Source organism: Cryobacterium mannosilyticum (genome assembly GCF_004402705.1).
Taxonomy (GTDB): domain Bacteria; phylum Actinomycetota; class Actinomycetes; order Actinomycetales; family Microbacteriaceae; genus Cryobacterium; species Cryobacterium mannosilyticum.
Map to the genome: position 1 here is coordinate 112858 of NZ_SOFM01000007.1, position 227323 is coordinate 340180.

At 68.7% G+C, this 227323-nt stretch carries 206 protein-coding genes, 4 tRNA genes, 1 pseudogene and 1 riboswitch (2 of these 212 running past the window's edge); of the genes and pseudogenes, 91 read left to right on the forward strand and 120 right to left on the reverse strand.

The genetic code is table 11. The features are described from left to right. From E3O32_RS02000 to E3O32_RS02015, 4 genes are all read right to left on the reverse strand, one after another. On the reverse strand, nucleotides 1-36 hold the 5' end (the start) of the coding sequence (locus E3O32_RS02000; RefSeq protein ID WP_241974464.1) for a helix-turn-helix transcriptional regulator. The gene continues 1017 nt to the left of window position 1, outside the view; 36 of the gene's 1053 nt are visible here — the first part of the coding sequence; its start codon is at nucleotides 34-36; the stop codon falls past the left edge of the window. A gap of 37 nt (nucleotides 37-73) precedes the next feature. Beyond that, nucleotides 74-1039 carry an FKBP-type peptidyl-prolyl cis-trans isomerase gene (locus E3O32_RS02005; protein WP_134506487.1) on the reverse strand — a complete coding sequence of 322 codons (966 nt, stop codon included), beginning with the start codon at nucleotides 1037-1039 and terminating at the stop codon, nucleotides 74-76. A 95-nt stretch (nucleotides 1040-1134) separates the two neighbouring features. Further along, nucleotides 1135-2142 (reverse strand): tRNA (adenine-N1)-methyltransferase, encoded by a 1008-nt coding sequence (locus tag E3O32_RS02010; protein ID WP_134506489.1) that lies wholly within the window; start codon nucleotides 2140-2142, stop codon nucleotides 1135-1137. Then, nucleotides 2139-2888 carry an HAD family hydrolase gene (locus E3O32_RS02015; protein ID WP_255455470.1) on the reverse strand — a complete coding sequence of 250 codons (750 nt, stop codon included), beginning with the start codon at nucleotides 2886-2888 and terminating at the stop codon, nucleotides 2139-2141. The genes E3O32_RS02010 and E3O32_RS02015 overlap by 4 nt, the downstream gene beginning before the upstream one ends. An 82-nt stretch (nucleotides 2889-2970) precedes the next feature. Here E3O32_RS02015 and E3O32_RS02020 point away from each other — a divergent pair, with 82 nt between their 5' ends. Continuing rightward, complete coding sequence (locus E3O32_RS02020) at nucleotides 2971-3924, forward strand: PAC2 family protein (protein ID WP_241974466.1); 954 nt, start codon at nucleotides 2971-2973, stop codon at nucleotides 3922-3924. 99 nt (nucleotides 3925-4023) lie between these two features. Here E3O32_RS02020 and mshC read toward each other — a convergent pair whose 3' ends face one another. From mshC to E3O32_RS02035, 3 genes are read right to left on the reverse strand one after another with little or no spacing between them, the layout of a single operon-like run. Further along, nucleotides 4024-5307, reverse strand: a complete 1284-nt coding sequence (gene mshC, locus E3O32_RS02025; protein WP_134506493.1) for a cysteine--1-D-myo-inosityl 2-amino-2-deoxy-alpha-D-glucopyranoside ligase — start codon at nucleotides 5305-5307, stop codon at nucleotides 4024-4026. 13 nt (nucleotides 5308-5320) lie between these two features. Then, nucleotides 5321-6175, reverse strand: a complete 855-nt coding sequence (locus E3O32_RS02030; protein WP_134506495.1) for an undecaprenyl-diphosphate phosphatase — start codon at nucleotides 6173-6175, stop codon at nucleotides 5321-5323. 18 nt (nucleotides 6176-6193) lie between these two features. Beyond that, the gene (locus E3O32_RS02035; RefSeq protein ID WP_134506497.1) at nucleotides 6194-7519 is read right to left on the reverse strand and encodes a M20/M25/M40 family metallo-hydrolase; all 1326 of its coding nucleotides are present in this window, start codon (nucleotides 7517-7519) and stop codon (nucleotides 6194-6196) included. A gap of 116 nt (nucleotides 7520-7635) precedes the next feature. Here E3O32_RS02035 and E3O32_RS02040 point away from each other — a divergent pair. From E3O32_RS02040 to E3O32_RS02070, 7 genes are all read left to right on the forward strand, one after another. Then, a tRNA-Leu gene (locus E3O32_RS02040) sits at nucleotides 7636-7718 on the forward strand. Between the two features lie 213 nt (nucleotides 7719-7931). Next, entirely contained in the window at nucleotides 7932-8693 is a 762-nt protein-coding gene (locus E3O32_RS02045) for an SDR family oxidoreductase (protein ID WP_134506499.1), read from the forward strand. Between the two features lie 120 nt (nucleotides 8694-8813). Continuing rightward, on the forward strand, nucleotides 8814-9515 hold the full coding sequence (locus E3O32_RS02050; protein ID WP_241974475.1) for a DUF2332 family protein: 702 nt from the start codon (nucleotides 8814-8816) through the stop codon (nucleotides 9513-9515). Nucleotides 9516-9678: 163 nt separating this feature from the next. Then, on the forward strand, nucleotides 9679-10146 hold the full coding sequence (locus E3O32_RS02055) for a PNPOx family protein (RefSeq protein ID WP_198413022.1): 468 nt from the start codon (nucleotides 9679-9681) through the stop codon (nucleotides 10144-10146). A 103-nt stretch (nucleotides 10147-10249) separates the two neighbouring features. Beyond that, the gene (locus E3O32_RS02060) at nucleotides 10250-11254 is read left to right on the forward strand and encodes an NYN domain-containing protein (RefSeq protein WP_134506501.1); all 1005 of its coding nucleotides are present in this window, start codon (nucleotides 10250-10252) and stop codon (nucleotides 11252-11254) included. 84 nt (nucleotides 11255-11338) lie between these two features. Next, nucleotides 11339-12310, forward strand: coding sequence for a metalloregulator ArsR/SmtB family transcription factor (locus E3O32_RS02065; RefSeq protein ID WP_134506503.1), 972 nt, complete (start codon nucleotides 11339-11341; stop codon nucleotides 12308-12310). An 86-nt stretch (nucleotides 12311-12396) separates the two neighbouring features. Then, a complete protein-coding gene (locus E3O32_RS02070) occupies nucleotides 12397-12813 on the forward strand; it encodes an arsenate reductase ArsC (protein WP_134506505.1) in 417 nt (138 codons plus the stop codon). Between the two features lie 45 nt (nucleotides 12814-12858). Here E3O32_RS02070 and E3O32_RS02075 read toward each other — a convergent pair whose 3' ends face one another. The 3 genes from E3O32_RS02075 to E3O32_RS02085 form a co-directional block, all read right to left on the reverse strand. Beyond that, complete coding sequence (locus tag E3O32_RS02075) at nucleotides 12859-13668, reverse strand: hypothetical protein (RefSeq protein WP_134506507.1); 810 nt, start codon at nucleotides 13666-13668, stop codon at nucleotides 12859-12861. Then, nucleotides 13665-14315 (reverse strand): SatD family protein, encoded by a 651-nt coding sequence (locus E3O32_RS02080; protein ID WP_134506509.1) that lies wholly within the window; start codon nucleotides 14313-14315, stop codon nucleotides 13665-13667. The genes E3O32_RS02075 and E3O32_RS02080 overlap by 4 nt, the downstream gene beginning before the upstream one ends. Nucleotides 14316-14426: 111 nt before the next feature. Continuing rightward, a complete protein-coding gene (locus E3O32_RS02085) occupies nucleotides 14427-15302 on the reverse strand; it encodes a bacteriorhodopsin-like (RefSeq protein ID WP_174776471.1) in 876 nt (291 codons plus the stop codon). A 217-nt stretch (nucleotides 15303-15519) separates the two neighbouring features. On the opposite strand from E3O32_RS02085, the gene E3O32_RS02090 reads away from it, so the two are divergent. Continuing rightward, entirely contained in the window at nucleotides 15520-16305 is a 786-nt protein-coding gene (locus tag E3O32_RS02090) for a GNAT family N-acetyltransferase (protein WP_134506511.1), read from the forward strand. Nucleotides 16306-16445: 140 nt separating this feature from the next. Here E3O32_RS02090 and E3O32_RS02095 read toward each other — a convergent pair whose 3' ends face one another. Further along, nucleotides 16446-17783, reverse strand: a complete 1338-nt coding sequence (locus E3O32_RS02095) for a class I SAM-dependent methyltransferase (protein ID WP_134506513.1) — start codon at nucleotides 17781-17783, stop codon at nucleotides 16446-16448. After that, nucleotides 17780-19156, reverse strand: coding sequence for an FAD-binding oxidoreductase (locus E3O32_RS02100; protein ID WP_134506515.1), 1377 nt, complete (start codon nucleotides 19154-19156; stop codon nucleotides 17780-17782). Before E3O32_RS02100 ends, E3O32_RS02095 begins: the two co-directional genes overlap by 4 nt. Nucleotides 19157-19387: 231 nt before the next feature. Between E3O32_RS02100 and E3O32_RS02105 the strand changes: the two genes are divergently transcribed. The 3 genes from E3O32_RS02105 to E3O32_RS02110 all read left to right on the forward strand — a co-directional run bounded on the left by E3O32_RS02105 (nucleotide 19388) and on the right by E3O32_RS02110 (nucleotide 23194). Continuing rightward, nucleotides 19388-21004, forward strand: a complete 1617-nt coding sequence (locus E3O32_RS02105) for an isocitrate lyase (RefSeq protein WP_134506517.1) — start codon at nucleotides 19388-19390, stop codon at nucleotides 21002-21004. Nucleotides 21005-21236: 232 nt separating this feature from the next. Continuing rightward, complete coding sequence (locus tag E3O32_RS17145) at nucleotides 21237-21392, forward strand: hypothetical protein (RefSeq protein ID WP_166790752.1); 156 nt, start codon at nucleotides 21237-21239, stop codon at nucleotides 21390-21392. 431 nt (nucleotides 21393-21823) lie between these two features. After that, the gene (locus E3O32_RS02110; protein WP_134506911.1) at nucleotides 21824-23194 is read left to right on the forward strand and encodes an MFS transporter; all 1371 of its coding nucleotides are present in this window, start codon (nucleotides 21824-21826) and stop codon (nucleotides 23192-23194) included. On the opposite strand, the gene E3O32_RS02115 is transcribed toward E3O32_RS02110, so the two are convergent. Then, the gene (locus tag E3O32_RS02115) at nucleotides 23191-25497 is read right to left on the reverse strand and encodes an MMPL family transporter (RefSeq protein WP_134506519.1); all 2307 of its coding nucleotides are present in this window, start codon (nucleotides 25495-25497) and stop codon (nucleotides 23191-23193) included. The genes E3O32_RS02110 and E3O32_RS02115 overlap by 4 nt on opposite strands. Nucleotides 25498-25786: 289 nt before the next feature. Between E3O32_RS02115 and E3O32_RS02120 the strand changes: the two genes are divergently transcribed. Then, nucleotides 25787-28306 carry an FAD-dependent oxidoreductase gene (locus E3O32_RS02120; RefSeq protein ID WP_134506521.1) on the forward strand — a complete coding sequence of 840 codons (2520 nt, stop codon included), beginning with the start codon at nucleotides 25787-25789 and terminating at the stop codon, nucleotides 28304-28306. A gap of 81 nt (nucleotides 28307-28387) precedes the next feature. Here the strand turns inward: E3O32_RS02120 and E3O32_RS02125 are convergent, their stop codons facing one another. Continuing rightward, nucleotides 28388-28750, reverse strand: a complete 363-nt coding sequence (locus E3O32_RS02125; RefSeq protein ID WP_134506523.1) for a hypothetical protein — start codon at nucleotides 28748-28750, stop codon at nucleotides 28388-28390. Nucleotides 28751-28807: 57 nt separating this feature from the next. Here E3O32_RS02125 and E3O32_RS02130 point away from each other — a divergent pair, with 57 nt between their 5' ends. Both E3O32_RS02130 and E3O32_RS02135 read left to right on the forward strand, forming a co-directional pair. Next, on the forward strand, nucleotides 28808-29020 hold the full coding sequence (locus E3O32_RS02130; protein ID WP_134506525.1) for a hypothetical protein: 213 nt from the start codon (nucleotides 28808-28810) through the stop codon (nucleotides 29018-29020). Between the two features lie 22 nt (nucleotides 29021-29042). Then, nucleotides 29043-29918 carry an HAD family hydrolase gene (locus E3O32_RS02135; protein ID WP_134506527.1) on the forward strand — a complete coding sequence of 292 codons (876 nt, stop codon included), beginning with the start codon at nucleotides 29043-29045 and terminating at the stop codon, nucleotides 29916-29918. On the opposite strand, the gene E3O32_RS02140 is transcribed toward E3O32_RS02135, so the two are convergent. Further along, a complete protein-coding gene (locus tag E3O32_RS02140) occupies nucleotides 29915-30850 on the reverse strand; it encodes a J domain-containing protein (protein ID WP_134506529.1) in 936 nt (311 codons plus the stop codon). The genes E3O32_RS02135 and E3O32_RS02140 overlap by 4 nt on opposite strands. 132 nt (nucleotides 30851-30982) lie before the next feature. Here E3O32_RS02140 and E3O32_RS02145 point away from each other — a divergent pair, with 132 nt between their 5' ends. Beyond that, nucleotides 30983-31630, forward strand: coding sequence for a DUF1345 domain-containing protein (locus E3O32_RS02145; protein ID WP_241974477.1), 648 nt, complete (start codon nucleotides 30983-30985; stop codon nucleotides 31628-31630). 3 nt (nucleotides 31631-31633) lie between these two features. On the opposite strand, the gene E3O32_RS02150 is transcribed toward E3O32_RS02145, so the two are convergent. The 3 genes from E3O32_RS02150 to E3O32_RS02155 all read right to left on the reverse strand — a co-directional run bounded on the left by E3O32_RS02150 (nucleotide 31634) and on the right by E3O32_RS02155 (nucleotide 33458). Continuing rightward, complete coding sequence (locus E3O32_RS02150) at nucleotides 31634-32479, reverse strand: SMP-30/gluconolactonase/LRE family protein (protein ID WP_134506531.1); 846 nt, start codon at nucleotides 32477-32479, stop codon at nucleotides 31634-31636. A gap of 6 nt (nucleotides 32480-32485) precedes the next feature. Next, on the reverse strand, nucleotides 32486-32650 hold the full coding sequence (locus E3O32_RS17150) for a hypothetical protein (protein ID WP_166788606.1): 165 nt from the start codon (nucleotides 32648-32650) through the stop codon (nucleotides 32486-32488). A gap of 94 nt (nucleotides 32651-32744) precedes the next feature. Beyond that, nucleotides 32745-33458: an SOS response-associated peptidase gene (locus E3O32_RS02155; protein ID WP_134506533.1), complete on the reverse strand. Its 714-nt coding sequence runs from the start codon at nucleotides 33456-33458 to the stop codon at nucleotides 32745-32747. Nucleotides 33459-33574: 116 nt separating this feature from the next. Between E3O32_RS02155 and E3O32_RS02160 the strand changes: the two genes are divergently transcribed. The 6 genes from E3O32_RS02160 (at nucleotide 33575) to cspE (ending at nucleotide 41612) form a co-directional block, all read left to right on the forward strand. Further along, nucleotides 33575-34378 (forward strand): slipin family protein, encoded by an 804-nt coding sequence (locus E3O32_RS02160; RefSeq protein WP_174774746.1) that lies wholly within the window; start codon nucleotides 33575-33577, stop codon nucleotides 34376-34378. 31 nt (nucleotides 34379-34409) lie between these two features. Beyond that, nucleotides 34410-35156 carry a hypothetical protein gene (locus tag E3O32_RS02165; protein ID WP_134506535.1) on the forward strand — a complete coding sequence of 249 codons (747 nt, stop codon included), beginning with the start codon at nucleotides 34410-34412 and terminating at the stop codon, nucleotides 35154-35156. Between the two features lie 2 nt (nucleotides 35157-35158). Beyond that, entirely contained in the window at nucleotides 35159-36751 is a 1593-nt protein-coding gene (locus tag E3O32_RS02170; protein WP_241974479.1) for a DNA polymerase Y family protein, read from the forward strand. A 60-nt stretch (nucleotides 36752-36811) separates the two neighbouring features. Continuing rightward, nucleotides 36812-40237, forward strand: a complete 3426-nt coding sequence (locus E3O32_RS02175; protein WP_134506536.1) for an error-prone DNA polymerase — start codon at nucleotides 36812-36814, stop codon at nucleotides 40235-40237. A gap of 71 nt (nucleotides 40238-40308) precedes the next feature. Beyond that, nucleotides 40309-41160 (forward strand): DUF3097 domain-containing protein, encoded by an 852-nt coding sequence (locus tag E3O32_RS02180; RefSeq protein ID WP_134506538.1) that lies wholly within the window; start codon nucleotides 40309-40311, stop codon nucleotides 41158-41160. 248 nt (nucleotides 41161-41408) lie between these two features. Next, nucleotides 41409-41612 (forward strand): transcription antiterminator/RNA stability regulator CspE, encoded by a 204-nt coding sequence (gene cspE, locus E3O32_RS02185; protein WP_035840308.1) that lies wholly within the window; start codon nucleotides 41409-41411, stop codon nucleotides 41610-41612. A 151-nt stretch (nucleotides 41613-41763) separates the two neighbouring features. Here the strand turns inward: cspE and E3O32_RS02190 are convergent, their stop codons facing one another. Continuing rightward, nucleotides 41764-42243, reverse strand: a complete 480-nt coding sequence (locus E3O32_RS02190) for an Lrp/AsnC family transcriptional regulator (RefSeq protein ID WP_134506540.1) — start codon at nucleotides 42241-42243, stop codon at nucleotides 41764-41766. Nucleotides 42244-42361: 118 nt separating this feature from the next. On the opposite strand from E3O32_RS02190, the gene E3O32_RS02195 reads away from it, so the two are divergent. Next, nucleotides 42362-43576, forward strand: coding sequence for a trans-sulfuration enzyme family protein (locus tag E3O32_RS02195; protein ID WP_241974481.1), 1215 nt, complete (start codon nucleotides 42362-42364; stop codon nucleotides 43574-43576). 22 nt (nucleotides 43577-43598) lie between these two features. On the opposite strand, the gene E3O32_RS02200 is transcribed toward E3O32_RS02195, so the two are convergent. After that, nucleotides 43599-45413 (reverse strand): DEAD/DEAH box helicase, encoded by a 1815-nt coding sequence (locus tag E3O32_RS02200; protein ID WP_134506544.1) that lies wholly within the window; start codon nucleotides 45411-45413, stop codon nucleotides 43599-43601. A gap of 57 nt (nucleotides 45414-45470) precedes the next feature. Here E3O32_RS02200 and E3O32_RS02205 point away from each other — a divergent pair, with 57 nt between their 5' ends. Then, complete coding sequence (locus E3O32_RS02205) at nucleotides 45471-46259, forward strand: SGNH/GDSL hydrolase family protein (RefSeq protein WP_134506546.1); 789 nt, start codon at nucleotides 45471-45473, stop codon at nucleotides 46257-46259. A 20-nt stretch (nucleotides 46260-46279) separates the two neighbouring features. Here the strand turns inward: E3O32_RS02205 and E3O32_RS02210 are convergent, their stop codons facing one another. Next, complete coding sequence (locus tag E3O32_RS02210) at nucleotides 46280-47518, reverse strand: D-alanyl-D-alanine carboxypeptidase family protein (RefSeq protein WP_134506548.1); 1239 nt, start codon at nucleotides 47516-47518, stop codon at nucleotides 46280-46282. Beyond that, on the reverse strand, nucleotides 47509-48348 hold the full coding sequence (locus tag E3O32_RS02215) for a TrmH family RNA methyltransferase (protein ID WP_134506558.1): 840 nt from the start codon (nucleotides 48346-48348) through the stop codon (nucleotides 47509-47511). The genes E3O32_RS02210 and E3O32_RS02215 overlap by 10 nt, the downstream gene beginning before the upstream one ends. Nucleotides 48349-48465: 117 nt before the next feature. On the opposite strand from E3O32_RS02215, the gene E3O32_RS02220 reads away from it, so the two are divergent. Continuing rightward, a complete protein-coding gene (locus tag E3O32_RS02220; protein ID WP_134506560.1) occupies nucleotides 48466-49317 on the forward strand; it encodes a Sir2 family NAD-dependent protein deacetylase in 852 nt (283 codons plus the stop codon). Between the two features lie 33 nt (nucleotides 49318-49350). Next, a complete protein-coding gene (locus E3O32_RS02225; protein ID WP_134506562.1) occupies nucleotides 49351-49950 on the forward strand; it encodes a histidine phosphatase family protein in 600 nt (199 codons plus the stop codon). Here the strand turns inward: E3O32_RS02225 and E3O32_RS02230 are convergent. After that, complete coding sequence (locus E3O32_RS02230; RefSeq protein WP_134506564.1) at nucleotides 49938-51035, reverse strand: glycosyltransferase family 4 protein; 1098 nt, start codon at nucleotides 51033-51035, stop codon at nucleotides 49938-49940. The genes E3O32_RS02225 and E3O32_RS02230 overlap by 13 nt on opposite strands. After that, a complete protein-coding gene (locus tag E3O32_RS02235; RefSeq protein WP_134506566.1) occupies nucleotides 51032-51931 on the reverse strand; it encodes an alpha/beta fold hydrolase in 900 nt (299 codons plus the stop codon). Before E3O32_RS02235 ends, E3O32_RS02230 begins: the two co-directional genes overlap by 4 nt. Nucleotides 51932-52040: 109 nt before the next feature. On the opposite strand from E3O32_RS02235, the gene treS reads away from it, so the two are divergent. Together treS and E3O32_RS02245 are read left to right on the forward strand one after the other, a co-directional pair. Then, the gene (treS, locus tag E3O32_RS02240; protein ID WP_134506568.1) at nucleotides 52041-53738 is read left to right on the forward strand and encodes a maltose alpha-D-glucosyltransferase; all 1698 of its coding nucleotides are present in this window, start codon (nucleotides 52041-52043) and stop codon (nucleotides 53736-53738) included. A 67-nt stretch (nucleotides 53739-53805) separates the two neighbouring features. Further along, nucleotides 53806-54492, forward strand: a complete 687-nt coding sequence (locus tag E3O32_RS02245; RefSeq protein ID WP_134506570.1) for a 3'-5' exonuclease — start codon at nucleotides 53806-53808, stop codon at nucleotides 54490-54492. A 105-nt stretch (nucleotides 54493-54597) separates the two neighbouring features. Here the strand turns inward: E3O32_RS02245 and E3O32_RS02250 are convergent, their stop codons facing one another. The 3 genes from E3O32_RS02250 to glgA form a co-directional block, all read right to left on the reverse strand. Continuing rightward, complete coding sequence (locus tag E3O32_RS02250; protein WP_134506572.1) at nucleotides 54598-54849, reverse strand: type B 50S ribosomal protein L31; 252 nt, start codon at nucleotides 54847-54849, stop codon at nucleotides 54598-54600. A 157-nt stretch (nucleotides 54850-55006) separates the two neighbouring features. Continuing rightward, nucleotides 55007-55789, reverse strand: a complete 783-nt coding sequence (locus E3O32_RS02255; protein ID WP_134506574.1) for an ABC transporter ATP-binding protein — start codon at nucleotides 55787-55789, stop codon at nucleotides 55007-55009. Between the two features lie 50 nt (nucleotides 55790-55839). Further along, nucleotides 55840-57021, reverse strand: a complete 1182-nt coding sequence (glgA, locus tag E3O32_RS02260) for a glycogen synthase (RefSeq protein WP_134506576.1) — start codon at nucleotides 57019-57021, stop codon at nucleotides 55840-55842. 80 nt (nucleotides 57022-57101) lie between these two features. On the opposite strand from glgA, the gene glgC reads away from it, so the two are divergent. After that, nucleotides 57102-58346: a glucose-1-phosphate adenylyltransferase gene (gene glgC / locus E3O32_RS02265; RefSeq protein ID WP_134506578.1), complete on the forward strand. Its 1245-nt coding sequence runs from the start codon at nucleotides 57102-57104 to the stop codon at nucleotides 58344-58346. Then, nucleotides 58343-58990: a phosphoserine phosphatase SerB gene (serB, locus tag E3O32_RS02270; RefSeq protein ID WP_134506580.1), complete on the forward strand. Its 648-nt coding sequence runs from the start codon at nucleotides 58343-58345 to the stop codon at nucleotides 58988-58990. The genes glgC and serB overlap by 4 nt, the downstream gene beginning before the upstream one ends. Here the strand turns inward: serB and fabG are convergent. Further along, complete coding sequence (gene fabG, locus E3O32_RS02275) at nucleotides 58987-59697, reverse strand: 3-oxoacyl-ACP reductase FabG (protein WP_134506582.1); 711 nt, start codon at nucleotides 59695-59697, stop codon at nucleotides 58987-58989. The two genes, serB and fabG, sit on opposite strands and share 4 nt — an antisense overlap. Before the next feature lie 125 nt (nucleotides 59698-59822). Between fabG and E3O32_RS02280 the strand changes: the two genes are divergently transcribed. Genes E3O32_RS02280 through E3O32_RS02290 form a run of 3 tightly spaced genes read left to right on the forward strand, consistent with a single transcriptional unit; the run spans nucleotide 59823 to nucleotide 61176 of the window. Then, entirely contained in the window at nucleotides 59823-60113 is a 291-nt protein-coding gene (locus E3O32_RS02280) for a DUF3099 domain-containing protein (protein ID WP_241974483.1), read from the forward strand. After that, nucleotides 60110-60337, forward strand: a complete 228-nt coding sequence (locus E3O32_RS02285) for a hypothetical protein (RefSeq protein ID WP_134506584.1) — start codon at nucleotides 60110-60112, stop codon at nucleotides 60335-60337. The genes E3O32_RS02280 and E3O32_RS02285 overlap by 4 nt, the downstream gene beginning before the upstream one ends. Then, nucleotides 60334-61176 (forward strand): SURF1 family cytochrome oxidase biogenesis protein, encoded by an 843-nt coding sequence (locus E3O32_RS02290; protein ID WP_134506586.1) that lies wholly within the window; start codon nucleotides 60334-60336, stop codon nucleotides 61174-61176. The genes E3O32_RS02285 and E3O32_RS02290 overlap by 4 nt, the downstream gene beginning before the upstream one ends. A 64-nt stretch (nucleotides 61177-61240) precedes the next feature. Here E3O32_RS02290 and E3O32_RS02295 read toward each other — a convergent pair whose 3' ends face one another. The 7 genes from E3O32_RS02295 to sufB all read right to left on the reverse strand — a co-directional run bounded on the left by E3O32_RS02295 (nucleotide 61241) and on the right by sufB (nucleotide 67915). Then, nucleotides 61241-62839, reverse strand: coding sequence for an ABC-F family ATP-binding cassette domain-containing protein (locus E3O32_RS02295; RefSeq protein WP_134506588.1), 1599 nt, complete (start codon nucleotides 62837-62839; stop codon nucleotides 61241-61243). A gap of 95 nt (nucleotides 62840-62934) precedes the next feature. Further along, nucleotides 62935-63561, reverse strand: coding sequence for a TetR/AcrR family transcriptional regulator (locus tag E3O32_RS02300; RefSeq protein ID WP_134506590.1), 627 nt, complete (start codon nucleotides 63559-63561; stop codon nucleotides 62935-62937). Nucleotides 63562-63734: 173 nt separating this feature from the next. Next, nucleotides 63735-64064: a metal-sulfur cluster assembly factor gene (locus tag E3O32_RS02305; protein WP_134506592.1), complete on the reverse strand. Its 330-nt coding sequence runs from the start codon at nucleotides 64062-64064 to the stop codon at nucleotides 63735-63737. 4 nt (nucleotides 64065-64068) lie between these two features. After that, a complete protein-coding gene (gene sufC, locus E3O32_RS02310) occupies nucleotides 64069-64833 on the reverse strand; it encodes a Fe-S cluster assembly ATPase SufC (protein ID WP_134506594.1) in 765 nt (254 codons plus the stop codon). Between the two features lie 83 nt (nucleotides 64834-64916). Further along, the gene (locus E3O32_RS02315; RefSeq protein ID WP_134506595.1) at nucleotides 64917-65243 is read right to left on the reverse strand and encodes a non-heme iron oxygenase ferredoxin subunit; all 327 of its coding nucleotides are present in this window, start codon (nucleotides 65241-65243) and stop codon (nucleotides 64917-64919) included. 2 nt (nucleotides 65244-65245) lie between these two features. Beyond that, nucleotides 65246-66415 carry a Fe-S cluster assembly protein SufD gene (gene sufD, locus E3O32_RS02320; protein ID WP_134506597.1) on the reverse strand — a complete coding sequence of 390 codons (1170 nt, stop codon included), beginning with the start codon at nucleotides 66413-66415 and terminating at the stop codon, nucleotides 65246-65248. A gap of 81 nt (nucleotides 66416-66496) precedes the next feature. Continuing rightward, a complete protein-coding gene (gene sufB / locus E3O32_RS02325; protein ID WP_134506599.1) occupies nucleotides 66497-67915 on the reverse strand; it encodes a Fe-S cluster assembly protein SufB in 1419 nt (472 codons plus the stop codon). Between the two features lie 270 nt (nucleotides 67916-68185). Between sufB and E3O32_RS02330 the strand changes: the two genes are divergently transcribed. After that, nucleotides 68186-69127 carry a COX15/CtaA family protein gene (locus E3O32_RS02330; RefSeq protein WP_134506600.1) on the forward strand — a complete coding sequence of 314 codons (942 nt, stop codon included), beginning with the start codon at nucleotides 68186-68188 and terminating at the stop codon, nucleotides 69125-69127. Here E3O32_RS02330 and E3O32_RS02335 read toward each other — a convergent pair. The 5 genes from E3O32_RS02335 to E3O32_RS02355 are packed head-to-tail and all read right to left on the reverse strand — an operon-like array spanning nucleotide 69124 to nucleotide 73771. After that, entirely contained in the window at nucleotides 69124-70116 is a 993-nt protein-coding gene (locus tag E3O32_RS02335; RefSeq protein ID WP_134506602.1) for a glycine betaine ABC transporter substrate-binding protein, read from the reverse strand. The two genes, E3O32_RS02330 and E3O32_RS02335, sit on opposite strands and share 4 nt — an antisense overlap. Nucleotides 70117-70160: 44 nt before the next feature. Then, nucleotides 70161-70907, reverse strand: coding sequence for an ABC transporter permease (locus E3O32_RS02340; protein WP_134506604.1), 747 nt, complete (start codon nucleotides 70905-70907; stop codon nucleotides 70161-70163). Further along, on the reverse strand, nucleotides 70904-72208 hold the full coding sequence (locus tag E3O32_RS02345) for an ATP-binding cassette domain-containing protein (RefSeq protein ID WP_241974485.1): 1305 nt from the start codon (nucleotides 72206-72208) through the stop codon (nucleotides 70904-70906). Before E3O32_RS02345 ends, E3O32_RS02340 begins: the two co-directional genes overlap by 4 nt. Beyond that, nucleotides 72201-72842 (reverse strand): ABC transporter permease, encoded by a 642-nt coding sequence (locus tag E3O32_RS02350; protein ID WP_134506606.1) that lies wholly within the window; start codon nucleotides 72840-72842, stop codon nucleotides 72201-72203. Before E3O32_RS02350 ends, E3O32_RS02345 begins: the two co-directional genes overlap by 8 nt. Before the next feature lie 8 nt (nucleotides 72843-72850). Then, nucleotides 72851-73771, reverse strand: a complete 921-nt coding sequence (locus E3O32_RS02355; RefSeq protein WP_134506608.1) for a heme o synthase — start codon at nucleotides 73769-73771, stop codon at nucleotides 72851-72853. A gap of 300 nt (nucleotides 73772-74071) precedes the next feature. Here E3O32_RS02355 and tkt point away from each other — a divergent pair, with 300 nt between their 5' ends. From tkt to pgl, 6 genes are read left to right on the forward strand one after another with little or no spacing between them, the layout of a single operon-like run. Further along, a complete protein-coding gene (gene tkt / locus E3O32_RS02360) occupies nucleotides 74072-76165 on the forward strand; it encodes a transketolase (protein WP_134506610.1) in 2094 nt (697 codons plus the stop codon). Between the two features lie 58 nt (nucleotides 76166-76223). Beyond that, complete coding sequence (tal, locus tag E3O32_RS02365; RefSeq protein ID WP_134506612.1) at nucleotides 76224-77357, forward strand: transaldolase; 1134 nt, start codon at nucleotides 76224-76226, stop codon at nucleotides 77355-77357. Next, nucleotides 77354-78961 carry a glucose-6-phosphate isomerase gene (locus E3O32_RS02370; protein WP_134506614.1) on the forward strand — a complete coding sequence of 536 codons (1608 nt, stop codon included), beginning with the start codon at nucleotides 77354-77356 and terminating at the stop codon, nucleotides 78959-78961. Before tal ends, E3O32_RS02370 begins: the two co-directional genes overlap by 4 nt. Before the next feature lie 60 nt (nucleotides 78962-79021). Continuing rightward, nucleotides 79022-80563: a glucose-6-phosphate dehydrogenase gene (gene zwf / locus E3O32_RS02375; RefSeq protein ID WP_134506616.1), complete on the forward strand. Its 1542-nt coding sequence runs from the start codon at nucleotides 79022-79024 to the stop codon at nucleotides 80561-80563. Beyond that, entirely contained in the window at nucleotides 80560-81528 is a 969-nt protein-coding gene (locus tag E3O32_RS02380) for a glucose-6-phosphate dehydrogenase assembly protein OpcA (protein WP_134506618.1), read from the forward strand. The genes zwf and E3O32_RS02380 overlap by 4 nt, the downstream gene beginning before the upstream one ends. After that, nucleotides 81525-82295 (forward strand): 6-phosphogluconolactonase, encoded by a 771-nt coding sequence (pgl, locus tag E3O32_RS02385; protein ID WP_134506620.1) that lies wholly within the window; start codon nucleotides 81525-81527, stop codon nucleotides 82293-82295. Before E3O32_RS02380 ends, pgl begins: the two co-directional genes overlap by 4 nt. Nucleotides 82296-82421: 126 nt before the next feature. On the opposite strand, the gene E3O32_RS02390 is transcribed toward pgl, so the two are convergent. From E3O32_RS02390 to E3O32_RS02470, 17 genes are all read right to left on the reverse strand, one after another. After that, nucleotides 82422-82790: an RNA polymerase-binding protein RbpA gene (locus E3O32_RS02390; RefSeq protein WP_134506622.1), complete on the reverse strand. Its 369-nt coding sequence runs from the start codon at nucleotides 82788-82790 to the stop codon at nucleotides 82422-82424. A 118-nt stretch (nucleotides 82791-82908) separates the two neighbouring features. Beyond that, nucleotides 82909-83160, reverse strand: a complete 252-nt coding sequence (gene secG / locus E3O32_RS02395; protein ID WP_134506624.1) for a preprotein translocase subunit SecG — start codon at nucleotides 83158-83160, stop codon at nucleotides 82909-82911. A gap of 130 nt (nucleotides 83161-83290) precedes the next feature. Then, the gene (gene tpiA, locus E3O32_RS02400; protein WP_134506626.1) at nucleotides 83291-84091 is read right to left on the reverse strand and encodes a triose-phosphate isomerase; all 801 of its coding nucleotides are present in this window, start codon (nucleotides 84089-84091) and stop codon (nucleotides 83291-83293) included. Then, nucleotides 84082-85296, reverse strand: coding sequence for a phosphoglycerate kinase (locus tag E3O32_RS02405; RefSeq protein ID WP_134506628.1), 1215 nt, complete (start codon nucleotides 85294-85296; stop codon nucleotides 84082-84084). The genes tpiA and E3O32_RS02405 overlap by 10 nt, the downstream gene beginning before the upstream one ends. 12 nt (nucleotides 85297-85308) lie before the next feature. Beyond that, a complete protein-coding gene (gene gap / locus E3O32_RS02410) occupies nucleotides 85309-86313 on the reverse strand; it encodes a type I glyceraldehyde-3-phosphate dehydrogenase (RefSeq protein ID WP_134506630.1) in 1005 nt (334 codons plus the stop codon). 86 nt (nucleotides 86314-86399) lie between these two features. Then, complete coding sequence (locus tag E3O32_RS02415) at nucleotides 86400-87026, reverse strand: superoxide dismutase (RefSeq protein ID WP_134506632.1); 627 nt, start codon at nucleotides 87024-87026, stop codon at nucleotides 86400-86402. Nucleotides 87027-87131: 105 nt separating this feature from the next. Next, nucleotides 87132-88112, reverse strand: a complete 981-nt coding sequence (gene whiA, locus E3O32_RS02420) for a DNA-binding protein WhiA (protein WP_134506923.1) — start codon at nucleotides 88110-88112, stop codon at nucleotides 87132-87134. Between the two features lie 91 nt (nucleotides 88113-88203). Then, the gene (gene rapZ / locus E3O32_RS02425; protein ID WP_134506634.1) at nucleotides 88204-89079 is read right to left on the reverse strand and encodes an RNase adapter RapZ; all 876 of its coding nucleotides are present in this window, start codon (nucleotides 89077-89079) and stop codon (nucleotides 88204-88206) included. Nucleotides 89080-89144: 65 nt separating this feature from the next. Beyond that, nucleotides 89145-91019 carry an excinuclease ABC subunit UvrC gene (uvrC, locus tag E3O32_RS02430; RefSeq protein WP_134506636.1) on the reverse strand — a complete coding sequence of 625 codons (1875 nt, stop codon included), beginning with the start codon at nucleotides 91017-91019 and terminating at the stop codon, nucleotides 89145-89147. 19 nt (nucleotides 91020-91038) lie between these two features. Then, nucleotides 91039-93906, reverse strand: coding sequence for an excinuclease ABC subunit UvrA (uvrA, locus tag E3O32_RS02435; RefSeq protein ID WP_134506638.1), 2868 nt, complete (start codon nucleotides 93904-93906; stop codon nucleotides 91039-91041). Nucleotides 93907-94039: 133 nt separating this feature from the next. Continuing rightward, a complete protein-coding gene (gene uvrB / locus E3O32_RS02440) occupies nucleotides 94040-96103 on the reverse strand; it encodes an excinuclease ABC subunit UvrB (RefSeq protein ID WP_134506640.1) in 2064 nt (687 codons plus the stop codon). Between the two features lie 9 nt (nucleotides 96104-96112). Continuing rightward, nucleotides 96113-96739 carry a dephospho-CoA kinase gene (coaE, locus tag E3O32_RS02445; RefSeq protein ID WP_134506642.1) on the reverse strand — a complete coding sequence of 209 codons (627 nt, stop codon included), beginning with the start codon at nucleotides 96737-96739 and terminating at the stop codon, nucleotides 96113-96115. Between the two features lie 234 nt (nucleotides 96740-96973). Then, nucleotides 96974-98431 carry a 30S ribosomal protein S1 gene (rpsA, locus tag E3O32_RS02450; RefSeq protein ID WP_134506644.1) on the reverse strand — a complete coding sequence of 486 codons (1458 nt, stop codon included), beginning with the start codon at nucleotides 98429-98431 and terminating at the stop codon, nucleotides 96974-96976. Nucleotides 98432-98625: 194 nt separating this feature from the next. Beyond that, a complete protein-coding gene (locus E3O32_RS02455) occupies nucleotides 98626-100302 on the reverse strand; it encodes a DUF885 domain-containing protein (protein ID WP_134506646.1) in 1677 nt (558 codons plus the stop codon). Between the two features lie 9 nt (nucleotides 100303-100311). After that, nucleotides 100312-101334, reverse strand: a complete 1023-nt coding sequence (locus E3O32_RS02460; RefSeq protein WP_420898086.1) for a sensor histidine kinase — start codon at nucleotides 101332-101334, stop codon at nucleotides 100312-100314. A gap of 349 nt (nucleotides 101335-101683) precedes the next feature. After that, nucleotides 101684-102385: a response regulator transcription factor gene (locus E3O32_RS02465; RefSeq protein WP_134506650.1), complete on the reverse strand. Its 702-nt coding sequence runs from the start codon at nucleotides 102383-102385 to the stop codon at nucleotides 101684-101686. Nucleotides 102386-102453: 68 nt separating this feature from the next. Continuing rightward, nucleotides 102454-102792, reverse strand: coding sequence for a PepSY domain-containing protein (locus E3O32_RS02470; protein ID WP_198417509.1), 339 nt, complete (start codon nucleotides 102790-102792; stop codon nucleotides 102454-102456). Between the two features lie 204 nt (nucleotides 102793-102996). Here E3O32_RS02470 and E3O32_RS02475 point away from each other — a divergent pair, with 204 nt between their 5' ends. Then, nucleotides 102997-103821: a hypothetical protein gene (locus tag E3O32_RS02475; protein ID WP_134506652.1), complete on the forward strand. Its 825-nt coding sequence runs from the start codon at nucleotides 102997-102999 to the stop codon at nucleotides 103819-103821. Nucleotides 103822-103836: 15 nt separating this feature from the next. Here E3O32_RS02475 and polA read toward each other — a convergent pair whose 3' ends face one another. Continuing rightward, nucleotides 103837-106518 (reverse strand): DNA polymerase I, encoded by a 2682-nt coding sequence (polA, locus tag E3O32_RS02480; protein WP_134506654.1) that lies wholly within the window; start codon nucleotides 106516-106518, stop codon nucleotides 103837-103839. A gap of 57 nt (nucleotides 106519-106575) precedes the next feature. Here polA and E3O32_RS02485 point away from each other — a divergent pair, with 57 nt between their 5' ends. Beyond that, on the forward strand, nucleotides 106576-107001 hold the full coding sequence (locus E3O32_RS02485; protein ID WP_134506656.1) for a hotdog fold thioesterase: 426 nt from the start codon (nucleotides 106576-106578) through the stop codon (nucleotides 106999-107001). Between the two features lie 67 nt (nucleotides 107002-107068). Here E3O32_RS02485 and E3O32_RS02490 read toward each other — a convergent pair whose 3' ends face one another. After that, complete coding sequence (locus tag E3O32_RS02490) at nucleotides 107069-107674, reverse strand: ANTAR domain-containing response regulator (protein WP_134506658.1); 606 nt, start codon at nucleotides 107672-107674, stop codon at nucleotides 107069-107071. A 38-nt stretch (nucleotides 107675-107712) separates the two neighbouring features. Here E3O32_RS02490 and E3O32_RS02495 point away from each other — a divergent pair. Then, nucleotides 107713-107798: transfer RNA gene (locus tag E3O32_RS02495), tRNA-Leu, on the forward strand. Nucleotides 107799-108000: 202 nt separating this feature from the next. On the opposite strand, the gene pyk is transcribed toward E3O32_RS02495, so the two are convergent. The 31 genes from pyk to E3O32_RS02650 form a co-directional block, all read right to left on the reverse strand. Then, nucleotides 108001-109446, reverse strand: a complete 1446-nt coding sequence (pyk, locus tag E3O32_RS02500; protein ID WP_134506660.1) for a pyruvate kinase — start codon at nucleotides 109444-109446, stop codon at nucleotides 108001-108003. A 111-nt stretch (nucleotides 109447-109557) separates the two neighbouring features. After that, nucleotides 109558-111015 (reverse strand): glutamate synthase subunit beta, encoded by a 1458-nt coding sequence (locus E3O32_RS02505; protein ID WP_134506662.1) that lies wholly within the window; start codon nucleotides 111013-111015, stop codon nucleotides 109558-109560. Further along, entirely contained in the window at nucleotides 111008-115585 is a 4578-nt protein-coding gene (gltB, locus tag E3O32_RS02510) for a glutamate synthase large subunit (RefSeq protein ID WP_134506664.1), read from the reverse strand. The genes E3O32_RS02505 and gltB overlap by 8 nt, the downstream gene beginning before the upstream one ends. A 116-nt stretch (nucleotides 115586-115701) precedes the next feature. Continuing rightward, nucleotides 115702-116679, reverse strand: a complete 978-nt coding sequence (lgt, locus tag E3O32_RS02515) for a prolipoprotein diacylglyceryl transferase (RefSeq protein ID WP_241974487.1) — start codon at nucleotides 116677-116679, stop codon at nucleotides 115702-115704. A gap of 105 nt (nucleotides 116680-116784) precedes the next feature. Then, complete coding sequence (gene trpA / locus E3O32_RS02520; protein ID WP_134506666.1) at nucleotides 116785-117594, reverse strand: tryptophan synthase subunit alpha; 810 nt, start codon at nucleotides 117592-117594, stop codon at nucleotides 116785-116787. Continuing rightward, nucleotides 117591-118802 (reverse strand): tryptophan synthase subunit beta, encoded by a 1212-nt coding sequence (gene trpB / locus E3O32_RS02525; RefSeq protein WP_134506668.1) that lies wholly within the window; start codon nucleotides 118800-118802, stop codon nucleotides 117591-117593. Before trpB ends, trpA begins: the two co-directional genes overlap by 4 nt. A 2-nt stretch (nucleotides 118803-118804) precedes the next feature. Next, the gene (gene trpC / locus E3O32_RS02530; protein WP_134506670.1) at nucleotides 118805-119575 is read right to left on the reverse strand and encodes an indole-3-glycerol phosphate synthase TrpC; all 771 of its coding nucleotides are present in this window, start codon (nucleotides 119573-119575) and stop codon (nucleotides 118805-118807) included. A 4-nt stretch (nucleotides 119576-119579) separates the two neighbouring features. Then, a complete protein-coding gene (locus E3O32_RS02535; RefSeq protein ID WP_134506672.1) occupies nucleotides 119580-119807 on the reverse strand; it encodes a DUF6704 family protein in 228 nt (75 codons plus the stop codon). A gap of 59 nt (nucleotides 119808-119866) precedes the next feature. Further along, nucleotides 119867-120496: a Trp biosynthesis-associated membrane protein gene (locus E3O32_RS02540; protein ID WP_134506674.1), complete on the reverse strand. Its 630-nt coding sequence runs from the start codon at nucleotides 120494-120496 to the stop codon at nucleotides 119867-119869. Beyond that, a complete protein-coding gene (locus E3O32_RS02545) occupies nucleotides 120497-122035 on the reverse strand; it encodes an anthranilate synthase component I (RefSeq protein ID WP_134506675.1) in 1539 nt (512 codons plus the stop codon). Between the two features lie 2 nt (nucleotides 122036-122037). After that, nucleotides 122038-122463, reverse strand: a complete 426-nt coding sequence (hisI, locus tag E3O32_RS02550; protein WP_134506677.1) for a phosphoribosyl-AMP cyclohydrolase — start codon at nucleotides 122461-122463, stop codon at nucleotides 122038-122040. Between the two features lie 61 nt (nucleotides 122464-122524). Continuing rightward, nucleotides 122525-123286 carry an imidazole glycerol phosphate synthase subunit HisF gene (hisF, locus tag E3O32_RS02555; RefSeq protein ID WP_134506679.1) on the reverse strand — a complete coding sequence of 254 codons (762 nt, stop codon included), beginning with the start codon at nucleotides 123284-123286 and terminating at the stop codon, nucleotides 122525-122527. Nucleotides 123287-123325: 39 nt separating this feature from the next. Beyond that, nucleotides 123326-124165 (reverse strand): ATP phosphoribosyltransferase, encoded by an 840-nt coding sequence (gene hisG / locus E3O32_RS02560; RefSeq protein WP_134506681.1) that lies wholly within the window; start codon nucleotides 124163-124165, stop codon nucleotides 123326-123328. 55 nt (nucleotides 124166-124220) lie between these two features. Then, on the reverse strand, nucleotides 124221-124484 hold the full coding sequence (locus tag E3O32_RS02565) for a phosphoribosyl-ATP diphosphatase (RefSeq protein WP_134506683.1): 264 nt from the start codon (nucleotides 124482-124484) through the stop codon (nucleotides 124221-124223). A 12-nt stretch (nucleotides 124485-124496) separates the two neighbouring features. Then, nucleotides 124497-125165 carry a ribulose-phosphate 3-epimerase gene (gene rpe / locus E3O32_RS02570; protein WP_134506685.1) on the reverse strand — a complete coding sequence of 223 codons (669 nt, stop codon included), beginning with the start codon at nucleotides 125163-125165 and terminating at the stop codon, nucleotides 124497-124499. A gap of 164 nt (nucleotides 125166-125329) precedes the next feature. Beyond that, complete coding sequence (locus tag E3O32_RS02575; RefSeq protein WP_134506687.1) at nucleotides 125330-126754, reverse strand: RsmB/NOP family class I SAM-dependent RNA methyltransferase; 1425 nt, start codon at nucleotides 126752-126754, stop codon at nucleotides 125330-125332. Next, the gene (fmt, locus tag E3O32_RS02580; RefSeq protein ID WP_134506689.1) at nucleotides 126751-127668 is read right to left on the reverse strand and encodes a methionyl-tRNA formyltransferase; all 918 of its coding nucleotides are present in this window, start codon (nucleotides 127666-127668) and stop codon (nucleotides 126751-126753) included. The genes E3O32_RS02575 and fmt overlap by 4 nt, the downstream gene beginning before the upstream one ends. After that, the gene (locus E3O32_RS02585) at nucleotides 127669-129756 is read right to left on the reverse strand and encodes a primosomal protein N' family DNA-binding protein (RefSeq protein WP_134506691.1); all 2088 of its coding nucleotides are present in this window, start codon (nucleotides 129754-129756) and stop codon (nucleotides 127669-127671) included. Nucleotides 129757-129758: 2 nt separating this feature from the next. Continuing rightward, nucleotides 129759-130952, reverse strand: a complete 1194-nt coding sequence (metK, locus tag E3O32_RS02590; RefSeq protein ID WP_134506693.1) for a methionine adenosyltransferase — start codon at nucleotides 130950-130952, stop codon at nucleotides 129759-129761. Nucleotides 130953-131130: 178 nt separating this feature from the next. Beyond that, nucleotides 131131-132342, reverse strand: a complete 1212-nt coding sequence (gene coaBC / locus E3O32_RS02595; RefSeq protein WP_134506695.1) for a bifunctional phosphopantothenoylcysteine decarboxylase/phosphopantothenate--cysteine ligase CoaBC — start codon at nucleotides 132340-132342, stop codon at nucleotides 131131-131133. Nucleotides 132343-132369: 27 nt separating this feature from the next. Beyond that, complete coding sequence (gene rpoZ / locus E3O32_RS02600; protein WP_134506697.1) at nucleotides 132370-132627, reverse strand: DNA-directed RNA polymerase subunit omega; 258 nt, start codon at nucleotides 132625-132627, stop codon at nucleotides 132370-132372. Between the two features lie 126 nt (nucleotides 132628-132753). Next, nucleotides 132754-133674, reverse strand: coding sequence for a guanylate kinase (gmk, locus tag E3O32_RS02605; protein WP_134506699.1), 921 nt, complete (start codon nucleotides 133672-133674; stop codon nucleotides 132754-132756). After that, on the reverse strand, nucleotides 133667-134554 hold the full coding sequence (pyrF, locus tag E3O32_RS02610; protein ID WP_174776474.1) for an orotidine-5'-phosphate decarboxylase: 888 nt from the start codon (nucleotides 134552-134554) through the stop codon (nucleotides 133667-133669). Before pyrF ends, gmk begins: the two co-directional genes overlap by 8 nt. Then, nucleotides 134551-137838: a carbamoyl-phosphate synthase large subunit gene (carB, locus tag E3O32_RS02615; protein WP_134506701.1), complete on the reverse strand. Its 3288-nt coding sequence runs from the start codon at nucleotides 137836-137838 to the stop codon at nucleotides 134551-134553. Before carB ends, pyrF begins: the two co-directional genes overlap by 4 nt. After that, nucleotides 137838-138974, reverse strand: coding sequence for a glutamine-hydrolyzing carbamoyl-phosphate synthase small subunit (carA, locus tag E3O32_RS02620; protein WP_134506931.1), 1137 nt, complete (start codon nucleotides 138972-138974; stop codon nucleotides 137838-137840). The genes carB and carA overlap by 1 nt, the downstream gene beginning before the upstream one ends. 70 nt (nucleotides 138975-139044) lie before the next feature. Next, nucleotides 139045-139587 carry a PH-like domain-containing protein gene (locus tag E3O32_RS02625; protein ID WP_134506703.1) on the reverse strand — a complete coding sequence of 181 codons (543 nt, stop codon included), beginning with the start codon at nucleotides 139585-139587 and terminating at the stop codon, nucleotides 139045-139047. Beyond that, nucleotides 139580-140929, reverse strand: a complete 1350-nt coding sequence (locus E3O32_RS02630; protein ID WP_134506705.1) for a dihydroorotase — start codon at nucleotides 140927-140929, stop codon at nucleotides 139580-139582. The genes E3O32_RS02625 and E3O32_RS02630 overlap by 8 nt, the downstream gene beginning before the upstream one ends. Next, on the reverse strand, nucleotides 140930-141880 hold the full coding sequence (locus E3O32_RS02635) for an aspartate carbamoyltransferase catalytic subunit (protein ID WP_134506707.1): 951 nt from the start codon (nucleotides 141878-141880) through the stop codon (nucleotides 140930-140932). Next, nucleotides 141877-142443: a bifunctional pyr operon transcriptional regulator/uracil phosphoribosyltransferase PyrR gene (pyrR, locus tag E3O32_RS02640; protein WP_134506709.1), complete on the reverse strand. Its 567-nt coding sequence runs from the start codon at nucleotides 142441-142443 to the stop codon at nucleotides 141877-141879. Before pyrR ends, E3O32_RS02635 begins: the two co-directional genes overlap by 4 nt. 129 nt (nucleotides 142444-142572) lie before the next feature. After that, a complete protein-coding gene (locus E3O32_RS02645; RefSeq protein WP_134506711.1) occupies nucleotides 142573-143406 on the reverse strand; it encodes a class I SAM-dependent methyltransferase in 834 nt (277 codons plus the stop codon). A 271-nt stretch (nucleotides 143407-143677) separates the two neighbouring features. After that, a complete protein-coding gene (locus E3O32_RS02650; protein ID WP_198417510.1) occupies nucleotides 143678-144118 on the reverse strand; it encodes a cupin domain-containing protein in 441 nt (146 codons plus the stop codon). A 166-nt stretch (nucleotides 144119-144284) separates the two neighbouring features. Here E3O32_RS02650 and E3O32_RS17435 point away from each other — a divergent pair, with 166 nt between their 5' ends. Next, nucleotides 144285-145190, forward strand: a complete 906-nt coding sequence (locus E3O32_RS17435) for a CPBP family intramembrane glutamic endopeptidase (protein ID WP_198417511.1) — start codon at nucleotides 144285-144287, stop codon at nucleotides 145188-145190. Nucleotides 145191-145338: 148 nt separating this feature from the next. On the opposite strand, the pseudogene E3O32_RS17795 reads toward E3O32_RS17435, so the two are convergent. Both E3O32_RS17795 and E3O32_RS02665 read right to left on the reverse strand, forming a co-directional pair. Then, nucleotides 145339-145476 (reverse strand): annotated as a pseudogene (locus E3O32_RS17795) (MGMT family protein); the annotation flags it as partial. 13 nt (nucleotides 145477-145489) lie between these two features. After that, nucleotides 145490-145942 (reverse strand): GNAT family N-acetyltransferase, encoded by a 453-nt coding sequence (locus E3O32_RS02665; protein WP_134506716.1) that lies wholly within the window; start codon nucleotides 145940-145942, stop codon nucleotides 145490-145492. A 143-nt stretch (nucleotides 145943-146085) separates the two neighbouring features. Between E3O32_RS02665 and E3O32_RS02670 the strand changes: the two genes are divergently transcribed. From E3O32_RS02670 to E3O32_RS02690, 5 genes are all read left to right on the forward strand, one after another. Further along, the gene (locus tag E3O32_RS02670) at nucleotides 146086-147300 is read left to right on the forward strand and encodes an NADP-dependent isocitrate dehydrogenase (RefSeq protein WP_134506718.1); all 1215 of its coding nucleotides are present in this window, start codon (nucleotides 146086-146088) and stop codon (nucleotides 147298-147300) included. Between the two features lie 104 nt (nucleotides 147301-147404). Continuing rightward, nucleotides 147405-149300 (forward strand): heavy metal translocating P-type ATPase, encoded by a 1896-nt coding sequence (locus E3O32_RS02675; protein WP_134506720.1) that lies wholly within the window; start codon nucleotides 147405-147407, stop codon nucleotides 149298-149300. A gap of 43 nt (nucleotides 149301-149343) precedes the next feature. Continuing rightward, nucleotides 149344-150240 carry a helix-turn-helix domain-containing protein gene (locus tag E3O32_RS02680; RefSeq protein WP_134506722.1) on the forward strand — a complete coding sequence of 299 codons (897 nt, stop codon included), beginning with the start codon at nucleotides 149344-149346 and terminating at the stop codon, nucleotides 150238-150240. Between the two features lie 19 nt (nucleotides 150241-150259). After that, nucleotides 150260-150652, forward strand: a complete 393-nt coding sequence (locus E3O32_RS02685) for a DUF1761 domain-containing protein (protein ID WP_134506724.1) — start codon at nucleotides 150260-150262, stop codon at nucleotides 150650-150652. A gap of 40 nt (nucleotides 150653-150692) precedes the next feature. Beyond that, nucleotides 150693-151913: an MFS transporter gene (locus tag E3O32_RS02690; RefSeq protein WP_134506726.1), complete on the forward strand. Its 1221-nt coding sequence runs from the start codon at nucleotides 150693-150695 to the stop codon at nucleotides 151911-151913. A gap of 5 nt (nucleotides 151914-151918) precedes the next feature. On the opposite strand, the gene E3O32_RS02695 is transcribed toward E3O32_RS02690, so the two are convergent. Together E3O32_RS02695 and purU are read right to left on the reverse strand one after the other, a co-directional pair. Continuing rightward, nucleotides 151919-152269, reverse strand: coding sequence for a YrdB family protein (locus E3O32_RS02695; protein ID WP_241974488.1), 351 nt, complete (start codon nucleotides 152267-152269; stop codon nucleotides 151919-151921). Between the two features lie 90 nt (nucleotides 152270-152359). Next, nucleotides 152360-153232 carry a formyltetrahydrofolate deformylase gene (gene purU / locus E3O32_RS02700; RefSeq protein WP_134506730.1) on the reverse strand — a complete coding sequence of 291 codons (873 nt, stop codon included), beginning with the start codon at nucleotides 153230-153232 and terminating at the stop codon, nucleotides 152360-152362. 174 nt (nucleotides 153233-153406) lie between these two features. On the opposite strand from purU, the gene E3O32_RS02705 reads away from it, so the two are divergent. After that, complete coding sequence (locus E3O32_RS02705; protein ID WP_134506732.1) at nucleotides 153407-154696, forward strand: MFS transporter; 1290 nt, start codon at nucleotides 153407-153409, stop codon at nucleotides 154694-154696. A gap of 75 nt (nucleotides 154697-154771) precedes the next feature. On the opposite strand, the gene E3O32_RS02710 is transcribed toward E3O32_RS02705, so the two are convergent. Continuing rightward, complete coding sequence (locus tag E3O32_RS02710) at nucleotides 154772-156370, reverse strand: amino acid permease (protein WP_134506734.1); 1599 nt, start codon at nucleotides 156368-156370, stop codon at nucleotides 154772-154774. Nucleotides 156371-156515: 145 nt separating this feature from the next. On the opposite strand from E3O32_RS02710, the gene E3O32_RS02715 reads away from it, so the two are divergent. The 9 genes from E3O32_RS02715 to E3O32_RS02755 all read left to right on the forward strand — a co-directional run bounded on the left by E3O32_RS02715 (nucleotide 156516) and on the right by E3O32_RS02755 (nucleotide 166101). Next, nucleotides 156516-159461 carry a Na+/H+ antiporter subunit A gene (locus tag E3O32_RS02715; protein WP_134506736.1) on the forward strand — a complete coding sequence of 982 codons (2946 nt, stop codon included), beginning with the start codon at nucleotides 156516-156518 and terminating at the stop codon, nucleotides 159459-159461. Then, on the forward strand, nucleotides 159458-159904 hold the full coding sequence (locus E3O32_RS02720; protein ID WP_134506738.1) for a sodium:proton antiporter: 447 nt from the start codon (nucleotides 159458-159460) through the stop codon (nucleotides 159902-159904). The genes E3O32_RS02715 and E3O32_RS02720 overlap by 4 nt, the downstream gene beginning before the upstream one ends. A 5-nt stretch (nucleotides 159905-159909) precedes the next feature. After that, entirely contained in the window at nucleotides 159910-161469 is a 1560-nt protein-coding gene (locus E3O32_RS02725) for a Na+/H+ antiporter subunit D (protein WP_134506933.1), read from the forward strand. Next, nucleotides 161466-162053 (forward strand): Na+/H+ antiporter subunit E, encoded by a 588-nt coding sequence (locus E3O32_RS02730; RefSeq protein WP_134506740.1) that lies wholly within the window; start codon nucleotides 161466-161468, stop codon nucleotides 162051-162053. Before E3O32_RS02725 ends, E3O32_RS02730 begins: the two co-directional genes overlap by 4 nt. Next, on the forward strand, nucleotides 162053-162319 hold the full coding sequence (locus E3O32_RS02735) for an MrpF/PhaF family protein (RefSeq protein ID WP_134506742.1): 267 nt from the start codon (nucleotides 162053-162055) through the stop codon (nucleotides 162317-162319). Before E3O32_RS02730 ends, E3O32_RS02735 begins: the two co-directional genes overlap by 1 nt. After that, nucleotides 162316-162672, forward strand: coding sequence for a monovalent cation/H(+) antiporter subunit G (gene mnhG / locus E3O32_RS02740; protein ID WP_241974490.1), 357 nt, complete (start codon nucleotides 162316-162318; stop codon nucleotides 162670-162672). The genes E3O32_RS02735 and mnhG overlap by 4 nt, the downstream gene beginning before the upstream one ends. Nucleotides 162673-162678: 6 nt before the next feature. Further along, nucleotides 162679-162768: riboswitch (ZMP/ZTP riboswitch) on the forward strand. Between the two features lie 42 nt (nucleotides 162769-162810). After that, nucleotides 162811-164109 (forward strand): serine hydroxymethyltransferase, encoded by a 1299-nt coding sequence (gene glyA, locus E3O32_RS02745; RefSeq protein ID WP_134506744.1) that lies wholly within the window; start codon nucleotides 162811-162813, stop codon nucleotides 164107-164109. A 172-nt stretch (nucleotides 164110-164281) separates the two neighbouring features. Beyond that, nucleotides 164282-165166 carry a bifunctional methylenetetrahydrofolate dehydrogenase/methenyltetrahydrofolate cyclohydrolase gene (locus E3O32_RS02750; RefSeq protein WP_134506746.1) on the forward strand — a complete coding sequence of 295 codons (885 nt, stop codon included), beginning with the start codon at nucleotides 164282-164284 and terminating at the stop codon, nucleotides 165164-165166. A 56-nt stretch (nucleotides 165167-165222) separates the two neighbouring features. Beyond that, nucleotides 165223-166101 (forward strand): nitrilase-related carbon-nitrogen hydrolase, encoded by an 879-nt coding sequence (locus E3O32_RS02755; RefSeq protein ID WP_241974498.1) that lies wholly within the window; start codon nucleotides 165223-165225, stop codon nucleotides 166099-166101. Nucleotides 166102-166145: 44 nt separating this feature from the next. On the opposite strand, the gene E3O32_RS02760 is transcribed toward E3O32_RS02755, so the two are convergent. Then, complete coding sequence (locus tag E3O32_RS02760; RefSeq protein ID WP_134506748.1) at nucleotides 166146-167678, reverse strand: PucR family transcriptional regulator; 1533 nt, start codon at nucleotides 167676-167678, stop codon at nucleotides 166146-166148. Between the two features lie 169 nt (nucleotides 167679-167847). On the opposite strand from E3O32_RS02760, the gene E3O32_RS02765 reads away from it, so the two are divergent. Beyond that, entirely contained in the window at nucleotides 167848-169350 is a 1503-nt protein-coding gene (locus tag E3O32_RS02765) for an APC family permease (RefSeq protein ID WP_134506750.1), read from the forward strand. Beyond that, nucleotides 169347-171044: a flavin monoamine oxidase family protein gene (locus E3O32_RS02770; protein WP_134506752.1), complete on the forward strand. Its 1698-nt coding sequence runs from the start codon at nucleotides 169347-169349 to the stop codon at nucleotides 171042-171044. Before E3O32_RS02765 ends, E3O32_RS02770 begins: the two co-directional genes overlap by 4 nt. 58 nt (nucleotides 171045-171102) lie before the next feature. Here E3O32_RS02770 and E3O32_RS02775 read toward each other — a convergent pair whose 3' ends face one another. Then, nucleotides 171103-171651: a gamma carbonic anhydrase family protein gene (locus E3O32_RS02775; RefSeq protein WP_134506754.1), complete on the reverse strand. Its 549-nt coding sequence runs from the start codon at nucleotides 171649-171651 to the stop codon at nucleotides 171103-171105. Between the two features lie 220 nt (nucleotides 171652-171871). On the opposite strand from E3O32_RS02775, the gene E3O32_RS02780 reads away from it, so the two are divergent. Then, complete coding sequence (locus E3O32_RS02780) at nucleotides 171872-172348, forward strand: YbaK/EbsC family protein (RefSeq protein ID WP_134506756.1); 477 nt, start codon at nucleotides 171872-171874, stop codon at nucleotides 172346-172348. Nucleotides 172349-172512: 164 nt separating this feature from the next. Here E3O32_RS02780 and galK read toward each other — a convergent pair whose 3' ends face one another. Together galK and galT are read right to left on the reverse strand one after the other, a co-directional pair. Continuing rightward, the gene (gene galK, locus E3O32_RS02785) at nucleotides 172513-173676 is read right to left on the reverse strand and encodes a galactokinase (RefSeq protein WP_134506758.1); all 1164 of its coding nucleotides are present in this window, start codon (nucleotides 173674-173676) and stop codon (nucleotides 172513-172515) included. Next, entirely contained in the window at nucleotides 173673-174875 is a 1203-nt protein-coding gene (galT, locus tag E3O32_RS02790) for a galactose-1-phosphate uridylyltransferase (protein ID WP_134506760.1), read from the reverse strand. The genes galK and galT overlap by 4 nt, the downstream gene beginning before the upstream one ends. Nucleotides 174876-174960: 85 nt before the next feature. Between galT and E3O32_RS02795 the strand changes: the two genes are divergently transcribed. Further along, nucleotides 174961-175821: a DeoR/GlpR family DNA-binding transcription regulator gene (locus tag E3O32_RS02795; RefSeq protein WP_134506762.1), complete on the forward strand. Its 861-nt coding sequence runs from the start codon at nucleotides 174961-174963 to the stop codon at nucleotides 175819-175821. Between the two features lie 4 nt (nucleotides 175822-175825). Beyond that, nucleotides 175826-176824 carry an aldose 1-epimerase family protein gene (locus tag E3O32_RS02800; protein WP_134506764.1) on the forward strand — a complete coding sequence of 333 codons (999 nt, stop codon included), beginning with the start codon at nucleotides 175826-175828 and terminating at the stop codon, nucleotides 176822-176824. A 42-nt stretch (nucleotides 176825-176866) separates the two neighbouring features. Here the strand turns inward: E3O32_RS02800 and E3O32_RS02805 are convergent, their stop codons facing one another. From E3O32_RS02805 to E3O32_RS02815, 3 genes are all read right to left on the reverse strand, one after another. After that, nucleotides 176867-178366 (reverse strand): APC family permease, encoded by a 1500-nt coding sequence (locus E3O32_RS02805; protein ID WP_134506766.1) that lies wholly within the window; start codon nucleotides 178364-178366, stop codon nucleotides 176867-176869. A gap of 185 nt (nucleotides 178367-178551) precedes the next feature. Further along, nucleotides 178552-179514, reverse strand: a complete 963-nt coding sequence (locus E3O32_RS02810; RefSeq protein ID WP_420898087.1) for an AraC-like ligand-binding domain-containing protein — start codon at nucleotides 179512-179514, stop codon at nucleotides 178552-178554. 120 nt (nucleotides 179515-179634) lie between these two features. Beyond that, nucleotides 179635-180231 carry a TetR/AcrR family transcriptional regulator gene (locus E3O32_RS02815; protein ID WP_134506768.1) on the reverse strand — a complete coding sequence of 199 codons (597 nt, stop codon included), beginning with the start codon at nucleotides 180229-180231 and terminating at the stop codon, nucleotides 179635-179637. A gap of 152 nt (nucleotides 180232-180383) precedes the next feature. On the opposite strand from E3O32_RS02815, the gene E3O32_RS02820 reads away from it, so the two are divergent. After that, nucleotides 180384-182327: a primary-amine oxidase gene (locus tag E3O32_RS02820; RefSeq protein WP_134506941.1), complete on the forward strand. Its 1944-nt coding sequence runs from the start codon at nucleotides 180384-180386 to the stop codon at nucleotides 182325-182327. 109 nt (nucleotides 182328-182436) lie between these two features. Here the strand turns inward: E3O32_RS02820 and E3O32_RS02825 are convergent, their stop codons facing one another. Beyond that, entirely contained in the window at nucleotides 182437-183375 is a 939-nt protein-coding gene (locus tag E3O32_RS02825; protein ID WP_198417512.1) for an NAD(P)-dependent oxidoreductase, read from the reverse strand. Nucleotides 183376-183682: 307 nt separating this feature from the next. Between E3O32_RS02825 and E3O32_RS02830 the strand changes: the two genes are divergently transcribed. The 9 genes from E3O32_RS02830 (at nucleotide 183683) to E3O32_RS02870 (ending at nucleotide 195491) form a co-directional block, all read left to right on the forward strand. Continuing rightward, nucleotides 183683-184513: a DeoR/GlpR family DNA-binding transcription regulator gene (locus E3O32_RS02830; protein WP_134506770.1), complete on the forward strand. Its 831-nt coding sequence runs from the start codon at nucleotides 183683-183685 to the stop codon at nucleotides 184511-184513. A gap of 292 nt (nucleotides 184514-184805) precedes the next feature. Then, nucleotides 184806-185750 (forward strand): carbohydrate kinase family protein, encoded by a 945-nt coding sequence (locus E3O32_RS02835; RefSeq protein WP_134506772.1) that lies wholly within the window; start codon nucleotides 184806-184808, stop codon nucleotides 185748-185750. A 70-nt stretch (nucleotides 185751-185820) separates the two neighbouring features. Then, on the forward strand, nucleotides 185821-186720 hold the full coding sequence (locus E3O32_RS02840; protein WP_134506774.1) for an aldolase: 900 nt from the start codon (nucleotides 185821-185823) through the stop codon (nucleotides 186718-186720). Further along, entirely contained in the window at nucleotides 186720-188024 is a 1305-nt protein-coding gene (locus E3O32_RS02845; RefSeq protein ID WP_277612767.1) for an AGE family epimerase/isomerase, read from the forward strand. Before E3O32_RS02840 ends, E3O32_RS02845 begins: the two co-directional genes overlap by 1 nt. Before the next feature lie 126 nt (nucleotides 188025-188150). Continuing rightward, nucleotides 188151-189602 (forward strand): glycoside-pentoside-hexuronide (GPH):cation symporter, encoded by a 1452-nt coding sequence (locus E3O32_RS02850; RefSeq protein WP_134506776.1) that lies wholly within the window; start codon nucleotides 188151-188153, stop codon nucleotides 189600-189602. Then, nucleotides 189602-191875, forward strand: coding sequence for a glycoside hydrolase family 31 protein (locus tag E3O32_RS02855; RefSeq protein ID WP_134506778.1), 2274 nt, complete (start codon nucleotides 189602-189604; stop codon nucleotides 191873-191875). The genes E3O32_RS02850 and E3O32_RS02855 overlap by 1 nt, the downstream gene beginning before the upstream one ends. A 6-nt stretch (nucleotides 191876-191881) precedes the next feature. Next, a complete protein-coding gene (locus tag E3O32_RS02860) occupies nucleotides 191882-192607 on the forward strand; it encodes a sulfite exporter TauE/SafE family protein (protein ID WP_134506780.1) in 726 nt (241 codons plus the stop codon). Nucleotides 192608-192826: 219 nt separating this feature from the next. Continuing rightward, on the forward strand, nucleotides 192827-194146 hold the full coding sequence (locus E3O32_RS02865) for a DUF445 domain-containing protein (RefSeq protein ID WP_241974500.1): 1320 nt from the start codon (nucleotides 192827-192829) through the stop codon (nucleotides 194144-194146). Between the two features lie 115 nt (nucleotides 194147-194261). Continuing rightward, entirely contained in the window at nucleotides 194262-195491 is a 1230-nt protein-coding gene (locus tag E3O32_RS02870) for a GAF domain-containing protein (protein WP_134506782.1), read from the forward strand. 39 nt (nucleotides 195492-195530) lie between these two features. On the opposite strand, the gene E3O32_RS17800 is transcribed toward E3O32_RS02870, so the two are convergent. Both E3O32_RS17800 and E3O32_RS02880 read right to left on the reverse strand, forming a co-directional pair. Beyond that, nucleotides 195531-197303 (reverse strand): cation:proton antiporter domain-containing protein, encoded by a 1773-nt coding sequence (locus tag E3O32_RS17800; protein WP_134506784.1) that lies wholly within the window; start codon nucleotides 197301-197303, stop codon nucleotides 195531-195533. A 21-nt stretch (nucleotides 197304-197324) separates the two neighbouring features. Then, the gene (locus E3O32_RS02880; RefSeq protein ID WP_134506786.1) at nucleotides 197325-197708 is read right to left on the reverse strand and encodes a hypothetical protein; all 384 of its coding nucleotides are present in this window, start codon (nucleotides 197706-197708) and stop codon (nucleotides 197325-197327) included. 226 nt (nucleotides 197709-197934) lie between these two features. On the opposite strand from E3O32_RS02880, the gene E3O32_RS02885 reads away from it, so the two are divergent. Next, nucleotides 197935-199209: a GAF domain-containing protein gene (locus E3O32_RS02885; RefSeq protein WP_338145180.1), complete on the forward strand. Its 1275-nt coding sequence runs from the start codon at nucleotides 197935-197937 to the stop codon at nucleotides 199207-199209. 53 nt (nucleotides 199210-199262) lie between these two features. Here the strand turns inward: E3O32_RS02885 and E3O32_RS02890 are convergent. Next, nucleotides 199263-199335: transfer RNA gene (locus E3O32_RS02890), tRNA-Lys, on the reverse strand. Nucleotides 199336-199443: 108 nt separating this feature from the next. Here E3O32_RS02890 and E3O32_RS02895 point away from each other — a divergent pair. The 4 genes from E3O32_RS02895 to E3O32_RS02910 all read left to right on the forward strand — a co-directional run bounded on the left by E3O32_RS02895 (nucleotide 199444) and on the right by E3O32_RS02910 (nucleotide 202737). Beyond that, complete coding sequence (locus tag E3O32_RS02895) at nucleotides 199444-200073, forward strand: DNA-directed RNA polymerase subunit beta (protein WP_134506790.1); 630 nt, start codon at nucleotides 199444-199446, stop codon at nucleotides 200071-200073. Between the two features lie 293 nt (nucleotides 200074-200366). Next, the gene (locus tag E3O32_RS02900) at nucleotides 200367-200963 is read left to right on the forward strand and encodes a sigma-70 family RNA polymerase sigma factor (protein WP_134506791.1); all 597 of its coding nucleotides are present in this window, start codon (nucleotides 200367-200369) and stop codon (nucleotides 200961-200963) included. After that, nucleotides 200960-201826, forward strand: a complete 867-nt coding sequence (locus tag E3O32_RS02905; protein WP_134506793.1) for an anti-sigma factor — start codon at nucleotides 200960-200962, stop codon at nucleotides 201824-201826. The genes E3O32_RS02900 and E3O32_RS02905 overlap by 4 nt, the downstream gene beginning before the upstream one ends. Nucleotides 201827-201849: 23 nt before the next feature. Then, on the forward strand, nucleotides 201850-202737 hold the full coding sequence (locus E3O32_RS02910) for an aminodeoxychorismate lyase (protein ID WP_134506795.1): 888 nt from the start codon (nucleotides 201850-201852) through the stop codon (nucleotides 202735-202737). A gap of 25 nt (nucleotides 202738-202762) precedes the next feature. On the opposite strand, the gene pstB is transcribed toward E3O32_RS02910, so the two are convergent. The 8 genes from pstB to E3O32_RS02950 all read right to left on the reverse strand — a co-directional run bounded on the left by pstB (nucleotide 202763) and on the right by E3O32_RS02950 (nucleotide 211797). Then, nucleotides 202763-203542 carry a phosphate ABC transporter ATP-binding protein PstB gene (gene pstB / locus E3O32_RS02915; protein ID WP_134506797.1) on the reverse strand — a complete coding sequence of 260 codons (780 nt, stop codon included), beginning with the start codon at nucleotides 203540-203542 and terminating at the stop codon, nucleotides 202763-202765. Nucleotides 203543-203580: 38 nt separating this feature from the next. After that, entirely contained in the window at nucleotides 203581-204669 is a 1089-nt protein-coding gene (gene pstA, locus E3O32_RS02920) for a phosphate ABC transporter permease PstA (RefSeq protein ID WP_134506799.1), read from the reverse strand. Further along, nucleotides 204669-205613 (reverse strand): phosphate ABC transporter permease subunit PstC, encoded by a 945-nt coding sequence (gene pstC, locus E3O32_RS02925; protein ID WP_134506801.1) that lies wholly within the window; start codon nucleotides 205611-205613, stop codon nucleotides 204669-204671. Before pstC ends, pstA begins: the two co-directional genes overlap by 1 nt. Nucleotides 205614-205748: 135 nt before the next feature. Beyond that, complete coding sequence (gene pstS, locus E3O32_RS02930) at nucleotides 205749-206837, reverse strand: phosphate ABC transporter substrate-binding protein PstS (RefSeq protein ID WP_134506803.1); 1089 nt, start codon at nucleotides 206835-206837, stop codon at nucleotides 205749-205751. Between the two features lie 172 nt (nucleotides 206838-207009). Beyond that, complete coding sequence (locus E3O32_RS02935; RefSeq protein ID WP_134506805.1) at nucleotides 207010-207948, reverse strand: NUDIX hydrolase; 939 nt, start codon at nucleotides 207946-207948, stop codon at nucleotides 207010-207012. Further along, the gene (locus E3O32_RS02940; RefSeq protein ID WP_134506807.1) at nucleotides 207945-210119 is read right to left on the reverse strand and encodes an RNA degradosome polyphosphate kinase; all 2175 of its coding nucleotides are present in this window, start codon (nucleotides 210117-210119) and stop codon (nucleotides 207945-207947) included. The genes E3O32_RS02935 and E3O32_RS02940 overlap by 4 nt, the downstream gene beginning before the upstream one ends. Nucleotides 210120-210176: 57 nt before the next feature. Continuing rightward, complete coding sequence (gene mshD / locus E3O32_RS02945; protein WP_166790753.1) at nucleotides 210177-211085, reverse strand: mycothiol synthase; 909 nt, start codon at nucleotides 211083-211085, stop codon at nucleotides 210177-210179. Between the two features lie 19 nt (nucleotides 211086-211104). Beyond that, complete coding sequence (locus E3O32_RS02950) at nucleotides 211105-211797, reverse strand: response regulator transcription factor (protein WP_134506811.1); 693 nt, start codon at nucleotides 211795-211797, stop codon at nucleotides 211105-211107. Nucleotides 211798-211869: 72 nt separating this feature from the next. On the opposite strand from E3O32_RS02950, the gene E3O32_RS02955 reads away from it, so the two are divergent. The 4 genes from E3O32_RS02955 to E3O32_RS02970 all read left to right on the forward strand — a co-directional run bounded on the left by E3O32_RS02955 (nucleotide 211870) and on the right by E3O32_RS02970 (nucleotide 214985). After that, nucleotides 211870-212133 (forward strand): hypothetical protein, encoded by a 264-nt coding sequence (locus E3O32_RS02955; RefSeq protein ID WP_134506813.1) that lies wholly within the window; start codon nucleotides 211870-211872, stop codon nucleotides 212131-212133. Nucleotides 212134-212284: 151 nt separating this feature from the next. Beyond that, nucleotides 212285-212899 (forward strand): heme-binding beta-barrel domain-containing protein, encoded by a 615-nt coding sequence (locus E3O32_RS02960; protein WP_134506815.1) that lies wholly within the window; start codon nucleotides 212285-212287, stop codon nucleotides 212897-212899. Between the two features lie 20 nt (nucleotides 212900-212919). Then, nucleotides 212920-214083, forward strand: coding sequence for a CAF17-like 4Fe-4S cluster assembly/insertion protein YgfZ (ygfZ, locus tag E3O32_RS02965; protein WP_134506817.1), 1164 nt, complete (start codon nucleotides 212920-212922; stop codon nucleotides 214081-214083). Between the two features lie 149 nt (nucleotides 214084-214232). Continuing rightward, entirely contained in the window at nucleotides 214233-214985 is a 753-nt protein-coding gene (locus E3O32_RS02970; RefSeq protein ID WP_134506819.1) for a phosphoglyceromutase, read from the forward strand. Between the two features lie 86 nt (nucleotides 214986-215071). On the opposite strand, the gene phoU is transcribed toward E3O32_RS02970, so the two are convergent. Continuing rightward, nucleotides 215072-215740: a phosphate signaling complex protein PhoU gene (phoU, locus tag E3O32_RS02975; protein WP_134506821.1), complete on the reverse strand. Its 669-nt coding sequence runs from the start codon at nucleotides 215738-215740 to the stop codon at nucleotides 215072-215074. Nucleotides 215741-215921: 181 nt separating this feature from the next. Here phoU and E3O32_RS02980 point away from each other — a divergent pair, with 181 nt between their 5' ends. After that, the gene (locus tag E3O32_RS02980) at nucleotides 215922-217076 is read left to right on the forward strand and encodes a sensor histidine kinase (RefSeq protein WP_134506823.1); all 1155 of its coding nucleotides are present in this window, start codon (nucleotides 215922-215924) and stop codon (nucleotides 217074-217076) included. Nucleotides 217077-217140: 64 nt separating this feature from the next. Further along, complete coding sequence (locus tag E3O32_RS02985; RefSeq protein WP_134506825.1) at nucleotides 217141-217821, forward strand: response regulator transcription factor; 681 nt, start codon at nucleotides 217141-217143, stop codon at nucleotides 217819-217821. Between the two features lie 143 nt (nucleotides 217822-217964). Here E3O32_RS02985 and E3O32_RS02990 read toward each other — a convergent pair whose 3' ends face one another. Further along, entirely contained in the window at nucleotides 217965-218438 is a 474-nt protein-coding gene (locus tag E3O32_RS02990) for a hypothetical protein (RefSeq protein WP_134506827.1), read from the reverse strand. Between the two features lie 186 nt (nucleotides 218439-218624). Here E3O32_RS02990 and E3O32_RS02995 point away from each other — a divergent pair, with 186 nt between their 5' ends. The 4 genes from E3O32_RS02995 to rlmB all read left to right on the forward strand — a co-directional run bounded on the left by E3O32_RS02995 (nucleotide 218625) and on the right by rlmB (nucleotide 222948). Next, nucleotides 218625-219107 carry a CarD family transcriptional regulator gene (locus E3O32_RS02995; protein WP_134506949.1) on the forward strand — a complete coding sequence of 161 codons (483 nt, stop codon included), beginning with the start codon at nucleotides 218625-218627 and terminating at the stop codon, nucleotides 219105-219107. A gap of 114 nt (nucleotides 219108-219221) precedes the next feature. Further along, nucleotides 219222-220460 carry a 2-C-methyl-D-erythritol 4-phosphate cytidylyltransferase gene (ispD, locus tag E3O32_RS03000; protein WP_134506829.1) on the forward strand — a complete coding sequence of 413 codons (1239 nt, stop codon included), beginning with the start codon at nucleotides 219222-219224 and terminating at the stop codon, nucleotides 220458-220460. Further along, nucleotides 220457-221872 (forward strand): cysteine--tRNA ligase, encoded by a 1416-nt coding sequence (gene cysS, locus E3O32_RS03005; RefSeq protein ID WP_134506830.1) that lies wholly within the window; start codon nucleotides 220457-220459, stop codon nucleotides 221870-221872. Before ispD ends, cysS begins: the two co-directional genes overlap by 4 nt. Continuing rightward, nucleotides 221872-222948, forward strand: coding sequence for a 23S rRNA (guanosine(2251)-2'-O)-methyltransferase RlmB (gene rlmB, locus E3O32_RS03010; protein ID WP_134506832.1), 1077 nt, complete (start codon nucleotides 221872-221874; stop codon nucleotides 222946-222948). Before cysS ends, rlmB begins: the two co-directional genes overlap by 1 nt. Before the next feature lie 98 nt (nucleotides 222949-223046). Here rlmB and E3O32_RS03015 read toward each other — a convergent pair whose 3' ends face one another. Together E3O32_RS03015 and E3O32_RS03020 are read right to left on the reverse strand one after the other, a co-directional pair. Then, nucleotides 223047-224375 (reverse strand): DUF4032 domain-containing protein, encoded by a 1329-nt coding sequence (locus tag E3O32_RS03015; protein WP_134506834.1) that lies wholly within the window; start codon nucleotides 224373-224375, stop codon nucleotides 223047-223049. Between the two features lie 79 nt (nucleotides 224376-224454). Further along, entirely contained in the window at nucleotides 224455-225552 is a 1098-nt protein-coding gene (locus tag E3O32_RS03020; RefSeq protein ID WP_134506836.1) for an ABC transporter ATP-binding protein, read from the reverse strand. A gap of 341 nt (nucleotides 225553-225893) precedes the next feature. Here E3O32_RS03020 and E3O32_RS03025 point away from each other — a divergent pair, with 341 nt between their 5' ends. Beyond that, nucleotides 225894-226724 (forward strand): DsbA family protein, encoded by an 831-nt coding sequence (locus E3O32_RS03025; protein ID WP_241974504.1) that lies wholly within the window; start codon nucleotides 225894-225896, stop codon nucleotides 226722-226724. Nucleotides 226725-226800: 76 nt separating this feature from the next. Continuing rightward, a tRNA-Thr gene (locus tag E3O32_RS03030) sits at nucleotides 226801-226876 on the forward strand. Here E3O32_RS03030 and E3O32_RS03035 read toward each other — a convergent pair. After that, nucleotides 226855-227070 (reverse strand): hypothetical protein, encoded by a 216-nt coding sequence (locus tag E3O32_RS03035; RefSeq protein ID WP_134506840.1) that lies wholly within the window; start codon nucleotides 227068-227070, stop codon nucleotides 226855-226857. The genes E3O32_RS03030 and E3O32_RS03035 overlap by 22 nt on opposite strands. A 131-nt stretch (nucleotides 227071-227201) precedes the next feature. Beyond that, nucleotides 227202-227323: the end of a nitroreductase family protein gene (locus E3O32_RS03040; RefSeq protein ID WP_134506842.1), read on the reverse strand. Its footprint extends 427 nt past the window's final position; only the last 122 of its 549 coding nucleotides appear in the window; its start codon lies beyond the right edge, outside the window; the stop codon is at nucleotides 227202-227204.

Consider the following 227323-nt stretch of genomic DNA (forward strand, 5'->3'; position numbering starts at 1 on the left):
CGAAACGCGGCTGGGCTTGTCGGGGATGGTGGACACGGTGCGAGTCTAGCGAACCGCCGCCTGCGCCTCCCGCCTAGCCGATCCCGAGGATGTCGGCGACGAAGACGAGCGTCGAGCCGGCCGGGATCGAGGCCTGGGCGGTGTCGCCGTAGCCCTGATCCGGAGGGATCACCGTGACGACCTGCGAGCCGACGGTCTGGCCGATGAGGGCCTTCGCGAACCCGGGGATGATGCCGCCCTGGGTTTTGGACCCGTCCGCGGCGATGAACTGCACCGGTCCGCCCTTGGCCCAACTGGAGTCGAACACGGTCTTCTCGGACCAGAGCACGCCCGTGTAGTGCAGGGTCACCGTGTCGCCCTCGGCCACCTTCGGGCCGGAGCCCTTCTTGAGCACGCCGATCTGCTGTTTCTTCGGCGCGGCGCCGGAGGGGATGGTGATGCCTGGCGTGCCGTCCGCAGCGAGCACTACCCCGGGCAGGCCGTTCGCGACGGGCTGGTCCGTGCCGTTCGCCCGCGGCAGGTAGGACTTGACCACGTCGATGACGAAGACCAGGCTGTCGTCTTTGCCGACGCCGATCTGCGCGTTGCCGCCCTGGGGTCCGAATGCGTCGTCGGGCGAGACGACCACGGCGACCCGTGAACCGACCTGCGCGCACTGGAGGCCCTCGGCGAGGCCCTTGATCGTCTTGTCGTTGAGCACGAAGGTGGTGGCGCTGGAGGCGTCGTACTTACTCTCGGTGATGACCTTGCCCGAGGTGCCGTTGTAGACGGACAGTTCGATCTTGACCTGCTGTCCGGGGACGAGGCCGGCTTCGGTGCCGGGGAGGATCTCGCTGCGCTGGGTCGTCTTCGTCTTCAGCGGTGTCGGGAAGTCGACCGTGGGGGCGCTGCCGGCCTTGCCGGTGACTGTGACCAGCCTGGCGGCGGCGCCGTCCGTGACCGGAGACTGGCAGGACCCGGCGGAGGCTCCGGCGCTGCAACCGCTGAGGACGGTCATCAGCAGCGCTGCGGTTGCGACGAGTGCAGGAGCTCTACGCACGGGTTCTCATTTCTCGGGGAAGTCCAAATGGTGCGGGGAATTGGGCGGCGAATCGAGGCCGGAGCCAATCCTAACCGGCGTCGGGCCGGCCGGACTTACAGTTCGTCGCCGGCCAGGTTGCGCGCCTTGGAGAGGGCCGCCCCGGTCTCAGCGATCCGCACCCTCTTGCGCATCACCTTGGGGCTGATGTTGCGTTCGCCGAGAGCGCCGGGCGTCCAGGCTTCCACGTCGGCGTCGGAGAAGTCCGTCTTCGACGGGCGGCGTTTGAGCTCGGGAAGGATGGTGTCGGGCGCGAGCCGCCTGGCGGTGATCAGGAAACCGGTGTGGCCGATCATCCGGTGGTCGGGACGCACGGCGAGCCCCTCGACATGCCAGCCGCGCACCATGGTCTCGTGCGAGTCGGGGTTCGTGTACTGGCCGGTCGCACGGATGGCTTCCGCCACCCGCGAGAGCTGGGTCACCGTGGCCACGTAGCAGAGCAGCACTCCGCCGGGCTTGAGGGCGGCGGACACGACCTCGAGGCACTCCCACGGGGCGAGCATGTCGAGCACGACCCGGTCGACGCTCTGGTCTGGCATCGTCTCCGGCAGTGTGTCGGCCAGGTCGCCGAGCGTGATCGACCAATTCTCCGGGTCGGCGCCGAGGAACGTGGCCACGTTGTCCCTGGCCACATCGGCGAACTCCGCGCGGCGTTCAAAGGAGGCGAGCCGGCCGGCTGGGCCGATCGCCCGGAGCAGCCAGATCGAGAGCGCGCCGGAACCGACGCCCGCTTCGACGACGGTGGCGCCCGGGAAGATGTCGGCCTGCGCGAGGATCTGTGCCGCGTCCTTCGGATAGATGATGGCGGCACCGCGGGGCATGGACATGACGAAATCGATCAGGAGCGGGCGCAGGGCGAGATGTTCGACACCGACGTTGTTGGTGACGACTGACCCGTCCGGAAGCCCGATGATGTCATCGTGGGCGAGGATGCCCCGATGGGTGTGGAAGACCTTGCCCGGTTCGAGCGTGATCGTGTTCAGCTTGTTCTTGGGGCCGGTCAGCTGCACCCGGTCGCCGATCCTGAACGGTCCGCTGTTCTGGATGACCTGGTTGTCGCTCATGCGTTGCTTACGTCCTCATTGTCGGCCGATTCGGAATCGGGCTGAATCGGTGTGCGTCCGGGGCGGCCGCGCCGCTCGCCGAACACGGCGGTGAAGCCCGCCAGGGACCGCCCGGAAAGGGACGGCCACAGATCGTAGTGGGCGCTTTCCGGGAGGGGGATCAGGTGGGGCACTCCGATGACGACCGCGCCGGAGGCGACGGCCGCGGCGATCCCCGGCAGGGAGTCCTCGACGGCGATGCACCGGACCGGGTCGACGCCCAGGTGCCCGGCCGCGGAGAGATAGGCCTCAGGGTGCGGCTTGCTGTTGGTGACCATGTCGCCCGCGACGATCGTGTCGAAGGCGGCGAACCCGACCAGGTCGGCGACCTGGCGGGCCATCCGTTCGGTGGACATGGTGACGAGCGCCATCGGCACGCCGGCGCTCTTGAGTTCGGTGAGCAGAGGCAGGGCTCCCGGGCGCCACGGCGGGCCGAAGTCGCGCAGGAGTTCCTGGACCCGGTCGGTGAGCCAGTTGACGATCGCGTCGGCGTCCAGGTCGACCCCGCGGCCCTGCAGGATCGAAGCGGACCCCCACAGGCCGGAGCCTACGAGCAGCATGCCGTCGCTGTGCGTCCAGACGCCGCCGAAGGATTCGACGAGTTCGGTCTCGGCGCGCATCCAGTACGGCTCCGAGTCGACGATCGTCCCGTCCATGTCCCAGAGCACGGCCGCAGGCAGGAGGGATTCGGGTCGGATCGGGTGCACGGAGTCCAAGTGTAGAGGGCACGGCCTATCCTTGACTGATGGTGCGCCGGGTGGCGCGCCCCCGGGATCGAGGTTTCAGGCAGTGACAGACTCCAACGGATTCCTCAGCGAACGACTCCTAGTGGTGGCGTTCGAGGGCTGGAACGACGCGGGCGAGGCCGCCACCGGCGCGGTGGGCACCCTGAAGGGCCTGCTCGACGTGTCCCCCCTCGCGGAGATCGACCCCGAGACCTACTTCGACTACCAGTTCAACCGTCCGACCATCTCCACCGGCGAGGACGGCATCCGGGTGCTCGAGTGGCCGAGCGCGATCATGTACGGGCCGACCAGCCCCGGTGAGTCAGCCGTACCGCTGGCCGTCGATGCCCAGTTGCGGGTGAGCGGCACGAACGCCGGGAACATCTACCTGCTCCTCGGCACGGAGCCCTCGCGCAGTTGGAAGAGCTTCGCGTCGGAGATCCTGGACGCGGCCCTGGCCGCGGACGTGGGCGGGATCGTGTTCCTCGGCGCGATGCTCGCGGACGTGCCGCACACCCGGCCGATCTCGATCTTCGTGTCCAGTGACAACCCGCAGGTTCGGGCCGAGCTGCAGATCGAACGCAGCTCCTACGAGGGCCCGGTCGGCATCCTCAGTGTGCTCGCGATCGCCGCCGAGGCGTTGGGCATCCCCACCCTGTCGATCTGGGCATCCGTGCCGCACTACGTGCACAATGCGCCGTCGCCCAAGGCCATGCTGGCCCTGATCGACAAGCTCGAGGAGATCATCGATGTGGTCATCCCGCGGGGTGACCTCGTCAACGAGGCCGCGGAGTGGCAGAGCGGGATCGATGTGCTCGCGGGCGAGGACGAGGAGATGGCGGCGTACATCGCCCAGCTGGAGCAGGCCAGGGACACCGTCGATTCCCCGGAGGCCAGCGGCGAGGCGATCGCCCAGGAGTTCGAGAAGTACCTCCGCAAACGCGGCGACGGACGGGACGGCCGCGCGGATGGTCGAGCCGACGGACGGCCGGGCCCCGAGGGACCCCGCCAGCCCTGAGCCGACGGCGGCCGGGCGGAGCCGGCGAGCCTGCCGGGCCAGGCCGGAGAAGTCAGGCCGGAGAAGTCAGGCCGGTGAAGTCAGGCCGGTGAAGTCAGGCTAGAGTGCCACGCCGAGCAGCGCGTCCACGGCCAGGGCCACCGATGCCGGATTGTCGACGGCCTCGGCGGCCGCGGCGGCGTCGAGCACAGCGAGGGCACCCGGGGTGCCGAGGTCGGCGACCAGCGCAGCACGGAGCTCGTCGATGACCGCGCGGGCATCCACCGGACCGGGTCGGGCTCCACTGCCGAAGGCGGCGGTCCACTCCGTCAGCCGGGTGGCCGCGGCGTCCAGGTGCGCGTCGGTCCATTCCCAGTCGCTGCGATAGTGCTGGGCGAGCAGGGCGAGCCGGATGGCCCGCGGGTCGACTCCGGCGGCTCGGAGCCGGGAGACGAGCACCAGATTGCCGAGGGACTTGCTCATCTTCTCGCCCTGGTAGGCGACCATTCCCGTGTGGCTGTACACCCCGGCGAGCGGATGCCCGGAGAGCGCCGCAGCGTGCCCGGCGCTCATGTCGTGGTGCGGGAAGACCAGATCGCTGCCGCCGCCCTGCACCGTGAAGTCCGTGCCGAGTTCCTTGAGCGCGATCACGGAGCATTCGATGTGCCAGCCGGGCCGCCCTGCGCCGACCGACGAAGGCCAGGACGGTTCGCCGGCCCGCGCGGCGCGCCAGAGCAGCGGGTCGAGCGGGTCTCGTTTGCCCGGGCGCTCGGGGTCTCCCCCACGCTCCGCCGACAGGGCGAGCATCTCGGGCCGGGCCAGGTTGCTCTCCTCGCCGAGGGTCCACGGTGCCAGGCGTTCCGCCGCCGCGATGTCGAAGTAGATGTCCGAACCGGCGGATCCGATCGTGCCGAACCTGGTGGTGTCGACAATGGAATCGCTGGTGGGTACCGCGTAGGCGATCCCGGCATCCCACAGCTGCGCCACGGCCGCCGCGATCTCATCGATCACTTCGGTGACGGCGACGTAGTCGTTCGGCGGGATGATCGCCAGCGCCTCCATGTCGGCGCGGAAGAGTTCGACCTGGGACGCGGCGAGTTCGCGCCAGTCGACGCCGGTCGCGGTCGCGCGTTCGAGCAGCGGGTCGTCGACGTCGGTGACGTTCTGGGCGTAGTGGACCCGGTAGCCGGCGTCGAGCCAGACCCGCTGAAGCGTGTCGAAGGCCAGGTAGGTCGCCGCATGGCCGAGGTGGGTCGCGTCGTACGGGGTGATGCCGCAGACGTAGAGCCGGGCCGCAGCGGACGGCTTCGCTTCCACGAGGGTCTCCGTGGCCGTGTCGTACAGCCACGGTGCGCTCGACTGGCCGGGGAGTTGCGGGATCTCGGGTCGTTGCCAGGCGCGCATTGAACCAGCCTAACTAGGCGGCGATGGTGTTGGTGGCCAGCAGGCCGAACAGGGCGAGGCCGAGCGCGATCCGGTAGATCACGAACGGGAGGAAGCTGCGCTTGGAGATGTAGTTCATGAAGAACCCGATCACGAACAGGGCGACGACGAAGGCGATGACCGTGGCGACAAGGGTTTCGAACGGGCCGAAGATCTCGGGGGTGCAATTGGTCGCGGCGGGGAGGCAGGGCTTCGCGATCGACTTGTACATCTGGTAGAAACCACTGCCCAGGACCGCGGGGATGGCGAGCAGGAAGGCGTACCGGGCGGCGGCGCGCCGCTCGTAGCCCATGAACAGCCCGGCGGTGATCGTGCCGCCGGAGCGGGACACCCCGGGGATGAGTGCGAGGGCCTGGGCGAAACCGTAGACGACGCCGTGGCGGACGGTGATGTCCTTGAGCCGGCGCTTCTTGGCGCCGACGTAGTCGGCGATGCCGAGCAGGATGCCGAAGACGATCAGCACGGTCGCGGTGATCCAGAGGTTGCGGAGCGAGGACTCGATCTGGTCCTGGAAGAGCAGCCCGAGAACGATGATCGGCAGGGAGCCGAAGATGATCAGCCAGCCCATCCGGGCATCCGGGTCGGTGCGCGGCACCTTGCCGAGGAGTGAGCGGAACCACTGGCCGATGATGCGCACGATGTCGCGCCAGAAGAAGAGCACGACGGCGGCCTCGGTGCCGATCTGGATGATCGCGGTGAACCGCGACCCCGGGTCGGCCCCGGTGCCGAGGAACTCGCCCACGATGCGGATGTGGGCGCTCGAGGAGACCGGGAGGAACTCGGTCAGCCCCTGGACGAGGCCGAGGATGATCGCGTTGATGAGATTCACGTGCCGCTCGCTTCGCTGTCAGTAGTTCGAAAGCAGATCGGTCAGGACCTGCCTGCCAAACACTAACGCGTCGAGCGGGACCCGCTCGTCGACTCCGTGGAACATGGCCGGAAAATCAAGATCTGCTGGGAGTCTCAGCGGGGCGAACCCGTAGCCTTTGATGCCCAGTGTGCTGAGCGCTTTGTTGTCGGTTCCCGCGGAGAGCAGGTACGGCAGCACGGGCGCGCCCGGGTCGTGCCGACCGAGCGTATCGACGACGGCGTCGACCAGCGGTCCGCCGAACTCGGTTTCCAGGCCGATGTCGCGGTGCATGATGACGATTTCGATGTCGGGCCCCACGAGCTCGGCCACCTCGGCCAGCACCTTGTCCTCGTCGCCGGGGAGGGTGCGGATGTCGATGAGCGCCTCCGCTCGGTCGGGGATCACGTTGTGCTTATAGCCGGCGTGCAGAACAGTTGGATTCGTCGTGGTGCGCAGGCTGGCCTGGATGAAGCCGGACGCCGTGCCGGTGGCCAGGGCCAGTTCGTCGGGGCCGACGCGCTGCGGGTCGACGCCGAGCACCCTGGCCAGTTCGGCCAGCAGCGCGCTGGTGGTGTCGGTGAGCCGGATCGGCCATTCGCGCCTGCCCACCCTGGCCACGGCCTCGGCCAGCCGGGTGACCGCGTTGGCGTGGATCAGGCGGGATCCGTGGGCCGCCTCGCCGCGCGCGATGAGCTTGATCCAGATGAGAGCTTTCTCACCCGTTTGCAGCAGATAGGCGCGCTGGCCGCCGAGGGTGATCGAGTAACCGCCGACCTCGCTGATCGCCTCTGTTGCCCCCGTGAAGAGTTCCGGATGCGTGTCGACCAGGTAGTGCGAACCGAGCACTCCCCCGGCCTCCTCGTCGGCGAAGAAGGCCACGACCAGGTCCCGGGCCGGCTGCCGGCCTGAACCGAGGATGTCCTGCAGTGCGGCGAGGATCATCGCGTCCATGTTCTTCATGTCCACGGCTCCGCGGCCCCAGAGCAGGCCGTCCTTGATGACGCCCTCGAACGGGTCCACCGACCACGCCTCAGGGTCGGCGGGGACGACGTCGAGATGACCGTGCACCACGAGGGCCCCCCGGCTCGAATCGAGACCGGGAACACGGGCGACGACACTCGTGCGGCCCGGTTCGGAGTCGAACAGCTGCGGGGCGAGGCCGAGGGCGCGGAGGTTGGCGGCGACGTACTCCGCGGCATCCGTCTCGCCGTTGGAACGGCCCTCCCCGTAGTTGGTCGTGTCGAAACGGATGAGGTCGCGGGCGATCTCGGCCGTCAGGTCCAGACGGGCGTCAGCCGGGGTGTTCTCAGCGGAGGAAAGCATGGCCTTCACGCTACCGGGCCGTGCCCGATACCGGGGACGGCGGGCGCGGCCTGAGGTCCCTGAAATCCGTGCTAGATTATCTATTCGGCGGCCGGACAACGGCAGCCGAAGCACCAGCCCGGGTGGCGGAATGGCAGACGCGCTAGCTTGAGGTGCTAGTGCCCTTATGGGCGTGGGGGTTCAAGTCCCCCCTCGGGCACAGAGAGAGGTTCGCAGTATTCCGGACTTCCGTTTGGGAAATAGGCCGGACAACCGATATCGGTTGTCCGGCTTTTTTTGCCCAAAACCAGGTGCCGAGACCCCTCGCGATCACCGAGTGCCACTCGTGTTCCATGATGAACGCCCGGGCAGGTGTGTTCCGCGGCGTTCGAGGTTCGTATCCTGGCATCGGGTATGAGCGCATACTGGCGGGATGCACACGGAACCAGGGGCACGCGGTCTAGCAGTCATTACCGGCGGGAGTCGTGGAATCGGTTCCGCCACCGCGATTGCGGCGGCACACGCCGGCTGGTCAGTGCTCCTCACCTATCAATACGATGAGCAAGCAGCCGTCAAAGTCGTCGAGACGATTCACGCCAGAGGCGGTCTCGCGTCCTTCATCCGCGCAGACATGGCGAACGAGCAGGACATAGCGGCGATATTCGAGGCCGCAGACAGGCTCGGCACGGTCACGGCGTTCGTCGCCAACGCCGGACTCGCAGCCTCGCAGTCGAGAGTCGATGAGCTCACCGCTTCACGCATAAGAGAACTACTCGCGGTCAACGTAGTGGGCCCCGTCCTAGGCTGCGGCCATGCAGTGCGGCGGATGTCCACTCTTCATGGCGGTGCGGGTGGCAGCATCGTCTTGGTCTCCTCAACGGCCAGTCGGCTGGGGGCACCAGGTGAGTACGTGGACTACGCCGCATCGAAAGGGGCAATCGACACTCTCGGCATTGGTTTGTCACGTGAAGTCGCAGATGAGGGCGTCCGCGTGAACGTCGTTCGGCCCGGAGTCATCGACACGGAAATGCACGGACGAAACGGTCGCCCGGACCGGGCGACGGACATGGCCCACACCATTCCGATGAAGCGAGCCGGACATCCTGCGGAAGTCGCTGCTGCGATCGTCTGGCTACTCGGCGACGACGCAAGCTACTGCACCGGAAGCATTCTGGACGTAGCGGGAGGCCGCTAGACCAGGTGCGGATTGCTCCTGTCAGTCGCTCTCGTAGAGATCCCGATCAAGGGGTGATTCCTGACCTCTGATTCGGGTGGGATGGCGGCGGTGCCTCTCCCGCTAACCTTGGGGGCATGGATGCTGTTGCCGACTACTACGGTCGCTTTGCGGCGCTCGAAGCCCGCGGCAGCTCAGCCATCTTCGAAGACTGGGCTCTGGGAATTGCCGGGGACGTGGAGGTTCGATCCCTCATCGCACACCTGCCCCGACCCAAGCAGCAAGCCAATCTCGTCTTTGAAGGATGGCCCGAGCTCCGTCGTCGTCGACTGCGATCTGAGAGGAGCGCTTGACGTGCCAATCGGATTGCCGGATGTGGTCTGGCGAGGTGGAGTGGACCTCAACCCGATCGATGTCACCGATATCGACAGCCTCAACTGGCTCGAAGCATTGGTCTGGCCCGAACATGATGAGCGCCGAGCTCGACTCCGTGCGGCGGCGCGAATCGTTGCCCAGGATCCTCCTCTGCTGGTGGCCGGTGATTTGAACGCCGAGGTGGCCAACCGTGCGGCACAGGCACCTGGCGACGCCACCCTCGTGGTCTTCCACAGTGCGGTCCTGGCCTACCTCGAGGTGGAGGACCGCGACCGCTTCGTCGACCAGGTGTCAGCCCTCGATGCCGTTTGGTTGAGCAATGAGGGCGTAGCCGTGCTCCCCGAACTGGCTGCGCAACTCCCCACTGGGATCGCGGTGAACGGCGATTTTGTGCTCGCGAAGAACGGCGTTCCGGTGGCGCTCACCGCACGGCACGGCCAGTACTACCGTGCGCTCCCTACGACATAGCGCCACTCTGCGCTGTGGCGCGCGAATGCTAACATCGGCCTGTCGGCCGGCCGGCTCTGCGGCGCAGCCGCGGGACGGGTGTCAGCCGTCAACGCTGGAGAGGTTCACCGCTCATGCCCGAATTCATCCACATCACCCGCTCTCAGCCCCGGGACGACCGGCCATGATTCGTGAAGACTCCCTACGGCGCATGTACGCCGGCGGCCGCCCGAACCGGTGGGCGCGTTTTCTGAACCGGATCAGCTCGATGGTGTTCTCGCTCGGCATCGTCGGCCACGGCGCTGTGAGCATCGAGACTGTCAACCCGAAGTCGCGCACCCTGCTCACCCTGCCGCTCGTGATCGCCCGCTTTGACGGGAATGAGTACGCGGTCTCGATGCTGGGACAGGGTTCACGATGGGTGCGCAATGTGCGGGCCGCGAACGGAAACGCCGTCATCCACGCGGGGCGCAGGCGACCGGTGCTGCTTGACGAGGTGCGAGCGGATGCTCGCGCGCCGATTCTCAAGGCCTACCTGGCGCAGGCTCCCGGGGCCCGGCCGCACATTCCGGTCGATCAGTCGGAGCCGGTCGCGGCGTTCGAGGCCATTGCAGCCGACTTCCCGGTGTTCCAGATCCGCGATGCCGAGTGAGCGCTCACCCGGCGCCCCCGAGTTGCCTTCGCGACGTTGCTCGCAGCAGACTAGAGGTACCGGATCGCTACTGAGTCTTCCGCCCGCGGCTGAGGAGCTCCCCATGACTGAACCCAACGACGCACGCGTCGGCCTCTACATCGACTTCGACAACATCGTCATCTCTCGCTATCAGCAGTTGCACGGGCGCAACGCCTTCCAGCGCGACGGCATCCGCGATTTCGACAAGTCCAGCCGGGATGCCGACCCTGAGATCGCGGCGAAGCTCGCCGCCGCGACAGTCGACTTCAACGCCATCATCGACTTTGCCGCATCATTCGGCACCCTGGTCGTCAACCGCGCATACGCCGACTGGTCGGTTCCCGTCAATGCGAGCTACCAGCGCCAGCTCATGTCCCGGGCGGTGGACCTGACCCAGTTGTTCACCACGACCACCCGCGGAACCAAGAACGGGGCCGACATCCGTCTGGCCGTCGACGTGGTCGAAGACCTCTTCCGACTGCCGGACCTCACCCACGTGATCATCATCGCCGGGGACTCCGACTACATCGCCCTCGCCCAGAAGTCGAAGCGCCTCGGCCGTTTCGTGGTCGGCATCGGTGTCGCGGGTTCGACGAGCACCTCGCTTGCGGCCGCGTGCGACGAGTTCGAGGACTACTCCTCGCTGCCCGGAGTCGACAAGTCCGCCGCCGAGGCAGTGGAGAGGCCCAAGGCGACCAGGAAGGCCGCTGAACCCGCCGAAACGGCTCCAGAACCGGCACCCAGCAAGGCCCGCAAGCTCACGACGATTCCCATGTTCTCGCACACCGAGGATGCGCAGTTCGACGAGCCGGAGACCGGCGACGACATCGACCCGCAGACACAGGCGACGGAGCTCCTCGTGCGCGCGCTGAAGATCGGTCACGCCAAGGCCGACGCCGACGAGTGGCTCAACACGGGCACGATCAAGAACCAGATGCGCCGGATGGACCCCGCCTTCAACGAGAAGCCGCTCGGCTTCCGTTCCTTCACCGATTTCCTCGCCTCGCGCGGCGATCTGGCCGAGCTGCAGGAGGACGGCCCTCAGCGGCTCATCCGGCTGCGTCCTGAGGCAGAAAGTCCACGCTAGGCCTCGATTCGGCACGATTGAGGGCGCCGATCGCGCCACCCTCGAACCGGGTCGGCGCAAACCGCCCCGATTAGACTCACCAGCATGCCCATTCCCGCTCGCGACACCGACGGCCGGCTCGCCGCGTCACGGGTGGCGGGCGGGGATGCCGCACAGGGCATCGCCCGTCGGCTGAAGGTCCTGGCCGACCCGACCCGGGTGCGACTGCTCGGCCTGGTCGTCGACAGTCCCGGTGGGCGCGCCCTCGTCGGCCGGCTCGCCACCGAACTCGGACTCCGACAGCCGACCGTCAGCCACCACATGCGAGTCATGGTCGACGAGGGCCTCCTGGAGCGCGAGAAGGACGGCCGGGTGGTCTGGTATTCCATCGCGCCGGGCCGGCAGGCAGAGGTAGCCGAGGTGCTGCTCGCGGACGGGGGCGCGGAGCCAGTTCCGCCGGCACCCGCAGTGCTGCACCGCATCGCCGACGACCTCGCAGTCCGATTCCGCGGGGTGTTCTCGCCGGAGACGATTGACCGCTACGTCACAGAGAGCTACGCCCTTCTGGCCGAGCGGGCCCGCCTCACCCGCTTTCTGCCGTCGCTCACCAGCAGATTCGCCGGCGACCGACTCCAAGCCCTCGCCGCCGTTGAGAACCGGGTCACCGACGACGCGCCCGAGATATTGTTCGTCTGCGTGCAGAACGCCGGGCGTTCCCAGATGGCGTCGGCGATCCTTCGATCCCTGGCCGGGGAGCAGGTGCGCGTGCGGACCGCCGGTTCCCAGCCGTCGGAGTTCGTGAACCCGCTCGTGGTTCGCGCGCTGGACGAGATCGGCATTCCCCTCGCGGGCGAGTACCCCAAGCCGCTCACCGACGAGGTCATCCGCGCCGCCGACTACGTGATCACCATGGGTTGCGGAGACGCGTGCCCGGTCTACCCGGGTCGGCGCTACCTGGACTGGGACCTGGCCGACCCCGTCGGACTCCCCCTGTCCGGCGTGCGGGCCGTTCGCGACGACATCAGTCTGCGCGTCCGGGGCCTGCTGGCAGAGATCCAACGGAGGGCGCCAGACTGAACGGCAGCTGAACTTTCCGTCCCGCGGTGCGCGATCCATAGATGCTCGTCTATGCTTTTAGTCATCTCCGACCGAAGGACTCACCCATGACCGACAAGCCCACCGTTCTCTTCGTCTGTGTCCACAACGCCGGCCGCTCGCAGATGGCAGCCGGCTACATGACCGCCCTGTCCCAGGGCCAGGTCGAGGTGCTCTCCGCCGGGTCAGCGCCCAAGGACCAGATCAATCCCGTCGCGATCGAGGCCATGGCCGAGGAGGGTATCGATATCGCCCATAACGTGCCGAAGATCCTCACCACCGAGGCCGTCAAGGAATCGGATGTCGTGATCACCATGGGCTGCGGCGACACCTGCCCGATCTTCCCGGGCAAGCGCTACGAGGACTGGGAACTCGCCGACCCGGCCGGCCAGGGCATCGAGTCCGTGCGCCCAATCCGCGACGAGATCAAGGCGCGCATCCAAGCCCTGCTCGCCGAGATCCTCCCTGTCCTGCCCGCAGACTGACCGCATTAGTGCATGACTGATATCAACGGAATATGAGTCAGGCCCTTATGTCGTCGCCGGGCCCAGCAGGATCAGCATCACCACAAAAGCCACCAGTGCCCAGCTGGCGAAACTGCCCACGAGAAAATACTCGGCCTTCGAGCCGCCCGGGTCTCTCGATATCTCGGGAAAGCGGATGATGCCTTTCGCCGCGACGATCGCCGCTATCGCCGTGAATGCTCCCGCGAGCACGAGGGCGAGCAGGAAAACGCGCTCGAGCGGGCCGATGAAGCGGCCTCCCTTCAGCTCGACGACGACCGCTGTCGGCGCGTCGGCAGCGGAAGTGCGCGATGGAGGCCGCCGCCAGGACCGGCCACGTGTGCCCGGGCGACTGGCCGCGGACGGGGCGGGGGCGACGCTCGTCGACCTCTCGCCGTGCAGCGCGAGCCGTACGATGACGTTTGACGTCTCGATCAGGAAGAGTGCTCCGCCCACGACGAGGGCGAATGAGGTGAACGACACCGCGTGGAGTGACGCATAGGGCAGCGCGGCGTACCAGCCGGGGAGCACGCCGCTGGGTCGGGAGAGCTCCGGACCCCAGATGAACGCGACGATCGCGGTCGCCGCCAACACCCCCACTGCCCAGAATCCGGCTCTGTGACTGCCGTCCGACTCGCCCGTGGAGACCAGCCAGCCGATGACCGCGACCACTGCGATGAGCGACCACCACCACTCCTGGCCGCTGCCGGTCGCTGCGAGCACGAACGACGCGATGCCCACCGATGCCGCGAGCCACAGGCGTCGTCTGCTTCCCGAACGGGCTCGCGCGAGATCGGCGACACCGAGGGATCCGAGGAGGACGGCGAGCAGGATCACCGCTCGACCTCCAGCAGAAGGGCTTCACTCGCCAGGAGTGCGTTGGCACCATTGCGGTTCAGGTTCTGAGACACCGCCGACTGGGTGATCCCTTCCTGCTCGGCGAGGTCGCCCTGCGTCGCGCCGAGTAGGTGACCCAGCAGCAGCCGGCGGGCGCGCGGGTTCATCGACCCGACGATGTGGTCCCGTGCAAGAAGGTAGGCGTTCACGAGAGCCTCGTCGGGAGTTCCGGTCTCTGAGGCCGCACGAAACCAGGTGCGCACAAAGCTGAGTTTCGAGTACTCATGTCGTCGCGCCTCATCGATCGCCTCCCTCGCGGACCACCACGCGGAACCATCCTGCACCAGACCAGCGACACCGGAGCCGATCGTGGTCACCTCGCCTCTGCCGATGCCGAAGCGGCAGTCCACGCCGTCGGGCAGGCAGAGCCGAGAAAGGAGGGTCGCCCGGGTCGCGTCTCCGAGGGAGGAGTACACGGCCTGGAATTCGTCGCCGATCGTAGCCGCGAGCGGCTGGCGTGCCGCGATGATCCCGTTGACCCGGCCGAAGGAATCCTGAATCTCCTGTTGCAGCGCACGCCGGTCAACGTGCGAGCGAGACTTCGAGACGTCGACGATCACGGCCCATGAATCGGATGTGGTGTTCATAGCATAAGCGTATACCTTATTCTCAGTCCTTATAAGATTGGAACTTATGCAAAACGCACTGCGCACTGGGCGTCACCGGGGATTCGGCCGACACGAACGTCCGCGACACTCCTATTCGGCGTCGCGGGCCCGCGCCGACTTGGGCGAAGGCACGCTGCTCCGGGGCGCTCCAGCCCGCACCTCGCGAGCCTCGTCCACCGACAGCTCCCTGGCGGCGAACGAGTCGTCGTCTGCGAACGACTTCATCCGGGCGATCCGGTAGATGATCAGGCCGTAGAGCGCCTTGGCGAGGATGTCGGCGATCGAGTAGCCGAGCTGTTTCCCGACCCAGGCATCCGCCCCGTCGAGACCAAGCAACGGCAGGAGGTAGGCGATCGGGTAGACGCCCCAGGTCAGGAGGAGGAGCAGGCGGAGCTGGCTGATAGTCCTGCGCACGCTCGCCGGCTGACGGTCGAGCGAGCGGGTCAATTCGACGAAGAGCACGTACAAAATGTACGCGAACGGGATGGTGGAGAGCAGGCCGAACAGGCCGCGAAGACCGTTGTCCCCGGTGATCTCACCGGGGTACCCGAGCGCGATCATCAGGGCCGATGCCGGGATGAGTCGGGTGAGGAGACTCGTCTGCACTCGACGGGCAAGGGCGAGCACTGCGATCAGTTCGAGGAGGAGCAGCGGCACGGTCAGCAGCCAGTCGACATAGCGGTAGCCCTCGTTGAAGCCGGCGCCGGCGACCTGCAGGTAGTCCCCGCGCCCTCCGACGGCGTCTGTCACGAAGGCGGCCTTGAACGAGTCGAAGATGCGGAAGTAGTGGTATGCGGCAATGCCGCAGACGATCGCCGCCACGGTCATCGCCTGCCGGTACCTCGGCAGCACGCGGGTGAGGCTGACCAGCATGAAGATCGACGCGAAGAGCTGCGCAGCGATCACGAGGGAGAAGATGTTGTAGACGGTGTCGTACTGGGACTGGGTCAGCGAATCGGGTATCACGGTGTCCTCCGGGTAGCGAAACGATCGTCGAGCGGCGCGGTGTGAACTTGTCCTCAGCGAATCGGATTGAGTGAGATCGACGTCTCTTGTGACAATTACTTCTCGATCCGTTGCCCTCTTGGATGCACCCCCTCACACATCGAAGAGCTCCCGACCCGCCAGGGTTTCCAGTCCGACGACGTTGCGGCGGGGTCCTGGAGCTGCCAGCATGAACTCGATGACCAGCTCCGCGGAATACCTCCAGGCCTACGATGACCAGCTTCGAACCGACGCGGAAACGCCCGGCGCCCTCAGCGTCACCCGGCTGGGAGCGTTGCGCCTCGTGACGTTCGCCGGCGGTCGCGGCTTTGTCACCTACCGGGATCTCGGCCAGGCAGACGGCTCGCTGGCCGAGCTGGTCGCGGGTGCCCTCGATCACTACCGTGCGGACCCACAGATCACCCGCGTCGAATGGAAGACCCGGGGCCACGACCACGCGCCCGGATTGCACGGAATACTGCTGCAGAACGGGTTCGAGCCGGAGGAAGCCGAATCGATCATGATCGGTCCGCTCGAAGGCCTGTGCACGGATGCCCCCGTGCCGGACGGTGTCACCGTGCGGCGAGTCGCCGCCGAGGTGGAGGTGCGTGCCATGAGTGCGATGGCGGACGAGGCGTTCGGTGAGAGTGTCGACACTCGCATGGCTGACGCGTTGCTCAGGCGCCTCGCCCGCCACGACGGCATGGAGCTCTGGGTGGCCGAGGCGGATGGCCGGATGGTCTGCGGGGGCCGACTCGAGCCGGTGCCCGGCACCGACTTCGCCGGCATCTGGGGTGGCGCCACCCTCAAGGCCTACCGAGGCCGAGGCATCTACCGTGCGGTGACGGCAGCTCGGGCCGTGTCCGCCCTCGCCTCGGGCAAGAGACTCGTGCACAGCGACTCGACCGAGGATTCGCGTCCCATCCTCGAACGTTCCGGCCTGATCAGGGTGTCGACGACCACGCCCTACAACTGGACGCGCTGACCTCGGCATCAGGGAGGCAAGCCTGTACTCTCACGTCGCGAACGTGCACGATCTACGGGCACGGGTGGCCGTGCTGACTTGGGCGGAACGTGCGAGACGTCCGCGACGTAAGCCAGGGCGATCGACGGGTTCGTCGCGATTCAGGGATTCCACCACGGCCGCAGCGGCAGATCACCGACCCGGCCACCGTCACCGGGTTTGACGGCCAGCACCTGGTGCAACTGGATACCGCCGGTCTCGAACGCGAGCCGTGACCCGGCCATGTAGAGTCCCCACACCTTCGCTGTGGGCAGTCCCGCCTCGGCGACCGCCTCGTCCCAATGCTCGACGAGGTTGGCGCACCAGTCGCGCAGCGTCATCGCGTAGTGCTGGCGCAGGTTCTCCTCGTGCACCACCTCCAGCCCGACATCCTGGGCTGCGCTGATGATGCGGCCCGAGCCGGTGAGTTCCCCGTCGGGAAACACGTAGCGGTCGATGAACCCGCGGGTGGACGCCTCGGATCGGTTGTCCGGCCGGGTGATGCAGTGGTTCAGCAGCAGCCCGCCGGGGCGCAGCCGGGATTGCAGAAAGGCGAAGTACGCCGGGTAGTTGCGCACTCCGATGTGCTCGAGCAGCCCGATCGACGACACGGCGTCGAAGCCGGTCTCCGCGATGTCGCGGTAGTCGCCGAAGCGGACCTCGGCCAGCCCGGACAGGCCCTGCTCCGCGATTGCCCGTTGTGCCCAGGCGGTCTGCTGTTGCGACAACGTCACGCCGGTGGCTGTGACGCCGCGGCGGGCTGCGTAGCGCACCATGCCTCCCCAACCGCACCCGACGTCGAGCAGCCGGTCGCCCGGCTTCAGCCGCAGCTTTTCGAACACCAGCCGGTACTTGTTCTCCTGGGCCTCGTCCAGCGAGGCGTCGGGATGCGGGTAGCACGCGCAGGTGTAGGTCATCGAGGGCCCGAGCACCCACTCATAGAAGGTGTTCGAGACGTCGTAGTGGTGGTGGATCGCTTCGGCGTCCCTCGTCCTGCTGTGCCGGAGCCCCCCGGCGACGCGGCGCCAGCGGGGCGGTGCCTCCTCCGGCGGCGGTGCGATCGGGCGCAGGTGCAGGGCGCCGATGGAGCGGATGATGTTGGCCGTCACCCGCGGCGGTGGCAGCGTGAAGACCAGCTCACCGGCGAGTGCCTTGAGGAGTTCGTAGGGGTCGCCGGGATGCACCCCGTGGACCTCGAGGTCTCCGGCGATGTAGGCGCGGGCGAGGCCCAGGTCACCGCGGCCGGTGGCCAGGTAGGTTGTGCCCCGCGGCGTCTTCAGGTCCAGTCCGAGCGGGGCGTCGGACGGACCGGCCGCGCTCCCGTCATAGGCGGTGAATCTCAGCGGGAGCCGCCCGCCGGCGAGGATCTCCAGGATCTGGGCGAGGGTGAGCTTCCCTTGAGTGCCCGGCCTCGCTGCCTGGCCTGACTCCTCCGGCAAGAGTTCCTTGAATGTGGTCATCGTCGTTGCACCGCCTTCGCATAGAGGTCGAGGAGACGTGAATCGGGGTCGTACCGCTTCTTCACGGATTGATAGGTTTCCGCGCCATAGAGGTCGTCGAATTCCTCCGGAGTGTAATAAGAGTCGGAATACAGGGACTTGTGCCCGTGGAACTCGCTGACCTTCCGTTCGATCAGACGGTTCGTCTCCCCCTCGGTCGACCCCACCGGCACGGTCGACCAGAAGCCGACGTTGACGTAGGTCTGCTGGGGTCGGATCGGGTAGAGCGGCCAGCCGCCGCCCTGCAGCCGTAACGGGCACAACCAGATCGGCGTGATCGGCACGGTGGCGAGGAACCAGTCGAGGAACTCCGCACTCCGCTCGATCGGCACCTCGACGTCCTGCACGACCCGCTCGCGTGCCGGCCGGCCGGCCAGTCGCTCGACGCGGTCGCCGATGTGGAATCGCTGTTCGTAGCGCATTAGCGTGCCGTAGAAGCTGCTGCGCCGAAGCGGTCGAGGCCAGAGCCGGCGGATCATCGGACGCTGCACGCCGAACGCTTCCGAGCACCAGAACCAATCCGTGTCCCACCGCCAGAGGTAGTCGTGGATGGTGAGCCGGTCCTTCCTGACACCGTCACCGTGCTGGATGGAGCGGTAGTAAATCTGTCGGCCGGTGTAGTCGCTCACCGGTCCGGGTGCCGCCGTCTGCGTGCCCACGCAGAGGTAGCTCTCGTCGGCGCTGAACACCACGCCGTCGAGGGAGTCCACGCGGTCGCCGTCCACCGCCCGGGTCGCAATGATGCGCTCCATCGCCGTGACCAGGTCGGTGAGCGTGTGGAACCGCAGATGCCGGAGTGCGACATACGGTTCGACCGGTTCCAGCGCGATGCGCAGGCGCACCGCGTAGCCGAGCGTGCCGTACGAATTGGGGAAGGCCCGGTAGAGGTCTTCGTGCTCACGGGGCGAGGCCGTGACCACCTCCCCCGCGCCGGTGAGGATGTCCATCTCCAGCACCGACTCGTGCGGCAGCCCGTTGCGGAACGACGTGGACTCGATGCCGAGGCCGGTGACCGCGCCGCCCAGGGTGATCGTCTTGAGTTGCGGCACCACCAGCGGCGCCAACCCGTGTGGCAGCGTCGCGGCGACGAGGTTCTCGTACGTGCACATGCCGCCCACGTCGGCGGTCCGCGCTTCTGGGTCGACCGCGATGACGCCCGTCAATCCCGAGGTGTCGAGACCCCTGGTGGTCGGTTTCGCGCGAGACCGGAACAGATTCGAGGTGGGCTTGGCCAGCCGAACGGATGCCGCAGGCGGCACCGCCCGATAGCTCGCCAGGAGGCGCTCCACGCCTGCGGCGTGAGCGGTCCGTGCGCCGATCGCGGGAGTGGACACGCCTCCACGCTAGCCCTCGGTCGCATCCGCCGCATCCGCCCGGCGCGACCCTGCCCGCACTCACCGATTCGAGCGACGAGGTTCTTCTCGTGCGGAGAAGAAACGGGAAAGTTCTGCCGCGAACTCTGAAGAAGACCCGTTGTCCGTGCCGCATTCTTCATATAGCAGCCGAAATCGGGCCGCAGATCCAGCCGTCCATGCCCCGCACAATTCAACGTCGAAGGAATGCACATGACCAACTACCAGAACGACATCGAGTCCATCGAAGCGCTGAAGCGCAATGTCGGTCGCAGCTGGGATGCCATCGACCCGGAGTCGGTCGCCCGCATGCGCGCACAGAACCGATTCAAGACCGGCCTCGAGATAGCCCAGTACACCGCCGACATCATGCGGAAGGACATGGCGGAGTACGACGCCGACTCCTCCGTCTACACGCAGTCCCTCGGCGTGTGGCACGGCTTCATCGGCCAGCAGAAGATGATCTCGATCAAGAAGCACCTGAAGACCACCAACAAACGCTACCTGTACCTGTCCGGCTGGATGGTCGCCGCGCTGCGGAGTGAGTTCGGTCCGCTGCCCGACCAGTCCATGCACGAGAAGACGGCCGTTCCCGCGCTGGTCGAGGAGCTCTACACCTTCCTCCGTCAGGCCGACGCCCGCGAACTGGATCTCCTGTTCACCGGCCTGGACGCTGCCCGTGCCGCCGGCGACGACGCCGCGGCCGCGGCCATCCAGGAGCAGATCGACACCTACGAGACCCACGTCGTACCGATCATCGCGGACATCGACGCCGGCTTCGGCAACCCCGAGGCGACGTATCTCCTGGCCAAGAAGATGATCGAGGCCGGCGCCTGCGCCATCCAGATCGAGAACCAGGTCTCGGACGAGAAGCAGTGCGGCCACCAGGACGGCAAGGTCACCGTGCCCCACGAGGACTTCATTGCGAAGATCAACGCCGTGCGCTACGCGTTCCTCGAACTCGGCGTCGACAACGGCATCATCGTCTCCCGCACCGACTCGCTCGGTGCCGGCCTGACGCAGAAGCTCGCCGTGACCTACCAGCCCGGCGACCTGGGTGACCAGTACAACTCCTTCCTCGACGTCGAAGAAATCACCGAAGCCGAACTCGGCAACGGCGATGTCGTGATCAAGCGAGAAGGGAAGCTGCTGCGCCCGAAGCGCCTGGCCAGCAACCTGTTCCAGTTCCGCCAGGGAACCGGTGAGGCCCGCTGCGTGCTCGACAGCATCACCTCGCTGCAGAACGGCGCCGACCTGCTCTGGATCGAGACGGAGAAGCCGCACGTCGCCCAGATCGCCGGAATGATGAACGAAGTGCGCAAGGTGATCCCGAACGCCAAACTGGTCTACAACAACAGCCCGTCGTTCAACTGGACCCTCAACTTCCGCCAGCAGGCCTACGACTCTCTGGCCGCCGAGGGCAAGGATGTCTCGGCGTACGACCGGGCCAAGCTCATGAGCGTCACCTACGACGACACGGAGCTCGGCCGGATCGCCGACGAGAGCATCCGCACCTTCCAGCGCGACGGCTCGGCCGAGGCCGGCATCTTCCACCACCTCATCACGCTGCCTACCTACCACACGGCGGCGCTCTCCACCGACGATCTGGCCAAGGGGTACTTCGCCGACCAGGGCATGCTCGCCTATGTCAAGGGCGTGCAGCGTCGGGAGATCCGCGAGGGAATCGCCACGGTCAAGCACCAGAACATGTCCGGATCCGACATCGGCGACAACCACAAGGAGTACTTCGCCGGCGAGGCCGCGCTGAAGGCCGGTGGCAAGAACAACACGATGAACCAGTTCGAGGAACCTGTCCTGAGCAGCCGCTGATTCGACGCCGCATGTTGAGGTGACAGCGAAGAAGCCCCAGTCGGAAGACTGGGGCTTCTTCGGTGTGCCGGCGACCGGGAAGCGGCTGATGCCCGAGCCGTCGACGATGAGGCCCAGGAAATCACCACGGGTTTTGTTGACTTCCCGGACTTAACCACATAGCGTCCCTGTAGCCAGTTGAGTCGCCACCGACATCGCACCACTGGTCCATCCCCCAGCCGAGATCGGGCACATGAATTCAGAATCTTCACCCCTTGCGAGTGTTTCGGCGCACGCCGATCACCAGGACACCAGCGACCTGACCGACGAGTTCCGGCGCCGGCAGCTCAGCCTGTTCCGCGAGCGGCAGAACGACCTCGACTCCGACGACTCGATCTCCTCCAACTAGGCTCCGGCTCCGCGCAAGGCCCGACACGGGCCTCGCCGAAACCATCTGGCGGCGGTCGCAGGGCTGCATGAGGAAGTCTGTGAATTCTGATCGATCGCGACGGCGGCAACCGGGCTCCGCCCCGCCCCGCGGCACCTGTATGCTCGAACCAGACTTCCGTGAGCGGCTTTGCTGTGAACGGACGAGCGCTGGTTGAGACAGTGCATGAGGCCCCGGCGTTCGTCGCCGGGGCCTTTCTCGTGCCGGGCGCGGTGCCCTGCCTACTTGCGGGCGAGCACCGCCGCCGCATTCGGGTTTCGGCCCCGAGGGGAATGCCGCGGCGCCTCCGGCGCTTGCAGTGAGGGTGGGCGCCGGCCCCGGACGGATGGGTGCCAGTGAGTAACGTCGATGTGGGTTTCCGCTCCGAGCGCGGCCCTGTGCTGATCGCACTGATGCTGACCACCGGGCTGGTCGCGATCGACGCGACCATCCTGGCCACGGCGGTGCCGACGATCGTGAAGGACCTCGGCGGATTCGCCCAGTTCCCATGGCTGTTCTCGATCTACCTGCTCGCCCAGGCCGTGTCGGTCCCGGTCTACGCGAAACTCGCCGACACCCTCGGCCGCAAGCCGATCGTGCTCGTCGGCATCGGACTGTTCCTGCTCGGCTCGGTGCTCTGCGGACTGGCCTGGAGCATGCCCGCGCTGATCGCCTTCCGCGCGATCCAGGGCCTCGGCGCCGGCGCCGTGCAGCCGATGGCCGTCACCATCGCGGGCGACATCTACACCGTTGTTGAGCGCGCCAAGGTGCAGGGCTACCTGGCCAGCGTCTGGGCCGTCTCCTCCGTGGTCGGGCCGACCCTCGGCGGGTTGTTCTCCCAATTCCTGTCCTGGCGCTGGATCTTCTTCGTCAACATCCCCCTCTGCGTCCTGGCCGCCGTGATGCTGCTCCGCGCGTTCCACGAGAGCGTCGAGCCACGCCGCCACCGGATCGACTTCCTCGGCGCCGGATTGCTCACCGGCGCGCTCAGCCTCCTGATCCTGGCGGTGCTCGAGGGTGGTCAGGCCTGGGCCTGGAACTCACCGGCGAGCATCGGCGCGTTCGGCCTGGGTACCGTCCTGCTCGTCGGTTTCGGGTTCGCCGAGCGCCGGGCCGCCGAGCCGGTGCTGCCGCTCTGGGTGTTCCGACGGCACCTCCTGCTCAGCAGCGCCCTCGTCTCGGTCGGTGTCGGCGCGATCCTGATCGGCCTCACCTCGTTCGTGCCGACCTACCTCGAAGGGGCACTCGGAACCGCGCCGCTGGTCGCTGGCCTCGCCCTCGCCGCCCTGACCATCGGCTGGCCGATTTCGGCCTCGCTCTCCGGGCGCCTCTACCTCCGGATCGGGTTCCGCAGCACCGCGCTCATCGGCATGGTGTTCGTGATGCTCGGGGTCGTGGCGCTGGCTGCCACCTCGGGCTCACCATCGGTCTACATCGTGGCGGCCAGCTGTTTCGTGGTGGGGCTGGGACTCGGCCTCGTGGCGACGCCGACACTGATCGCCGCCCAGTCCAGCGTGGAGTGGGATGAACGCGGAGTGGTGACCGGGGCCAACCTGTTCTCCCGGTCGGTGGGCAGCGCGGTCGGGGTCGCGATCTTCGGGGCGGTCGCCAACGGCATCTTCCTGGCCGCCGGGCCGACCGTTTCTCGCGCCTCGACGGCTTATCCGGCCACTGTGGAGGCGGCATCCGGAGCCGTGTTCCTCGCCGTGGTGATCACCGCGGCGTTCACAGTGGCGGCCGCCGTGTCGATGCCGCGCACCCCACCGCGGAACCGCCCGGTCTAGTCGCGCAGTCCGAACCGGGCGTGCAACGGATGCATCCAGCCCGGCGACCACCAGAGGATCCGCTCCAGCGACGTCATCACCGAGGGCACCAGCACGGCGCGCACGAGAGTGGCGTCCAGGAGCACCGCGACCGCCAGCGCGATGCCGATCTGCTTCATCTGCAACAGGTCCCCGGTGGCGAACCCGGCGAAGACGAGCACGATGATCAGGCCGGCCGAGGTGATGATCCTGCCTGAGCTCTGCAGGCCGGTCTCGATCGCCAGCCGCGTGCCCTCACCCTGATCGTGGTGTTCCTTGATCCGCGAGAGCAGGAACATCTCGTAGTCCATGGCCAGACCGAAGCCGAAGGTGAGGACGAGGGTCAGCACGAGCGGGTCGACGCCCGAGATGGTGGCCGGGTCGAAGTTGAGCACCCCCGAGAGGTTGCCCTCCTGGAATCCCCAGACCAGCACTCCCACCGAGGCTCCGAGCGAGATCGTGCTGATGACCAGGGCCGTGACCGGGATGACCACCGACCCGGTCATCAGGAACAGAAGCACGAACGTGGCGACGGCGATGATGAGAGCCGCCCACGGCGCACCGCGCTGGAGCGAGTCGGTGTAGTCCACCGACGCAGCATCCGAGCCGCCCACCCAGTTGGTGAACGCGGGCCGGTCGGCCCGGATCTCCCGCACCACCGCCGGCCCCTCGTGGGTGTCGACGCTGACCCGGGAGACCCAAAGGCCGTTGACCTGGGCCGGCGGGGCGGCGTCGGTGACGTGCGGCAACGCCCGGACCTGATCAGCCCAGGCCGCGGCGGAGGCTTCGTCGGTGTCGGAGACCAGCTGTACCTTCGCCCCGGTGGCCAGCGGGAAGTGGTCGTTCAGGGTGGTCACGAAACCGTACTGGCTGGACGACCTGGGGATGGCGTCCGAGCCGCTGTTCGTGACGTTCATGCCGAGCACGGGGCTGCCGAGCAGGAGCAATGCCGCGATCCCGACCAGGGCGATCAGGGCCGGGGCCCGCTGCACACCCCGGGTGAGCTTGGAGAAGACACCTTCCTTGGGCGCCACGTCGCCGAACCGGGTGAGGAGTCCGCCCAGGCCGGGGATGCGGGTCAGCAGGCCGGGCTGCAGCAATCGCTCGCCGAAGTACCCGAGCAGCGCCGGAACGAGCACGAGCGCCGTCAGGATGGCGATCAGCACGACCGAGACGGCGCCGACTGCGATGGCACGGATGATCGTGGGCTCGAAGACGAGCAGGCCCACGGTGGCGATGGCGAAGGTCAGCCCGGAGAAGAGCACCGTTCGCCCTGCCGTGTCGATGGTGATCCCCACCGCCTGGAGCATGAGTTCGTGGCGGTCATGCCTGCTCTGACCGTCGGGCTCATCCCTGCCACGGTGCGCCGGGGCATCCTGCGCCCCGTCGGCCGGCCGCGATGCTGCCGGCGTGCGGAGGACGAGCGCCCGGAACTCCTCCCGGAAGCGGCTGACGATGAGCAGGCCATAGTCGATGGAGAGACCGAGGCCGATCACCGTGATGACGTTGAGCACGGTCGTGTCGATGTCCATCAGGAAACTGAAGCCGTACAGCGTGCCGAGGGCGCCGACGATGGACGCGATCGCACCTATCAACGGGATGCCGGCCGCCAGGAACCCGCCGAAGATGAGGAGCATGACCACGAGGGCGATGGGAAGGGAGATCAGCTCCCCCTTCTGCAGGTCGGCCTCGGCGACGGCGACGAGCGAGTCCACGAGCAAGGGGGTGCCGCCCACCTCGACAGTCGCATCGGGCGCGGCCTCCCTCAGGTCGAGGGCGGCCGCCTCGAGCCGGGCCTGGACGGGCGTGAGCACCGCGTCGCTCAGCCGGCCGTCGCTCGTGGACATGGCGACGTTCAGGAGCAGCCCCCGGCCGTCCGCTGCGAACAGCGGCGCCGCGGCAGGGTTCGGTTGGCCGTTGGGCAGCGGCGGGATCTCCAGGGGGTTGACCACCCCGGTCACGCCGTCAATCTTCCTCAGGTCCGCCGCGGCCTCGGCGAGGATCGTGGCCGGCCCGGCCGCGCGAGCCTGGGCCGGGGAGAGCGCGACGCCATAGATCAGCAGCGACAACGACTCGGTGTCCGTGTTGCCGGTGCCCTGGAGCAGTTGCTCCGCCTCGCTGGCCTCGCCCTTCACCGTGGGGCCAGCGCTGGAGAGCCGCTGGAACAGGGTCTCCCCGGCGACCCCGCCGAGCGCTGTCGCGACGAAGACGCCGAGCAGGGCGGCCCAGGCGATGAGCACGATGAAGCGGTGGCGGGCGATGAAGACCCCGAGAGTGCGCAGCATGGTCAGTCGTCCTTCGGAAGTGAGCGGCTATCGCCAAAGTACTCCCCCGGGTCAGGGCGTGGGTGCTGAGTTCACCATGCCTTCGTTCCTTCGGCGGTTGTGACCCGGCGGGTGCGGATGCGGCACTCACGCGGCCATCAAAGCACGCAACGGGGCCGTACGCCCGCCGAGTGTCGATTCGGCCCTCCGGCCGGTCGAGGTGTAGCCTCAGCACTAGACCCCAACATACCCTTGGGGGTATCTGCCGGGTTGGCCCTGTCGCTGATCCGGCCAACCGAAAGGCACTTCCATGAAGATCGTCGTCGTTGGCGGGGTCGCCGCTGGCGCTTCAGTCGCCGCGCGTGCTCGCCGTCTGGATGAGTTCGCTGAAATTATCGTGCTCGAACGGGGCCATCACGTCTCCTTCGCCAATTGTGGCCTGCCGTACCATATCGGCGAAGTCATCACAGATCGCAGCCGCCTCCTCTTACAAACCCCGGAAAGCCTGCGTGAATCCCTCGACATCGATGTGCGGGTCGGGAACGAGGTCACCGCCATCGACAGGGCGGCGCAGACCGTTTCGATCCGTGAGGTCGACAGCGGACGCGAATACGTCGAACATTATGATGCCCTTGCCCTCTGCACCGGCGCCGAACCGCTGCGCCCTCCGCTGCCAGGCATCGACCTGCCGGGCGTGCACGTGCTGAGGCGGATCGGCGACATGGACGTGATCAAGGCGCAGCTCGACGCCGCGATCGCGCAGGCCGCCACCGGCGCACGCGGACCGGTCAGGGCCGTCGTGATCGGCGCCGGTTACATCGGGCTCGAAATGGCCGAGAACCTCAAGCACCGCGGCGCACTCGTCGACGTTGTCGAGATGAGCGACCAGATCCTCCCCCCGCTCGACCATGAGCTGTCGGTGCCGGTGGAGCACCACCTGCGGAGCAGGGGGATCACCCTGCACCTATCCACGGCGGCCGCCGCGTTCACCGAACGGAAGGACGGCGGGCTGAACGTCGAACTGACCGACCTGTCCGTGCTCGAGGCCGACCTGGTCATCCTCTCCGCCGGTGTGCGCCCGAACACCCTGCTCGCCAGGGACGCCGGGCTGGAGCTCGGCCCGCGCGGCGGAGTGACCGTCGACACGCACATGCGCACCTCCGACCCGCACATCTGGGCCGCGGGCGACTCCGTCGAGACCCCCCACACGGTGCTGCCCGGGCAGTGGCTCGCCCCGCTCGCCGGCCCGGCGAACCGGGAGGCCCGAGTGGCCGCCGAGAACATCTGCGGCCGCACGACCGAATACCGGTCCACCCAGGGCACCTCGATCGTGAAGGTGTTCGACATGGTCGCGGGCGGCACCGGCGCCACCGAGCGCCAGCTGCTCGCCGCCGAGGTTCCCTACCGGGCGGTGCACGTGCACCCCTCCGGGCACGCCGGGTACTACCCCGGCACGGCCATGATGCAGCTGAAGGTGCTCTTCTCCCCCGACACCGGCCGAATCCTCGGCGCCCAGGCGGCCGGCTTCGACGGGGTGGACAAGCGCCTCGACGTGCTCGCCACCGCCCTCCGCGCCGGCCTGACCGTCTACGACCTCGAAGAACTCGAGCTGGCCTACGCCCCGCCATTCGGCTCGGCCAAGGACCCGGTCAACATGGCCGGCTTTGTCGCCGGCAACGTGCTCCGTGGCGACCTCACCCTCTGGTACGCCCAGGACTACCCCGAGGCGACCCGCGGCAGCCGACTGATCGACGTGCGCACTCCGGAGGAATTCTCGATCTGGCATCTGCCGGGGGCCGAGAACGTGCCGCTCGGCGACATCCGTTCGGCCAGCGAGGCCTGGGACCGGACGGCTCCGTTCCGGCTGTACTGCGCGGTCGGCTTCCGCAGCTACCTGGCCTACCGTGCGCTCGTGCAGCGCGGCTTCACCGACATCGCCACCCTCTCCGGCGGGTCGGACACGTTCCGCTCCTGGCACGAGGTCAAGCCGGACAGTGACGAACCACCCCTGCCGATGACCGCCTACGCGGAATCCGTCGACATTCGTGCGGCTGCCGCGCGGTCGACGGCGCGCAGCCAGGGCACCGGGCTCCGGGTGGACCTGGACTGCTCGGGACTGGCCTGCCCCGGGCCGATCATGAAGCTCTCCGACAAGATGAAGTCACTCACCTCGGGCGACGAGCTCGTCGTGCACGTCTCGGACCCCGGCTTCGCCAGCGACGCACCGGTCTGGGCCAGGCGAAACGGCCACCAGCTCCTCGCGATCGAGCCGGAGGGATCCGGCTACGTGGCGACCATGCGCAAGGGCGGGGCGGCCTCCGCGGCGACCACCTCGGCCATCACGCCGGCGGAGCCCCGGCCCGGCAAGACCTCGTTCGTCGTCTTCTCCGGCGACCTCGACAAGGTCATCGCGGCCTTCATCATCGCCAACGGCGCGATCGCCATGGGCGAGGAGGTGTCGATGTTCTTCACCTTCTGGGGGCTCAACGCCCTGCGCCGTATCGATCCGCCCAAGCGCGAACGCAAGCTGATGGACAAGATGTTCGCGACCATGATGCCCTCCAGCGCCGGGAGCATGCCGTTGTCGCAGATGAACATGCTGGGCGCCGGCGCGGCCATGATCAAGAAGGTCATGAAGGAGAACGCGGTAGCCTCCCTGCCCGAGCTGATCGCGTCGGCCCAGGCCGGCGGCGCGCGGCTGATCGGCTGCACCATGACCATGGACCTGCTCGGCATCGCGCCGTCGGACCTGATGGACGGCGTCGAACTCGGCGGAGTCGCCACTTTCCTCGGCGAAGCGGCGGAGTCGACCACCACCCTGTTCATCTAGCCGCGGACGGTTCCGTCGACGATGGTGGTCGGGGCCCCAGGACCGCGCCAGCGCCGGGCGGGGCTGGGCGGGGAGCCCGGGTTATGGGGCCTCGTCGACGATGCCGATGAACCGGGTCCCGATCCCGTCCACCTCGGTGCGGCTCATGCCGTCGGCGGGATCGGGCAGCTCGTCCGAACCGTGGTAGTCGCAGGTCAGGTAGGTGAAGGCCGGCCACCACTTCTTCGGGCGTGCCGCCTCGGAGAAACCGCAGACGTCACAGCTGAGCTCCACCCAGACGGGTTTCTTGCCGGTTCGATTGGCACGCGACTGCACCAGCCAGGCCGGGGGGTTGCGCTCGATCTCGCTCAGCTCGGCCTCGGTCATCCGCGACGGGAGCTCGTGCCGCTGCGCCATTTCCAGCGGAATATCCAGCCGCAGGGCGGCCATACGTCTCGTAATCATCTCGATCAAGGATAGGCGCTGCCTGCGACCGCGTGTAGCCCGAGGGTGCCGTCCGGAGTGCCCCGGACGCAGCGGGCGGACACGGGTGGTGTCGGGCGGGTCACCGTTGACATCCCCGATGCCGCCCTGGATTTCCAACCGGGCGGCGACGACCGGGTGCACCTGAGAGCCACCGGCCGCTGCCTCGGGGCGCAGCCTCGCCTCACCGCGACGACGGAGCATCGTCGCGGAGACGAGGTAGGCAGCCCTGCGGCCGCCGTGGCGCTCTGACGACGCGTGGAACAATGGACACATGCCCGAACCTCTCTCCCCTCTTGGACTCCTGCTCGACGTGGACGGGCCGATCGCCAGCCCGGTGACCCGCACCATCGCCACCCCGAGCATCATCACCGACCTGATCACCCTGGCCGGCGCCAACGTTCCGATCGCGTTCGTCACCGGCCGGTCGGTCGCGTTCATCCGGGACCAGGTCGTCGTTCCCCTCCGCGCGGCGGGGCTGCCCGGGACGATGCGCATGTACGGCGTCTGCGAGAAGGGCGCCGTCTGGTTCCCGATCACCGCCGACGGCATCGGCGAGGTCGTCGTCGATGACTCCGTCGCCCTCCCCGCCGAGGCCGTCGAGACCCTGCGCCGGCTGGTGGCCGACCGGTTCGCCGACACGATGTTCTTCGACGAGACGAAACAGGCGATGGTCTCCGTCGAGCAGCGCACGGATGCCGACCACGCCGTCTACCAGGCCGCCGCCGCCGTGTTCAACGAGGCCGCGTTCTCGGTGCTGACCGGTCTCGGCCTCGGAGTGCGGTTCGGCGATCGCGTTGTGGCCGACGCGGACGGCGCCGTACCGTTCCGGATCGACCCGACGATCATCTCGACCGACATCGAGTCGGTCACCCTCGACAAGGACCGGGGCGCCGAGCGCGCGCTCGCCTTCTTCGCCCAGTCCGGGCCGCTCCCGAGCGTCTGGCGCTCGGTCGGGGACTCGCGCAGCGACTACCTGATGGCCGACCACCTGCACGCGGCGGGCTATGACGTGTCCCACGTCGACGTGCGGCCGGCCGACGGCATCCTCGACCGCCCCTACCCGATCATCGTCGAGGGCGACCTGATCCACGACGAGGCCGGAGCGCAGTTCCTCGGCTTCTGGGTGGACAAGCTCGGACTTCGCTAGTCCGCGATGAAGCGGATGCCGTCCTGCAGGCGGCTCCGCAGCTCGAACACCTTCTCGAAGCTGCCTCGCTCCATGCCGGGCAGGCCGTCGCGGAGCAGCCCGACCAGCCGTGACCGGGGGACGGTGATCACGGTGGGGCGCCGCCCGCGACCCGGAACCGTCAGGGGCTCCGCGACGGCGTCGTCGGGCAGCACGATCACGATCGCGGTGAACCGCACCCGGAGCGACCTGGCCAGGGCGCGGGCGGCAGCCGTGAAGTCGTCGACGGGGTGGTCTTCGTCGTGGAGGGCCTCGCCGACCAGCTCGCCGCGCCGCAACTGGACGGGTGCGCCCCAGTCTTCGGAGAGCACCCCGAACAGCCCGGCCGGCCCGAGCACGACATGGTCGATCTTGTCGACCTGGCCGCCCGCGGCAACGTCATGCCAGGCCGTGAAGCCGATGCCGAGTCCGCTGATCTGCTGGGCGGTGACCTCCTCGGCGAGGGCCTTCGCCAGGCAGTGACGGATCTCCCGCGGGGCCGACCGCACGAGCGCCGGCGCGTAGGGGTCGTCGATGGTGGTGCCACGGCCGGCCCACTCGCGCAGGAGGTCGAGGTAGCGCTGCCGGGCCAGCCCGCCCGGGTGGCCGTACATCCTCGCCTTGACCCCGGAGCGGGTGGCCTGGCCGGCGGTCTGCGCCGAGGCGTGGGCGGTGCGAACGGGCGGCTCACCGGAGTCCGGGTAGCGCCGGCGGTCGTAGGCGGCCCGGCTGTCCGGCGTGCCCACCCGTTCCCAGGCCACCTGCACCGCGTGGAACTGCACGGCGCTGCCGCCGACGTCGGGGTGCGTCTGGCGGAGCAGGCGGCGGTACGCGCGGCGAAGTTCGTCGGCGCTCGCCGACGGCGTGACGCCCAACACCTCATATGGTGAAGCCGCGGCCGGGCTTTCAGACATCCTCGCGGTCACTTTCAGGTTCAACGGTCGATTTTCCTGTGTTCACCCTACCGATGGTTGCTGGAATCTCGCCGCACGCGCCACGCTGCCGCCCAGGGGCACCCCCGCCGGTTTTTGTGGGACGATCAGCGGGTGAAGCCCATCGGAGTCCTGAAGGTCCACCGTTCGAGCACCCGCCTGGTCGTGATGGCGGTGCTGGGAATCGCGGCCGCGGTGCTGACCGGCCTCTCCGGCGACTGGGTGCTGGCGCCGATCGCCGGCTGGGGCGTGGCCTGCGTCACCTACGTCGCCTGGGTCTGGCTCACGATCGCCCCGATGGATGCCGCCACGACCGCCGGCCATGCGACGCGGGAAGACCCGTCGCGAGGGGTCGCCGACCTCCTCATCGTGCTGACCAGCCTGGCCAGCCTGGGCGCGGTCGCGTTCCTGCTGCTGGAGACCCGGACCACCGCCGGCCAGCAGGGCATCCAGGCCGGGGTGGCCGTGCTGAGCGTCGCGTTGTCCTGGGTCCTGCTGCACACGCTCTTCACGCTGCGGTACGCGTCGCTGTACTACTCCGGCGTCGACGGCGGGGTCTCCTTCAACCAGACGGCACCGCCGAGTTATGGGGACTTCGCCTATCTGGCCTTCACCCTGGGGATGACCTTCCAGGTGTCGGACACGAACATCGAGGACCATTCGGTGCGGATGACCGCGCTCCGCCACGGCCTGCTGTCCTACCTGTTCGGCTCGGTCATCCTGGCGACCCTGATCAACCTCGTCGCCGGGCTCCTGCGCTGACGCTCAGCCGGCGAACTCCCGAACGGGTCGTCCGGTGACCCCCACGTCGGCCACGAACAGGGACCCGGCCAGGGAGTCTTCCCCGGGGACCAGGTCCTCGCGCGACGTGGTGATGAACAGCCGGTCGAGCCGTGGACCACCGAACGTGCAGGCGGTGACCCGGTGCGCCGCGACCTCGACGACTCCGTCGAGGATGCCGTCCGGCGTGTAGCGCCGCACGGCCCCTCCCGCGTAGAGCGCCACCCAGACGCATCCCTCGCTGTCGACGGTCAGTCCGTCGGGGTAGCCGGCGTCGGCGGGGATCTCGGCGAAGGTGCGCAACCCGGTCAGGCCGGATTCAGCGTCGTAGTCGAAGACGGCGACCCGGCCGGTGGAAGTGTCGTTGTAGTAGGCCAGGGAACCGTCCGGGCTCCACTCCAGCCCGTTGGAGATCGTCAGGTCCTCCTGGACCACGGCGACCCGGCCGTCGGCCTCGAGCCGGTACAGCGACCCGGCCCCTGCCCGCTGGTCCCAGGCCATCGAGCCGCAGTAGAACCGGCCGTGCGGGTCGCAGCCGCCCTCGTTCATCCGCATGCCGGGGCCACTCCACAACGGGTCGTGCCGGGTCAGGTCACCGGCGGCGTCCTCGAGGGCGAACCCGCGTTCGAGGGCGATCACCGCGCCGCCCGACGCCCGGGGTCGCAGCGCAGCCACGAACGGGCCGACGTTGCGGCGGTTGACCGTGTCGCCGTCGAGCGACAGGATATCGCCGGCGAACATGTCCACCCAGCGCAGGCCGCCCCAGGCGTTCGACCAGACCGGACCCTCGGCGTGGAAGGCGACCGGGTCGGTGAATTGCTCGGCGAGCACGGCGGTCTAGTCGCGGAGCAGCTGGACCGGGATGTACACGGCGAGGGCGACGCAGAGAATTCCGGCGAAGAAGATCGGCAACTGGCCGGCGGTCACCGCGAAGGCGAGACCGAAAAGCCAGAATCCGAGGATGAAAATCGCCATGGCGACGATGAAGGCGACGACGTTCATGGGGGTGGTCCTCTCGAGCGGTGCCCGCACAGGTTCGCCGAGCCGATGAGTCGAGCGTACCGGCTGGACGACCCGGGGAGGGAACGTGCGGCGGTCAGCCCCCGGTTCGGGCGCCGACCGGTTCGATCAGCTCGGGGCCGTTCCCCGTCACCGGGGCAACCTGATGGAAGCGGAGCGCCGCGCTCGGCTCCCGGGACGCGTCGACGGCCGCGTCGACGAGGGCCTGGTCGCCGACAGTGTGCGGGTCGAGCCACTGGTCCCAGCATTCCTCGGGAAGCACCACGGGCATCCGGTCGTGGAGGCCGCGCAGGGGGCCGTCCGCGTCGGTGGTGAGGATGGTCGCCGTGAGCACCCAGCGCGCCGGATCGTCGGCGGCGAGGACAGGATTGCGCCACCACGAATAGAGGCCGGCGAACGCGAGCGGCAGGCCGTCATCCGAGTGGATGAAATAGGGCGTCTTCTCCGTGCCGACCGTGTGCCACTCGAAGTAGCCGGTCGCCGGGATGAGCGCACGGCCGGACGCGACCGAGGCACGGAAGGTGGCCTTCTCCGCCGCCGTCTCGGCGCGGGCGTTGAAGGTGGGGTAACCGAGGGCGAGTTCGGTGGAGAAGGACGGCACGAGGGACCAGCGGGCGGATTCGAGGCGGCGCACGACGGACCCGGACTTCGCCGATTCGACCACGATCAGAATCTGCTCGGTCGGTTTGATGTTCCAGGAGGGCTCGGGGAGGTTCTCGCCCTCATGCGGGGCGTCGAACATGGCGGCGAGGTCAGGCGCCGTATCCGTGATGATGAATCGCCCGCACATACCGACAGGCTACTACCGCCCCTGCCGGTCGCCGCGCGCCGGGGCACTGGCGGGCGCGCGCCGGCGGGAGCAGAATCGGAGCATCGGCGCCGGTGCGCCGCGGAGGAGAGCTCCCCATGGTCGTGTTCATCGTGGTTCTGGCGGTCGTGCTCGTGCTGGCGCTCATCGTCGCCGCGAATTCGATCCGGGTGATCAAACAGTACGAAAAGGGCGTAGTGCTCCGGTTCGGTCGCCTGATCGGCACGCGCCCGCCCGGCCTGACCTTCATCATCCCGTTCGTCGACGTGCTGCACCGGGTGGCCCTGCGGATCGTGACCCTGCCGATCCAGTCCCAGGGCATCATCACCCGGGACAACGTCAGTGTGGGCGTGTCCGCGGTCGCCTACTTCCGGATCGTCGACCCCGTGAAGTCGGTGATCGCGATCGAGAACGTGCACGCCGCGATCGACCAGATCGCCCAGACCACGCTGCGGAAGGTCGTCGGCCAGCACACCCTGGATGAAACCCTCGCCGAGACGGACATCCTCAACGTCAACATTCGCGAGATCCTCGACGTGCAGACCCTGGACTGGGGCGTGGAGGTCACCCTCGTCGAGCTCAAGGACATCCTGCTCCCCGACTCGATGAAGCGGGCGATGGCCAGGCAGGCCGAAGCCGAACGGGAGAAACGGGCGAAGATCATCAACGCCGAGGGCGAGTCCCTTGCCGCGGCCGCACTCGGCGACGCGTCGGACACGATGATGGCCCACCCGCTGGCCCTGCAACTGCGGAACCTGCAGAGCCTCGTCGAGATCGGGGTCGACAAGAACACCGTGGTCGTCTTCCCGGCGCCCCTGATGAGCACAATCGGTGAACTCGGTGCCTTCCTGGCCCGCGAGGCGGCCGCGGCGACCGGAAACGCCGCCGAGAAAGACCATTGACTTAATCGAAGATACGTTCGATTATATTGGTGTGTCCAGTGCAACCGCCACCTCCTCGTCACCGTCCGGTCGCGCGCCTGCGTCCGGGCTTCAGGACCAGATCGACGCGATGCAGGCCACGCGACTCGGCGGCCTGCTGCCGACCCTGCCGGCCCTGGCCGGACTCTTCCCCGGCGGAGGGCTGCGGCACGGGTGCGTCTACACGGTACCGAACTCCACCACGCTGGTGATGGCGCTCCTCGCCGCCCCGTCGCGGGACGGCGCATGGTGCGGGGTCGTCGGCCTGCCCGACTTCGGCATCGAAGCAGCCGCGGGCCTCGGAATCGCCCTGGACCGCCTCGTCCAGGTTCCGCGGCCCGGTGATCGCTGGCTGGCCGTGACGGCCGCACTCGTGGACGCCCTGCCGGTCGTGGCCGTGCGCCCGCCGTCCCCGGCGCGCTCCGCGGATGCCGCCCGCCTCGCCGCGCGGCTCCGCCAGCGCGGCGGTGTCCTCCTCGTCGCCGGGCCCTGGACCGCGGGCGAGGCGGAGCTGACCATCGAGGCGCGGCATTGGGAGGGGCTGGGGCTGGGCCCCGGCCACGGGTCCCTGTCCGGGATGAGCGTCACCGTCGTCGCCGCGGCCGGGCACGGCGGAGGAATGACGCGAAGGGCCTCGGTGGTCTTCGCGGGTGGTGGGCCGCACCCCCCGAACGACGCGGCCGGGCTGCCCCACCTGCCGGCAGGCCGGTCCGGGGCTGCGTGGGACGAGGCCGGGTTCCTGCGGGAAGGGACAGGCTGACCGTGGCCGGGCTTGAGCCTCCGCCGACCCTGTCCTCACCCTCGAGGACGATCGTGCTCTGGTGCCCGGACTGGCCTGTCGCCGCCGCCCGCGCGGAGACCGGTCTCCCCCGCGATGCGCCGCTGGCCTTGATCTCCCAGGGAACGGTATTCGCCTCGTCGGCGTCGGCGCGGGCTGACGGGGTGCGGCGCGGGCTGACGCTCCGCGAGGCGCAATACCGGTGCGGAAGTCTCGTCGCGTTGCCCCACGACCCGCTGCTCGACGAGCGGGCGTTCGAGCCCGTGCTGGCCCGACTCGAGGAGGTCGCCCCCGGCGTGGCGACGATCCGCCCAGGCACCGGCGCCGTGCGGGCCCGGGGTCCCGCCCGGTACTACGGCGGTGAGGAGCCGGCCGGGCAATCCATGCGTGACGCTGTCCTCGACCTCGGGGTCGCCGATGCCCGGGTCGGCATCGCCGACGGGCCGTTCGCCGCTGAGCAGGCCGCGCGGAGCGCGCAACGGGCGGAGGTCCGGGCGGTGCCGCCCGGACACTCATCCGGCTTCCTGGCCGGAATGCCGGTCGCCCTGGTCGTGGACGCGCGGCTGACCATGCTGCTGCGCCGCCTGGGCGTGCACACGCTGGGCGACCTCGCCGCCCTTCCCGCCGCGCAGGTCGCGCAGCGGTTCGGGCCCGCGGGCCTGGCGGCGCAGGCGCAGGCCCGCGGCGTCGATCCGGCCCCCTTGCAGGCCAGGGTGCCGCCCCCGCAGCGCGACCTGCTGCTCCGGTTCGAGCCTCCCCTCGACCGGATCGACCAGGTCGCCTTCGCGGCACGCGCGCCGGCCGACAGTTTCGTCGACGGCCTCGCCGGCGCCCACCTGGTCTGCACGACCCTCCTGGTCGAGGTCGGCCTGGACTCCGGCCGGACGCTCGGCCGCAGCTGGCGGCATCCGCGCTGGTTCGACGCCGCCGACGTCGTCGACCGGGTGCGCTGGCAGCTGCAGGGCAGCGGGGCCGGCGATCCCGGGCTCGACTCGGCGGTGTGCTGGCTCCGGATCCTCCCGGAGGAGGTCGACGCCGCCGGCAACCACGAGCCGGGGCTCTGGGGCTCCGGACCGGACGAACGCATCCATCACGCCCTGTCCCGGGTGCAGAGCCTACTGGGGCACGAGGGGGTGGTCACGGCCGTGGTCGGCGGCGGCAGGCTGCTCGCCGAGCGCCAGGTGTTCGTCCCCTGGGGCGATGCGCCGGCCGGCCCTCGCACCGGGCCGGCCGGGGCCGCCGCTGCCCCGTGGCCGGGGAGCCTGGCGGGGCCCCTGCCGGCAACCGTGTTCCGGGAACGACGACCGGTCGGCCTGCTCACCCAGGACGGGAGCCAGGTCGACGTGGACGAGCGCGGTCTCCTCCCGGCAGATCCCGTGCAGTTCTCCCCCTCCGGGCGGAACGACGACCTGCGATCGGTGGCCGCCTGGGCCGGTCCCTGGCCCGTGCATGAGGGCTGGTGGCGACCCGGAGGCGGTCGCCAGGTCGATCGCGTGCAGATCGTCGACGCCGACGGGGCCGCCTGGCTGCTCCACTTCGACGACCGGCGCTGGTGGGCGGAGGCCCGCTATGACTGAGCGACCCTGGCCCCTCACGCCGTTCAGGCCACGCGGCCTGAATCCGGAAGGAGAACCCTGATGGGATGGAGCAACCCGCCGATCTCCTGGTCGGAACTGGAGCGCCAGCTCTCCGACCGGCGCCGCCCGACCGGCACACCAAGTGGCGCCGACGGCGGCGACAGCCCGGCGTGGTCGCGGCGAAGAGCGCCCTACCGCCCCGACGGGGAACCGGCCGTCGCGGCACGGCCGACCGCAGACTCAACGCCGTATGCCGAGTTGCACGCGCACTCCAGCTTCAGCTTCCTCGACGGCGCAAGCTCCCCGGAACAGCTCCTCGAAGAGGCGAATCGGCTCGGATTGACCGGGCTCGCCCTGACGGATCACGACGGGCTCTACGGGGTGATCCGCCTGGCGGAGACGGCCGAGAGTTACCCCGAGGTCGGCACGGTCTTCGGCGCGGAACTGTCCCTCGGGCTGCCCGGTCCGCAGAACGGGATCCCCGACCCGGCGGGCACCCACCTCGTCGTGCTCGCCCGAGGCCAGACCGGCTACCACCAGCTGGCCGGAGCCATCACGGAGGCACAGCTCGCGGGCGACGAGAAGGGGCGGCCGGTCTACGACCTCGAACGACTCTCAGAACAGTCGGCCGGCCACTGGGCGGTCCTGACCGGATGCCGCAAGGGCGCCGTTCGGGCAGCGCTGGCGACCGGGGACCAGACCGCCGCGGCCGTGGAATTGACCCGGCTGGTGCGGCTCTTCGGCCGGGAGAACGTCTACGTCGAGTTGTTCGACCACGGCAACCAGCTCGACTCCAGCACGAACGACGCCCTCGCCGCGCTCGCCGAACGGGCCGATCTGCCCCTGCTGGCCACGAACAACGTGCACTACGCCGGCCCCGACCAGGCCCGGCTGGCCGCCACCGTCGCCGCCGTGCGCGCCAGACGGAGCCTGGACGACCTCGACGGCTGGCTGCCCGCAACCGCCGGCGCCCACCTGCGCAGCGGCGACGAAATGGCCGCCCGGTTCCGCCGCTATCCCGGTGCGGTCGCGAACACGGTCCCGCTGGCCAGGGAACTCGCCTTCTCCCTTCGCCGGGCACGGCCTCGCCTGCCGCGCCAGGATGTGCCCGAGGGACACACCCCCATGAGCTGGCTCCGCGCCCTGGTCTGGGCGGGTGCGGCGCGCTGTTACCCGGGCCTCAACGACAACGTGCGAGAGCGGATCGAGAAGGAACTCGCCGTGATCGAGGCCAAGGACTTTCCCGGCTACTTCCTGATCGTGCACGACATCGTCCAGTTCGCCCGCAGCCGCGGCATCCTCTGCCAGGGTCGCGGTTCGGCCGCGAACTCCGCCGTCTGTTTCGTGATCGGGATCACAGCCGTGGATTCGATCTTCTACCGGCTGCCCTTCGAACGCTTCCTGTCCAGTCTCCGCGACGAGGAACCCGACATCGACGTCGACTTCGACTCGGACCGCCGGGAGGAGGTGATCCAGTACGTCTACCGGCGCTACGGAAGGTTGAATGCGGCCCAGGTTGCCGATGTGATCACCTATCGGCCGAAATCCGCGGTCCGGGACGTCGCCCGCGCCCTGGGCTACAGCACCGGGCGCCAGGACGCGTGGGCGAAGCAGGTGGAGCGGTGGGGAGAGGCTGTGGCGGGCGTCGACCACGATATCCCCCCGCTCGTGTCCGACCTGGCCGAACAGCTGCTGGCCGCGCCGCGCCATCTCGGAATCCACTCCGGCGGGATGGTGCTCACCGACCGGCCCGTCGGCGAGGTCTGCCCGATCGAGCCCGCCCGGATGGACGCGCGCACCGTTCTGCAGTGGGACAAGGACGACTGCGCCTGGATGGGCCTGGTGAAGTTCGACCTGCTCGGGCTCGGGATGCTGGCCGCCCTGCAGTACACCTTCGACCTCGTGCGGGAGGAGCTGGGCGAGTCCTGGGGTCTGTCGTCCATCCCCCGCGAGGAGCAGGGTGTCTACGACATGCTCTGCCAGGCCGACTCGGTCGGGGTGTTCCAGGTCGAGAGCCGCGCCCAGATCGGCACCCTGCCGCGGTTGCAGCCTCGCCGGTTCTACGACCTCGTCGTTGAGATCGCCCTGATCCGGCCCGGTCCGATCCAGGGCGGGGCGGTGCATCCGTTCATCCGGCGCAAGCTCGGCCAGGAACCGGTGACCTACCTGCACCCCAGGCTCGAACCGGTGCTCGAGCGCACCCTGGGCGTGCCCCTGTTCCAGGAGCAGCTCATGCAGATGGCCATGGCCGTCGGTGGCTGCACCGGCGAGGACGCCGACCTGTTGCGCCGGGCGATGGGCTCCAAGCGCGGGGTGGAGAAGATCTCCAGCCTCAGGGCCCGCCTCTACGCGGGAATGGCGTCCAACGGCATCACCGGCGAGGTGGCCGACTCGATCTACGCCAAGATCGAGGCCTTCGCCAATTTCGGTTTCGCCGAAAGCCACTCGATCAGCTTCGCCCTGCTCGTCTACTCCAGCGCCTGGCTCGGGCTGCACTACCCCGCCGCGTTCCTCGCCGCGCTCCTGCGCGCCCAGCCGATGGGGTTCTATTCCCCCCAGTCGCTGGTGGCGGATGCCAGGCGGCACGGAGTCCAGGTGCTCCGACCCGACATCCTCAGGTCAGATCCCGACGCGTCGCTGGAACGCCGTGCCGGCGCCGGGGGCGAGAGCACGCCGGGAGCGGGCGGGCGCCCGGCCTGCCTGCACCCGGAGCAGCCCCCGGTCGGCCCCTTCGACCGGGCCGTTCCTCCCGACTTCCGCGAGCACCGGCGCGACGGGGCGTTCAATGTGCGGTTGGGGCTGGCCGCGGTCACCGGGATCGGCCAGGATCTCGCCCGCAGGCTGGTCGCCGAACGCGCCGAGAATGGGCCGTACCGGTCGATGACGGATCTCGCCCGCCGGGTCAGACTGAGCACCGACCAGCTCGAGGCGCTCGCCACCGCAGGCGCGTTTCAGGGACTGGGCCTGGACCGCCGCGCCGCCCTCTGGACCGCCGGCGACGCGGCCCGGGAACGATCCGGTTACCTCGCCGGCACGTCCGGGTCGGTCCAGCCGCCGCTGCTGCCGCTTCTCACTCCGCCCGAACAGGTGGTCTACGACCTGTGGGCCACCGGCATCTCCCCCGACGACCACCCGATCCGGCACGCCCGCGCGTCCCTCGACGCCCGAGGCGCCGTGCCGATCGACGCCCTGCCGCAGCGCGAAAGCGGCCGCCGCCTCGAAGTGGGCGGCGTCGTGACGCACCGGCAACGCCCGGCGACCGCGGGCGGGGTCACCTTCATCAACCTGGAGGACGAGACCGGGACCCTCAACGTGATCGCCGGCCTCGGCGTCTGGAATCGGTTCCGCCGGGTCGCCCGGGAATCACCGGCCCTCATCGTGCGCGGCATCCTCGAGCGCTCTCCGGAGGGTGTGACCAACCTGATCGCCGACCGGTTCGAGCCGCTCACCGTCTCCGCGCCCACGACCTCGCGTGACTTCCGCTAGCGTCGATCGAGGCGGAATCCGGCGCCAGGGCCAACGGTCCCGGGCCGGCAACGGGAATGGACGACCGAGACATGCACGATGGCAATCCCCAGGACCGGTACAGCGCGGACGTGCTGCGGCCAGGCTGGCGCGAGGTGGGTCGCACCGTCATCCCGTCCCAGGACGCCACCGCCGGTCTCGTCGTCGAAGAGGTCGCCACCGGCTTCTGCGGCGCCGTCGTCCGGATCGAGAAGAGCGTCGTCACGCTGGAGGACCGTCACGGCAAGTTGCGCCTGTTCCCCCTCGGCGGCGGCTTCCTGATCGACGGCCGGCCGGTGGTCCTCGCCGCCCCCGCCCGCGCGGCATCCCGGAAGCCCGCCCGCACCGCCTCCGGCTCCCTGGCGGTGTCGGATGCCCCGGCCCGGGTTGCCCGCGGCAGCCGGATCTTCGTCGAGGGACGCCATGACGCCGAACTGGTCGAGAAGGTGTGGGGCGCCGACCTCCGGATCGAGGGCGTCGTCGTCGAGTACATCGAAGGCGTGGACAACCTCGAGGAGCTGCTTGCCGAGTTCAAGCCGGGGCCGACCCGCAGGGTCGGGATGCTGGTCGACCACCTCGTCGCCGGTTCCAAGGAGAGCCGGATCGCCGATGCCGTGGCGCGCGGGCCGTACGGCCGTCATGTGCTCGTGGTCGGGCATCCGTACGTCGACGTCTGGCAGGCGGTCAAGCCCGAGCGACTGGGGCTCACCGTCTGGCCCGACATTCCCCGCAGCATCGAGTGGAAGCACGGGATCTGTGAGGCCCTGGGCTGGCCCCACGAGGACCAGGCGGACATCGCCCGGGCCTGGCAGCGGATCCTCGGCCGGGTGCGGACCTTCGCCGACCTCGAGCCGCAACTGCTCGGCCGGGTCGAACACCTCATCGATTTCGTGACCGTGGATTAGTGCAGGCCCCGCCCGCTGTGTGCCTGACTTTCAGGAAACGTAACGCTTTAGCCTCGAATTCTCACAGAAAACAGTTTGCACGGGGCGACGTGGGCTAGTGTTATCTCAGTAGTTGTAGTGCTTGCACGTCTTAATACGCGGTGACTTCGGTTCCCGCGGCGTATTCCTTTCGGAAGCGGACGACGAATACCGCGACGAACGGCCTCGAAAGTCGAGGTCCTTCTAACACTCCTGGAGGAGTTTCAAAAATGGCAACAGGTACCGTGAAATGGTTCAACGCTGAAAAGGGCTTCGGCTTCATCGCTCCCGACGACGGAAGCGCCGATGTCTTCGCGCACTACTCCGCGATCGCATCGAACGGCTACAAGTCGCTCGACGAGAACCAGAAGGTCGAGTTCGAGGTAACCCAGGGCCCCAAGGGTCCCCAGGCCGAGAACATCCGCGCCCTCTAAATAACAGCCACATAAGCTGCTTCAACGCTCCCCGCTTCGGCGGGGGGCGTTGTTTTTTTGCGCCACGCAGACGACCCCGGGTCAACCCGGGTCATCCCCCTCCTTCCTGACGGCACAATCGTAGCGTCAGGTGCTCGTCGACCGGCTGCGGCTACTTGACCAGGTCCTGCCAGCCGTCCCCGTCGACGTACTCGAAGATCAGGTTGGTCTCGGTGTGGGCCACGGCCGGATGCTCCGCGAGATGTTCCAGCACGAAGTCACGCAGGTCGGAGGCATCCGCCGCAGCCACGTGCAGCAGGTAGTCGTCGGCTCCGGCCGTGTGGAACAGGCCGATCACACCGGGCCAGTGCGGCGCCGCGTTGCGGAAGTCGTCGATCTGCACCCTCGCGTGCTTGACCAGCCGCACCGAGATCAACGCCTGCAGGGAGGCGCCGAGCGCGGCCAGGTCGATGTTCGCCCGGTAGCCGCGGATATGCCCGAGTTGTTGCAGGCGGCGCAGCCGAAGGGACACGGTCGACTCGGCGACGCCGATCTCCGCCGCCAGGGCGGCGCCGGAGGCCCTCGCGTTGACCGACAGGGCGCGGAGGAGCGCCCGGTCGACCCGGTCGATTTCGGATTTCTTCGGTTCCATGGACCCACTCTTTCCTTGACGAGCAGTTTATGCGACAATCCCCGTCCAGACGGAAGACCCTGCAGGAGGTCTTGTGTGCGGACACAGAATCTGTTTTGGTCTGAGGATGATGCCAACGATGCCGCACCTGGAAACCATTGCCGTGCACGCCGGGATGGACGGCCTGACCGAGGCGGGGATGCATGTTCCCGGGATCGATCTGTCGACGACGAACCCGCTCACCGGGGTCGAGTCCGGCGGCGATTCCTATGAGAACCTCGCCACGGGCGGCACCCTGGTGCCGGGCGAGTCCGCCGTCTATCAACGGCTGTGGCAGCCGGGCGTCGCCCGGTTCGAGACGGCGCTGTCCGCCCTCGAGCGGGCGGAGGGCACGGTCGCCTTCGCCACCGGGATGGCCGCCCTGGCTGCCGTGCTGATCGCCACCGTGGCCGCCGGCAAGCCGCACGTGGTGGCCCTGCGACCGATCTACGGCGGAACCGACCATGTACTGGCGACGGGACTGCTGGGCACGAGCGTGACCTGGGTCGACGCGGCCGGGGTGGGCGCGGCCATCCGGGCCGACACCGGGCTCGTCATCCTCGAGACGCCCGCGAACCCGACCCTGGAACTGACCGATATCCGGGCGGTGGCGGATGCCGCCGGCGACGTTCCCCTGCTGGTCGACAACACCTTTGCGACGCCGGTGCTGCAGCGGCCGCTCGAATCAGGGGCTACCCTGGTGCTGCACAGTGCGACGAAGTTCCTCGGCGGCCACGGTGACGCGATGGGCGGAACCGTGTCCGGTCCGGCCGACTGGGTGGTGCGCCTGCGCCAGGTGCGCGCCCTGACCGGGGGGATCCTGCATCCGTTCGGGGCGTACCTGCTGCACCGGGGGCTCCGCACCCTGCCGGTGCGGGTTCTCGCCCAGCAGGCCACCGCGGCCGAGATCGCCGGGCGGCTCGTCGGGCACCCGGCACTCGCCCGGGTGTACTACCCCGGCCTGCCCGGCCAGGACCCGCAAGGCCTGCTGAATCGGCAGAGCACCGGGGCAGGATCGATCATCGCCCTCGACCTCGCCGACGGGTTCGACGCGGCCGTGCGCTTCACCGAGGCCTGCCGGCTGATCACCCACGCGGTCTCGCTCGGCGGGGTCGATTCGCTCGTGCAGCACCCTGCCTCGCTGACGCACCGACCGGTCGAGGCCGGTGCCCGGCCCGCTGCCGCCGTCGTGCGGCTGTCGATCGGGCTTGAGCACGTCGACGACCTGATGGCGGACATCCTGGCCGCGCTGGACGTGGCCGGCGATGTCGCGTTCGACCGCGCGGTCCGGATTCCCCACGAAGCCGTCGTCTGAGTCCCCGTACACCTGAGTGAGGTCAGCTGCGACCGAGGCGGCGGCGCAGCAGGTCGATCCGTTTCTGCAACTGGGTGACGCTGGCCTGCGCGACCGCTGGACCGCCGCACTCGCGCCGGAGTTCGGCGTGCACCATGCCGTGCGGTTCACTGGCAAGTTTGGACCACATGCCGACCAGGCTGGCGAGCAGGGTGCGCTGTTCCTTCAGCGTGCGGTACAGCGGCGGCGGTTCCTCCGGCGTGATCTCACCGGTCACCGGGTCTTTACGCCGGTCCGTCGACCGCTTGGCCTGGCGGGTCTGCCGTTGGCGGAGCAGTTCGGAGACCTGTTCCGGCTCGAGCAGGCCCGGGATTCCGATGAAGTCGAATTCCTCGTCGGTCCCGGGCTCGGCCAGCTCACCGAACTCGTCGCCGTTGAACATGACCATGTCGAAGGTGGCCTGCGAGTCGATGGCTTGCCAGAGGAACTCCTCGCCGAGCTCGTCGGAGCCCTTCTCCTCCTTGTTCGCGGCGGCGACCATGGCGTCTTCGGGGTTGTACATCCCGTCGTCACCGTCGTCGCGGTTGCTGCGGTCGAGGGCGTGGTCCCGCTCGAGTTCGAGCGCGTTGGCGAGGCTGAGCAGGCCCGGCACATTCGGCAGGAAGATCGACGCGGTCTCACCGCGGCGCCTGGCCCGCACGAACCGGCCGATCGCCTGGGCGAAGAACAGCGGGGTGGACGCGCTCGTCGCGTAGACGCCCACGGCCAGCCGGGGCACGTCGACGCCCTCCGACACCATCCGCACGGCCACCATCCACCGCCGGGTGTTGTGCGAGAACTCGTCGATCCGGTCGCTGGATTCCTTCTCGTCGGAGAGCACGACCGTGACCGGCTCCCCCGAGATCTCCTCGAGGATGGTGGCGTAGGCGCGCGCCGTGGTCTGGTCGGTCGCGATGACGAGTCCGCCGGCGTCGGGGATGCCGTGGCGCACCTGGGTGAGCCGGGAGTCGGCCGCGCGCAGGACCGCCGGGATCCACTGCCCGGTGGGCTCGAGGGCGGTGCGCCAGGCCTGCGAGGTGATGTCCTTGGTGTTGCCCTCGCCGAGCTTCGCCTCCATCTCATCGCCGGCCCTCGTGCGCCACTTCATGTGTCCGGCGTAGACCATGAACATGACAGGGCGCACCACGCCGTCCTCGAGGGCGCGGCCGTAGCCGTAGTTGTAGTCGCTCTGGGACAGCCGGATACCGTGCTCGTCGGGCAGGTAGCTCACGAACGGGATCGGGGAGGTGTCGGAGCGGAACGGTGTGCCGGTCAGGGAGAGCCGGCGGGTGGCCGGCTCGAAAGCCTCCCGGATCGCGTCGCCCCAGCTCAGCGCGTCGCCGCCGTGGTGCACCTCGTCGAGGATGACCAGGGTGCGGCTGGACTGGGTCAGTTCACGGTGCAGGGCCGCTCGGCTGGCCACCTGGGCGTAGGTGACGGCGACGCCGTGGAAGTGGCTGCCGTAGCGCCCGTTCGCGTTCTTGAAGCTCGGGTCGAGCCGGATGCCCGCCCGGGCCGCGGCATCCGCCCACTGGCGCTTGAGGTGCTCGGTCGGGGCGACGACGGTGATCCGGTCGATCAGCCGCCTGGCCTTCAGCTCGGCCGCCAGCCGCAGGGCGAAGGTGGTTTTCCCGGCGCCCGGCGTGGCCGCGGCCAGGAAATCGCGCGGCTGGTGCACGAAATACGCTTCGAGAGCCTCGGCCTGCCAGGCTCGCAGCTTGTTCGCCGTGCCCCAGGCGGCGCGCTCAGGGAAGGACGGGGACAGGTGTTCGGCTGCACTCGTTCCCTGGATTGGTCCGAAGGCAGGCAAAGTAGTCACTCCCTAAAATCTAGCAAGGTGCGCCGACAGTTTGGTACGAGCGGGGACAATGGAAGCATGACGACGCCGAAGCACCCGTGGTCCCGCTACGTCGCCCTCGGCGATTCCTTCACCGAGGGGGTGGGAGATCCGGAACCGGCCAGCCCCGGCGGGCACCGCGGCTGGGCCGACCGGGTAGCCGAGGTTCTCAGCCAGGGCACAGAGGATCTCGCCTATGCGAACCTCGCGGTCCGCGGGAAGCTGATCGGCCAGATCATCGACGAGCAGATCGAACCGGCTCTCACGCTGCACCCCGACCTGATCACGATCTCCGCCGGCGGCAACGACGTGCTCCGGCCCGGCTCCGACCCTGACCTCATCGCCGCCCGGTGCGAAGAGGCCGTGAGCCGGCTCGCCGCCGACGGCGCGACCATCGTGCTGTTCACGGGCGCCGACGTCGGGTTCTCCCCCGTCTTCCGCGGCATCAGGGGCAAGGTCGCGATCTACAACGAGAACATCCGGGCCATCGCGGCGAAGTACGACTGCGTGGTCGCCGATCTCTGGTCGCTGACCGAGATCCAGGCAGCCGGAATGTGGGCTCCCGACCGGTTGCACCTGAACGCGCTCGGCCACCACACCGTGGCCCGGATGGTGCTCGACGTGCTGAACGTGCCGAACACCCTCGAAGCGCTGGTGCCGGAGCCGATGCCGGGAACGACCTGGCGGAAGGCCCGCAGCGAGGACATCCTGTGGGCGCGCGAGTACCTCGTCCCGTGGGTGCTCCGGCGGATCCGGCACCAGTCCTCCGGCGACCACGTGCTGCCCAAGCGTCCTGAGGCAGGGCCGTTCAGCCGTACCCCGGCGTAACGGACCGGCCGGCCCGGTTCCTACTTCTCGGCGGCGGCCAGTTCTCCGGGATGGCTGAACCGCCACTCGGGGCCAGGGTCGCTGATGGTCTTGTCAAGCACGAGGGGCACACTGACGGTCTTGCCGCCCACGGCGAAGTCGACCGCGCCGACCGTGTCGCCGGCGTCACCGAGGGTGATCGGACGGGCCGTGGCCACGGCGGTGACCGGCGTGTCCGACCAGACGAGAACGGATGCCGCCTTCGCGGCGACCGCGCGGCTTTCCTGACCCCACTTGGTGTCGTAAGAGGCGTACGCGGCGCCCTTGCCGGTCAGGGTGACTTCCCGGAACCCGGGCTTCACGCTCTCGATCAGTGCGGAGATGGAGGCGTTGAGTTCGGTGTGGTCCGTGCCGCCGAGCACGACGCCGACCAGGGTGATTGTCTCGGAGCCGACGGCGAATTCCGCGGAGAAGAGCAGGCAGGCCCCGGCCTCGTCGGTGGTGCCGGTTTTCAAACCGGTGACGCCGTGCTTGCCGAGGAGCTTGTTGGTGTTGGTGACGGTGCCGATGGTGGGCAGGTCGGCGGTGCGTTCGGACACGATCGAGGCGAGGGCCGGGTCGGCGACGACGAGTTTGCCGATCTCGATCAGGTCGGACGGGCTGCTCTTGCTGCCCGGGGAGAGTCCGCTCGTGTCCGTTACGGCCGTGTGCTCCAGGCCGTGCGCGGCAAGCCAGTCGTGTGCCGCGGCCAGGTAGGCATCGACCGAGCCGAAGGCCCAGACCGCGAGGGAGATGCTGTAGTTGTTCGCCGAGGGAAGCAGCATGGCCTCCATGGTCTGGCGCTGGCTGAGGACCATCCCGGCGGAGACGGGGGCGACGGACCCGTTCTCGGCGATCACGTCGTAGTAGATGTCGACGTCCTTGTCGGTGAAGGTGATCTCGGGTCCGGCCTCCTTGCCGGTGAGGGGCTTCTTGTCGAGCACGACGAGCGAGGTGATCATCTTGGTGATGCTCGCGATCGGCACGGTGCCCTGCTCTCCGCCGGAGCCGAGCACCCCGTCGTAGCCGACCGCGCCGATGGCGCCCGAGCCCTCGCCCGGCCAGGTCAGCTGGGCTGCGGGCTGGGTCAGCGCGGCCGGCTGGCTGAGGCTCGCGGCGACCTCGGGGACCGGGGCCAGGCCGGTGCCGGCGAGGTAGCCGACGCCGCCCAGGACGACCGCGAGTACCCCGATCGCGGCGAGGCGACGACGGCGGAAGGTTTGGCGTCGGGTCAGCGGCATCCGTCGATTCTACCGTCGGCCGGCGCCGGGACGCGCAGGGCGTACAGGGCGACGGCGCTGGCGGAGGCGACGTTGAGCGAATCGACTCCGTGCAGCATCGGGATCGTGACGACCGTGTCGGCGGCGGAGATGGCCAGGGCGCTGAGCCCGTCGCCCTCGGTGCCGAGGATGAGGGCGAGGCGCTCCGGCGGGTCCGCGGCGAACCGGTCCAGGCTCACCGCATCGTCCGACAGGGCCAGGGCGGCGAGGTGGAAGCCGGCGGCGTGAAGCAGCGGTGCGGCCTCACCCCACTCGGGCAGTCGCGTCCACGGCACCTGCAGCACGGTTCCCATGCTGACCCTGACGCTGCGCCGGTAGAGCGGATCGGCGCAGCGCGGGGTGATCAGCACCGCGTCGGCGCCGAGTCCCGCGACCGAGCGGAAGATCGCCCCGACGTTGGTGTGATCGACGATGTCCTCGAGGATGACGATGCGCCGGGCATCCCGGATCAGGTCGGCGACCGCGGCCAGGGGCGGCCGGTGCATCGCGGCCAGGGCACCCCGGTGCAGGTTGTACCCGGTCAGCTTCTCGAGGACGGCCGCCTCCCCGACGTAGACGGGCACGTCGGGCCACTCGGCCAGCAACGGGAGCACATCGGGCAGCCACTGCTCCTGGACGAGCACGGAACGCGGCTGGTGCCCGGCCGCCAGAGCCCGCACGATGACCTTGCTGGACTCGGCGATATACAGGCCCCCCGCCGGTTCGGCGACACGCCGCAGCGCGACATCCGTCAGCCGCGCGTAGTCGGCAAGACCGGGCAGGTCGAGGTCGGTGATGTGAACGATCTGCACAGCGATGGCGCCTTTCGAGGGAATGAGCGACTCCAGCCTGTCAGGTCCGACGGCCGGATCCGTCACCCACACCAAAACCCGCGAGTTTAGACTCGGAGGGACAGAGGATGGAGCACCATGACCACCGAGACGATTCCGGTCTCCGACGCGGTCGCCGCCGAGGCACTGGACACCGTCGCGGAACTGCTGCGCGGCAAGCAGACCGCCGTGCTCACCGGCGCCGGGATGAGCACCGATTCCGGCATCCCCGATTACCGGGGCAAGGGCGCGCCGGTGCGCACGCCGATGAATTTCCAGACCTTCGTCGGGGACGAGCGGGCGCGGAAACGCTATTGGGCGGGCAGCCACGTCGGCTGGCATCGGTTCCGCGCGGCCGAACCGAACCTCGGCCACCGGTCCCTGGCGCGGCTCGAGCAGCATGGCGCGATCTCCGGGGTGATCACGCAGAACGTCGACGGCCTGCACACGAGGGCCGGGTCCCGGCACGTCGTCGACCTGCACGGGTCGATGGACCTGGTCGTCTGCCTCGCCTGCGGCCAGGCGTTCGGCCGGGACAGCGTCGCGGCCCGCCTCGAGAAGGACAATCCGTTCCTCGGCGTACCCGATGCCGTGCGGGTGGCGCCCGACGGGGACGCCGAAGTCGCCGACGTGGAGAGCTTCGTCATCCCCGCCTGCACCGTCTGCGGTGGCATGCTCAAGCCCAACGTCGTCTTCTTCGGGGAGCTGGTGCCGACCGTCAAGTTCACCGAGGCGACCGCCCTCGTGGCCGGAGCTGAGGCCCTCGTCATCGCCGGGTCCTCCCTGGTGGTGAATTCGGGCATCCGCCTGCTTGAACAGGCCAGGCGTCGCAAACTACCGATCGTCGTCATCAACCGCGGAGTCACCAAGGGAGACGGCCGGGCGTTGATTAAGCTGGAGGCCGGGACTTCGGAGACTCTCGCGGGCCTCGCGGCCCGTCTGGTCGACTGACCCCCGGTCCATGCGGATGACGAAACGGCGGCAATGACCAGACTCTCGATAGTGCGCCACGGGCAGACCGAGTGGAACCTGCGCACCAGGATCCAGGGCAGCACGGATATCCCGCTCAATTCGACCGGACGGGCCCAGGCCGCGGAGACGGGCCTGCGGCTGCGCAGCCGGCACTGGGACGCGATCGTGACGAGCCCGCTCGACCGGGCGCACGAGACGGCGCGGATCATCGCCGGTGAGCTCGAACTGGCGCAGCCGGAGGTGGTCGAGGCGCTCACCGAACGTCACCACGGCCAGATCGAGGGGCTCACGTTCGCCGAACGGCAGTTCCGCTTCCCCAATGGGGTCGCCGTGCCCGGACTGGAGACGCGCCAGGAGGTGCTGGACCGAGTGCTGCCGGCGCTCGGCCTTGTCGCCGCGGCCCGGCCCGGCCAGTCCGTGCTCGTCGTCTGTCACGGCGGCGTGATCGGCACCTTGATCCGCGACAGCACCGGCGGTGAACGGCCCCGCCACGACGAGATCATCGCCAACGGGTCGGTGCACGACTTCGTCTGGCACGACGGGCGGCTGCAGCTCGAGTACTTCGATGCGACCGTACGCACCCTCGCCGAGAACACGCACTACACCGGCTGAGGCCCCGAAACCCGCTCAGTGCGGCGCGGCGCGGCGGTGATCAGATCCAGGAGCCTTCGGGCCGAATCCGCCCAGGTGAACCGGGCCGCCGTGGCGACGGAGAGCCGTGAACGTTCGGCCCACTCCCCCGGCCGGTCGAGCCGGGTGATCGCCGCGGCGAGGGCGTCCGGGCTGGCCGGGTCGAAGTACAGCGCCGCGTCTCCCCCGATCTCGCGGAAGATGGGGATGTCGCTGACCACGACCGGGATCCCCTGGCTCATCGCCTCGACCAGCGGTATCCCGAAGCCCTCGTCCAGGGAGGCGGTCACCAGGGCCGTCGCACTGCGGAGCACCGCCGAGTACTCTGTGTCGCTGGCACCGTCGTGGAAGACCAGCCTCGCCTGGGGGGCGAGCTCGGTGAGGCGGGCGCGTTCGGACTCGCCGACCCGGCTCATCAGGTGCAGTTCGTGCCCCGGCAGCGCGGCCACGGCGCGAACGAGCGTGTCGACGTTCTTGTAGGGCATGAACGAGCCCATGTAGACGAGCCGACCCGTTTCGGGCGTGGTGCGCTGCACAGGAGCCGCACTGAGCGCGCCGGCCGCGTTGGGAACCACGGTGACGGGCCGGTGGGTGAGGTGGTGGTCCCGGATCAGGTCGCGGGTGGTCGCCGAGACCGTCACGATGGCGTCGGCCCGGTTCAGGAGCAGCCGTTGCGGCCACCAGGCCAGGTGGTACAGGCGCCAGAGCAGGCGGACCGCGGCCGGGAAGTCGCGCGGCGGGGTGCGGTTGCGGTAGTAGATCAGGTCGTGCACGGTGAGGATCAGCCGGTACCGGCGGCCCCAGGACCCCATGGTCTGCATGGGGCTGAACACGACGTCGGGATGCAGCCGGTTGACCTGGCGGGCGACGAGCGGTTCACGGATGCTGGTGGGGCCGCTCACGAGCTGCCAGGGCAGGGCAGGCAGGAGGGCGAGCTGCCGGTGGTCGCTGATCAGCATGATCACGGGGTGCAACTTGCCCAATTCGGTGACCAGGCCCGCGGTGTACCGGCTGATGCCGTCGTGCCGGTCGAACCGGGTGTACCGGCAGTCGAAGACGATCTTCATTCCGGAGACTCCTGGGCGAGGAAACGGCGGATCTCATCCGCGGCCTGGGCGGGAACCTCATAGTGGATCAGGTGGCCGACATCGGGGATCACCCGCAGGCTCGCGTTCGGGAAGAGCGCCTGCAGCCGGTGCTGGGCCGCCACGGGGGTGATGTCGTCCTTGTCGGCGGCGACGAGCAGCGTGGGCTGCGGGATGGCGGCGGCGAATTCGCTGACGTCGGAGCCGACCGATGCGGTGAACGCCTCGAGCACGACCGAACGGTCGGCGAACGCGGAGAAGTACCGGTCGTGCTGGTTGTGGATCCAGCGGCGGAGGTCCCGGTCGCCGGTCTTGGCCATCGTGATGCTCATCACCCGCACGATCACGCGGTTGCGGAGCAGGGCGAAACCGAGCCGCTCGGGCAGTTTCGCCGCCGCCCAGTAGTAGAACACGGCCAGCCGGGTCAGGATGCCACGCGGCCCGGAGAGCGCGGGCGCGGCGATCGGGTTGACCAGCACGACCTCGTCGGCGGTGAGGCCGCCCGCGATCGCGGCGGCCACGATGATCGAGCCGAACGAGTGCCCGAGGATGACCGTGCGCCCCGGAATCGCCAGGACGTCGACGAGTTCGGACAACCAGCGGCCGTAGCCGGCGATGTCGTGCCGGATCGGGGTCAGCGGTCCCGATTCGCCGAAGCCGGGCAGGTCCGGGGAGATGATCCGGAAGCCGGGGAGCTGCGCGACGACGGGCTCCAGGCCGTGGTGGTCGCCGCGGAACCCGTGCACCATCACGATCGTGGTGGCCGCTGCCGGATCGCCGTACTCCCAGTACCGGGTGTCGCTTCCGAGCACGGCCACGGTGTGCACGGTCACGGGAATCCGGGCGAGCAGTTCGTCATACGGCGAAGGAACGTTCATCAGACCCAGTTTAGGGCTGACTCTCCGATCGGGCTGGACAGACCCGGCACCGGTGAATCTAGACTCGTGCTGTTCCCGTCGATCAGAGCCCGGGGCCGGAAGGAATCCTGTGAGCTTCACCGCACCCATCCAGCTTCCCGGTCTCACCCTCGATCCGCGCTGGTATCGCCGCGCCGTCTTCTACGAGGTCATGGTCAGGTCATTCGTCGACAGCAATGCCGACGGCTCCGGCGATCTCGCCGGCCTCATCTCCAAGCTCGACTACCTGCAATGGCTGGGCATCGACGCTCTCTGGATTCCGCCGTTCTTCTCCTCCCCGCTGAAGGACGGCGGCTACGACGTGTCGGACTACCGCTCGATCCTGCCGGAGTTCGGCACGCTCGAGGAGTTCAAGGAACTGGTCACGAAGGCCCACGAGCGCAATATGCGCATCGTCATCGACCTGCCGCTGAACCACACCTCCGACCAGCACGACTGGTTCCAGCAGTCCAGGGACAACCCGGACGGGCCGTACGGCGACTACTACGTGTGGAGCGACAGCGACGACAAGTACCCGGACATCCGGATCATCTTCACCGACACCGAGGAGTCCAACTGGGCCTTCGACTCCGCCCGGCGGCAGTTCTACTTCCACCGGTTCTTCTCCCACCAGCCGGACCTCAACTTCGAGAATCCGGCCGTGCACGAGGCGATCCACGAGGTCGTCCGGTTCTGGCTCGACCTCGGCGTCGACGGGTTCAGGCTCGACGCGATCCCGTACCTGTACGAGTCGGAGGAAGGAAACGGTGAGGGCGAACCTCCCACCCACGAGTTCGTCCGGAGACTGCGGATGCTGGTGGACCGGGATTACCCGGGACGGATCATGATCGCGGAGGCGAACCAGTGGCCGCGCGAGGTGGCGGCGTTCTTCGGCACCGACGCGGAGCCGGAATGCCACATGGCCTTCGACTTCCCGGTGATGCCGCGCATCTTCTATTCCCTGCGCTCCCAGCGGGCCGACGAACTCGTGCGCGTCTTGTCGGAGACGACGGACATCCCCGAGTCGGCGGGCTGGGCCGTCTTCCTCCGCAACCACGACGAGCTGACGCTGGAGATGGTCAGCGAGGAATACCGCCAGGCCATGTACGGCTGGTACGCCTACGACCCACGGATGCGCGCGAACATCGGCATCCGCCGCAGGCTCGCCCCGCTGCTGGACAACTCCCGGCGCGAACTGGAGCTCGCCCACGCCCTCTTGTTCGCCCTGCCCGGCAGCCCGTTCCTGTACTACGGCGACGAGATCGGGATGGGCGACAACATCTGGCTGCCCGACCGAGACAGCTCACGCACGCCGATGCAGTGGACGCCCGACCGGAACGCCGGATTCTCCGCCGCCGACCCGGGCAAGCTCTACCTGCCGCTCGTGCAGTCGCTGGTCTACACCTACACCCAGACGAACGTGGAATCCCATCTGGCCCAGTCGGGGTCGCTGCTGCACTGGATCCGCAACGTCATCCATGTGCGCAAGCTCCACCCGACATTCGGCCTGGGCATGATCCGGGTGCTGGCCACCGACCACGAGTCCGTGCTCGCGTTCACCCGTGAATACGCCGGGTCCGGCACGAATTTCGGCGACCAGCCGGAGACGGTCCTCTGCGTGTTCAGCTTCTCGCACAACCCGATCGCGTTCCGGATCGACGACCCAGACCTGGCCGGCACGCGCCTCTACGACATCTTCGGCGGAGCGGTGTTCCCGAGCTTCGATGACGCGGGCGTGCTCACCCTGGCGCTCGGGGCGCAAAGCTTCTACTGGCTGCACTGCGGGTAGCGGCTGCCCGGCGGGTAGCGATTGCTCGGCGGCCGGCAGTGACGGTGGTCGCCCGTAGGCTGTGCCCATGAGCAATTGGAGCGACACCCTGGCCGTATTCGACCTCGAGACCACCGGCATCGACGTGGAGACGAGCCGGATCGTCTCGGCGACCGTGGCCGTCATCGACCGGGCCGGAGAGGTGCTCGAGCGGGTGGACTGGCTGCTCGACCCCGGCATCGAGATCCCGGCTCAGGCCACGAATGTGCACGGCATCACGACCGAGTACGCGGCGGAGAACGGGCGTGAGGCCGCCGAAGGGGTTGCCGAGATCGTGGCGACCATCCGCGAGCACCTCGGCCGCGGGCTTCCCCTGGTGGCCTACAACGCGCCCTACGACCTCACTCTGCTCAATCGGGAGTCGCTGCGCCACGGCGTCTCTCCGCTGGTGGCGCCGTCGCCGGTCGTCGACCCGCTCGTGATCGACAAGGCGGTCGACCGCTACCGCAAGGGCAAGCGCACCCTGGAGGTGACCAGCGCGTTCTACGGCGTTGCCCTCGATGACGCGCACGATTCCGGCGCGGATGCCATCGCGGCCGGCCGGGTCGCGCAGGCGATTGCGCGCTCCCACGCGGCCAAGCTCCCGGTCACCGTCTCCGAATTACATGACCTGCAGGCGAAGTGGTCGCTCGAGCAGGCCGAGAGCTTCCAGGCCTACATGCGCCGCGAACGCGACCCGGAGTTCGTCGCATCCGGCGGCTGGCCGGAGCGCTGACCGGGGCCGCTGACCCGGACGGCTCAGAATAGAAAAGGCGACCAGCCTTGGCTGGTCGCCTTCACTATTGCGTCGCGGCGAGTCGCCGCGAGGCTGGGGGGCTGGCTACTTGCCGAAGCCCTTGTACCGCGAGTTGAACTTCTCGACCCGTCCGGCGGAGTCCATGATGCGCTGCTTGCCGGTGTAGAACGGGTGCGACTCGGAGGAGATTTCCACGTCGATGACCGGGTAGGTGGCGCCGTCTTCCCAGTCGATGGTCTTGGAGCTGGAGACCGTCGAACGGGTAAGGAACGTCGCACCCGACGCGAGGTCGCGGAAAACCACGGGAGCGTACGTGGGGTGAATGTCAGACTTCATGAAGACTTCCTTATTGCTGTTCGATTGGTGAGGTGCGCTTCGATGGCGAGAACAGTCTCGTCAGGTGCGGCAGAAAAGCTAGCTGGTCATAGGACCGACTGTCGAGTTTAGCAGAACCAGGCCACGGCGGCGGCCATTCCGTCGGGGTTCGGGCGGGTCAAGCCGCACGGGCGCTGAAGCGCCCGTCGGTTTCGCGCAGTTCGATCGGCAGCCCGAACGCTTCGGTGAGGGCCTCGGCAGTGAGGGCCTCGGCGAGGGGGCCTGCGCTGACCACCCGGCCGGCGGACAGGAGCAGCACGTGGGTGAACCCGACCGGGATCTCTTCGACGTGGTGGGTGACCATGATGATGGCCGGTGACTTCGGTTCGCTCGCGAAGCCGCCGAGCAGGCGAAGCAGTTCTTCACGGGCGCCGAGGTCGAGGCTGGCCGCCGGTTCGTCCAGGAGCAGAACCTCGGGATCGGTCATGATCGACCGCGCGATCTGCACGCGCTTCTGTTCGCCGTCGCTGAGCGTGCCGAACTTCCGGTCGGCGAGGTGGTCGAGTCGCCATTCGGCGAGGACGCGCTGGGCGCGGCGCTCGTCTATCGTCTCGTACTCCTCATTCCACCGCCCCGTCACCGAGTAGGCGGCCGTCATGACGACGTCGAGGACCTTCTCGGTGGCAGGAACCTTGCGGGCCATCGCGGTGGATGCGAAACCGATCCGGGGGCGAAGCTCGAACAGGTCCGTCCCGCCGATCGGCTCTTCGAGCACTTCGGCCCGACCGCTCGACGGGTGCATCAGGGCGGCCGCGATCTGCAGCAGCGTGGTCTTGCCTGCGCCGTTCGGGCCGAGGATCACCCAGCGCTGATTGTCTTCAACACTCCAATTCACTGAGTCGAGGATGGTTGTGCCAGCCCGGACGACGGAGACGTCGGTGAAGTGAAGAACGTTGACCATACAGCCATGTTATCTGCCGTCGCCGGGCGCCGGGCACGCCCCGGCCGGTGCTAGAGCAGGGAGGCGTAGATCTCCCGGGTGCGGGTGGCGATCTGGCTCCAACTGAACATTTCCTCCGCGCGGACCCGTCCGGCGCGGCCCATCCGCGCCGCGAGTCCGGGATCGGACAGCACCTCGGTCAGGGTCCTCGCCAGGTCGGCGACGAACCGGTCAGGGTCGATCGGCGTGCCGGTGCCGTCGGTTGCCTGGTCGATCGGCACGAGGCGGCCGGTGACGCCGTCGGCGACGACCTCGGGGATGCCGCCGGTGGCGGTTCCGACGACGGGCAGCCCGCAGGCCATCGCCTCGAGGTTGACGATGCCGAGCGGCTCGTACACCGACGGGCAGACGAAGACAGTTCCAGCGGTGAGTACGGCCGCGAGCTCGTGCTGCGGGAGCAGCCGGTCGATCCAGACGACGCCGGTGCGCTCGCGCTGCAGGGCTTCGACCCCCGCGGTGACCTCGGCGAGGATCCCGGGAGTGTCGGGTGCGCCGGCGCAGAGGACCAGCTGCACGTCGGCGGGGAGGGCCGCGGCCGCGCGCAGCAGGTACGGCAGGCCCTTCTGACGGGTGATCCGGCCCACGAAGACCACGGCGGGCCGGTCGGGGTCGATGCCGAGGGCTCGCACGATGTCATGGTCGACGGTGGGCTTCCACCGGTCGAGGTCGATGCCGTTGTAGACCGTCTGCACCCGGGCCTCGTCGAGCGCCGGGTAGCTGCGGAGGATGTCGCGGCGCATGCCGTCGCTGACGGCGATCACGGCATCCGCGCCCTCGAACGCGGTGCGTTCGATCCAGCTGGACACCCGGTAGCCGCCGCCCAGCTGTTCGGCCTTCCACGGCCGGAGCGGTTCGAGGCTGTGCGCGGTCACGACGTGCGGCACGCCGTGGAGCAGCTTGGCGATGTGGCCGGCCCCGTTCGCGTACCAGGTGTGGGAGTGCACGATGTCGGCACCCTGCACGTCCTGGGCCATCTGCAGGTCGACGCCCAGGGTGGCCAGCGTGGCATTCGCGTCTTTGAGCTGGGCGGGGACGCCGTAGGCGAAGGTGTCGGCGGCGTCACGTGGCGCACCGAAGCATCGAACGACGACGTCGATGTCCGTGCGCAGGGCGCGCACGAGCTCGGCGACGTGCCCGCCGGCTCCGCCATAAATCTCCGGGGGGTACTCCTTGGTCAACAGATCCACTCGCATGCAGTAAAGCTAGCGCAGCCCGACCCAGGACACACCCATCCGTGCTGGTCCAGTGCTCCGGATGGCCCTACTGTAAGGGTATGGAGTCGAAGAAGATCTTTGGAATCGTGCTTGCCGGCGGCGAGGGAAAACGGCTGATGCCGTTGACCGAGGACCGCGCGAAGCCGGCAGTGCCGTTCGGCGGCCACTACCGGTTGATTGACTTCGCGCTGTCCAATCTCATCAACTCCGGGCTCACCCAGATCGTGGTGCTCACCCAGTACAAGTCGCACAGCCTGGACCGCCACGTTTCGCAGACCTGGCATGTCTCCGGCGGCCTGTTCAACTCTTATATCGCCTCGGTGCCCGCCCAGCAGCGGCTCGGCAAACGCTGGTTCAGCGGCTCGGCCGACGCGATCCTGCAGAGCCTGAACCTGATCCACGACGAGAAGCCGGACATCGTCGTCGTCGTCGGCGCCGACCACGTCTACCGCATGGACTTCAGCCAGATGATCGCCGCCCACATCGCCTCCGGGGCGCAGGCCACCGTCGCCGCGATCCGGCAGCCGATCGAACTCGCCGACCAGTTCGGCGTCATCGAGGTCGACGCGGCCACGCCGGACCACATCCGGGACTTCCGTGAGAAGCCCAAGGATGCCGTCGGCCTCGCCGATGCCCCGCACGAGGTGTTCGCCTCGATGGGCAACTATGTCTTCAACGCCGACGCGCTGATCGAGGCCGTTCTCCGCGACGGCGAGCGCACCGATTCCAGCCACGACATGGGCGGCGACATCATCCCGGACTTCGTGTCCCGCGGCGAAGCAGGCGTGTACGACCTGCAGCGCAACGTGGTGCCGGGGTCGACCGACCGCGACCGGTACTACTGGCGCGATGTGGGAACGATGGATTCGTTCTTCGAGGCCCACCAGGACCTGATCAGCGCGCTTCCCGTCTTCAATCTCTACAACCAGAAGTGGCCGATCTTCAGCCAGCAGCTGAACTCGCCGCCGGCGAAGTTCGTCCGGGACGTGCACGGCGCCCTCGGCACCATGATCGACTCGATCGTCTCCCTCGGTTGCGTCATCTCCGGGGCGCACATCGAACGCAGTGTGCTCGGCCCGTGGGCCGCGATCGACTCCGGCGCCCAGGTGGTGGACTCGATCGTCTTCGACCGGGTGCAGATCAAACCGGGCGCGATCGTGCGCCGGGCGATCCTTGACAAGGACGTCATCGTCGGTGCCGGCGCCCAGATCGGCGTCGACCGCGACCGCGACCTGGCCCGGGGTTTCAGCGTCACCGATTCCGGCATCACCGTGGTCGGCAAGGGCGTGCACGTACAGCCGTGACCGATCCCGTTCGATTCCTCGTTGTCCTTGATGCCGATTCCACCCTCATCGAAAACGAGGTCATCGAGTTGCTGGCGGATGCCGCCGGTTCCCTCGAACTCGTCGCGGCGGTCACCGAACAGGCCATGCGCGGTGAGATCGACTTCGCCGAGAGCCTCCGGGCGCGGGTGAAGACCCTGGCCGGGCTGTCCACCGGGGTCTTCGAGGAGGTCGTACGGTTGATCCGGCCGACGCCGGGGGTGCACGAACTGATCGCGGGCCTGCACGCCCACGGCTGCAGCGTCGGGGTGGTGTCCGGGGGTTTCCACGAGGTCCTCGACCCGCTCGCCGCCCGGTTCGGCCTCGACCACTGGCGGGCGAACCGGCTGGAGGCAATCGACGGCCGGTTGACCGGCGGCCTGGTCGGTCCGATCATCGATGCCAGGGCCAAGGCGGCCGCCCTCACGGAGTGGGCCGCGGCGGAGTCGCTGCCGCTCCGGCAGACCGTCGCCGTCGGGGACGGTGCGAACGACCTGCTGATGATGCACGCGGCAGGCCTGGGCATCGCCTTCAACGCGAAACCCGTGGTGCGGGCCCGGGCCGACCTGGCGATCGACGTCTGCGACCTCAGCCAGGTGCTGCCCGTGCTCGGCCTGCGCGGTTAGTGTCCCATGCCCAATCCGCCGTCGACGGGGATGACCGCGCCGGAGATGTAGGCGGCATCGTCGCCGGCCAGCCAGGTCACCACCCGGGCGACCTCGCCGGGGGTGGCGAAACGACCGGCCGGGATGCTCTTCTTGTAGTCGGCCTGTTGGGTCTCGGACAGTTGCGCGGTCATGTCGGTCTCGATGAAGCCGGGCGCGACGACGTTCGCCGTGATCCCCCTGGCCCCGAGTTCCCGGGTGACGGACCGGGCAAGCCCGACCAGGCCGCTTTTGGACGCGGAGTAGTTCACCTGCCCCGCGGAGCCGTACAGGCCGACGACACTGGAAATCAGCACGATCCGGCCGAAGCGGCCCTTGAGCATCCCCTTGGATGCCCTCTTCACAACCCGGAACGCGCCGCTGAGGTTGGTGTCGATCACGGAGGTGAAGTCGTCCTCGGTCATCCGCATCAGCAGGGTGTCGCGGGTGATGCCCGCGTTGGCGACGACGACCTCGACCGGGCCGAGCGCGGCCTCGATCTCGCTGAACGCGGCGTCGATCGACGCGGCGTCGGTGACGTCCGCGCGCACGGTCAGGCTGCCCTCCGGCCCCTGGCCCGAGCGGGCGGTCACCGCCACCCGGTGTCCCTGCTTGACGAATTCCTCGGCGATGGAGAAGCCGATTCCTCGGTTTCCCCCGGTCACGAGAACGGTCCGGACAGTCGTCATGGGGTGGTCCAATCTTTTCCCAGCGAACGGACAGCCGCGCGCACGTAGATTTCAGTTTACGACGTCCTTGTCGGTCGACGAGACGTAGGCTTATCAGGCGGAACTTTAGCCGGCTGACCGGAGCGATGGCATTCATGAAACAGCAGTCGATCACCTCTTTACCTCCGTCACCGGAGGCGGAGCGACGCGCCCGGATGATCAAATATTCGGTGGCCATGGGCATCCGGATGATCTGCATCGTGCTCATGCTGTTCGTGCACGGCTGGTGGCTGCTCGTCTGCGCCGCCGGGGCCATCCTCCTGCCCTACTTCGCCGTCGTCGTGGCCAACGTGCACGGTGGCGCCCAGGCCGGCACCGTGGTTCGGCCCGGCGCGATCGAGGTCTACCGCAAGCCGGACGAGAGCGGCCCGCAGTGATCGGACTCGGCACCGACCTGGAGACGGCGACCTGCTCCCGGGCCGGCTGCCGCTCGGATGCGATCTGGCGACTGGACTGGCGCAATCCCCGCATCCACACGGGCGACCGGTTCAAGACCTGGCTCGCCTGCGACCTCCACGTCGACTACCTCAGGGAGTTCCTGGCGACGCGCGACTTCCCGCTCACGGTTGCTCCCCTGTCTGCCGAGACGGACCAGGCGTGATCGGCTGGAAGTTCGCGTTCACCCGGCGCTGGGCCGGCTACCTCGCGCTCACCATCCTCTTCGCCGCGATCTGTGCGGGACTGGGAACCTGGCAGCTCGCCCGCCGGGCCGAGGCCCTGGCCGAGATCGTCAAGGTGGACGCCAACTTCGACTCCGAGCCGATCCCGCTGGAGCAGGCTCTGCCCGACCGCCAGTCCTTCGCCGAGTCCCAGAAATGGCTGCCCGTCGTGATCACCGGGACCTATCTGAAGGCCGACGAACTGATCGTGCGGAACCGTCCGCTCAACATCCACCCCGGCTTCGAGGTGCTCACGCCGCTTCGCCTGACGGACGGCACCGTCTTCATCGTCGATCGCGGCTGGCTGCCGACCGGCGACACCCCGGAGGCGCCGACGTCGGTCCCCGAGGCGCCCGACGGCGAGGTGACCGTCGTCGCCCGGCTGAAGGCCGGCGAACCATCCCTGGCCGGTCGTTCAGCGCTCGGGAACCAGATCGCCACGATCAACCTCACCGAGGTGCAGGGCCGACTCGGCCTCCCGACCTACACCGGCGCCTACGGCCTGATGAAGTCGGAGGACCCGGCGCCGGGAGAACGACCGGTGGCGGTCACCCGGCCGGCGCGGGACGAGGGCCCGCACCTGTCCTACGCGTTCCAGTGGTTCGTCTTCGCGCTGCTCGCGTTCGTCGCACTGGGCTGGGCCATTCGCCAGGAGTTCCGGTCGGTCAACGCCGACGACCCGCAGGAACGCGCCCGGGCCCTCGAACGGGCCCGACGGCAGGCCGCGAAGCCGCGCAGCGACGCCGAGGTCGAGGACGACCTGATCGACTCCCCGCGCTGACCCTGCCTGGCACGCACGGCGTCCGGCTCAGGATGCCGTGCGCCGGCAGGTCAGGCCAGGGTGATCAGGCCAGGGTGATCAGGTCGAGGTAGTCCTTGTTCCAGTGGTCCTCAGTGCCCTCGGGCATGATCAGGACCCGCTCGGGGTTGAGGGCTTCGACGGCCCCCTCATCGTGGCTGACGAGCACCACAGCACCGCTGTAGTGGGCGAGAGCGTCAAGGATCTCCTCACGGCTGGCCGGGTCCAGGTTGTTGGTCGGTTCGTCCAGGAGCAGCACGTTGGCGCCGGACACGACGATCATGGCGAGGGCGAGCCTGGTCTTCTCCCCACCGGAGAGCACCCCGGCCGGCTTGTGCGAATCGTCGCCGGTGAACAGGAACGAGCCGAGGACCCGCCGTGCCTCCATCTCGGTGATGTTGGGCGAGGAGGAGACCATGTTCTCGAGCACACTGCGCTTGACGTCGATCGTCTCATGTTCCTGCGCGTAGTAGCCGATCCGCAGGCCATGGCCGGGTTCGATCCGTCCGGTGTCCGGTTTGTCCACGCCGGCGAGCATCCGCAGCAGAGTGGTCTTGCCGGCGCCGTTAAGGCCGAGGATGACAACCTTGGAGCCGCGGTCGATGGCGAGGTCCACGGCAGCGAAGATTTCCAGCGAACCGTAGCTCTTGGACAGATCGGTCGCCATCAACGGAGTGCGGCCGCACGGCGCGGGCTCGGGGAACCGCAGCTTGGCGACGCGGTCCACCGCGCGCACGGCGTCGAGTCCGGACAACAGCTTCTCAGCGCGGGCCACCATCTGGTGGGCGGCCGCGGCCTTGCTTGCTTTGGCACCGAACTTGGCGGCCTGCAACTGCAGCGTGGACGCCTTCTTCTCCGCGTTGGCGCGTTCCTTCTTGCGGCGGTCCGCGTCGGCGACGCGCTGGCGCTGGTAGTTCTTCCAGTTCATGTTGTAGATGTCGATGACCATGCGGTTGGCATCGAGGTAGAAGACCCGGTTGACGGTGTCACCGACAAGTTCGATGTCGTGGCTGATGATGATGCAACCGCCGCGGTAGCTCTTGACGAACTCCCGCAGCCAGACGACGGAGTCGGCGTCGAGGTGGTTGGTCGGTTCGTCGAGGATCATCGTCTCGGCGGCCGAGAACAGGATCCGCGCGAGTTCGATCCGGCGCCGCTGACCACCGGAGAGGGTCTTCAGCTGCTGGTCCAGGATGCGGTCGGGAAGGTTGAGGTTGCTGGCGATCGACGCGGCCTCCGCCTCGGCCGCATACCCGCCGAGCGCGTTGAACTGGTCGGTCAGCGTTCCATAGGTGCGCATCGCCTTCGCGGCGACCTTGGGATCGGTGCTTCCCATGTCGAGTCCGGCCTGGTTCAGCCCCAGGGAGATCGTGCCGAGGCCGCGGGCGTCGAGGATCCGGGTGCGGGCGAGCATCTCCGGGTCACCGGAGCGGGGGTCCTGGGGCAGGTAGCCGATTTCACCGGACCGGTCGATCTGGCCCTTGGTCGGCACGGTCTCCCCCGCCAACGTCTTCGTCAGGGTGGTCTTGCCCGCACCGTTTCGGCCGACCAGACCGATCTTGTCGCCGGCGGAGACCCGGAAACTGACGTCTTCCATGAGCACGCGCGCCCCAACTCGGATCTCGAGATTTTGCACACTGAGCACAGCAATAGTCCGTTCACGGGGGTTGTGGGAGTCTCCGGCCCAACCGGGCCAGCTATCCAGTATATTTGTTCGCCCGTCTCCGTGCGCGCGCGAAGCTAAGACAGCGCCGCGGAGAGGGTCTTTTCGACCCAGTCCCGGTAGGCCGCGCCGGACCAGCCGAGATCGAGAACCAACGACCGGTACACCTGAGGGTGCCCGATCGCCCAGATCGCGGCCGCAGCCTCGTGGTCGCTCAGGCCCGCTCGCAGACCGCGGAGTCCGCGCAGCGTGGAGGCGGCCTCGCCATAGTGGTAGAGGCGCTGTGACGAGCGCCGCAGTTCGAGTTTCGCCACGTCCGGGTCGACGCCCGCGGCCTGAAGGATCACCCGGTGCACGCCCGCGGTGCGGGTGTTCGCCTCGACGATCCCCGCCGCGAGGATGCGGATGACCTCGCCCGCCGACCGGGCGGGCGCCGCCGGTCCCGGTCCGGCAGCGGCGACAAGACCCGGTGCCTCCGTGGCGGCGGTGCGATCGAGCACCGCCGCGAGCAGGTCGGCCTTACCGCCGATGGAGTTGTAGACGGTCTGCACTGCGACACCGGCGTTCGCCGCGATCGCGGCGATCGACGTCGGAATGTACCCGCGTTCGAGCATCAGCCGCTGGGCGGCCTCGACGATCACCTCTCGGGTGGCCGCGCCCTGCCTCGTGCGCCGCGTTGCCGGTGAATCAGGCGAATTCTCCATGACATTAGAATAGCATTCCACTCACTGGAATGGTGATCCAATACGCATCTCTGGAGGTCACTGCCTCGAGGCGTCGGCCCCCGGACGACAGAACGGATGCCCGTGCAGCCAGGCTGCGCGGACATCCGTTGTGTGTGCACTCCGCGCCGCCGGCCGGGGCGGGAGGCCGTGCGCTAGATCGAGAAGCCGAGGGCGCGCATCATGTCGCGCCCGTCGTCGGTGATCTTCTCCGGGCCCCACGGCGGCATCCAGACCCAGTTGATGCGGAACTGGTCGACGACGCCGTCCAGCGCCTCGGCGGTCTGTTCTTCGAGCACGTCGGTCAGCGGGCAGCCCGCGGAGGTCAGCGTCATGTGGATGATGAGGGCGTCGTTCTCGTCGTCCCAGCCCAGGTCGTAGATCAGGCCGAGGTCGACGACGTTGATGCCCAGCTCGGGGTCCATGACATCTTTGAGCGCTTCTTCGATTTCGTCGAATCGCGCCGGTGTCAGCGATGAAACCATGCTTTTAGCCTACGTTCGATTCGGTCAGAAAGCGATCGTAGCCCTCGTCCTCGAGCCGGTCGGCGAGTTCGGGGCCGCCCTGTTCGGCAATCCGTCCGTCCACGAACACGTGCACGAAGTCCGGCGTGATGTAGCGCAGGATGCGGGTGTAATGCGTGATCAGGAGCAGTCCGAGGCCGGTGTTCTCCTTGGCCCGGTTGACGCCCTCCGACACGATCTTGAGCGCGTCGACGTCGAGACCGGAGTCGGTCTCGTCGAGGATGGCGAACTTCGGCTTGAGCAGTTCGAGCTGGAGGATCTCGTTGCGCTTCTTCTCGCCGCCCGAAAAGCCCTCGTTGACGTTGCGCTCGGCGAAGCTCTTGTCCATCCGAAGGCGCGCCATCGACTCGCGGACGTCCTTGATCCAGGTGCGGATGGCCGGGGCCTCTCCGTCGATCGCGGTCTTGGCGGTGCGGAGGAAGTTCGTGACGGTGACGCCGGGGATCTCGACCGGGTACTGCATGGCCAGGAAAAGGCCGGCCCGGGCGCGCTGGTCCACGGTCATGGTGGTGACCTCTTCGCCGTCGAGCAGGATCGAGCCACTGTCGACCTTGTACTTGGGGTGGCCGGCGATCGTGTACGCGAGGGTCGATTTGCCCGAGCCGTTGGGGCCCATGATGGCGTGGATTTCGCCCTCTTTGATGGTCAGGTCGACCCCGCGCAGGATCTGCTTGGTGCCCTGGTCGGTCTCGACGCTGACGTGCAGGTCTTTGATCTCAAGAACAGACATGGATTCGCTATCTCTTTCATTCTCCGGCGCTGGGACCGGTACGTTGGGGTGGCTGGTGGCCACTGGGTCGGAACTCGACCAGGTCAGACGGGCACGATGACGGACGGGTCGATGTAGACATCGCCGTCGATCAGGTCGACCTTGAAGACCGGTACCGGTTCGTAGGCCGGCAGGTTCAGGGGCTTGCCCGTTTTGAGGGAGAACTTGGAACCGTGGGCCCAGCATTCGACGGTGTCGTCTTCGACGAATCCCTCGGACAGGGAGATGTCCCCGTGCGTGCAGGTGTCGCCGATGGCGAACACGTCCCCGGCTGCGTCGCGGACGACCACGATGGGCACCCCGTCGATTTCGACCTTGACGGCCTCATTCGGTTCGAGCTCGTCGAACGCGCAGATTTTCGTGGACGCCATGGTTACTTTTCCTCTGTTCCGCGGAGTTCCGCTTCGATCGCTGCCTGGAGCCGGTCCTCGAGTGGTTTGGACCCGATTTGCTGCACGATTTCGCTGAGGAAGCCGCGCACGACGAGCCGGCGGGCCTCATCCTCGGTGATGCCGCGGGACTGCAGGTAGAAGAGCTGCTCGTCGTCGAAGCGTCCGGTTGCGCTGGCGTGGCCGGCACCCTTGATGTCGCCGGTCTCGATCTCCAGGTTCGGGATCGAGTCGGCGCGGGTACCTTCGGTCAGCACGAGGTTGCGGTTCTGCTCGTAGCTGTCGGTGCCGGCCGCCGTGCGGCCGATCAGCACGTCGCCGATCCAGACGGTGCGTGCGCCCGTGCCCTGCAGCGCGCCCTTGTAGGTCACCCGGCTGCGGCTGTTCGGCGCGTCGTGGTTCACGTAGACCTGCTGTTCGAGGTGCTGCCCGGCGTCGGCGAAGTAGAGCCCGAGGAGTTCCGTGTCAGAGCCGGGTCCGGCCAGGCGCACGGACGGGTTGACCCGCACGATGCTGCCGCCGAGCGACACCACGATGTGCTTGAGGCGCGCGTCGCGTCCGATCGAGGCGAAGTGGTTGGCCAGGTGCACCGCACCGTCGTTCCATTCCTGGAGGGTCACCACGGTGAGGTTCGCAGACTCGCCGAGGATGATTTCGACGTTCTCGGTGAGGCGCGCGCCCCCGACGTTCTCGAGGATCACGACGGCCTGGCTGAACGGCTTGGCTTCGATGATGGTGTGCGCGCCGCGAGGCGCGGAGCCGAGGTGGGCACGGGTGACCGTGATCTCCTTCGCCTCCTCGCCGCCGACCGTGATCGCCAGGGCCTGGTCGAAACTGCTCCAGGCGTTGGCGGCGGCGCGTTCCTCCGGCGCTCCGGCGGTGCCGATCCGGGAATCATCCCGGTCGACCCAGCCGACGGTGATGTCGGCGGCCGGGGTGGACTCCACAGGGTAGACGGAACCGTCCAGGTCACCGCCCGTGAGGTCGGTGAACCTGGCGACCGGCGAGAGCTTCCAGACGGCCTCGCGCCCGGTCACCGGCGCGAAGTCCGCGACGTTGACGCTCTTGAAACGGTCGGATCGGGTCTGGACCGGCACGAAACCGAACCGCCCGTCCGAGTGTTCCTTGATTCCGTGCTGCTCTTCGGTGGGCATTGCTTCGGTTGTTGGCACCGTGGGGGTCACTGCCGATTCTTGTGTGGGTGGGGCGTGTGTAGGTGTGGGGGCGGCGGACATTTAGCCGACGGATCCTTCCATGCCCATTTCAATGAGCTTGTTGAGTTCGAGGGCGTACTCCATCGGGAGTTCCCGGGCGATCGGTTCGATGAAGCCGCGCACGATCATGGCCATCGCCTCGTCCTCGGGCATGCCGCGGCTCATCAGGTAGAACAACTGCTCTTCGCTGACCCGGGAAACCGTGGCCTCGTGGCCGAGTTGCACGTCGTCGACCCGGATGTCGATCGACGGGTAGGTGTCGGAGCGGGACTGGGTGTCGACCAGCAGGGCGTCGCAGCGCACCGTGTTCGCGGAGTGGTGCGCGGTGGCATCCACTCGCACCTCGCCTCGGTAACCGGAACGGCCGCCGCCACGGGCGATGGACTTCGAAACGATCGACGACTGGGTGTACGGCGCCATGTGGATCATCTTGGCGCCGGCGTCCTGGTGTTGACCGGGTCCGGCGAAAGCCACCGACAACGTCTCGCCCTTGGCGTGCTCGCCCATCAGGTAGATCGACGGGTACTTCATGGTCACCTTGGACCCGATGTTGCCGTCGATCCATTCCATCGTGGCACCCTCGGCAGCCGTGGCACGCTTGGTGACGAGGTTGTAGACGTTGTTCGACCAGTTCTGGATGGTCGTGTACCGAACGCGGGCGTTCTTCTTCACGATGATCTCGACGACCGCGGAGTGAAGCGAGTCCGAGGAGTAGATCGGGGCGGTGCAGCCCTCGATGTAGTGAACGTAGCTGCCCTCGTCGGCGATGATCAGGGTGCGCTCGAACTGGCCCATGTTCTCGGTGTTGATCCGGAAGTAGGCCTGCAGCGGGATCTCGACGTGCACGCCGGGCGGCACGTAGACGAAGGAGCCGCCGGACCAGACCGAGGTGTTCAGCGCGGCGAACTTGTTGTCGCCCGAGGGGATGACGGTGCCGAAGTACTCCTGGAAGATCTCCGGGTGCTCCTTGAGCGCTGTGTCGGTGTCCATGAAGATGACGCCCTGGGCTTCAAGCTCTTCGTTGATCTGGTGGTAGACCACCTCGGACTCGTACTGGGCGGCGACGCCGGAGACGAGTCGCTGGCGCTCGGCCTCGGGGATGCCGAGCTTCTCGTAGGTGTTCTTGATGTCGTCGGGCAGGTCATCCCAGGTCTGGGCCTGCTTCTCCGTGGAGCGGACGAAGTACTTGATGTTGTCGAAGTCGATGCCGGACAGGTCGGCACCCCAGGTCGGCATGGGCTTGCGCTCGAAGAGTTCGAGGGCCTTCAGCCGACGCTTCAGCATCCAGGCAGGCTCGTTCTTGAGCTTGGAGATGTCGGTGACAACCTCCGGTGAGATGCCACGGCGGGCCGATGCGCCGGCCGCGTCGGAGTCGGACCACCCGAATTCGTAGACACCGAGCCCCGCGAGTTCGGGGCGGTCGAGCAGGACGTCAGACATATATACCTCTTCTCCCACCCACGGCAACCCGGATATTAGTCCGGTCATTCCCGGTCTGGTCTTCCGAAGGAGACCCGGCGAGGGAACGGGTTGTGTGGGCGGCTACGTTGCGTACCTAAGATGTTTAAGGACGACGTGGTTTTCTCAGCCTCGGTTGTGTCAACCGCGGCCCGGCCGCCCAGGAAACACTTAATTCTACAGGTTAGCGGTGGGATTAGTAGTGCGATCCGGCGTTTTCACATGTGCCACAGCGAAGAGGAAGCAGAACCGGTGAAACGGATTTCGGAATGGTTGCCCGCGAGCGTTGACAAACGGGTTCGAGTGGTGGCCTGGATCTACCTCGCCGCCCAGATTCTTCTCGTGGGCACGGGAGGCCTGGTGCGGCTCACCGGTTCCGGCCTCGGGTGCCCGACCTGGCCCCGGTGCACGGACGCCTCCTTCGTCAACACGCCCGAAATGGGCATCCACGGTGTGATCGAGTTCGGCAACCGACTGCTCGGCGTCGTGCTGGGGCTGGTCGCGATCGCCGCGTTCCTGGCGGTCGTGCGACTGCGCCGGTCGCGTCCCGACCTGTTCTGGCTTGCGCTCATCGCCGGCCTCGGCATCCCCGCGCAGGCGGTCATCGGCGGAGTGAGCGTACTCGTCCAGCTCAACCCGTATGTGGTCGGGCTGCACTTCGTCATCTCGGTCGCCCTCGTCGTCCTCTGCACGATCTTCCTGCACCGCGTCTACACCGGAAACCCACACCGGATGCCGGCCGTCCCCGGGTGGTTCCGGTTCCTCGCGTACTCCACGGGCGCGCTCATCCTGGTCACCATCCTCGTCGGGATCGTCACCACCGGTTCTGGCCCGCACGCCGGCGATGCGAACGCGCCGCGCAACGGCCTCGACTCCGAGCTGCTCCAGCACGTGCACAGCTGGCCGGCCTATGCCACCCTTGCCCTGACGATCGCCCTCGTGATCGCCTCCGTCGCCCTGGCGCTCCCGCCGCGCGGCTGGGCCGTGCTGCTGCTGATCATCGAGGCCGGCCAGATCGGCGTCGGCCTGCTCCAGGCGAACATCGGGCTCCCGCCCGCGCTGGTCGGCATACACATGGTGCTGTCCTGCGTGCTCGCGGCGGCGATGACCGCGGTCCTGCTGAACCTCACCGTGCCGTCTGCGATTGCGTCGCCGGCGTCCGGCCCGCTCGCGGAGAGCGCCGCCGCCCGTTAAGCGGGATCGGTGATGAATCCCCTGGCCTTCATCCAGGCGAAGGCGACGTCGGCGGGTTCTTCACCGTCGACGTCGACCTTGCGGTTGAGGGACCTGAGCACCTTGTCGGTGAGAGCAGGCGTGATCTGGTCGAAGACATCCGCCAGCTCCGGGTGCTTCGTCAGGGTGTCGGTGAAGTACACGGGGGCCACGTTGTAAGCCGGGAAGAACGCCCGGTCGTCGGTCAGCACGGTCAGGCCGAGGGAGTCGATACGGCCGTCAGTCGTGAATACCTCGCCGAAGTTGCAGTCCCCCTTGTCGGTGGCGCTGTACACCGCGCCGCCGTCGTAGACTCCCACGTTGGCGTCCGGGACGCCGGCCGCTCCACGCTCGAGCCCGTAGGTTTCGAGCATCGGGTTGAAGCCGTCGGAGCGGGAATTGAATTCCGCCTCGACGCAGAAGGTGCGTTCCGCCACGGGAAGCGCCGCGATCTGCGACATCGTGCTGATTCCGCCGAGAGCCGCGGCCGCCTCGCTGCGGATGGCCAGGGCGTAGGTGTTGTTCATCGGGGCGGGACTGCCCCAGGTGAGCCCGTTCGCCAGATCGGCGTCGTGCACGGCCTTCCACTGGGCCGCCTGGTCGGGGATGCCCTCGGACCGGGCGAGGTAGGTCAGCCAGGCCGTGCCGGTGTATTCCCACATGAAGTCGGCCTGGCCGAGGGCGAGGAGTTCACGCGCGGGCTGGCTTCCGGGCAGGTTGCTCAGGTCCGTGACCTCGAACCCGGCGGCCTGTGCGGCCAGCACCGCGATCTTCCCGAGGATGAGTTGCTCGGTGAAGTTCTTCGAGGTGACCGTGAGTGACGCGTTCCCGAGTCCGGGGATCGGCCGGATGGTGCCCGGACCGACGGCAGGCACATAGGAGGTGGCCGGTGAGAGTCCGCAGCCCGTCAGGGCGAGCCCGGCGACCAGAAGAGTTGCCGGCGCGACCAGACGTCGTCGTCGATTCGTCATGGTTCGGCCCTTCTCGTGTATCAGCGTGGTGGAACGGAGGGTCATCAGAGGCCCTTCGGCCGGGCGAGTTGTTCGACGACGCGGCCGAGCCAGTCCACCAGGAGGGCGAGGAGCGCCACCAGCAGCGAGCCGGTCACGAGCACGGCGGTGAGCTTCAGGTTGACCCCGGTCGTGATCAGGATGCCGAGTCCACCCCCGTTGATGAACGTGGCGAGGGCCGCGGTTCCGACCAGCAGGACCATGGCGGTGCGGATGCCGGCGAGCATGACCGGTACCGCGAGGGGGAGTTCGACGCGCACCAGCACGGCGACGGCGCTCATCCCCATCCCCCGGCCGGCCTCCACCAGCCGGGCGTCCACCTGCTGGAGCCCGACGATCGTGTTCCGCAGCACCGGCAGCAGTGCGTAGAGCACGAGACCCATGGTCGCCGCCCAGAAACCGAACCCCAGCCAGAATGCGAGGAGCACGACCAGCCCGATTGCGGGGGCGGCCTGACCGATGTTCGCGGCGGTGAGCACCGGACCGGTGAACCGCCGCATCGCGGTGCGCGTGAGGGCGATCCCGAGCGGCACCGCGATCAGCAGCACGATCACGGCCGCGACGAGGGTGAGCTGCAGGTGTTCGACGGTGTAGCCCCACAGGGCGGCCGGGGCGAGCGTCGTCAGCTCGGTCTTCGACAGGTTCGCCGTGGCCAGCCAGCCCGCGAGGCCCAGCCCGGCGGCGACGATCCCGGCCAACTGCAGCGCCAGGCCGCGCCAGGCGGTGCGGCCTGGCGCGGGGGCCCTGCTCATGGCGCTGCCGGGGCGTCGCCGGCCGCAACCACCGGACCGGGACTGTCGGCGGGAGCACCGTCGTCACTCTCGTCGCCGGCGGCTATTGCGCTGAAGATACCCGTGTTCAGCCCGACGGGGGCATCCGTGGAGTCCAGCGCCGCCGCATCCTGAGACCGGCCGATCGCGTCCATGACGGTCTTGATGTCGATCACGCCCTTGAACACGTCACGGCGGCCCGTCACGAGCGCAGCCCCGGCGCTGGACACGAGCATCGTGTCGAGCGCGTCGCTGAGCGTCGCCCTGCTCCCCACGACGGGCAGGGCCGGATCCGGCGTCGAACCGATCGTCCCGAGCCGGCCGAGCTTGCGGCGGGAAAGCCATTGGATGGGACGCTCGCGCGAGTCGACGACCACCGCATGGCCGTGCCCGGCGGCGACAATCCTTGTCAGGACGTCCCGCGCCTGCTCGCCCGGACGGGCGAGTACCGCCTCCTCCATCGCGACATCGGCGACCCTCGTCAGCGTGAGCTGCTTCAGCCCGGCCCCTGACCCGATGAAGTTCTCGACGAACTCGTTGGCGGGGTTGCCCAGGATCCGTTCCGGTGTGTCGTATTGCACGAGCTGGGCGCCCTCGTCGAAGATCGCAATCCAGTCGCCCAGTTTCACGGCCTCGTCGAAGTCGTGGGTCACGCAGACGATGGTCTTCTGCAGCTCGTCCTGGATGTTGATCAGCTCGTCCTGCAGACGGAGGCGGGTGATCGGATCCACCGCCCCGAAGGGCTCGTCCATCAACAGCACGGGCGGATCCGCGGCGAGTGCCCGGGCGACGCCCACGCGCTGCTGCTGGCCGCCGGAGAGTTCCTTCGGGAACCGGTCCCGGTACTGCTCAGGGTCCAGTGATACAAGCTCGAGCAACTCGTCGACCCGCGCCGCGATGCGCTCCTTGCTCCAGCCGAGCATCCGGGGCACGATGCCGATGTTCGTGGCGACCGTCATGTGCGGGAACAGGCCGCCGGCCTGGATCACATAGCCGATTCCCCGACGGAGCCGGTCGCCGTTCATCTGCGTGACGTCGTCGCCGTCGACGACGATCCGCCCCTCGGACGGTTCGATGAGTCGATTGATCATCTTGAGCGTCGTGGTCTTGCCGCAGCCGGATGGGCCGACCAGCATGACCGTCTTGCCCGCAGGGATCTCCATGGTGAGGCCGTCGACGGCCGGCCTGGCCTGGCCGGGGTAGCGCTTGGTCACGTGGTCGAGCAGGATGCCGACCCCGGTCACGACGGTGGCGGCCGCTCTGGTCGGTGTTTGTTCAGGCACGGATACCTCGCGGGATGGTCAGGCGGCCGAGGCCGACGAGCAGGAGATCAAGGATGAGGGCCAGGATGATGACCCCGACGACACCGGTGACCACGGATTCGAACGAGTTGGCGCCGCCGAGCCGGGAAAGACCGGAGAAGATGAACCCGCCGAGGCCCGGGCCGAGCGCGTACGCCGCCACCGCGGCCACGCCCATCACCATCTGGGCCGAGACCCGGATACCGGTCAGGATGATCGGCCAGGCCAGCGGCAGTTCGACCTGGACCAGGGTCCTGAACCGGCTCATGCCGATCCCCCGTGCCGCCTCGACCACGGTCGGCGCGATACCGGACAGACCGACGACGGCATTCCGGAGGATGGGCAGCGTCGCGAAGAACGCGACCACGATCACGGCCGGGAGCACACCGAAACCGAACGGTGAGATCAGCAGGCCGATCAGGGCGAAGGACGGGATGGTCAGGCCGATGGCGGAGACCGAGTTCACGACACCGGTCAGCGCACGGCTGCGGTAGACGAGCGCGGCGATGACCACGGCCAGCACGGTCGCCAGCACCAGGCACTGCAGGACGAGGCTGAAGTGCTGCCAGCTGGAGAACAGGATCTGCTCATACCGGTCGCCCAGGAAATCCAGCATGGCGAGCCTTAGAAGGGCAGCAGCGGGTCGACGCCGACGGCGACGAACAGAAGCGTGAGGTACACGATCGAACCGTGGAACACCCGCATCGGCGACACGTGTTCGTGACGGATGGCGAGGCTGTACAAGCGGTGCGTTTCGTAGACGAACCAGCCGCCGGTGACCAGCGCCGTGAACGCGTAGACAAGCCCCATATCGGCGATCGGGATGAGCAGGAGGGAGCAGGCGACCGTGGCCCAGGCGTACAGGATGACCTGCAGTCCGACCTGGCTGCGGCCGCGGATGACCGCGAGCATCGGCACCCCGGCGGCCTGGTACTCGCTGCGGTACTTCATCGAGAGCGGCCAGTAGTGCGGCGGGGTCCACAGGAAGATGATCAGGAACAGGATGAACGGGGGCCAGGACAGGTCGCCGGTGACCGCAGCCCAGCCGATCAGGACCGGCATGCAGCCCGCGATGCCGCCCCAGACGATGTTCTGCGCGGTCCGCCGTTTGAGAACCAGCGTGTAGAAGACCACGTAGAGCAGGATGGCGCCGAGCGACAGCAGGGCGGCGAGCCAGTTGGTGAACACCCAGAGCCAGACGATGGACACGGCGCCGAGAACCCAAGCGAAAACGAGGGCCTGACGGTCGGTCAGCTCCCCCGTCACCAGCGGACGGTTCTTGGTGCGGTCCATCACCCGGTCGATGTCCCGGTCGATGTAGCAGTTGAAGGCCCCGGCCGATCCGGCGCTGAACGCACCGCCGACCAGGGTCGCCAGGACCAGCCACAGGCTCGGGATGCCCTGCTGCGCCAGGAACATGGTCGGCGCGGTCACGACGAGCAGGAGTTCGACGACCCTCGGCTTCGTCAGAGACAGATAGGCCAGGAACGTGCGCCGGAATGAGCGGGTTCCGCTCACGGTCGGGGTCGAGACGGGTCCGGGCATGACTCCTCTTACGCTGTGCATTGTGAGACGAGTCTAGGCGATCCGGCCGTGAGAACAGGCAGGGGCGCTCCGGACCGGGGCATCCGAGGTTCGGTGCCATACGCCGTCACAACGCTCGGCCGTTTCTCGACGACTGCCTATACTGGGGGGTGCTCGCCAATCTCGGTGCATGCGCGGATCCACCGAAGTCGGGCCTCTGCCGCAACGCTTGGATGACGTCGATGTCCACGGGCGCGCTCAATCCAATGGGTGCGGGTTCACGACAACCTGCCCCCTTTGTCTACGAAGGGTCAAGACCAAGTGGCAGCACTGCAGTGGGATTCGATTGACAACAAGGCGGTCGACACGGCACGTCTGCTCGCGGCCGACGCCGTCGAGAAGGTCGGGAACGGGCACCCGGGGACGGCGATGAGCCTCGCCCCCGCCGCCTACCTGCTGTTCCAGAAGGTCATGCGCCGCGACCCTGCCGACAACGAATGGATCGGCCGCGACCGGTTCATCCTCTCGGTCGGACACAGCTCCCTCACGCAGTACGTGCAGTTGTACCTCGGCGGTTACGGCCTCGAACTCGACGACCTCAAGGCCCTTCGCACCTGGGGTTCGAAGACGCCGGGCCACCCCGAATACGGTCACACCGACGGTGTCGAGATCACCACGGGCCCGCTCGGCCAGGGGCTGGCCTCCGCGGTCGGCTTCGCCTACGCCTCTCGTTTCGAGCGCGGCCTGTTCGACCCGGAGGCGCCGGCCGGCACGAGCCCGTTCGACCACTTCGTCTACGTGATCGCCGGCGACGGCGACCTGCAGGAAGGCATCACCAGCGAGGCGTCCTCGCTGGCCGGCCACCAGCAGCTCGGCAACCTGATCGCGATCTACGACAGCAACCAGATCTCGATCGAGGACGACACCAACATCGCCTTCACCGAGGACGTCGCTGCCCGCTACGGGGCCTATCACTGGCACGTGCAGACGGTCGACTGGAAGAAGACGGGCTCCTATGTTGAAGACGTGCAGGCGCTCAATGATGCGATCGAGGCCGCCCAGGGCGTAACCGACAAACCGTCCCTGATCATCCTGAAGACCATCATCGGCTGGCCCAGCCCGAAGAAGCAGAACACCGGCAAGATCCACGGTTCGGCGCTCGGCGCCGACGAACTGGCGGCCGTCAAGGCGATCCTCGGCTTCGATCCGGAGCAGACCTTCGAGGTGGCCGACGAGGTCATCGAGCACACCCGCAAGGCGCTCGTCCGCGGCGCGGCCGCGCACTCCGACTGGGATGCCACGTTCCTGGCGTGGGCAGAGGCGAACCCCGAGCGCAAGGCGCTGCTCGACCGGGTACTTTCCGGTGAACTCCCCGAGGGCGTCGAAGCGGCCCTTCCGGTGTTCGAAGGCGGCACCGAGGTGTCGACGCGCGCGGCATCCGGCAAGGTCCTGACCGCGCTCGGCGCCGTGATCCCCGAACTCTGGGGCGGCTCGGCCGACCTCGCCGAGTCGAACAACACGACCATCGGCGGTGCCGCCTCGTTCATTCCCGGCGAGCATTCCACCCACGAGTGGACGGGCAACGAGTACGGCCGGGTGCTGCACTTCGGCATCCGTGAGCACGCGATGGCCGCCATCCTCAACGGCATCGTGCTGCACGGAAACACCCGCCCCTTCGGTGGCACGTTCCTCATCTTTAGCGACTACATGCGCCCAGCGATCCGGCTGGCCGCGCTGATGAAGGCCCCCTCGATCTTCGTCTGGACGCACGACTCCGTCGCCCTCGGCGAGGACGGTCCCACCCACCAGCCGATCGAGCAGCTCGCGACCCTGCGGGCCATTCCCGGCCTCGACGTGGTCCGCCCCGGCGACGCCAACGAGGTGTCCTGGGCCTGGAAGACGATCCTTGAACGCCGGAACGGTCCGGCCGGGATCGTCCTGACCCGCCAGAACATCCCGGTGTTCACCCGCGGCGACGGCGACGCAACCGGCGACGTCCTCGCCTCGGCCCGGAACGTGGCCAAGGGCGCGTACATCCTGGCGGAGGCGGCCAACGGCACACCCGACGTCATCCTGATCGGCACCGGTTCAGAGGTGCAGCTGGCGCTGGCCGCCAGGGAAGCGCTGAAGGCTGAGGGCATCAACGCCCGCGTCGTGTCGGCGCCGAGCCTCGAATGGTTCACGGAGCAGTCAGCGGAGTACCGCGAGTCGGTCCTTCCGAAAACCGTGACGGCCCGGGTATCGATCGAGGCGGGAATCGCGTTGACCTGGGACAGGTACGTCGGCGATCGCGGCCGCAGCATCTCCATCGAGCACTTCGGCGCGTCGGCGGATTACAAGACCCTGTTCCGCGAATTCGGTATCACGACGGAGGCCGTCGTCGCCGCCGCCAAGGATTCACTCGCCGCCCTCTGAGCTCGTCGACGGCGCCCACCCCCACACCTGAATCACCCGCTTCACTAGGAGAATCACTATGACCGAGAACACTCCCCTTGCCCAGCTATCCACTGCCGGCGTCAGCATTTGGCTCGATGACCTGTCCCGCGAACGCATCGTTTCCGGCGGCCTGCAGAACCTGATCGACACGAAGAACGTCGTCGGTGTGACCACCAACCCGACCATCTTCGCCGGCGCCCTCAGCAAGGGCGACGCGTACGTGGAGCAGGTGGCGGCCCTCGCCGCCGCCGGCGCCACCGTGCAGGAGGCCGTCTTCGAGATCACGACCGACGACGTCCGGGCCGCCAGCGACATCTTCCGCCCCGTCTACGACGGCACCCGCGGCGTCGACGGCCGGGTCTCGATCGAGGTCGAGCCCGGCCTCGCCCACGACGCGGCCGGCACGGTCGCCCAGGCTGAGGAACTCTGGGCCAAGGTGGACCGTCCCAACGCCATGATCAAGATCCCGGCGACCATCGAGGGTCTCGACGCGATCACCGCGACCATCGCGCAGGGCATCAGCGTGAACGTCACCCTGATCTTCAGCCTCGAGCGTCACCGCCAGGTCATCAACGCCTACCTGTCCGGCCTGGAGAAGGCCCGCTCGGCCGGCCTCGACCTGTCGACGATCCACTCCGTGGCCTCGTTCTTCGTGTCGCGCGTCGACACCGAGATCAACCAGCGCCTCGAAGCCATCGGCACGGATGCGGCCCTCGCCCTCAAGAGCAAGGCCGGCGTCGCCAACGCCCAGCTGGCCTACGAGGTCTTCGAACAGGCCTTCTCCAGTGAGCGCGCCCTCGGCCTTCTCGCTGCCGGCGCCAACAAGCAGCGCCCGCTCTGGGCGTCCACCGGCGTCAAGGACCCGACCCTGCCGGACACCCTCTACGTGACCAACCTGGTCGCACCAGAGGTCGTCAACACGATGCCCGAGAAGACGCTCGAGGCGACGCTCGACCACGGTGTCATCCCCGCCGACTCGGTCACCGGCGCCTACGACGAGGCCAACGCCGTACTCGACGCTCTCGCGAACGAAGGCGTCTCCTACGTGGACGTCACCCAGGTCCTCGAGGCGGAGGGTGTCGCCAAGTTCATCGTCTCCTGGAACGAACTCCTCGAAACCGTTTCCGTCGCGCTCGACGCCGCGAAGGCCACCGCGGGGGCAGCACTGTGAGCTTCCGCATCTCGGTCAGCGGCGCGGCAGCCGACGCCGTGCGCAGCACGGTCCCGACCCTTGTCGCCGACATGGTCGCATCCGGCATCACCGCGTTGGACCCTGCCCTCTGGGGCCCGGAAGCCGAGGACGAGGCTGCCAAGCGACTCGGCTGGACCGAGTCGGTTTCCGTCTCCCGGCCGCTCATCCCCGAGATCCTGGCGCTGCGCGACGAACTGCGCGCCAAGGGAGTGGACCGGATCGCCCTGGCCGGCATGGGCGGCTCCTCGCTCGCGCCGGAGGTCATCACCAGCACCGCCGGCGTGCCCCTGACGGTGCTCGACTCGACCGACCCCGGCCAGGTCCTCGCCGCACTCGGCGACCATCTTGCCGCCACCGCGCTCGTCGTCTCCTCCAAGTCGGGCTCGACTGCGGAGACCGACAGCCAGCGTCGCGTATTCGAACGTGCCTTCCGCGAAGCCGGCATCGACCCGGCCGAGCGGATCATCGTCGTCACCGACCCTGGTTCCCCGCTGGACGCGTCCGCGCGCGCCGCCGGTTACCGCGTCTTCAACGCCGATCCCACCGTCGGCGGGCGCTTCTCCGTGCTGACCGCCTTCGGCCTGGTGCCCTCCGGGCTCGCCGGGGTGGACATCAATGAGTTGCTCGACGAGGCCGAGGCGATCTCGATCGCCCTTGCCGTCGACAGCCCGGAGAACCCGGGGCTCATCCTCGGTGCGGCGATCGCCGCGACCACGCCGCGTCGAGACAAGCTCGCGATCGTCTCCGACGGCACCCACATCGTCGGTTTCGCCGACTGGGCCGAACAGCTCATTGCCGAGTCCACCGGCAAACAGGGAAAGGGCATCCTCCCGGTCGTCCTCGGTCTGGCTGCCCCCGAGCTGTCGGAGAACCTCCCCGATGTCCAGGTCGTGCGCCTCGTCGCCGACGCCGGGATGGAGGTCTTCTCTGCCCGAGACGGCGCGGACGAGATCCGCGTCAGCGGAACCCTCGGCGCGCAGTTCCTGGTCTGGGAGTACGCCACCGTCATCGCCGGGCGCCTGATCGGCATCAACCCCTTCGATCAGCCCGACGTGGAGGCTGCCAAGATCGCCACCCGCGGCCTGCTCGACGCCCGCCCGGAACCCGTTCCCGCGGCGTTCATCTCGGACGGCATCGAGGTCAGGGGCACTGCCCACGTGATCGGGGCCGCCAGCGACCTGGCCTCCGCCATCGACGCGCTCCTGGAGGAGCTCGGCCCGGACGGCTACCTGTCCGTGCAGGCCTACGTCAACCGCCTGGCCCTGCCGCAGCTCGCCGAGATCCGCGACCTGCTCGCGGCCCTGTCCCAGCGCCCGGTGACCTTCGGGTGGGGACCTCGGTTCCTGCACTCGACCGGCCAGCTACACAAGGGCGGCCCGGCCACCGGCGTCTTCCTGCAGATCCTCGCCACTCCCCCCGTCGACCTGGACATCCCGGAGCGCCCGTTCACGTTCGGCGAGCTCATCCAGGCCCAGGCCAGCGGAGACGCGAGCGTTCTGGCCGACCACGGTCGCCCAGTGCTCACGCTCACACTGACCCAACCGGAAGCGAACGTGGACACACTGTTCGCGGCCCTCCGCTAACCGAAACGCGTCACCCGGCCGGCCACGGCCACGCCGCTGTCCACACCCTGAAGGAGCTGCATGTCCCCGGTGGAAATCACCCCGGAGTTCAATCCCCTGCGATCGCCCTCCGACTACCGCCTGAATCGAATTGCGGGGCCCAGCAGCCTCGTCATTTTCGGCGTGACCGGAGACCTCTCACGGAAGAAACTCATGCCGGCCGTCTACGACCTGGCCAACCGGGGCCTGCTGCCGCCCGGATTCGCCCTGGTCGGCTTCGCCCGGCGGGACTGGGACAACGAGGACTTCATGCAGGTGGTGCACGACTCCGTCAAGGAGTTCGCCCGCACCGAGTTCCATGAGGATGTCTGGGCGCAGCTGGCCGAGGGCATCCGTTTCGTTCCTGGGACGTTCGACGACGACGAGTCGTTCGAACGTCTCAAGGAGACGATCGCGTCGCTCGATGAGGAACGCGGAACGATGGGCAACCACGCGTTCTACCTGTCGATCCCGCCGAAGGCCTTCCCTCAGGTGACCGAGCAGCTCAGGCGGTCCGGGCTGGCGGAACAGAAGAACGGGCAATGGCGGCGTGTCGTGATCGAGAAGCCGTTCGGCAGCGACCTGCAGACCGCGCGCGAACTGAACGACGTTGTCGAGTCGGTCTTCCCTCCCGATTCCGTCTTCAGGATCGACCACTACCTGGGCAAGGAGACGGTCCAGAACATTCTGGCGCTGCGTTTCGCCAACCAGTTGTACGAACCGATCTGGAACGCCAACTACGTCGACCACGTGCAGATCACGATGGCCGAGGACATCGGTGTCGGCGGCCGGGCCGGCTACTACGACGGCATCGGCGCGGCCAGGGACGTGATCCAGAACCACCTGCTCCAGCTCCTGGCCCTCACCGCGATGGAGGAGCCCATCTCCTTCGACGCGGCAGACCTGCGCACCGAGAAGGAGAAGGTGCTCGCGTCGATCCGCCTGCCGGAAGACCTCGCCACCGGCACGGCCAGGGGCCAGTATGCCGGCGGCTGGCAGGGCGGGGAGAAGGTCCTCGGCTTCCTCGAGGAGGACGGCATGGACCCCGAATCGGTCACCGAGACCTACGCGGCGCTCCGCCTCACGATCGACACCCGTCGCTGGTCGGGGGTGCCGTTCTACCTCCGGGCAGGCAAGCGCCTCGGACGCCGCGTCACCGAGATCGCCGTCGTGTTCAAGCGAGCGCCGCAGCATCTCTTTGCGAAGGGCAACACGGCCGACCTCGGCCAGAACGCACTCGTGATCCGGGTGCAGCCCGACGAGGGCGTCACCATTCGCTTCGGTTCCAAGGTGCCCGGTGTCGGCATGCAGGTGCGGGACGTCACCATGGACTTCGGCTACGGCCATGCCTTCACCGAGGCCAGCCCGGAGGCCTACGAGCGCCTGATCCTCGACGTGCTCCTCGGCGACCCGCCCCTCTTCCCCCGGCATGAAGAGGTGGAACTGTCCTGGAAGATCCTCGATCCGATCGAGGAGTTCTGGGCCGAGCAGGGACAACCGGAGCAGTACCGTCCGGGAACCTGGGGCCCGGCCTCAGCCGATGAACTGCTGTCTCGCGACGGCCGACACTGGAGACGCCCATGATCGTCGATCTTCCCGACACCACCACCTCCAAGATCTCCAAGGCCCTGGTCAGGATCCGCGAAGAGGGCGGCGCGGTCGCTCTCGGCCGGGTCCTCACCCTGATCATCGCGTCGACGATGGGCCATGAAGAGGAGGCCATCGAGGCCGCGAACGACGCGTCCCGCGAGCACCCGATGCGGGTCATCGTCGTGTCCACCCAGGCGCTCGATGACAAGGGTCTCGCCACGACAGCACGCATCGACGCGGAGATCCGGGTCGGCGGCGACGCCGGCGCAAGCGAGGTCATCGTGCTCCGCGCCTACGGCGAGGCCGCCAGCGACCCGGAGAGCCTGGTCACCGGCCTGCTGCTGCCGGATGCTCCCGTCGTGGCCTGGTGGCCCGGTGTGGCCCCGGCCGTGCCCGCCGAGTCCCCGCTCGGACGCATCGCCTACCGCCGGATCACGGACGCGTCCGCGCAGCTCGACCCGCAGGCCGCGCTGCATCACCTCTGCACCTCCTATCGCCCCGGCGACACCGACTTCGCCTGGACCCGGCTGACCTTGTGGCGAGCCCAGCTCGCCGCGGTCCTCGACCAGCCGCCCTACCTGCCGGTCACGGCCGTTCAGGTGTCCGGTGCGTCAGATTCCCCGTCGACCGCCCTGCTGGCCGCCTGGCTCCAGTTGCAGCTGCAGGTTCCGGTCAGCTACGAGTTCACCACCGATCCCCTGTCCAGCGGTATCCGCGGCGTGCACCTCACCCGAGCGGCCGGCGTGATCTCGCTCGAGCGGGAGGTGCCCGGCATCGCCACCCTCACTCAGCCGGGCCAGCCGGTGCAGGACCTCACCCTCAAACGGCGCAGTCTCCGCGACTGCCTCAGCGACGAGCTGCGCCGACTCGACCCTGATGAGTTGTATGGTGAGGTCATCACGCGCGGCCTCCCGCACCTTGACGATGTGGTCGCAGATCAAACCGAAGGACGACCGTGACCAACGAACGACGCGTACTCGTACACCCGGACCGGGCCGCCCTCGCGGCGTCGGTGGCGGCTCGATTCATCACGACGACCGTGGACATCCTGCATGAGCAGGGTGAGATCAATGTGGTCCTCGCGGGCGGCTCCGTCGCCAACGAGGTGCTCGCGGCGATCAACGCCTCCGCAGCCAGGGACACCATCGATTGGGACCTGGTCACCTTCTGGTGGGGTGACGAGCGCTGGGTGCCGAAGAACGACCCCGAACGCAACGAGCTGCAGGCGCGGAACGCACTCCTCGACCACATCGCGGTCCCCGCGGCGAACATCCATCCCTTCGCGGCCTCGGACGAGGGCACCGATCTGGATTCCGCCGCCGCAGCCTACGCGGCCCAACTCGAGGCCGCGTCGATCGAGGGCACTGCCCTTCCGCGCTTTGATATCACGTTCCTGGGCGTCGGACCGGACGGACACGTCGCCTCGCTCTTCCCGCACCAGCCCGGGATCAGGGAGTCGGAGGCGAGTGTGCTCGCCGTGCGGGACTCGCCCAAGCCCCCCGCGGAACGACTCAGCCTGAGCAGGCCCGCCCTTAACTCATCCCGGTGCATCTGGATGGTCCTCGCCGGGCCGGACAAGGCATCTGCCCTCGGGCTCGCCCTCGCCGGCGCGAGCCGTGACGAGGTTCCCGTGGCCGGGATCAAGGGACGCCGGTACACGAACTTCTTCGTTGACCGGGAAGCCGCCGCAGAGGTCCCGGAGAACCTCACCGCGTCGACCTTCTGACTGGACTCGGAAGCGGGCTACGCGAGCCGGCCCAGACGAGACAAGAGCGGCGAGAAAAGAGAGGGCCCCGATATATCGGGGCCCTCTCTGTGTCTTTGCGGAACCTGGGACCGGACGGCCGGGATGCTAGTTGGTGGCGGAGAGCTTCCCGCGACGAACCCGCAACTGCTGCAGCGCCTCTTCGAGGAGGGATTCGGCTTCCTCCTCAGTGCGACGCTCCTTCACGTAGGCGAGGTGCGTCTTGTACGGCTCGAGCTTCACCACCGACGGCGGGTTCTCCTTGTCGCGCCCCGCAGGCAGGCCGGATGACGGGCAGTCGATGGTCTCCGGGATTTCGTCGTCCGGGAGGTTCGCCGCGAAGTACCGGACCGTCTCATTGCCGAGGGCGTCCCAGTAGGAAACCCTGATCCGGTCCGCGTGGAAACCGCGGTCCTGCTCACCCATGGGGCCAGCTCCTACACGGGAGCCACGAATTGCGCTGCCACCAGATGCCATGATGTTCCTCCGCTAGAAAGGGGCGTTGAAGCTGATCGGCCGTTTCAGCCAATGGTGACGTGAACGGGTCGTGCAGAATTCGTTCGGCCGGGAATCAACCCCGGCCTCGCGAAGTGGATCAGAGACCCACGCCGAACTTCGTGATCAGTCCGAGGACGACGATGCACGAGATCCACAGGAGTCCCAGGATGACGGTGATGCGGTTGAGGTTTCGTTCGGCGACGCCGGAAGCGCCGAGGTTCGAGGTCACACCGCCGCCGAACATGTCGGACAGTCCGCCGCCACGCCCCTTGTGCAACAGAATGAGCATGGTGAGCAGGAGGCTCGTAATGCCGAGCAAAACCTGCAGCACTACCTGGAGAATACCCACGCGAAACCTTTCACAGTGCGATGGGGCACTTGCCCCACCAAGATCAGTGATAATCATAGCCTGACTCACGTCACAACCCGCCGTCCCCCGATTCGGGGACGGCGGGTTGCCTCAAACGGTGTGACCGGCGCTACAGACCAACGTGCTTCTGAAAACGCACGATGCTGGAGAACTCATCGATGTCCAGGCTTGCTCCGCCGACGAGGGCGCCATCCACATTGGGCTCGCGCATGTAGCCGGCGATGTTGACGCCCTTGACGGAACCTCCGTAGAGGATGCGGGTCTTTGCGGCCACATCTTCCCCGAGGGTGTCCTTCAGCACGGTGCGCAGCTGGGCCGCAACCTGCTCGGCCTGCTCCGGAGTGGCAGCCTGGCCGGACCCGATCGCCCAGACGGGCTCGTAGGCCACGACGATGTCCGCCGCGTTGGAGACGCCGGACAGGGCCGCCTTCAACTGCGCAACCGGCACGGCGCTGGGGCCGTGCAGTTCCAGGTCCGCGGCGGTCTCGCCGACGCAGATGATCGGAACCAGGTTGTGCCGCAGTGCGGCCTTGACCTTGGCAGCGACCTGCTCGTCGTTCTCGCCGTGCAGCGTTCGCCGCTCGGAGTGACCGATCAGAACGTACTGGCACTCCAACTGAGACAGGAATGCGCCGGAGATCTCACCGGTGTAGGCGCCGGAGTCCTGTGCCGACAGGTCCTGCGCGCCGTAAGCGAGCGGGAGCTTGTCAGCGGACACGAGCGTCTGCACCGAACGAAGATCGGTGAACGGCGGGAACACGGCGACCTCGACGGCTGAGAAGTCGTGCTTCGCATCCTTGAGGTTCCATGCCAGCTTCTGCACGAAGGCGATGGCCTGGAGGTGGTCCAGGTTCATCTTCCAGTTGCCCGCGATCAGCGGGGTGCGCCGCGGGTTGTCGTTTACTGCCATCCGAGGACCTCCAGTCCTGGTAGGCGCTTGCCCTCGAGGAATTCGAGGCTGGCGCCACCGCCGGTTGAGATGTGACCGAACTGATCGTCCGTGAACCCGAGCGTGCGTACGGCGGCGGCGGAATCGCCACCTCCGACGACGCTCAGCCCATCGACCTCAGTCAGGGCGGCGGCCACCACACGGGTGCCCTCCGCAAACGGTGCGAACTCGAACACGCCCATGGGGCCGTTCCAGAACACCGTCTTCGACGAGCTGATGATCGCGGCGAAGGCCGCGGCCGTCTCCGGCCCGATGTCCAGACCCATACCGGAGGCACCGAATGCGGTGTCCTCGATCGAGTCGGCCGTGGTGATCACGTGCTCAGCATCGGGTGCGAACTTCGACGCCACGACGACATCAGTCGGGAGGACGATCTTCACACCCAGGCGCTCGGCCTCGACCAGGTAACCGCGGACGGTTTCGATCTGGTCGGCCTCGAGCAGGCTCGCGCCCACCTTGTGGCCCTGAGCCGCGAGGAACGTGTAGAGCATTCCGCCACCGATGAGCAGCGAGTTGACCCGCGGCAGGAGGTGACCGATCACGCCGAGCTTGTCCGACACCTTCGAGCCACCGAGGACGACCGTGTAGGGCGCCTCCGGCTTCTCGGTGAGACGATCGAGGACCTCGAGCTCCGCGGCGATCAGGAGACCGGCGGCGCTCGGCAGGATCGATGCCAGGTCGAACACGCTGGCCTGCTTGCGGTGGACGACGCCGAAGCCGTCCGAGACGAGCACGTCACCGAGAGCGGCGAGCTCGTTGGCGAACGCAACGCGTTCGGCGTCGACCTTGCTGGTCTCCCCCGGGTTGAACCGGAGGTTCTCAAGCACGACGACGTCACCGTCAGCCAGGGCCGCGACGGCAGCCGTCGCGGACTCGCCGACGGTGTCGGTGGCGAACGCGACCTCGCTGCCCAGCAGCTCAGCCAGGCGTGCGGCGACCGGAGCCAGGCTGTACCTGTCTTCCGGTGCACCCTTGGGTCGGCCGAGGTGAGAGACGATCACGACTCGGGCGCCCTGGACGAGCAGCGCCTTGATGGTGGGCAGGGACGCGCGAACGCGGCCATCGTCCGTGATCTCTCCGTCTTTCAACGGAACATTGAGATCGCAACGGACGATGACGCGCTTGCCGTGGAGCTGCCCCAGTGATTCGATTGTTCGAAGTGTCACCGCGGGCCTCGGTTAGAGGCTCTTGGCGACGAGTTCGGTGAGGTCAACCATGCGGTTGGAGTAGCCCCACTCGTTGTCGTACCAGGACGACAGCTTGACCTGGTCGCCGATGACGCGCAGCAGGCCGGCATCGAAGATGGACGAGTGCGGGTCGGTGACGATGTCGCTGGAGACGATCTCGTCTTCGGTGTACATCAGGATGCCCTTGAGGGGACCGTCGGCTGCTGCCTTGTAGGCGGCCTTGATGGCTTCGACGGTCACCGGGCGTTCCGCGATGACGGTCAGGTCGGTGATGGAGCCGGTGGGAACCGGCACGCGAAGTGCGAAGCCGTCAAGCTTTCCCTTGAGCTCCGGGAGCACGATTCCGAGCGCCTTGGCGGCACCGGTCGAGGTCGGGATGATGTTGACAGCGGCGGCGCGAGCGCGGCGCAGGTCGGAGTGCGGGCCATCCTGAAGGTTCTGGTCGGCCGTGTACGCGTGGATCGTGGTCATCAGACCGGACTTGATGCCGAAGTTGTCGTTGAAGACCTTGGCAAGCGGCGCGAGGCAGTTCGTGGTGCACGACGCGTTGGAGATGATGTCGAACTTGGCCGGGTCGTAGTCCTGCTCGTTGACGCCCATGACGATCGTCGCGACCTCGCCGGTGGCGGGAGCGGAGACGATGACCTTCTTGGCGCCGGCGGTGATGTGCTTGCGCGCGTCGTCAGCCTTGGTGAAACGACCGGTGGACTCGATGACGATGTCGACGCCCAGCGCACCCCAGGGGAGGTTGGCCGGGTCGCGCTCGGCGAGGACCTTAATCGGCTTGCCGTTGACGAGGATCGAGTCGCCGTCAACCGAGACGGTTGCGGCAAGGCGCCCGGTGATGGAGTCATATTTAAGGAGGTGAGCCAGCGTCTTCGTGTCGGTGAGGTCGTTCACGGCGACGATCTCAATGTCGCTGCCCTGGGCGAGGGCGGCGCGAAGATAATTACGGCCAATGCGGCCAAATCCGTTAATACCGATCTTTACAGACACGAATGTCTCCTAATCTTGTGCGCCGAGGCGCGTTTCTTGTGGGTGAACTGGACGGGGTGCCGGCCCCCGCGAGGGGGCCGGTCCTGCTATGAGAGCAGGAGCAGCCCGTTGGTCTTTTCGCGTGCGATCGTGAAGCGTTCCTGGACGTTCGCCCAGTTGACGATGTTCCAGAATGCCTTCACGTAGTCCGCACGCACGTTGCGGTAGTCGAGGTAGTACGCGTGCTCCCAGACGTCCAGCATCAGCACCGGGATCGTGCCGGCGGCGAAGTTGGCCTGCTGGTCGAAGAACTGCTGGATGATCAGACGCTGGCCGATCGAGTCCCAGGCGAGCACAGCCCAGCCGGATCCCTGCACGCCGAGCGCGGTGGCCGCGAAGTGGGCCTGGAACTTGTCGAAGGACCCGAAGTTGTCGTCGATGGCGCTGGCCAGGTCGCCGGTGGGCTTGTCGCCGCCGTCCGGGGAGAGGTTGGTCCAGAAGATCGAGTGGTTGACGTGCCCGCCCAGGTTGAAGGCGAGGTCCTTCTCAAGCTTGTTGACGTAGGTCAACTGCCCGGAATCACGGGCCTCGGCCAGCTGCGCGAGGGCGGTGTTGGCCCCGGTCACATAGGCCTGGTGGTGCTTGCTGTGGTGGAGTTCCATGATGGTGCCGCTGATGCTCGGCGCGAGCGCCGAGTAGTCGTAGGCGAGGGCCGGGAGTGTGTATTCAGCCAATGTGTATTTCCTCTGAATTTGTCGGCGGCAAATGCTCCGCCACCAGTTAGTGAGCGACCTATCTAGTCTACTCAGGTCGCGCTGGCCGCGTGACGAACGGCGGAATCAGGCCTCGTCGAGGTCGGAGGGCAGATCGGCGTCGGTTCCGGGGATTCCCTGGTCCGCCGCCTTCTTGTCCGCCATCGCGAGCAGCCGGCGGATCCTGCCGGCGACGGCGTCCTTGGTCATCGGCGGGTCTGCGTGGTGGCCGAGCTCGTCAAGGCTTGAATCCCGGAAGGAGAGGCGCAACTCCCCCGCGTAGCGCAGGTGCTCGGGAATGTCGGTGCCGAGGATCTCCATGGCCCGCTGAACCCGGGCGCAGGCTGCGACGGCGGCCTGCGCGGACCGGCGGAGGTTGGCGTCGTCGAAGTTGACGAGCCGGTTGGCGGTGGCTCGCACCTCACGGCGCTGACGGAGTGCCTCCCAGTTGAGCACGGTGTCCTGGGCGCCCATGTGCACGAGCATCGCGCCGATCGCGTCGCCGTCGCGGATGACCACCCGGTGCACGCCGCGCACCTCCCTCGCCTTGGCGACCACGCCCAGGCGCCCCGCCGCACCGACCAGGGCCATGGCCGCTTCGTTGCCCGGGCAGGTGATTTCGAGGGCGGCGGAGCGCCCCGGGTCGGTCAATGAGCCGTGGGCCAGGAAGGCACCCCGCCAGACGGCGGCGATCTCTTCCTTCGACCCTGTGGTCAGCCGGTTCGGCAGCCCGCGGATCGGACGCCGCCTGGCGTCCAGGAGACCGGTCTGCCTGGCCAGGGTCTCTCCCCCGTCGAGGACGCGCACAAGGAAGTGACTCGTCCTGCGCAGCCCGGAGGCCGCGATGACGGAGACGTCGCTGCGCACCCCGTACAGCTCGGCCAGGTCCTTGCGAACGCGGCGGGCGAGGAGTGCGGTGTCGAGCTCGGATTCGATGGCGATCCGGCTGGAGATCATGTGGAGTCCGCCGGAAAACCGGAGGATGGTGGCCAGTTCCGCAGCCCGAACCGTGGTCTTCGAAACCTCGACGCGAGCGAGTTCGTCTTTAACGTCGGCCGTGAGTGCCAATCGCTTGTCCATTCTGTTGTCCTGGCCTTGTCCCGGCCGGGAGTTGTTCTGGCTGGGCCCGGTGGCTGTTTCCAGGCACCGTCGGCCGTGGTTATTCTCGTCCGAGGTCGCGGTTCTTGAGACTGACCGCTACCCCGGGAAAGTTCTTGATCCGGCTGGCGATCTCGGCCGACATCGCCACCGAACGGTGCTTGCCCCCGGTGCAGCCGACCGCGATCGTCACGTGGCGTTTGTTCTCACGCTGGTAACCGGCGAGGACAGGTTCCAGTGCCGCCGCATAGTTGTCCAGGAACTCCACCGCGCCGGTCTGGGCGAGTACGAAGTCACGGACTTCGGCGTCCTGTCCGGTGTGTGCGCGAAGCTCGGGGATCCAGAAGGGATTCGGCAGGAAACGCACGTCGGCGACCATGTCGACATCCGTGGGCAGGCCGTACTTGAAGCCGAAGCTCATCAGGGTGACGTTGACCCCGGCGGTGTCAGCCGCCGCGAACCGGTCGGTGATCGTCGTGGCCAGTTGATGGATATTCAGGTCCGAGGTGTCGATCACCAGATCGCAGGATTCCCGGACGGCGCTGAGTTTGCTGCGCTCGGCCGAAATCCCGTCGAGGATGGTGCCGTCGCCCTGGAGCGGATGCGGCCTGCGCACCGACTCGAACCGGCGCACGAGCACATCATCCCGGGCCTCGAGGAAGATGACCCGCACGCGGGCGCTCTTGCGCAGTGACTGGACGATCTCCTGGAAATCAGTGAAGAAGCCCCGGCCGCGGATATCGACGACGGCGGCGATCTTCGGCAGGCTGGTGCCGGCCCGGCTGACCAGTTCCACCAGCGGCCGCAGCATCTGCGGGGGCAGGTTGTCCACGACGTACCAGCCGAGGTCCTCCAGCGCGTTGGCCACGGTCGAGCGTCCCGCTCCGGACATGCCCGTCACGATAAGCATCTCCTGCTTGTCGTTCTCCGTTGTCATATTCGCTCTGACGCCTTCGGTTGTGGTGGATATCGCGTGTCCAGCCTACCGACCGGCCGGGGCCTTCAGGCGCGCAAGTGCTCATGGATCGTGGCCGCGAGGCCGGGGCCGATCCCCCGAACCTCGGCGATCGACTCCGCGGAGGCTTCTTTCAAACGCGCCACCGAGCCGAAATGCTGCAGCAGAACCTTGACTCTCGCAGGGCCGAGGCCCGGGATCTCGCCGAGGACGGTGGAGATGTCCCTTTTGCGCCTGGCCCGTTGATGGGTGATCGCAAACCGGTGCGCCTCGTCCCTGATCCGCTGGATCAGGAACAACGCGTCGCTGTTCCTGGGCAGGATGACGGGGTAGTCGGAGTCCGGCAGCCAGATCTCCTCGAGCCGCTTGGCGATGCCGCAGAGGGTGATGCCGGTGACACCCGATTCCCGGAGCGCCCGGGCCGCGGCCGTGACCTGCGGCTGCCCGCCGTCGACGATGAGCAGATTGGGCTGGTAGCGGAACTTGCGCCGCTTGACCGGCGTCCCGGCGTCGTCGTCGCCGGGCGCTTCCGTTTCGTCATCGGGGATCAGATAAGCCAGACGCCGGGTCAGCGTGCGGTAAATGGAGTCGGTGTCGTCCGTCGACTCCGGGATGCCGAACCGGCGGTATTCGTCGGTGCGGGGCAGCCCGTCCTCGAAGACGACCATCGAGGCGACAATGTTCGTTCCGCCCAGGTGCGACACGTCGTAACACTCCATCCGAAGCGGCGCGGACGGCATCCCCAGGGCCTCCTGGATGTCCTCCAACGCCTTGGAGCGCGCCACGAAGTCAGAACTTCGCCGGGTCTTATAGAGCATCAGGGCGTGCTTGGCGTTCTGCGTCGCCGTCTCGAGAAGGGCCGCCTTGTCGCCTCGCTGGGCGGCGAGGATCCGCACCTTTCGCCCGGCAATGCCGGCAAGCCAGCCCTCGAGTGCTTCGGCGTCGTCGGGCAGCTCGGGCACCACGATCTCCCGAGGCGGCACGGCATCCCCGCCGTACGCGGTCTGCATGATCGAGTCGATGAGTTCGCTGTTGGACAGATCGAGTTCCTTGTCGACCATCCAGCCGCGGACACCCCGGATCCGTCCGCCGCGCACGATGAACAGCTGGACGGCGGCCGCGAGCTCGTCCTCGTCGAACGCGAACAGGTCGATGTCGACGTTGTCGCGCAGGACGACGGCGCTCTTCTCGAGGACCGCATCGAGGGCGCGGATCTGGTCACGCCGTTTGGCGGCCGTCTCGTACTGCTGTTCGGCCGCGGCGACCTTCATCTCATTGGTCAGCCGGTTGATCAGTTTGCGGTCCTGGCTGCCCAGGAAGCTCACGAATTCGTTCACGATGACGCGGTGTTCCTCGATGGTCACCGTACCGGAGCACGGTCCGAAGCACCGCCCGATCTGACCGGCGAAGCAGGGCTTGCCGGACTGCATCGCCCGCTTGTAATTGGCGTTGTTGCAGGTGCGGATCGGGAACGCCTTGAGCATCAGCTCGATGGTGTCGTGCACCGCCCAGACCTTCGGGTACGGCCCGAAGTAGCGCGCACCGCGGATGCCGGTGGTGCGGGTGACAAGCGCACGGGGCGCCTCGTCGGCCAGGGTGACCGCCAGGTAGGGGTAGGACTTGTCGTCCTTGAACTGCACGTTGAAGGGAGGATCGAACTCGTTGATCCAGGTCCACTCGAGTTGCAGCGCCTCCACCTCGGTGCCGACGACCGTCCACTCCACGGAATTGGCCGTGGTGACCATCCGCCTGGTGCGTTCGTGCAGGCTGCCCAGCGGCGCGAAGTAGTTGCTCAGCCGGGCCCGGAGGTTCTTCGCCTTGCCGACGTAGAGAACGCGTCCGGTTTCGTCACGGAACCGGTACACCCCCGGGCGGGTCGGGATCTCGCCCGCCTTGGGGCGGTAACTCAGCGCGTCGGACATGGCCTCCCCTGGTCTGCGCCTACTGCGCCGCCAGGACCTCTTTGAGGAACTTCCCGGTGTGGCTCTTTTTGACGGTGGCCACATGCTCCGGAGTGCCGGTCGCGAGCACCCGGCCGCCGCCGGACCCGCCCTCGGGGCCGAGGTCGATCACCCAGTCCGCGGACTTGATGACGTCGAGGTTGTGTTCGATCACGATGACGGTGTTGCCCTTGTCGACGAGGCTGTTCAGCACGAGCAGGAGCTTGCGCACGTCTTCGAAGTGCAGCCCGGTGGTCGGCTCGTCAAGTACATAGACGCTGCGCCCATTGGAGCGGCGCTGCAGCTCCGTTGCGAGCTTGACTCGTTGCGCCTCACCGCCGGAGAGGGTGGTGGCGCTTTGGCCGAGCCGCACGTAGCCGAGGCCCACCTCGACGAGGGTCTTGAGGAATCGATGGATGGCGGAGATCGGCTCGAAGAACTCCGCCGCCTCGCTGATGGGCATGTCGAGCACCTCGGCGATGTTCTTGCCCTTGTAGTGCACGGTGAGGGTGTCCCGGTTGTACCGCGCTCCCCCGCACACCTCGCACGCGACGTAGACGTCGGGCAGGAAGTTCATCTCGATCTTGATCGTGCCGTCGCCCGAGCAGGCCTCACAACGGCCGCCCTTGACGTTGAAACTGAACCGGCCCGGCAGGTAGCCGCGCGCCTTCGCCTCGATCGTTTCGGAGAACAGGGTGCGGATCTTGTCGAAGACGCCCGTGTAGGTGGCCGGGTTGGAACGGGGGGTCCGCCCGATCGGAGCCTGGTCGACGTGGATGACCTTGTCCAGGTGGTCGAGGCCGGTGACTCTGGTGTGCCTTCCGGGCAGCTTGCGTGCGCCGTTGAGGCGGTTGGCGAGGACCCGGTAGAGGATGTCGTTGACCAGGGACGACTTGCCGGAGCCGCTGACCCCGGTGACGGCGGTGAAGGTGCCGAGGGGGAAGCTCACCGACACCTTGCGGAGGTTGTTCGCCTCGGCACCGACCACGGTGATCTCACGGGCCGGGTCGATCTCGCGTCGCGTACTCGGCGTGGGAATGACCTTGCGGCCCGCCAGGTAGTCGCCGGTCAGCGACTTCTTGTTGGTCAGCAGGCTCTCGTAGGAGCCGGAGTGCACGACGTGGCCTCCGTTGACGCCGGCGCCCGGACCGATGTCGACGATCCAGTCCGCGGTCTTGATGGTGTCTTCGTCGTGCTCGACGACGATCAGGGTGTTGCCGAGGTCGCGCAGGGCCACCAGGGTCTCGATCAGCCGGCGGTTGTCCCGCTGGTGCAGCCCGATGCTCGGTTCGTCGAGCACGTAGAGCACGCCGGTGAGGCCTGAGCCGATCTGGGTGGCGAGACGGATGCGCTGCGCCTCACCGCCGGACAGTGTCGCGGCGGCCCTGGCCAGGTTGAGGTAGTTCAGGCCGACCCGGATCAGGAAGTCCAGCCGGGCCTTGATCTCCCGGAGCACCTGCGCCGCGATGGTCGATTCGCGGTCGGTGAGCTCCAGTTTGTTCATGAAACCGCGGGCGTCGGTGAGGCTGAGGTTGCAGACATCCGCGATGCTCGACCCGTGCACCAGCACGGCGAGGACTTCAGGCTTGAGCCGGGTGCCGGAGCAGACCGGGCAGTCGACCTCACGCAGGTACTCACCCCAGCGTGCCCGCTGGGTGTCGGATTCGGCCTGGAGGTACTGGCGTTCGATGTAGGGCACGACGCCTTCGAATCCGGAGGTGTAGCTCATCTCCCGGCCGTAGCGGTTCTTCCATTTCACCTTGACCTCGAAGTTGTCGCCGCGGAGCACGGCGTCCTGCACCTCGGCGGGCAGCTCGCCCCAGGGGGTGTCGAGGGAGAAGTCGAGGTCGCGGGAGAGCCCGTCGAGGAGCTTCTCGTAGTACTGGAAGAGGCCCTTGCCCTGGGTGGTCCACGGCAGCACGACGCCGTCGGCGATGCTGAGCTCCGGGTCGCCGAGCAGCAGGTCGGCGTCGACGGACATGCGCGTGCCGAGCCCGGAGCACTCGGGGCAGGCGCCGAACGGCGCGTTGAACGAGAAGGTGCGCGGTTCGATCTCGGTCAGTTGCACGGGGTGGTTGTTCGGGCAGGAGAGCTTCTCCGAATAGCTCTGCCAGGCGTCGTCGCCCTCGCCGTCGACGTAGTTGATCTGCACGATGCCGTCGGTCAGTTTGAGCGCCGTCTCGAGGGAGTCGGTGAGCCGGCTGAGCAGTTCCGGCCCGGCAACGAGCCGGTCGACGACCACGGAGATGTCATGCTTGATCTGCTTCTTGAGCACGGGCGGCTCGTTGAGCTGGATTTGCGTGCCGTCGACGATCGCCCGCGAATAACCGCCGGCGGCGAGTTCCTTGAACAGGTCGACGAACTCGCCCTTCTTCTGCGACACGACGGGGCTGAGCACCTGGTAGCGGATGCCGGCCTCCAGCTCCATCAGCTGGTCGGCGATCTGCTGCACGGTCTGGGCCTGGATGACCTCACCGCAGACGGCGCAATGCGGCACACCGATCCGCGCCCACAGCAGTCGCATGTAGTCGTACACCTCGGTGATCGTGCCGACCGTGGACCGTGGGTTGCGGTTGGTGGACTTCTGGTCGATCGAGACGGCCGGGCTGAGCCCCTCGATGAAATCGACGTCGGGGCGGTCGACCTGGCCGAGGAACTGGCGCGCATAGGCGGACAACGACTCGACGTAGCGGCGCTGGCCCTCCGCGAAAATGGTGTCGAAGGCGAGCGATGACTTGCCCGACCCGGACAGGCCGGTGAAGACCACGAGGGAATCCCGAGGGATCTCCAGGTCCACGTTGTGCAGATTGTGCACCCGTGCGCCGCGAACACTGAGTTTTGACCCGGACTCTACCTTGGAAATTGACACCGTTCGAGTCTATGCAGTGCCGCCCACACTCCGGTGCGACATCACCACGCCCTGAGCGAACACATGTTCGACAGTGCGCGTTTTCGCCGGGCCGTTGCCGAGCGCCGCCCCGAGCGCCAACCGTTCGATGTGGCTAGATGTGGCCGGCCTTCTCCATCTGGCGCAGTTCGCGCTTCAGCTCGGACACCTCGTCTCGCAGGCGCGCCGCGAGTTCGAATTTGAGTTCCCCGGCAGCCTCGAGCATCTGACCGTTCAGGTCCGCGATGATCGACTCCAGGTCGTTGGCGCCGTTGGCCGCCAGGCCCTGGCGGCGAGGCGTCGGGGCGCTCCCCTTGCGCCTGTCGGAGCGGCCGGCCAGAAGCTCGGCGGTGTCCGCCTCCTCACGGGCGAGAACCTCGGTGATGTCCGCGATCCGCTTGCGGAGGGGGGTGGGGTCGATCCCGTGCAGGGTGTTGTAGGCCACCTGCTTCTCACGGCGGCGGTCGGTTTCGTCGATGGCGCGTTCCATCGAGGCGGTGAGCCGGTCGGCGTACATGTGCACCTCGCCGGACACGTTGCGGGCGGCGCGGCCGATGGTCTGGATGAGAGAGGTCGCCGAACGGAGGAAACCTTCCTTGTCGGCGTCGAGGATGGCGACCAGCGACACCTCCGGCAGGTCGAGACCCTCCCGCAACAGGTTGATTCCGACGAGCACGTCGTAAACGCCGGCGCGGAGTTCGGTGAGCAGTTCGACCCGGCGCAGGGTGTCGACGTCGGAGTGCAGATATCGCACCCGCACTCCGGCCTCGGTGAGGAAGTCGGTGAGTTCCTCGGCCATCTTCTTGGTCAGGGTCGTGACGAGCACCCGTTCGTTGCGCTCGACCCTCTTGTGGATCTCTTCGAGGAGGTCGTCGATTTGCCCCTTGCTGGGCTTCACGACGATCTGCGGGTCGATCAGCCCGGTCGGGCGGATGATCTGCTCGACGACGCCGTCGGCGATGCCCATCTCGTACTTGCCGGGGGTCGCGGACAGGTACACGGTCTGGCCGACCCTGCCCTTGAACTCACTGAATTTGAGCGGCCGGTTGTCCAGGGCGCTGGGGAGCCGGAAGCCGTGTTCGACGAGGGTGCGCTTGCGCGATGAGTCCCCCTCGTACATGGCGCCGATCTGGGGCACGGTCACGTGCGACTCGTCGATGACCATCAGGAAGTCGTCGGGGAAGTAGTCGAGCAGGCAGTGCGGCGCCTCCCCCGGCTGCCGGGCGTCGATGTGCCGCGAGTAGTTCTCGATCCCGGAGCAGAAACCGATCTGCTCCATCATCTCCAGGTCGAAGGTGGTGCGCATCCGCAGCCGCTGGGCCTCGAGCAGCTTGCCCTCCCGCTCGAGCTGTTCGAGACGCTCGGCCAGCTCCTCCAGGATCGTGCCGATTGCCCGGTGCATCACGTCGGTGCTGGCCACGTAGTGCGAACCGGGAAAGACCGACACCGCCTCCAGCTTGCGCACGATGTCGCCGGTCAGCGGGTGCAGGCTGTAGAGCGCCTCGATCTCGTCGCCGAACATCTCGATCCGGATCGCGAGTTCTTCGTACATGGGGATGATCTCGATGGTGTCGCCCCGAACTCGGAAGTGGCCCCGGGAGAAGTCGACGTCGTTGCGCTGGTACTGCATGGCGACGAACCGGCGGACGAGCCAGTCCCGGCTGACCTTCTGGCCGACTTGCAGGGCGATCATCGCCTCGAGGTAACCCTCGGGGGTGCCGAGGCCGTAGATGCAGGAGACGGTGGACACGACGATCACGTCGCGCCGACTCAGCAGCGAGTTGGTGGTGGAGTGCCGCAGCCGCTCCACCTCCGCGTTGATCGACGAGTCCTTCTCGATGAAGGTGTCGGTCTGCGGTACGTAGGCCTCCGGCTGGTAGTAGTCGTAGTAGGAGACGAAGTACTCGACGGCGTTGTTGGGCATCAGCTCACGGAACTCGTTCACCAGTTGCGCGGCCAGGGTCTTGTTGTGCGCGAGCACCAGGGTGGGGCGTTGCACCTGCTCGATCAGCCAGGCGGTCGTCGCGGACTTTCCGGTTCCGGTGGCACCGAGCAGCACGATGTCGGTCTCTCCGGCGTTGATCCGGCCGGCCAGCTCGGCGATCGCGGTCGGCTGGTCACCGCTGGGGGTGTACTCGCTCACGACCTCGAACGGATGTACAGAGCGCGTGGGTTCCATGACTCCAGTCTATGGAGCACCACTGACAGTCGACTCGGCGGCGGCCCGCACACGGTGCCAGAGATCGTCGACCTGGGCCAGGGTCTGGCCGAGAGTGCCGGTGGTGTCGATGACGACGTCCGAGACGGCCAGACGCTCGGCGTCGCTGGCCTGGGACCGGATCCGGCGCTTGGCTTCCGCCTCGGGCATCCCGCGGAGGTCGACCATCCGCTGCACCCGGGTTGCCTCGTCGGCCTGGGTGACCACGATCAGGTCGAACGGGTGGTCGACGGCGGCCTCCACCAGCAAGGGGACGTCGTAGACGACGACCGCGTGCGGGTCCCTCTCCGCGGCCTCGCGGATCATCAGGTTCGACAGGGAACGAACGGCCGGGTGCACGATCGAATTGAGCAGGGCGAGGGACGCAGGGTCGGCGAAGACGACGGCCCCCAGCGCCGCCCGGTCGAGGCTGCCGTCCGGCGCGATCACCGTGGGGCCGAATGAGCGGGTGATCTCCTCGAGGGCTGCGGTGCCGGGCTCGACCGCGACCCGGGCGAGGCGGTCGGCGTCGATGTGCACGGCGCCGAGTTCGGCCAGCCTGCGCGCCACGGTGCTTTTTCCGGATGCGATCCCGCCGGTCAGTCCAATCAGGTACACCCGTGCAATGCTAACGTCCCTCGGGGCGCTCAGCGCCCCGGGTTACCCGTGCAGTCCACCGCTGACGCGGACAGGTGATGGTGACCGGCGTCGTCGAGTCGTCGGCCGGCACGGTGTCGGTCGGGACCGGATCTGTCACGTGCGGGAACAAAACAGGCCGGACCCCGAAGGGCCCGGCCTGGTTCAACCGGACGGCACCGTGCAGGTGCCGTCCGGCGGGGTGGAGATTCGCTGCTAGTTGGAGCTGGAGAGCTTCTCGCGCAGAGCGGCGAGGGCCTCGTCGTCTGCGAGGGTGCCGGCGCCGGCGGTCTCGCTGGAGAAGGAGGAACCTGCTGCGGACGGGACATCGCCGGGGGCGATGATCTCGTCGTTGGCGGAGGCCACCTGCTTCTTGTGGGCTTCCCAGCGAGCCTGGGCTGCAGCGTAGTCCTGCTCCCACTTCTCGCGCTGGGTTTCGAAGCCTTCGCGCCACTCGTTGGTCTCCGGGTCGAAGCCCTCAGGGTACTTGTAGTTGCCCTGGTCGTCGTACTCGGTGAGCATTCCGTAGAGTGCCGGGTCGAACTCGGTGCCCTCGGGGTCGACACCCTCGTTGGCCTGCTTGAGGCTCAGCGAGATGCGGCGACGCTCGAGGTCGATGTCGATGACCTTGACGAAGACCTCGTCGCCGACGGAGACGACCTGTTCGGCGAGCTCAACGTGCTTGCCGGAGAGCTCGGAGATGTGGACCAGGCCCTCGATGCCCTCGGCGACGCGAACGAACGCGCCGAACGGGACGAGCTTGGTGACCTTACCCGGTGCAACCTGGCCGATGGCGTGGGTGCGGGCGAAGACCTGCCACGGGTCCTCCTGCGTCGCCTTGAGCGACAGCGACACGCGCTCGCGCTCGAGGTCGACCTCGAGGATCTCGACGGTGACTTCCTGACCGACCTCGACGACCTCGCTGGCGTGCTCGATGTGCTTCCAGCTGAGCTCGGAGACGTGAACCAGACCGTCAACGCCGCCCAGGTCGACGAACGCACCGAAGTTGACGATCGACGAGACGACGCCCTTGCGGACCTGTCCCTTCTGGAGGTTGTTGAGGAACGTGGTGCGGCTCTCGGACTGCGTCTGCTCGAGCAGGGCACGGCGGGACAGCACGACGTTATTGCGGTTCTTGTCGAGTTCGAGGATCTTGGCCTCGATCTCCTGGCCCAGGTACGGGGTCAGGTCGCGAACGCGGCGCAGCTCGATGAGCGATGCGGGAAGGAAGCCACGGAGGCCGATGTCCACGATGAGGCCACCCTTGACAACCTCGATGACCGAGCCGGTGACAACGCCATCCGACTCCTTGATCTTCTCGACGTCGCCCCATGCACGCTCGTACTGAGCGCGCTTCTTGGACAGGATGAGACGGCCTTCTTTGTCTTCCTTCTGAAGAACGAGGGCCTCAACCAGGTCGCCGACCTTGACGACCTCAGAGGGGTCAACGTCGTGCTTGATGGAAAGTTCGCGGGAGGGGATGACACCCTCGGTCTTGTAGCCCACGTCGAGGAGAACCTCGTCGCGGTCGATCTTCACCACGGTGCCTTCGATGAGGTCGCCGTCGTTGAAGAATTTCAGAGTCTTTTCGACCGCGGCAAGAAAGTCTTCAGCAGATCCAATGTCGTTGATGGCGACCTGCTTGGGTGCCCGTTCGGTCGTTGCGATTGTCATGTAGTAGTTGCTCCAGGATGGACATAGATCGGGCCACGCGCAGAAAGGATTTCAGGGTTGCGCACCGCGCATGGCAGCGGATAGGTCGTCACAAACGTGACAGTCAACCTTAGCTGTTTGCGGAGGGGCGCGGCAACTTCACCCGAACCGGCCGGAACCGGTGACGAGCCCGGTCCCGCCACCGAAAGCGGACCCTAACCGAGCATCGCCGAACGCAGCGTGTCGAGGCCGACCCCGCCGAGGTCCAGGGCCTTGCGGTGGAAGTCCTTGATCGAGAACGCGTCGCCCTCCTTCTCGCGGTAGGTGTCGCGCAGCTCTTCCCAAATCCGCTGGCCGACCTTGTAAGAGGGTGCCTGGCCGGGCCAGCCGAGGTAACGGTTGACCTCGAACTTCACGAAGCCGTCGTTCATGTTCACGTTCCGGCGGAGGAAGTCGAACGCGTAGTCCGCCGTCCACGGTCCGGAACCGTCCGGGAGCTGCTTCTCCAGGTGCACCCCGATGTCGAGCACGACGCGGGCGGCGCGCATCCGCTGCCCGTCGAGCATGCCGAGGCGGTCGGCCGGGTCGTCGAGGTAGCCGAGCTGTTCCATCAGGCGTTCGGCGTAGAGGGCCCAGCCCTCGGCGTGGCCCGAGGTGCCGGCCAGCTGACGGCGCCAGGTGTTCAGTTTGGCCCGGTTGTAGACGGCCTGGCCGATCTGCAGGTGGTGCCCGGGGATTCCCTCGTGGTAAACGGTGGTTAGTTCGCGCCAGGTGTCGAATTCGGTGACGCCGACGGGGACGGACCACCACATCCGGCCGGGGCGGGAGAAGTCGTCGGTGGGTCCGGTGTAGTAGATCCCGCCCTCCTGGGTGGGGGCGATCAGGCACTCGAGCCGTTTGATCTCGTCGGGGATGTCGAATTGGGTGCCGGAGAGTTCGGCCACGGCGCGGTCGCTGGTCTCCTGCATCCACTTCTGCAGCGCCTCCGTGCCGTGCAGTTTGCGACTCGGGTCGGTGTCGAGGTGGGCGATCGCCTCGAGCACGCTCGCGCCCGGCTTGATCTGGTCGGCGATGCTCTCCTGCTCGGCGACCATCCGGGCCAGTTCCTCGACGCCCCAGTCGTAGGTCTCGTCGAGGTCGATGGTGGCGCCGAGGAAACGGCGGGACTGGAGCGCGTACAGTTCACGGCCGACCGCGTCCTTCTCGGGTGCGGCGCCTTCCAGCGTGCCGCCGAGGAATTCGGCGAGCGTGCCGTAGGCGGCGGCGGCGGCGCGCGCCCCCGCGGCGAGGTCGGTGGCCAGCGAGGCCGGCAGGCTGCCGGATTCCAGGCTCGCCTCCGCGGCGAACCGGGCGAAGAAACCGCCGTTCGCGGCGTGGCGTTTCGCCTGTCCGGCGACTTCGCGCACCTGGCGCCTGGCTGGCATGATCCCCTGGCGCATTCCCTCGCGGAGGGTCTGGAGATAGCCGTCCATTGCCGCAGGCACGGCGGCCAGCCGGGACGAGATGTTCTCCCAGTCGTGCACCGACGCGGTGGGCATGAGGTCGAAGATGTCACGGATGCCCTGGGCCGGCGATGCGATCACGTTCAGGTCACGCAACTGCAGTCCGGCCTCGTGGCTCTCCACGTCGAGGGCGAGCGAGCTGCGCAGGTCGGTGCGGGTGACGACGTCGACGTCGTCGGCGACTGGTGCCGCATCGAGGAGGGCGATGACCTTCTTCGCCTCGAGCCGGCGGCGCTCGTCGCCGGCGGGCGAGTAGTCCCCGAACCGGCCGTCGCCCTCGGTGCGGCCGATGTAGGTCCCCACCGTCGGGTCGAGGTCGACGAGGGTGTCGACCCAGTCCTCGGCAATCGCGTCGATCGCCGTCGGTGTGCGCTGAGGCTCGTGTGTCATGGCCCGAGCCTAGGACACCGGGGACCGCGCCGTCTTCCCCCCGATCGGCAGGGTCACCACGAACCGCGCGCCCGACCGGTGAAGCGGGTCGATCACGATCGCCCCTCCGTGGGCGGCGACGATCTCCCTCGCGATCGCGAGACCGAGGCCGCTGCCGCCGGCGCCCTGGGACCGGGCCTCGTCGACCCGGGCGAACCGTTCGAAGACGCGGTCCTGCTCCGCGGCCGGGATTCCCGGTCCGTCGTCCGCCACGGTGAGTTCGGCCTGACCGTCGACCTCGCGCAGGCTGACCACGATCTGCGGGCCGCCGTGCTGCACCGCGTTGTCGAGCAGGTTGCGCACCACCCGGGCGAGCCGGTCGCGGTTCCCCCGGACTTGGGCGCCGGACACCCGGCTGACGTCGACCGAGACCGATTCGGTGCCGCGCATCCGGCGTGCCTCGGCCATCACGACGTCGTCGAGGTCGACGAGGTCGCCCACGCGTGGTTCCTGCGCGTTGTCGGCGCGGGCGAGCAGGAGCAGGTCGTCGATCAGCCGTTGCAGCGTGTCGGCCTCGTCGAGCACGCTCTGCCGGGTGGCTGCGGCGTCCGCCTCCTCGGGGTGCGCCCGATCGACCTCGAGCTGGGCGCGAATGCGGGCCAGCGGCGTGCGGAGCTCGTGCGACGCGTCCGCAACGAAGCGCCGCTGCCGAGTGTCGGCCGTTTCCACCCGTTCGAGCATCTCGTTCATGGTGCGCGCGAGCCGGGCGATCTCATCCTGGGTCTTCGGTTCGGGCACCCTCCGGTTCAGGGTGGAGCCGGATACGCCCGCGACCCGGCGGCGAATGGCCTCGACCGGTCGGAGGACCCGACCAACCAGCAGCCAGACCACTACCGCGAGGAGCAGCGACGCGGCGGGAACCGCGATCAGCAGGCCCCTGAGGAGAGTGTCGACGCTGTCCTGCACGTCGTCCAGGGGTGTGCCGACGAGCACGCGGAGGCCGTTCCTGGTCGTGGCGAGCAGCCGGAAGTCCGGGCCGGGACTGGACCGCATGGTCTGGAATCCGTCGGCCGAGCGGGGTGGCGCGGCCAGGCGCGCGTCGGCGAGGGTGCGGGCGGTGGCGGCGATCTCCCGGCCGGCGGCATCCGTCACCCGGGCGAAGGATTCGTCGTCGCCCTGGCTGGCGATGAGGGCCGGCTGGGTTCCGGAATCGAGCGCCGCGATGATGGCGCTGCTGTGCCGACGCAGGTTCTCGTCGACGTTGTCGGTCAGCACCGACCGTTGGGCGGCGACTAGGGCGCCGCCGGTGACCACCAGCACAACCAGCACGACGAAGGTTGCGGCGGCGGTGATCCGCCAGCGCACGCCTCCGATCAGCCGGGTCACCCGCACGGAACCGACCCTACCGAGGTCCTGAGCCGGCGGGGCCGGCGGGGCCGGCGGCCAGGCGGTAGCCCGCCCCGCGCACGGTCTCGATCTCGGCCCGGGATTCGTGCTGCTCGAGCTTGCGGCGTAGCCGGGCGACGTACACCTCGACGATGTTCGGGTCGCCGTCGAAGTCGTCGCTCCACACGCCGTCGAGGATGTGTTGCTTTGACAGCACCTGGCCGGCGCGGTGCACCAGGTAGTGCAACACGTCGAACTCTCGGGAGGTGACCGTGACCTCGCTCTCGCCGACCCAGACCCGGTGGTACAGCGGGTCGACCCGGAGGTCGGCGACCCCGCTCGGCGGCGGCGTCGCCGAACCGCTCCGGCGGATCAGGGCGTGAAGCCGCGCCACGAGAACCGGAAAGGAGAACGGCTTCACGAGGTAGTCGTCCGCGCCGGTGTCCAGCGCCTCCGCCTCGTCCAGGTCGCCGTCCTTCGCGGTCAGCATCAGGATCGGCGTCCAGTTGTCGGCCGCGCGGAGGTCGGCGCAGACCAGGAAGCCGTTCCGGCCCGGCATCATGATGTCCAGGACGATGACGTCGTAGGTGCCCTCGCCCGCCCGCCACAGTCCGTCGATGCCGTTGCGCTCGACGTCCACGGTGAATCCCTCGGCGCGGAGGCCGCGGCCGAGGGCGGTCGTGATCTTCTCGTCATCATCGACCAGGAGCACTTTCATGGGGCGCCTCTCCTGCCTGGCTTCCGTGCGGCCGCCGGGTGGGCCGCACGGTGGACTGTGGGTCCGGCTCAGCCCTCGGCACCGCCCTTGAGCGCAGGCACGACCTGGAAAGCCCGGTCGAGTTGCACATCTACCTCGGTGCCGTCGGCGAAGGTCACTTCGACCTCATAGTAGCTCTCCTCGTCGCCGACCTCGGTCTCGGTGACCCGGCCCTGGCCGGTCTCAGCCAGGGCCGCGGCGCTCGCCTGGACGAGCGCGGCACCGGTGATGGCCGTGTCGGATTCACTGTGGCCGGTGTCTGCGGCGTTCGCGGCAGGGAGGCCGCCCACGACGCCGAGGCCGGCCAAGGTGGCGAGTCCTGCAACGGCTGCCTTGTGTGTCGTCTTCATCTTCATTTTCTTCTGCATGGCTTCTCCTTGCCTGGTAGACCGGGCGCGTCGCCCGACCTTCATCACGGTAGGAGACGGATGCTGACTCCACCCTGAACGATGCCCCGGCGTCGAGTTGCGATCGTTCAGGGTGGGTTCAGAACCGACGGCGCACTCTGGGTATCGGCGGAACGCATCCGTGCCGCCCCATCGACGCAAACCGATGAAAACCGGGAGGCTCTAATGAAAGACAAATCGAATCGGGCTCGGCGAATCCTTGCCGTCCTCGCTGTTCTCAGTGGCACCGCGGTGCTGCTGTCAGCCTGCACGACGACCGTCGCAACCACCGAGCCCACGGCGACCGGGGGCGACCGGGCGCTGCCCCTGGGCAGCGAGAAGGTGACACTGGACCCGAAGGAGTTCTCGGCCGAGATCACCAACCGGTACTGGCCGATGAAGCCGGGCACCCAGTGGACCTACCGGGAGACCGACGGCACCGGCGCCGTAATGGACGTGGAGGTCACCGCGACTGGCGCGACCCGGAAGATCGCGAACGGCATCACCGCCAGGGTGGTCAGGGACACGGTCTCCCAGGATGGCGCGGTGGTGGAGGACACCTTCGACTGGTACGCCCAGGATTCGAAAGGCGCGATCTGGTATTTGGGCGAGGAGACGGCCGAGTTCGAAAACGGCCTGGTCACCTCGACCGCGGGTTCGTTCGAGGCCGGTGTCGACGGCGCCCAGCCGGGGATCCTGCTTCCGGCCGAGCCGCGTCCGGGTCAGAAGTACCGGCAGGAGTATTACCGGGGCCAGGCCGAGGACAACGGTGAGGTCGTCAGCTTCACGGAGATGGCCACCGTCCCCCTCGGACATTTCACGGAGGTGCTGCTCACGAGGGACACGATCACGATCGAACCGGATGTGCTGCAGTACAAGCTCTACGCTCCCGGTGTCGGCCCGGTGCAGATCCTGGACGTGGCGGGCCCGTCCGCCGGCCGCGAGGAATTGGTCAGCGTGACTGCGGTGCCGCCGGACACCGGAACGGGGCCGCTGGGCGAACCGCGGTAGGGCAGGTGCTTCAGGTCAGTGCGCGGCCGCATCCCAGTTCGCGCCTCGGCCGACCTGCACCTCGAGCGGCACGAGGAGGTCGGCCGCCGTCTCCATCCGATGCGTCACAACAGCGCGGAGGGCGTCCCATTCCCCGGGGGCGACCTCGAAGATCAGTTCGTCGTGCACCTGGAGCATCATCCGGGACTCGAGGGCGCCCTCGGCCAGGTCGTCGGCGATCCCGTTCATCGCGATCTTCATGATGTCCGCGGCCGAGCCCTGGATCGGCGCGTTGAGGGCCGCACGTTCCGCGTTCTCGCGGAGCACCCGGTTGGCACTGTGCAACTCGGGGAAGGGACGGCGACGGCCGTAGATGGTGGCGGTGTAGCCGTCGAGCTTGGCCTGTTCGACGACATGCCTGAGGTAGTCCCGCACCGCGCCGAACCGGGCGAAGTAGTCACCGATCAGCTGTTTGGCTTCCTTCGTGTCGATCCGAAGCTGGCGGGACAGCCCGAATGCGCTCAGCCCGTAGGCGAGGCCGTAGGACATCGCCTTGACCTTGGTGCGCATCTCGGGGGTGACGTCGGCGGGGGCGACGCCGAACACGCTCGCGCCGACGAACCGGTGCAGGTCCTCGCCGGCGTTGAAGGCCTCGATCAGCCCGGCATCCTCGGAGAGGTGCGCCATGATGCGCATTTCGATCTGGGAGTAGTCCGCCGTGAGCAGGCACTCGCTGCCGGGCCCGGCGTGGAAGGCGGCGCGGATGCGGCGACCCTCTTCGGTGCGCACGGGAATGTTCTGCAGGTTGGGGTCGGTCGACGAGATGCGCCCGGTGGCCGTGCCGATCTGCACGTAGTTGGTGTGGATGCGGCCGGTCGCGTCGATGGCCTTGTCCAGGGTCTCCACGATCTGGCGCAGCTTGGTCGCGTCGCGGTGCTGCAGGAGCAGGTCGAGGAAGGGGTGCGGGTTGCTGGCCTGCAGGTCGGCGAGGGCGCCGGCATCCGTGGAATACCCGGTCTTGTTCGCCCGGGTCTTCGGCATCCCGAGCTGGTCGAACAGCACCTCCTGGAGCTGCTTGGGCGACCCGAGGTTGACCTCGCGGCCGATCTCGGCATAGGCGCCCGCGGCCAGGGCTGCGGAGCGTTCGCCGAGCTGGGCGGACAACGCCGACAGCTCGTCGTGCGAGACGGCGACCCCGGTCAGCTCCATGTCCACGAGCGCGACCAGGGTGGGCATCTCAATGCCCGTCAGCACCCGCTGGGAGCCCTCGTCGAGCTGCGCGGCCAGGACCTGGGCGAGGCGGAAGGTGTACCAGGCCTGCATCGGCACTCCCCCGGCCTCGGCCTCATCTGGCACGAGCTGGTTGGGGTCGTGCACGGGAAGGGTCTCGTCGAGATAGCGGGTGACCAGGTCGGTGAGCGTCTTGTCGGGGCCGCCGGGGCGCAGAAGCCAACCGGCGATGAGCGTGTCGGTGGCCAGGCCGGTGAAGGCCAGGTTGCTCCGGCGCAGCGCCTTGATCTGGTGTTTGGCGTCGTGCATGATCTTGGGCGAGTCGCTGGCGAGCCATTCCTCGAGCGGGAGGTAGTCGGTGCGGCCCGGCTGCCAGGGCAGGTTGACGGTCTCGGTCGGGCCGGCCAGGCCGAACCCGATCGCCTTGCCGTCCTGCACCTCGACGCACAGGCCGAGGCCCTCCGGTGAAGCAGCCACGGCCCGGCCGATCCAGGCGCCGAGTTCCTCGTCGAGCAGGTCCTGCGCGGCGGGCGCCGTCGGGGCGGGGACGGTTTCCGGGGCCGCGGCCGGAGTCGCGGCCGAGTCGGCGTCGACGGGCCCACCCTCGAGCTTGATCACCCGGTCGAGAAGGGTCTTGAATTCGAGCCGGCCGAAGATGTCGCGCACGGCCGGTTCGTTGATCTGGCCGCGGGCCAGGTCGGTGATCTGCACGGGCAGGTCGAGGTCGGTCACCAGCCGGTTCAGCCGGCGGTTGCGGATCGCGTTCTCCTTCTGCTCGCGCAGGTTGTTGCCGACGACGCCCTTGATCTCATCGGCGTGTTCGAGGATCCCGTCGAGGCTGCCGTAGAGTCCCAGCCATTTCACGGCCGTCTTCTCGCCGACCTTGGAGATGCCGATCAGGTTGTCGCTGGTTTCGCCGACCAGCGCCGCGACATCCGGATACTGGGCCGGCTCGATGCCGTACTTCTCCATCACGCGCTCCGGGTCGTACCGGGTCAGTGCGGACACGCCCTGGCTGGCCGGATAGAGCAGGGTGACGTTGTCGTTGACGAGCTGGATGGTGTCCCGGTCGCCGGAGACGACGAGCACGTGGTACCCCTCGTCGGTGCCGCGCACGGACAGGGTCGCGAGAATGTCGTCGGCCTCGAAGTCTTCCTTCGTCAGGGTCGTGATGTTCATCGCGGCGAGGGCGTCCTGGAGCAGCGGGACCTGGCCGATGAATTCGCTGGGAGTGCTGGCCCTGGTGCCCTTGTAGTCGGGGTACTCGCGGGTGCGGAAGGAGAACCGGGAGATGTCGAAGGCCACCGCGATGTGGGTGGGCTTCTCGTTGCGCAGCAGGCTCAGCAGCATCGAGATGAACCCGTGGATGGCGTTGGTGTGCTGCCCGTCCCGGGTCTGGAAACTGTCGACCGGGAGAGCATGGAACGCCCGGTAGGCCAGGGAATGGCCGTCGATGATCATCAGGGTAGGCTTTTCGGAATCCAACACAGAGACAGCCTACAAGCGTCGCCAGACGCGGGCAGGGTGCGGCGACCAAAGGTGATCATGATCGAGAAGACCGAAGACGCGCTGGCCTGGGTTCAGGAGCGCGGGGCAGGCAGCCTGGCCGAGAAGATGGGGATCGAGTTCGTCGAGTTCACGATCGAACGGGCGATCGCGCGGATGCCCGTCGCCGGCAACACCCAGCCGGCGATGCTGCTGCACGGCGGAGCCTACGTGGTGCTGGGCGAGTCGCTCGGGTCGATGGCGGCCAACCTGTACGCCGGCCACGGGCGTCTCGCAGTGGGCATCGAGATCAATGCCAGCCACACGGGGTCGGCCACGTCCGGCTATGTCACCGGCGTCTGCACGCCGCTGCATCTGGGCCGCACGCTGACCACCCACGAAATCGTCGTCACCGACGATCGGGGCCGGCGCTGTTCGACCATCCGGATCACCAACCTGATCAAGGAATTGCCTGCCCAGGCATAGACGAAACGCAGGCAACCCGTCCACCCACGGTTTGCCTGCGCGTCTCGTTCTGAGTTGAGAGCGTCGCCTATTTCTTGGCGGAGAGCTGCTCGATGATCGCCTGGGCGACGTCGTGCATGGTGAGGCGACGGTCCATGGACGCCTTCTGGATCCAGCGGAACGACTCCGGTTCGGAGAGGCCCATCTTCTCGTTGAGCAGGCCCTTGGCCCGGTCGACGAGCTTGCGGGTCTCGAAGCGCTCGACCAGGTCGGCGACCTCGGCCTCGAGCGTGATGATCTGGCTGTACCGGGAGAGGGCGATCTCGATCGCCGGGAGCAGGTCGTTCGGCGTGAACGGCTTGACGACGTAGGCCAGCGCGCCGGCCTCGGTGGCCCGCTCGACGAGCTCTTTCTGGCTGAACGCCGTGAGCAGCACGACCGGCGCGATGTGCGCCTTGGTGATGCGTTCGGCGGCGGAGATGCCGTCGAGGTGCGGCATCTTCACGTCCATGATCACCAGGTCGGGCCGCAGCTCGGTGGCGAGGGCGACGGCGGTTTCGCCGTCGCCGGCTTCGCCGACCACTTCGAATCCGGCGTCGCGGAGGATTTCGACGATGTCGAGGCGGATGAGGGACTCGTCTTCGGCCACGACAACGCGGCGAGGAGGAACTGGGGTGGAATCTTGGTCGGTCACGGGTCAAAGCCTACGGTATTCTGATCCAGGTGTTGTGAGCCGGTGTGGCGGAATGGCAGACGCGGAGCACTCAAAATGCTTTGTTCGAGAGGACGTGTGGGTTCGAGTCCCACCACCGGTACCAACACCCCCGCATCACCCCTCGCTCTCCCCCGGCGTCCCTGACGATTCCGCGGTTTGGCGAGAGTGCGCAAATTCGCCCCTTCAGCTCCACCGGAGGGGCGTTTTCTGCACTCTCGCGGCCGGCTCAGGACTGAGCGTGCAGCGGGCACGGAAAAGCCCCGCCGTCCGGCTGGGCCGGGCGACGGGGCTTCTGCGGGAACGAACTAGCTCTTGGCGTAAGCCGGGTGAACCTCGTTGTGCGCATCGCCGACGCGGTGCACACGGATGTCGTTCGTGGAGCCGGCGATTCCGGGAGGGGATCCGCTGATCACGACGACCTTGTCACCGAGCTGGGCGAGACCCTGGCTGAGCAGGATGTCATCCACCTGTCCGAACATGGCGTCGGTGTGGGTGACCCGATCGACCAGATACGTCTGGATGCCCCAGGTGAGGGCAAGGCGACGACGGATGCCGGGCTCCGGGGTGAAGGCCAGCATCGGGATCTTCGAGCGCAGGCGCGACATCCGCCTGGCCGAGTCACCCGACTCCGTGAAGATGCAGAGGAACTTCGCCTCGACGAACTCGGCTACCTCGATGGCGGCGAGGGTGATCGCCCCACCCTGGGTGCGCGGCTTGTTCGTCAGCGGAGCAATGCGCTCCAGGCCGTGGTCCTCAGTCGACGCGACGATGCGCGCCATGGTTTGGACCGTGACGACGGGGTACTCTCCGACGCTGGTCTCGCCGCTGAGCATGACTGCGTCAGCACCGTCGAGCACGGCGTTGGCCACGTCGGACGTTTCGGCGCGGGTCGGGACCGGGCTGTGAATCATGGATTCCAGCATCTGGGTGGCCACGATGACCGGCTTGGCCATGCGACGAGCGAGCTCGACCGCCTGCTTCTGCACGATCGGCACGGCTTCCAGCGGCAATTCGACGCCCAGGTCGCCACGGGCGACCATGATCGCGTCGAACGCGTCGACGATGCCTTCGAGGTTCTCGACGGCCTGCGGCTTCTCGATCTTCGCGATCACGGGGACGCGGCGGCCTTCTTCAGCCATGATCTCGTGCACGCGGGTGATGTCGGCGGCGTCACGGACGAACGACAGTGCGATCAGGTCCGTTCCGAGCCGGAGGCCCCAGCGCAGGTCGGCCTCGTCCTTTTCGGACAGGGCCGGCACGTTGACCGCGACGCCGGGCAGGTTGATGCCCTTGTTGTTGGAGACGGGGCCCGCGACGACGACCCTGGTGGTCACGACGGTGTCGTTCGTGGCAACGACCTCCACCTTGACCTTGCCGTCGTCGATGAGGAGGAAGTCCCCGGCCTTGACGTCCTGGGGAAGGCCCTTGTACGTGGTGCCGGAGAGTTCCCGGGTACCGACGACCTCTTCGATGGTGATCTTAAAGATGTCGCCGACGGCCAGTTCGTAAGGGCCGCCTTCGAACTTGCCGAGACGGATCTTCGGCCCCTGCAGGTCGACCATGACCGCGACGGCACGGCCGGAGTCATTCGCCGCCTTGCGGACATTCGCGTAAACGCCCTCGTGGACTTGGTAGTCCCCATGGCTGAGGTTCATCCGGCAGACATCGACGCCCGCATCGATGAGCGCTCGAATTTGATCGTAGCTGGATGCTGCCGGCCCGAGGGTGGCGACGATTTTGGCGCGTCTCATACTGAAAATTCTCCGGTTTCCGCGCTTTTTTGGCGCTGTGGTGCTTTCGTGGGGTCAGAGACCACGGGGTGGTGGGTCTCTTGGGTGGTGATCACTTGGGTGTCGGACCAATCAGATTGCGAAGGCATGGTCGGTCGGTTTGACCGGAGCAGGCAGTAAGGTCTCACCTTCGAGGTAACGATCGACGGCTGCTGCCGCAGCCCGGCCCTCGGCGATCGCCCATACGATGAGCGACTGGCCGCGACCGGCGTCTCCGGCAACGAACACTCCTTCGTGACTGGTCTGGTAGTTGCCGTCACGTTCGACATTACTCCGGTCGTCGACCGGCAATTGCAGCTGCGCGGTGAGGTCGCGGGATTCCGGCCCGGTGAATCCGAGGGACAGAAGCACGAGATCCGCGGGGATCTCCCGCTCGGTGCCCGCCTTGGGTACGCGGCGCCCATCGAGGTACTCGGTCTCGGCGACCCGGATCGCGCGCACCTCGCCGGCGTCGTTCGCCAGGAACTCGATCGTCGACGCGAGGTACTGCCGGCTGCCGCCCTCTTCGTGGGCGCTCGACACCTCGAACAGCGTCGGCGACAGCGGCCACGGCTGGTGCTCCGGGCGGCTCGTGCCCGGCTGCTTGCCGATCGCGAGGTTGGTGACGGATGCCGCGAGCTGCCGGTGCGCGGTGCCGATGCAGTCAGCGCCGGTGTCGCCGCCGCCGAGCACGACCACGTGCTTGCCTTCCGCGGTGATCTGCTGGTCGACGGTGTCGCCGGCCCCGACCTTGTTCTGCTGGACCAGGTACTCCATCGCGAAGTGCACCCCGGGCAGGTCCCGCCCGGGGATCGGGAGATCGCGGGGCACCATGGCGCCGGTGGCGATCACCACGGCGTCGTACCGGGCCCGCAGGGCGTCCCAGGTGATGTCGACGCCGATGTTGACGCCGGCCCGGAACCGGGTTCCTTCCGCGGTCATCTGCGCCAGACGCGACTCGAGGTGCTTCTTCTCCATCTTGAAGTCCGGGATGCCGTAGCGGAGCAGCCCGCCGATCCGGTCGTCGCGTTCGAAGACCGCGACGGTGTGGCCGGCGCGGGTGAGCTGCTGCGCCGCGGCGAGCCCGGCCGGGCCGGAGCCGACGACGGCGACGGTCTTGCCGGTGAGGCGCCCCGGCGGCTGGGGCTGCACCCAGCCGTTGGCGAAGGCCTGGTCGATGATGGACACCTCCACCTGCTTGATCGTGACGGCAGGCTGGCTGATGGCCAGAACACAGGCGGATTCGCAGGGTGCCGGGCACAGCCGGCCGGTGAACTCGGGGAAGTTGTTCGTCGAGTGCAGGCGTTCGATCGCCTGCCGGCCCTCGTCCCGCCAGGTGAGGTCGTTCCACTCGGGGATCAGGTTGCCGAGGGGGCAGCCCTGGTGACAGAACGGAACGCCACAGTCCATGCAGCGGCCGGCCTGGCGCTTCAGCTGCGCCGCGTCGCCCTGCTCGTAGACCTCTTTCCAGTCCATCAGGCGCACGGAAACGGGACGACGGGCCGGGGTTTCCCGCTCCGTTGTTTTCAGGAAGCCCTTCGGGTCAGCCATTGGTTACCTCCAGAATGCGGTTCCAGACAACGTCGCCGTCGGGGTCGAGACCCTCGGCGACAGCATTCTGCCTGGTTGCCAGCACGGCCGCGTAGTCCCGCGGCAGCACCTTGACGAATGTGGACATGGTTCTTTCACGGTCGGCGAGCAGCCGGGCCGCGAGCGGTGAATCGGTGTGGGCGCGGTGCTGTTCGAGCAGGTCGCGCACGATCTCCTGGTCGGCGATGCCGAGCGGCGACATGGTCAGTTCCCCGGTTTGCAACGCCTGGAAGTTGACGTTGTCGCTCCGGAGGTCGTAGATGTACGCGGTTCCGCCGCTCATCCCGGCCCCCAGGTTGCGCCCCGTCTCGCCGAGGATCACCGCGAGCCCGCCGGTCATGTACTCGAGGGCGTGGTCGCCGACGCCTTCGACGACGGCGGTCGCACCCGAGTTGCGCACCAGGAACCGCTCCCCCACGATGCCGCGGATGAACATGCTGCCCTGGGTCGCGCCGTAGCCGATCACGTTGCCGGCGATGACGTTCTGCTCCGCGGGGAAGAGGCTGCGCCGGTCGGGGCGCACGATGATCTGTCCCCCGGAGAGGCCCTTTCCGACGTAGTCGTTCGAGTCGCCCTCGAGCCGCAGGGTGATCCCGCTCGGCAGGAACGCACCGAAGGACTGGCCGGCGGATCCGGTGAGGGTGACGTCGATCGAACCGGCCGGGAGACCCTGTTCGCCGTGGCGCACGGTCACCTCGTGTCCGAGCATCGTACCGACCGCCCGTTCGGTGTTGCGGATGGGCAGCTCGATGGCGATCCTGCCGCCGTGGTCGAGCACGCTGGCGCTCCGCCGGATGAGCTCGTTGTCGAAGTGCAGTTCCAGCTCGTGCTCCTGCGGGCGGCCGGATTGCCGCGGCTCACCGGCGGAGAAGTCCGGTCCGACCAGGATCGGCGACAGGTCGAGTCCGGATGCCTTCCAGTGCGAGAGAGCGCCGTCCACGTTGAGGATCTCCCGGTGCCCGATCGCCTCCTCGAGACTGCGGAAACCCAGACCGGCGAGGTACTCGCGCACCTCCTGGGCGATGAACTCGAAGAAGTTGATCACGTATTCGGCCTTGCCGGTGAAACGCTTCCGCAGCTCCGGGTTCTGGGTGGCGACGCCGACCGGGCAGGTGTCCAGGTGGCAGACGCGCATCATGACGCAGCCCTCGACGATCAGCGGGGCGGTGGCGAAGCCGAACTCCTCGGCGCCGAGCAGCGCGCCGATGACAACGTCCCTGCCGGTCTTGAGCTGACCGTCGACCTGCAGCACCACCCGGTCGCGCATGCCGTTGAGCATGAGCGTCTGCTGGGTCTCGGCGAGGCCGAGTTCCCACGGGGTTCCGGCGTGCTTGAGCGAGTTCAGCGGGCTGGCGCCGGTGCCGCCGTCGTGGCCGGAGATCAGGATCACATCGGACAGGGCCTTGGCGACGCCGGCCGCGACAGCGCCGATGCCGGACTGGCTGACCAGCTTGGTGTGGATCCGCGCCTGGGGGTTGGCCCGTTTGAGGTCGAAGATCAGTTGTTTGAGGTCTTCGATCGAGTAGATGTCGTGGTGCGGCGGCGGCGAGATCAGACCGACTCCCGCGGTGGCGTGGCGGGTGCGGGCGATCCACGGATACACCTTCGTCGGCGGCAACTGGCCGCCCTCGCCGGGCTTGGCTCCCTGGGCGAGCTTGATCTGGATGTCGTCGGCGTGCGAGAGGTACATGCTCGTCACGCCGAACCGGCCGGACGCGACCTGCTTCACGGCGCTGCGCCGCTCGGGGTCGATCAGCCGGTCGAGGTCTTCACCGCCCTCGCCGGTGTTGGACTTGCCGCCGAGGCGGTTCATCGCGATGGCGAGCGTCTCGTGGGCCTCCGGCGAGATGGAGCCGTAGCTCATTGCTCCGGTCGCGAACCGCTTGACGATCGACTCGACCGACTCGACCTCGTCCAGCGGCACAGGGTGGCGCTTGCTGGTGTCGAAGGTGAACATGCCCCGCAGCGTCATCAGGCTCTCGGCCTGGTCGTCGACGAGTTTCGTGTACTCGCGGAAGATGTCGTACCGGCGGGTGCGGGTGGAGTGCTGGAGCCGGAAGATGGTCTCCGGGTTGAACAGGTGCGGTGACCCATCGCGGCGCCACTGGTACTCGCCCCCCGTGTTCAGGCGCTCGTGCGCGGTGACGGCGGCATCCTGCGGATAGGCGGAGGCGTGACGGGCCTCGTTCTCCGCGGCGATGACGTCAATGCCGACCCCGCCGAGCTTGCTGGTGGTTCCGGTGAAGTACTGGTCGATGAATTCCTGGCTGAGGCCGACGGCCTCGAACGTCTGGGCTCCCGCGTACGACGAGACGGTGGAGATGCCCATCTTCGACATGATCTTGAGCACACCCTTGCCGAGGGCCTTGATCACGTTGCGCACGGCCTGTTCGGGCGTTCCGGACGTGATGTGGCCGCTGCGGACGAGGTCCTCGCAGGTTTCCATCGCCAGGTACGGGTTGACCGCGGACGCACCGTAGCCGATCAGGAGGGCCACGTGGTGCACCTCGCGCACATCGCCGGCCTCGACCACGATGCCGACCTTCATCCGGTTCTCGGTGCGGATCAGGTGGTGGTGCACGGCGGCGATCATCAGCAGGGACGGGATCGGCGCGAAGTCCTTGTTGGAATCACGGTCGGACAGCACGATGAACATCGCTCCGGCCTCGATGGCCGCGTCGGCCTCCAGGCACATCTCGGCGATCCGGGCGGACAGGGCGTCGGGCCCGTCGTCGAACCGGTAGAGCCCGCGGATGGTGGTGGTCGTGCGACTGCCCGGCGCGGTGTCGATGTGCTGGATCTTGGCCAGCTCGTCGTTGTCGATCACCGGGAAGTCGAGGACGACCTGCCGGGCGTGCTCCGGTCCGGCCGAGAGCAGGTTGCGCTCCGGGCCGAGCCCGAGCTTGAGCGAGGTGACGACCTCTTCCCGGATCGAGTCGAGCGGCGGGTTGGTCACCTGCGCGAATTGCTGGGTGAAGTAGTCGAAGATGAGCCTCGGCCGGTCGCTGAGCACCGCGATCGGGGTGTCGGAACCCATCGCTCCGAGCGGTTCCCCGCCGGTGCGCGCCATCGGCGCGAGCAGGACCCGCACCTCTTCCTCGGTGTAGCCGAAGGTGCGCTGGCGGCGCACGACGGATGCCGGCGGGTGCACGATGTGCTCCCGGTCGGGCAGGTCCTTGAGGTTGATCCGGCCCGCGTCGAGCCAGGTTCCCCACGGTTCGCTGGCGGCCAGGTCGGCCTTGATCTCGTCGTCCTCGATCAGTCGCCCGGCGACGGTGTCGACGAGGAACATCTTGCCGGGGCGGAGCCGGCCCTTGCGCACGACGCGGGCGGGGTCGATGTCGAGCACGCCGATCTCGCTGGCCAGCACGACGAGTCCGTCATCGGTGATCAGGTAGCGGCCGGGGCGGAGTCCGTTGCGGTCGAGGGTGGCGCCGACCAGGGAACCGTCGGTGAAGACGATCGCGGCCGGCCCGTCCCACGGTTCCATCAACATGGAGTGGTACTCGTAGAACGCGCGGCGTTCCTCGTCGAGGTCGGTCTGGTTCTCCCAGGCCTCCGGCACCATCATCATGACGGCGTGCGGGAGGGAACGCCCGGACAGGCTGAGCAGTTCGACGACCTCGTCGAACGAGGCGGAGTCGCTTCCGCCCGGGGTGACGATCGGCAGCAGCGGGGCCAGGTCGCCGAGCAGTTCGGATTCGAGTTGGGACTGGCGTGCCTGCATCCAGTTGCGGTTGCCCTGCACGGTGTTGATCTCGCCGTTGTGCGCGATCATCCGGAACGGCTGCGCGAGCGGCCAGGACGGGAACGTGTTCGTGGAGTACCGGGAGTGCACCAGTGCCAGCTTGGAGACGAACCTGGGGTCGGAGAGGTCAGGGTAGAACGGTTCCAGCTGAAGGGTGGTGACCATGCCCTTGTAGACCATGGTGCGGCAGGACAACGAAGCGAAGTAGATCTCCAGCTCTCGTTCGGCGCGCTTCCGCAGCCGGACCGCCTGGCGGTCCAGGGCGATGTCGCCAAGGGTCGACCCGGCGTCGTCGGTGCGTTCGCTCTGCACGAAGAGCTGCTGGATCGCCGGCATGGCGGCCCTGGCCAGGTTCCCGACCTCGTCGGGGCGCACGGGGACCTCGCGCCAGCCGAGGATCGTGAGGCCTTCTTCGCGCCCGATCCGCGCGATCTCACGCTTGATCTTGCTGCGGGAGGTCGGGTCGGTGGGCAGGAAGACGTTGCCGACGGCGTACCGTCCGACCGCGGGGAGGGAGAAGTCCGTGACGGAGCGGAGAAAGTCGTCGGGGATCTGGGTGATGATGCCGGCGCCGTCGCCGGTACCGGCATCCGAGCCCACCGCGCCGCGGTGTTCGAGGTTGCGGAGCGCGTCGAGGGCGAGCGTGATGATGTCGTGGCCGGCCGTGCCGCGCAGGGTGGCGACCATGGCCAGACCGCAGGCGTCCCGCTCGTCGGCAGGGTTGTACAGCCCCTGGGGCTGCGGCACGCTGCTGAAGCGCGAGAAGAGGGGTGTGTGCGGCATGGGACCGTCCTCACGAAGTGACTGGCAAGTGGGGACGACGCTGGCCCGCTGAAAGTGGTCTGGTGCGCGGCGGCCCGTGATACCGGGTGACAAGCCGTAGCGGGTTTTCCCTGGGGCTAAAGGCGCGAGTTGCTGGTGCTTGTGGCTGCAACCTCGCCTGATCCGGTGGGTTCGACGGCGTCATCACCGTGATCCTCGATATCCGAATCAAACTCTTCAGATTCTACCTCAGCATCGGGTCCCTTCCATTCGCGGCCGGGTCGGTAGGCGCTGACGGGGGTCCCGGTGTGGCGGCGGCTCTGCACGATGAGGATGACCAGGCCGATCAGGATCGCGGCATACGCGGCCCAGACGTTGGTGCGGATACCGAAGTAGATCTCGCTCGGGTCCACCCGGATCGACTCGAAGAAGCTGCGCCCGAGGCCGTACCAGATCAGGTAGACGCCGAAGGCCTTGCCCCAGCGCAGGGTGAGCCTGCGTTCGAGCAGGAGGATCACGGCGACGCCGATCACGTTCCAGATCATCTCGTAGAGGAAGGTGGGGTGGAACAGGGTGCCGGCGGGCAGCCCGACCGGGTAGGCCGGGTTGGTGGTCTCGATCTGCAGACCCCAGGGCAGGGTGGTCGGCAGGCCGAACAGTTCGTGGTTGAACCAGTTGCCGAGCCGCCCCATCGCCTGGGCGACGAGCATGCCGGGCGCCAGGGCGTCCGCGAAAGCCCAGAACCGGATGCCGGACAGCCGGCAGCCGATGTACGCGCCGACGGCTCCGCCGAGCAGCGCCCCGAAGATGGCGTTGCCGCCCTCCCAGATGTACAGGGTGCGGAGCAGGTCGGCGCCGGCATAGAAGTAGTCGCCCGGGTGGGTGAGCACGTGGTAGATCCGCGCCCCGACGATGCCGAGCGGGACGGCCCAGAGGATGATGTCGAGCACCACGCCCGGTTCGCCGCCCCGGCTGGTCAGGCGGCGCGAGGTCAGCACTGTGGCGGCGATGATCCCGGCCAGGATGCAGAGGGCGTAGGCGTGGATCCGGAACGGTCCGACGTCGAAGAAGCTCCACTCCGGGCTGGGGCTCGGGATGCTCAGCAGAAAAGACACCTGGTATTACCTTTCATCGTGACGACTCACTCCGGGTTGACCGAAACCGGTGGTCGGCCCGGCAAAACTGTCGAGGCGTCGAACGACCGCCTCGGTCAACATACCTCAGACTGCGGGTCGGATGTCCCTGGCCCCGGCGGCGAGGTCGCGGGCGAGCGCCGCGACGGCGGGGACTCCCCCTTCGGCGAGGGCCTTCACCAGCGCGGAGCCGACGATGGCGCCGTCGGCGTAGCCGAGGATCTCCCGCACCTGGCTGGGGGTGGAGATGCCGAGCCCGACACAGGCACTGGTCGACCCGACCGCGCGCAGGCGGTCGATGAGAACCCGGGCCGCCGAGTCGACGTCGCTGCGGGCGCCGGTGATCCCCATCGTGGAGACGGCGTAGACGAAGCCGCGGCTCGCGTGCACCGCCTGCTCCAGCCGAGCGTCGGAGGAGGACGGCGCCGCGAGGAAGACCCGGTCGAGGCCCGTGCGGTCGCTGGCCGCGAGCCAGTCCGCGGCGTCGTCGGGGATGAGGTCGGGCGTGATCAGCCCGGCACCGCCGGCGGCCTGGAGGTCGTCGGCGAACCGGTCGACGCCGTACTGCACGATCGGGTTCCAGTAGGTCATCACCAGCACCGGGGCATCCACCTGGGCGGTGATCGCCGCGACGGCCTCGATGCCGTGGCGCAGCCGGAAGCCGCCCGCCAGGGCCTGCTGGGTGGCCGCCTGGATGACCGGGCCGTCCATCACGGGGTCGGAGTACGGCAGGCCCAGTTCGAGGATGTCGACACCGCCAGCGACGAGCGCGACGGCCGCGTCGATGCTTTCGGACAGGGTCGGGAAGCCGACCGGCAGGTAGCCGATCAGGGCACCGCCGCCCTGTTTTCGTCGCAGGGCGATGGTCGATTCGACTGTGCTCGTCGTCGTCGTCATAGCTGTGCCGCGCCCTCGTCGAGCAGGTCGAAGTATCGGCCCGCGGTTTCCATGTCCTTGTCGCCGCGGCCGGAGAGGTTCACCAGGATGGTGGCGTCCGGTCCGAGCCGTTTGCCCAGGTCGAGGGTGCCGGCGAGAGCGTGTGCCGACTCGATCGCCGGGATGATTCCCTCGGTGCGGCTGAGCAGCCGCAGGGCGCTCATCGCCTCGGCGTCGGTGATCGGCAGGTAGGTCGCCCGGCCGATGCTGGCCAGCCAGGAGTGCTCCGGGCCGACGCCCGGGTAGTCCAGGCCGGCGGAGATCGAGTGTGACTCGACGGTCTGGCCGTCCTCATCCTGGAGCAGGAAGCTGCGGGCGCCGTGCAGGATGCCGGGGCGCCCCTTGGTGATAGTGGCTGCGTGCCGGAGGGTCTCCGCGCCGTCGCCGCCGGCCTCGTAGCCGTACAGGGCCACGTCGGCGTCGTCGAGGAACGCGTGGAAGATGCCCATCGCGTTGGACCCGCCGCCCACGCAGGCGGTGACCGCGTCGGGGAGGCGCCCGGTCAGGTCGAGGACCTGTTGGCGGGCCTCCTCGCCGATGATCTTCTGGAAGTCGCGCACCATCGCCGGGAACGGGTGCGGGCCCGCGACCGTTCCGAAGATGTAGTTGGTGTTCTCGACGTTGGTCACCCAGTCGCGCATGGCGTCGTTGATGGCGTCCTTGAGCGTGCGGGAGCCGGTCGTGACCGGCACCACCTCCGCGCCGAGCAGCCGCATCCTGGCCACGTTGAGGGCCTGGCGTTCGGTGTCGACCTCGCCCATGTAGACGACGCAGTCCAGGCCGAACAGGGCGGCGGCGGTCGCCGTGGCCACGCCGTGCTGACCGGCACCGGTCTCCGCGATCACCCGGGTCTTGCCGATCCGTTTGGTGAGCAGGGCCTGGCCGAGCACGTTGTTGATCTTGTGCGAGCCGGTGTGGTTGAGGTCTTCGCGCTTGAGGATGACGCGGGCGCCGCCGGCGTGGGCGGCGAACCTGGGCACCTCGGTGATGATGGACGGGCGGCCCGTGTAGGTGCGGTGCAGTTCCATCAGCTCGGCGGCGAAGGCCGGGTCGGATCGGGCGAGGGTGTACTCGTTGGTGAGTTCGTCCAGCGCCGCCACCAGGGATTCGGGGACGAATCGTCCGCCGAAATCCCCGAAGTACGGGCCTGCTTCTGCTTTGAGGGACATGTCTATACCGCCAGGAATTCAGTGAGGGTGCGGATGGGGTCGCTCGTGACGAGCGCTTCGCCGACGAGCACGACGTCGGCTCCGGCGGCACGGTAGTGCGCGACATCCGCTGCCGTCTTGACGGCGGATTCGGCGACCCGGACCACGCCGGAGGGGATCCGGTCGGCCAGCCGGCCGAACAGGTCCTGGTCGAGGGTGAAGGTGGACAGGTCGCGGGCGTTCACCCCGACGAGGCTGGCGCCGAGGTCGAGGGCGCGGTCGACCTCGTCGGCGCTGTGCGTTTCGACGAGGGCGGTCATTCCGAGTTCGCGGACGAGGTCGTGCAGGGAGACCAGGGTGGCCTGGTCAAGGGCCGCGACGATCAGCAGCACGAGGTCGGCGCCGGCGGCACGTGCCTCGAGGACCTGGTACGGGACGCCGATGAAGTCCTTCCGGAGCACGGGAACCGTCACGGCCGAACGCACCTGCTCGAGGTCCGACAGCGAGCCGAGGAAACGGCGACCTTCGGTGAGCACGCTGATGGCGCTGGCGCCGCCGAACTCGTAGGACACGGCCAGGGCGGCCGGGTCGCGGATCTCGGCGAGGGCGCCGCGGGACGGACTCGCCCGCTTCACTTCGGCGATGATCTTCACCCGGTCAGCCGGGGCGAGCGCGGACAGGGCGTCGAGGGCCGGCGGGCGCGCGAGGGCGTCCGCTTCGACGGCGGAGTACGGGCGATCCCGACGGCGGACGTCCGCGTCGGCGATCGCCCCGGCTAGCAGCTCGGAAAGCACTCGGCTAGTGGCCTTCGTGCGGCTGGGTGTCGGCTACGCCGTAGCCCACCTTGGACAGCGCCCAGCCGACGCCGAGTCCGACGACGAGCAGCGCCACCGAGGCCCAGACGAGCCAGGGCAGAGCGAGGAAGAACGCCACGGTGCCGACGGCGATGGCCAGCAGCATGATGGTGACTGCGGTCCAGGCCGCAATGGAATGGCCTTCGCCAGGGTCTACCGACTCGAAGCTCATGGATCTCCTTCTGTGCGTTGACGTGCGGGTCAAGTCTAGCGGCCTGACGGTGATCGACTTCAGCGACGAGCGGTGGGGTCCTCGCCACGGGTGAGCCCGTCCCAGTCGTCGACGGCGTCGCTCGACGGGTCGCCGGAGGCGTCGGTGGCCGCCCCGCCGGAAGCATCCGCGGCGGCGAATCGCACGGCCTGGTACCGGGAGCCGGGGCCCGGCCAGCGGCGGGCCGTGACGAGGATGATGAGGCCGGCCGCGGCCCTCGCGACGCCGGCGACGAGGGCCAGGTAGGGCCAGGGCGTGGACACCGAGGCGACGACTCCGTCGGTGACGGATTCCTTGCCGGCGATCCCGGTGGCCGCGGTGATCAGGGCCGCGCTGGCCCCGGCCGGGTCACCGAGCGCGAGAGCTGCGGCGAGGCCGACCGACAAGCCGAGCAGGATTTCGAGCAGGCCGAGGACGACCCGGATGATCGGACCGGCGATGGTCAGCGCGCCGGCGAGGGCCACCCCGGCCAGGGCCAGGGCGGTCAGGCCGGGCGCGGCGGTCGAACCGGTGACCGCGAGGGTCTTCGCGGCCGAGCCGGGTTGCAGGGCGTCGGCGGTGATCCAGACCTGGGTCCAGGCCAGCAGCGCCAGGGCGCTGGCGGCGAGCACCAGCAGGATCACGGCGAGCTTGAGTCGGCGGGCGGTCACTCAGCGCACCCGTTTCATGGCGTTGGCCACGGCCACGGCCCGCAGCGGAGCGGCGGCCTTGTTCTGCGACTCCTGGTATTCGGATGCCGGATCGGAGTCGGCGACGAGGCCGCCGCCTGACTGCACCCTGGCGATGCCGTTCATGATGGTGGCCGTGCGGATGGCGATGGCGAGATCCGCGTCCCCGGCGAAGCCGAAGTAGCCGACCACTCCCCCGTAGACGCCGCGCTGGGTGGGTTCGAGTTCGTCGATGATCGCCAGGGCGCTGGGCTTCGGTGCGCCGGACAGGGTGCCGGCCGGGAAGGTCGCCCGGAACACGTCGATGGCGGTCTTGCCGGGCAGGAGATTGCCCTCCACCGACGAGACGAGGTGCATGATGTGGCTGAACCGTTCGATCCGCATGAACTCGGTGACCTCAACCGAGCCGGCCGCGCACACCTTGAGCAGGTCGTTCCGGGCCAGGTCGACGAGCATGAGGTGCTCTGCTCGTTCCTTGGGGTCGCCGGCGAGTTCGGTTTCGAAGTCGGCGTCGGTTTCCGGTGTGGTCCCGCGGGGCTTCGACCCGGCGATGGGGTGGGTGAAGACCCGGTCCTGCTGCACCTTGACCAGGGCCTCCGGCGAGGAACCGACGATCCAGTACGGTTCGCCGGTCGTGGACTCAAGGCTGAGGAGGTACATGTACGGGCTGGGGTTGAGGCTGCGGAGCACCCGGTAGACGTCGATCGGGTCGGCGGTGCAGGCCTGGTCGAAGCGCTGGGAGATGACGACCTGGAAGATGTCCCCGTCGACGATGCGCTGCTTGGCGACCTCGACCGAGGCGAGGAAGTCGGCGCGGGTGGTGCGCATCTCCGGTTCGGGCGCGGTGGACAGGTCGACCTCGGCGAGCCACGCCTCCGAGGGTGCCGCGAGACGGGCCTGCAGGGAGTCGAGCCGCGCCTGGGCGCTCGCCCAGAGCTCGGCCGGGGTGTCCGTGCCGTCGTTGAGAACGTTCGCGATGAGCTGCACGGTGCCGTACTTGTGATCGATCGCGACGAGGTCGGCAACGAAGCTGAACGCCTCCCCCGGCACGTCGTAGTCGGCCGGCGGCCGGTTCGGCAGACGTTCGATCTGGCGGATCGCCTCCCAGCCGATGAAACCGACCAGGCCGCCGGTGAGCGGCGGGTGCCCGGGCAGGCACGGCGTCCGCCAGCGTTCGAACAGGGCGGAGAGCGCCACCAGCGGGCCGAGCCCGGCGGCGGCGCCGAGCGCGCGGTCGGCGTCGACGCCGTAGTCGATCCAGCGGGTGTCGTCGCCCTGCTGGGTCAGCACGCCGAAGGAGGACACCCCGACGAAGGAGAACCGGGACCAGATCCCGCCCTGTTCCGCCGACTCGAGCAGGAAGCTGCCCGGCGCCCCGGCGGCGAGCTTCCGGTAGATGCCGACCGGGGTCTCCCCGTCGGCGAAGAGTTCACGGATGACCGGGATGACCCGGTGCAATGGTCCGAGCGCGGCGAACTGTTCGGGGGTTGTCGTCCCGGCCGTGGTCTCGTCGACGGCCACGGTCAGTTCACCGTTTCGGCGGAGTCGGAGTCGGAGTCGGAGGCGGAGTCGGAGGCGACCGGGCGGGTGCCGGTGGCGACGCCGATGCCCCGGCCGTCGAAACAGGTGTGCGTGCCGGTGTGGCAGGCGGCGCCGACCTGGTCGACCCGCACGAGGAGGGTGTCGGCGTCGCAGTCGAGCGCGGCGGATTTCACGTACTGCCCGTGCCCGGAGGTGTCGCCCTTGCGCCAGTATTCCTGGCGGCTGCGAGACCAGAAGGTGACGCGGCCCTCGGTGAGGGTGCGTCGCAGCGCCTCCCGGTCCATCCAGCCGAGCATGAGCACCTCGCCGGTGTCCCACTGCTGGATCACCGCCGGCAGCAGGCCGTCGGCGTTGAAGGCGGCCAGCGCGAGGCCGGCGTCGACGGATGACAGTGCCTGGTCGTTCATGGTGGCGCCCTCTCGTTCGGGGTTCATCGGTCGTGGGGCTGCGGTCGTCGGGCGAGGCTCATCAGCGCACCGGCATCCCGGCGGCGCGGAGCTCCCGCTTCACGTCGTCGATGGTCAGTTCGCCGTTGTGGAAGACGGATGCCGCGAGCACCGCGTCCGCTCCGGCCGCGATCGCCGGTGGGAAGTCCTGTGCCCGTCCGGCGCCGCCGGAGGCGATCACCGGCACGCGGCTGATTTCCCGCATGAGCCGAATGAGTTCGAGGTCGAAGCCGGCCTTGGTGCCGTCGGCGTCGATGGAGTTCACGAGGAGTTCCCCGACGCCCAGCTCGATCGCGGTGCCGGCCCAGGCCAGGGCATCCAGGTCGGTCTCGGTGCGGCCGCCGTGGGTCGTGACGACGAAGCCGGATTCGGTCCGGCCGCTGCGTTTCACGTCGAGTGAGAGCACGAGGACCTGCGAGCCGAAGCGGTCGGCGATCTCCCCGATCAGCGCCGGGCGGGCGATGGCCGCGCTGTTGACGCCGACCTTGTCCGCGCCGCTGGCCTGCAGCCGGGAGACGTCCTCGACGCTGCGGATGCCGCCGCCGACGGTGAGCGGGATGAACACCTGTTCCGCGGTGGCGCGCACCACGTCGTAGGTGGTGGACCGGTTGTCGACGGTCGCGGTGACGTCGAGGAAGGTGAGTTCGTCGGCACCCTGCTCGTAGTACCGGCGGGCGAGCTCGACCGGGTCGCCCGCGTCGCGCAGGTTCTGGAAGTTCACGCCCTTCACCACGCGGCCGTTGGCCACGTCGAGACAGGGAATGACCCGCACAGCAAGACTCACGATTTCCTCCGTGACAATTCTCTTACCCTGACCCGTTGGTTAGAGGCGGGCGTTGTGGATGGAGCTGATCAGGATCGCCCTGGCGCCCAGTTCGTAGAGCGCGTCCATGACGTGGTTGGTGTTCAGGCGCGGGATCATCACCCGCACGGCGACCCAGTCGGGGTCGTGCAGCGACGACACCGTGGGCGACTCGATGCCCGGTGCCAGCAGGCAGGCATCGTCGAGCAGGGCCGCCGGAATGTCGTAGTCCATCAGCACGTACTGGCGGGCCACGAGCACACCCTGCAGCCGGCGGAGGAGCGTCGCGATTCCGGGCTTCTCGTTCTCGGAGGTGATCAGCACGGCCGTGGACTGGAGGATGACCGGGCCGAAGATGTCCAGGCCTGCCTTGCGGAGGGTGGAGCCGGTGGAGACAACGTCGGCGACGGCGTCCGCCACGCCCAGCTGCACCGCGGATTCGACCGCGCCGTCGAGGGTGACGAGGGTGACCGACACGTCGTGCCGGGCGAGGAACGCCTCGACCAGGCCCGGGTAGCTGGTCGCCACGCGGAGGCCGGCCAGGTCGGAGAGGTCGCTGAAGCGGCCGGCGGGACCGGCGAAGCGGAAGGTGGAGTCGCCGAAGTCGAGGCTGGCGATCTCGTGGGCAGTCGAGCGGGAGTCGAGCAGCAGGTCCCGTCCGGTGATTCCCACGTCGAGGGCTCCGGAACCGACGTAGGTCGCGATGTCGCGCGGCCGGAGGTAGAAGAACTCGACGTCATTGAGCGGATCGGCGACGACGAGGTCGCGCGGGTCGCGGCGGCCGGTGTACCCGGCCTCGGACAGCATCTGCGCGGCGGTTTCGGACAACGAGCCTTTGTTGGGCACGGCGATTCTCAGCATGGTGTTCTTTCAGCGTTGGCGGGGAGGTGGACGGAGTCGGCCGGTGGCCTGGCCGTCACAGATGCCGGTACACGTCGGCCGGGGTGAGCCCCTTCGCCAGCATGAGCACCTGCACGTGGTAGATGAGCTGCGACATCTCGGCCGCCGTCTCCTCGTCGCTTTGGAATTCGGCCGCCATCCAGACTTCTGCGGCTTCCTCAACGATCTTCTTGCCAATGGCGTGCACGCCGGCATCAAGCTCACGCACGGTTCCAGAGCCCTCGGGCCTGGTTCGTGCTTTGTCGCTCAGCTCAGCGAAGAGGTCGTCGAATGTCTTCACTCCCCTAGGTTACTAGTGCGCGTGCCGGTGTTCGTCCGCGGCGGCGCGCAGCCGGGCGATCTGCGCGGCAGGGTCGGCGGCGTTGAACACGCTCGAACCGGCCACGAAGGTGTCGGCGCCGGCCTCGGCGGCGATCGCAATGGTCTCCTCGGTGATGCCCCCGTCGACCTGCAGCCAGACGTCCAGACCACTCTTGCGCACGGTCTCGGACAGCGTCTTCAGCTTGCGCATGGTCGACGGCATGAAGCTCTGCCCGCCGAAACCGGGCTCGACGGTCATCACCAGCACCTGGTCGAATTCGGGCAGGAGTTCGAGGTAGGGCTCGACCGCGGTGCCCGGCTTGAGGGCGATGCCCGCCCGGGCGCCGATCGAGCGCAGCTTCCGCGCCAGGCCGACCGGGTTGGTGGTGGCTTCGGCGTGGAAGGTCACCGAGAAGGCGCCGGCCTCCGCGTAACCGGGAGCCCACCGCTCGGGGTTGTCGATCATCAGGTGCACGTCGAACGGCAGCGGTGAGACCTGGGCCAGGCGGGAGACGACGGGCGGGCCGAAGGTGAGGTTGGGCACGAAATGGTTATCCATGATGTCCACGTGCACGAGGTCGGCGGTGCGGATGCGCCCCAGTTCCCGTTCGAGGTTGGCGAAGTCGGCGGCGAGAATGCTCGGGTTGATCCTGGAGGGCATGACTTCACCCTAGCCCGTGGCATCCGCCCGCCCTTCCCGCAGCCCACAGCCCGCACCTGCCCGGCGAACCGCCCGTCGAATTCGACGGAGATTTTCTCCGAAATCGCCCAAATACGCCTCTTTCTCGCCCCGGAGGCCAAAAAGTCCGTCGAATTCGACGCCGGCTAGGCGGTGCGTTCGAGCAGGGTGATGAACATCGCGTCGGTGCCGTGCCGGTGCGGCCAGAGCTGCACGCTCCCGCCGTCGGCGGGCAGGTCGAGCGGCGAATTCGCGAGGCCCTGGACGACCCCGGCGGTGTCGAGGGTGCGCACCGTGCCGCCCCACTTCTTCAGCGCCGTGGCCACGATCCCCCGGGTCTCGGCGATGTGCGGGGAACAGGTGACGTAGGCCAGGATGCCGCCGGGCTTGAGGGCGCCGAGGGCGGCATCGATCAGGCCCGACTGCAGGTCGCTGAGCTCCGCGACGTCCCGGGGCAGTTTGCGCCAGCGCGCCTCCGGCCGGCGGCGCAGGGCGCCGAGGCCGGTGCACGGCGCGTCGAGGAGGATCCGGTCGAAGGCCTCGGGGTGGGCATCACCGAAGGTGGTGCCGTCCTCCTCCCAGACGGGGACCGAGGCCGGAACGGCCGCCAGGGCCTTGCGCACGAGCGTCGCCCGGGCGGGGACCAGCTCGTTGGCGACGAGGGTGGCGCCGGCGGCGAGGGCCTCGGCGGCGAGCAGCGCGGCCTTGCCGCCCGGGCCGGCGCAGAGGTCGAGCCAGCGTTCGCCCTGGGCGGCCGGGCGGGCGCGGCTCAGAGCCAGGGCTGCCAGCTGCGAGCCTTCGTCCTGCACCCGGATGCGGCCGTTGTGGTCGTGCATGAGGTGCACCGGGTCTCCGCCGGCGAGCACGAATCCGGTCGGGGAGAACGCGTTGGGCTCGCCGAGGCCGGCCGTCTCCTCGGCGGGCACGAGCCCGGGGAGGGCGACCATGTTGACCCGGGGGGCCGCATTGTCGGCGATCAGCAGGTCTTCCAGTTCGGCTTCGCGCCCCTCGAGTCGCAGGGACTGGCGGAAGGCCCGGACGACCCAGACCGGGTGGGAGTGTTCGATCGCGAGGCGGTCGTCCTCCCCGGTGGCGTCGGCGAGGATCCGCTCCCGCCATTCCTCGGTGCTGGAGCGGGAGATGGTGCGCAGCACCCCGTTGGTGAAACCGGTGGCGGCGCGCGAGCCCACCTGTCTGGCCAGTTCGACCGACTCGTTCACCGCGGCGTGGGTGGCGACCCGGGTCGCGAGGAGCTGGTGGGCGCCGAGCCGCAGCACGTCGAGGATGGCAGGGTCGATCGCGGAGACCGGCCGCCCGGCCGCTTCGGCGATGACCCGGTCGTAGAACCCCTGCATCCGCAGCGTGCCGTAGGTCAGCTCGGTGGCCAGCGCGGCATCCGCCGTGTTCAGGGCTGCCCGTTTGATGCGGGTGGGCAGCAGCAGGTTGGCGTAGGCGTCGGATTCGCGCACGGCCGCGATCACCTCGTAGGCGACGCGCCGGGCCGGCTGGACGAAATCGTGTTGCGGGCGCGGGCGTTCCTGCTGCCGGCCCCGGCCGCGCTCGTCGCTCATGAGGCGACCACCTCCGTCGCCGCCACTCCACGCCACCAGTCCGCTGCCTTCATTGCCGTCTTTCCCGCCGGTTGCACCGTGACGAGCTCGAGCGGCTCTGTCCCGGTTCCAATCAGCACTTTCTTGTCGATCTCTCGAATCGAGCCTGCCGGTTGCGGCAGGGCCCCATGGGTCGGGGCGACATCGAGGAGTTTGAGGCGCCCGTCGTTCACCGTGGTGAACGCGCCGGGCTCAGGGGTGACCCCGCGCACCCGGTTGTAGACCGTTTCCGCCGGGGCGGACCAGTCGATCCGGGCGTCGTCGAGGGTGAGCTTGGGGGCGAGGGTGACCTCCCCGGCCTGGGCGAGGGCGGTCGCCCGCCCGGCCGCAAGGTCGTCGATCACGCCGATCAACAGCTGGGCGCCGCTCTCACTGAGGCCGGCGAGCAGGGTGCCGGCGGTCGCGTGCCGGCCGATCGGCTCCGACTGCTGGGCGAAGACCGCGCCGGCGTCGAGTTCGGGCACCAGCTGGAAAACCGCGGCGCCGGTGCGCGCGTCGCCGGCGATCAGCGCGCGCTGCACCGGTGCGGCGCCGCGCCAGCGGGGAAGCAGGGAGAAGTGCAGGTTGATCCAGCCGAGGCGCGGCACGGAGAGCAGCGGTTCCCGGACGAGCCCGCCGTAGGCGACGATCACGCCCAGGTCGGGCGCGAGGTCCGCGATCTCGGCGGTCGCTGCGTCGTCGAGCCGGTTGGTCTTGAGCAGCCGGAGGCCGCGGTCCGTGGCGGCCTGCCCGACCGGGGACGGGGTGAGCGTGCGTTTGCGGCCGAGCGGCGCGTCCGCCCGGGTCACCACGCCGACGAGGTCGTGCGGAGAGTCGGCCAGCAGGGCCAGGCTGGGCACGGCGGCCTGGGGGGTGCCCGCGAAGACGATTTTCATTTAGAGCAGCTCCGGGTCGTCGAATCGTACTTTGAGTGTAGGTGCCGCACGGAACGGAGCACCCTTCGGCCGACGCCGCCGGGCCGCGTTCCGCACGATGGCGGCCTTGAGCAGGCGGGCGGCCTCGTCGCCGCTCGCGTAGGGGAAGCGCACGATGCCCCGGACAAGGGGCGGCTCGGTCGCCACCGGGCCGAGCACGTCGAGCCCGGGAACCTGGTCGAGGTCGATGAGGGCCGCCGCGACGTCATCGGCGGTGCCGGTGACGGAGGCCACCCGCACGGCGGGCGGGAATCGCAGCTGCCGTCGGTCGGCCAGCTCCGCTGCCGCGTGCGCCTCGGGCTGCCAGGCGTTCAGCGCGCGGGCGAGGGTGCCGCCGACTCCGACGAGCATCACGGACGCCCCCGGAGCGGCCAATGCCGCCGTGTTGCACCAGGCGCGAAGGCTGTCGTCCCCGACGCGGAGCGACTCGCGGGCGAGCATCCGTTCCCCGTCGAGCAGCAGGATGGCCCGGTAGCCGCCGGCCGGGATCGGCTCGGCGCCGCGGGTCGCGATGACGAGGGCGGGTTCCGCACCGAGCTGCTGCACCTGGTGGTCGCCGTCGGCGATGATGACCCTGGCCCCGGGGAAGGCCCGGCCGAGTTCCTCGGCGGTGCGGCCGGTGCCCAGGGTGACGACCCTGAGCTTCCGGCCCTCGCAGTGCACGCAGCTCCAGTCGGCCGCGAGGGCACCACACCAGCGGCAGGACGGCAGCGCGGCCGCCGAGGCCAGGCCGAGCGGGCCCTGGCAGGTGGTGCACCGCGCGGCCTTCTTGCAGGTCTGGCAGGCGAGCATGGGTGCGTAGCCGGGGCTCGCCACCTGCACGAGCACGGGCCCGTGCTGGAGGGCCTCCCTGGCTGCCTGCCAGGCGGCGGTCGGGATGCGCGCGGCGCGGGCCTGCTGGTCGGGTTCGGCCTGGAAGTCGGTGGGGATGATCCGGGGGTGCTGGTTCCTGGTGGGGTGCGCCTCGCCGAGCCAGCCGAGTTCGACCAGGCGCTGTACCTCCACCGTGCGGGTGTGCCCGAGGAAGATGAGCGCGCAGCCTGCCTGGCCCTGCCTGACCAGCGCGGCGTCCCTGGCGTGCACGTAGGGGCTGAGCTGTTCGCCGTGCAGGGGGTCGCCGTCGTCCCAGAGCGCGATCAGGCCCAGGTCGTGCGCCGGGGCGTAGACGGCGGAGCGGTTGCCCAGGACGATCCGCGGGGCGGGGGCCAGGCAGGCGAGGAAGGCCCGGTAACGGTCGGCGTTGGGCTGGCGGGCGTCGACCCGGCTGACCGTGCCGGCGGGGGCGAGGAGCTCGAGTGCCGCCTGGACCTGGTCCTGGTCGCGGTAGTCGGGGACGACGAGGATGCTGCTCCGACCGGCGGAGAGGGCCGCGACCGCGAGCTCGGCCATCGTGTGCGCCCAGCGCCCGATGGTGTGTCCACCCGGCAGCAGCATCAGCGTCGGCACTGCGGCGACGCAGAGCCGTTTCCGGTCGGCTACGACGGTGTCGAGGCTGTCGGCCGGGTAGTCGGCGAAGGCGTGCGGTGGCGCGGATGCCGGGTCGGTGGTGGCCGGCGCTGCCACGGGGGCCGACTCATCCGTCGCGTTCGTCGCGTTCGTCGCGTTCGTCGCGTTCGTCGCAGCCATGCCGGCGAGCCAGGCTTTCTCGACCCGCACCTGCCGGGGTGGGACGGCGAGCCGGATGATGTCGCTGGCGTTGCCGGCGGCGCGGTCGGCCACCCGCCTGGCCAGCTTCCAGACCTCGGGGGTGAGTACCGGCGCCTCCGACACGACCGCATCGAGCGGGCTGAGCGCGCCGTGGTAGTCGGGGGTGACCCCGTCGAGGGTCGCCGGATCCGTCCCGGTCGGAGGGACTGCCGTCGCCCCGCCGACGACCTCGATCAGGTACCCGTCGGCCACCCGCCCGGCCGACCGGAGCGGCACGCGCACCCGCACTCCGGGCTGCGCGAGCGCAGCGAGCTCTTCCGGGATGCGGTAGTCGAAGAGGTGGTCGAGCTGCGGCAGGGGCGAATCGATCAGCACCCGTGCCACGAGGCCGGTGCGGGTCATCGCTACAGCCCGGCGGCGCTCTTCAGTTCCTCGACCCGGTCGAGCCGCTCCCAGGTGAAGTCGGGCAGTTCACGGCCGAAGTGGCCGTAGGTGGCCGTCTTGGCGTAGATCGGGCGCAGCAGGTCGAGGGAATGGATGATCGCCGCCGGGCGCAGGTCGAAGACTTCCCGGATCGCGGCGGTGATCTCCCGGTCGGGAAGGGTTCCGGTGCCGAACGTCTCGACGTACAGTCCCACCGGGGAGGCCTTGCCGATGGCGTAGGCGACCTGGATCTCCAGGCGGTCGGCCAGTCCGGCGGCCACCGCGTTCTTGGCCACCCAGCGCATGGCGTATGCGGCGGAACGGTCGACCTTCGACGGGTCCTTGCCGCTGAAGGCTCCCCCGCCGTGGCGGCTCGATCCGCCGTAGGTGTCGATGATGATCTTGCGCCCGGTCAGGCCGGCGTCGCCCTGCGGGCCGCCGATCTCGAACCGCCCGGTCGGGTTGATCAGCATGTTCAGGCCCGAGGAGTCGAGGTCGACCCGGTCGAGCACAGGCCGGATGACGAGTTCTTCGACCTCGGCGCGCAACTGCTCGTTGGAGACGGTCTTGGAGTGCTGGGTGGAGAGCACGACGGTCTCGACGGTGCGCGGGATGATGCCGTCGTAGCCGACGGTGACCTGGGTCTTGCCGTCGGGACGGAGGTAGTCCAGTTCGCCGGATTTGCGCACCTCGGCGAGGCGTTCGGCGAGGCGGTGCGCGATCCAGATCGGGATCGGCATGAGCTCGGGGGTCTCCCGGGTGGCGTAGCCGAACATGATGCCCTGGTCGCCGGCGCCCTGCCGGTCGAAGTCGTCGATGCTCGATTCCTCGCGCCGCTCGAAGGCGTTGTCGACGCCCTGGGCGATGTCGGGCGACTGACCGCCGATGGAGATCTCGACACCGCAGGAACGGCCGTCGAACCACACGTCGGACGAGTCATAGCCGATGTCGGTGATGCACTTGCGCACGATCGAGGGGATCTCGACGTAGGCCTCGGTGGTGACCTCACCGGCGACGTGCACGAGGCCGGTGGTGACGAGCGTCTCCACCGCGACCCGGCTGTGCGGGTCCTCGGCCAGGAGCGCGTCCAGGATGCTGTCGGAGATCTGGTCGCAGATCTTGTCGGGGTGGCCTTCGGTGACTGACTCCGAGGTGAAGAGGCGTAGATCGCTCATCTGGCCCGTCTCTGTTGGTGGTGCGTGTACGTGGGGGAAAACGGCCGCCGCGGACGCGGCCGGCGCGGCACCGGGAAGACCTGCGTTCGGCGCCGAAGACTGTCTGAGCCGAGCCGGTCGGCTCAGCGCTGATCGGCTCAGTGGTGATCGGCTCAGCGGTGATCAGCTGAGCCCGTGATCAACTCAGCAGGTCAAGGATGCGCTCGGCCACCGACATCTTGCTGCCGGAGACCTCAATCACTATATCTCCGTGACGGTTGAGCACACGGACCTCGTTACGTTCGGAGGCGAAACCCTCGGTCCAGCCCACCCTGTTGAGGACCAGGTAGTCGCAGCCCTTGCGGGCGGCCTTCTCCCGCCCGAGTTCGAGCAGCAAGCCCGGGTCGGCCTCGGTTTCGGCGGCGAAGCCGATGACGATCTGGCCTGGTTTCCGGGCGGCGGCCAGTCCGGCGAGGATGTCGGGGTTGCGGACGAGGGTGAGCACGAGGGTGTCGCCCGTGTCCTCCTTCTTGATCTTCTCGGCGCGCACCTCGGACGGCCGGTAGTCGGCGACTGCCGCCGCCATGATGATGACGTCCGCCTCGGCCGCCGCCTCGGTCATCGCCCGCTCGAGGTCGGCCGCGGAGCTCACGAGGCGAACGTCGACGTTCGCCGGCGCCGGTACCTCCAGGTTGGCGGCGACGAGGACCACGTCAGCCCCACGAGCGGCGGCCGCCTCGGCCAGGGCGACGCCCTGCTTGCCGCTGGACCGGTTGCCGAGGAACCGCACCGGGTCGAGTGGTTCCCGGGTTCCCCCGGCGGAGATGACGATCCGTTTGCCCGTCAGGTCGCCGGGCGTGCCTCCGCGGTCGGCTGCGGCCAGCGCGGCGACGGCCGCGGCGACGATCGCGCTCGGCTCTTCCATCCGGCCGGCCCCGGAGTCGGCACCGGTGAGCCGGCCCGTCCCGGGCCCGACGACGACGACGCCGCGTTCGCGCAGGGTCGCGACGTTCGCCCGGGTGGCGGCGTTGTTCCACATCTCGGTGTGCATCGCCGGCGCGATCACCAGCGGCGCGGTGCTGGCCAGGATGGTGTTCCCGAGCAGGTCGTCGGCCAGGCCGCAGGCGAGTTTGGCGATTGTGTTCGCGGTGGCCGGCGCGACCACGATCAGGTCGGCCGACTGGCCGATCGCCACGTGCCGGACCTCGGCGACCCCTTCGTAGAGGTCGGTGTGCACGGGATTGCGGGAGATGGCCTCGAGGGTGGGTCTGCCGATGAAGCGCAGGGCGGCCGGCGTGGCAACGACGTGCACGGAGTCCCCGCGCAACACAAAAGCGCGCACGATGTTGACGGCCTTATAGGCAGCGATGCCGCCGGTTATCCCGACGACGATCGTGCGACCTGACGACATCCTGCGCGCTCGAGTATGCCCGGTCGACTACTCGACGATGGGGCGGGAGACGAGCTTGTCTTCGTTGATCTCGCGCAGCGCGACCGACAGCGGCTTGTCGTCGACGGTGGAGTCGACCAGCGGTCCGACGTTGTCGAACAGGCTGCCTTCGTGCAGGTCGGCGTAGTAGTCGTTGATCTGACGAGCGCGCTTCGACGCGAAAACCACGAGGGCGTACTTGGAGTCGACCTTGGTCAGCAGGTCGTCGATGGGCGGGTCAATGATGCCAGTGGGCTTGTTGGCCATTGGTGTCACTCCTTCAGAGCGGTTCGTGCTGCGGGGTGGTGTCGCAGCGGGTATCGGTGGTGCGGGTGACGCTGGATCGGCTGGACGCGCGAGTGTCGGCGCGTCTCAAACACGAAAAATCGGGCGCTAAGGCAGCTGGGGTTCCCGGCGCAGATTCATCAAGTCTACGACCTCCCGGGCGGCCTCGGCCACGTCGTGGTTGACGACACGATAATCGAACTCCTCCTGGGCGGCCAATTCGAGCTTGGCGGTCTCCAGGCGACGGGCCTGCTCGGCCGGGCTTTCGGTGCCGCGGCCGATCAGGCGGCGCACCAATTCGTCCCAGGTCGGCGGCAGGAGGAAGACGAGCCGCGCCTGCGGCATCGAGCGTCGCACGGCGCGGGCGCCCTGGATGTCGATCTCGAGCAGAACGCTGTCGCCGCGCGCCAGCGCCGCTTCGACCGGACCGCGCGGGGTGCCATAACGGTACGCGTTGTGCACGACCGCCCATTCGAGGAGTTCCCCGGCCTCGACCATCCGGTCGAATTCAGCGTCGTCGACGAAGAAGTAGCTCACTCCCTCGATCTCCCCCGGCCGCGGCGCCCTGGTGGTGGCCGAGACGGACAACAGCACCTGGGGATAGTGCTCCCGGATGTACCCGGCCACGGTTCCCTTGCCCACGGCTGTCGGCCCGGCGAGCACGACGAGCCGGGCAGAGGATGCGCCCCGGCGAACCCTCGACCTGCTCGACAGGAAGCCCCGCAACCGGTCGCGCTGGTGCTTGCCCAGGCCGCCGAGGCGCTTGGAGGGCGAGATCTCCAGCTGGCTCATGATGCGTCGCATCTTGGTGACGCCGATTGCCGGGATGCTGATCAGGAACTCGGTAACGCGCAGGCGTCCCTCGACGCCGTCGGGGCTGTTGATCGCCGTGGACAGCACCTCGAGGGCCGAGCGCTTTTCGTGCGCGATTTGGTCTTTCACGGCCGCGCGGGCGCGCCTGGCGGCCACGGCGGCGCGCGAGGCCGCGACCCGGTCGACGTCGGGTGGGGTAGGGCGATTCTCAGCCACGGGCCGCTCCAGCTTCAAGTACTCGGCGCGCTATCGTCTCGGCAATTCGGCGGGGACCGGCCGAAAGAACGCTACGCGATTCACTCACGATAACGCCTTGAGCGTACCCCCCGTACAAGTTCCTCACATCCGCTACTTTCGCGCCCTGGTGTCCGAAGCCCGGGGCCAGGATCGGAGTGATCGCCCGGGCCGGTGCGACGGCCAGGTCGACCCCGAATGCGGCCAGGTCGAGGGTGGCGCCGAGCACGACTCCGAGGGAGCCGATCGTGTGCGCCGGGTGCTCCGCGTTCCGCGCAGCGACATCCTGGAAGATCGCGCCGGCGACCGTGAGGCCGGCCTGTCCCCCGCCGGCCACGACCGCCTGCTGGATCGCCTCAGCCTCCGGGTTCGAGGTGGCGGCGAGCAGGAAGAGCCCTTTGCTCTCCCGCTCGGCCTGGCCGATGACGGCGGCCAGTGAGCCGACGCCCATGTACGCGTTCACCGTGATGGCGTCCACCTCGAGCGGCGAGCCGCCGCTGAGCCAGGCCTGCCCGTAGGCCTCGGCGCTGGTGCCGAGGTCGCCGCGCTTGACGTCGGCGATGACGAGGAGACCGGCGGCGCGGGCATCCGCGAGCACGCGTTCGAGCGCTGCGTAGCCGGCCGAGCCGAATCGCTCGTAGAAGGCGACCTGCGGCTTGACGATTCCCGCCTGTCCGGCGCAGGCCTCGACCACCGTGCGCCCGAAGGACTCGGCGCCGGCGGCGGAATCCGGCAACCCCCAGTCGGTCAGGAGCCAGGCGTGAGGGTCGATCCCCACGCACAACGGGCCGCGCGCGCTGAAGACCGCGTCCAGGCGGTCCCCGAACGACAAGGCGGTCGCCGCGGACGGATCGTGGCTCACAGGGCGTTCGTCCGGGTGGTGGCGTATTCCTGCAGCGAGGTCACCTCGAAGCCCCCGCGGATGGCGTCGATCGATGCGACGGCGGCGCTCAGCTCGGCGATCGTCGTGAACAGCGGCAGGTCGCCGGCGACGGCGGCGGCGCGGATCTCGTAGCCGTCGGCGCGCGCGGTGCGACCGCCGGGGGTGTTGATGACGATCTGCACCTCCTCACGGCGGATCAGCTCGACGATCGACACGTCGTCAGGGCCGCTCTTCTCGCTGAACTTGGTCACGATCCGGGCTCGGATGCCGTTGCGCTGGAGAACCTCCGCGGTGCCCTCCGTCGCGGCGATCTCGTAGCCGAGTTGTTGCATCCGCAGCATCGGCAGGATGATGGCCCGCTTGTCCCGGTCGGAGACCGAGACGAAGACCGTTCCGCTGAGCGGGATTCCGCCGTAAGCGGCGAGCTGGCTCTTCGCGAAAGCCCGGGGGAAGTCCCGGTCGATGCCCATGACCTCGCCGGTGGAGCGCATCTCCGGGCCGAGTACGGAGTCGACGACCAGGCCGGCCGGGGTGCGGAACCGGTTGAACGGGAGCACGGCCTCCTTGACGGCGACCGGCGATTCCATCGGCACCCGGGAACCGTCGACGAGGGGAAGTTTGCCCTCGGCCTTGAGTTCGGCGATGGTCTTGCCCACCATGATCAGCGACGCGGCCTTGGCGAGGGTGATGCCCAGGGCCTTGGCGACGAACGGCACCGTGCGGGAGGCGCGCGGGTTGGCCTCGAGCACGTAGAGCACCCCCGCCCCGATGGCGAACTGCACGTTGAGCAGGCCGCGCACGCCGATGCCCCTGGCGATGCCGAGCGTGGCCTCGCGGACGCGGTCGATTTCGGCGCGGCCGAGGGTCACCGGCGGGAGGGTGCAGCTGGAGTCGCCGGAGTGGATGCCGGCCTCCTCGATGTGCTCCATCACGCCGCCGATGTACAGCTCGGTGCCGTCGAAGATGGCGTCGACGTCGATTTCGATCGCGTCGTCGAGGAAACGGTCCACGAGCAGCGGATGCGACGGGCCGATGATGCCCTGGCCGGCCATCCTGGTGAAGTAGTCGGCCAGCGAGGCGCTGTCGTAGATGATCTCCATGCCGCGGCCGCCGAGCACGTAGCTCGGTCGAACGAGCACCGGGTAGCCGATCTCCTCCGCGACGACGACGGCGCCGGCGAAGTCGGTCGCCACGCCGTTGCGCGGCGCGAGCAGGCCGGCCTGGTCGAGGATGCCGGAGAACAGTCCGCGTTCCTCGGCGAGGTCGATGGCGGCCGGCGAGGTGCCCAGGATGGGGATCCCGGCGGCCTCGAGGCCCTTGGCCAGGCCGAGCGCCGTCTGGCCGCCGAGCTGCACGACCACGCCGACGAGTTCGCCGCTCTGGCTCTCCGCGTGGATCACCTCGAGCACGTCCTCGAGGGTGAGCGGCTCGAAGTAGAGCCGGTCGGAGGTGTCGTAGTCGGTGGAGACCGTCTCGGGATTGCAGTTGATCATGATGGTCTCGTAGCCGGCCTCCGAGAGCGCGAAGGAGGCGTGCACGCAGGAGTAGTCGAACTCGACGCCCTGCCCGATCCGGTTCGGGCCGGAGCCGAGGATGACGACCTTCCGGCGGTCGCTGGGCACGACCTCGGTCTCCTGGTCGTAGCTGGAGTAGTGGTACGGGGTGAGCGCGGGGAATTCCCCGGCGCAGGTATCGACGGTCTTGAAGACCGGGCGCACGCCGAGGATGTGCCGGACCTTGCGCACATCCGCTTCCCCGAAGCCGCGGAGCTCGCCGATCTGGGCGTCGGAGAAGCCGTGGTCCTTCGCGGTGAGGAGGATGTCGGTGTCGAGGCGCTCGGCCGCGGCGATCTCGGCGGCGATCTCGTTGATCAGCACGATCTGGTCGATGAACCAGGGGTCGATCTTCGTGGATTCGAAGACCTGCTCGATGGTCGCGCCCTTGCGGAGCGCCTGCTGCACCGTGACGATGCGGCCGTCGGTGGGTACTGCGGCGACGAGGAGCAACTCCTCGAGGCTGCGGGTTTCGGCGCCCCAGTGGAACGAGGAGCCGCGCTTCTCCAGCGAGCGGAGCGCCTTCTGCAGCGCCGAGGCGTAGTTGCGGCCGATCGCCATGGCCTCGCCGACGGACTTCATGGTGGTGGTGAGGCGCGGGTCGGCGGCCGGGAACTTCTCGAAAGCGAACCGGGGCACCTTCACCACGACGTAGTCGAGGGTGGGCTCGAAACTGGCCGGGGTGACCCCGGTGATGTCGTTGGGGATTTCGTCGAGCCGGTAGCCGAGCGCGAGCTTGGCGGCGATCTTCGCGATCGGGAAGCCGGTGGCCTTGCTGGCCAGGGCCGAGGACCGGGACACCCGCGGGTTCATCTCGATCACGATGATCCGGCCGTCGGCCGGGTTGATCGCGAACTGGATGTTGCAGCCGCCGGTGTCGACGCCGACGGCGCGGATGATGTCGATGCTGAGGTCGCGCAGCTTCTGGTATTCGCGGTCGGTCAGGGTCAGGGCGGGGGCGACGGTGATCGAGTCACCGGTGTGCACCCCGACCGGGTCGACGTTCTCGATCGAGCAGACGACGACCGTGTTGTCGGCCGTGTCGCGCATCATCTCGAGCTCGTACTCTTTCCAGCCGAGGATGGACTCCTCGAGGAGGACCTCTGTGGTCGGGCTGTGGTGAAGGCCGTCGACGACGATCCGGCGCAGCTCCGCCTCGGTGTAGGCGAAGCCGGAGCCGAGGCCGCCCATGGTGAAGGAGGGGCGCACGACGAGCGGGTAGCCGAGGTCCTCCGCGAACGCGACGGCCTCCTCGACGGTGTGCGCGATGTGGGAGCGGGCGACGCCGCCGCCGAGGTCCTGCACGAGCTGTTTGAAGATCTGGCGGTCTTCGCCCTTCTGGATCGCGTCGAACGACGCGCCGATGAGTTCGACGTCGTACTTCTCGAGGATGCCGCGCTCATGCAGCGCGATGGCCGCGTTCAGGGCGGTCTGGCCGCCGAGGGTCGGCAGGATCGCATCCGGGCGCTCCTTGGCGATGATCGTCTCGAGGATCTCGGGGGTGATCGGTTCGATGTAGGTGGCGTCGGCGAAGTCGGGGTCGGTCATGATCGTGGCCGGGTTGGAGTTGACGAGGATCACCCGCACCCCCTCCGCCCGCAGCACACGGCAGGCCTGGGTGCCTGAGTAGTCGAACTCGCAGGCCTGGCCGATCACGATCGGTCCGCTTCCGATGACAAGGACGCTGTTGATGTCGTCGCGCTTGGGCATTACTTGGCGTCTCCTGCTCCGGCGGCCGCGATATGGGCGACCACCACGTCCCTGAACCTGTCGAAAAGATACTCGGCGTCGTGCGGGCCGGCCGCCGACTCCGGGTGGTACTGCACCGAGAACGCTGGGATGTCGAGGCAGCGGATGCCCTCGACCACCTGGTCGTTGAGGCTGTAGTGGCTCACTTCGACCCGGCCGAACCCGGTGCGGGAGTCGCTGATCCCGTCGATCGGCATGTCGACGGCGAAGCCGTGGTTCTGCGAGGTGATCTCCACCCGGCCCGTGGTCTTGTCGAGCACGGGCTGGTTGATGCCGCGGTGCCCGAACGGCAGCTTGTAGGTGCGGAAGCCGAGGGCCCGGCCGAGGAGCTGGTTGCCGAAGCAGATGCCGAAGTACGGCACGCCAGCGCGGAGCACCTCCTGGAGCAGGGTGACGTGGGCGTCGGAGGCGGCCGGGTCGCCGGGGCCGTTGGAGAAGAAGACGGCGGACGGGTCCAGCGAGAGCACGTGCTCCGCGGTGACCGATTGCGGGAGCACGAGCACTTCGAAGCCGCGCTCGGCGAGGTGGTTCAGGGTGGAGGTCTTCACGCCGAGGTCGAGCACGGCGACCGAGCCGATCCGCTCCCCCTTGGCGGGCACCGAGAACGGTTCGACCGTCGACACCTCGTCGGAGAGGTTGCGTCCGCGCATGGCCTGGCCGGAGCGCACCAGTTCGAGCTGCTCCCCGTCGGAGAGAGTGAAGGCGTCGCCGGAGAAGATGCCGGAGCGCATGGCGCCGGCCGAGCGGATGTGCCGGGTGATCGCCCGGGTGTCGATTCCGCTGATCCCGACCACGCCGCCGTCTTCGAGGTCGTCGTCCAGGCGCCGGGTCGAGCGGAAGTTGGAGGCGATCCGGGCGGGTTCGCGCACGACGAAACCGGACACCCAGATCCGGCGGGACTCCATGTCCTCGTCGTTCGCGCCGGTGTTGCCGATGTGCGGCGCCGTCATCAGCACGATCTGCCCGGCGTAGGACGGGTCGGTGAGGGTCTCCTGGTATCCGGTCATCCCGGTGGCGAAGACGATCTCGCCGAGGGTCCGTCCGCGGCTGCCGTAGGCACGGCCGACGAAGCGGCGCCCGTCCTCGAGCACGAGCACGGCGGGATCCGTCGTGCGGGTGTTCGGCCTGCCGGTGTCCGGGTGGTCCAGGGTCGCTGCGTTGCTCACGCTACGCCTCGCTTTCGTCGTGCGCGGCCGGGCTGAGGGCTCCGGCAGCAATGGTTCGGATCGCGTCGTTCACGGTGGCGCGGTCGCTGGGGTCGATGATGCGGAAGTAGCTGTCGACGATCTCGCCGGTCTCGGCGGCCGGGGCGTTCAGCCGCCAGCCGAGCAGGAGCAGACCGTCTGATTCGACGGCCCGGTCGATGGTCCAGGTGGCGGCTTCGAGCAATTCGATGGCGTCGGCCGGGATGAACACGACTTGCTCGCCGGCGAGGGAGAGGAGGACACCGGCCTCGGTGACGGTGACGACGGCCCTGGCCCGGAAGCCGAGCCCGCGGATGTTCAGGCGTTCGAGGGGTGCCCCCCGCCGGGTGGTGGCGACATAGAAGGCCGCCGCCGAAGCCAGCTCCGGGGTGGTCTCTCCGGGCAGCGGGTAACCGGCCGGCAGGGCGGCGTCGCGGCGTCCGCGGGCGCGCCAGCTGCGAATCATCAGGGCGAGCAGCCCCAGCAGCACGAGCGCGGTGATGACCGTGGGGATGGTCCTATCCATGGTTGTTCTCCCGTTCCGACGTGATTTCGGCGGCCGGTCGCAGTGCGCCGTCCAGCACCGTCGCGTAGCCGCGGTGGAACGTCGCGCGCACCCGGCCGGGGAGCGTCATGCTCAGATACGGCGAATTGGTTCCCTTGCCGGCGAGGTCGGCCCGCCCGAAGACCCGGCTGGCGGCCGGGTCGTAGAGGGTGAGCTCCGCCGGGGCCCCGACGACGAGTCCCTGGCCCTGGCCGGTGACCCGGCCGATCCGCGCGGGCGTGGCCGAGAGCACCCTTGCGATGTCTGCCCAGTCGAGCAGTCCACTCCGGACCACGGCGGCGTGCACGACGGACAGGGCCGATTCGAGGCCGACCATGCCGTTGGCCGCGGCATCCCATTCGCAATCCTTGGCCTCGACCGGGTGCGGGGCGTGGTCGGTGGCGACGATGTCGATGGTGCCGTCGGCGAGCCCCGCGCGCAGCGCCTCGACGTCTTCGCGGCGACGCAGCGGCGGGTTGACCTTGAACCGGGCGTCGTAGCCACGCACGAGGTCTTCGGTCAGCAGCAGGTGGTGCGGGGTGGCCTCGGCAGTCACGTTGATGCCGCGGGCCTTCGCCCAGCGGATGACGTCGACGGACCCGGCGGTGGAGACGTGGCACACGTGCAGGCGGGAACCGACGTGCTCGGCGAGCAGCACGTCGCGCGCGATGATCGACTCCTCGGCGACCGCGGGCCAGCCGGCCAGTCCCAGTTCGCTGGACAGCGCGCCCTCGTTCATCTGGGCCTTCTCGGTGAGCCGCGGCTCCTGCGCGTGCTGCGCGATGACGCCGTCGAACGCCTTAACGTATTCGAGGGCCCGGCGCATCAGGAGCGGGTCGGCGACGCAGAACCCGTCATCGGAGAACACCCGCACGCGCGCCCGGCTGGTCGCCATGGCGCCGAGTTCGGCCAGCCGCTCCCCCGCGAGGCCGACGGTCACGGCGCCGATCGGCTGCACGGTGACGTAGCCGGCCTGGTCGCCGAGTGCGAGGACCTGTTCGACGACACCGGCGGTGTCCTGCACCGGGGAGGTGTTGGCCATGGCGAAGACGCTGGTGAAACCGCCGATTGCGGCGGCCCGACTGCCGGTGAGGATGGTTTCGCTCTGCTCGTAGCCCGGCTCGCGGAGGTGGGTGTGCAGGTCGACGAGCCCGGGCAGGGCGATCAGCCCGTCGGCGTCGACCGTGGTGGCGCCGGCGCGGGAGAGGCCGGAGCCGATCTCGGCGATCCGTCCGCCGGCCAGGACGAGGTCGGTCCGGGTGCCGTCGGGGAGCGTGGCGCCCCGGATGAGCCAGGACGTGCTTGGAGTGCTTTCGCTGGGCATTTAGGAATCCTCCCGGTCACCGGACATAAGCAGGTACAGCGCCGCCATCCGCACGGAAACCCCGTTCGCCACCTGTTCGAGCACAGTCGAGGCGGCCGAATCGGCAGCCGCCGAAGAGATCTCGAGGCCGCGGTTCATCGGGCCGGGGTGCATGACAATGCTAGTCGGACCCAGCCGGGCGAATCGCTCGTCATCGAGGCCCCAGCGGCGCGAATACTCGCGGCTGTTCGGGAAGAAGGCCGCGTTCATCCGTTCGGCCTGGATCCGCAGCATCATGATCACGTCGGGCTTCGCGGCGATCGCCGCGTCGAGGTCGAACCCGACGGCGGCGGGCCAGCCGGACATGTCCATCGGCAGCAGGGTCGGCGGGGCGACGAAGGTCACTCCCGCGCCGAGTGTGGTGAGCAGCCACAGGTTTGAGCGGGCCACCCGGGAGTGCAGCACGTCACCGACGATGGTGACCGTCACCCCGTCGAGGCCCTTGCCGCGGGAGGCGGGGCCGTGCAGCCGGCGGCGGATCGTGAACGCGTCGAGCAGCGCCTGGGTGGGGTGTTCGTGGGTGCCGTCGCCGGCGTTGATGATGCCGGCGTCGATCCAGCCGCTGGCGGCGAGCACCTCGGGGGCGCCGGAGGCCGGGTGACGGATGACGACGCCGTCGGCTCCCATCGCGGCCAGGGTCTGTGCGGTGTCCTTGAGGCTCTCGCCCTTCGACACGCTCGACCCCTTCGCGCTGAAGTTGATCACGTCGGCGCTGAGCCGTTTGGCGGCGGCCTCGAAGGAGATCCGGGTGCGGGTGGAGTCCTCGAAGAAGAGGTTCACCACGGTCTTGCCGCGCAACGTGGGCAGTTTCTTGACCTCACGGTTGGCGACGTCGGCCATGTCCTCGGCGATGTCGAGCAGCCGGATCGCGTCGGGGCGGGCGAGCCCCTTGGTCGAGAGCAGGTGCTTCATCGGGCGGCCGCCGCGTCCTGGTCGATCGCGGTACCGCCGTCGATGCTGACGAACTCGTCGCCGTCGACTTCGAGCAGGTGCAGGTTGATCCGCTCGTCCGTGGAGCTGGGCAGGTTCTTGCCGACGAAGTCCGCTCGGATCGGCAGTTCGCGATGACCGCGGTCGACGAGCACGGCGAGCCGCACGATCGTGGGGCGACCGTGGTCGCCGAGCGCGTCGAGGGCGGCGCGGATGGTGCGACCGGAGTAGAGCACGTCGTCGACGAGCACGACCGTGGCACCGTCGATGCTGCCGGGAACCAGGGTGCGGGACGGGGTCCGGGTGCGAGTGTGGGCCAGGTCGTCACGGTACATGGTGACGTCGAGGGAGCCGACGCGCACATCCGTCGCCGCGGGCTCGATCCGCTGGATCGTCTCGGCGATCCGCTGGGCGAGCACGACGCCCCTGGTCGGGATGCCCAGGATCACCAGCTTGTCGGGGCCTCGATTGGACTCCAGGATCTCGTGCGAGATCCGAGTCAACGCTCGGGCAATGTCAGCCTGGTTCAGCACGGTGCGTGCCATAAACCGGACCTCCTTCCCCGCCTCACCGGACGGCTGTTAAAGGATGTCTATTCGGGCCAGCCTAGCAGCGCGCCGGCCGGTGTCCGTCCGCCGCCGCTGAGCGCCTCGCTGAGCGCCTCGCTGAGCGCCTCAGCGCAGCGGCTTCACCGCCTGGATCGTGTAGCTCAACGGCGCGACCCCGGCCCGCGCGTCGAGGGCGTACTCGCCGTCGCCGCGCCGAAGCATCTGTCCGGGCAGCGCCTCCCACGGAACGCTGTCGTGTTCGACAAGCATGGTGAGGTTGAGGCCCGCGCCCAGCAGCGCGGTCACGATCTCGCCGAGACCGTGGTTCCACTCGAATGTCTTTGTGGCCGTGATCGGCCGGTCGGTCTCGACATAGCTGGAGTCGTCGTCCCATTCGAGCGGCTCCTCCTGCTCGAAGTAGGGAAAACGCAGGTGCAGGTCGTCGGCGATCCTCTCGTCCATGGTCCACAGGATCGGATGGCCCTCACGCAGGAAGAGCCGGCCGCCCGGCGCCAACAGCCCGCCCACCACGGCCGCCCAGTGGTCGATGCTGGGCAGCCAGCAGAGCGCCCCGATTCCCGTGTAGACGAGATCGAAGGTCTCCGGCTCGAGTACCGACAGGGCCGAGTAGACATCCGACTCGACGAAGTCGACCTGGTCGCCGGTTTCCGCGACGAGGGCGCGCGCCTCCGCAAGGGCCACCGGGGAGAAGTCCAGTCCCGTGACGCGCGCACCGAGTCTGGCCAGGGAGAGCGTGTCAGTTCCGATGTGGCACTGCAGGTGCACCGTGCGCAGCCCTGCGATATCGTCAAGCCGGTCGAGGTCGAAGCGCACGATTTCCGACAGGAGTCCGGGGTCGTCGACATAGCGCTGCACGTGGTAGCCCAGTCCGTTTCGCGCGGCGTGGGCCGCGGCGCGATCGTCCCAGTTGGCGCGATTCGTGTCCAGATGGTGCTGCATCGTCGTCCTCTTCCCGCTCGGCGTCGGCGAGCCCACCAGACTACGTGGCCGCGTCCCCTCCGCGCCACCGAATATTGGATACGATATTCGATCAAAGAAACCCGAGCAATACTCGTATCTTTGTTCGAATTATGGTATTCTGGGGTCATGGCAGGAACCCCTGATCCCAGTGCCACCACCGCCTTCACCGAGGCGGATGCCGGCAGTNGGTAGAACGTGCGCCGGCTCTCGCACGGTGCGCCGCGACCTGGTGCCGGCGACACGGGTCAGGTCAGGCGAAGCCCCAGGCCTTCTCCTCGTCGCTCGACGCGTCGGACAGCGGAGTGCCGGTCAGCGGTCGGGGTGCGACGGGACCCAGCGGGTGGTACCCGGGGTCGGGGGGCCGCACGGCCGCCTCCTTGAGCTCCACGAAGATCGCGTGCGTCGAGGTCTTGCCGATGTTGAGGCCGGCGTGTTCCTGGGCCGGGAGCCAGCGCGTCTCGCCGGCGGGCAGTTCGACGTCGAGCTCGCGACCCTCCGACGACAACCGCCGGGAGTAGGCGCTGAGGGTGATCATCACACTGTCGGGATGCTCGTGCGGGTTGGTCTCATCGCCGGGGGCGTCGAGGAATTCGAGCACGCGAACACGCTCGTTCTCGAGGAGCACCCGGTAGAGTCCCGGGTCGGTGACGAGGGGATCCAGGGGATCCGTGACTTTCTTTTCGCTGTCCATGTGGCACGGTAACACCGTTGGGCCGCGCCGAACAAGGGTTCGGAGATGACCGGTTGCCGACCTTCCCGGTCCACCGCGGCGGGCGCCGGAGGCACCTTGACGGGTGCGGTGAGCGGGACTAGGACAGGAGGTGGGCATCCGGATGAGTCATTCGATGGGAGTTCTGATGAGCCGGTCAGTTTCCACCGCCGCGCAACGGCCGTTCCCCTCGCTCCGGGCCTTCGCCGCCCGCCGCCCGGTCAGCGCGTTCTGCGTCGCCGCCGTCGGGCTGGTCCTGCTGCTGCAGACCCTGCTGCTCGTCGCGGGGCTCGACCTGACGCCCGGGAAACTCGCGGAACTGGTCATCCTGTTCGGGCTCGCGCTCCTGCTCACCGCGTGGATCGGCGGGGTGCCCCTGGTGCGCCGGCTGCTCGGCGGCCTGGCGCGCTGGCGGTTCGGCCTCGGCCGGTGGCTGCTCGTGCTCCTGGCGATGCCCGCCCTCACCGTGGCGGTCGGCCTCGCCACGGGCACCTTCCGCACCTCGCCCGACGGCTGGGGAGCGGTCACCCTCGACTACCTGGTCATCCTGGTGCTGATCGCACTGACCGCGAGCATCTGGGAGGAGACGGCCTGGGCCGGCTTCGTGCAGTCGCGCCTGATGGCCGACCGCGGACTGCTCATCGGCTCGCTGCTCACCGCGGCGCCGTTCGCTCTGATCCACCTCCCGTTGGCCTTCGAGTCATCCGGCCTGGCCCGGACGAGCCTGACGGATGCCTGGATCAGCTGGGCCTTCGTCATCGGTTCCGCGCCCTTCTTCCGCTACCTCGCGGGCGGCCTGCTGGTCGACACCGGCGGCAGCATCCTCGCCGTCGCCCTCCTGCACGCGTCGTTCAACACCTCCGGCTCGCTCAGCGTCGTCCCGGGCGGGTGGCAGTACGCCCTCGCCCTTGTGGTGCTCACGATCCTCGTCGCCGCCTACCGCGCGCTCCGCGGCCGCTCGCTCGTGCGCGGCACCGTGCCCGCCCTGGCGGAGCCAGGGTCGGAGTCGCTGTCCCGCTCGGGTCAGGCCGGCGACCAGCGCGCCGCGGCGTAGTCCACCCGGTAGCCGGGGCCAGCGCGTTCAGCAGCGGCGTGCCCTCGGCCCGGTAGTGCGCGAGTGCGCGCGCCTCGTGCTCGAGCGGCGGATGCCCGCCGGCACGGATGACCCGCCACCACGGCACATCCGACCCGTAGTGCGACATCACCTGGCCGACCACGCGGGCGCCGCGCGAGCCGAGCACGGCCGCGACGTCCCCGTAGGTCATCACCCGTCCCGGCGGAATCGAATCGACGATGTCGAGCACGTGGGTCACGAACGGGCTGTCCGGGGCGATGCGCATCAGGCTGACCCGGTCAGAGCTGGAGGGAACCGATCGTTTCGCCGTAGGCGGTCTGGCCGATGTCGCGGAAGCCGATCCGGTGGAAGAACGACTCCGGGCCCTCCTCGCCGGGCTCCCAGATCACGGTGATGTGGTCGAAGCCGCGCCCCCGCGCCTCCTCGGCGAGAGCCTCCGCGGCGAACTTGCCGACACCCTTGCCCTGGGCGTTCGCGTCCACGTTGATCCGCCAGATGCAGGCGCGGAACTCCTCGTGCTCCGATTCGGGGTCGAAGTTGCCGTGGATGAAGCCGGCCACCTCGCCGTCGAGCAGCACGACCCGCTGCCAGGACGTCGCCGGGTTGATCACGGATGCCGCGACCGAGTACGAGACCGGGGCAATGTATTGTTCCTGGCCCGGCTTCAGGCTCAGGGTATTGGCCGCAACAATATTGCGTGCGGACAGTTCTTCCAGTCGTAGTTCACCCATAGCATCAGGCTAACGTGCGCCCGGGGGTGCCGGTAGTCGGGGTTTCCGCCGACCCGCGAACTGTCTCGATGTCAAGATAGTTGCGTCGCTCTAGTAGAATTGCCGTGGCCATTCAGGCCCCCCGACATTATGAGGAGAATTCATTGGCGAAGATCAAGGTTGAAGGCACTGTCGTCGAGCTCGACGGGGACGAGATGACCCGCATCATCTGGCAGGCGATCAAGGACACCCTGATCCACCCGTATCTCGACATCGACCTCGAGTACTACGACCTGTCGATCCAGAAGCGCGACGAGACCGACGACCAGATCACGGTCGACGCGGCCCGCGCCATCCAGAAGCACGGCGTGGGCGTCAAGTGCGCGACCATCACGCCCGACGAGGCCCGGGTCGAGGAATTCGGCCTGAAGAAGATGTGGGCGTCGCCCAACGGCACGATCCGCAACATCCTCGGCGGCACCATCTTCCGCGAGCCCATCATCATCTCCAACATCCCGCGCCTCGTGCCCGGCTGGAACAAGCCGATCATCATCGGCCGCCACGCGTTCGGCGACCAGTACAAGGCCACGAACTTCCGTTTCGAGGGTGAAGGCACCCTCAGCATGACCTTCACCCCGAAGGACGGCAGCGCGCCCCAGGAGTTCGAGGTCTTCCAGGCTCCGGGCAGCGGCGTGGCGATGGGGATGTACAACCTCGACAAGTCGATCATCGACTTCGCCCGTGCGTCGCTCAACTACGGCCTCGAGCGCAACTACCCGGTATACCTCTCCACGAAGAACACCATCCTCAAGGCCTACGACGGCCGGTTCAAGGACATTTTCCAGGAGATCTTCGACGCCGAGTTCAAGGAGCGCTACGAGGCCGCCGGTCTCACCTACGAGCACCGCCTCATCGACGACATGGTCGCATCCGCCATGAAGTGGGAGGGCGGCTACGTCTGGGCCTGCAAGAACTACGACGGCGACGTTCAGTCCGACACCGTGGCGCAGGGCTTCGGCTCGCTCGGCCTGATGACCAGCGTGCTCTCCACCCCCGACGGCAAGGTCGTCGAGGCAGAGGCTGCCCACGGAACCGTGACCCGTCACTACCGCCAGCACCAGCAGGGCAAGCCGACCTCGACCAACCCGATCGCGTCGATCTACGCCTGGACCCGCGGCCTCGCCCACCGGGCCAAGCTCGACGCGAACCCGGCGCTCGCCGAGTTCTCGCACACCCTCGAAGACGTCGTCATCAAGACGGTCGAGAGCGGCAAGATGACCAAGGACCTCGCGCTCCTGGTCGGCCCGGACCAGGGCTACCTGACCACCGAGGAATTCCTCGCGGCCATCGCCGAGAACCTCCGCACCCGCCTGGCCTAGTCCCGCTCAACGCAGGAAGGCCCCGACCGTGGTCGGGGCCTTCCTGCGTTGAGGCGAGCCTGTCCTTGCTGGCGCGGCGCGCCGCCCGGGGGAACAATATGAGCATGTCGTCTCTCCTCGGTGCCGTCAGGCGCTACCCGCTCGTCGCGACCACGGTCATCCTCGGGCTGGTCGGCGTCGTGCTCGCGCTGGCCGGGCTGCCCGACGCCGTCCGCTGGCTGTTCAGCGGGTTCGGGCTGGCCGTGGCCGCCTACGAGGCCGTCGGCATGATGCGGCAGCTGCGCCGCGGAACATTCGGCATCGACTTCCTCGCCATCACCGCGATCATCGCCACCGTGCTCGTCGGCGAGTACGTCGCCACCATGATCATCGTGCTCATGCTCACCGGCGGCGCGGCGCTGGAGGACTTCGCGGTGAACCGTGCCAAGCGCGAGCTCAACGCCCTTCTTCAGCGTGCGCCGCAGATCGCGCACCGGCACTCCGCCGACTTCGCAGAGGTCGAAGACGTGCCTGCTACGGAGGTGCGCGTGGGCGACCACCTCCTGGTGCGCCCGGCCGAGATCGTGCCCGTCGACGGGGTGCTCGTCACCGACAGCGCCGCGTTCGACGAATCCTCCCTCACCGGGGAAAGCCTGCCGGTCGAGCGCGTCACCGGCGACGCCATCCTCAGCGGGTCGATCAACGGCCAGGCCGCGGCGACCATCCGCGCCACGGCGACGGCGGCCAACAGCCAGTACCAGCAGATCATCGCGCTGGTCGAGGAGGCGGCGGCGAGCAAGGCGCCGGTGGTGCGCCTCGCCGACCGGTACGCGGTGCCGTTCACCGCGGTGTCGCTCCTGATCGCCGGGCTGGCCTGGCTCCTCGGCGGCGACCCGGCTCGTTTCGCCGAGGTGCTCGTCGTCGCCACCCCCTGCCCGTTGCTGATCTCCGCGCCGGTCGCGTTCATGGGCGGTATGAGCCGCGCCGCCCGCAACGGCATCATCGTCAAGGGCGGCGGGGTGCTCGAGACCCTGTCGCGGGCGAAGACCGTCGTCTTCGACAAGACCGGCACGCTCACCCACGGCACGCCCGCCATCGCCCGGGTGATCCCGGAGGCGGGCTTCGGCGAGGACGAGCTGCTGGCGCTCGCCGCGTCGGCCGAGCAGTACTCCTCGCACGTGCTCGCGGCATCCGTGATCGCGGCCGCCCGCGCCCGTGGACTCGCCCTGACCTCCACCGACACCGCCAACGAGGTCCCCGCCAACGGTGTCGTCGCCCGGCTCGGGACCTCCGAGGTCACCGTCGGCAAGCTGTCCTACGTCAGGGACCGGGCGCCGGACGCCGTGGCCACCCCGCTCGACGGCGGCGAACTCGCCATCTACCTCGCCGTCGACGGCCGGTTCGCCGGGAGCATCGTGGCCAGCGACCGGCTGCGCGGCAACGCCAGGCAGACGATGGCCGAGTTGCGGGCGCTGGGCATCACCGAGACCGTCATGCTCACCGGGGACGCCCGCCCGACGGCGGAGCACATCGCGGCACTGGTCGGCATCGAGAGCGTGCAGGCCGACTGCCTGCCCGTCGACAAGGTCGACGCGGTGCGCGGCCTCACCCGGCGCCCGGTGATCATGGTCGGCGACGGGGTGAACGACGCGCCGGTGCTCGCCGTCGCCGACGTCGGCATCGCCATGGGTGCCAAGGGTGCGACGGCGGCCAGCGAATCTGCGGACGTGGTCATCCTGATCGACGACCTGTCGCGCACCTCCCGCGCCGTCGCGATCGGCCAGGACACGATCCGGATCGCCCTGCAGAGCATCTGGCTGGGCATTGCGCTGAGCCTGGCCCTGATGATCCTCGCCGCCGTCGGGTTCATCCCCGCCACGATCGGCGCCCTGCTGCAGGAGTTCGTCGACCTGGCCACGATCCTGAACGCGCTGCGTGCGATCGGCGGCCGCCGGGATGCCGCGGTGAAGGCCCAGGCGAGGGCTGAACTGCCCGTCGGCAGTTCAGCCCTCGTGCACTAGCCACCCGCTGGCGCGGGTCGCCGGTGGGTTCTACGGTGGCTGCATGACCTATCTCGAGCGGCCCGTCCCCGAGCCACTCGCCCCTGCCGTGACCCGGGTCTGGTATCTGGAGGCGGAAACGGCCGCCCGCTTCGAGCGGATCTTCCCGCAACCTGCCGTGCACTTCATCCTCAACCTGTCCGGTCCGTATCTCCTGCTCGATCAGGGTGCGGGGCAGGTGCGTTCCTTCCCGGCCGGTTTCCTCTCCGGGCTGCAACGCCGATACCTGACCATCCAAAGCCCGCCGGTGATCCGGCACATCGGTGTGGAGCTGGCTCCGTTCGGCCTCGCCCGGTTCAGCACGCTCCGCGCAGAAGCGCTGGCCGGCACCGTCACAGACAGCCAGGGCCTGATCGGCGACACCACGGCGTTGCGGGACGCGGTGCGGGCGTCGCTGGCGGCGACCCCGGGCGAGCCCGGCCACGCTGCGGCGCTCGACCTGGTGCTGGCTCACCTGCAGGCCTGCGCCAGGCCAGGCCGGGTGCCGCCGGCCGGCATCCTCCGTGCCTGGGCGCGGGTCCAGACCGACCCCGATGAGCCGGTCGCATCGATCGCGGCCGGCGCCGGGCTGAGCCACCGCGCGCTCATCGACGGGTTCAGAACCTGGTGCGGAGTGACCCCCAAGGTGTTCGCCGACATCGTGCGATTCCGGCAGTTCGTCGCCGCTCTCCCGCTCGACGGGCCGATGCCGCCGTGGTCCGAGTTCGTCGGGGCATCCGGCTACTACGACCAGCCTCACTTCATCCGGGTGTTCCGTGCGTTCACGGGGTTCACCCCGTCCCGCTACCTCGAGATCGTGGCTCGCTACGGCACCGACTACGCCGCCTTCGTGCCGCTGGACACCCCGGGGGACGAGACGGAAAAATATACAAGCCGGGCCGCCGACCGATTGCTACCGTGATGCGTCGGAAAGAGGAATCATGGATGCCCCACTCAATTGGCTCGCGGTCCTCCTGGCCGCCGCCTCCACCTTCGTCATCGGCGGGCTCTGGTACTCGCTGCTCTTCGCCGGGCCCTGGCAGCGCGCGGCCGGCCTGAGCGATGAGCAGCTGACGACAGGGTCGGCCCGGATCTTCATCGGCTCCTTCCTGCTGGCCCTGGTGATGGCCGCCAGCCTGGCGGCGTTCATCGGAGACGCAGGTTTCGTCTTCGGAGTGTTCGCGGGCGCGGCGGCGGGACTCACCTTCGTCGCGGCGGCGGTCGGGGTGACCTACCTGTTCGAACGACGGAGCCTTCGCCTGTTCGCCATCAACGCGTCATTCAGCGTGCTGTCGTTCACCGTGATGGGCGCCATCATCGGTGCGCTGCAGTAGCCGGTGCGCGGCGCGGCGGCCGAGGCCGTAGCCTGAGGGGATGCGACGCATCCGCCTCAGCTCAGGAGCCACACGGCCCGGGGCGGCCCCGAAGCCGCGGCTCTCCCGCGAGGTGGTCGTGCTCGGCGTGATCGCGTTCTTCGTGATGGTCGGCTTCGGCGTCGTCGTGCCCGTGCTGCCGGTCTACGTGCGCAGCTTCGGGGTGGGCAACCTGGAGATCGGCGCCGTCGTCTCCGCGTTCGCGCTGATGCGCTTCGTCGCGAGCCCGTTCTGCGGCCGGCTGATCGACTGGGCCGGCGAGCGGGCGATCCTGACGACGGGCATCGGGATCGTCGCGCTCTCCAGCGGCCTGGTCGGCGTCGCCCAGAACTACCCGCAGCTTCTCCTGCTCCGCGGGGCCGGCGGCATCGGGTCCGCCATGTTCACGGTATCCGCGATGACCCTGCTCCTCGGCTCCACCTCGCCGGGCATCCGCGGCCGCGCGATCGGCTTCTACCAGGGCGGGTTCCTCCTCGGCGGCATGGCCGGCCCCGCGCTCGGCGGCCTCCTCGCCACGATCTCCCTGACCGCGCCGTTCTTCTTCTACGCCGGCACGCTGACCGTGGCCGGCATCCTCGGGCTCCTGCTGCTGGGCCCGAGCCGGCGCACCGGGGTCGACGAGGCGGGCGTCGCCGTGCCGAGGGTCCCGTTCCGCACCGTGCTGCGCGACCCCCGCTTCCGGGCGGCCTGCCTGGCCAACTTCTCCCAGGGCTGGACCTCCTTCGGCGTGCGGAACGCCCTCATCCCGGTGCTCGTGGTCGAGGTGCTCCGGGGCCCCAGCTCATGGACCGGGATCGCCTTCGCGTTCGCGGCCGTGGCCCAGACCGTCGCGCTCGCCCCCGCGGCCCGGTTCGTCGACACGGTCGGCCGCCGCCCGGCCATCATCGGGGCGTACGCGCTGGCCGCCGCGACGATCATGGCGGTGCCGTTCGCGCCTGACATCGTCGTGCTCACCGGGCTGCTCTGCGTCTACGGGGTCGCCTCGGCGTTCATGGGCACCGCCCCGGCGGCCGCGGTGGGCGACGCGGCCGGCGCCGGCGGGGGCCGCCCCGTCGCGGTGTTCTCGATGTTCTCCGACTTCGGCGCGATCATCGGCCCGCTGGTCGCCGGGTTCCTCGCCGACCGGTTGTCGTACCCGATGGCGTTCCTGGTCGGGGCGTTGTTCTTCCTCGCGACCTCGCTCTACGCCACCCGGATGCCTCGCGAGGCCCGCCGGGCCTGACCCGGCTAGCGCAGTTCGGAACGGCCGGTGAGCACGCCGCTCACCGTCGCCACCAGGGCGAAGACCACGCCGACCAGCGGCAGGCCCAGGTCCCACCAGGCGAGCGCCGCGGCGCCGAAGACGGCGATCTCGACGACGGCCTTGCCGAACGGGTCGAGGGTGAACACGGCCTTGGGGGAGCGGAAGAGCGCCCAGAGCAGCACCGCGACGGCCGGGGCGGCGATGCCGACGAGCACGCCGGGCCAGGGCAGCGGCCACGCCGCGAAGCCCCAGAAGCCGAGGGTGACGAACGCGAAGAGTTCGAGCAGGAACCGCAGGATGTCGTTGGCGCCGACCTGCGCGCGGGTATTTGTCACGTGCCCAATCCTAGCGAGCCGCCGGGTGTCGGCAGGCTCGGCCGCCGGTGGTCGAGCCTGCCGAGACCGGTCGCCCCGCGGAATCCCGGGTCAGCGGAAGATGATGGTTCGGGCGCCGTCCTGCAGCACCCGGTGTTCGGCGAACCAGGTCACCGCCTGGGTGAGCGTGCGGCTTTCCTCGTCCTGCCCGATCGAGACGAGCTCGGCCGGGGTGCGGGAGTGGTCCACCCGCACGACGTTCTGCTCGATGATCGGCCCCTCGTCGAGGTCGCCCGTGACGAAGTGCGCGGTCGCGCCGATCAGCTTCACCCCGCGGGCGTGGGCCTGCTTGTAGGGGCTCGCACCCTTGAACCCGGGCAGGAACGAGTGGTGGATGTTGATGGCGCGGCCCTCGAGCACCTCGCACAGCTCGGGGGAGAGGATCTGCATGTACCGGGCCAGCACGACCAGCTCGATGTCCTCCTCCTCGATCGCCTCGACGACGCGGGCCTCGAACGCGGCCTTGCTGGCGGCATCCGTGATCGGCAGGGACTCGAACGGCACGCCGTAGAAGCCGACCAGGTCGCGCAGGGTGCCGTGGTTGGACAGCACCAGCGGCACCTCGATCGGCAGCTGGCCGCCGCGCTGGCGGAAGAGCAGGTCGTTGACGCAGTTGCCCGCCGTCGACGCGAGCACGAGGGTGCGGACCGGACGGCCGACGACGTCGATGACGGACTCCATCGCGTACCTCTCCACCACCGGCGCGAGCTCGGCCTCGAGCTCCTCGCGCGGTGCGGGGCACTCCACCTGCAGCCGCATGAAGAACCGGCCGGTGTCGGCGCTGGTGAACTGCTGGCTCTCGGTGATGTTGCCGCTGGCCCGCACGATCGCGCCGCTGACCGCGTGCACGATGCCCGGCTGGTCGACGCAGACGAGGGTGATCACCCAGTGGTGACGTGTGCGGGGCGCAAGCGTGGAAGTCATCCGACTAGGTTACCGGCCTCCCCGGCCGCTCGGATTTCACGTCGGGTAGACTGGGCAGTGGTCGGCGCAGTACGCCGGCCCCGGGCGCGCACGTCGGCGCGCAGTCAATCCGGACCGGCCCCGCTGCGACAGAGCGGCGGGCGCCACTGTTCCCGTCTGTGAGCCACAGCCACCATGTCATTCACCGCGCCCATCACCCTGCCATCGTCAGACCCCTCCGGCGAACGGGGCAGCCCCGGCCAGACGCCGGGCCCGTTCCCGTGGGTGGGGCTGATCGCCCTCGCCGCGGCCGTGTTCCTGTCGGTCACCTCCGAGATGCTGCCGACCGGCCTGCTGCCGGACATGAGCCGGGCCCTCGGGGTCAGCGAAGCCCAGGTGGGGCTGCTCGTCTCCTGGTTCGCCTTCACCGTGGTGCTCACGAGCACCTCCCTCGCCCACCTCACCCGCCGGCTGCCCCGGCACGGCCTGATCGTGCTCGTGCTGGTCGTGCTCGCCATCAGCAATGTGCTCACCGCGATCGCCCCGAACTACGCCTTCATGGTGGGCGGGCGCATCCTCGGCGGCATGGCGCACGGCCTGTTCTGGGCCGTGGTCGGCGCCTACGCGGCGCACCTGGTGCCCCGGGAGCAGATCGGCCGGGCCGTGGCGATCACGGTGTCCGGAGGCACCCTCGCGTTCGTGTTCGGCGTTCCGCTGGCGACGGCCGCCGGCCACCTGCTGGGCTGGCGGCTCTCCTTCGTCGCCCTCGCCGGGTTGATGCTGGTGGGGGCGGTCGTCGTCTGGCGGTTCCTGCCGCGCGTGTCGCACTACGGCGCCCGCCGCACTCCGGCCGAGCGAGCCGCGCTCGCCGACGCCGCGCCCGCAACCGCGGCGACACCGGCCGAACCGCGCCGCGACCCGACCATGCCCGCCGTGATCCTGCTCTCTGCCATCACGGCGCTGACCATGGTCGGGCACTACACCTTCTACACCTACATCGCCCCGTTCCTGATCGACGGGCTCGGCGTGGACGGCGCCGCCGTCGCGCCGCTCCTGTTCGCCTACGGGATCGCCGGCGCGGTCGGGCTGGTGCTCTCCGGCACCGTGTTCGGTCCCAGGCCCCAGCTCGGACTGGTCGTCGGCATCACGGTCTCCGCGCTGAGCGTCACCGTCCTGGCGCTGTTCGCGTCGACGCTGCCGGTCGCCATCACCGCCTTCGTGCTCTGGGGGCTGGCCTTCGGCACCCTGCCGCCGCTGCTGCAGACCAGGCTGCTGCGCACCGCCTCCCGGCGCATCCGCGACACGGCCAGCGCCATCTACACCACCGCCTTCAACGCCGGCATCGGCGGCGGGGCGCTGCTCGGCGCCGCCCTGCTCAACACGGTGGGCATGGACGCCGTGCCGGTGACCTACATCGGCATCCTGGTGCTCGCCCTCGTGCTGGTCATCGTCAGCGACGCGGTCACCCGCCGCCGCTCCGCCTGAGCCGCGCCGCCTGAGCCGCGCCTGGGCAGGTCGGCGACCGGGCGCCGGCCGTCAGCCTGCGCCTGGGGAACGTGCCTACTCAGGCTTCGAGCGTCGGCCGTCCCGGTCGGAGAACGGCCGGTTGGCGACCACCGGAATCCGGCCGGTGAAGCCCTCGCGGGCCGCGGCGATTTCGAGGATGCGGCCGCGGCAGGCATACCAGCCGGCGACCAGAGCCGGGATGATCACGATGAGAGTGCCGATGGTCAGCGTGCCGGTCGGCCAGTCGAAGGCCATCAGCACGAGCACGCCGACGAGGAAGACGAGCGTGACGTAGCCCGTGTACGGGGCCCCCGGCATCCGGAACGCCGGTCGCGCCAGGATGCCCTTCTTCGCCCAGGCCTGCAGTCGCAGCTGGCAGAGCACGATCATGCCCCAGGCGCTGACGATTCCGATGGCCGCCATGTTGAGCACGATCTCGAAAGCCTGGTCCGGCACGATCGCGTTCAGGCCGACGCCGGCGAGCGTGACGAAGCCGGTGAGCAGGATGCCGCCGAACGGCACCCCGTTGCGGCTGATTTTGCCGGCGAACCCGGGGGCAGATCCCGCGAGCGACATCGAGCGCAGGATGCGTCCGGTCGAGTAGAGGCCGGCGTTCAACGAGGACAGGGCCGCGGTCAGCACGACCAGGTTCATGATCACGTCGACGCCCTCGATCCCGATGCTGCCGAAGAAGGTGACGAACGGGCTCTCGCCGGCCTTGTAGCTCGTATAGGGGAGGAGGAGGGAGAGCAGCAGGATCGAACCGACGTAGAAGATGGCGATCCGCACGATGACCGTGTTGATGGCCCGCGGCATGACCTTCTCCGGGTTCTCGGTTTCGCCGGCGGCCGTGCCGATGAGCTCGATCGAGGCGTAGGCGAAGACGACGCCCTGCACGACGAGCACGGAGGCGAGCAGGCCGCCGGGGAACCAGCCGCCGTTTCCGCCGATCAGGTCGAAGCCGACCTGGGCGCCGTCGACGGGGGTGCCGAAGATGACCATCCAGGTTCCCACCAGGAGGAAGGAGACGATGGCCACGACCTTGATCAGCGCGAACCAGAACTCCATCTCGCCGAACACCTTCACCGAGAGGAGGTTGAGGCAGAGCACCACGGCGAGGGCGATCAGCGCGAACAGCCACTGCGGAACGGCCCCGATCGGCGCCCAGTACTTGGCGAAGAAATTCATGTACAACGCCACGGCGGTCACGTCGACGATCGCCGTCATGACCCAGTTCATCCAGTAGAGCCACCCGGTGACGAAGGCGGTCTTCTCACCGAAGAACTCGCGTGCGTAGGAGACGAACGAGCCCGAGGAGGGACGGTGCAGCACGAGCTCGCCCAGGGCGCGCAGAATCAGGAACGCGAAGAACCCGCAGATGGCGTAGACCATGACGAGCGAGGGGCCGGTGCTCGCCAGCCGGCCGCCGGAGCCGAGGAACAGCCCGGTGCCGATGGCCCCGCCGATCGCGATCATCTGCACCTGGCGGGCCTTGAGACCCTTGTGGAGCCCGTCGTCCTCGTGGACGCTGAGGGCGTCCGAGATGTGCTCGAGCGGGGTCTCCTTGGGGAGGCCGTGGTGTTCCCGATGTTCTCCGTGCCCGGTTTCGTGCGGGGCTGGAGGCTGTTCGGGCCCGTGGGTGGTGCTCGTCATGGGGCCGCTTCCGTCGTCCGGTTTTGGCCAACACTATCGCGCGAGGGCTTCCCGGCTCCTGTCGGGGACCCCCGGACATGGCAACCCGAGGCAGGCATCCGGTACACTGGATCTGACACTCTGACGGGGAGAGCCGGGAGGCCGCATGGCGACAATCCTCCTGATTTTCCTGATCCTGTCGCTTTTCACGCCGGCCCTGACCCGTCGCCTCGGCCCCCGCGTGTTCTACCTGATCGCCCTGCTCCCGGCGGCGGCGTTCGTCTTCACCCTCGGCCAGACCGGGCTCGTCACCCGTGGCGGGGCGGCCACCGAGAGCATCCCGTGGATCCCGCAGCTCGGCGTGGCGCTCTCCTTCCGCGTGGATTCGCTGGCCTGGCTGCTGGCCCTCGTCGTCACCGGGATCGGCGCGCTCGTGCTCGTCTACTGCGCGCGCTACTTCGCCGCCGACGAGCCGGCCCTCGGCCGTTTCGCCGCCTGCCTGCTCGCGTTCGCGGGCACCATGTACGGGCTGGTCACCGCCGACGACATCGTGGTGATGTTCATGTTCTGGGAGATCACCAGCGTGCTCTCCTACCTCCTGATCGGCCACTACACCGTCAAACGGGAGAGCAGGGGCGCGGCGCTGCAGGCGCTCCTGGTGACCACGTTCGGCGGGCTGGTCATGCTCGTCGGCGTGGTGTTGCTCAGCGTGGCGGCCGGCACCACCTCGCTCGCGCTGCTCGTGGCCGAGCCGGTCACCGGACCGGTCGCCGGCTGGGCGGTGCTGCTGATCCTGGTCGGCGCCCTCTCCAAGTCGGCGCTGGTGCCTTTCCACTTCTGGTTGCCGGCGGCGATGGCCGCCCCCACCCCGGTCAGCGCCTACCTGCACGCGGCGGCGATGGTCAAGGCCGGCATCTACCTGGTCGCCCGGCTCGCGCCGGGCTATGCGGACACCGACGGCTGGCTGCCCGTGCTTGTGACGATCGGCGTCTGGACCATGCTCGTCGGCGCGTGGCGGTCGCTGCGCAAACACGACCTCAAACTGGTGCTGGCCTACGGCACGGTCAGCCAGCTCGGCTTCATCATGGTCGTCGTCGGCTTCGGCAGCAGGGACGCGGCGCTCGCCGGGGCGGCGCTCCTGCTCGCCCACGCCCTCTACAAGGCGGCGCTCTTCCTCGTCGTCGGCATCATCGACCACCGCGCCGGAACCCGCGACCTGCGACGGCTCTCCGGCCTCGGCCGCAGCGCACCCGCGCTCGCCGTGATCGCGCTCATCGCCGCCGCGTCGATGGCGGGGCTGCCGCCGCTGCTCGGCTTCGTCGCCAAGGAGGCCGTGTTCACCGCGTTCCTCGAGGCAGGCCTGGCCGGCGACGGCTGGGGGTGGGTCGCCCTGCTGGGCACGGGCCTCGGCTCGGTGCTGACCGTGGCGTACAGCATCCGTTTCTTCTGGGGCGCGTTCGGCACCCGGTCCGCGATGGCGCCCACCGCGCTGCACCCGAGCCGGTGGGACTTCGCCCTCGCGCCGGGCCTGCTCTCCGTCGCCACCCTCGCGTTCGGACCGCTGAGCGGCCTCCTCGACCCGATGCTCTCGCCCTACGCGGACACGGTGGCCGGCGGCGGCGACTACCACCTGGCGCTCTGGCACGGACTCGAGCCGGCCCTCCTGATCAGCACCGTGGTCGTGCTGGCCGGCGCCGCCCTGTTCTGGCAGCGGCTGCGGGTGGCCCGGGCGCAGGCGAGGGTGCCGGCCTGGATCGACGCCGGGCGCGGCTACGGGTCCCTCGTGCGGGCCGTCGACCGTTCGGCGGCCCGGGTCACCCGGTTCGCCCAGCACGGCGGCCTCCCGCAGTACCTGGGCACGATCCTCGTCGTCTTCGTGCTCGCCCTCGGCTTCGCGGCGTCGGTCAACCGCAGCTGGCCCGAGACGCTCGTGCCCTGGGACTACCCGGGCCAGGTTCTGATCGCCCTGGTGATGGCGGTCGCGGCGGTCGCGGCCGCCCGGGTGGTCAAACGGATGACGTCGGTGCTGCTCGCGGGGGTCACCGGCTATGGTCTCGTGGCGCTGTTCGCCCTCCACGGCGCCCCCGACCTCGCCCTGACCCAGGCGCTGGTCGAGACCATGACCCTCGTCGTCTTCGTGCTGGTGCTGCGGCGGCTGCCGCCCCGGATCATCCAGCACAACCGCCCGGCCCACCGGCGGCGGCGCGCCCTGATCGGCGTCCTGGTCGGTGGGGTGATGGGCACCATCGCGGTGATCGCCCTCGGCGCCCGCCAGGACCCGGGCATCGCTGCGGAGCTGCCGCGCCTGACGCTCGAGGCCCACGGCACCAACATCGTCAACGTCATGCTCGTGGACATCCGGGCCTGGGACACGATGGGGGAGATCGCCGTGCTGATCGTCGTCGCCACCGGCGTCGCCAGCCTGCTTTTCGTGTCGGGGCGGGCCGTGCCGCTGCCGCGGCTGAAGGGCTCCCGAAGCCAGCGGTCGCCGCGCAACCGGCGACGCATCGTCGCCGACCCGCAGGCGTCGTCCGCCGGCCACGCCGTGAGCCGTCAGTCGTTCCTGCTGGCCGGCCGCACGATGCCCGAGGGTGACCGGTCGATCCTGATCGAGGTGCTGGTGCGCCTGCTCTTCCACCCCGCGATCATCGTGTCGGTCTACCTCCTCTTCGCCGGCCACAACGCGCCGGGCGGCGGGTTCGCCGGCGGTCTGCTGGCCGGCCTCGCGCTCGTCTCCCGCTACCTGGCCGGCGGCCGCTACGAACTCGGCGAGGCCGCGCCGATCGACCCGGGAAAGCTCCTCGGGCTCGGCGTCGTGCTCGCGGTCGGCACGGCGGTGGCGTCCCTCTTCTTCACCGGGATACCCCTGGAATCGGCCTATGCCGCCGTCGAGGTGCCCGTGCTCGGGCGGCTCTCCTTCGGCACCTCCACCCTCTTCGATATCGGGGTCTACCTGGTGGTGATCGGGCTCGCCCTGGACATCCTCCGCAGCCTCGGCAGTGAGATCGACCGGCAGAGCGAAGCGGGCGAATCGAGCGAATCGAGCGAATCGAACAAGGCGGAACCCGCATCCGCCCCCGTGAGCGCGCCGGCGCCGGAGGTGCTGCCGTGAGCGCGTCCCTGACCCTGGTGGTGCTGATGGCCGTGCTCTACGCCGCGGGCGTCTACATCATGCTCGAGCGCAGCCTCACCCGGGTGCTGATCGGCTTCGTGCTCGTCGGCAACGCCACCAACCTGCTCATCTTCCTGATGAGCGGCCGCCCGGGCGGCTCCCCGATCATCACCGGCACCGTCCAGGACGCGGGGATGGCCGATCCGGTGCCGCAGGTGCTGATGCTGACGGCCATCGTGATCAACTTCGGGATCACGGCGCTCATCCTCGCCCTGATCTACCGGTCCTGGTGGCTGGCCCGGCTCGGCGACGCGGGCGACGACCTCGCCGACGAGCACGCCGGCGAGACCACGTCGTCGGCGGAGGAGAACTTCCGCTCCTCCTCGGACGACGACGACGCCGTGCAGGCGTCCCTCGACGCCGGCGAGGAGGAGGCCCGGTGAACGCGATGACCATCCTGGTGCCCCTCGTCGTCGCGATCCCGCTGATCGGCGCGGCGATCACCCTCGCCCTCGGCCGGCGGCACAGCCGGCAGATCGCGGTGAGCGTCGTCTCGCTGACCCTGGTGGTGCTGGCCGGCGCGGTGCTCCTCGTTCTGGTCGACCGGCACGGCCCCGCCGTCGTGCACGTCGGCGGCTGGCAGGCGCCGTGGGGGATCGTTCTCGTCGTCGACCGGCTGTCGGCCCTGATGCTGCTGATCTCGGCGCTGATGCTGCTCGGCGTGCTGCTCTTCGCGGTCGGCCAGGGCATCGTCGACGGCGACAGCGAGACCCCCGTGTCGATCTTCCACCCCAGCTACCTGGTGCTGGCGGCCGGCCTGTTCAACGCGTTCATCGCGGGCGACCTGTTCAACCTCTACGTCGGGTTCGAGATGCTGCTCTCGGCCAGTTACGTGCTGCTCACCCTCGGCGGCACGGGAGCCCGCATCCGGGCCGGCGTCACCTACATCGTCGTCAGCCTGGTCTCTTCCGTGCTCTTCCTCAGCGCGATCGCGCTGATCTACGGCGCGACCGGCACGGTGACCCTCGCCCTGCTGGCCGAACGCATCCCGGCGCTCCCGTCCGGGGTGCAGCTCATCCTCGGGCTGATGCTGCTGCTCGCCTTCTCGGTGAAGGCCGCCGTGTTCCCGCTGTCGTTCTGGCTGCCGGACTCCTACCCGACCGCCCCGGCCCCGGTCACCGCCGTGTTCGCCGGCCTGCTCACCAAGGTGGGCGTCTACGCCATCCTGCGCACCCAGACGCTGCTCTTCCCCGAGAACCCGTTCTCGGTTCCGCTGCTGGTGGTGGCGATGCTCACCATGCTGGTCGGCATCCTCGGCGCGCTCGCCCAGGCCGACATCAAACGGATGCTGTCGTTCACCCTGGTCAGCCACATCGGCTATCTCATCTTCGGCATCGCCCTCGGCACCCCGCTCGCCCTCGCAGCGACCATCTTCTACCTGGTGCACCACATCTCCGTGCAGACCACCCTGTTCCTCTGCGCCGGCCTGGTCGAACGGGTCGGCGGCACCACCTCGCTGGCCCGGCTCGGCGGGATGCTCAAGGCCGCGCCCGTCGTCGCCGTGCTCTTCTTCATCGGCGCCCTCAACCTCGGCGGGATCCCGCCGTTCTCCGGCTTCCTCGGCAAGCTCGCGCTGTTCCAGGCCGGAGCCGAACTGGGCACACCCCTGGCCTACGCGGGCCTCGCGGCGGGCGCGGCCACCTCGCTGCTCACCCTCTACGCGCTGACCCGGGCCTGGAACATGGCGTTCTGGCGTCCCCGCCGCGAGGTGGAGAACTACGAGTCGAGCATGCTCGACCGACTCGCCGACGACCCGCACGATGAGGGAACGGTCATCACCAAGACCGTGTCACCACTGATGGTCGGGGCCACGGCGGCCATGCTCACGCTCACGCTCTGCCTGACCGCCTTCGCCGGCCCCGTCTTCGCCTTCGCCGCCCGCGCCGCCGCGGACATCGAGGCCCCCGCCACCTACCTCGACGCCGTCTTCCCGAACGGAACGCCATGAGCACCCCCCGGCAACGCCTCGCCGCCGCGGTGAGCCAGGCACCTTTGTTCCTCGGGCTCGTCGCCCTGTGGATGCTGTTCTGGGGCCGGTTCGGCTGGCTCGAGCTCCTCACCGGAACTCTGGTCGCGGGGCTGGTCTCGATCATCTTCTACCTGCCCGCGGTGCAACTGAGCGGGCGGCTGAACCCGTGGCACAGCGCCCGGTTCCTCCTCCGCCTGCTCGCCGACATCGTGCGGGCCTCGGTGCAGGTGGCCGCGCTCGCCCTCTCGCCGCGGTACCGCCCCGGCAACGCCGTCCTCGCCGTCGGGCTGAACACGCGCAGTGACCTGATCCTCACCTGGACCGCCGTGGCCACCTCGGTCGTGCCGGGCTCGATCGTGGTCGACGTCGACCGGGTGAGCTCGACCCTCTACCTGCACGTGCTGAACGTGCACACCGCCGGGCAGGCCGATCGGTTCCGGGCGAGCGTGCTCGCAACCGAGCGGCGGATCGTGCGGGCCTTCGGTTCACGTGAGGACGTCGAACGGATCAGGGCCTGCCCCGCCGGGGCGGCTGCCGCCCCCGAAAATCGTGACGGAGCCTGATGATGGAGATCGTGGTCATCGTCGCCGGGGTCTTGTTCGGCGCCGGCGCGCTCTGCGCCGTCTACCGGATCATCCGCGGTCCCACCGTGCTGGACCGGGTGGTCGCCTCGGACGTGCTCGTCGCCACCGTGATCTGCGCGCTCGGCGCCGAAATGGCGGTCGACCGCCACACCGACAACCTCCCCGTGCTGCTGGCGCTCGCGTTGTTCGCCGTGCTCGGCTCGCTCAGCGTCGCCCGGTTCCTCACCGGCAGGGGCGACTCGTGAACGACCTGGTGCGGGACGGCGTGACCGCCGTGCTCGTGCTCGCGGCGGCCGTGATGTGCTTCGCGGCCGGGGTCGGCGTCATCCGTTTTCCCGACGTGCTCAGCCGGCTGCACGCGGCCACCAAACCGCAGATCTTCGGCTTGATCGCGGTGACGGCCGACATCGCGGTGAACGACTTCAGCCTCGGCACGGTCACCCTGGTCGTGGCCATCGTCGCCTTCCAGCTCCTCACCGCACCGATGGCGGCGCATCTGGTGGCCCGGGCCGCCTATGCCCAGGGCCCGTCGCGACCCGACCTGCTCTTCGTCGACGAGTTCGCCCCGGCTGACCGGCAGCCTCCCCGTCGCGACTGATAGGATCGAGCCTGTCGCAACTGGCGTAGCACGAAAGATGGGTCACCATCGGGGAGCGACTGACACGGTTAGTGGCCGCACGCCTGGGCCACGACGATTAATCATCACGTCGTTAACCAATTCGTCTAAGGAGACCCCGTGTCCGATTCCGTGCCATCCACCGTTCTGAACTCCACGTTCAACGAGCCCCTCGAGGTCGTCGATCCCGAGATCGCCGCCGTGCTCGAGCAGGAGCTCGGCCGCCAGCGCGACTACCTCGAGATGATCGCCAGCGAGAACTTCGTGCCCCGCGCCATCCTGCAGTCGCAGGGTTCCGTGCTCACCAACAAGTACGCCGAGGGCTACCCGGGCCGCCGCTACTACGGCGGCTGCGAGTACGTCGACGTGGCCGAGCAGCTCGCGATCGACCGCGCGAAGGCCCTCTTCGGCGCCGAATACGCGAACGTGCAGCCGCACTCCGGCGCCACCGCGAACGCCGCCGTGCTGGCCGCCATCGCCACGCCCGGCGACACCATCCTGGGCCTCGAGCTCGCCCACGGCGGCCACCTCACCCACGGCATGAAGCTCAACTTCTCCGGCAAGCTCTACAACCCGGTCGCCTACGGCGTCGACCCGGAGACCTTCCGCGTCGACATGGATGTGGTGCGCGACAAGGCCCTCGAGCACAAGCCGAAGGTCATCATCGCCGGCTGGTCGGCCTACCCGCGCCACCTCGACTTCGCGGCCTTCCGCCAGATCGCCGACGAGGTCGGCGCCCTGCTCTGGGTCGACATGGCCCACTTCGCCGGCCTCGTCGCCGCCGGCCTGCACCCCTCGCCCGTGCCCTACGCGGATGTCGTCTCCAGCACCGTGCACAAGACGCTCGCCGGACCGCGTTCCGGTTTCATCCTCTCCCGCGACATGACCCTGGCGAAGAAGCTGAACTCCAACGTCTTCCCGGGCCAGCAGGGCGGCCCGCTGATGCACGTGATCGCCGCGAAGGCCACCGCGTTCAAGCTGGCGGGCGAACCCGAGTTCAGGGAACGCCAGGAGCGCACCCTCCGCGGCGCGAGCATCCTCGCCGCCCGGCTCACCGCCGACGACTCGAAGGCCGGCGGAGTCGACGTGCTCACCGGGGGCACCGACGTGCACCTCGTGCTCGCGGACCTCCGCAACTCGCCGATCGACGGCCAGCAGGCGGAGAACGCGCTGCACGACGTCGGCATCACGGTCAACCGCAACTCGGTCCCGTTCGACCCGCGCCCGCCGATGGTCACCAGCGGCCTGCGGATCGGCACACCCGCCCTCGCGACCCGAGGCTTCGACGACGCCGAGTTCACCGTCGTCGCCGACGTGATCGCCGAAGCGCTCAAGCCGGACGCCGACATCCAGGGTCTCCGGGCCCGGGTCAAGGTGCTCACCGAGGCCTTCCCGCTGTACCCGGGCCTGCAGCAGTAGCCCCCTGTCTGGTCAAATTCGACGGAGATTTTGGGAAAATCGTGGGTTTGAAGCCCGTGTCAAGGGTTTTCAGCCAGAATCTCCGTCGAATTCGACCGGGCGGAACGGCCGAATTGGTTTGGCGAGTGCGGAGTTCTGCCGCGGTCGCGAGTTCTGAAGGATTGGATCACCCATGAGCGCAATCACCCTCGACGGCGTCGCGACCGCGACGACGATCAAGAACGAACTGATCGACCGCATCACCGACCTGCGGGCGCACGGGGTCGTGCCCGGGCTCGGCACCCTGCTCGTCGGCGACGACCCCGGCTCCCGCTCGTACGTCGCGGGCAAGCACCGCGACTGCGCCGAAGTCGGCATCGAGTCGATCCGGATCGACCTGCCGGGGTCGGCGACGAGCGCGGATGTCCGCGCCGCCATCAAGGACCTCAACGCCAGCCGCGAAGTGACCGGCTACATCATCCAGCTGCCGCTCCCCGTCGGCCACAACGACAACGCCATGCTCGAACTCATCGATCCGTCCAAGGACGCCGACGGCCTGCACCCGACCAACCTCGGCCGGCTAGTGCTCGGCATCGAGGGCGAACTGCGCTCGCCCCTGCCGTGCACCCCGGCGGGCATCGTCGAACTGCTGCGCCGCTACGAGGTGCCGATCGTCGGCCGCAAGGTCGTCGTCGTCGGCCGCGGCCTCACCGTCGGCCGCCCGCTCGGCCTGCTCTTCACCCGCAAGGGCCTGGACGCCACGGTCACCCTCACCCACTCGCGCACCGTCGACCTGGCCGGCGAGGTGCGTCGCGCCGACATCGTCGTCGCGGCGGTCGGGGTGCCGCACCTGATCCAGGCCGACTGGGTCAAGCCGGGCGCCGCCGTGCTCGATGTGGGCATCACCCGGGTGACCGACCCGGAGACCGGCAAGGGCCGGCTGACCGGGGACGTGCATCCGGATGTCGCCGAGGTCGCCGGCCACCTCTCGCCCAACCCGCGCGGCGTCGGGCCGATGACCCGTGCCATGCTGCTGAGCAACGTCGTCAAGGCCGCCGAGCAGGCCCTGCGCCCCTGACGGGCCGCCCTGAAGTACGCTCGGGAGAACGAGCGTGAAACCGGAGGTCGCCAGCCATGTCAGAGCCGACAGCGATGAGCGGTGCGATGCCCGCACCCGCGCCCGCGCCGGGAACCGGACCGAGCGTGCGACTGGCCCTGTTCCAGGGCCGGGCCGAACCGCTGGACCTCCCGGCGAACCTCGCCATGCTCGATCAGGCGGCCGGAGAGGCCAGGGCGGCCGGCGCCGACCTGCTGCTCACCCCCGAGCTCTTCGCCACCGGGTACGCCCCCGAGCTGATCCGCGACTCGGTCACGGCCGCTGCGGCCGCCGACCTCGACCGGGACCTGGCCGGCATCGCGGCCCGGCACGACATCGCCCTCGTCTACAGCGCGCCCGGCCAGGGACCGGCTGAGGCGCGCGGGATCACGTCCGCCCTCGTCGACCGCACCGGCCGGGTGCTGGCGCGCTACGTGAAGTCGCACCTGTTCGGGCCCGAGGAACGGGCGAGCTTCCGGCCCGGCACCGCACCGCCTCCGGTTGTCGACTTCCTCGGCCTGAAGATCGCCCTGCTGATCTGCTATGACGTGGAGTTCCCCGAGGTCGTGCGTGACGCCGCCCTGCACGGCGCGACCCTCGTGCTCGTGCCGACGGCGCTGACCCGCGGGTATGAGAACGTCGCCCGGGTGCTCGTGCCGGCCCGGGCCCTCGAGAACGCCGTCACGGTCGCCTACGCCAACCACGTCGGGGTCGAGGCCGGGCTCGACCTGGCCGGGGCCAGCGTGATCGTCGGACCCGACGGCAACATCGTCGCGGACGCCGGCCGGGCCACGGGCCTCAGCTACGCGACCGTCACGGCCGCCGGGCCCGACGTGGACTATCTCGCCGACCGCCGGCCGGAGCTGTACCGGTCCTGGACCGACGCGGAGCACGACCGCGGCGGCAACTCCGCCTGAGCCCCGGCCCCCCGGGTCTGCCCCGGTCAGCCCCGGTGCCCCGGTCAGCCCAGGTAGCGCAGCGCGATCACCAGCTCGGCGCGCACCTCGGCGTCATCGAGGTCGCGGTCGAGCACCGCGCCGGCCTGCAGCACGTGCCGGCGCACGCTGTTGCGGTGCAGGCCGAGGAGACGACCGGATGCGTCCCAGTTGCCGTTCTGGGACAACCAGGCCCGCAGCACACCGAGCAGCAGCTCCGCCCGGGCAGGGGGCAGGCTCGTGACCGGTGCGAGCAGGGCGCGCGCGAAGACCTGCCCGGCCTCGCGGCCGATGAAGGCGTGCACGTCCCGGTGGCCGTCCTCGACCAGCACAGACCTCGCATCCGTCACCGCCCGGTGGCGCAGGGCGGCGGCCTCATCGTGGGACCCCGGCAGGTCGCGGGCGGCGACGGCCCGGCCGACCACGAACACCCAGCCGAGCTCCTCGAGCGGGGCCAGGTCGGCGCGGGTCACGGCCAGCGCCGTGATCGCGACCACGCCCTCGCCGGTGAGGGCCGCGAGCCGGGTCGCGAACAGCCCGCGCAGGGCGAGCAGTCGTGCGAGGGCGTCCGGTGCGGACAGGGGCGCCTCGCCGGCCGGGGCCACGCCGACGACGACCCGGAGTGGCACCGCCTGCTCCAGTCCCACCGCGTGCGCGACCAGGTCGGCGAGGGCGGCGGGCTCGGGGGCGGAGTCCAGCAGCAGGGTGACCGCGAGCTGCGCCGGGGCGATGTCGCCGGCCGTGCGCTGGCGGGCCAGCAGTTCCACCAGGCCCACCGTCGAACCCAGCACGCTCTGCTCGGCGGCGCCCCACTCCGGCCGGTGCCCCACGACCAGCGCGCCCAGGTTCGTGCCGTCGACGCTTCGCACCGGATGCGCCACCGCCGCGAGGCCGGTCTCGTCGGCGAGGTCGACCGCCACCCGGGGTCCGGAACCGGTCAGGAGCCGGTCGAGCACCGGGGCGAGCCGGTGCGCGTCGGGCGCGCCGGGCGACTGCGCCCTGACCTGCCGGTTGGCTCCCAACAGCACAGCCCAGGTGGCCAGGCGATCGGCCGCCACCATCAGGAGCTCGTGCTCCGGCCGGGGCTGCATCGTGGCCCGCATCAGGCGCTTGTTCGTGTCGGCGAGCGACTTGAGGGTCTCGACGCGTTTGAGCTCGAGGATCTCGGCGAAGGTGCGGGTGACCATGACGAACGGTGTGCCCTGGGCCACCACGAGCAGGGGCAGGGCCGCATCGGCGCAGGCGTCGACCAGTTCGGGCGGCACCTCGGAATGCACCGGGCTGAGGCCGAGGCCGAGCGCGCCGACCCGGGCCGCCACGAGGCGGGCGACGTAGTCACGGATGCCCGCCGCGTCGCCCGGTGTGATCGGGGTGCCCGCGGTGAGGAGCAGCTCGCCGCCGAGCAGGAACGGGGCAGGGTCGGCCAGCTCGCTGCAGGCAACCCACCGCAGTAGGGTGGGAGGGGCCGTCGCAGGTGCGGCCCTGACCCGCCCGGCCAGCCGCGAGAGCAGCTGGGCAAGGGTTATCGTCGGCAGCCCGTCGGTTGAGGCTGGCAGCATCGTCCCATCATGCCTGCAGCATTGGAGCCCGTCAATTTGATCCCCGCGCAGCCCGCTGGTGCGAATGGCCACCGAACCGGGCAGCGCCGGGCACTCCGCCCGCCGGGCCGGGCAATCCCGCAACCTACGCTGGCGACACCACCATCTTCAACGTCGGAACGGACTGTCAATGACGACCACTAGCCTGCCCCGAACCGAGGCGAAAACCTCCCTGCGCACTCAGCTGGGCCGGCGTAAACCGATCGACCGGCTTCCGCACCCCGACGAGTCGCCCCTGCCGCACGGCGACCTCAAGCGCAGCCTCGGCCTCTGGCAGCTCACCATGATCAGCGTCGGCGCCACGCTGGGCACCGGCATCTTCGTGATCCTCGGTGCGTCGATCCCGCTCGCCGGGCCGGCGATCTGGATCGCCTTTCTGGTCGCCGGGGTCGCGGCCCTGCTCTCCGCCCTGTCCTACGCCGAGATGGCCAGCTGCGTGCCGGCATCCGGTTCGAGCTATTCCTACGTCTACGCGACCATGGGCGAGGGCATCGCCTGGGTCTGCGGGTGGTGCCTGGTGCTCGAGTACGCCGTGTCGATCGCTGCCGTCGCCGTCGGCGCGGGCCAGTACATCAACGAGAGCCTCGCGACGTTCGGCCTGCACCTGCCGGACGCGATCGCCCAGCCGCCCGGCTTCGGCGGAGTGGTGAACCTGCCCGCCGCCGGTCTCGTGATCCTGTCGATGCTGCTGCTCATCCGTGGCGCGAAGGAAAGCGCCTGGGTGAACACGGTGATGGTCGGCGTCAAGATCGTCATCCTGCTCATCTTCGTCGCGATCGCGTTCACTGCCTTCTCCGCCCGGAACTTCGAACCGCTCGCCCCGATGGGAGTCGCCGGGATCTCCGCGGCCGCATCCCGGCTGTTCTTCTCCTACATCGGCTTCGACGCCGCCTCCACCGCGGGGGAGGAGGCCCGGAACCCCCAGCGCGACCTGCCGAAGGCCATCATCCTGTCGATGCTGATCATCACCGGCATCTACATCCTGGTCGCGGTCGCCGCGATCGGGGCCCGGCCGTGGACCTGGTTCCACAGCGGCGAGGCGTCCCTCGTCGTCATCCTTCAGCAGCTCACCGGGCAGCCGTGGGTCGCCTTGCTGTTCTCCGTCGGGGCCGTGATCGCCATCGCCAGCATCGTGCTGACCGTGCTCTACGGCCAGACCCGGATCCTGATGACCATGTCCCGGGACGGCATGGTGCCCAGGGTGTTCGGCCGGATCTCCCCGCGCACCAACACCCCCGTCGCCGGCACCCTCATCGTCGGGATCGTTGTCGCGGTCGCCGCCGCCCTGATCCCGCTCGGCGAGCTCGCCGATGCGACCAGCATCGGCACGCTCTGCGCCTTCGCGCTGGTCAACCTGTCCGTGATCTACCTCCGCCGGGCACGGCCCGAACTCCGGCGCTCCTACCAGGTCCCGTTCTACCCGTTGGTCCCGATCGCGGGTTTCGCCATGTGCGTCCTGCTCATGATCACCCTGGGCGGCACCACCTGGCTGGTCTTCGGAATCTGGATGCTCATTGGCACCGGCTTGTATTTCCTCTACGGTCGGAAGCACTCCGTCGTCGGTGCCCTGAGCGCCGAGGATTACGCGGAAGCATCCGACTTCTCCCTGTCGACAGTGAAGGCATCACAATGACAATGGCATCCGAACTCCCTCACCCGCCGGTGCCCGGCGAGGCCGCGCGCCCGCCGATCACCATGCTGAACGCGGACTTCCCGTTCAGCTACGACCACTACCTGGCGCACCCGGCCGGGCTCGGCCGGGTGCCCGACCTCAAGCTGGGCACCGAGGTGGCCGTCGTCGGCGCCGGGCTGTCCGGCGTGATCGCCGCCTACGAGCTGCTCCGGCTGGGCCTGAAGCCGATCGTCTACGAGGCCGCCCGGATCGGCGGCCGGCTGAAGACGGCCGAGTTCTCCGCGGCGCCCGGCGTGGTCGCCGACCTCGGCGGCATGCGCTTCCCCGAGTCGGGAAAGGCGTTCTACCACTACGTCGACACGGTCGGCCTGGAGACCCGGGAGTTCCCGAATCCGCTGTCCGCCGTGACGCCGAGCACTCTGATCGAGCTGGAGGGCAAGGCCCACTATGCGGAGACGGCCGACGACCTGCCGCCGTTCTTCACCGAGGTTGCCGAGGCCTGGCGGCGGGCACTGCGCGAGGAGGTCGACTTCGATGCCATGCAGGACGCTCTCCGCACCCGTGACGTCGCCACGATCAAGCGGATCTGGAACCGGATCGTCGCCGAACTCGACGAGCAGACCTTCTATGGTTTCATTGCCGGCAGCGCCGCTTTCAGGGAGAAGTCCTTCGCCCACCGGGAGGCCTTCGGGCAGGTCGGCTTCGGCACAGGCGGCTGGGACACCGACTTCTCCAACTCGATCCTCGAGATCCTGCGGGTGGTCTTCACCGACGCGGACGACAAGCACCGGCGCATCCTCGGCGGGGCGCAGCGGCTGCCCGACGGCCTCTGGTCGCACGCCCCCGACGACCTGGTGCATTGGCCGAAGGGTACCTCGGTCGCGAGCCTGAACGGCGGGGTGCCGCGCGGCGCCGTCGCCTCGATCAAGCGGGGCGAGGACGGCGGCATCCGGATCACCGAGAAGTGGGGGGCGACTCGCGAATTCGAGGCGGCCATCGTCACCTGCCAGTCCTGGCTGCTCTCCGCCCGGATCGACACGGAGGAGACTCTCTTCGCGCCGGAGATGTGGACGGCGATCGAGCGCAGCCACTACATGCAGTCGTCCAAGACCTTCGTCATGGTGGACCGCCCGTTCTGGAACGACATCGACCCGGAGACCGGCCGGCACGTGCTGAGCATGACGCTGACCGACCGGCTGCCGCGGGCGACCTACCTGCTCGACGACGGCCCGGACAAGCCCGCGGTCATCCTGCTCTCCTACACCTGGAACGACGACGCGCTGAAGTTCCTCTCGCTCAGCGCGGACGAGCGCACCGACCTCATGCTGCACTCGCTGAAGAAGATCTACCCCACCGTGGACATCGCCTCCCACATCGTGGGTGAGCCGATCACGGTGTCGTGGGAGGCGGACCCCAACTTCATGGGCGCGTTCAAGAACAACCTGCCCGGTCATTACCGCTACCAGGAACGGCTCTTCGGGCACTTCGTGCAGGACGGATTGCCGGAGGCGCAGCGCGGCGTCTTCCTCGCCGGCGACGACATCTCCTTCACCGCGGGCTGGGCCGAGGGCGCGGTGACCACGGCCCTCAACGCGGTCTGGGGCACGGTGCGGCACCTCGGCGGGCAATCGGCGGCCGAGAACCCGGGACCCGGCGACGTCTGGGACGAACTGGCGCCGGTCGTCCTGGACTGACCGGCTGGGGGTGCCGGCTGAGGGTGCCGGCTCGCCGTTCGAGTCGGCCCCTGCTGGCTCAGTCCTGCGTGGCGGCGAAGGAGCCGGAGTGCAGGGCGGAGTGCTCCCGATAGGCCTCGGCGTTGTGACGGATGCCGGCCACCTCGTCATCCGTCAGTGCCCGGCGCACCTTCGCCGGCACGCCGGCAACCAGCGAATGCGGCGGCACGACGCTGCCCTCGAGCACGACGGCCCCCGCGGCGATGAGGGAGCCCGCGCCGATGACGGCGCCGTTGAGGATGGTCGCCGACATGCCCACGAGCACGTCGTCCTCGATCGTGCAGCCGTGCAGCACGGCGCCGTGGCCGACGGAGACGCCCTGGCCGACGATCAGCGGGAAGCCGTGATCGACGTGGCAGGAGACGTTGTCCTGCAGGTTCGAGCCGGCCCCGATCCGGATCGGCTCGGCCTCGGCGCGGAGCACCGCGTTGTACCAGATGCTGGCGTGCTCGGCCAGGATGACGTGGCCGACGAGCACGGCGCCGGGGGCGACGAACGCGGTGGCGGCCACGCTCGGTCCGGGGCGGTCGGAGAGGGTGATGATGCGGGCGGCGTTGTCGGCAGTCATATGCGCCAGCCTAGTGCGCGGCCTCCCCGCGCGGCCGACCTCGCGTCCGGCTTCGCCCGCGCATCTGCCCAGCATCTGCACCGCCGAACTGTGAGAAATGCGCCCCGAGAACCGGCTCTACTCACAGTTCGGCGAAGATTCAGCGGCGCTGGGGTCGGGCGGGGCGGGCGAGGAACGGCGGATGCCGGCAGAGGCCGGGTGGGACGTCTAGTCTGGCTGCATGGTCAACACCGCTCATCCCGCCGTCGACCGGGTGCGTGCGGCACTTCGCGGCCACGGCCTCGATCCCGAGATCCGCTGGTTCGACGACGCGGCCACGACCGCGCCGGCCGCCGCGGCCGCGCTCGGCATCGAGGTCGGCGCGATCGCGAACTCGCTCGTCTTCCTGCTCGACGACGAGCCGCTGCTGGTCCTGACCTCCGGCGCCCACCGGGTCGACGCGCAGTGGCTGGGGGAGCGCCTCGGCGGCACCATCGGTCGCGCGTCGAAGGACATGGTCAAGGCTGCCACCGGTCAGGTGATCGGCGGGGTCGCCCCGGTGGGGCATCCGTCGCCGCTTCGGACACTGGTGGATGTCGCGCTCGCCGAGTTCCCGGTGGTCTGGGCCGCCGCGGGCCATGCCCACACCGTCTTCCCGACCACCTTCGACGAGCTGGTGCGGATCACCGCCGGCGAACCGACCGTCGTGGCGCCCTGAACGTCCCGCACCCCTGAACGTCCTGCTCCTCCAAGCGTCCCGAGCACCGCCGAGCTGTGAGAAAGTCCGCCCTTTGCCCCCGGGGTTTCGGCGGCCTTTCTCACAGTTCGGCGAGGGAGGTGTGGGAGGTGAGGGTGAGGGAGGTATGGAGGGGAGGGGAGGCGTCAGTCCTGTTCGCGGGCGGCACCGTCGGCGGCACGCACGACGAACAGGTCGGGCGTGCCGAAGCCGCGGGCGGCGAAGGCGGCCGTGACGGCGGCCGTGACGGCCGGGATCAGGGCGTGCGGGGTGAGGGCGATCGCCGCCCCGCCGAATCCGCCGCCGGTCATCCGTGCGCCGATCGCTCCGGTGGCCCGGGCGGTCTCGACCGCGAGGTCGAGCTCGGACACCGAGATCTCGAAGTCGTCGCGCATGGACACGTGCGAGGCGTCCAGGAGGGCGCCGATCGCCGTCGGGCCCTGCTCTCGGAGGGTGCGCACGGTGTCGAGAACGCGCTGGTTCTCGGTGACCACGTGCCGTACCCGGCGGAAGGTCTCGTCGTCGAGCAGGTCGCGGGCCCGGGCGAGGTCGTCCACGTCGAGGTCCCGAAGTGACGACACTCCCATCAGCTGGGCGCCCTTCTCGCAGGAGGCCCGGCGGGAGGCGTAGCCGCCGGTGGAGTGGGCGTGGCTCACCCGGGTGTCGATGATGAGCAGTTCGAGCCCGGCCGCGTCGAAACCGAGCGGGATGACCTCGGCGGCGAGACTCCGGCAGTCGAGGAACACGGCCGCGTCGGCCCGGCCGAGCAGGGAGGCGGACTGGTCCATGATGCCGGTCGGCGCCCCGACGGCCCGGTTCTCCGCCAGCTGCCCGACCCTGGCCAGCACGCGCCGGTCCAGTCCGAGTTGCCAGACGTCGTTGAGGGCCACCGCGACCGCGCTTTCGATTGCGGCCGAGGAGGACAGCCCGGCGCCGATCGGCACGTCCGAGTCGATGAACACCTCGAAGCCGGCCACGGCGGCCAGGTCGGCGCCGAACTGGCCGAGCGCCCAGGCGACACCGAGCGGGTAGGCCGACCAGCCCTCGAGGTTCTCGGGGGTGAGGTCGTCCAGTGACAGCTCGACGGTCTCCTCGGCGAAGGAGCTGGCCACGCGGACCAGCCGGTCGGCGCGCACCCCCAGCGCCACGACCGTGCGGCGGTCGATTGCGAACGGGAAGACGAAGCCGTCGTTGTAGTCGGTGTGCTCGCCGATCAGGTTGACCCGGCCGGGGGCCGACCAGAGGCCGGTCGGCTCCGTGTCGAACCGGGTCTGGAAGCCGGTGGTCACCGTCTGGTGGAGGTCGCTCATGACTGGGCCTTTCCGGGGAGGTTGGCGGCCGGTGCGGCCGGGCCGGCGGCATCCGCCGCGGCATCCGCCGCATCGGAACGTTCCAGGGCCGCGCGAATCGTCGCGGCAGCCTGCTCGGGGGTGACATCGCCGATCCAGGCGCCCATGGCGGCCTCCGAACCGGCCAGGAACTTGAGCTTGTCCTCGGCCCGGCGCGGGCTCGTCACCTGCAGCATCAGCCGGATCTCGTCGCGCCGGGTGTTCACCGGGGCCTGGTGCCAGGCGGCGATGTACGGCGTCGGCGTGGCGTAGATGGCGTCGATCCCACGCAGCAGACGTCTGTAGAGCACCGCCAGCTCGTCGCGTTCGGCCAGCGTGGTTCCGGCGAAGTCGGGCACGTGGCGGTGCGGGAGCATGTGCACCTCGATCGGCCAGCGGGCGGCGAACGGCACGAACGCGGTCCAGTGCTCGCCGGTCAGGATGACCCGGTCCCCGGCCTGCTCGCTGGCCAGGATGTCGGCGAACAGGGTCGGCCCGTAGGAGTCGAGGGAGGCGATCACGCGCTGGCTGCGCGGTGTGACGTAGGGGTAGGAGTAGATCTGGCCGTGCGGGTGGTGCAGGGTGACGCCGATCGCCTCGCCGCGGTTCTCGAACGGGAACACCTGCTCGATCCCGGGAAGTTGCGAGAGCGCGTGGGTGCGCTCCGCCCAGGCTTCGATCACGGTGCGGGCACGGGTGACCGAGAGGCTGCCGAACGAGCCCTCGGTGGCCGGGCTGAAACAGACGACCTCGCAGCGGCCGACCGAGGTGCGGATGCGGCCCAGGCCGATCGCGGCCAGGTCGTCGAGACCGGCGGGGGCGTCGGCATCGCTCAGCAGCGGTCCGAACGAGGGCGACTTGTTCTCGAACACGGCCACGTCGTAGTTGCTCGGCACCTCCGACGGGTTCTCCGGCGTCGAGGGGGCCAGCGGGTCGAGGTGCGCCGGCGGCAGGAAGACCCGGTTCTGGCGGGCCGCGGCGATCGACACCCATTCTCCGCTCAGCGGGTCCTGGCGCATCCGGGCCGTCGCGGGGCGCGGATCGAGTTCGCGCAGGTCGGCGGCCCGCTCCGGGGGGAGCGTGGTACCCGGGTCATCGAAGTAGATGAGGTCGCGGCCGTCCGCGAGAGTGTGGCGGTGACGGATGATGCCGGTGTCGGCGACGAAGTCTTCTGTATTCATGGCACTGACCACGATAACAAATTTGCGTATCAGAAACCAGAGGTTTCGGATTGAAAACCAAAGCAAACTAAGTGAAGATGGCTCTATGCCCGAATCAGAATCGTCGAAGGACCAGCACCCGGAACTGCAAGCCGATCGGGGTGCCCTTCCGCCGCACCAGCGGCGGGAGCGCATCAGGATGCTCGTCGACGAGCGGGGGTTCGTGCGGGTCAGCGAACTCCGTGAGGCATTCGGGGTGTCCGGAGTGACAGCCCGGAGCGACCTCGACGCCCTCGAGGCGGCCGGGTCCCTCCAGCGCGTGCACGGCGGGGCGGTGCCCGCGCCGACGACGGGAGCCGGCATCAGACCAGACCGGGAGGCCTCCTTTGAAGAGGCGCTGGCGGCATCCGTGCTGCCCAAGCAGCAGATCGGCGTTCTGGCCGCCTCGCTCGTTTCCAGCGGCCAGAGCGTGATCCTCGACGTGGGAACGACCACGCTCGCGGTGGCGCGGGCGCTGCTGGCCCGAACCGAACTGACCGATGTCGTGATCATCACGAACGGGCTCAGCATCGCGCTCGAGCTCGAGCCGGCCATTCCCCGGTTCACCGTCATCGTCACCGGCGGGTCCTTGCGCCCCCTGCAGCACTCCCTGGTTGAGCCGATGGCCCAGACCGTGCTCGGCCAGGTGCACGCGGACCTGGCCTTCATCGGCTGCAACGGGGTGGACGCGGAGCGCGGGGTGACCAATATCAACCTTCCGGAGGCCGGCATCAAGACGCTCATGCTCGCCGCCGCGACCCGGGCCATCGTCGTGGCCGACGGTTCGAAGCTCGGCCAGGTGCACCTCGGCCGGATCGGGGCGCTGACCGCATTCGACACCCTGGTGACGGATGCCGACGCCCCGTTCGATCGGCTGACGCCCCTCCGCGACGCCGGTCTGACCGTTCTCCAGCCGGGCATAGTCTGAAGTCATGCGAGCAGCGACAGGAACACAGTACGAGTTGCGGGCGGCCTCCCCGAGCGGGCCGGCCAGGGCGATCATCACCGAGGTCGCGGCCGGACTCCGGGCATATTCCGTGGACGGCATAGACCTGGTCGAGTCATTCCCGGCCGAGGTCATCCCGCCCAAGTCGGCGGGCATCGTGCTCGTACCGTGGCCGAACCGCATCCGCGACGGCGTCTGGCTCCATCACGGTGTTGAGCGGCGGCTTCCGCTGAACGAACCGATCGAACAGAACGCGATCCATGGGCTGCTCTACGCCTCGCCCTATCGGCTGCTCGACCGTAGCCCGGATGCCGTCACCCTGGCCGCAACGGTGTTCCCCCGACTCGGCTACCCGTTCCAGCTCGACACCACGGTCACCTACGCCCTCACCGACGACGGCCTGGACGTCACCCACACGGTGCGCAACGTCGGCACGGATGCCGCTCCGGTGGCCATCGGAGCACATCCGTACCTCAAGATCGGCGGGGTGCCCACCGACGACCTGACCCTGACGGTGGCGGCCGGCACCCGCATCCTGGTGGACGAGCGGCTGAATCCGGTCGGCGAGACGGCCGTGGACGGCACCGGCTACGACCTGCGCGCTGGCCGCCTCGTGCGTGAGCTTGACCTTGACGACGGCTTCACCGCCACGATGCTGGAGACCACCGCGATCGGTCACGGCGACGAGCTTGACGACGACTCGCGTGACGAGGTCAAGGGTGCGGTGGAGCACTCGCTGACCGCGCCCGACGGCCGCAGCGTCATCCTCTGGGGCGACGAGAATATGCGCTACGTGCAGGTCTTCACCCCACGGGCCTTTCCGGTTGACACCCCCGACGGGCCGACCCCGGGACGCGCGGTCGCGGTGGAGCCGATGACGGCGCCGGCGAACGCCTTCAACACGGGGGCCGGCCTGCGCTGGCTGGAACCCGGCGAGACCTGGACGGTGCGCTGGGGCATCCGCCACACCGGCCTGGCCGGCTGAACCTGCGGCTGAACGCCCGACCGGTGACCCGGTCGACCGCTGTCAGGACAGCACGTCCATGACCAGTTCCTCGTTTTCGCTGTGGGTGACGAGAGACAGCACGTAGCCGGCGGCGAGCAGCGCGAACGGCAGCGCCACCAGGACCCAGCCGATCGGGCTCAGGCCCCATGAGGTCGTCGTGGGGTCGACGCCCTCGGCCACCGTGCCGGCGAGGAGCCCGAACCGGCTCATCAGGAGGTACTCGCCGAGAACCAGGCCGATCGCGGCGAGGACCGGCGCGATGACCGTCTGGAACGGGTTCTCGCTGCCCTTGTTCCGGTGGAAGTAGACGATGATGGCGATGCAGACGAGGACCTCGATCAGCACGATCGAGACGACGGCGAGACCGCTGAACCAGTAGAACATGTTCAGCACCGGGTCGAGCTGGAAGACCGCGAAGGCCGCGATGACGAGCCCGGTGACGACCGACGTGACCAGGGACGCCGTGCTCGGGGCGCCGCGCGGGTTCACGTGGCTGAGCGGCGCGGGCAGGGCCCCGCCGCGACCGAGCGCGAACAGGTAACGGCCTGACGCGTTCTGGAAGGCGAGCAACCCGGCGAACAGGCTGGACAGCACGAGGATCCCCATCAGGGTCGCCATCCACGGGCCGACGTACTCCGTGGCGAGGGCGAAGAGCACGGCGGCGGGGTCGGCCAGCGGCACGCCGTCGAGGGTCGAGAGCTCCACGGTCTTCTCGACGACGGCGGAGGCGCCCATCCCGGTCACCATGGCGAAGGCCGTGAGCGCGAAGAGTACCGTGATGACACCGACGGCCAAGTAGGTTGCCCGCGGCACGACCTTCTTGGGGTCTTTGGACTCCTCGCCGTAGATGGCCGTGGCCTCGAAGCCGATGAAGGAGGCGAAGGCGAACGCGAAGGCGATCCCGGCCGAACCGGTGAGCCCGCCGGCGAGGATCGCGGTCGGGTTGAACGAGGCCCAGACGTTGATGCCTTCCGGCCCGCCGTCGGCGAGGATCGCGACCGACGTGACGATGAGTGCGGCCAGCTCGAGCAGCATGAGCACGCCGAGGACCTTGGCGCCCACGTCGACGCTGAGCAGGGAGAGCAGGGTGACCAGGACCCAGGCGAGGAGCGTCCAGGCCCACCAGGGCAGCAGTCCGACCTGGGCGGCCAGGAGCCCGCCGAAGAAACCGTAGATCGCGAGCTGGATGGCCAGGTAGGCGAGGATCGACACGAACGCCGAGGCGGTGCCCAGGTGCTTGCCGAGGCCGCGGCCGACGTAGGCGAAGAAGGCGCCGGCGTTGGTCACCCGCTGGCTCATCGCCGCGTAGCCGACGCTGAAGAGGAGCAGGGTGATTCCGACGATGAGGTAGGCCCCCGGGGCGGCCGCCCCGTTGCCGAGCACGATCGCCACGGGAACCGCGCCGGTCATCCCGACGAGCGGGGCCGCGGCGGCGACCACGAAGAAGACGATGCCGATCACGCCGAGCCTGCCCTTGTGCAGGGTGGTCTCCGGTTCGGCCTCGGTGCGGGTGGTCGTCATGGGGTACTCCTCATCGAGTTGACAACGGAATTCAGGGGGTGAGGGCGCCGGCCGGCGGGTGCCGGGTGCAGCCGGTGTCGCCGGCGGTGCCGGTGTGACGACTCTGCCCGAAGGCCCGGTCGCGGAGTTGCCATTCCGGGTACGGCAGTTGACGACCAGTGATGAAACGGATGCCGGGTTCCCGGTCAGCCGCGGCGGTAGCTGCTGGGCGGTTCGCCGAACGCGGTGCGGAAGATCCGGCTGAAATGCGCGGCGTCGATGAACCCCCAGCGCGCGGCGATCACGCCGACCGAGCGGGGCGACAGGATCGGGTCCCGGAGATCCCGGCGGCAGTGCTCCAGCCGCCGGGACCTGATCCAGCCGGACACGGTGGTGTCGGCCGCATGGAACACGTTGTGCAGCTGGCGCAGTGAGATGAAGTGGGCCGCGGCGATCCCCGCCGGTGACAGCGCCGGGTCGCCGAGCTCGGCCTCGATGTAGCGGTGGATGCTCGTGAGCAGGTCGGCGCGGGCTCCGGGCGCCGGGTCGCGACGGATGCTCAGTTCGCTCTCGAACATCGTCGCGACCAGGTCCACGGCGTTGTAGGCGAGCCGGTGGCCGGTCGCCCCGGAGAGGGCGTCGAGGTTCTCGGCCAGCTGCACCATGAACGGGCTGATCATCCGGCCGAGGCCGGCGTCGCCGGCCATCCTCACCGCGGTGAGCTGCGCGATGGCATCCGCAGGCAGGTCGAGCGCATCGTGCGGGAACATCAGCACGAGGGTGCGGAAGTCCCGTTCGAACGCCAGGGTGTACGGCCGGTTCGTGTCGTAGACCGCGAGGTCGCCCGGGCGGAGGGTGGCCTCGCGGTTGTCCTGGATCAGGATCCCGCTGCCGGAGAGCTGCAGGTTGAGTTTGAAGTACTGCCGGTCGGACCTGGTGATGAGCGACGGGGTGCGCAGGACCTGGTGCCCGTTGGCCGTGACCTCCACGATGGAGAGGTCGTCGAGCACCCGCGAGCGCAGCGTGCCGTGGAAGTCCCTGGCGTCGGTGCGCACCTCGAGCGGAACGAACGAATCCGAGACGAGGGTGCGCCACTCGCCGAACGAGTTCGCCTCCGCGCGGCGGACAGAGTCGGCGCTGCCGCCGACCGGGGTGGGCTGGGTGGCCATGGTCATCGTCACGGTGGGCTCCTTTGCCGTCGTGTACAGACTCGCTGTGGCAGTAACCTAGCCGGGTTCGCCGGCAAAGTCACTCTTTTTTCGACAGATGTTGAAAAACGAGGGTGCGGATCAGTCGCCCGTCGCCAGCAGCTGGAGGTAGCCGTCGAGCTGGGTGATCAGCTGGTTCGGCGAGTGGTCGGCGGGGGAGAGGGCCGCCGTGATCTGGGCGCCCAGCACCACCGTCATCAGGTGCCCGACGATGTCCGCGTCGCTGACCAGCGTGTGCACCTCCCCGCTCTCGCGGCACTCGGTGAGCAGTGCGCGCAGGGCCTGCCGCCACTGCAGCATGGAGGCGTCGTGCAGCGTCGCCTTCGCCGGGTCGCCGAGCGCCTTCTGCCAGAACGGGATGACGATCCGGGCCTCGCTGATCCGGATGTCGTCCAGGGGGAGAATCTCGTGGCAGTAGGCCCGCAGTGCGACGAGTCCGGTCTTCCCGGTCGTGGCGGCGCGCATCCGTTCGCTGGTCTGGCTGAACACGTGCCCGAACGCGAAGGTGAGCAGGTCGTCCTTGGTCGGGAAGTAAGGCTTCAGGGCGCCGTTCGCGAACCCGGCCTCAGCCGCGATTTCGCGCATCGTCGCACCCTCGATGCCGTGCCTGGCGATGATGCGCCAGGTCGCGTTGACCAGCTCGACCCGACGCTGGTCGTGGTCGACAACCTTTGGCATGCTTCCCCGTCTCCGACAGTCCTCGAAGGAATTGACCCTTGCCCCCGAGCATAGTGAGCCCTATTCTTCTACAACCATAGGAAATAAATGCAGTGACGCATTTGGATGCCCGCGCGTCCACCTGCCCGGCCTACAACCTCGAAAGGGTTCCCATGACACTCGCCTCCGCTGACGCCAACACGGCGTTGCCGCCGCTCGCCGGTGCGCACGCGCTGACCACCACCGCCGAACTCGAGTCGGTCAGGGCCATCCTGGGTGACGCCGGGCTGCTCGGGGAGAACGTGCGGTTCGCCTACCTGGGCCTGCTCGATCCGCCGCGGGGCGCGGAGTCCGGCGAGCCGAACCGGCGCTTCCGGGCCTTCCTGCACGACATCTCCGGTGCCGCTCCCCGGGACGTCACGGTCTCGGCCACCCGGCGGGCCGTCGAATCGGTCACCCTGCTCGACACCGCGGTCACCGGGGAGCTGCCCGTGCTCGAGGAGGAGTTCGGCGCGGTCGAGGAACTTCTCACCCACGACGCGCGCTGGCTGGCCGCGCTCGCCGCGCGCGGGCTGGACGTCGCCACCGTGCGGGTCGCCCCGCTGTCGGCCGGCGTCTTCGAGTATCCGGAGGAGAAGGGCCGGCGCATCCTGCGCGGGCTCGCCTTCGTGCAGCAGTTCCCGGAGGACAGTCCGTGGGCCCACCCGATCGACGGGCTCGTCGCCTACGTCGACATCGTGAGCAAGACCGTCGACCAGGTCATCGACTACGGTGTGGTGCCGATCCCGGCCGAGCACGGCAACTACACCGACCCCGCGCTCACCGGTCCGCTGCGGGAGACGCTCAAGCCGATCGAGATCACCCAGCCGGAGGGCCCGAGCTTCACCGTCACCGGCGGGAACCACGTCGAGTGGGAGAAGTGGAGCCTCGATGTGGGCTTCGATGTGCGCGAGGGCGTCGTGCTGCACAACATCGGCTTCGACGATGCCGGGGTGCGCCGGTCGATCATCCGCCGGGCGTCGATCGCGGAGATGGTCGTGCCCTACGGCGATCCGTCGCCCGTGCGGTCCTGGCAGAACTACTTCGACACCGGTGAGTACCTGGTCGGCCAGTACGCCAATTCGCTCGAACTCGGCTGCGACTGCCTCGGTGAGATCACCTACCTCAGCCCCGTCATCACCGACGGCTTCGGCAACCCTCGGGAGATCCGCAACGGAATCTGCATGCACGAGGAGGACTGGAGCATCCTCTCCAAGCACAGCGACCTCTGGACCGGGATCGAGTACACCCGCCGCAACCGGCGCCTGGTGATCTCCTTCTTCACGACCATCGGCAACTACGACTACGGCTTCTACTGGTACCTCTACCTCGACGGCACCATCGAGTTCGAGGCGAAGGCCACCGGCATCGTCTTCACCAGCGCGTACCCGGGCAAGGGCTACCCGTATGCCTCGGAGCTGGCCCCGGGGCTCGGCGCCCCGTTCCACCAGCACCTCTTCAGCGCCCGGCTGGACATGGCCGTCGACGGGCTCACCAACCGGGTCGAGGAAGAGGAGGCGGTGCGGGTGCCGATGGGAGTCGGCAACGAACGCGGCAACGCCTTCACCCGCAAACGCACGGTGGTGGCCCGCGAGGCCGACGGGGTGCGGGAGGCGGACATGCGGCACGGCCGCACCTGGCTGGTCTCGAACCCGAACGTGCTCAACCGCCTCGGCGAGCCGGTCGGCTACAAGCTCTACCCGCAGGGCCAGCCGACCCTGCTCGCGGACGAGGAATCGTCGGTCGCGCGCCGGGCGGCATTCGCGACCAAGGACCTCTGGATCACCCGCTTCGCCGAGGAGGAGCGCTACCCCACCGGGGACTTCGTCAACCAGCACGCGGGTGGCGCCGGTCTTCCCGCCTACCTGGCGGCGGATCGTGACCTGGACGGGCAGGACATCGTGCTCTGGCACACCTTCGGCCTGACCCACTATCCGCGGATCGAGGACTGGCCGATCATGCCGGTCGACACCGCCGGGTTCAAGCTCAAGCCGGACGGTTTCTTCGACCGCAGCCCGGTCCTCGACGTGCCGGCCAGCACCCCGGCCGCAGCGGGCGAGGACCACTGCCACTGCTGACCTGCCGTAGCCGCCCCTGTCGCGCTGGTAGACCTGTCGCGACCGGCGGCTGTCCGGCGGCCGATCTTGTCGACCCCCGAATGACGTGACAGGTCCACCCTCCTCTCGTCTAGCTCTCGTCGCGCTCCCCGCGGGCCACCCGGCGCGGATCGAGGGGCTCAACGATTGCGGCGGCGTCCAGTGCCCCGTGGCCGGAGGCACTTGCCGTCGTGAATGCGGCCAGGGAGGCCGCTGCAACGGGGGTGGGAACGTGCCACTCAGCGGCCGCGTTGACCGAGAGCCTCAGATCCTTGGCGGCCATGTCGACGGCGAACCTTGGGGCGAGGTCGTCCGCGACCATCCAGTCCAAGCGCAGGTCGGCCTGAACAGACCAGCCCCCCGTCGTGCGCAGGGCCTCCGTGAACCGGTCAGCGGGGATCCCTGCCCGTCGGGCGAGGACGTAACCTTCGGCGAGGATGGCGAGGTTGCTCATCCCGACGAGGTTGGAGACGAGCTTGAAGATCGTGGCGCCTTCGACGGACCCCATGTCGTAGACATCGTTCGACAATACCTTCAGGAGCGGAGCGAGACGCTCGATGTCCGCGGTGGAACCGCCGACAAAGGCGGGAATCTCCCCCTTCTCGGCATGTGCCGGCGTCTTGCCGACGGTGCAGGCAACGAACGACGCCGACGTGGACGCTGCGATCATGTCACTGATCCGACGAGAGGTCGCGGGGTCGATCGTTGACAGGTCGACCGCGATCGAACCCGAGGCGAGATTCGGGGCCTGCTCGGCCCAGAACTTCTCCACCAGTTCGGGGGTGGGCAAAGAGGAGAACACCACCGCGGACCCGGTGACGGCATCCTTCGCGGACGAGGCGGCGGCGGCGCCGGCCGCGGTAGTGCGGTCGATCGCTGGGCCGTTGAGGTCGAAGACGCGCATGGTCCATCCGGCCGTGGCGAGGTTTCGGGCGATTGCTCCGCCCATGGCACCCAGGCCGACGAAGCCGATGCTGTCGCTCGGGACGAGGGGGCTCATCGATGCGGGTGACTGAATCTGACTGGGCATCCGGTTCCTCCGTAAAGCAGCGCGGCTACCGGGCTGCCGCGGGTCGCGGGGCCTAGCTGCGCTGACCGTTCGACCATATCCTACTTTGGGATATCACGAACAATATTGTGTTTGTTTTTTACCATAGTCGCCGACCCGGAGGCAGCCCCGGTCGCGCCAACCGAAGGATCCTCACGGCCTGTGATCGGGACTTCCCGGTGGCCCACGCAGGTTGAGGTCCCACCTCAAGCGGGAGTTTGTGAGAAGATTGTGACATTCGCGCAGGTTTGATCGAAAAGTTGTTGCCCATCGAAAGGACGTCATCGGAATGAGCCCTGAATCCATGCGCTACACCGGCGCCCCTGCGCGCCGCGCGGCGATTGTCGACAGGGTTCGCGCCACGGGCTTCGCCTCGATCGCGGACCTCTCCGAGCGCCTCAACGTCTCGGAGATGACCGTGCGACGCGATGTGCGGAGGCTCCAGGACGACGGTGACGCCGTGGCGGTGCACGGGGGCGTGCGTCTTCGACTTGCCGAGACGGACGACGATCCGGATGCCCCCGGGTACAACGGGCGGGAGAGCGCCCGCAACGCGGCCAAACGAACGGTCGGCCGGGCCGCGGCCGAGTGCGTGCTCCCCGACGACGTGATTGCAGTCGACGCCGGCACGACGACGATGGAGCTCGCCCGAGCCCTGTCCTCGGATTTTCACGGGACGGTCATCACCCATTCGCTCCCCGTCATCAACCGACTCCTCGATCAACCCGCAGCGACCGTCATCGCCCTGGGCGGCGATCTGCACCGGGCAAGCCGCGCCCTCGTGGGTTCGGCAACCGTCGAGATGGCGCACCGCTATCGCGTGAGAACGTTCTACCTGGCCGCCGCCGCGGTCGACGAGCGTGGCGTCTACGCCTCGGCCGACGTCGAGAGGCTCGTCAAGCTGGAGCTCATGGACATCGCGGACCGGGTCGTGCTCCTCATCGACCATGGCAAGTTCGCGGCTCGCGGGCCGGTGTTCCTCTGCGACTGGGGCCGGCTGTCCGCTGTCGTCACCGATCGCCAGCCGCCGGCCGGGATTGCCGCGCGCCTCCTGGCCGACGGAATCGACCTGGTGCTGCCGGCCGAGTCAGAGCACGAGGACACTGCCGCCGAGAACTGACGTTGCCGCTGAACACCCCGCGCACTCGTCTTGATCCTCGCAGATTCACCCCGTGGCCGGCTTTTCGTCACCGGGACGTCTCGTCGAGCGCCCGCGCCGCAACCACCGATGAGTCACGGCGTCGGGATGCCCCGCGCCACCCGTTGGGTCTGGCGGCGCCATGTTGTTGCTAAACAAACAACTGTTTGTTCTATGACTCGCATAAAATGGGGTAGAGTCAACAATTAGCGCAGCGTGTTACCGCAGAATCAGTGGCAGCCCCGTGTTCGCGCTACTTCCCGGAGGTGCAAGGATGCCCAGTCTGTTTCAGGTTGTCTGCGTCGGAGTCGTGACCATCGACGCCCTGGCGCTCGTGGACCGGTATCCGGCCGCGGACGAACGCGTCGTCGGAGATCAGATCGCCATCGTCGGAGGCGGCCCCGCGGCCAACGCAGCGGTCGTGCTTGCCCGCCAGGGCATTCCGGTTGCGTTCGTCGGCCGGGTCGGTGCCGACTCCGCGGGTGAGCAAGCCGTGCGGCTGCTCGAACTGGAGGGCGTCGATGTCTCCGGCGTCATGCGCGACGCAGCCACCCCGACCCAGGCTTCGTGCGTCGTGGTCTCCACGGAGAACAAGACACGGGCGATCTCCACACTGGCCGTCCCGCCCCTCCCGTCGCTCGCCGAGATGGGGTCCCGGGCCGTCGAACTCGTCCGGTCGGCCGAGTGGGTGCACACCGATCACCTGGGGTTCGGCCCGGTCGCCGACCTGCTCTCCACGATGAGTCCGTCGGATCGTCCACGCCTCGCGGTCGATGCCGGCAACCAGGTCGCCGCACTCGACGTCTCCCTGCTCGACCTCTACATCCCCACCACCACGTCGCTGGCCGCGCAATATGGCCAGCCGGATACCGACCACGGGGTCGAGGAGGCTGCGCGTCTCGCGCTGGCCGAGGGCGCCCGCGCCGTCGTGGCCACGAACGGCTCCGAAGGATCGACCGCCTGGTGGTCGGCGCAGTTCGCGCCGGGCAGGGAGCCGGGCCGGGTGCACGTGTCGGCAGCGACGGGGATCGACATCCTCTCCACCCTGGGCGCCGGGGACGTGTTTCACGGCGCTTTGCTCTCCGCCCTCTGCCGCGGCCTCGACTGGCCCGAGGCCCTTCGACAGTCCAACGACACCGCGGCACTGTCCTGCCGCGCCCTTGACGGGCGGAGTGCCGTTCCCACCCTCGACGAGCTGCTCACACTCTCGCCCCGATAACCAGACCACGGCGTGCCCTGTCCTCGGCGCGCCGGTCCATCACTCAATTCCTACGAAGGAGAACAGAAACATGACCCTCTCACCCACCCTCACCACCGCAGCCTGCACGCTGCAGGACATCGCACGTCCCTCCGGCGGATTCGCGATGCTCGCCGTCGACCAGCGGGAAGCCCTGCGCAACATGTTCACGGCAGCCGGCGCCAAGGCCCCGGTCAGCGATCAGACCCTCACCGACTTCAAGGTGCTCGCAACCCAGATCGTCAGCCCCTACGCATCCGGGGTGCTCGTCGACCAGCAGTTCTCCTACGACGCCGTCCTCGCCGCCAACGCCGTTGACCCGTCCTGTGCGCTCATCGTTGCCGCCGACGACTTCCTGCCCGGGAACGGAATCCCGGTTGACAGCGTGCAGATCGACCGCGCGATCGACCCCGCAGCGCTTCGGGCCGCCGGCGTCAAGGCGCTCAAGCTCCTCGTGCTGTGGCGCTCCGACGAGTCCGCCGAGCAGCGCACGGAAATGGTCGCCGAATTCGGTGCACTGTGCCGCGGAGCCGGTCTGCTCAGCATCATCGAGCCCGTCGTCCGCCCTCCCCGCCGCGGAGCGGCCTTCGATCGGGAAGCCGCGATCCTCGCGGCCGCAACCGAGCTGGGCAACACCGGAGCCGACCTGTACAAGGGTGAGATGCCCTACGGGGCACAGGCCAACGACAAGACCCTCTTCGACGCCTGCCGCCGACTTGACGGGGAGCTGAACATGCCGTGGGTGATCCTCTCGTCGGGAGTCGACGCCGACATATTCGGGAAGGCCGTGCGCATCGCCGTCTCGGCAGGCGCCTCGGGGTTCCTGTCCGGCCGCGCCGTCTGGGCGTCGGTCGTGGGGGCAGCGGATCCCGCGACGATGCTCCGGGACGTCTCGGTGCCGCGTCTCAAGCGACTCGGCGAGGTCGTCGACGAGGCACTGGCGGCGCGCTGATGACTATCACCGAACAGACCACCACGCAGCTCAGCACGGATGCCGCGATGTCCCCTCTCCTGAACTGGATCGGCAACCCGGCACACACCCGGTGGCTCGAAACCGAACTTGACCGGATCCTCGAGTTCGGCCGCAACGGCAAGGTCACCAACGGCTTCGGCTGGATCAGCAACACCGGCGGCATCCGCGAGGAGATGGGCACTCACCTGTGGATCACCGCCCGGATGGTGCACGTCTACGCGGCCGCGGCCGTCATGGGCCGCCCCGGGGCACGCAGCCTGGCCGCCCACGGCATCGAGTGCCTGACCAACGGCATCCTTCGCGACCGCGTGAACGGCGGCTGGTTCGCCTCCGTGGCCAACGAGGGCGACCAGGTCATCGACCGCAAGAAGGAGGCTTACGCCCACATGTTCGTCGCGCTGGGCGCGGCGAGCGCGACCGCCGCCGACATCCCTGGCGCTCGGGAACTGCTCGACCTGGCCATCGACGCCGTCAACACCCATTTCTGGTCTGACACCGAGAACATGTGCCTGGACAACTGGGACGAGGCCTTCACCGAGTGCGACGACTACCGCGGCGGCAACGCCAACATGCACGCGGTCGAGGCCTTCCTGATCCTCCACGACGTCACTCACGACGACGTGTGGCTTGACCGCTCGATCTCGATCGCGTCACTGCTCATCCACAAGGTCGCCCGCAGCAATCATTACCGGGTCAACGAGCACTTCGACCAGCAGTGGAACCCGATTCTCGACTACAACAAGGACGCGCCCGGCGACCGGTTCCGCGCGTTCGGCGGCACCCCGGGTCACTGGGTCGAATGGGGTCGCCTCCTGGTGCAGCTGCGCGCCACCCTGCTGGCCGAGGGCAAGACCCCGCCATCCTGGCTCGTCGAAGACGCCGAAGGTCTCTTCAACGGCGCCGTGCGCGACGCCTGGTCCACCGACGGCGCCCCCGGCTTCGTCTACTCCGTCGACTGGGAAGGCAAGCCGGTGATCCGCTCCCGGATTCGCTGGGTCATCGTCGAGGCGATCGGCTCGGCGTACGCACTTCACCAGGTGACCGGCGACGCCAAGTACGCCGCCTACTACCAGGAGTTCTGGGACTACTGCCGCGACTACCTCATGGACTACGAGACCGGTTCCTGGTGGCAGGAGCTGAACGAGAAGAACGAGGTATCGAGCCTGGTCTGGAACGGCAAGCAGGACATCTACCACCTGCTGCACTGCCTGCTCGTCCCCCGGCTGCCCCTGACCCCGGGCCTGGTCCCGGCGCTGGCGGACGGTCTGCTCGACCACATCTAGATCGGATCATCGCGCCGGCCGGCAACCGGCGCGCGCACGACCGCGCCACCACCTGGCGCGCGCAGAACCCAACCTCGTCGTCGCCCCACCCGGGGCGACGACGGTCATCAAAGAAGAGGACAAGAAATGGGTGTTTCAACACAGACCGGCGGGGCCGTATCCACGGGCCTGCAGCCGGTTCTCAGCCTCAGGGAGAAGCTCGGCTACGGTTCCGGCGACGTCGGGTTCAACTTCCTGTTCGACATGGGGCAGCTGTACCTGCTGAAGTTCTTCACGGACGCGCTCGGGATCAATCCCGCCATCGCGGGCACCATCTTTCTTGTCGCGAAGATCTGGGATGCCTTCGCCGACGTAGCGGTGGGCACCTGGGTGGACAACCGCACGAAGCTCGGCAAACGCGGCAAATACCGCTCTTTCATTTTTTACGCGACCATTCCTCTGGCATTGATGCTGATCGCGTCGTTCCAGATTCCCGACTTCTCCCTGACCGGGCGCACCATCTGGGCCTTCGCCGTCTACATGCTGTTCGGCACCGCCTACTCCATCGCGAACATCCCCTATGGCGCCCTGGTGCCGGCGATGACTCGCAACCTGCAGGAACGTTCCGTGCTGTCCTCGCTCCGCCAGGGTGGAGGCACCCTCGGCCTGCTGATCTCGACAGTGGTGTTCTGGCCGATCGTGAATGCCTTCGACGACCAGGCTCAGGGCTACACCGTGGCAGTGACGGTGTTCGCCATCGCGGGGACCGTGATGATCTACGTGATGTACAACAACGTTCAGGAACGATTCGTCGGCAGCCCTCAAGGTGTGCAGGTCGCGGCCCCGAAGGTGCCGCTTTCCAAGCAATACCGCCTGCTGTTCTCGAACCGTCCGTTGATGGGCTTGTGCCTGGCCAACCTGGCCATCTTCTCCGCCTTCAACGTGCGGATCGCGGTGCAGGTGTACTTCACCGAGTACAACCTGGGCGACACCTGGGCGCTCTCATTCATCGGCCTCTTCGCGATCGCCTGGGTCTTCCCCGGCGTCGCGATCACCCCGTGGCTGACCCGACGTATCGGCAAACGCCAGACCTACATCCTCGGCTGTGCCATCTGGTTCATCGCCGATTTCCTCGCCTTCTTCGTGGTGCACGACACGCTCACGCTGGTGATCCTGTCCAGCTTCACCTTCTTCGGCAGCGCGCTTCCGAACAGCCTCAACTGGGCCATGGTGTCCGACACCGTCGAATACGGGGAGTGGAAGTCAGGCATCCGCAGCGAAGCCCTCACCTACTCGGCGTTCACCTGGTTTCGCAAACTGTCCCAGGCCATCGCCGGTTTCATTCCAGGTGTCGTGCTGGCCCTCGTCGCCTACGCCCCCAACGTGGCACAACAGTCCGAAGGTGCCCTGTTCGGCATCCGCGCACTGATGTTCCTCTACCCGATGGCCATGTCGATCTTCGCGATCATTGCCATCTGGTACGTCTACAAGCTCTCCGACGAGCGGTGTGTCGAAATTCAGGAGGAACTGCACGTTCGACACGCCCAGGAAGCCGGCGACGAATCCTCCGATCTGACTGGAACCCTGGTGACCAAGTGATGATCGACACCCAGACCGAACCGTACATCCTCAAGTACGTCGGAAACGTCACCGAGACCGATCATGGCGTGGACTTCCTGGTGACGGGCATGGCGGCGAAGGCTCTGCCCGGCATCCCCGGCTGGATGACCGGAGAATCTCCGGAGCAGCAGGGCATTGAAACGACGATGCCGAACCTGCCCCGGGACTTGCAGCTCCCGGGGCTGGACCAGATCGAGTACCGATGCCGGGTCGTGGCCCTCGGGCCGCAGACCGTGCGGGTGGCGATCGCGCCGGCCGAGCACCAGATGTGGCGGGAACCGGAGGTGTGGCCCGGCATCATGGTCACCGCGACCAATGGCGACCAGAGTGCGGAGCTTCGGGAGACCAACGACACGCTGGAGATCCGGCTGGCCGGCTGCACGCTGCGAATCGGCAAGTCCCCCCTCACCCTGGCCCTGTACCGCGAGGAGACCCAGCTGCTGCGCACCGGGGAACGGCTGCGCCAGGTGGCCGGCTTCCCGATGGCGCCGCCCGTGATCGCGGCGAACGGGAACATCAACCTCAACCTGGAGATGGGCGTCGGCGAGAAGATCTTCGGCTTCGGAGAGCAGTTCTCCCGGTTCGAGAAGAGCGGACAAGAGCTGGTCCTCGAGGTCAACGACGCGCTCGGCACCGGCACCGGACTGGCCTACAAGCCGGTGCCGGTGTGGCACTCCACCGCGGGCTATTCCGCCTTCGTGAACTCCGGCGCAACCCTCACCGCCGACGTCGGCCACCGTCGGCCCAGCGTGCTGGGGATCACCCTGGACGATGCCGGCCTCGACCTGATCCTGTTCGCAGCAGCATCCGTTGAACAGCGGCTGACTGACTACACGGCGTTGACCGGTCGGGCCAAACGGCCACCGTTGTGGGCGTTCGGGTTCTGGATGGGACGGTGCCGCTATCACAGCGACACCGAGATGTTGGCCGTCGGCAGCACCATGCGGGAGCACCAGGTGCCGGGCGACGTTCTCCACCTCGACCCGGACTGGCTGGTCGTCGACCGGCTGAACACCGACTTCATCTGGAACAGCGACCGGTTCGGTGATCGCGGCGCCTTCGTCGAAGGCCTTCGCTCGCAGGGATTCCGGCTGTCGATGTGGGAGCTGCCCTATCTCGATCCAGCCTCGCCGGTCTTCGAGGAAGCCCAGGAGGGCGGACACTTGCTGCGGATGCCGGACGGCGGGCTGGCCGAGATCCAGGGCACTCCGACGCCCGACGGCCGGATGCGGGCCCTGTTCGACGTCACCAACCCGGCCACCGCCCAGTGGATCCTGGACAAGCAGAAGCCGTTCTTCGACGACGGTGTGGCCGTGATCAAGACGGACTTCGGCGAAGGCTGCCCGTCCGGTGCCGCCGCCGCCGACGGCACGCCCGGCAACTACATCCACAACCTTTACCCGCTGCGCTACAACGGCCTGTTCTCCGACATCATCGGCGAGCTCACCGGTCGCACACCGCTGGTGTGGGGACGTAGCGGCTGGGCCGGCTCGCACCGCTACCCGGGACAGTGGGGCGGCGACGCCGAGTCCACCGTGGTGGGGATGCAGGCGACCCTGCGCGGGGGCCTGTCCTACGCGACCTGCGCGCCAGGCTACTGGAGCCATGACATCGGTGGCTTCTACGGCCCGGAACTCACGCCGGGCCTCTACATCCGCTGGACCCAGTTCGGCGCCCTGTCGCCGTTGATGAGGGCTCATGGCCTCCGGCCCCGGGAGCCGTGGGAGTTCGGGCCGGACGCGCTGCGCGTCTGCCGCGACTGGATTCGCCTGCGCTACTCACTGCTGCCGTACCTGTGGCAGGTGGGCGGCGAGGTGGAGACCGAGGGGCTCCCGTTCATCCGCCCGCTGTGCCTGCACTACGCCGACGACCCGGTCGCCCTGTCAATCGACGACGAGTACCTGTTCGGCGGCGACATCCTGGTTGCACCGGTGATGGATGACGGAATGCAGCCGGTGACCCGGTCGATCTACCTGCCGGCCGGAACCTGGTACGACTTCTTCACCGACGAGCGCTTTGAGGGCCCGACGTTCATCCAGCGCCAGGTGTCGATCGACGAGATGCCGGTCTTCGTGCGCTCCGGCGGCGTCGTGCCGCGCGTCGAGGTCACCCCCGAGGTCCGCAACACCGACGACCTGCGCAGCCAGCCGTGGACCGTGCACGTGTGGGGCGAGGTATCGCAGGCCGCGATCGACGGCCTCGAGGGCTTCGACGGCCCGGCGTCCATTGCCGAAATCGTTCGCCATGGGTGACGTTTGATGGACACGCTCACTCTCGTCGGTGTCGGAGTCGTCTTGTTCTTCGGCTCCTTCATCCAGCGGGTGACCGGAATGGGGCTGGCCCTGGTCGCCAGCCCCTTCCTGGTGCTCCTCCTGGGCAGTGTCACCGGCGTGCAAACGCTCCAGGTGGTCGGACTCGGCGTGTGCCTGGTCAGTGCGATCACCCTTCGGTCAGACGTGAACATGCGCGTGGCGGTGCTGCTGCTGGTCGCGTCGGCGATCGGGGTTGTCCCCGGGACATTGATCGCCAACGCGCTGCCGGCCAGCTGGCTCGGCATCCTGATCGGCACCGTGACCCTCATCGCCCTGGCCTCCACCGTCTTTCTGCGTAAGAGCAGGCTCTTCGTGGGCGCGCGGGGCACCGGGATCGCCGGCGCCCTCTCCGGCTTCATGAATGTGACCGCGGGGGTGGGCGGCCCGCCTATCGTCATCTACGCCAACTCCACCGACTGGGAATACAAAGAGTATCTGGCCACCGTTCAGCTGTACTTCGCCGGCCTCAACATCTTGTCGTTGATCGCCAGGGGGGTGCCCGACCTTCCGACGGCAGGCTGGATGGTCGCGGCCGGCTCCGCGGTCGCCGGCGTCGTGATCGGCAACCTTCTCAGCGCGAGTATCAACGACTCGATCGCAAAAAAGGCCGTCTTCGCCATCGCCGGCGTCGGATCCTTGGCCACGGTGATCCAGGGCCTTTCCGCTCTTTAGCACGGCGACCGGACAACATCGACAGAGCCACTCAATCCTGCGACGGATGCCTGCTGGCGACCCGAATCGGAAGTTGCACTCCTGAAGTGTGAGTCGTCCGGTTCTCATCCGCCCGGGTGCGGCAGCGCAGCGGCCCCATGCTGACTGAATCCGGGACACGATCGAAGGCCGTCGGTGCGCGGGTTTCGCCGGCGGGGCCTGATCGGGCAGGCTGGGGGGATGGCCAGACCGACTTCACCGCGAAACGACATGTCCGAACACGCCCTGGCACCGGCCCCGGCACGGCTGAGCCCGTCGGATGCCGCGCGCCTGAGCGCCCTCGTGCGGATGAAACGGCTCGCGGTGGGCCTGCTCCTCGTGATGGCCGTCGTTTTCGCCGTGTCCTTCGCGCTCCAGGACCGCTACCCGGCGCTGCAGTACGTGCGCGCGGCGGCCGAGGGCGGCATGGTCGGTGGGCTGGCGGACTGGTTCGCGGTGACTGCACTGTTCCGCTACCCGCTGGGCCTGCGCATCCCGCACACGAACATCATCGCCAGCCGCAAGGACGAGATCGGCGCGAGCCTGGGCGAGTTCGTCGAGACGAACTTCCTCTCCGAGACCGTCGTGCGGGGCAAGCTCGACTCGATGGGGGTGTCCCGCCGGTTGGGCGCGTGGCTGTCGTCGCCGGAGAACGCCGGCCGGCTGACCGACGAGGTCGCGGTGGCCGGCACCGGGCTGCTCGAACTGCTCAGTGACGACGCCATCAAGGACCTGATCGAGACCGTCGCCCGCGAGCACCTCGTGCAGGCCGACTGGGCGCCGCCGATCGGCCGGATCGGTGAACGGCTGGTGGAGTCGGGACAACAGCACGCCGTCGTCGACCTGCTGCTCGAGCGTGCCCAGGGCTGGCTCCTCGCGCACCCCGAGGCATTCGGCCGGGCCGTGTCGCAGCGCCTGCCGAGCTGGCTGCCCGGTTTTGTCGACAAGCTCGTCGACGACAAGGCGCACCGGGAGGTGCTCGCCTTCCTCGACGCCGTTCGCACGGATGCCGCCCACCCGTTGCGGGCGGCGATCGACCGCTATCTGGTCGAACTCACAGGTGACCTGCAGCACGATCCCGCCATGATCAACCGGGTGGAAACGCTCAAGCTCGAGCTGCTCGACAGCGCCCGGCTGCGCGAATTCGCCGGGGAGACCTGGGAGGCGGTGAAGGCCTCCCTGGTCGATTCCCTCGGCGACCCGGCGAGCGCGCTGCGCGCCGGCATCCGTTCGACCGTGATCGAGGTCGGCGCCCGCCTGCTCGGAGACGGCGCCCTCGGGGCGCGGATCGACCGGTGGCTGGCCGACTCGGCCAGCCACCTCGTGCGGAGCTACCGGCACGAGATCGCCGGCGTCATCACTGAGACCGTCGAGCGGTGGGACGCGGCCGAGACGTCGGAGAAGATCGAACTGCAGGTCGGCAAGGACCTGCAGTTCATCCGCATCAACGGCACCGTCGTCGGCGCCCTCGCCGGGGTGGCCATCTTTGCGGCCGCGCAGGCCGTCGTGTCGCTGCTCTGACCGGGGCCTGCGGCGGCGACACCCTTGCCCCGGATTGCATACAATTTCGGCGGATGGGGGATACTGGGCCAACCCGCGTGGACCGCCCTCGCGTGCGGAATCGCCAGAGGAACCGGTGCACGAACTCATTCGACGGTCGCTGGCGCCGACAATGCGCGCCTGGGCCGCGGCAGCCGAGAGGGAATCCACGGACATCCCGATGCCCACGGATGCCCCGCAAGCGCACGCCGCGGGCGTCGACTCCGACCGCATCCTCGTTTTCGGCTCCGGGCCGGCGGTCGGCCGCGGGGTGATGAGCCACGACCTCGCCCTGCCCGGGGCGCTGGCCCGCGCGGTGTCGGCGCGCACCGGGCGCGGCGTGGACGTCGACGTCGTCGCCCGGTCCCGGATGACGTCGGTCACCGCCCTCGCCGAACTCGGTGACCTGAGGCTGACCCGGTTCGACGCGATCGTCGTCACCCTGGGGGTGAACGAGTCGGTCACCCTGGCCTCCGAACGGGTCTGGCGGCTCGGGCTGGACAGGCTGCTGCGCCAGCTGGTCCGGAGCTCATCGGGCAGCACCCGGGTGTTCGCCGCCGGGATCCAGCCCATCCGGTCGATCCCCGTCTTCGACAGCCCGCTCGGCGACCTGGCCGACGCTCACGCCCGCAGGCTGAACCGGGCCACGGCCGCGATTTGCGCCGACATCCCGCGTGCCGACTTCGTGCCCCTCGACGGGGCTCCGCCGCCCGCCTCCGGTCGGTATCGCTCGCCGGAGGTGTACTCCCACTGGGCGGGGCTGCTCGCGGCGTCGATGGTGCCCGCGCTGGAGACGGAGCGTTTCGCCTTCGCGAGGGAGGCCATCCCCGTCGCCCACACGGATGCCGCCACCCGCGAGGCGATGCGGCAGCATGCGGTCGACCGGCTCGGCATCCTGGACACGGCACCGGAGGATCGGTACGACCGGATCGCCGACCTCGCCCGGATCATGTTCGGCACCCGGTCCGCCGCGGTGACCGTGATCGACCGTGACCGGCAGTGGCACAAGGCGCGGGTGTCCCTCGACCCCGATGAGGTGCCGCGGAGCAGTTCCTTCTGCACCGTCACGATCCAGGGACCGGAGCCGATGGTGGTCGCGGACGCCCTGCTCGACGAGCGCTTCCGGGAGAGCCCGCTCGTGGTCGGCGAGCCGCACATCCGTTTCTATGCCGGGTTCCCGATCGAATCTCCCTCGGGGGAGCGGATCGGCGCGCTCTGCGTCTTCGACCCGGAGCCTCGCTCCGACGGGGAGGTGGACCTCGTCCTGTTGCGGGAGCTCGCGCTGATGGTCCAGCGCGAGCTGCGGCATCCGTCCCGCACCGACTGACCGGCCACCCACTGGCGCCGGGTCAGGCGGCCGACCGGGTCAGGCGGCCGATCGGAGCCCGGTCCCCGGCAGGTCGGCCCGACGGTGGGCGGCGTGGGCGGCGCGTGACGCGGTCGCGGTGGCGACCGCGTTGTCGGGCACCCGGAGGTCCCGGTCGAGGACGGCGCCGGCGGGAATGCGGGCGTTCCGGCCGATCCGGGAGTGGCTGCCCAGCCGGGCTCCGTTTCCCACCTGCGCGTCCGCGCCCACATGCACGTTCTGGCCGATGAAGACCTTCGACCCGATCACGGCCCCGTGGTCGATCCAGCTTCCAGGTCCGATCCACGACTCGGCGCTGACCTGCGCGCCGCTTTCCACATAGGCCGTGCTCGACACGAACGCGCTCGCGTGCACCCGGGCTGCGGGGGAGACCAGTCCGCGCCCGTTCCCGTGGCGCCGGTACTTCTCGATCACTCCGGTGTTGACCTCTACCTCTTCATTCACTCTTTCCACGTGCGACCTCCTTGGTTCGTCGCCGGGCCGTGCCCGTTCTGTTCTGCAGTATGAGCGGGAAACCCGTGCACTGACCGCATCAACGCTGTGCGCCCGCCGGGAATTCCGAAGAGTGCCCTCCGGAGTCCGAGAGGAGGTCCGCTGCGTCAGGGGGTCGCGGTCTCCGGGGGGGCGTGGCGGGGAGACCGGCTCGGCCTCCGGAGGCGCGGCCGCCCGCCCGCCCGCGATCGCGGACACCCCGATCGTGACGAGGGCACCCAGGATCAGGGCCGCGGCCTCGCCGGGCAGCAACAGGTTCGACTGGCTGCCGATCGTCACCGCGGCCACCGGCACCCCGAGCTGCGCGGCCGACATCAGGCCGAGCGGCAGTGGCAGCCCGAGGGCGCGCGTGACGGCGTGCGCCAGCACTGCGGCGACCCCCAGCGTCAGGCCGAGCAGGATCATCTGCGGCCGGTTCAGGAGGTCGAGCAGGTTGAGGGAGGCGCCGAGCCAGACGAAGAACAGCGGGCCGAGGAATCCGTCGGCGATGGCGAACAGTTGCCTGGCCAGTCGCCTCGGTTCGCCGACGGCGGCAACGGCCAGCCCGAACGAGAACCCGGCCAGCATGATCGACACGTGGCTGTAGACGGCCAGGGCCGCCATGCCGAAGAGGACCGCGAGCTGGATCCGCAGTTCCAGGGCGAACCTGCGCGACTCCGACAGGTGGTGCAGCCGCAGCCTGGCTCCGGTCGCCTCCAGCCGGGAGAGCACGAGGTAGAGCACCACGGATGCGCCGGCCACCGCGGCCGCGCCGAGCGCCGCCCGGCCGGCGTTGGGCGGGTCGATCGCCAGCGGCAGCGCCACGATCGCGGCGATGTCCGCGATGGCGACCTGCGCGATCACCTCGAGCACCGGGCTCCCCTTCAGCCGCAGGGAGTCGATGATCGGCAGCACCAGGGCGGCAGACGACGACGCGAGCAGCACGATGTAGAGGGGGGCGTGGTTGATGCCGAAGAGCGCGGCGATCCCCGCCCCGAGCCCGGCGGCGAACACGGCAGTGACGGTCGCGCGGGCAGCCCCCCTGCGCAGCGCGGAGCGGTTCTGACCGTCCCGCAGGGGCACGTGGGTTCCGGCGACGAACATCATCAGTGCGAAGCCCACGTCGGCCAGCAGCGTGATCGAGGGGTCGGTTGAATCCACCAGCCGGAGGCCGCTCTGCCCGACGATGATACCCGCCAGAAGCTGACCGAGCATCACCGGCAGGCGGGCGCGGCGCGGGATCGCCAGGAGAGGGCCGAGCAGTGCGACGACCGAGATGATCGCCAGGGTCTGGAAGGTCATCGCGGCCGGGTCCAGGGTCGGTCAGAGCGTCAGGTCGGCGAGCCGCACGGGGATGTCGGTGTTCTCGTTGGTGAGGTAGGTGGCACACACCCGGTGGTACCCGTCTGCGATGTGCAGCGGCACCCCGGCGGGGAGATTGCCGCGCACGAGCAGGATCGGGGACAGTCTCACCCCGTCACGGATCAGTTTCAGGTAGGAGGCCACGTGCGGATTCGCGGCGTCGAGCAGCGGCAGGCCGCTGGCCCGGAGGATGTCCTTGGCCTTGTGGTGCGTGAGCGGGGCCGCCTCCAGCGCGCCGACGGTGGCGTCGACGGCGCTGTCGTTCACGAGCAGATGCAGGTAGTTCGCAGCCTTCGGGAAGTCGTCGGCGTCGGGCTGGTCGAGCCACTTCACTTTCCTGGACATTCTGACCTCTCCTCGTGTCTCGTCGTTCTGAAGCTCGTTCCGGCTCGTTCCGGCCAGTTCCCGGTCGTAACCATCTGGTCGATAGCTTGAGCGTAGTGGGACCGGCCGGAATCCGGCCGTCTGCGTTCCCCGAAGATGGGCTGGTGAGGGAGCTGCTCGAGTGTTTGACTTCGACACGGGCAGACTGCCCGCACGGGCCCGAGGCGGGAGACGCTCAGTGGCGAAGATGACTCGGTGGCCGGCCCACCCGTTCGACGGCTGGACATCCGCTCCGTTCCGACTGGCGCTGGCGCCGCTGATGCGCGCCTGGGTGATCCTGAACTTCCGCGACCTGGAGAACATCCCCCGGCCCTCGGATGCGCCCCAGGCCCATTCCGCCGGCCTCGACTCCGACCGGGTGCTGCTTTTCGGCAGCGGGCCGCTGGTCGGCTGGGGAGTGCTCAGCCACGACCTGGGCATACCGGGGGCACTCGCCAGGGCGCTGACCCGGCGCACCGGCCGCGGGGCGGACGTCGACGTCATTGCCGACCCCCGGATGCTCATCGGGTCGGCCGTCGGCGCCCTCGACGGGGCCAGGCTCTGCCGCTACGACGCGATCGTCGTGTTCCTCGGCGTCGGCGACGCCGTCTTCTACACGGCGACGAGCCTGTGGCGGCGCGCCGTTACCGACCTGCTCGCACGGCTGGAGCGCTCGACCTCCCAGACCACGCAGGTCTATATCGTCGAGGCCGCGGGCATCCGTTCCATTCCGATCTTCGACTCCGTGCTGGGCACGCTCGCCGAGCGGCACGCGCAGCGCCTGAACCGGATCACCCGAGCGGTTTCCGCGCCGATGCCGCGCACCACTCTGCTGTCGATCGCGCCCGATCTGCCGGAACGCCGTCAGTACCAGGACTACCGGGCGGCCCCGGTTTACGAGCAGTGGGCCGAGTTGCTGGCCTCTGTCCTGACGCCCGCCCTTGATCCGGCGCCGCATCGGCACGAGAGTGGGGAGGCCGATCCGTTGGAGCCTGACGGTGCACAGCGGAGGGAGGCAAGGCGGCAACGCGCTGTCGATGAATTCGACCGGCCCGACCCGGACTATCAGGCCCTCCTCGGCCCGATCGTCGAGCTTGCGCTCACCTCGTTCGGCGCGGACGGGGCATCCTTCAGCCTCGTGGACGGCGAGCGGGTCAGGATGTCGTGCACCGCCGGGCACGACCGCGGCGAGTTGCCCCGTGCCGGCTCATTCTGCAACCTCGCCATCAGGGAATCGGGAGTCACGGTCATTCCCGACGCCCGGGCCGATGAACGAATCCGCAACGGTCCGACTGCCGCAGGCAGGCCGGAGGTTCGGTTCTACGCCGGGTTCGCGATCGAGTCTCCCTCCGGCGAACGGATCGGGGCCCTGTGCGTGTTCGGGGCGGAGCCGCGAGCGGAGGCGGACGTCAACCTGGTTCTGCTTCGAGAACTCGCTCTCACTGTTCAGGGCGAGCTGGCCCGGCAGGCCAGTCACGCCTGACTCACGCGGGTGCCGGTGGCATCCGGTTCCGCGCACCCCGACCGCGACACAAGTGGGCCCCGTCGGGCTCGAACCGACGACCCAAGGATTAAAAGTCCTTTGCTCTACCAACTGAGCTAGAGGCCCGCGGTTAATAATCTAGCGTGGATTCGCGCGGCGTTTTTCTGGGTAGCGTTGAACTGCGTCCCGTGAACGTCGGGGCGGCGGTGCCGATGAGACCAGCAGGAGGATGCGATGGCTGACGATTTCCACAAGCCGACCCAGTTCTCCGGCAGCAAATTCGAGTCCTTCCAGGGCGGCGACGACCCCGCCTCGATCAGCCGGGTCGCCCACGAGACGGCCCATGCCCTCCTCGCCCGGGTGCGGGAGGACCCGGATCCTGCCGTCGTCGACCGGCTGGTCGCCTATACCGACGAGCACGGCATCGACGCCGTCGCCGAACTGTGGGCGAGCGCGACCGCCCGCAGCCTCCCGGGTGCGCTCTGGCGGATCTATCTGGTGCGGCTCATGATCCGCCAGGACCCGCAGGGCACTGCCCTTCTCTACCAGCGCGGCACCGAAGTCACCGTGGCGATCGACCCAGTCGTCGCCGGCGTCGCAGCGCCGACCGGGCCCGACGAGATCATCGCCCTGGCCGACCAGATTCTCCGCGGGGTCTTCGCCGGTGACTTCGCCGTGGCCCTCGATCGCGCCGCCGCGTTCTGCCGGGTGGTCTCGATCGGCTGCACGAGCGTCGCCGACGACTACGAATCAACCGAGTCGGCGCGAGCCACCGAACTCACCACCCGCGCGCTGCGCTTCTCGACCACGGCCCAGGAGTTCGGCTCCTGCGCCCGGCTGTGGCGCAGCGAGTCCCTCGACTGAACCATCGGAGACCGGCCGCCGGCGGTCTCCGTGGCCCGGGTCACCGCGGCCCGGGTCCCCGCCACCTTCCGGAGCCGGGGAACAAAACACCCGAGGTCGTCGTTTACACTGGATGCTGGTCGGGCCGCAGTAACCCCGGGCTCCAATATTCGCCGCTCCGAGCGGCCTCGCGCCGAGAGGCGTTCTGCGGCCCGGCCTTCACTCTGTGTTCTCTTCGCCGTTGATGCGTCTTTCCACCAATCCGAGCCGGGTTCGGCACCGAACCCTAGTCATGGAACGGAAGAAGACCTGACATGCTAGGTCTCATGACTGCTGATTTCGACTTCGACCTCGAGTCGACTGCTCCTGCCTCCAAGGAGGAGCTGCTGGGCCGTGTGGCCCGGGGAGACGAAGCGGCATTCGGGGACCTGTACGACCAGATGGCCCCTCGGGTGCTCGGCCTGGTCAAACGCCTGTTGGTCGACCACGCGCAGTCGGAGGAAGTGACCCAGGAGATCTTCCTGGAGATCTGGCAGTCGGCGGCGCGGTATGAGGCGGCGCGTGGCGGCGCTTCGACCTGGATCCTGACCATGGCGCACCGGCGTGCGGTCGACCGCATCCGGTCGTCCCAGGCCGGCCGCGACCGGGACACGAAGATCGGCATCCGCGACCTCGCGGTGGCGTACGACAACGTGTCCGAAACCGTCGAAACACGAATCGAGCATGAAAGGGTGGAAAAGGCGATGTCCAGATTGACCGAACTGCAACGCCAGGCGATCAGCCTCGCGTACTACGGCGGTCTCAGTCACAGCGAAGTCGCCGAACGCCTCCATATCCCGCTCGGTACTGTGAAGACCCGCCTTCGAGACGGCATGATCCGTCTGAGGGACGAATTGGGGGTGGTGTCATGACCGGCCCAGGCAACAACCGCGTCGACAATGGGGGCGAGAACCCCGGCGAACTGTCCGGCGCCTACGCCCTCCACGCGCTCAACCCAGACGAGGCCGCGGGCTACGAGGCCCACCTCGCTTCCTCGGAGCAGGCCCGGATCGAGGCCGCTGAGCTCAGCGACACCGCCGTGGCCCTTGGCCTGGCGACCGCGCCGGTCCAGCCGTCCGCCGCCCTCAAGGCCTCGCTGATGGCCCGGCTCTCCTCGACCCCGCAGCTGCCCCCGCTCCAGGCGCCCGCGGACGCCCCGGCCGTTCGCGCCGCGCCGGATGCCGCCCGGACCGCCGCCGAGGCATCCGCCGGCCCCGTCACGCCCCTGGCTGCGCCCTCGCGGGGCAGCGCGACCGAGCGGGCCAGGCAGCGTTGGTTCCGTGGGCCGGTCGGCCTGCTCGCCGCCGCCGCCGCGGCCGTCGCCCTCTTCGTGGGTGGCGCCTTCGTCGGCCAGGCGTTCAACACCGACCAGTTCCAGCAGCAGCAGGCGGCCGGGCTGGCCCAGATCAACTCGGCACCCGATTCCAAGCGCGCCTCGACCACCACCGCGGACGGCCACCAGGCCACCCTGGTCTGGTCCGCCGAACGCAGGCTCTCCGCCCTGCTGGTCGACGACCTGCCGGCACTGCCCTCGGACAAGGACTACCAGCTCTGGTACATCGGCGGTGAAGGCCCGGTTTCGGCCGGGACCTTCGACTCCTCCGGCACCGGCACGGTCTGGCGCGTGCTCGACGGCAGCATGACGGTCGGCGACCTGATCGGGGTCACGGTCGAGCCCAAGGGCGGCTCCACGCAGCCGACGACCGACCCGATCGTCGCCATCCAGAGTTCCTGATTCGATCGAAGTAGGCTCGGGGTATGACGCTGCCCTTCACCCTGCTGATCGACCCGGTTCCCGCGGATTCGCCCCGCACCGACTTCGCCGACACCTTCCACGAGATGGAATCGACCGCACCGGCGTTGCGGGTGGGCGAGCTGAGCACCCAGCGCGGTGACGGCATCTTCGAGACCCTCAGCGTGGTGAACGGCCACCCCCAGGAGGTCGAACCGCACATCAGCCGGTTGCGGAACTCGGCCGAGATCTGTGAGCTGCCCGTGCCCAACGCCGGGCAGTGGCGGGCGGCGATCGCCTACGCCGTGGACCGGATCCCCGGCGAGGGAGAACTCGCGCTCAAGTTCGTGCTCAGCCGCGGCGTCGAGTCGGGGCCGGCACCGACGGCGTGGCTGCACGCGACCGCGGCGCCTGACTACCGCGCAGTGCGCGAGCAGGGCGTGCGTGTCGTCACCCTGGACCGCGGCTACCCCCGCGGGGTGGCCGAGCAGGCGCCCTGGCTGCTGATGGGCGCGAAGACGCTCAGCTATGCCATCAACATGGCGGCGATCCGCGAGGCGAAGCGCCGCGGCGGCGACGACACGATCTTCACCACCCACGACGGCTACGTGATGGAGGGGCCGACCTCGAGTGTGATCATCCGGTCGGGCGGCGCCTACGTCACGCCGGCGCCGAGCGGCGCCATCCTGCACGGCACCACCCAGCAGAGCGTGTTCGAGTACCTCGAAGCCGCGGGGGAGAAGACGGAGTACCGGGACGTCACAGTCGAGGAGCTGCGGCACGCCGAGGCGGTGTGGCTGGTCTCCAGCGTGCGCCTGGCCGTGGCCGTCACCTCCATCGATGGTGAGCCCTGCCCGACGGACCTCGACCTGACCCGGTCCCTCAACGCCTACCTCCTCGCCCGCACGGCCTGACCGCCTGACGGGTGTGGCGCGCGGGTCAGCCGAAGCGGCCGGAGACGTAGTCCTCGGTGGCCTGGATGCTCGGGTTCGAGAAGATCGTCGTGGTGTCGTTGTACTCGATCAGCTTGCCGGGCTTGCCGGTGCCCGCGATGTTGAAGAACCCGGTGCGGTCCGAGACCCGAGAGGCCTGCTGCATGTTGTGCGTGACGATGACGATCGTGTAATCGGCCTTCATCTCCTCGATCAGGTCCTCGATCGCGAGGGTGGAGATCGGGTCGAGGGCGGAGCAGGGCTCGTCCATCAGGATCACGTCGGGCTGCACGGCGATCGCCCGGGCGATGCAGAGGCGCTGCTGCTGGCCTCCCGAGAGGCTCGAACCGGGCTTGTCGAGGCGGTCCTTGACCTCCTGCCACAGGTTGGCGCCCTGGAGCGACTTCTCGATCAGGTCGTCCGCGTCGGACTTCGCCATCCGCCGGTTGTTCAGCTTCACGCCGGCCAGCACGTTGTCGCCGATCGACATGGTCGGGAACGGGTTCGGGCGCTGGAAGACCATGCCCACCTGGCGGCGCACGAGCACCGGGTCGACGCCGGGGCCGTAGAGGTTGTTGCCGTCGATGAGCACCTCGCCCTTGACGTAGGCGCCGGGGATGACCTCGTGCATGCGGTTCAGCGTGCGCAGGAAGGTGGACTTGCCGCACCCGCTGGGCCCGATCAGGGCCGTGACGGTGCGAGGCTCGATCGTCAGCGACACGCCTTCGACAGCCAGAAACTTGCTGTAGTAGACGTTGAGGTCGTTGACTTCAATGCGCTTGGACATGCATTCCTTCGAGTTTGAGGCCAGCGGCCGGGTGGAGCCTAACGGCCGAGCTTGGGGGAGAAGAGTTTGGCGATCAGCCGGGCGAGGGCGTTGAGCAGCATCACGATCAGGATCAGCGTGAGCGCCCCGGCCCAGGCCCGGTCGAGGTAGGCCTGCGTGTCCGTGCCCTGGTTGGCGTACTGGGTATACACGAACACCGGCAGGGTCATCATCCGCTCACTGAACAGGTTGTAGTTCATGCTGGCGGTGAAGCCGGAGATGATCAGCAGCGGCGCCGTCTCGCCGATCACGCGGGAGATCGAGATCATGATGCCGGTCACGATTCCGGCGAGGGATGTCGGCAGCACCACCTTGAGGATGGTCAACCACTTCGGCACGCCGAGGGCGTAGGCGGCCTCGCGCAGCTCGTTCGGCACGAGCTTGAGCATTTCCTCGCTCGAACGCACGACCACGGGGATCATCAGCACCGACAGGGAGATCGCGCCGCCGAAGCCGAACCGGATCCCGGGATCGTTGAACAGGAGTGAGAACAGCGCGAACGCGAACAGGCCGGCCACGATCGAGGGGATGCCGGTCATCACGTCGACGAAGAAGGTGATCGCCCGCGCCAGCCGGCCTCGGCCGTACTCGGTCAGGTAGATCGCGGAGAGCAGCCCGATCGGCACGGAGATCACCGTGGCGAGGCCCGTGATGAACAGCGTGCCGATGACGGCGTGCAGCGCGCCGCCGCCGGCCCCGACGACGTTGCGCTGGGACGAGGTGAAGAAGGTCGGGGTGAGGAAGGCCGGGAGCCCGTTGATGACCGTCGTGGCGACGAGGGAGATAAGCGGGAGCAGGGCGATCACGAACGCGGCGGTGACGAGGGCCGTGACGAGCCGGTCCTTGGCTTTCCGCACGCCCTCGACGAAGTAGGAGAGCAGGTAGATCGCGATGCAGTAGAGCACCGTGCCGAAGAACAGGGTGCCCGCGACGTTGAAGCTCGTGCTGATGCCTGCGAGCTGCACGATCAGGAAGACGGCGGCGGTGACCAGCCAGCTCGCCAGCAGCACGACGACCGCGGAGTACCGGGGCAGCTTGCCGGCGGTGAGCGAGTTGGTGAGGGGCGCGGCCACGGCGGTGGTGCTCATCAGTTCGCTCCAGAGAATGCCTTGCGGCGGTTGATGATGACCCGCGCGACCATGTTCACGGCCAGGGTGATCACGAACAGGACGAGGCCGGTGGCCAGGAGGATGTTCACGCCGGTGCCGTGCGCCTCGGGGAAGTTCAGGGCGATGTTCGCGGCGATCGTCGTCGGGTTCTGGGACGTGAGCAGCGCGAAGATGACCTGGGGGCTGGGCGAGAGCACCATGGCGACGGCCATGGTCTCGCCGAGGGCGCGGCCGAGGCCGAGCATCGACGCGGAGATGATGCCGGAGCGGCCGAAGGGCAGCACCGCCATCGCGATCATCTCCCAGCGCGTCGCGCCGAGGGCCAGGGAGGCCTCCTCGTAGAGCACGGGGGTCTGCAGGAAGATCTCCCGGCAGATCGCGGTGATGATCGGCAGCACCATCACGGCCAGCACGATCGACACCGTGAGGATCGTGCGCCCGGTCCCGGAGACGGGGCCGGCGAAGAGGGGGATCCAGCCGAACCATTCGACCAGGCTCGTGTAGAAGGGCTGCAGCATCGGGGCGAGCACGCCGATGCCCCACAGGCCGAACACCACCGACGGCACGGCGGCCAGGAGGTCGATGATGTAGCCGAGACCCTGGGCGAGTTTGCGCGGGGCATAGTGCGAGATGAAGAGGGCGATGCCGATCGCGAGCGGGATGGCGATCAGGAGCGCGAGGAATGCCGACCAGAGCGTGCCGAAGGCCAGGGGCCAGACGTAGGCCCAGAAGTTGGCGGCGTCGCCGTTGAAGTCGGCGGGGGTGGCCACGAACGCCGGGAGGCTCTGAATGAGCAGGAAGGCCGCCACGGCGGCGAGCACGGCGAGGATGAGGCTGCCGGCCACCACGGTCGCGGTCGAGAAGACACGGTCGCCGGCGCGCTGGGGCGCCCGGATCGTGTCACGGGCAGCGGTGGTGGTCATGCCGGGCGTCTCCCTGGAGTGGTGAGGTGCTGGATTGGGGGGAGGAGGTTCGAGCCGCTGGCCACAAACCTAAGTGTGCCCGGTCCCGGGGGCGCATGCAATGCGACTCCCGGGCCGGGCAGACTTCAAGCGGTGCTACTTGATGGTCTCGAGGACCGCGGCGACCTTGTCGGCCAGCTCGGCGGACAGCGGCGCTGCACCACCGGCGGAGGCGGCGACGGACTGGCCGTCGGTGCCGGCCATGTAGCTGACGTAAGCCTTGACGAGCTCACCCTGGGCCGGCTTGGCGTACTCGGTGCAGACCAGCGCGTAGCTCACGAGCACGAGCGGGTAGTGGGTCGGGTCCGTGGTGAGACGGTCGATCTTGATGGCGATGTCGCTCGCGTCGCGGCCCTCGACGAGGGGCGAGTCGTTCACGACAGCGGCGGCGGCATCGGCCGTGTAGCCGACGAACTTGTCGCCGACCTTGATCTTCGCAACGCCGAGCTTGCCGGCCTTGGACGCATCCGCGTAGCCGATGGTGCCGGTGCCGTTGGTGACGGCGTCGACGACACCGGAGGTGCCCTTGGCGCCTTCACCGGTCTGGTACGGGAAGGGGTCGCCCGGCTTCTCGGTCCAGACGTCGGGTGCGGTCTGGTTGAGGTAGTCGGAGAAGTTCTTCGTGGTACCGGAGTCGTCCGAACGGTGCACGGCGGTGATCGCCGTGGTCGGCAGGGTCGCCTTCGGGTTCAACGCGGCGATGGCCGGGTCGTTCCAGGTGGTGATGTCGCCCTTGAAGATCTTGCCGAGGGTGGCCGAGTCGAGGTTGAGGTCCTTGACGCCCTCGACGTTGAAAATGACGGCGATCGGGGAGATGTAGACCGGGAGGTCGACGGCCTTGCCGGTGGGGGCGCAGGCGGCGAACGTGCCGGCCAGCTCCTCGTCCTTCAGGTAGGAGTCACTGCCGGCGAAGTCGGAGCCGCCGGCGATGAACGTTGCGCGGCCTGCGCCGGAGCCGGACGGGTCGTAGTTGACCGTGACGTCGGGGTTGGCGGTCTGGAACGCTGCGATCCAGGCCTCCTGGGCTGAGCCCTGGGCGGACGAGCCTGCGCCGGTCAGGGTGCCGGTGAGGGTGCTGGCGGCGTCAGAGGCGGCAGGTGCGGCCTCGTTCGCGGCGCAGGAAGAAAGTGCAAGAGCGGCAACGACGGCGATGACCGCGGGTCGGCCAAAACGCGTGAAATTCACAAGGATCCCTTTCGAGGGTTGACTGCAGAATTACTTGGGGCAAGGCAAAGGCCGGTGCTGGCCTCGGTGAGACCATATTCACCGCGATTAACGACACTCCCCCCGTCAGGTGAACGGGAGGTGAACGCGCGTCAACGAATCGGTCGGGCGGGCCGCCCGCCCACACGGGTGGCTACGCGGCGGGGGCGTGCGTTTCGATGGCGACGATGCCTGCGCTCGGGTTCTCGGCCGAGAGATGCACGACGGCGAAAGCCCCGGTGTCGAGGCTGGCGGCGTCGGCGACGAACGAACCGAAGGTGGTGCCGGTGGCGAGGGCGATTTCGTGGAGGATCTCGGGCAGCACGGGTCCGTGGCTGCAGATCACGGCGGACTTGCGCGACCGCACCCGTTTGCCGATTCCGGAGCGCACGTCGGCGAGACCCTGCTCGTAGGCGTCCTGGCTGAACGTCTCGGTGCGCTTGATCTGGATGCCGGTGGCGGCCGAAAGCGGCGCCACCGTGGTGACGCAACGGGTGGCGGTGCTGGAGATGATCCGGCGGGGGCGCCACGCGGCGATGGTGCCGACGAGACCGGCGGCCTGGGTGACCCCGCGCTCGGTGAGCGGACGGGTGCTGTCCGGCCCGTCCCAGTTGCCGGGCTGCACCGCCTTGCCGTGCCGGAGCGCGATCAGCGCGAAGGTGCGGGTGACGCCGGCGTCCACCAGCTTGGCGAACGCGTCGATGATCTCCACGTCGGGGGTGTAGCTGAGGTAGGTCCTGGCCTTCTTGATGGTGACCCACTCGATCGCGGCGACCTCGCCGTTGGGCACGAAGGTGGAGCGCTGGATCGCCTCCGGGCTCACCTCGGCGGCCCAGTAGTGCACGATCTTCTCTCGGCCGCCCGGCATCGCGTAGGTGGAGATGCCCAGCGGAACGCCGAGGGCCACCGCAAGCCCGGTCTCCTCTTCGATCTCCCGCACCGCCGTCTGCGGCAGTGTCTCGCCGGGATCGACCTTGCCCTTGGGAATGGTCACGTCGCCGTAGACCGTGCGGTGGATGAGGAGCACGTGCATCCTGCCCTCGATCAGGCGCCAGCACACGGCTCCGGCGGCGAAGACGGGCGACTCGGTCATCGGCGGCCCGTCGGACGCTTGCGGAGGGAGATCTGCTGCATGAGCCGGTTCTGCATGTCGTCGAGCGGATGCCCGGCGCCGTCGAGGTGGTGGCGCATCCACTCGCCCGTGCTGTCGAGCCACCACGACGCGGTGCGGTCGTCCATCGCCCGGTTGAACAGCGCATCGATCTCGCTGAGGTGTTCCGGGTCGACGAGGCGCACGAGCGCCTCGACCCGGCGGTCGAGGTTGCGGTGCATCATGTCGGCGCTGCCGATGAACACCTGCTGGTCGCCGGCGTTGTGGAAGGAGAAGATCCGCGAGTGCTCGAGGTACCGGCCGAGGATGGACCGCACCTTGATCGTCTCGCTCATCCCGGGGACTCCCGGCTTGAGGCTGCAGATCCCGCGCACCCAGATCTCGATCGGCACCCTGGCCTGGCTGGCCCGGTAGAGCGCGTCGATGATGGCCTCGTCGACCATCGAGTTGACCTTGATCCGGATGCCGGACGGCTTGCCGGCCAGCGCGGCCGCGGTCTCGTCGGCGATGCTCTTGAGCAGGGCGCGGCGCAGGTGCAGCGGCGCCACGAGGAGGCGTTTGAACTTCTTTTCGATGGCGTAGCCGGACAGTTCGTTGAACAGCCGGGTGAGGTCCTTGCCGACCTGCGGGTCGGTGGTGAGCAGCCCGAGGTCCTCGTAGAGCCGGCTGGTCTTCGGGTTGTAGTTTCCGGTGCCGATGTGGCTGTAGTGGCGCAGCAGTCCGTCCTCGTTGCGCACGACGAGGGCGAGCTTGCAGTGCGTCTTCAATCCGACCAGGCCGTAGACGACGTGCACCCCGGCCTTCTCGAGCTTGCGGGCCCAGGAGATGTTGGCCTGCTCGTCGAAGCGGGCCTTGATCTCGACCAGGGCGAGCACCTGCTTGCCGGATTCCGCGGCGTCGATCAGGGCCTCGACGATGGGGCTGTCCCCGGAGGTGCGGTAGAGGGTCTGCTTGATCGCGAGCACGTTAGGGTCGGCCGCGGCCTGTTCGAGGAACGCCTGCACGCTGGTCGCGAACGATTCGTACGGGTGGTGCAGCAGGATGTCCCGGCGGCGGATGGAGCTGAAGATGTCCGGCTGCGCGTTGGGCTCGCCGGCCATCAGCTGCACCGCCGTGGTCGGCACGTGCTTGGCGTAGTGCAGGTCGGGCCGGTCGATCCGCAGGTCGAAGAGACCGCCGAGGTCGAGCGGGGCGGGCAGACGGTAGACCTCCTGCTCGGTCACGTCGAGTTCGCGAACGAGGAGGCCGAGGGTCACCTCGTCCATGTCCTCGGTGATCTCGAGGCGGATGGGTGGGCCGAAACGGCGCCGGAGGAGCTCCTTCTCGAGCGCCTTGATCAGGTTCTCGGTTTCGTCTTCCTCGATCTCGACGTCTTCGTTCCGGGTCACCCGGAAGACATGCTGTTCGAGGATGTCCATGCCGGGGAACAGGTCGCCGAGGTGGTTGGCGATGAGGTCCTCGAGCGTGATGAAGCGCACGCTCTCCACGTTCTCGCGCCGGTCGACCCGGATGAAACGGGGAAGCATGGTCGGCACCTTGAGTCGGGCGAACTCCTGCTTGCCGGTCTTCGAGTTGCGCACCCGCACGGCGAGGTTGAGGGAGAGCCCGGAGATGTATGGGAACGGGTGCACCGGGTCGACGGCCAGCGGCATCAGCACCGGGAAGATCTGGTTCGAGAAGTAGCCCCGAAGCGAGCGGTGGTCGGCCTCGTCGAGGGTGTCCCACTTGACGATGTCGATGCCGGCCTCGGAGAGCGCCGGGATCACCTGGTCCTGGAAGGCGTGCGCGTGCCTGGCCTGGAGCACGTGCGCCGCCGCGGAGATATCCGAGAGGGCGTCCTGGGGAGCTCGGCCGATGTTGGTGGGCACGGCGAGGCCGGTGAGGATGCGCCGCTTGAGCCCGGCGACCCGCACCATGAAGAACTCGTCCAGGTTGCTCGCGAAGATGGCCAGGAAGTTGGTGCGCTCGAGCACCGGCAGGTCAGGGTCTTCGGCGAGTTCGAGCACGCGCTGGTTGAAGGCGAGCCAGCTCAGTTCGCGGTCGAGGTAGCGGTCCGAGGGCAGGGCAGGGTCGTTCGTGCCGATCAGGGGATCGAAATCGTCATCGAAGTCCGTGCCGAGACCGGAGTCCGTCGGGATGTTGTCGCCGTCCATCTGTCCATCTTGACACCGAGTGCGGGGCCGAGGCGACGATCCGTCATGAACGGATGGCTAACGCGTGTCCCGGCGGTACTGCACGTCGACGGTGTGGTCGGCGAAACCGAGCGACCGGTACAGGTGCACGGCACCGGTGCTGTCCGCCTCGACGTAGAGCGCCGCGGTGGCGGCGCCCCGGGAGCGCAGGCGTTCCAGGCCCGCGAGCATCAGCCGGCGGCCGAGGCCCTGCCCGGCGGCATCCGGGTGCACACCGATGACGTAGATCTCGCCGACGGCATCGCCCGGCTCGATCTTGAGCCAGTTGTAGCCGAGGATGCGGCTGCTCGCCCGGTCGCGGGCGAGCAGGAAATCGCCCGCGTCGAACCAGGGCTCGGACTGCCTGGCCTCGAGGTCGGTCAGGGTGAGCGCTCCCTGCTCCGGGTGACCCGCGAAGACGAGGGCGTTCAGGGCCACCCACTCGGCGTCGTCGGTTCCGGGGAGAAAGGGGCCGATGTCCGTCGCGGCGCCCGGCGTGTCGACGGGCTCTGCCGCAGCGGAGGTGCCGCCGGTGCCCGCGGGGAGCGACATTCGCAGCTGCAGCAGGGTGCGGTCGGCCGTGAACCCGAACCGGGCGGCGAGGGCTCTGGCTCCCGGATGGTCACTGTGCGACCAGGCGGTCAGTTCCCCGGGCAGGCCGGGCAGCAGTGCCGTCAGCGCGGCGGTGGCGTGCCCGCGGCGCCGGGCGGCCGGCCGCAGGACGAGGTCGAGTTCGCCCCGCCCGGTGACGACGGCGCCGACGGGGTGTCCGGCGTCGGCGAGCAGCAGCGGGGTGCGCCGCCCGGCCGACACGTCGAACAGGGACTGCTCGTTGAACGGGTGGTAGCCGTCCGCCTCCTCGGCCTCGGCCGCGATGCGACGGAACTCCGAGGTGAACGCGGCATCAGCGAGATCGGGACCCTCCGCCGGTTCAGGCCCATCCTCCAAATCAGGCCCATCCTCCAGATCAGGCCCTGACCGGATGAATTCCACGCACACCGTCCTCTTCCGACACGTTGAACCGGTAACCGACGTTGCGCACCGTGCCGATCAGCGACTCCTGGTCGCCGAGCTTGGCGCGCAGCCGGCGCACGTGCACGTCCACTGTGCGGGTGCCGCCGAAGTAGTCGTAGCCCCAGACCTCGCTGAGCAACTGCTCCCGGGTGAACACCCTCGACGGGTGCGCGGCGAGGAAGCGCAGCAGCTCGAACTCCTTATAGGTGAGGTCGAGGGGCCTTCCATGCACCTTTGCCGAGTAGCTGGCCTCGTCGATGACCACGCCGGCGGCGCGGATGGTGGCGTTTTCCTCGGGCCGGGGGGCGCGGCCGATCGCGAGCCGGATGCGGGCGTCCACCTCGGCCGGGCCGGCCGCGTCGAGGATCACGTCGTCGACGCCCCAGTCGGCGCTGACCGCGGCCAGCCCGCCCTCGGTGATCACGAGCAGGAGGGGAACCGTGTTCCCGGTGGTGCGAAGAATCTGGCAGAGCGACCTGGCGGCGATCAGGTTGGTCCGGGCGTCGACCAGGATCGCGTCGGAGTCGGGCGCGTTGACGAGCTGGTCCGGCTGGGCCGGGATGATGCGTGTGCCGTGCGACAGCAACGCGAGGGCGGGGAGAACCTCACTGTTGGCCGCCGAGGTCAGGATCAACAACTGCGCCACGCGCACCCTCCAAGGATTGTGGCCCCATACTAGCGTGCCGCGAATGTGGCCCGGGCAGGGCAGAATGAGAGGGTGAGCTGGCAGTGGATGAGCGTCGTGGTGGTCTGGCTGTTCGCGCTCGTCTGCGCGGTGCTGACCGGGCTGCTCTCCTTCCCGGGCCAGGCGCTGGTCTGGATCGGGCTGTCCTTCGCCGGTTGCGTGATCGGAACGCTCTGCGTTCAGCTCGCGACGGGCCGCAAGGAAGGCTACGTGAACCGGGTCACGGTGAGCCTCGTCGGCGCCGTGGCCGTGCTCGCCGGTGCCACCGGGATCTTCGCCCTGGCCGGCCTCGCCTAGATTTCGACCGCGGGCGGGCTAGAGTTGAGGCATGTCAACCCTCGCACTCGAAATCTTCTTCCTGGGGCTCCTCGCGCTGGCGAGCCTGTCGATCGCCTGGGTCTCCGGAATCGTCCTGTTCAAGCTGTTTCGGGGGCAGCGGTAACCTTCGATGTTCGAGCTTCCCACCCAGCTCCCGTCCGAAATCGTCCCGCTCTCGTGGCTTCTCGGCGTCTGGGAAGGCTCCGGCATCCTCGACTACGCCATCGGCGACACGTCGGTCAACCGGGAATTCGGCCATCGCCTGAGTTTCAGCCATGACGGCCTGCCGCACCTGAACTACAGCTCCTACACCTGGCTCGAGCCGGTGCCGGGCTCCGGCAGCGATGAGAAGACCCCGTTGATGACGGAGACGGGCTACTGGCGGCTGAGCCGACCGCAGGGGCCCGGCGACCCCGGCCCCGGCCTGCTGCCCGCCGAGGGCGAGCATCCGTTCGTCACCGCAGCGGCGGTCGAGACGCTCCGCAACGCCGACGGCGGGTTCGACATCGACGTGACCCTCGTGCACCCCGGGGGAGTGGCCGAGATCTACCTGGGCCAGGTGAAGGGCCCCCGGATCGACCTGGCCACGGATGCCGTCATGCGCACGCAGGGTGCCAAGGCGTATTCGGCGGCCACCCGGTTGTACGGCCTCGTCGAGGGCCACCTGCTCTGGGCCTGGGACATCGCGGCGCTGGGCCAGCCGCTCCGCACGCACGCCTCCGGCCGGCTCAAGCGGGTCGAGTAGAGATTACGGAAAGAGCAACCATGAGCCCGGCACCCGTGTCCCCCCTCCTCGAACTCGACGGCGCCGTGCAGGCGGACGGCCTCGACGCCGGTGTCGCCGCGCACTACGGCAACCCGATGATCGAGCAACGCCGGCTGCTGGCCGGCGAGGCCGTCGTCGACCTCTCCAACCGCGGCGTGCTCGGCGTGGCCGGGCCCGACCGGCTGACCTGGCTCAACTCGATCTCCAGCCAGGAACTGCGCAGGCTCGCCCCGGGAGAATCGACCGAGACGCTGCTGCTCGACCCGAACGGCCGGATCGAATACGCGATGGCCGTCGTGGACGACGGTGTGGAGACCTGGCTGATCCTGGAGGCCGGCGAGCTGCCCGGCCTGCACGCCTGGCTCGACAGAATGCGCTTCACCCTGCGCGTGCAGGTCGTCGACCACAGCCTGGCCTACGCGGTGATCGGCACGATGGCGGCCGAACCGGCGGCCGTGCACCTGGTCCCGGCCGCACCGAACGGTGTCGCGCTGGCCTGGCGGGACCCCTGGAACACCGTCGGCAACGGCGGATTCCAGTACGCCGACGCCCCGGCCCATCCCGCCGAGGACTGGCACTGGACCGAGGCGCTCGTGCCCCGCGACTGGCTGCCTGCGCTGCGCGACGCCGTGCGGGCAGGCACGGTCGCCGCCGCCGGCACCCTGGCCCTCGAAGCGCTCCGGATCGCGGCCTGGCGCCCACGCCGGGCCACCGAGGTCGACGAGAAGACCCTGCCGCACGAACTGGACTGGCTGCGCAGCGCCGTGCACCTGAGCAAGGGCTGCTACCGCGGCCAGGAAACCGTGGCGAAGGTGCACAACCTCGGCCACCCGCCGCGCCGGCTCGTGCTGCTCCACCTGGACGGGTCGGACGCGGTGCTGCCCGTGCACGGTGACGAGGTGCAGGCGACGAAGAAGCTGGCGGACGGTGAGACGGAGCGGCGCGCGGTCGGCGTGATCACCTCGAGCGCCCGGCACCACGAGCTCGGTCCGATCGCCCTCGCGGTGATCAAGCGCACCGTCCCGGCCGACGTCACCCTGCATGTTCAATCCCAGGGGATCTCCGTGGCGGCGGCCCAGGAGGTCATCGTGCCGCAATCGGCCGGCTCCGTGGCGGAGATTCCCCGCCTGCCGCGGCTGGGCATCCGCACCCCCGGTCGCTGACCGGCCGTCGGCCGCGACAGTCCCCACGCGAGCGCGCCACTTGCGCCGTCGCGCTCCAGGCACGCTTGGCGCGCAACGGCGCTCCAGGCGCTCTGAGTCTCGGTCCCGGCCGACCCGCCCCGACCCGGCACCTCGGTAGAGTTGAAGGCATGTCAGAAACATACAATCTCATCCTTCTTCGCCATGGCCAGAGCCTATGGAACCAAGAAAACCTCTTCACCGGTTGGGTGGACGTGAGGCTCAGCGAGCAGGGAGCGACCGAGGCGCGCCGTGCCGGCGAGCTCATCGCCGAATCGGGCCTCCTACCCGACGTGCTGCACACCTCATTACTTACCCGTGCAATCCAGACCGCGAACATCGCGCTCGAAGAGGCCGACCGGCTCTGGATCGACGTTAAGCGGTCCTGGCGTCTGAACGAGCGCCACTACGGCGCGCTGCAGGGACTCGACAAGGCGGAGACCCTGGCCAAGTTCGGCCCGGAGCAGTTCCAGCTGTGGCGCCGTTCCTTCGACGTGCCGCCGCCCGTGCTCGCCGACGATTCCCCCTGGTCCCAGGCGCACGATCCCCGTTACGCCGGCCTCGGCGACCTCCTCCCGCGCACCGAATGCCTCAGCGACGTCGTCGACCGGATGCTGCCTTACTGGGAGTCCGACATCGCCACCGACCTGCGCGCGGGCAAGACCGTGCTCGTCACCGCCCACGGCAACTCGCTGCGCGCCCTGGTCAAGCACCTCGACGGCATCTCCGACGCCGACATCGCCGAGCTGAACATCCCGACCGGCATCCCGCTGGTCTACCGCCTCGGCGAAGACCTCATGCCTCTCGGCCCCGGCACTTACCTCGACCCCGAGGCCGCCGCAGCCGGAGCCGCGGCCGTCGCCGCCCAGGGCGCCAAGAAGTAGCCTTCCCTCCCCAACCGATCGAACGAGAAAGCCCCGGAAGCAATCGCTTCCGGGGCTTTCTCGTTCGGGGACTGCGGCGGCCGGTATCAGCCGGAGTGCGCCGCGCCGGTGTTCTGCTGCCAGGCACCGGTACCGAGGTACTGCACCTTCTTCGCGATCGAGACGGCGTGGTCCGCGAACCGCTCGTGGTAGCGGCTGGCCAGGGTCGCGTCGACGGTGTCGGCGGCCTCGCCCTTCCAGGTCTCACCGAGCACCGCGTCGAAGACGCTCAGGTGCAGGGCGTCGACCTTGTCGTCCTCGTTGCGGATCGTCTCGGCCAGCACCATGTCCTCGTTGGTGAGGAGCTCGGTGAGCATGTTCGCTATCGCCGTGACGAGGCTGCCCATCTCGGCGAACGTGACGCGCAGGCTCTTCGGCACGACCTTGTCGGGGAAGCGATAGCGGGCCAGCTGGGCGATGTGGGTCGACAGGTCGCCCATCCGCTCGAGCGATGCGCTGATGCGCAGGGCGCTGACGACGATGCGGAGGTCGCGGGCGACCGGCTGCTGCCGGGCGAGGATCGTGATCGCGAGTTCGTCGAGCTCGATCGTCAGTTCGTCGATCTTGTCGTCTTCGCTGATCGCCTCGTCGGCCAGGCTCACATCGGATTCGTTGAACGCCCGGGTCGCCTTGTTGATCGAGATCGCCACGAGACGGGAAATCTCCACGAGACGGTCCTGGACTTCGGCGAGCTCCTGTTGAAATACTTCACGCATAAGTGTGTGGTCCTTCCTGGGCGCGCGTTACGCGCAGACACGTGAGACCCACCTGGCCCCCAGCGAATCATGCTGGACCGAGGTTAACGGCAGGTGCCGCGGGCTTGAACACTTCCTAAAGTAGCTTGCGCTCGGCGGTCGCGCGTCAACCGGCCCGATTAACTGTCAGTAATCTGGCTAAATGGAATCGACATGGCTTGTGCTGGTGTCGCTGGCACTCGGCCTGGCCGTCGGTGCCGGCTTCGTCACCCTGTTGCACGTTGCCGAACGCCACGGCCGTCGCGCGGCCGAGGTGGTGAACCCGGCGGTCCCCGACGGGATCGATCAGGTGCTCGACGCCCTCGAAAGCGCGGGGGCCGTGCTCGACCCGTCGAACAATGTCATCAAAGCGTCACCGGCGGCAGTGTCGATGGGCCTGGTCTGGAACCAGCAACTGGTGCATCCGGAACTGCTCGAGCTGGCCAGGCGGGTTCGCCGTTCCGGCGATCCGATCTCCGAGAACCTGATCCTCTCCCGCGGCCCGTTCAACGACGCGAGCATGCGGGTGCGGGTGCGGCTGGCCCGACTCGGCACCCGGTACGTGCTGATCCTGGCCGAGGACCGCACCGAGGCCTTCCGGCTCGACGAGGTGCGCCGCGACTTCGTCGCGAACATCAGCCACGAGTTGAAGACGCCGATCGCCGCGGTCGGACTGCTCGCCGAGGCGCTCGACCAGGCGGCGGATGAACCGGTACAGGTTCGTCGGTTCGCCAACCGGTTGACCACGGAGTCGGGCCGGCTCACCCGGCTGACCCAGGAGATCATCGAACTCTCCCGGCTTCAGGCCCAGGACTCGCTCTCCGAACCGGAACTGCTCAACGTGGACGCGGTCGTCGCTGCCGCCGTCGACCAGAGCCGGGTGGTGGCCGACGCGGCGCGGATCACCATCGCCGTCGGCAAGAAGTCCGGCGCGGAGGTCAGCGGCGACGAACGCCTGCTCGTGATGGCCGTGCACAACCTCGTCGCCAACGCCGTGCACTACTCGCCGGAGGGTTCCCGGGTCGGGGTCGGGGTGCGTCGCCACGACGGCGTGGTGGAGATCACCGTCACCGACCAGGGCGTCGGGATAGCCGAGGCAGACCTGGAGCGCATCTTCGAGCGCTTCTTCCGGGTCGACCAGGCCAGGTCCCGGCACACCGGGGGGACCGGCCTCGGCCTGTCGATCGTCAAGCACATCGTGCAGATCCACGGCGGCGACATCCGCGTCTGGTCGCAACCCGGCAGCGGGTCGACTTTCACCATCCGCCTCCCCGAGGCGCCCCAGCCCGCCCCACTGACGACAGGAGAGGCACAGTGACGCATGACGCGGTGACGCGCTGGGCGGTGGCTCTCCTCCAGCAGAGTGAAACAGGAGATCCACAGTGACGCACATCCTTCTGGTCGAAGACGAGCAAGCCCTGAGTGAGCCGCTGAGCTTCCTGCTCGAGCGGGAAGGCTACGAGGTCACGGTGGCCGAGGACGGCCCAAGCGCCATCCGTGAGTTCGACCGCACCGGGGCCGACCTCATCCTGCTCGACCTCATGCTGCCCGGCATCCCGGGCACCGAGGTCTGCCGGGAGATCCGCACCCGGTCGACCGTCCCGATCATCATGCTCACCGCGAAGGACTCCGAGGTCGACATCGTCGTCGGGCTCGAGCTGGGCGCCGACGACTACGTCACCAAGCCGTACTCGACGAGGGAACTGCTCGCGCGCATCCGGGCCGTTGGCCGCCGGCGCACCGAGGTGGAGCTCGAGGATGACAGCGTCCTCACCGCCGGCACCGTGAGCATGGATATCGAGCGGCACACCGTGTCCGTCTCCGGCGAAGTTGTGAACATGCCGCTCAAGGAATTCGAACTGCTCGAGTTCCTCCTCCGCAACGCCGGGAGGGTGCTCACCCGCGGGCAGCTGATCGACCGGGTGTGGGGCACCGACTACTTCGGTGACACGAAGACGCTCGACGTGCACATCAAACGCATCCGCTCTCGGATCGAGTCCACGCCGTCCGAGCCGACCATGCTGGTCACCGTGCGGGGGCTGGGCTACCGCTTCGAGGCCTGACCGTCGCCCGGCCGCTGGTCCGCGCGCCCGCTTCCGCAGCCCGCGGCCGCCGCCGCGGCCGCGGGCTGCGGAAACCGGAGCGGGCTCGCGCAACGCGCGTCGACTCCACGCCTGGCCGGGGCCCGGCGGCAATGCCGGCCGGGCTACGGCGTGGGCGTGGGCGTCGCCGTGGGAACGAGCGTCGAGTACTGGCCGAGGGAGCCGTCGAGCACCGGCACGAGGAGCTCGACGCCGGTTTCGTTGCCGTACTGGAAGAAGACCGGGAACAGCGAGCCAGGCTGGGCTTCGATGGCCTCCAGGGCGACGACCGGGGAATCTTCGGTGCCGAAGGCGGTCGTGGAGCTGGCCTTCACGGTGACCTTCTGGGTGACCTTGCCGGAGTCGCCGGTGAACTGCACGTTAAGGCTGTGCGCCGAGTCGCCCGAATTGACGACCGTGACGAGGAGGCTGCCCGTCAGGCCGTCGTTCGAGAGCACGATCGCGTTGCGGATGGCCAGGTCGCCCACGTCGCCGCTCACGCCGTCACTGGCGTCGTAGCGCTTGGTGGTCGACTGCGGTGCCAGGAGGTTGCAGCCGCTGGTGCCCAACAGGACGCCGGCCGCCAGAACGACAGACACTAAGACTCGAGCCCTCACAAGACCTCCACAACAGTTCGGTGATCCGCCCAGGGCGGAGCACCGGAAATTTGGCTTTGAGCCTAGCCTACTGGTCGCCCGCGGCCCGGCGAGCGGCGGCAATTCGCGCGGCGAACCCTACCACCGTCAGCTGTGGTATCCTAGACGTTGCTGAAGGGATATACATACATGCTTTTTGAGGTTGGCGAAACCGTCGTTTATCCCCACCATGGAGCCGCGACAATCACCGAGGTGAAGACGCGGATCATCAAGGGTGAAGAGAAACTGTACCTGAAGCTCAATGTTACTCAGGGCGATCTCACCATTGAAGTACCCGCCGAGAATGTCGACCTCGTCGGCGTGCGCGACGTGATCGGTAAAGAGGGGCTCGACAAGGTGTTCGAGGTGCTCCGCGCGCCGTTCACCGAAGAGCCCACCAACTGGTCACGCCGTTACAAGGCGAACCTGGAGAAGCTCGCCTCGGGCGACGTCATCAAGGTGTCCGAGGTCGTCCGCGACCTGTGGCGCCGCGACCAGGACCGCGGCCTGTCCGCCGGGGAGAAGCGGATGCTGGCAAAGGCCCGCCAGATCCTGATCTCCGAACTGGCCCTGGCCGAGAAGACCGACGAAGAGAAGGCATCCACCGTTCTCGACGAGGTTCTCGCTTCGTAACACCGTTCTTTCGTTGGAGGGCGGCGCCGCAAGGTGCCGCCCTTCGCGTTTCCCCTCCCGGCAGTCGGCGCAGCCGCTCTGTCCGACGTCGACCTCACCAGATAGCCTCCAGACATGACTGATCACCCTGCGCCCCTGGTCGCTGTCATTGTCGTCGCTGCCGGCAGCGGCAGTCGGCTCGGTCACAGCGAACCCAAGGCATTCGTGCCCCTCGCCGGCCGCACCCTGCTCGAGCGCGCCCTGCTGACCGTGTTCGGGATGCGGGAGCCCGCCCAGGTGATCGTCGTCGCCCCCGAGAACCGGCTCGAGGCGGCGCGGGTGATCGCCGGCGCGGTCGCCGGCCCACTCTGCGACCGCGTGGACGTCATCGCCGGCGGGCCGAGCCGGCAGGACTCCGTGAACCGCGGGCTCGCCGTGCTGCGGCCCGGCGTGCAGACCGTCCTCGTGCACGACGCCGCCCGGGCGCTCACCCCGTCGGCCCTCTGCGACGCGGTGGTCGACGCCGTCCGGGCGACCGGGAACGGGATCGTTCCCGGCCTGGCCGTGGTCGACACCATCAAGCGCGTCGACGACCGGGGAACGATCCTCGGCACGGTCGACCGGTCCGAACTGTCCGCCGTGCAGACCCCCCAGGGGTTCCCGCGGGACGTGCTCGTCGCCGCCGCGGCCGCCGCGACCGGTGAGGCGACCGACGACGCCGCAGTGGTGGCATCCGCCGGGCACCCCGTCAACGTCATCCCCGGCGACGCCCTCGCCTTCAAGATCACCACGCCGTGGGACCTGCGCCGCGCCGAATCCCTGCTCAGCGCAGGGTCGGCGACAGCCGAAACGGCAGGCCTGACCGCCGACCGGGGACCCCGGGTCGGCACGGGCCTCGACGTACACGCCTTCGACGACAGCTCGGCCCTCTGGATCGCCGGCCTGCACTGGCCGGGGGAGCGCGGGCTCTCGGGGCACAGCGACGGTGACGCCGCCGTGCACGCCGTCTGCGACGCACTGCTCGCCGCCGCGGGGCTCGGCGACCTCGGCGGGGTCTTCGGCACCAGCGACCCGGCCTTCGCGCAGGCGCACGGCGACGTTTTCCTGCGGGAGACCCTCCGGCGGGTCACCGAGGCAGGCTTCCGGGTCGGCAACGTGACCGTGCAGATCATCGGCAACCGTCCGAAGCTGGCGCCGCGCCGCGCCGAGGCGGAGGCGCTGCTCGGATCGCTGCTCGGCGCGCCCGTGAGCGTCTCCGCGACGACGACGGATGCGCTCGGATTCACCGGCCGCGGCGAGGGCATCGCGGCCCTCGCGACCGCGATTCTGTTCCCCGTTCTCGTCGTGCGCCCTGTTCTAAGCTGGGAGGCGTGACCATCCGACTCTACGATTCCCAGGCCCAGGCCCTCCGTGACTTCATTCCGCTGAAGGATGGTGCGGTCGGCATCTACGTCTGCGGACCGACCGTGCAGTCATCGCCCCACATCGGCCACCTGCGCAGCGCCCTGGTCTACGATCAGCTGCGCCGCTGGCTCACCTACCGTGGCCTCGACGTGACCTTCGTGCGCAACGTCACCGACATCGACGACAAGATCCTCGTGGGCGTCGCCGGCACCACCGAGCAGTGGTGGGCCCTCGCCTACCGCTACGAACTCGAGTTCACGGCCGGATACCAGCGTCTGGGCATCCTCGCCCCCAGCTACGAACCCAGAGCCACCGCCAGCGTGCAGCAGATGCAGGACCTCATCGGCCGGCTGATCGAACGCGGCCACGCCTACCCGGCCGCGGACGGCTCCGGCGATGTCTACTTCGACACGAAGAGCTGGCCCAGCTACGGCGCCCTCACCCGCCAGGGCGCCGGCGACATGGAGTCGGCGACGGATGCCGACCCGCGCGCCCGCAAGGACCCGCGCGACTTCGCCCTGTGGAAGGGGCACAAGGCGGATGAGCCGGAGTCGGCCTCCTGGCCCTCGCCGTGGGGTGCCGGTCGCCCGGGCTGGCACATCGAGTGCTCCGCCATGGCGTCTCGCTACCTCGGCGTGCAGTTCGACATCCACGGCGGTGGCCTGGACCTCCGCTTCCCGCACCACGAGAACGAACTCGCCCAGTCCGGCGCGGCCGGGGATGCCTTCGCCAACTACTGGATGCACAACGGCCTCGTCAACGTCAACGGTCAGAAGATGTCGAAGTCGCTCGGCAACTCGGTGTTCGCGGCGGAGTTGCTCGAACAGGCCCGTGCCATCGTGGTGCGCTACTACCTCGGCGCCGCTCACTACCGGTCCACCATCGACTTCCACGAGGGTTCCCTGGTCGAGGCCGAGGCCGCGCTCGAACGCGTCGAAAGCTTCCTCGACCGTGCCGACCGTCGGCTCGCCGACACCCGGTTCGCCGGGTCGGGCGTGCAGATCGTGCCGGACGAATTCGCGGTCGCCATGGACGACGACCTGGCCGTGCCTCAGGCCCTCGCCGTGCTGCACGAGACCGTGCGCACCGGCAACGCCGCACTCGACGCCGAGGACCTCCACGCCGCAGCCGCCGCCCGCGGCCACGTGCTCGCGATGAGCGAAGTCCTCGGGATCAACCCGTTGTCGCCCGGCTGGGCCGTCGCCACCGACGAACCGGCCATGATCGCCCTCACCGCCCTTGTCGAGCGCCTGCTCGACGACCGCGAGATCGCCAGGCAAAGCCGTGACTACAAGGCCGCAGACCGTATCCGGGACGAGCTCGTCGCCGCCGGAATTACCATCGAAGACACCCCGTCGGGTGCGCATTGGAGTTTTGACTGATGAAGAACACTGACCGCAAGGCCCGGACCGGGTCCGTGCGCAAGGGCAGCCGCGGACCGCAGGTCGGCTCCGGCGGCCAGGGCCGGCAGGCCCTCGAGGGCAAGAAGCCCACCCCCAAGGCCGAAGACCGCCCGTACCACCCCGCCGGCAAGCGCAAGGCAGCCCAGGACCGCTTCGCCGCGGCCGGCGGCGGCCGCAGCCGCAGCACCGCCGGCTCGCAGGCTCCCCGCAGCACCGCCAACAGCGGCGGCGGCGGCACGTCGACGCGCCGGGCGAAGCAGGCCGACGAGCACGAGGTCGTCACCGGCCGCAACTCGGTGCTCGAGGCGCTGCGAGCCAAGATCCCCGCCTCCGCCCTCTACATCGCGACGCGCATCGAAATGGATGACCGGGTCAAGGAAGTCCTCTCCCTCGCCACCACACGCGGCATCCCCGTGCTCGAGGTGATGCGCCCGGAACTGGACCGCCTGGCCGGCCGCGACTCCGTGCACCAGGGCCTGGCCCTCAAGGTGCCCGCGTACGAATACGCGCACCCGATGGAACTTCTCGAGCTGACCATCAGCCGCGGGCACAAGCCGCTCTTCGTCGCGCTCGACGGCATCACCGACCCCCGCAACCTGGGTGCGATCATCCGTTCGACCGCCGCCTTCGGCGGACACGGGATCATCGTGCCGCAGCGCCGCTCGGTCGGCGTCACCGCGTCGGCCTGGAAGACCTCCGCCGGCGCCGCGGCGCGCACCCCCGTCGCCATGGCCAGCAACCTCACCCAGACGCTCAAGGCGCTCAAGGAGAAGGGCGTGCTCGTCATCGGCCTCGACGGCGCCGGCGACACGTCACTGCCGGAACTCGGCATCGGATTCGCCGAACGACCCATCGTGGTCGTCGTCGGCAGCGAGGGCAAGGGCCTGTCCCGCCTCGTCACCGAGACCTGCGACGCCATCGTCTCGATCCCGATCAGCGCGACGACGGAATCGCTGAACGCCGGCATCGCGGCGAGCGTGACCCTGTACGAGATCTCCCGCCTCCGCGCCACCGCGAAGGCAGCCAAGGCCGCCAAGGCCGTCGCGACCGCCTGACGGCCCGTCGGTCCCGGCAGGTCGATCGGCCGTTGACTTACGGGAAAAGCGCCTTCATCCACCGGATGAAGGCGCTTTTCCCGTAGCTCGGGCCCGGATCAGACCTTGAGGCGCCAGTCGGCCTCGTCGTCCGCGGCGGTGTCGGCCGCGTTGGCCGCGGCGGCGACCGCGTCGTCGGTCACGTCGATCGGCAGTGTGATGGACCCGGTCGGCGGCTCGATCACCGTCGCCTCGTCACGGCGGTGACGGAGCACATCCTTGACATACGACGTGACGGCCTCGGCAAGGGGGATGTCCCTGCCCTGGTTCTGGGCCATGAACCACCGATGGTCGAGGAGCTGGTGGAAAACCTCGGCCGGTTCGAGCTTGCCCTTCAGGTCGCGGGGGATCGCCCGGATCACCGGCTCGAAGACCCGCACGAGCCACTCGTGGGCGAGCATCTCCTCGTCGCCGTCCGGGTCGCCGTAGGTGACCCGATAGGAGTCGAGGTCGTTGAGCAGGCGGCGGGCCTGGTTCTCCTCGGCGTCGAGGCCGGTGAGCCGCAGCAGGCGGCGCTGGTGGTGTCCGGCGTCGACGACCTTCGGCTGGATCCGCACGGTCGTGCCGGCGCTGTCGGTCTTGATCGCGAGTTCCTCGATGTCGAAGCCGAGGTCGTTGAGACGTTCGACGCGTTCGGTGATCCGCCAGCGTTCCGCGCTCGAGAACGACTCGGAACCGGTGAGCTCGGTCCAGAGCAACCGGTAGGCGGCGACAATGCCGTTGCTGACCCGGATCGGGTCGAGCTCGTCGGCGACGCGGCCGCCGGCCTCGAGGTCCATCAGTTCGCCGGCGATGTTGACGCGGGCGATTTCGAGGTCGTTCTCGCGCTGCCCGTTGGAGAGTCCCCCGGGGTAGAGCTGGCCCGTTTCGGCGTCGACGAGGTAGGCGGCGAACGCGCCGGCGTCCCGGCGGAACAGGGTGTTCGAGAGGGACACGTCGCCCCAGAACAGCCCGGCCATGTGCACCCGCACCAGGAGAAGGGCGAGGGCGTCGACCAGGCGGGTGGCGGTGTCGGGGCGCAGGGTCTGCGAATACAGCGCGCGGTACGGCAGGGAGAACTTGAGGTGCCGGGTGACGAGCACCGAGTTCAACGGTTCGGCGTCATCCGTCGTCCGGTTGGTGATCACGGCCAGCGGCTCGACGCAGGGGATCTCGAGTCCCTGCAGGGTGCGCAGCATCTCGTACTCGCGCCTGGCCATTTCGCTGGTGGTTTCCTTGATGGCCACGACGCGCCCGCTGAGGTGCGCGAACCGCACCAGGTGCCGGGAGATGCCCTTGGGCAGCGCCGCGATGTTCTCGTTCGGCCAGGCGTCCAGTGGAAGCTGCCAGGGCAGGTCGAGCAGTGCCGGGTCGGCCGTGGCCGAGGTGATATTGAGAGAACCGCTCATGTCGGGGGCCTAACTGTGCATAGCGAAACGGCCGGACGAAGCGATGCTCCGTCCGGCCGTGTCAGTGGTGAACTCTGTCTTAGTCTGCGACTGCCCCGCCGAGGCGGAGGCCGGTCTCTGCGTCGAACACGTGCAGGTGGTGCGCCGTCGGGGTGAGGTAGACGGTGTCGCCGGCTGCGGGGTGCGAGCGGCCGTCGACGCGGGCGACGATGTCGGTGCGCTTGCCCTCGACAGTGGAGTGGCCGTAGAGGTAGCCGTCCGCGCCGAGCTCCTCGACCAGGTCCACGGCCACTTCGAGGCCTTCGCCGGGGGTGGCCGACAGGTGGATGTCCTCGGGGCGGACTCCGATGGTGACCTTCTTGCCGGTGGAGCCGGCGAGGGTCTCCCGGGGGACCGGAACCGTGGCGGTGCCGAACTTGATGCCGCCGTCGACGGTGTCGGCCAGGAACAGGTTCATGGCCGGGCTGCCGATGAAGCCGGCGACGAACACGTTGTTCGGCTTCGCGTACAGGTCGCGGGGGGTGCCGACCTGCTGGAGCACGCCGTCCTTGAGCACCGCGATGCGGTCACCCATGGTGAGGGCCTCGGTCTGGTCGTGGGTGACGTAGACGGTCGTGACGCCGAGGCGGCGCTGCAGCGACGCGATCTGGGTGCGGGTCTGAACGCGCAGCTTGGCGTCGAGGTTCGACAGCGGCTCGTCCATCAGGAACACCTGGGGCTGACGCACGATGGCGCGTCCCATGGCGACGCGCTGACGCTGGCCACCGGAGAGGGCCTTCGGCTTGCGGCTGAGGTAGGGCTCGAGGTCGAGAAGCTTGGCTGCTTCGAGAACGCGCGCAGCGCGCTCGTCCTTGTTGACGCCGGCGATCTTGAGCGCGAAGCCCATGTTCTCGGCGACGGTCATGTGCGGGTACAGGGCGTAGTTCTGGAAGACCATGGCGATGTCGCGGTCTTTCGGCGGGACATCCGTCACGTTGCGCTCACCGATGAAGATGTTGCCGTCGTTGACCTCTTCGAGGCCGGCGAGCATGCGCAGGGAGGTGGACTTTCCGCAGCCGGACGGGCCGACCAGGACGAGGAACTCACCATCGGCGACCGAAAGGTCGAGGTGGTCGACCGCGGGGCGGGTGGAACCCGGGTAGAGGCGGGTTGCCTTGTCGAACGTGACTGAAGCCATTATCTGTATTCTCCTTCACCGGCAGGTACGTGCCGGACGATCCGTAGTGATGGGATTTAGCGGCCGTTCACCTGCTGTTCGCAGAAGACCGACCTCTCCAGTATGTCACGTGCGGGGGAACGCCCGGCGGGGGATCGGCTGGGCGGCGCAATCCGTTAGTAGGCTCCGTCTGGGGATTTCCCAGACTGGGCACCTACTATTTGGAATGCACGTGCAGCCGAAACCGCCGTGCTTTTGTCTACCCGGAGCGAACATTCATGACTATTGGCGGATCAGCCGAGGGCCGTCCCTCTAAGAACCAGCGACGCGACGCGGCTCGGATCAAGGCCACCCAGTTACGTGTGGAACAGAAGAAGAAGGACCGCCGCAACCGGGTATTCCTGCAGGGCGGCATTGCCGTGGCGTCCATCGCCGTCGTCGCGATCATCGCGCTCATCATCATGAATTCGATCCGCCCGGCCGGCCCCGGCCCTGCGAACATGGCCAGCGACGGCGTCCTGATCGGCGAGGGAATGACGGTCGTCAAGACCGCCGCACTGCAGCCCAAGGCAAAGCCCGTCGCGTCCAAGCCGGACCCGACCGGCACCGTGGCCGACATCCGGGTTTACGTCGACTACCTCTGCCCGTTCTGCGGTCAGTTCGAGAAGACCAACAGCGCACAGATCATCAATTGGGTGAAGTCGGGGGCCGCGACCGTGGAGATCCACCCCATTTCGATCCTGACCAGCAAATCGGCTGGCACGCAGTACTCACTCCGGGCGGCGAACGCGGCGACCTGCGTCGCCAACTACTCCCCGAACGATTTCTACGCCTTCAATACGGCTTTGTTCGGCGACCAGCCCAAGGAAGGCACGGCGGGGCTCGACGACACGGAGATCAAGGGCCTGGTGAAGAGCTCGGGGGTCGGTGCGGCCCGCTCGAAGATCAACACCTGCATCGACGAGGCCACCTTCAAGTCCTGGGTCGTCGCCGCCACCGATCGGGCACTGTCCGGACCGCTGCCCAACAGCGCGGTCAAGGCGATCACCGGAACCCCCACCGTGCTCGTCAACGGCAAGCAGTACGTCGGCGCACTCGACGATCCCAAGGAATTCGCCGCGTTCGTGCTGCAGTCCGCCGGGGAAACCTACTCGACGTCCACCCCGACCCCCACTCCGACGCCGGCCGGTTAGCGCCGGGGCCCACCCGGTGGCCCCACCGGCCGCGATCGTCATTTAGGATGGGGTTCCGAGGCGGCATCCGTCTCATGCCGGCCTGGCGCAATTGGTAGCGCACCACTCTTGTAAAGTGGGGGTTACGGGTTCAAGTCCCGTGGCCGGCCCCACAGACCGCTCGTGCCGGGCGTTCCCCCTTGGCCAGCAGCACCAGCCAGACGTAGGCGCCCACGAGTTGCCAGAGCTGCCGCAGGATGGCGTCGACCAGCGGCTCGAGGCGTCCGGCGCGGCCGGCAGGCCTGCTGGTCTCCTTTCCGTGGAAGACGGGGAGACGGGCGGTCGATGTGCTGGTGTGTGTGCTCACGGCTCGAGAGTAGAACGCGACGGTGGCGCCGGAGAGGAGCGCGAACCGACGGTTCCGTGACGTTCCGGTGTCCGTTCGGGGTGGACCGAGGTCGGAGGGGGCGCCGGCCGCCCGGGTGCCGGCACCGTCCGCTAGAGCACGCTCAGGTACTCCGACGGGTCGATGGGCTGTCGCACGCCGGGTTTGGCGCCTTCGGGAACCCCGCCGACGTAGAGCCAGCCGAGGAGATCCTCCGATTCGGTGAGGCGGTGCA

Coding starts and splice junctions, on each gene's coding strand:
- E3O32_RS02475 (WP_134506652.1), top strand. CDS start 102,997: ATGAAAGACAAATCGAATCGGGCTCGGCGAATCCTTGCCGTCCTCGCT.
- E3O32_RS02250 (WP_134506572.1), bottom strand. CDS start 54,849: ATGAAGTCTGACATTCACCCCACGTACGCTCCCGTGGTTTTCCGCGAC.
- E3O32_RS02090 (WP_134506511.1), top strand. CDS start 15,520: ATGACCAGCTCCGCGGAATACCTCCAGGCCTACGATGACCAGCTTCGA.
- E3O32_RS02895 (WP_134506790.1), top strand. CDS start 199,444: ATGGCTGACGATTTCCACAAGCCGACCCAGTTCTCCGGCAGCAAATTC.
- E3O32_RS02725 (WP_134506933.1), top strand. CDS start 159,910: ATGACCATCCTGGTGCCCCTCGTCGTCGCGATCCCGCTGATCGGCGCG.
- E3O32_RS02220 (WP_134506560.1), top strand. CDS start 48,466: ATGACCACCGAGACGATTCCGGTCTCCGACGCGGTCGCCGCCGAGGCA.
- rlmB (WP_134506832.1), top strand. CDS start 221,872: ATGAAGAACACTGACCGCAAGGCCCGGACCGGGTCCGTGCGCAAGGGC.
- E3O32_RS02305 (WP_134506592.1), bottom strand. CDS start 64,064: ATGGTTTCATCGCTGACACCGGCGCGATTCGACGAAATCGAAGAAGCG.
- E3O32_RS02680 (WP_134506722.1), top strand. CDS start 149,344: ATGACCTATCTCGAGCGGCCCGTCCCCGAGCCACTCGCCCCTGCCGTG.
- rpoZ (WP_134506697.1), bottom strand. CDS start 132,627: ATGGCCAACAAGCCCACTGGCATCATTGACCCGCCCATCGACGACCTG.
- E3O32_RS02035 (WP_134506497.1), bottom strand. CDS start 7,519: ATGCTTTCCTCCGCTGAGAACACCCCGGCTGACGCCCGTCTGGACCTG.
- E3O32_RS02335 (WP_134506602.1), bottom strand. CDS start 70,116: ATGACGAATCGACGACGACGTCTGGTCGCGCCGGCAACTCTTCTGGTC.
- gltB (WP_134506664.1), bottom strand. CDS start 115,585: ATGCCGCACACACCCCTCTTCTCGCGCTTCAGCAGCGTGCCGCAGCCC.
- coaBC (WP_134506695.1), bottom strand. CDS start 132,342: ATGTCGTCAGGTCGCACGATCGTCGTCGGGATAACCGGCGGCATCGCT.
- ygfZ (WP_134506817.1), top strand. CDS start 212,920: ATGAGCCCGGCACCCGTGTCCCCCCTCCTCGAACTCGACGGCGCCGTG.
- E3O32_RS02690 (WP_134506726.1), top strand. CDS start 150,693: ATGCGACGCATCCGCCTCAGCTCAGGAGCCACACGGCCCGGGGCGGCC.
- E3O32_RS02735 (WP_134506742.1), top strand. CDS start 162,053: ATGATGGAGATCGTGGTCATCGTCGCCGGGGTCTTGTTCGGCGCCGGC.
- E3O32_RS02835 (WP_134506772.1), top strand. CDS start 184,806: ATGCCCAGTCTGTTTCAGGTTGTCTGCGTCGGAGTCGTGACCATCGAC.
- E3O32_RS02065 (WP_134506503.1), top strand. CDS start 11,339: ATGCCCATTCCCGCTCGCGACACCGACGGCCGGCTCGCCGCGTCACGG.
- E3O32_RS02205 (WP_134506546.1), top strand. CDS start 45,471: ATGACGACGCCGAAGCACCCGTGGTCCCGCTACGTCGCCCTCGGCGAT.
- tpiA (WP_134506626.1), bottom strand. CDS start 84,091: ATGGCAGTAAACGACAACCCGCGGCGCACCCCGCTGATCGCGGGCAAC.
- E3O32_RS02825 (WP_198417512.1), bottom strand. CDS start 183,375: ATGCCCAGTCAGATTCAGTCACCCGCATCGATGAGCCCCCTCGTCCCG.
- E3O32_RS02855 (WP_134506778.1), top strand. CDS start 189,602: ATGATCGACACCCAGACCGAACCGTACATCCTCAAGTACGTCGGAAAC.
- rpe (WP_134506685.1), bottom strand. CDS start 125,165: ATGCCCTCCAGGATCAACCCGAGCATTCTCGCCGCCGACTTCGCCAAC.
- E3O32_RS02800 (WP_134506764.1), top strand. CDS start 175,826: ATGCGAGCAGCGACAGGAACACAGTACGAGTTGCGGGCGGCCTCCCCG.
- E3O32_RS02505 (WP_134506662.1), bottom strand. CDS start 111,015: ATGGCTGACCCGAAGGGCTTCCTGAAAACAACGGAGCGGGAAACCCCG.
- E3O32_RS02055 (WP_198413022.1), top strand. CDS start 9,679: ATGATTCGTGAAGACTCCCTACGGCGCATGTACGCCGGCGGCCGCCCG.
- tal (WP_134506612.1), top strand. CDS start 76,224: ATGACCGAGAACACTCCCCTTGCCCAGCTATCCACTGCCGGCGTCAGC.
- E3O32_RS02645 (WP_134506711.1), bottom strand. CDS start 143,406: ATGCAGCACCATCTGGACACGAATCGCGCCAACTGGGACGATCGCGCC.
- E3O32_RS02060 (WP_134506501.1), top strand. CDS start 10,250: ATGACTGAACCCAACGACGCACGCGTCGGCCTCTACATCGACTTCGAC.
- E3O32_RS02765 (WP_134506750.1), top strand. CDS start 167,848: ATGACGACCACTAGCCTGCCCCGAACCGAGGCGAAAACCTCCCTGCGC.
- E3O32_RS02355 (WP_134506608.1), bottom strand. CDS start 73,771: ATGCCCGGACCCGTCTCGACCCCGACCGTGAGCGGAACCCGCTCATTC.
- E3O32_RS02380 (WP_134506618.1), top strand. CDS start 80,560: ATGATCGTCGATCTTCCCGACACCACCACCTCCAAGATCTCCAAGGCC.
- E3O32_RS02820 (WP_134506941.1), top strand. CDS start 180,384: ATGACACTCGCCTCCGCTGACGCCAACACGGCGTTGCCGCCGCTCGCC.
- E3O32_RS02880 (WP_134506786.1), bottom strand. CDS start 197,708: ATGTCCAGGAAAGTGAAGTGGCTCGACCAGCCCGACGCCGACGACTTC.
- glgC (WP_134506578.1), top strand. CDS start 57,102: ATGGAGTCGAAGAAGATCTTTGGAATCGTGCTTGCCGGCGGCGAGGGA.
- E3O32_RS02935 (WP_134506805.1), bottom strand. CDS start 207,948: ATGACCGAGTCGCCCGTCTTCGCCGCCGGAGCCGTGTGCTGGCGCCTG.
- E3O32_RS02585 (WP_134506691.1), bottom strand. CDS start 129,756: ATGACCCGCACCGGCCTCGTGGCACGGGTGCTGATCGATTCGCCCCTG.
- pstA (WP_134506799.1), bottom strand. CDS start 204,669: ATGAGCACCACCGCCGTGGCCGCGCCCCTCACCAACTCGCTCACCGCC.
- E3O32_RS02195 (WP_241974481.1), top strand. CDS start 42,362: ATGCCGCACCTGGAAACCATTGCCGTGCACGCCGGGATGGACGGCCTG.
- E3O32_RS02245 (WP_134506570.1), top strand. CDS start 53,806: ATGAGCAATTGGAGCGACACCCTGGCCGTATTCGACCTCGAGACCACC.
- hisI (WP_134506677.1), bottom strand. CDS start 122,463: ATGAACGACCAGGCACTGTCATCCGTCGACGCCGGCCTCGCGCTGGCC.
- E3O32_RS02830 (WP_134506770.1), top strand. CDS start 183,683: ATGAGCCCTGAATCCATGCGCTACACCGGCGCCCCTGCGCGCCGCGCG.
- E3O32_RS02575 (WP_134506687.1), bottom strand. CDS start 126,754: ATGAGCGACGAGCGCGGCCGGGGCCGGCAGCAGGAACGCCCGCGCCCG.
- E3O32_RS02105 (WP_134506517.1), top strand. CDS start 19,388: ATGACCAACTACCAGAACGACATCGAGTCCATCGAAGCGCTGAAGCGC.
- E3O32_RS03015 (WP_134506834.1), bottom strand. CDS start 224,375: ATGAGCGGTTCTCTCAATATCACCTCGGCCACGGCCGACCCGGCACTG.
- E3O32_RS02390 (WP_134506622.1), bottom strand. CDS start 82,790: ATGGCATCTGGTGGCAGCGCAATTCGTGGCTCCCGTGTAGGAGCTGGC.
- E3O32_RS02470 (WP_198417509.1), bottom strand. CDS start 102,792: ATGCAGAAGAAAATGAAGATGAAGACGACACACAAGGCAGCCGTTGCA.
- E3O32_RS02190 (WP_134506540.1), bottom strand. CDS start 42,243: ATGGAACCGAAGAAATCCGAAATCGACCGGGTCGACCGGGCGCTCCTC.
- E3O32_RS02715 (WP_134506736.1), top strand. CDS start 156,516: ATGGCGACAATCCTCCTGATTTTCCTGATCCTGTCGCTTTTCACGCCG.
- E3O32_RS02460 (WP_420898086.1), bottom strand. CDS start 101,334: ATGCGGTCCAGTCCCGGCCCGGACTTCCGGCTGCTCGCCACGACCAGG.
- E3O32_RS02140 (WP_134506529.1), bottom strand. CDS start 30,850: ATGTCTGAAAGCCCGGCCGCGGCTTCACCATATGAGGTGTTGGGCGTC.
- E3O32_RS02940 (WP_134506807.1), bottom strand. CDS start 210,119: ATGGACGGCGACAACATCCCGACGGACTCCGGTCTCGGCACGGACTTC.
- E3O32_RS02255 (WP_134506574.1), bottom strand. CDS start 55,789: ATGGTCAACGTTCTTCACTTCACCGACGTCTCCGTCGTCCGGGCTGGC.
- E3O32_RS02340 (WP_134506604.1), bottom strand. CDS start 70,907: ATGAGCAGGGCCCCCGCGCCAGGCCGCACCGCCTGGCGCGGCCTGGCG.
- E3O32_RS02845 (WP_277612767.1), top strand. CDS start 186,720: ATGACTATCACCGAACAGACCACCACGCAGCTCAGCACGGATGCCGCG.
- E3O32_RS02705 (WP_134506732.1), top strand. CDS start 153,407: ATGTCATTCACCGCGCCCATCACCCTGCCATCGTCAGACCCCTCCGGC.
- fabG (WP_134506582.1), bottom strand. CDS start 59,697: ATGACGACTGTCCGGACCGTTCTCGTGACCGGGGGAAACCGAGGAATC.
- E3O32_RS02650 (WP_198417510.1), bottom strand. CDS start 144,118: ATGGACAGCGAAAAGAAAGTCACGGATCCCCTGGATCCCCTCGTCACC.
- E3O32_RS02115 (WP_134506519.1), bottom strand. CDS start 25,497: ATGCTGCGCACTCTCGGGGTCTTCATCGCCCGCCACCGCTTCATCGTG.
- cspE (WP_035840308.1), top strand. CDS start 41,409: ATGGCAACAGGTACCGTGAAATGGTTCAACGCTGAAAAGGGCTTCGGC.
- E3O32_RS02755 (WP_241974498.1), top strand. CDS start 165,223: ATGTCAGAGCCGACAGCGATGAGCGGTGCGATGCCCGCACCCGCGCCC.
- E3O32_RS02225 (WP_134506562.1), top strand. CDS start 49,351: ATGACCAGACTCTCGATAGTGCGCCACGGGCAGACCGAGTGGAACCTG.
- E3O32_RS02625 (WP_134506703.1), bottom strand. CDS start 139,587: ATGGATAGGACCATCCCCACGGTCATCACCGCGCTCGTGCTGCTGGGG.
- galT (WP_134506760.1), bottom strand. CDS start 174,875: ATGAATACAGAAGACTTCGTCGCCGACACCGGCATCATCCGTCACCGC.
- E3O32_RS02995 (WP_134506949.1), top strand. CDS start 218,625: ATGCTTTTTGAGGTTGGCGAAACCGTCGTTTATCCCCACCATGGAGCC.
- galK (WP_134506758.1), bottom strand. CDS start 173,676: ATGAGCGACCTCCACCAGACGGTGACCACCGGCTTCCAGACCCGGTTC.
- E3O32_RS02770 (WP_134506752.1), top strand. CDS start 169,347: ATGACAATGGCATCCGAACTCCCTCACCCGCCGGTGCCCGGCGAGGCC.
- E3O32_RS02045 (WP_134506499.1), top strand. CDS start 7,932: ATGCACACGGAACCAGGGGCACGCGGTCTAGCAGTCATTACCGGCGGG.
- E3O32_RS02125 (WP_134506523.1), bottom strand. CDS start 28,750: ATGATTACGAGACGTATGGCCGCCCTGCGGCTGGATATTCCGCTGGAA.
- uvrC (WP_134506636.1), bottom strand. CDS start 91,019: ATGTCCGACGCGCTGAGTTACCGCCCCAAGGCGGGCGAGATCCCGACC.
- E3O32_RS02750 (WP_134506746.1), top strand. CDS start 164,282: ATGAGCGCAATCACCCTCGACGGCGTCGCGACCGCGACGACGATCAAG.
- rapZ (WP_134506634.1), bottom strand. CDS start 89,079: ATGACAACGGAGAACGACAAGCAGGAGATGCTTATCGTGACGGGCATG.
- E3O32_RS17800 (WP_134506784.1), bottom strand. CDS start 197,303: ATGACCTTCCAGACCCTGGCGATCATCTCGGTCGTCGCACTGCTCGGC.
- E3O32_RS02070 (WP_134506505.1), top strand. CDS start 12,397: ATGACCGACAAGCCCACCGTTCTCTTCGTCTGTGTCCACAACGCCGGC.
- E3O32_RS02960 (WP_134506815.1), top strand. CDS start 212,285: ATGTTCGAGCTTCCCACCCAGCTCCCGTCCGAAATCGTCCCGCTCTCG.
- E3O32_RS02300 (WP_134506590.1), bottom strand. CDS start 63,561: ATGGAGAATTCGCCTGATTCACCGGCAACGCGGCGCACGAGGCAGGGC.
- E3O32_RS02120 (WP_134506521.1), top strand. CDS start 25,787: ATGAAGATCGTCGTCGTTGGCGGGGTCGCCGCTGGCGCTTCAGTCGCC.
- E3O32_RS02885 (WP_338145180.1), top strand. CDS start 197,935: ATGACTCGGTGGCCGGCCCACCCGTTCGACGGCTGGACATCCGCTCCG.
- E3O32_RS02010 (WP_134506489.1), bottom strand. CDS start 2,142: ATGAGCGACAACCAGGTCATCCAGAACAGCGGACCGTTCAGGATCGGC.
- E3O32_RS02760 (WP_134506748.1), bottom strand. CDS start 167,678: ATGCTGCCAGCCTCAACCGACGGGCTGCCGACGATAACCCTTGCCCAG.
- E3O32_RS02235 (WP_134506566.1), bottom strand. CDS start 51,931: ATGAACGTTCCTTCGCCGTATGACGAACTGCTCGCCCGGATTCCCGTG.
- E3O32_RS02455 (WP_134506646.1), bottom strand. CDS start 100,302: ATGACACACGAGCCTCAGCGCACACCGACGGCGATCGACGCGATTGCC.
- E3O32_RS02780 (WP_134506756.1), top strand. CDS start 171,872: ATGGTCAACACCGCTCATCCCGCCGTCGACCGGGTGCGTGCGGCACTT.
- E3O32_RS17435 (WP_198417511.1), top strand. CDS start 144,285: ATGAGCCGGTCAGTTTCCACCGCCGCGCAACGGCCGTTCCCCTCGCTC.
- E3O32_RS02535 (WP_134506672.1), bottom strand. CDS start 119,807: ATGAGCTTCGAGTCGGTAGACCCTGGCGAAGGCCATTCCATTGCGGCC.
- E3O32_RS02815 (WP_134506768.1), bottom strand. CDS start 180,231: ATGCCAAAGGTTGTCGACCACGACCAGCGTCGGGTCGAGCTGGTCAAC.
- E3O32_RS02980 (WP_134506823.1), top strand. CDS start 215,922: ATGGAATCGACATGGCTTGTGCTGGTGTCGCTGGCACTCGGCCTGGCC.
- E3O32_RS02350 (WP_134506606.1), bottom strand. CDS start 72,842: ATGCTGGATTTCCTGGGCGACCGGTATGAGCAGATCCTGTTCTCCAGC.
- E3O32_RS17145 (WP_166790752.1), top strand. CDS start 21,237: ATGAATTCAGAATCTTCACCCCTTGCGAGTGTTTCGGCGCACGCCGAT.
- E3O32_RS02860 (WP_134506780.1), top strand. CDS start 191,882: ATGGACACGCTCACTCTCGTCGGTGTCGGAGTCGTCTTGTTCTTCGGC.
- E3O32_RS02315 (WP_134506595.1), bottom strand. CDS start 65,243: ATGGCGTCCACGAAAATCTGCGCGTTCGACGAGCTCGAACCGAATGAG.
- E3O32_RS02775 (WP_134506754.1), bottom strand. CDS start 171,651: ATGACTGCCGACAACGCCGCCCGCATCATCACCCTCTCCGACCGCCCC.
- phoU (WP_134506821.1), bottom strand. CDS start 215,740: ATGCGTGAAGTATTTCAACAGGAGCTCGCCGAAGTCCAGGACCGTCTC.
- E3O32_RS03020 (WP_134506836.1), bottom strand. CDS start 225,552: ATGGCTTCAGTCACGTTCGACAAGGCAACCCGCCTCTACCCGGGTTCC.
- E3O32_RS02155 (WP_134506533.1), bottom strand. CDS start 33,458: ATGTGCGGGCGATTCATCATCACGGATACGGCGCCTGACCTCGCCGCC.
- mshC (WP_134506493.1), bottom strand. CDS start 5,307: ATGCGCGCCTGGCAACGACCCGAGATCCCGCAACTCCCCGGCCAGTCG.
- metK (WP_134506693.1), bottom strand. CDS start 130,952: ATGAGCGATCTACGCCTCTTCACCTCGGAGTCAGTCACCGAAGGCCAC.
- carB (WP_134506701.1), bottom strand. CDS start 137,838: ATGCCCAAGCGCGACGACATCAACAGCGTCCTTGTCATCGGAAGCGGA.
- E3O32_RS02850 (WP_134506776.1), top strand. CDS start 188,151: ATGGGTGTTTCAACACAGACCGGCGGGGCCGTATCCACGGGCCTGCAG.
- E3O32_RS02465 (WP_134506650.1), bottom strand. CDS start 102,385: ATGAAAGTGCTCCTGGTCGATGATGACGAGAAGATCACGACCGCCCTC.
- E3O32_RS02910 (WP_134506795.1), top strand. CDS start 201,850: ATGACGCTGCCCTTCACCCTGCTGATCGACCCGGTTCCCGCGGATTCG.
- E3O32_RS02665 (WP_134506716.1), bottom strand. CDS start 145,942: ATGGGTGAACTACGACTGGAAGAACTGTCCGCACGCAATATTGTTGCG.
- E3O32_RS02210 (WP_134506548.1), bottom strand. CDS start 47,518: ATGCCGCTGACCCGACGCCAAACCTTCCGCCGTCGTCGCCTCGCCGCG.
- pyrR (WP_134506709.1), bottom strand. CDS start 142,443: ATGGCACGCACCGTGCTGAACCAGGCTGACATTGCCCGAGCGTTGACT.
- E3O32_RS02180 (WP_134506538.1), top strand. CDS start 40,309: ATGCACGATGGCAATCCCCAGGACCGGTACAGCGCGGACGTGCTGCGG.
- E3O32_RS02795 (WP_134506762.1), top strand. CDS start 174,961: ATGCCCGAATCAGAATCGTCGAAGGACCAGCACCCGGAACTGCAAGCC.
- E3O32_RS02135 (WP_134506527.1), top strand. CDS start 29,043: ATGCCCGAACCTCTCTCCCCTCTTGGACTCCTGCTCGACGTGGACGGG.
- E3O32_RS02175 (WP_134506536.1), top strand. CDS start 36,812: ATGGGATGGAGCAACCCGCCGATCTCCTGGTCGGAACTGGAGCGCCAG.
- E3O32_RS02840 (WP_134506774.1), top strand. CDS start 185,821: ATGACCCTCTCACCCACCCTCACCACCGCAGCCTGCACGCTGCAGGAC.
- E3O32_RS02630 (WP_134506705.1), bottom strand. CDS start 140,929: ATGCCCAGCGAAAGCACTCCAAGCACGTCCTGGCTCATCCGGGGCGCC.
- E3O32_RS02900 (WP_134506791.1), top strand. CDS start 200,367: ATGCTAGGTCTCATGACTGCTGATTTCGACTTCGACCTCGAGTCGACT.
- E3O32_RS02280 (WP_241974483.1), top strand. CDS start 59,823: ATGGCATTCATGAAACAGCAGTCGATCACCTCTTTACCTCCGTCACCG.
- E3O32_RS02160 (WP_174774746.1), top strand. CDS start 33,575: ATGGTCGTGTTCATCGTGGTTCTGGCGGTCGTGCTCGTGCTGGCGCTC.
- E3O32_RS02970 (WP_134506819.1), top strand. CDS start 214,233: ATGTCAGAAACATACAATCTCATCCTTCTTCGCCATGGCCAGAGCCTA.
- E3O32_RS02485 (WP_134506656.1), top strand. CDS start 106,576: ATGATCGAGAAGACCGAAGACGCGCTGGCCTGGGTTCAGGAGCGCGGG.
- zwf (WP_134506616.1), top strand. CDS start 79,022: ATGTCCCCGGTGGAAATCACCCCGGAGTTCAATCCCCTGCGATCGCCC.
- E3O32_RS02080 (WP_134506509.1), bottom strand. CDS start 14,315: ATGAACACCACATCCGATTCATGGGCCGTGATCGTCGACGTCTCGAAG.
- E3O32_RS02675 (WP_134506720.1), top strand. CDS start 147,405: ATGTCGTCTCTCCTCGGTGCCGTCAGGCGCTACCCGCTCGTCGCGACC.
- glgA (WP_134506576.1), bottom strand. CDS start 57,021: ATGCGAGTGGATCTGTTGACCAAGGAGTACCCCCCGGAGATTTATGGC.
- uvrB (WP_134506640.1), bottom strand. CDS start 96,103: ATGGAACCCACGCGCTCTGTACATCCGTTCGAGGTCGTGAGCGAGTAC.
- sufB (WP_134506599.1), bottom strand. CDS start 67,915: ATGTCTGACGTCCTGCTCGACCGCCCCGAACTCGCGGGGCTCGGTGTC.
- E3O32_RS02710 (WP_134506734.1), bottom strand. CDS start 156,370: ATGACGAGCACCACCCACGGGCCCGAACAGCCTCCAGCCCCGCACGAA.
- E3O32_RS02810 (WP_420898087.1), bottom strand. CDS start 179,514: ATGGCCACCCAGCCCACCCCGGTCGGCGGCAGCGCCGACTCTGTCCGC.
- E3O32_RS02730 (WP_134506740.1), top strand. CDS start 161,466: ATGAGCACCCCCCGGCAACGCCTCGCCGCCGCGGTGAGCCAGGCACCT.
- rpsA (WP_134506644.1), bottom strand. CDS start 98,431: ATGACAATCGCAACGACCGAACGGGCACCCAAGCAGGTCGCCATCAAC.
- E3O32_RS02095 (WP_134506513.1), bottom strand. CDS start 17,783: ATGACCACATTCAAGGAACTCTTGCCGGAGGAGTCAGGCCAGGCAGCG.
- trpA (WP_134506666.1), bottom strand. CDS start 117,594: ATGACGACGACGACGAGCACAGTCGAATCGACCATCGCCCTGCGACGA.
- E3O32_RS02865 (WP_241974500.1), top strand. CDS start 192,827: ATGGCCAGACCGACTTCACCGCGAAACGACATGTCCGAACACGCCCTG.
- ispD (WP_134506829.1), top strand. CDS start 219,222: ATGACTGATCACCCTGCGCCCCTGGTCGCTGTCATTGTCGTCGCTGCC.
- E3O32_RS02905 (WP_134506793.1), top strand. CDS start 200,960: ATGACCGGCCCAGGCAACAACCGCGTCGACAATGGGGGCGAGAACCCC.
- fmt (WP_134506689.1), bottom strand. CDS start 127,668: ATGAAAATCGTCTTCGCGGGCACCCCCCAGGCCGCCGTGCCCAGCCTG.
- pyk (WP_134506660.1), bottom strand. CDS start 109,446: ATGAGACGCGCCAAAATCGTCGCCACCCTCGGGCCGGCAGCATCCAGC.
- E3O32_RS02805 (WP_134506766.1), bottom strand. CDS start 178,366: ATGACGACCACCCGCACCGAGGCCGAACCGGAGACCACCCTGCACAAG.
- E3O32_RS17150 (WP_166788606.1), bottom strand. CDS start 32,650: ATGAACGTCGTCGCCTTCATCGTCGCCATGGCGATTTTCATCCTCGGA.
- sufC (WP_134506594.1), bottom strand. CDS start 64,833: ATGTCTGTTCTTGAGATCAAAGACCTGCACGTCAGCGTCGAGACCGAC.
- pstC (WP_134506801.1), bottom strand. CDS start 205,613: ATGACCACCACCGCTGCCCGTGACACGATCCGGGCGCCCCAGCGCGCC.
- E3O32_RS02050 (WP_241974475.1), top strand. CDS start 8,814: ATGCTGTTGCCGACTACTACGGTCGCTTTGCGGCGCTCGAAGCCCGCG.
- E3O32_RS02635 (WP_134506707.1), bottom strand. CDS start 141,880: ATGAAGCACCTGCTCTCGACCAAGGGGCTCGCCCGCCCCGACGCGATC.
- purU (WP_134506730.1), bottom strand. CDS start 153,232: ATGACTTCCACGCTTGCGCCCCGCACACGTCACCACTGGGTGATCACC.
- E3O32_RS02230 (WP_134506564.1), bottom strand. CDS start 51,035: ATGAAGATCGTCTTCGACTGCCGGTACACCCGGTTCGACCGGCACGAC.
- trpB (WP_134506668.1), bottom strand. CDS start 118,802: ATGTCCCTCAAAGCAGAAGCAGGCCCGTACTTCGGGGATTTCGGCGGA.
- E3O32_RS02685 (WP_134506724.1), top strand. CDS start 150,260: ATGGATGCCCCACTCAATTGGCTCGCGGTCCTCCTGGCCGCCGCCTCC.
- E3O32_RS02110 (WP_134506911.1), top strand. CDS start 21,824: ATGCTGACCACCGGGCTGGTCGCGATCGACGCGACCATCCTGGCCACG.
- hisG (WP_134506681.1), bottom strand. CDS start 124,165: ATGCTGAGAATCGCCGTGCCCAACAAAGGCTCGTTGTCCGAAACCGCC.
- sufD (WP_134506597.1), bottom strand. CDS start 66,415: ATGCCCACCGAAGAGCAGCACGGAATCAAGGAACACTCGGACGGGCGG.
- pstB (WP_134506797.1), bottom strand. CDS start 203,542: ATGTCCAAGCGCATTGAAGTCAACGACCTCAACGTCTACTACAGCAAG.